This window comes from Vagococcus intermedius (assembly GCF_029144185.1).
Lineage (GTDB): Bacteria > Bacillota > Bacilli > Lactobacillales > Vagococcaceae > Vagococcus_D > Vagococcus_D intermedius.
Map to the genome: position 1 here is coordinate 115,344 of NZ_CP110232.1, position 230,686 is coordinate 346,029.

Sequence of the window (230,686 nt, forward strand, 5' to 3'; positions counted from 1 at the left end):
CACACAATAAAGCATTGCTTTGAACGCCAAACTCTTTTTTGCCACGAGCGAGACCTTTTAAAACGGCAGTTATTATTTGAGTTAAATTCAATCCTTTTTGATTAAATAAAAGTGGTGCAAAGCGAACCTCAATATAGGTCACGTTTTCTTCTGCCACTTGAGCTATTAAGTCATAAGCAATTAATTCTAAGGCAAATTCAGTCTGTAAAAATGGTAAAACTAAGTCAAACTTTTCTAAATAAATAGACAAGCTAGGGCAATCTTCAGGAGCTATTAACTTTTCAGCTAAAAGCTGTCCTTTATAAGGCAAAGGTATTAATTCTTCTTGTGCAATCTTTTCTAATATATGAGGCCTAACTGATCCATCAAGATGGCAATGTAATTCGATTTTAGGTAAGGCTTTGACAAGTGCTTTTTGCATAATATCCCTCCAAGTGATTGAATGTCATAATAGTTTAGCTATTAATATACAGGTTATTTTTATATAATGCTAGTGTTTTTAATTTATCTTGTAAAATCATAAACTTGAAATTTGGATCTGAAAATTAATTAACTCACGCATGTGGAAAATAATCAATGGTTACTAAGAGATAATGGAGAGAGGGATTATGTTACTTTGATAAAAGATATTTAAGAACATACTTAGAAACTATCATAAATTTTTTGAGTCGTAGCTAAGCTTTATGGTATACTGATATATAATTATGTGCAGTAAAAAATCGACGGTAAGTAGTTGATTCAAGGAGGAGTTCTGACTATGACAAAGACAGAAAAAAAGACATTTTATATTACGACACCGATTTATTATCCAAGTGGGAGATTACACATTGGCAGTTCATATACAACGATTGCTTGTGATGCTATTGCAAGATATAAACGTTTAACGGACCATGATGTTTTTTATTTGACAGGTTTAGATGAACATGGACAAAAGATTGAAAATAAAGCAGAAGAAATGGGGATTTCACCACAACAATATGTTGATGAGATGGCAGTTGATGTGCAAAAATTATGGAAAGATTTAGATATTACAAATGATAAATTTATTCGGACAACTGATAAAGATCATGTTGAACGTGTCCAACAAATTTTTGAACGTTTATTAGCACAAGGCGATATTTATTTAGGTGAATATGAAGGTTGGTATTCAGTATCAGATGAAGAATACTTTACTGAAAGTCAATTAGAAGAAGTTTATCGTAATTCTGATGGTAAGGTGATTGGTGGAAAAGCACCAAGCGGTCATGAGGTAGAGCTAGTAAAAGAAGAATCTTATTTCTTTAGAATGAGTAAGTATGCAGATCGATTACTAGAATACTATGAGCAGCACCCCGATTTTATCCAACCGGCTTCTCGTAAAAATGAAATGATTAATAATTTTATTAAGCCAGGTTTGGAAGATTTGGCAGTGACACGTACAACTTTTTCATGGGGAGTACCTGTGCCAAGTAATCCAAAACATGTAGTATATGTTTGGATTGATGCCCTATCTAATTATATTACGGCGTTAGGTTATGGCAGTGAAGATGATAGTAATTTCAAAAAATTCTGGCCAGCCAATGTTCACATGGTAGGGAAAGAAATTGTGCGTTTCCATACTATTTATTGGCCAATAATGTTAATGGCATTAGATTTACCATTGCCAGAAAAAGTATATGCTCATGGTTGGATTGTTATGAAAGATGGTAAAATGTCTAAATCTAAAGGGAATGTTGTCTATCCAGAAATGTTAGTAGAACGTTATGGTTTAGATGCCTTACGTTATTACTTATTGCGAGCGATTCCTTTTGGAAATGATAGTGTGTTTACACCAGAAGATTTCGTGGCACGTGTCAACTATGATTTAGCTAATGATCTAGGTAACTTACTGAATCGGACGATTGCCATGATCAATAAATATTGTGAAGGACAAGTACCTAAATATGCTTCTCTAGTCACTGATTTTGATAGTGAATTATCAACGACAGCGGCGAATATCATTGGGAAGTACCATAAAGCTATGGATAATATGGAATTTAGTGTTGCGTTACAGGAAGTATGGGCCTTGATCTCACGCGCTAATAAATATATTGACGAAACTGAACCTTGGGTTTTAGCAAAAGATCCTGAGCGTAAAGCAGAATTAGACAGTGTAATGGTACATTTGGCTGAATCATTGCGTATAGTTGCGATTTTATTACAACCAGTTTTAACAGAAGCGCCAAAAGAAATTTTTAAACAATTAGGATTACACGATGCCGAAATGTCTATTACGGACATTCGTTTTGGTGAGTTTCCTGAAGATGTAAAAGTTATCAGTAAAGGTCAGCCAATCTTCCCACGTCTTGATACCGAGCAAGAAGTGGCTTATATCAAAGAAAAAATGAATGAAACAGTCGCAGCAGAGACAGCAGAAGATTTTACTTGGGATCCTAAAGAAACTGAATTGGTTAGTGTGAAAGATAAAGCAATCAAATATGACGATTTTGATAAAGTTGAGTTAAAAGTAGCAGAGGTAATTGATTGTAAAAAGGTTGAAGGTGCAGATAAGTTACTTCAATTTAGGTTAGATGCGGGCGATAAAAATCATCGTCAAATTTTATCAGGTATTGCCGAATTTTATCCAGCACCAGCAGATTTAATTGGTAAAAAAGTTTTAGTTGTAGCTAACTTAGCACCAAGAAAATTACGTGGTGAAATTAGCCAAGGAATGATTTTATCAGCTGAGTTTGATGGTAAATTACAGTTGATTGAAGCACCAAAAGGTGTTCCTAATGGTTCTGTTATAGCATAAAACAACACTAACGATTGAAAGCTACTTCAGTTTTCAATCGTTTTGTGTTAGGGAAAAATAGTTTAAAGGAGAGAGTAATATGATTTTTGACACACATACTCATTTAAATGTCGCACAATTTTCAGAAGATGTACCGGAAACAATGGCTAGAGCGGCTGAATTAGGCGTAACAGAAATGGCAGTAGTTGGTTTTGATACACCAACAATCATTAAGTCGTTAGAGTTAAGTACTGCCCATTCTTCTATCTATAGTATTATTGGGTGGCATCCGACAGAAGCGGGGGCTTATACCAAAGAAATCGAAACAGATTTACAGGAAAAATTAGTATTACCTAAGGTAGTCGCGTTAGGAGAAATAGGTCTAGATTATCATTGGATGGAAGATCCTAAGGAAGTACAAGAGCGGATATTTCGCCGTCAAATTGCAATTGCTCGTGAGATGAATTTACCCATCAGTATTCATACGAGAGAAGCGATGGCAGACACTTACCGAATCTTAAAAGATGAAAATGTCCAAGAGATAGGTGGCATCATGCATAGTTTTAGTGGAGACACAGAATGGATGAAACGTTTTTTAGATTTAGGGATGCATATCTCATTAAGTGGTGTGGTAACCTTTAAAAAAGCTGCTGAAGTTCAAGAAGTAGCTAAAGAGGTCCCTTTGGAGCGTTTGTTAGTTGAAACAGATGCCCCTTATTTAGCCCCAGTTCCTTATAGAGGCAAAAGAAATGAGCCTGGTTATACACGATATGTTGTAGAAAAAATTTCAGAATTAAGAGGAGATAGTTTAGAGGTAATTGCTGATACAACACGTAAAAATGCCCATAAACTATTTAGACTAAAATGAATGAAAAATTAAAAATAAAAGAAATTGTTGTAGTTGAGGGAAAAGATGATACAAAACGTTTGCAACAAGTTGTTGAGGTCGATACGATTGAAACAATTGGATCAGCAATCAATCAAGACATTTTACTGAGGATAGAACATGCCCAAGAAATAAGAGGAGTTATTGTCTTTACAGATCCTGATTTTTCTGGTGAAAAAATCAGGAAAATTATTACAGCTGCAGTCCCCAAAGTTAAACATGCTTTTATTTCTCGAAAAGATGGTGCACCACAGAAAAAAGGAAGCAGTTTAGGGGTTGAACATGCTAGTGATGAAGCTATTTTGGATGCGCTAAAGAATGTTTTGTCACCATATGAGGCGTTTGATGATACTAGTCAAACTTTTGAAATCCCACGACAATTACTATTAGACTATGGTTTAATAGCTGGCGCGAAGGCTAAAAAGCGTCGAGAAGCATTAGGTGATTACTTGAGAATCGGTTATACTAATGGAAAACAACTCTGTAAACGTCTAAAGATGTTTCAAATTACAGAAGTCGAATTAAACAAGGCTATGGAAGTGGTCTTAAAGGAGGAAAAAGATGGAGTATAAAGAAATAGCAACTCCAAGTCGTACAAAAGAGATCCTGAAAAAATATGGATTTTCTTTCAAAAAAAGTTTAGGTCAAAATTTTTTAACAGAACCTAATATTTTGCGGAATATTGTTTTTGCAGCGGACTTGTCTGAAAAAACTAACGTTATTGAGGTAGGGCCGGGAATTGGTGCTTTAACTGAGCATTTAGCTCGCTATGCTAAGCAAGTACTTGCTTTTGAAATAGATGGTCGTTTAATTGAAGTATTAGATGAAACTATGGAACCGTACCCGAATGTGACAGTTATCAACGAAGATGTCTTAAAAGCCGATTTAGTAACGGTAACCAAAGAAATTTTTGAAGAAGATTTACCAATTAAGGTTGTTGCCAATTTACCATATTATATTACAACACCAATTATGATGCATTTTCTAGAGTCAAATTTAGATGTTGCTGAAATGGTTGTCATGATGCAAAAAGAAGTGGGCGATCGTATTACTGCACAGCCGAGTACTAAAGCTTATGGGTCATTATCGATTGCTGTTCAATACTATATGGAAGCTTCTGTTGCTTTTATTGTGCCAAAAACAGCCTTTGTACCACAACCTAATGTTGATTCAGCTATTATAAAATTAGTTAGACGTCAAACCCCAGCTGTTACAGTTACAAATGAACGTGCTTTCTTTAAATTGACGAAAGCCGCTTTTAACCAACGTCGAAAAACATTGTGGAATAATTTACTTGCAACTTACGGTAAAGAAGAAGAAACAAAAGAACGTCTGACAGTTGCTTTATCAGTTGCAGGAATTGATCCGAAGCGTCGTGGAGAAACATTATCGTTACAAGAGTTTGCAGATCTATCAAATGCTCTGGCAGAAGTAAAAATCAACTAATTTGATCAAAAAAAGACGATTGTCTGACAATCGTCTTTTTTATTTTCTAAGTGTCTTGACACATGAAGGTGCGTAAGGTACTATCTCAGTAAAGGTGTCAAGACACAAAAGGTGGTGGAAAATGTATTCAAATGTAAAGAAGATGACTTTCTCAGCAGTATTAGTAGCTTTAGGTATTTTAATTCCGATTGTGATGCCAGTAAAAGTGGTCATAGGACCGGCTAGTTTCACTTTAGCAAGTCATGTACCAGTCTTTTTAGCCATGTTTATATCCCCAGGAGTTGCTATTTCAGTCGCGCTCGGAACAGCTTTTGGTTTCTTCTTATCTTTCCCAGTTATTATAGCAGCCCGTGCGTTATCACATGTTTGTTTTGCAGTCATTGGTGCAGCAATTTTACAAAGAAAACCAAGTATGACATCTTCTACAGTCAAAATTATTGGTTTTAATATATTTATTGCTATCATTCATAGTTTAGTTGAATTATTAGTTGTTTCCATTTTTTTCTTTACAGGAAATATGTCTGGAGCAGTATATGATCAGGGATTTTTATATGTAGTATGTGGGCTAATCGGTATAGGTGGTATCATTCATAGTTTAGTTGATTTTAGTTTGGCTTATTACTTAGCTTTAAAATTAAATGGACAGCTAGCTTTGCCAATACTAATAGAAGGTAAAAGATCTGGTAACTAGTAATTAAAAAAGTCGCTCAACTTTTTAGTTGGCGATTTTTTAGATAGAACTTATTATGTGCTATATATAGAAGATAATAAAAGCAAGAGTCAGTATGTTAGTGAGAAAACTATAGCAGGTTAACTAGTTTAGAATTAAATGTAAAAAAAGTATTGACAGTTAATCAGCTAGGTGTTATTCTAATTAGGTTGCTAAAACAACAACGAAATGTTTTTGTAACAGAATTTTAAAAAGAATGTCACAAAGTTGTTGACAACAACAACTAAGCGTGATATTATGATTAAGTTGCTAAAACAAGTCGCAAGGCTTCGTTGAAACAACTCAAAAAAATATTTTAAAAAGTTGTTGACAATGACAACTAAACATGATATTATAAATGAGTTGCTAAAGCGACAAGATTTAGACCTTTGAAAACTGAACAAAGTAAGACGAACCAAACGTGTAGGATGTTATCTTTTAGTAAGATAACAACACAAAAATTTTTATCAGTTTTATATTAAAACTGTATAGTGAAGTAATTCGCTAGCAATCATTAATGAGCTAAAGACTTCGGTCTTAATCATAACTTTTATTGAGAGTTTGATCCTGGCTCAGGACGAACGCTGGCGGCGTGCCTAATACATGCAAGTCGAACGCTTCTTCGAAAGGTGCTTGCACCTTTCATATAAGAAGAGTGGCGGACGGGTGAGTAACACGTGGGTAACCTACCCTTCAGCGGGGGATAACACTTGGAAACAGGTGCTAATACCGCATAATTGGTTTTGCCGCATGGCAGAACTATGAAAGACGCTTTCGGGTGTCACTGAAGGATGGACCCGCGCCGCATTAGTTAGTTGGTGAGGTAATGGCTCACCAAGACGATGATGCGTAGCCGACCTGAGAGGGTGATCGGCCACACTGGGACTGAGACACGGCCCAGACTCCTACGGGAGGCAGCAGTAGGGAATCTTCGGCAATGGACGAAAGTCTGACCGAGCAACGCCGCGTGAGTGAAGAAGGTTTTCGGATCGTAAAACTCTGTTGTTAGAGAAGAACAAGTGGGAGAGTAACTGTTCCCACCTTGACGGTATCTAACCAGAAAGCCACGGCTAACTACGTGCCAGCAGCCGCGGTAATACGTAGGTGGCAAGCGTTGTCCGGATTTATTGGGCGTAAAGCGAGCGCAGGTGGTTCTTTAAGTCTGATGTGAAAGCCCCCGGCTCAACCGGGGAGGGTCATTGGAAACTGGAGAACTTGAGTGCAGAAGAGGAGAGTGGAATTCCATGTGTAGCGGTGAAATGCGTAGATATATGGAGGAACACCAGTGGCGAAGGCGACTCTCTGGTCTGTAACTGACACTGAGGCTCGAAAGCGTGGGGAGCAAACAGGATTAGATACCCTGGTAGTCCACGCCGTAAACGATGAGTGCTAAGTGTTGGAGGGTTTCCGCCCTTCAGTGCTGCAGTTAACGCATTAAGCACTCCGCCTGGGGAGTACGGTCGCAAGACTGAAACTCAAAGGAATTGACGGGGGCCCGCACAAGCGGTGGAGCATGTGGTTTAATTCGAAGCAACGCGAAGAACCTTACCAGGTCTTGACATCCTTTGACCACTCTAGAGATAGAGCTTTCCCTTCGGGGACAAAGTGACAGGTGGTGCATGGTTGTCGTCAGCTCGTGTCGTGAGATGTTGGGTTAAGTCCCGCAACGAGCGCAACCCCTATTGTTAGTTGCCATCATTAAGTTGGGCACTCTAGCGAGACTGCCGGTGATAAACCGGAGGAAGGTGGGGATGACGTCAAATCATCATGCCCCTTATGACCTGGGCTACACACGTGCTACAATGGATGGTACAACGAGTCGCAAGGTCGCGAGGCCAAGCTAATCTCTTAAAGCCATTCTCAGTTCGGATTGTAGGCTGCAACTCGCCTACATGAAGCCGGAATCGCTAGTAATCGCGGATCAGAACGCCGCGGTGAATACGTTCCCGGGCCTTGTACACACCGCCCGTCACACCACGAGAGTTTGTAACACCCGAAGTCGGTGAGGTAACCTTTTGGAGCCAGCCGCCTAAGGTGGGATAGATGATTGGGGTGAAGTCGTAACAAGGTAGCCGTATCGGAAGGTGCGGCTGGATCACCTCCTTTCTAAGGAATATAACGGAATCCTACAGGTAAGTCACTTTGTTCAGTTTTGAGAGGTCTACTCTCAAACTTATTGTTCATTGAAAACTGGATAGTTAAAGATATAATTAATCAAAACAAACCGAGAACACCGCGTTGATGATAAGTACATTAGTACTATTCATAAGAGTTTTTAAACAAAGTTCAAAACGCTGTTTAAAGGATTGATGGAGCATGTATCGCTACATGTGGAAGTCAAAAATCTAACATTAATGTTAGTAAATTAGGTTAAGTTAATAAGGGCGCACGGTGGATGCCTTGGCACTAGAAGACGATGAAGGACGGGACTAACTCCGATATGCTTTGGGGAGCTGTAAGTAAGCTATGATCCAGAGATTTCCGAATGGGGAAACCCGGCAGCTGTCATAGGCTGTCATCATATACTGAATACATAGGTATATGAGGTGAGACGCAGAGAACTGAAACATCTAAGTACCTGCAGGAAGAGAAAGAAAATTCGATTACCTTAGTAGCGGCGAGCGAAACGGTAAGAGCCCAAACCAAGAAGCTTGCTTCTTGGGGTTGTAGGACTCAAATATGGTAGTTGTGATGGATAGTCGAATCGACCTGGAAAGGTCAGCCGTAGTGGGTAAAAGCCCCGTAGGCGAAATTGATCACACACCTATGAGTATCCTGAGTACGGCGGAACACGAGAAATTCCGTCGGAATCCGCGGGGACCATCCCGCAAGGCTAAATACTCTCTAGTGACCGATAGTGAACCAGTACCGTGAGGGAAAGGTGAAAAGCACCCCGGGAGGGGAGTGAAATAGATCCTGAAACCGTGTGCCTACAACAAGTCAAAGCCCGTTAATGGGTGATGGCGTGCCTTTTGTAGAATGAACCGGCGAGTTACGATAGCATGCGAGGTTAAGATGAAGAGTCGGAGCCGTAGCGAAAGCGAGTCTGAATAGGGCGCTTGAGTATGTTGTCGTAGACCCGAAACCATGTGATCTACCCATGGCCAGGTTGAAGGTGCGGTAAAACGCACTGGAGGACCGAACCCACGTACGTTGAAAAGTGCGGGGATGAGCTGTGGGTAGCGGAGAAATTCCAATCGAACTTGGAGATAGCTGGTTCTCTCCGAAATAGCTTTAGGGCTAGCCTCGGATTAAGAATGATGGAGGTAGAGCCACTGTTTGGACTAGGGGCCCATCTCGGGTTACCGAATTCAGATAAACTCCGAATGCCATCCATTCATATCCGGGAGTCAGACTGCGAGTGATAAGATCCGTAGTCGAAAGGGAAACAGCCCAGACCACCAGCTAAGGTCCCAAAATATATGTTAAGTGGAAAAGGATGTGGGGTTGCACAGACAACTAGGATGTTGGCTTAGAAGCAGCCACCATTTAAAGAGTGCGTAATAGCTCACTAGTCGAGTGACCCTGCGCCGAAAATGTACCGGGGCTAAACATATTACCGAAGCTGTGGAATGTACTTTTGTACATTGGTAGGAGAGCGTTCTAAGGGCGTTGAAGGTAGATCGTGAGGACTACTGGAGCGCTTAGAAGTGAGAATGCCGGTATGAGTAGCGAAAGACAGGTGAGAATCCTGTCCACCGTATGACTAAGGTTTCCTGGGGAAGGCTCGTCCTCCCAGGGTTAGTCGGGACCTAAGCCGAGGCCGATAGGCGTAGGCGATGGACAACAGGTTGATATTCCTGTACCAGTAGTATTTGTTTGACCAATGGAGGGACGCAGTAGGCTAAGAAATCCACACGACTGGAAGTGTGTGGCCAAGCAACAAGTCTTGATGTGAGTAAAATGCTTACGTCTTCAAGGACAAGTTGTGATGGGGAGGGAAATAAAGTACCGAAGTTTCTGATGTCACACTGCCAAGAAAAGCTTCTAGTTAGAATACAACTGCCCGTACCGCAAACCGACACAGGTAGTCGAGGCGAGTAGCCTAAGGTGAGCGAGCGAACTCTCGTTAAGGAACTCGGCAAAATGACCCCGTAACTTCGGGAGAAGGGGTGCTGGTCTCCGGACCAGCCGCAGTGAATAGGCCCAAGCGACTGTTTATCAAAAACACAGGTCTCTGCAAAATCGAAAGATGACGTATAGGGGCTGACGCCTGCCCGGTGCTGGAAGGTTAAGAGGATGGGTTAGCTTTATGCGAAGCTCAGAATTGAAGCCCCAGTAAACGGCGGCCGTAACTATAACGGTCCTAAGGTAGCGAAATTCCTTGTCGGGTAAGTTCCGACCCGCACGAAAGGCGTAACGATTTGGGCACTGTCTCAACGAGAGACTCGGTGAAATTTTAGTACCTGTGAAGATGCAGGTTACCCGCGACAGGACGGAAAGACCCCATGGAGCTTTACTGTAGTTTGATATTGAATGTTTGTGACACATGTACAGGATAGGTAGGAGCCGTAGAGCTCGGTACGCTAGTATCGAAGGAGGCGTTGGTGGGATACTACCCTTGTGTTATGACCATTCTAACCCGCGCCACTTATCGTGGCGGGAGACAGTGTCAGATGGGCAGTTTGACTGGGGCGGTCGCCTCCTAAAGAGTAACGGAGGCGCTCAAAGGTTCCCTCAGAATGGTTGGAAATCATTCGCAGAGTGCAAAGGCATAAGGGAGCTTGACTGCGAGACCTACAAGTCGAGCAGGGTCGAAAGACGGACTTAGTGATCCGGTGGTTCCGCATGGAAGGGCCATCGCTCAACGGATAAAAGCTACCCTGGGGATAACAGGCTTATCTCCCCCAAGAGTCCACATCGACGGGGAGGTTTGGCACCTCGATGTCGGCTCGTCGCATCCTGGGGCTGTAGTCGGTCCCAAGGGTTGGGCTGTTCGCCCATTAAAGCGGCACGCGAGCTGGGTTCAGAACGTCGTGAGACAGTTCGGTCCCTATCCGTCGCGGGCGTAGGAAATTTGAGAGGAGCTGTCCTTAGTACGAGAGGACCGGGATGGACACACCGCTGGTGTACCAGTTGTTCTGCCAAGGGCATTGCTGGGTAGCTACGTGTGGACGGGATAAACGCTGAAAGCATCTAAGCGTGAAGCCCCCCTCAAGATGAGATTTCCCATTTCTTCGGAAAGTAAGACCCCTGAGAGACGATCAGGTAGATAGGCTAGGAGTGGAAGTACAGTGATGTATGGAGCGGACTAGTACTAATCGGTCGAGGACTTAACCAAGAATTTAAACGTAGGATCAAGGAATGTTTTGATTAAACTTTAACATCCAGTTTTGAGTGAGCAATTACTCAATTTAATAGATATCTAAGAGTGTGGTGATGATGGCAAGAAGGATACACCTGTTCCCATGCCGAACACAGAAGTTAAGCTTCTTAGCGCCGATGGTAGTTGGGGGTTTCCCCCTGTGAGAGTAGGACGTCGCCACGCTTAGATATTATTAAGACTAAACTCAAGTGAGTTTATTTTTTTTCTTATATGTAAAGTGTGGTAGTGATGGCAAAAAGGATACACCTGTTCCCATGCCGAACACAGAAGTTAAGCTTTTTAGCGCCGATGGTAGTTGGGGGATTCCCCCTGTGAGAGTAGGACGTTGCCACGCATACATGTAGGAATGATCTTCAGGAGGTTTAGCTCAGCTGGGAGAGCATCTGCCTTACAAGCAGAGGGTCAGCGGTTCGATCCCGTTAACCTCCATAATTAATTGAATGAAAAAGAAACACAGTTAACATGAACTGTGTTTCTTTTTTTGCGTGTTCTCATGTTCCATTGAATTTAGGAGACCACTTTTTTAGTATCAACTAGTAAAATATTAGCGAATGATCTCTTCTGTTTGTTTATCAAAAAAATGACCTTTATTAAGGTTAAAAGCTAGTTCAATCACTTCACCAGGTAAATAACTTTCATGAGCATCAACTTTTGAAATAAATTCTGTATCGCCTACAAGAGTGTAAAGCATGGTTTCAGCTCCTAATAATTCTGCTACAACTACTTCTGATTTTACAACAGACTCAGGGGAAGTCTCTAAGGCAATCGGAGCACTATGAATGTCTTCAGGCCTAATTCCGAATATGAGCTCTTTTCCCTCATAGCCGTGTTCTTTTAATAATTTATACTTTCCTTCAGGTAGGGTCAAATTCAAACCATGTTTATTTGAGATAATACCTTCATTTAAAGAAACATTAAAAAAGTTCATGGCAGGTGAGCCAATAAAACCAGCAACGAAGACGTTATCTGGTGTATCATAGACTTCCTTTGGGGAACCAATTTGTTGAATGAATCCATCCTTCATAATGACGATGCGATCAGCCATTGTCATAGCTTCTGTTTGATCATGTGTGACATAAATGGTTGTGGTTTCTAACCGACGATGTAGTTTTGCAATTTCAGCACGCATGGCTACTCGTAATTTTGCATCCAGGTTTGATAAAGGTTCATCCATCAAAAAGACTTTAGCATCTCTCACAATAGCACGGCCTAAAGCAACTCTTTGACGTTGTCCTCCAGAGAGAGCCGCTGGTTTACGTTGTAAATAATCAGTCAAACCTAATATTTCAGCTGCATTCTCAACCCGTTGTTTGATGTCTTCCTTAGGGTATTTACGAAGCTTCAAACCGAAAGCCATATTATCAAAAACGGTCATGTGAGGGTATAAAGCATAGTTTTGAAAGACCATCGCAATATCGCGATCTTTAGGGGCGATATTGTTCATTAGTTTATCTCCAATAAATAACTCACCTTCACTAATATCTTCCAACCCTGCAACCATACGTAAAGTAGTTGATTTTCCACAACCAGAGGGTCCGACAAAAACAATAAATTCTTGATCTTTTATATTTAAGTTAAAATCTGTTACGGAATAACATTCATTATTATCATATTTTTTATGAATTCCTTTTAATGCAATCTCTACCATGCTGATTCCTCCATATTCTTATTTAACTTGCCCTAACTAGAGTATAAATGAAAGCGTTATCTTTTTGTATGGCAACTTTGCACAATTAAAATACTTAAATCTGTGTATAGTGCCAAATAGTCATAATAATTCAAGTTAATATGCTACAATAAGAATATGTGAAAGGAGTGACTGTTATGAATATTGCTTTAATAGCACATGATCGAAAAAAAGAAACGATGATTAAGTTGACGACAGCGTATACGTTTATTTTAAAAGAACATACATTATATGCAACAGGGACAACAGGGACAAAAATCATGGAGGCAACAGGTTTAGAGATTCATTGCTTTAATTCGGGTCCCTTAGGAGGCGATCAACAAATTGGGGCACTTATATCAGAGAATAAGATAGATTTGGTCATATTTTTACGTGATCCACTGTCATCTCAACCTCATGAACCTGATGTTAATGCATTGATTCGCTTGTGTGATGTTTATGAGGTGCCTTTAGCAACTAATATCGGTTCAGCAGAAGTATTAATTAGAGGCCTATCAAAAGGATTATTAGATTTTAGAACAATCCAAAAAGAAGCGACATTAAAGCCTTTAAGTTTTGATAACTAAATTGTTTGTAGTTATAATGAAAAGTGCAAGTTTTGTATTTTTGTAAACGTTTTAATAAGCCGCTAGTACATTCGTAGCTAGTAGCTTATTTTTTTTAGGTTAATCTAGCTGGTGAAATAGCCTCATACAAGTGTTTGTGGTATAGTTGAAGACGGTAGAGATACCAAAAATATCAGAGTAGAAAATAAAGCGTTAAGTGTTGAATGGATGGGATGTTGCCATTTGAACGAAGAACTGTTACAAAAAATAAACTGATTTATTAGCCCAGTCATTGATGGTTGGGAATCTTAAGCTACTGCGGCTTGATAAAGGGTGATGTAAGCATCTGGTTAATTTGTAAGGGTTCGCGGTTTTATTTTTGCATTCGCTGCATAAGTGTAGCAACTCTATTAAGGAGATGCGCAAATGTTTTCAAAAAAAATTACTACTAGAGAAATAGCGTTAATGGGGGTGTTAATGGCACTTCAATTGATCTTAACGCGATTTCTTTCAATCCAAACGCCGTTTGTTAGAATTGGTTTTTCATTTATTCCAACAGCTTTAATGGCGATGACTTTTGGACCAATGTTGACAGGTGTAGGGTCGCTTTTATCAGATTTTGTGGGAATATCTTTATTTCCAGTGACAGGACCTTATTTCCCAGGTTTTTCATTTTCAACATTTTTAACAGGAGTAATTTATGGCTGGTTTTTTTATAAAAAAGAACTGACATGGTCACGAATCATTGTTGCTAATTTATTAGTGACTATAATTGTAGATATTTTTCTAAATACACTATGGTTGTATATGATGATGGGACCCATTGCTATAGCTCAACTTCCTCTACGTGTTGGAAAAAATATTATTCAATTCCCAATAAAAGTTTTCATAATGTATTTTCTTGGTCACAACGTGGTCTTACAAAAGCAACTTACCCGTTTTGCAAAATAATTACTAATCAAATAACATCTATTTCCTCAATCATTTATTGATTGGGGATTTTTTCTTATAGTTAAAAGAATAAAATTATCGGCTATGTAAATACTTTGTCGTTATTTAAACATATGATAAGATAACACTATAATGATAATATATTTTTAATTGTAGGAGATGGAGGTGTCTTAATGATAGATTGGTTATTAACATTAAGTGCATGGCAACAAGCTTTAGTGGGAACTTTATTTACATATGGTATGACAGCATTAGGAGCTGCGTTGGTTTTTTTCTTTAAGGATATAAAGAAAGACATATTAAATTTAATGTTAGGGTTTGCATCAGGTGTTATGATTGCTGCAAGTTTTTGGTCTTTATTAGATCCAGCAATCGAGCAAGCCGAAGCTAATGGGGATATTCCCTGGTTAGTAGCGGGATTGGGTTTTGCTTTAGGAGGACTTTTCTTATATGGTGCAGATCGAGTAATCCCCCATATGCATTTTGGTCCTGAAAAAGCAAAAGAAGGGTTACCAAGTCATTTAAAACGCACAATTTTATTAGTTTTTTCAATCACATTACATAATATTCCAGAAGGACTAGCAGTAGGAGTGGCTTTTGGAGCAGCTAATCAAATGATGGACCCAACGGCAGGGGTTTTAGCTGCGATTTCAGTTGCTATTGGAATAGGGATTCAAAATTTTCCAGAAGGAGCAGCTGTTTCTATTCCTTTAAGACAAGAAGGAATGAGTCGTTGGAAGGCATTTGTTTATGGGCAAGCATCAGGTATTGTTGAGCCAATTGCGGGTGTTTTTGGTGCTATTTTAGTAACTAAATTAACAGCTATTTTACCATATGCGTTAGCTTTTGCAGCAGGAGCTATGATTTATGTCGTAGTAGAGGAGCTGATTCCTGAAGCTCAACAAAATTCTTCTAGTAAAAATCATCATGCTGTTTTTGGTGTCATGGTAGGATTTATTATTATGATGGTGTTAGATGTGGCATTAGGTTAAAAAAAAAGTTCAAGCACTTGCTTGAACTTTTTTTTGCGTTAGTTATGGTAATGAGTAGATACTTTATTTTTATTAAAAAGTAAACGAAATAATAAGAAGGCTAGTCCCATAGGTAGTAAGATATGGAAAGCGAATCCAAGAATACCACCAAGAACGGTTAATAATAAGTAAATAATAATACTAAAGCCAATAAGTCTGAAAATAGTTGTTGTAACGGGTTGATTAGTCATCATGTCTGCCTCCTATTCCTGTGTTTTTAACTTGTTTTAACTATATCAGTTTACTAGGAAAAAGGAGTCCATCTTAGGTCTGATTTTTGATGAGTCGTAAGTCTTGTTTATTTTCTATTAAAGACATTAAGCAATTACTTCACAAAAGATAACGGATACAAAATGATAGTACACACTATTTATGTCACAAAATATTATGGAAGGTCAGTTGTGTTTAAATTTAGAATGTTCCCTTGCTTAAATAGCATCATATAAAGGTAAAATATTTTTTAGAGAGTAAAACTGAAACCTGTGTTAGGAAGAGTTTGTGATGCAATTAATTTTATATAGTGAGTAAAAAAAATTAAATCATTAATCTATTAGGAGGTTACTATTTGTTCTCCATTAAGGTTGTCAAAAGCATGTCTTTATAGTTAATAATAATTAAAAATTAAGATATAAAAGGGATTGAGCATATAATTTATTTCATAGTAAAAGGTTTAAAATAAGAAAATGACTAAATTAATTATAATTAGTTAAGGATGTCTTGAAAGCGGTTGATGTAAAGGTTCATTTAATGTTATTAATAGTATAAGGGTATGTGAAAGATAATAATTAGTAATCGTGTTATGATTATATAAGAATATTAAAGAGGAGGAAATTATTATGAGCAAAGAACTACATGATTTTTTACAAGCAAATTTATCTGAGTTAAGAGAAAAAGGTCTTTACAATGAAATTGAACCATTACAAAGTGCTAACGGTCCAATGATTACAGTTGGTGGACAAGAATTGATTAACTTATCTTCAAATAACTATCTAGGCCTAGCAACAGACGAACGCTTAGTAAAAGCTGCTAAAGACGCATTAGATAAATGGGGAGCAGGAGCAGGAGCTGTTCGTACGATTAATGGGACATTAGAAGTTCATTTAGATTTAGAAAAAGAGTTAGCTAATTTCAAAGGAACAGAGGCCGCTATTGCATATCAATCAGGTTTTAACTGTAATATGGCAGCTATCTCAGCAGTTATGGGTAAAAAAGACGTTATTTTATCGGATGAATTGAATCATGCTTCAATTATTGATGGCTGTCGTTTATCAGGAGCTAAAATTGTTCGTGTTAATCATTCAGATATGGCAGATTTTGCAGCAAAAGCAAAAGAAGTACGTGAGTCAGGTTTATATGAAAAAGCAATGTTCATTACTGATGGTGTCTTTTCAATGGATGGTGATATTTGTAAATTACCAGAAATTGTTGAAATTGCAAAAGAATTTGATTTAATGGTATACGTTGATGATGCTCATGGATCAGGTGTTTTAGGACATGGTCATGGTACAGTAAAACATTTTGGTCTAGAAAAAGAAGTTGATTTCCAAATTGGAACATTATCAAAAGCTATTGGTGTTGTAGGGGGATATGTTGCGGGGAAACAAGAATTAATTGACTGGTTAAAAGTTCGTTCTCGCCCATTCTTATTCTCAACAGCTTTAACGCCAGCCGATGCAGCAGCTGCCAAACGTTCATTACAAATTTTAGATGAAGATACTAGCTTAAATGAAAAACTTTGGGAAAATGCTACTTACTTTAAAGAAAAATTACAAGCTATGGGATTTGAAACGGGTATCACAGAAACACCAATCACACCAGTGATTATTGGTGATGAACAAAAAGCGCAAGATTTCAGTAAACGTTTATATGAAGAAGGTGTCTATGTTAAATCGATTGTCTTCCCAACTGTTCCACTTGGTACAGGTCGTGTTCGTAACATGCCAACAGCTGCACATACAACTGAAATGTTAGACAAGGCATTAGCTATTTATGAAAAAGTTGGAAAAGAGTTTGACTTAATCTAAACAATAAAATAATGTTAACACTTAGTTAACTGTTAAGGAGATAATATAATATGAAAAAAGTATTAGTTACCGGTTCATTAGGCCAAATTGGTTCAGAATTAGTTTATCGTTTGCGTCAAGAAAATGGAATGGATAGTGTCATTGCAACAGATATTCGTTCAATAGAAGGAAGCCCTGTTTGTGAAGAAGGTATTTTCGAAGTTCTTGATGTTACAGACTATGATAAATTTTTAGATTTGGCTAAAAAAAATGACGTTGATACTATTATTCACTTAGCAGCCTTATTATCAGCAACTGCTGAAGCACGTCCAGCCTTTGCTTGGAATCTTAATATGACTGGTCTAATGAATGGGTTAGAAATTGCTCGCGAGTTAGATACTAAATTCTTTGCTCCGTCATCAATTGCGGCTTATGGTCCAGATTCACAAGCAGATAATACACCGCAAGACGATATTATGCACCCAACAACGATGTATGGTGTGACTAAAGTTGCTGGTGAATTATTGGCAGATTATTACCATACTAAATACGGTGTGGATACACGTTCTGTACGTTTCCCAGGGTTGATTTCTTATAAAGTTGAGCCAGGTGGTGGTACGACTGATTACGCTGTAGATATTTATTATGAAGCACTTAAAACCGGTTCTTATAAATCGTTTATCGCAGAAGGTACGTCAATGGATATGATGTATATGGATGATGCGATTGAAGCTATCATCAAATTGATGACGGCAGATGCTGACCGTTTAGTCCACCGTAACGCCTTTAATATTACGGCAATGGCCTTTACACCAGAAGAAATTGCAGCGTCAATTAAAAAAGTTATGCCAGAATTCGAAATGGGTTATGATGTTGATCCAGTCCGTCAAGGAATTGCCGAATCATGGCCAAATTCAATTGATGCAACCTGTGCCAAAGATGAGTGGGATTTTGCACCTAAATTTGATCTAGACGGTATGACAAAAGAAATGTTAGAAAAACTGACAGTTAAATTAAAAGCTGAAGGTAAAATTTAATCGATAAAAAACAGTCAAGTTAGGTGTTACTTACTTGGCTGTTTTTTAATACAATAAATTGTTATTAAATAGAAAAAAAGGGTAGAATAAGGGGAAAGATATCTTTAGTTGATAGAAGGAGTGGTTAGATGGGGCAAAGAAAAGAAAAGGAAAAAATAATTTTAGTTGGAGCAGGCGATGTTGGTTCAAGTTATGCTTTTGCTTTAGTTGCTCAAAATATTGGGCGAGAATTAGGAATCATTGATCTTAATACAGGGAAAAGTGAAGGTGATGCCTTAGATTTATCAGATGGCTTAGCTTTTACGTCTCCTAAAAAAATATATGCTGCGACCTATGCGGATTGTCATGATGCTGATTTGATAGTTATCACAGCAGGGGCGGCTCAAAAAGAGAATGAGACACGTTTAGATTTAATTAATAAAAATCTAACAATTACCAAAGAGATTGTTGATAATATCATGGCTAGTGGTTTTGATGGTATTTTCTTAGTAGCAAGTAATCCAGTTGATATTTTAACTTATGCTGTTTGGAAATTTTCAGGCTTGCCAAGCAATCGTGTGATAGGTTCTGGTACCTCACTTGATAGTGCCCGTTTTCGTCGGTCGTTAGCTAAAATTACTGATGTTGATGCCAGAGATGTTCATGCTTATATTATAGGAGAACATGGTGATACTCAATTTCCAGTATGGTCTCATGCTAACATTGGTGGGTTGCAAATTTATGAATGGGTTAAAAAACACCCTGAGGTAACAGAAGAACGGTTGATAGAATTAGTGACAGATGTTCGTGATGCTGCCTATAAGATTATCGAAAGAAAAGGCTCTACTCATTATGGGATTGCAATTGCTTTAGCACGGATTACCAAGGCAATTTTTGATGATGAAAATGCGATCTTACCTTTATCTGTATATATGGAAGGAACGTATGGTTTGGATAAGTTGTATATCGGGTCACCAGCTGTGATTAATCGTGAGGGGATTAGAAATGTGATTGAAATTCCTCTTAATGATTTAGAAAAACAAAAAATGTTAGAATCGGCTAAAACAATTAGAGATATGCAAGAAAAAGCGTTTAACAAACTATAATTCATAAAATAAAGCAAGTGGTGTAGTTAATACCACTTGTTTTATTTTATCTATCAGCTTAAGCTAGTGATGTTAAGGAAGGTTTAAGAAAATCAGAGCGTAAAAAAGAGTCTGCTTAGGTATAATGTAGAAGTTGGTTAATAAGATGTGGAGGTAAATGATATGAGCAAAATGATTTTAGTTGTAGACGATGATGTAGAAATTAGAAATGCTATTCGTATCTACCTAGAGAGAGAAGATTATCAAGTATTGGAAGCAAGTGATGGATTAGATGCTGTTAAACTAATCGAAAGTAACCCTATTCATTTAGCAATTATTGATGTCATGATGCCCATTCTAGATGGTGTCGAAGCAACTAAAAAAATTCGTGAAATTAGTAATATACCTATTTTAATGTTAAGTGCAAAATCTGAAGATATTGATAAAATTCAAGGGTTACAAGTTGGTGCAGATGATTATTTGACTAAGCCATTTAGTCCGATGGAGTTGATGGCTAGGGTCAAATCACTACTGCGTCGCTATTTAACTTTAGGTGAGTATGAAGGTGAGACGTTAGAAGGAAGTAATAGACTAAAGGTGAGGGGGCTAGAGCTTGACGATCAAACGAAGCAAGTGAGTGTGGATAATTGTCCGGTTAGACTGACAAAAACCGAGTTTAAAATAACAGAATTACTCATGAAAAATCCAGGTAAAGTCTATTCGATTGATGAGATATATGAAGCAGTTTGGGAAGAACCTAGTTTTAATTCAGACAACACTGTATCGGTTCATATTAGAAAGATTAGAGAAAAAATCGAAAAAAATCCTAAAGAACCAGAATATTTAAAGGTGGTGTGGGGTGTTGGCTATAAGATCGAAAAATAAATTATTACTATGTCTAGCTACAGCGCTGCTATTGATGAGTACTGTTATTTTGATTAGGACAGCAGGAGCTTTAACTAAGAAAAACAGTGATATTATAACAGACTACATCAGCCAAGAAGAATTTGGTTCACTTTATATCGAAGATTTTTTGAGTAAATTTAGTAGTAAAACCATTACCGCTGCTGATATTAGCGATAGTCAAGTTGAAAGTTATCGCTATTCATTTGGTGATTTTGAAGGTCAGGTAAATGATGTTATTGGACAGTATCGTTTAGAAATAGAAAGAGCCCAAAGTGCTAAAAATAGTGATTTAGAAAAAGAATTAACAGAAGAGAGACAACGTAAAATCAATGATGTTATTGAAAATTTCACTGATGAAAAAGCTGTCAGAGAAAAAATCGCTACTGCTAAAGTAGACCAGATACTATCATTACGAGATGAGGTCATTAGCCATAGTACCAGCACTATTAATAGTTTAAATAATAATTATTTGTATTATTTAACAAGTAGTGAGGGGAAAGTGTTTCAAAATATTTCTAGACGAGGACAATTGCCTGATTTAGAAATTAAAAGAATTTTAGAAAAACGTGGTATCGGTACCGTCTCACCTCTAAAGATAGGTGTAGCTGCTCCACCAGAATTAGAAGAAATTTGGTGGAATAGTAATGAACCACGTGTGTTAAAAGGTTATGTAACCTTTGTAAAAGGATCAGAGGGTGCTGATTTTTTTTATGATGAGTTAAGATTAATTAATTATGGCAAAGTATTATTTATATTAGGTTTAATCGTGATGACTGTGGGGGGGATCCTTTTAATTTTTTATATGAAATTACCTTTATATGATCGAACATGTCATTGGTTATATAAAATCCCAATTGATATAAGATTTCTATTAAGTATTTGGTTAACTGTAATTATTAGTTTTACAGTGGCAAGCCTAGGAAAGTATCTAACAACAACCGATTGGCGACTTGCGATAGCGATTTTTCTTATAGGCTATGGTTCGATAATATTGGTCAGTATTATTGTCAAAGGAGTTATCTTTAGTTTAGTAAAAAAAGAAGGCTATCAAACGATTAAAGATCAGTTCAATAATAGTGCCTCTTATTTTTTGGCCAAAGCAGCAAGTTTGTTTTTCAAAAAATTACCGACCTATATTCAAGTAACTGTTTTAGTATTTGGAACGTTGATTGTGATACCAATATTATATCAATTTATTTATGAGAATTCAGTAGGGTCATTATTTAGGAAAATTACGTTTTTGAGTCTGGCGATTGGTCTATTAATTATTGTTATTTTATTATTAACTTATAGAGAAAATAAAATACGTCAAGTCATTGAGCAAGTTAACAAAATTATGACGATTTATCAAAAAAAACATCATACTAAGTATGCTTTAACAGAGGTTATCACGGATTTATCAGAATTAGAACGGATGGTGTCAGAAACAGTAATCATGAATGAAAGGACTGAGGAACTTAAAACAGAGTTATTAACTAATGTCAGTCATGATTTAAGAACACCGCTGACCTCTATCATTTCTTATGGTGATCTATTGACTGATCAGACTCTTTCAAATAAGGAAAGAGATGAGTATTTAGCTATCATTAATAAACAGTCACAACGAATGAAACAGTTAATCGATGATTTATTTGAAGTAACTAAAATGAATAATGGTAATGTTACTTTACACATTAAAGAGATAAATTTACAGCAATTATTGCGGCAAACACTAGGAGAGTATGAAGAAGAGATGGCGGAAAAACAGTTACATCTCATCACTAATTTTCCTAATGTAGCAACGACTATTAAAGTAGATGGAGATAAGATGTGGCGGGTATTTGACAACCTTTTTGGAAATGTTATAAAATATGGGTTACCTGGAACACGAGTCTACCTTAAAGTGACAGAACAGGTAGGGACAGTGATGATACAAATTAAAAACATTTCTCGTTATGAATTAAATGAAGAAGCTAGTTCTTTAGTTGAAAGATTTACTCGTGGTGATGAGGCGAGGCAATCTGAAGGATCAGGTTTAGGTTTAGCCATTATCAATGGCATCGTGACTCTTCACAAAGGGCAACTTACAATCGATGTGGATGGAGATATGTTTAAAGTAACAATTATTTTACCCAAATAAAAAGTAGGAAAAGGGCAATCTTTTCCTACTTTTTTTTATTGTATTAACGGGCTAATATACCGAAACCAAGTCCGTCAGGTCCTGCATGAATTCCTAAGGCGGGGCTAACTGGATGGAAGTAGAAATGGTTATAGTTAGGTAAACGTTGTTTTAATGTTTCTGCTAATTTTGTCGCATCTTCTATACAGGCAGTATAAGCTACACCAATGTCATAAGAAGAATGATCTTTAACAAAGGCTTCTGCATCTTGAATCATTTTCTCAAGACTACGTTTACGTCCGCGTGCTTTGGCAATGGTATGATAGACACCATCTTCATTACATGAAATAACCGGATGCAAGTTTAAGGCAGAACCAATGACAGAAGAAACAAGCCCAATTCTGCCTCCTTTTTTTAGATATTCAAGTGTTGAAATACTAAAATAAACGCGGGCATTTTTTACCATATCGTTTAAGCGTGTACGAATGCTTGTTAAATCCAATCCACTATCAATTAGTTCTTTGGCATAGACACCTTGTAAACCGCCACCGATGGCAATGCACTTAGTATCAATCATCACAGTAGTCAGTTCAGGGAAATCTTCTAACATTAATTTTAAAGCATTGTGCGTGCCACTCAAGCCACTAGAAATAGTTGCTACGACTAGTTTTGTATAACCATCAGCAATTATTTTTTCTAGGATATCTGAAATTGATTGGCCAGATGGAAGTGAAGTCGAAGGAATCTCTTCATCAAGTCGTGCGTAAATCTCAGTGTCAGTAATATCTTTTTTATCCGTATAAACGGCATCCTTATAGATAATATTTAGTGGGATTTCATAAACGCCCTCTTTTTGTAGTACTTCCTTAGGTACATCCATTCCAGAATCTACTAATAAAGCAATTGAGTTAGTCATTTTTGTACTCCTTATTGTCAGGTTTAGTTTGATATTTTTTAGTTAATTGATTTAGCATATTCTCTGTCACTAGTTTAGATGTTAAGGCAATGGTTGCGAGTTGTATAGGTTGATAAGTTGTATCTAAGACATCTAACTCGAATTTCACCGTATTTTCATCTACAAAAAATAGCTGGATAGTTTCCTCCATTTGATTACAAAATTGTTCATAAGCTAAAGCATAATCTTGATTTCGTTTGATTTGTAATTCAATCCCTTTTTGAACAATTGCGATATCAAAAGCTTGCTTTAAAATTGTTAAAATGATGAGACGTGCAATATGTCTCCGATCATATCGTTTTTTTATTGGAGCAGGTATCAATTTTTGTTTGACATAATTATTAACCATTGAAGCGGTCAATAGTGGGTGCGTTGATTGGTTGACTTTAAAGGGTTCTGTATAACGTTCTACAAGCGTTACAAGTTGATCCATATAGATATCGATATCGGGCAACTCATCCCATCTTGGAAGATGAATATTTTGTAGGTTTAACTGCCAATTATTTTCATAATCACACATATTTTTCTCCATTACTATTTAATCTAGTTACTAAAACTATATCATATGGTTTTTATTATATCAATATCATAAAAGGTACAAAAAAAGAAACGATTTCAACTGAAATAGTTTCTTTTTTTGTAGATTATTTACCTCCGAATAAACCTTTAACTTTGCCTAAAATATCATCAGCATTGTCACCTAATAAAGCTGTTAAGGCATGTGCTTTTTCACCTAAATCATCTTTATGTTCTTCGATAAATGATTTTGCTTCTTCAATTTTATTATCACCGATTAATTCTTTAGCTTTAGCTACTAATTCTTCTACGTTCATTATAATAGTCAACTCCTTTTTTCAAGTTAACTAATGATAGCACGTTAGCTTAGAATTTGACAATAATAATTGTGTATTAAATGAAAGGAATATGAATGTGTGTCAGATTTTATGAAATAGGTTAATGATGATGAAATAATTTTTTTGAGATGGAAAAAATTCATTAAAAAGGTATTTAAATAGATATTACTAAAAATATGCATACGTTTTTTTTAGCATGATAGGCAGTACATATGTTGATATATCGAACTTTTAACATCTTTTTTATCATAAAATATAAAGAAATTTAAAATTTAGAAAAAAGCTCCTTAGTGAGTATTTGTATACTATCTTTATGTCATCAGACTGTTCTTGTTACTAACGTAATTGAGCAGATAACTGATGAAATCAGCAAATTATTATCGTATGTTTCGTATAATAGTTTGCAATTTTTATGTCTGTTTTATTTCTATTTAATAGAAGAAATAAAAAATCTAACAAACAATTGGGAGGAATATAACAAATTATGCGTAAAATTGATTACCGTAAAAGTATGAATGCAAAGTCCAATAAAAAACTTAATGCAAAGAATTTAGTATTAACAACTGCCATCTTAGGTAGTATGGGGGTTTCAGCAACTCAAGGGATGGCAACATCATTTGCAGCTGAGGTACCAACAACTACAGCTACTGATGGTACTGGTGTTTCACCTTACCTTGGGGTAGGTGACTGGAGAAATAAAATTAAAGTATTTGAAGATACTGCTGGTGTTATTTACATGGAAGGGCAAGGGTTACAAGCCGTAGGTGGTGGACTTGCCGTAACTCACCGTTCTCAATTTGGAATTCCTGCTGAATTAGCAGCTGAGTTCATTGATACTAATGATAACTGGAAACAGTATATTAAATACGAGGTTAAATGGTCAGGTTTAGGCTCTAAATGGAAAACTGTTACTCCAAAGTATGACAAAGGAGCTAAAGCTTTCTATAGTGATAAATGGTATCCAGTATCTCTTGACTTAGGTACAGTTCAAAAAACACGTGTCACTCTTGATTTGGCTAAATGGCATGCGGATACTGATAAAAAAGTAGAACGTATTGCAAGTTATGATTTCACATTTGGTTATAAATCACTTGGTGGTAACGTTGGTTTAGATTTCGGTCAAGCTAAGTACTCATTAGCCGGTGGAGAAAAAATCTATGAAGATAACTGGGTAGAAAATAAAGTTGAACCAACAACTATTCGTACGGAAGATAACAAGAAATTTACTGGTCAAACGATTCAAGATTTAAGAAACGAACATGAATCAACTTATACGATTGACTTATATGTAAATGGCAATCTTTATAGAGAAGGTGTTGAAATTGATTCTGAAGGTAACTGGGAATTTGATTTCGGATCATATGTAAAAGATGGCGATTTAATTACAGCTAAAGTTCATGGTGTCGAAACATTAATAGAAGGTAATGGGGTAAAAGATGACCGTTACTCAGCAGATGCTAACTATACAATTGGTGAAACAGTGCCATTTGAAGAGTGGATTGTAAATGCGCCAATTATTTCAGATGCCTATGATTCAGAAACACAAATTACAGGTATGGCACCATTACAAAACTTACAAAATGATCGTACTTATCAATTAAAAGTATGGGTTAATGGAACATTAGTAGACGCACAAGATCTAACAGGGAATCGTGAAAACTGGTTTGTCAATTTAACTGGAGAAGCTTCTGGTGGAATAGATGAATTAAATGAAAAAGATGTTATCACAGCTCAAATCATTGGTACAGAAGATGTTAAAGAAGGCGAAGGCGAAACACCAGAAGCTTTTGAATTAAGACAAAAAGAAAGTTCTGTAGCCGAAACAATCGTTGGTAAATTTACTGAAGACGATGGAGATTATAAAAAATGGGTAGTTAATCCTGCTGATATTGAGCAAGGTGAAGCTGGTGATACAAAAATCCATGTAACTACGCCAAAACAAAATAAATTTAATAACCGTACCTATACAACAATTGTTTATGTTAATGGTATTGAAGTTGGTCGTTATGATACAGATGCCAATGGTGGAGAACGTGATGTTGATATTACTGGATTCCGTCCATTAGAAGAAGGCGACGTTGTTACAACTGTTGTAGTTGGTCATGAAAATGAACAAGAAGATAAAAACAGTGAAGAATCAGAAATGATTGTTGTTGCGGAAGATTGGAAAATTGTAGATCCAACATTTGATGATGTTAATGCAGGAGATTCATCAATCACAGTTCAAATTCCAGAAGAGCCAACAGATAAAGATCAAAAATATGAATTAGATATTTATGTAGATGGTAAAAAAGTAGGAACAGTTGAAGTAACACCAGGTCAAGAGCAAGAAATTGATTTAAGTCAATTTGGAGTTGATACTTTAGTTGAAGGACAAAAAGTAACTATCTCGCTACATGGTGAAGATAAAGATGGTATTAAACATGAAGGTAACAAAATCACTCATACTGTAGTTGTAGATGATTCAGATTCAGATTCAGATAGTGATTCAGATTCAGATTCAGATTCAGATTCAGATTCAGATTCAGATTCAGATTCAGATTCAGATTCAGATTCAGATTCAGATTCAGATTCAGATTCAGATTCAGATTCAGATTCAGATTCAGATTCAGATTCAGATTCAGATTCAGATTCAGATTCAGATTCAGATTCAGATTCAGATTCAGATTCAGATTCAGATTCAGATTCAGATTCAGATTCAGATTCAGATTCAGATTCAGATTCAGATAGTGATTCAGATTCAGATTCAGATTCAGATTTAGATTCAGATTCAGATTCAGATTCAGATTCAGATTCAGATTCAGATTCAGATTCAGATTCAGATTCAGATTCAGATTCAGATTCAGATTCAGATTCAGATTCAGATTCAGATTCAGATTCAGATTCAGATTCAGATAGTGATTCAGATTCAGATTCAGATTCAGATTCAGATTCAGATTCAGATTCAGATTCAGATTCAGATTCAGATTCAGATTCAGATTCAGATTCAGATTCAGATTCAGATTCAGATTCAGATTCAGATTCAGATTCAGATTCAGATTCAGATTCAGATTCAGATTCAGATTCAGATTCAGATTCAGATTCAGATTCAGATTCAGATTCAGATTCAGATTCAGATTCAGATTCAGATTCAGATTCAGATTCAGATTCAGATTCAGATTCAGATTCAGATTCAGATTCAGATTCAGATTCAGATTCAGATTCAGATTCAGATTCAGATAGTGATTCAGATTCAGATTCAGATTCAGATTCAGATTCAGATTCAGATTCAGATTCAGATTCAGATTCAGATTCAGATTCAGATTCAGATTCAGATTCAGATTCAGATTCAGATTCAGATTCAGATTCAGATTCAGATTCAGATAGTGATTCAGATTCAGATTCAGATTCAGATTCAGATTCAGATTCAGATTCAGATTCAGATTCAGATTCAGATTCAGATTCAGATTCAGATTCAGATTCAGATTCAGATTCAGATTCAGATTCAGATTCAGATTCAGATTCAGATTCAGATTCAGATTCAGATTCAGATTCAGATTCAGATAGTGATTCAGATTCAGATTCAGATTCAGATTCAGATTCAGATAGTGATTCAGATTCAGATTCAGATTCAGATTCAGATTCAGATTCAGATTCAGATTCAGATTCAGATTCAGATTCAGATTCAGATTCAGATTCAGATTCAGATTCAGATTCAGATTCAGATTCAGATTCAGATTCAGATTCAGATTCAGATTCAGATTCAGATTCAGATTCAGATTCAGATTCAGATAGTGATTCAGATTCAGATTCAGATTCAGATTCAGATTCAGATTCAGATTCAGATTCAGATTCAGATTCAGATTCAGATTCAGATTCAGATTCAGATTCAGATTCAGATTCAGATTCAGATTCAGATTCAGATTCAGATTCAGATTCAGATTCAGATTCAGATTCAGATTCAGATTCAGATTCAGATTCAGATTCAGATTCAGATTCAGATTCAGATTCAGATTCAGATTCAGATAGTGATTCAGATTCAGATTCAGATTCAGATTCAGATTCAGATTCAGATTCAGATTCAGATTCAGATTCAGATTCAGATTCAGATTCAGATTCAGATTCAGATTCAGATAGTGATTCAGATTCAGATTCAGATTCAGATTCAGATTCAGATTCAGATTCAGATTCAGATTCAGATTCAGATTCAGATTCAGATTCAGATAGTGATTCAGATTCAGATTCAGATTCAGATTCAGATTCAGATTCAGATTCAGATTCAGATTCAGATTCAGATTCAGATTCAGATTCAGATTCAGATTCAGATTCAGATTCAGATTCAGATTCAGATTCAGATTCAGATTCAGATTCAGATTCAGATTCAGATTCAGATTCAGATTCAGATTCAGATTCAGATTCAGATTCAGATTCAGATTCAGATTCAGATTCAGATTCAGATTCAGATTCAGATTCAGATTCAGATTCAGATTCAGATTCAGATTCAGATTCAGATTCAGATTCAGATTCAGATTCAGATTCAGATTCAGATTCAGATTCAGATTCAGATTCAGATAGTGATTCAGATTCAGATTCAGATTCAGATTCAGATTCAGATTCAGATTCAGATAGTGATTCAGATTCAGATTCAGATTCAGATTCAGATTCAGATTCAGATTCAGATTCAGATTCAGATTCAGATTCAGATTCAGATTCAGATTCAGATTCAGATTCAGATTCAGATTCAGATTCAGATTCAGATTCAGATTCAGATTCAGATTCAGATTCAGATTCAGATTCAGATTCAGATTCAGATTCAGATTCAGATTCAGATTCAGATAGTGATTCAGATTCAGATTCAGATTCAGATTCAGATTCAGATTCAGATTCAGATTCAGATTCAGATTCAGATTCAGATTCAGATTCAGATTCAGATTCAGATTCAGATTCAGATTCAGATTCAGATTCAGATTCAGATTCAGATTCAGATTCAGATTCAGATTCAGATTCAGATTCAGATTCAGATAGTGATTCAGATTCAGATTCAGATTCAGATTCAGATTCAGATTCAGATTCAGATTCAGATTCAGATTCAGATTCAGATTCAGATTCAGATTCAGATTCAGATTCAGATTCAGATTCAGATTCAGATTCAGATTCAGATTCAGATTCAGATTCAGATTCAGATTCAGATTCAGATTCAGATTCAGATTCAGATTCAGATTCAGATTCAGATTCAGATTCAGATTCAGATTCAGATTCAGATTCAGATTCAGATTCAGATTCAGATTCAGATTCAGATTCAGATTCAGATTCAGATTCAGATTCAGATTCAGATTCAGATTCAGATTCAGATTCAGATTCAGATTCAGATTCAGATTCAGATTCAGATTCAGATTCAGATTCAGATTCAGATTCAGATTCAGATTCAGATTCAGATTCAGATTCAGATTCAGATTCAGATAGTGATTCAGATTCAGATTCAGATTCAGATTCAGATTCAGATTCAGATTCAGATTCAGATTCAGATTCAGATTCAGATTCAGATTCAGATTCAGATTCAGATTCAGATTCAGATTCAGATTCAGATTCAGATTCAGATTCAGATTCAGATTCAGATTCAGATTCAGATTCAGATTCAGATTCAGATTCAGATTCAGATTCAGATTCAGATTCAGATTCAGATTCAGATTCAGATTCAGATAGTGATTCAGATTCAGATTCAGATAGTGATTCAGATTCAGATTCAGATTCAGATTCAGATTCAGATTCAGATTCAGATTCAGATTCAGATTCAGATTCAGATTCAGATTCAGATTCAGATTCAGATTCAGATTCAGATTCAGATTCAGATTCAGATTCAGATTCAGATTCAGATTCAGATTCAGATTCAGATTCAGATTCAGATTCAGATTCAGATTCAGATTCAGATTCAGATTCAGATTCAGATTCAGATTCAGATTCAGATTCAGATTCAGATTCAGATTCAGATTCAGATTCAGATTCAGATTCAGATTCAGATTCAGATTCAGATTCAGATTCAGATTCAGATTCAGATTCAGATTCAGATTCAGATTCAGATTCAGATTCAGATTCAGATTCAGATTCAGATTCAGATTCAGATTCAGATTCAGATTCAGATTCAGATTCAGATTCAGATTCAGATTCAGATTCAGATTCAGATTCAGATTCAGATTCAGATTCAGATTCAGATTCAGATTCAGATTCAGATTCAGATTCAGATTCAGATTCAGATTCAGATTCAGATTCAGATTCAGATTCAGATTCAGATTCAGATTCAGATTCAGATTCAGATTCAGATTCAGATTCAGATTCAGATTCAGATTCAGATTCAGATTCAGATTCAGATTCAGATTCAGATTCAGATTCAGATTCAGATTCAGATTCAGATTCAGATTCAGATTCAGATTCAGATTCAGATTCAGATTCAGATTCAGATTCAGATTCAGATTCAGATTCAGATTCAGATTCAGATTCAGATTCAGATTCAGATTCAGATTCAGATTCAGATTCAGATTCAGATTCAGATTCAGATTCAGATTCAGATTCAGATTCAGATTCAGATTCAGATTCAGATTCAGATTCAGATTCAGATTCAGATTCAGATTCAGATTCAGATTCAGATTCAGATTCAGATTCAGATTCAGATTCAGATTCAGATTCAGATTCAGATTCAGATTCAGATTCAGATTCAGATTCAGATTCAGATTCAGATTCAGATTCAGATTCAGATTCAGATTCAGATTCAGATTCAGATTCAGATTCAGATTCAGATTCAGATTCAGATTCAGATTCAGATTCAGATTCAGATTCAGATTCAGATTCAGATTCAGATTCAGATTCAGATTCAGATTCAGATTCAGATTCAGATTCAGATTCAGATTCAGATTCAGATTCAGATTCAGATTCAGATTCAGATTCAGATTCAGATTCAGATTCAGATTCAGATTCAGATTCAGATTCAGATTCAGATTCAGATTCAGATTCAGATTCAGATTCAGATTCAGATTCAGATTCAGATTCAGATTCAGATTCAGATTCAGATTCAGATTCAGATTCAGATTCAGATTCAGATTCAGATTCAGATTCAGATTCAGATTCAGATTCAGATTCAGATTCAGATTCAGATTCAGATTCAGATTCAGATTCAGATTCAGATTCAGATTCAGATTCAGATTCAGATTCAGATTCAGATTCAGATTCAGATTCAGATTCAGATTCAGATTCAGATTCAGATTCAGATTCAGATTCAGATTCAGATTCAGATTCAGATTCAGATTCAGATTCAGATTCAGATTCAGATTCAGATTCAGATTCAGATTCAGATTCAGATTCAGATTCAGATTCAGATTCAGATTCAGATTCAGATTCAGATTCAGATTCAGATTCAGATTCAGATTCAGATTCAGATTCAGATTCAGATTCAGATTCAGATTCAGATTCAGATTCAGATTCAGATTCAGATTCAGATTCAGATTCAGATTCAGATTCAGATTCAGATTCAGATTCAGATTCAGATTCAGATTCAGATTCAGATTCAGATTCAGATTCAGATTCAGATTCAGATTCAGATTCAGATTCAGATTCAGATTCAGATTCAGATTCAGATTCAGATAGTGATTCAGATTCAGATTCAGATTCAGATTCAGATTCAGATTCAGATTCAGATTCAGATTCAGATTCAGATTCAGATTCAGATTCAGATTCAGATTCAGATTCAGATTCAGATTCAGATTCAGATTCAGATTCAGATTCAGATTCAGATTCAGATTCAGATTCAGATTCAGATTCAGATTCAGATTCAGATTCAGATTCAGATTCAGATTCAGATTCAGATTCAGATTCAGATTCAGATTCAGATTCAGATTCAGATTCAGATTCAGATTCAGATTCAGATAGTGATTCAGATTCAGATTCAGATTCAGATTCAGATAGTGATTCAGATTCAGATTCAGATTCAGATTCAGATAGTGATTCAGATTCAGATTCAGATGGTGAACATGGAAACGGTGGAAACGGATCTAACGGAAACGGTGGAAAAGGTTCTAACGGATCTAAAGCTAATGGTGGAAAAGGTTCTAACGGATCTAAAGCTAATGGTGGAAAAGGTTCTAACCAAGGTAAATTACCACAAACTGGTGAAGAGTCTAACGGTGTTGCTTTAGGATTAGGTGCAGCTTTAGTTGCAGCTTCTGGTGCATTCGTATTCTTCAGAAGAAAAAAATAATATCTAATTAAAATTAGATAGATAAAAAATCCTCTCTAGTTAGATCAGAGAGGTCATAAAAAAAGCCAACTCATAGATTCAGTGAGTTGGCTTTTTTTTATGTAAATTCACTAGGTTCAGGCATTTGGTATAAAGTGAGTAGACTGATAAAAATAATAGATAACCAAGCAGCAATAGGCTGACCATTCCAAGAGGGGGATAACCACATCTTGAACCATTCTCCTCCTAAATCGATAAAGCCAAAAAACCAAATTGCTAAAGTTAGAATTAAGGTAATATAGCCCCAAAATTTAGCTTTTTCAAATGTTTTTTTATCTTCATTAAAAGCTTTTATCATTTTATATAAAGCTAAAATACCAATAAAAAAAGTGAGAGATTCACAGGTGATTAAAAAATTATAAGCGATTTTCCAAATAGTAGGATTTTGAATACCACGCCAATGAACGACTGATTCAACAGTATCCATGGACATAACATGTTGGACAAATTGATAATTATCACTCCAAGCAAAAATAGCATTATCAAGGATGACAAAAAAAGTAAAGGATGTTGGGATTAATACCGATAGTAGTTTCAATAAACGGTTCCATTTGATTTCATTCATATTAACTCCTCCTTTAAAGTCATCATATACTTCAAAGATGTTTTTTAGAATGTATTATCAAAAAATTAACTAAGTGTAAAAATATAGGGGATGAAGAAGAGATTATTGTAACTTGGTGAGAATGTAATGATGTGTAAGAATTTACTATTATCAACTGTTATTTTACAAAAAATGGATGAAGAAAGGAGCTATATTGACCTTTGTTTGATTTTAATTAAGTTATACTAAGGCTAAAGTTAAAGGTATTAATTGGTAAAATTAGTAATAATAATGTGTGACTAGACAAGGAGGCGTGAGAGATGGAAGAAGTAGTGTATGAAAGCTTTGAACAACTAGAAGCGTTTATGACATTGGGATTTAAAGCAGCAGGTGTCCCTTTAGATGAGGCTGAGACATGTGCTAGAGTATTAATAGAATCTGATAAGCGTGGAATTGATTCGCATGGTGTAGGGAGGTTTAAACCAATTTATATCGATCGTATTAATAATGGTACACTCTTAACGGAAACAGACATTGAGGTTATAAAAGAAACCAAGACGACGGCTGTGTTAGATGGACATGATGGCTTAGGTCATGTGATAGGTGTTAAAGCGATGTCACTGGCAATTGATAAAGCAACCAAGTATGGATTAGGAATGGTAGCAGTTCGTAATTCTACTCACTACGGAATTGCCGGTTATTACGCCCTAATGGCTGCTAAAAAAAATATGATTTGTTTTACTGGTACGAATGCTCGCCCTTCTATAGCTCCGACGTTTGGAGTTGAAAGTATGTTAGGGACGAATCCTTTAACTATTGGTTTTCCAACAGATGAAGCATTCCCTTTTGTAATTGATTGTGCTACATCTATTTCACAAAGAGGAAAGATTGAGCATTATGCTAGAATTGGCAAAAAAATGCCTAATGGTTGGGTCGTTAATCAAGAGGGACAGGCTGTCCGAGATCCTGAAAAAGCACTAAGTGGATTAAGTAACGGAACTTGCGCTTTAACACCTTTAGGCGGTATAGGTGAAGAATTGGGTGGTTATAAAGGGTATGGTTATGCTACGGTCGTTGAAGTCTTATCAGCAGCACTTCAAAGTGGAATGTTTTTACAGAAATTATCGGGAGTTTCAGAGTCGGGTGCCCCACAACGTTATCATTTAGGACATTTCTTTTTAGCCATTGATATCAAGGCATTTACAGAAACAGATGATTTCAAAAAAATAACAGGAGATATTTTAAGAAGCTTACGTGCGTCAAAAAAAGCAGAAGGCGAAGACCGTATTTATACAGCAGGTGAAAAAGAGTATTTAGCTTATTTAGAACGATTGGAAACAGGGGTACCACTCAATAAAGTAGTGAGAGAGTCATTAGTAAGTGTCCGAGAAGCCTATCAAATTGACTTTGAATTTAGTTGGGAAAAGAAAACCTGTCAAAATAGTTGAGTAATATCAACAGCTGTGCTATTTTAAGCTAAGTCAAAAATATATAAAATAAACTGAATAGCGAGGAATAGTGAGTGGATCAAGAACAACTATTAGAGAAAGTCAAAGTTTATGTAGAAAGTATTCTAGCTAAAGATTCTTCAGGTCATGGGATGGATCATATTAATCGAGTAGTAAAATTGGCTAAGGAATTAGCAGCAACAGAAGATTGTGATTATTTTAAGGTGGTAGTAGCAGCTTATCTACATGATTTGATGGATGATAAACTTGTGGAAGATGTGAGTGAGGCCAGAAGTAACTTAGTCTTATTTTTAAGTGAATTGGGTTTTATAAAAAATGAAATTAATGATTTATTTCATATTATTGATAATGTTTCATTTAGTAATCATTTAGGTAAGCAGAAAGTTGAGCTTTCAATTGAAGCACAAGTTGTGCAAGATGCTGATCGCTTGGATGCGATTGGAGCAATTGGAATTGCTCGAACTTTTTATTACGGTGGCTTTGCTGGGCATAAAATGCATGATTCAACTATTTTACCGAGAAAGTTACAAGATAAAAAAGAATATCGAGTTAATCAAACAGTGATTAACCATTTTTATGAAAAATTATTGTTATTACCAGAGTTATTAAATACGAAAAAAGCGCAAGAAATTGGTCAACAACGCAAGCAAGTGATGATGACCTTCTTGGCAGACTTTGAATCAGAATATTTAGGAAAAGATTATAAATAAAAAAGCTGTAAGTCCATAAGACTTACAGCTTTTTTATTAAATTTCGGCAAGTGTAGGATATGATTTTTGTGTCCCACGATTAGTAACAGAGATACCTGCATAGTGATTAGCATGTTTTAAAGCTTCCGGAATGTCTTCACCTTGTGTTAAGTAGTGTGAAAAGGCACCGATAAAGGCATCGCCTGCGCCAGTAGTATCAATGGCGTGTACTTTTTCACTAGGAATCACCATGTCGTTATCTTTGTTAATCCATAAGACGCCACGAGAGCCCAAGGTAACGATGACATGTTTAACGCCTTGTTCTACTAATGATTTAGCCGCTAAAGTTATTTCATCTAATGACTCAGTTGGTAAGCCAGTTAGGGTTGCCAATTCAGTTTCATTTGGCATAAAGAAATCGACTTTTCTAACATGTTCTAAATCCAAATGTTCACTAGCAGGAGCCGGATTTAATAAAACAGGAATACCCAGTTTTTCACCTAGTTCAATCGCATGATAGTTTGTTTCTAGTGGGATTTCTTGCTGCAAAACAATCAATTTAGACTGTTTGATTGTATCTAAATGAGTATCTAGAATTGTCGGTGTTAATTCGTTGTTTGCACCTTTGATTATCAAAATACGATTACTAGAGTCTTGTGAGACAAAGATTGGAGCTGTTCCGCTACTTTTAGTCCCAATTCCAACCCCTGTTACATCAATATTATTATCTTGATAATTAGCTAGATGTTCTTTTCCAAAACTATCATTTCCAACCATTGTGATCATAGAAACCTTTGATCCTAGGCGAGCCGCAGCTACGGCTTGGTTAGACCCTTTGCCACCAAATCCCATTTCAAATTCTGGTGCTTCAATAGTTTCACCCTCTAAAGGCATTTTTTCTGTGTAGGTGATTAAGTCGATCATATTTGATCCAATTACAGTAATATCAGTCATGTTTTGTTCTCCTTAAAATATGTTTTAGTCTTTTAGACCTGTTTTGACAGTAAAGGTTTGTGTTTCATTTGGTTCTAAGTAAATTAGCGTACCAGCTTTTTGCGCAGCTGTAAAGCCTTCAGGACGACTAGTTGCTGGTAAAGCAAAAGCAGCGACTTGTTGATCAGGGTTGAATAACAACCAGCGTGTAACAATTGGAAACTCAGCTGATTTAAATTGTGTTATAAACTCACGTTGACCAACACTCATTTTAAATTCAACATCTTCAATATGTTTTGTTAAATCTTCTGTAAAGAAAACAATTTCTGGATCATAGCGTTTGCTATCATCTAGATAATTAATTAGTTTGCCGGTTGCTTTTAATTCATTATTATAGGCTAACCACTCATCCGTTGGATGGACATGACCAGGTACTGATTCACGTAGTTTGAATAACTCATCTGGGAAATTTTGAGTTATTGTTCCTTGTTCGACATAGGCATAATTCATGTGGCACATATATTGTAAAGGCATTGGTTGATATTTAGATAGGTTTGTTACTGCCATGTTAATATCAAACAGACCAGAACTTTGATGAAGAGTGACACTTGGTTTTGCTAAATAGTGGTGGCCAAAGCCTTTAACATACTCACATTCACTAACAATTGTAACTGTTTCGTCCGTAATTTGTAAGTAAGCACGATCCATTTTTGCGGTTGGAAATTCTCCATGTAAATTGTAGTCATCTTCAGGACCAGGTGTTCCATTGGCTAAAAGTCCCGAGTTAAATTGGAAACAACCATAGGTATCCGCGATGTTGTCACCCGGTAGAGGTTGCGAAAACATATCGGTCATTTTAAGTGAGATATCATCAAAAATAGCATCCCAAATAATTAGCCCCATATAAGGTAAAACCGTCAAATGGCCTTTACTATTTTTTAGTGTTAAGGCTTCGACACCTGAAGGGTAGGTGAAGGTTGTAATTTCAAACTGGCTATTTTTAAAAATCATAGAGTTTGTTTTAGAAAATTGTGAGTGTGATAGATACATAGTATGGGTCATCATTTGAATTCCTCCTCAAATTTATGCTTCTTTTTTCATTCTATTTTTTGAATAAATAATAACAACGATAAAGCAAACAAGTGATACAACAAATGAAAGTGACATAGAACCAGTCCAGTCAGCTACTAAACCTTGAATCAATGGAATAACAGCTCCACCAATTATAGACATAACGATAATCGCACCTGCTGTGGCAGTATGACGTTTATCTGTGACAGTATCAAGGGTTTGTGAGTAAATAGTAGCCCAACATGGTCCGAATAAGCCACTGACAAGAATTGTGAAATAGACAGCTGACATATTATGAACGAACATAATGTAAAGTAATGATAATGAACCAAGGATACTAAAGATAAACAATACTTTTGATGGTGAGATTTTTTTCATTAAAAAGTTTGCTAACATTTTACCTAAGAAAAAGGCGATAAAACTAAATACCATATAAGTTGAAGCACTACGTTCGTTAATGCTAGGGTCTAAGGACATTGCCAAACGGATAGTGAATGACCAAACCGCTGTTTGCATCCCAATATACATGAATTGTGTGCCAATTCCTTTTAAGAATTCTTTATTCTTAGCTAAGTAAGCTAAGGTTTCTGATATTTTAGCATCTTTTTCGTTAGTTGTTGTTTTAGGTTTAGATTTTGGAAACTCAGTTAAGGCGAATAATATCATCATGACAATTAAAATAATGATAATAAATTTATAAGGTAACAAGGTTTTTTGCAGCATTTCTTCACCAAATTGAATACGAGCAGTTCCTGTTAACCCTTTCATTTGTTCTTCTAAACTAGCACCTTCACTAAAGATTAAATATTTACCTAATAAAATACCAGATACAGCTCCGATTGGATAGAAGGTTTGTGAAATATTTAAACGTAAAGTAGAAGTTTCTTTCGGTCCTAATAATGAGCTATAAGTATTAGCTGCTGTCTCTAAAAAGCTAAGACCAATTGCGATAGCAAAAATAGCAACTAAAAAGATACTATAGGTAGCCACGTGTGAAGCAGGGAAAAATAAAGAGCAGCCAATTGTGTAAAGTAATAGTCCCACTAAGATTGTAAATTTATATGAGGTTTTCTTAATAACATTCGAAGCTGGCATAGCAATTAAAAAGTACCCGCCATAAAAGGCACTCTGAACAAAAGCGCTTGCAAAATTACTAAGAGTGAAAACGGTTTTAAATTGTGTGATTAAAATATCATTCAAACTAGCTGCTGCTGCCCAAAGTGGAAATAGAAGTGATAATAAAATAAATTGGAACCAAGGGATACGGTCTAAATAACCCTCCTCAGTTTCGGTAGCTTTTAGTTTAAATAAATGAAATGATTTCTTTTGTTTTGGTTCTTGTTGACTCATAGTTTTAACGCCTCCAATAATTTATTTGATTAAAAAACTAAAAAATGACGAGCTTACGAATCACTTCCCTATAAATTAGTATTATTTCTACTTATAGCATACACATCTATTTTAGAAATGTAAACAACAAAAATGAAAGTAATTTCAAAAATGTACAAAAATGTAAAAAAATAACATTTTACAAATGTAAATAACAGTGGTAAGATGAAGTTACTTTCAAGAGGAGGTTTTTTTGATGGAGTTAGCTAAATATTTAGATCATACAATTTTAGGTGCAGCTGCAACCGAAGCAGATGTTGACCGTGTAGTAGCAGAAGCAAAAGAACATGGCTTTGCCACAGTAATGGTAAATCCTTATTGGGTAGCGCGTGTCTCAAAAGCATTAGAAGGCACAACTGTAAAACCAGCTTGTGTTATTGGCTTTCCTTTAGGAGCCAATACAACTGCTATTAAAGTAGCAGAAGCAAAACAAGCGATTGAAGATGGTGTTGAAGAGTTAGATATGGTAATCAATATCGGTGAATTAAAAGGTAAAAATTATGAAGCTGTACAAAATGATATCAATGCCGTTGTTGAAGTAGCACATGCTTCAAGTAAATTGGTTAAAGTGATTATCGAAACAGCACTATTAACAGATGAAGAAATTGCTAAAGTGAGTGAATTAGTTATGAACTCTGGTGCTGAATTTGTTAAAACATCAACTGGTTTTTCAACAAGTGGGGCAAAATTAGAAGATGTTAAGTTAATGAAAGCGACAGTTGGCGATAAAACAGAAGTAAAAGCATCAGGTGGGATTCATAATGCTGAAGAAGCCAATGCCTTTATTGATGCTGGTGCTACACGTTTAGGTACAAGCGCAAGTATTAAAATTATCGGTAAATAGTTCGTTAAAAGAGTAGGGGCTTCCTACTCTTTTTTTGTTGGGGCAAGGCTGATCTGTGCTATAATCAAGGTGGAAATATGTCAAATAACGGAGAAATTAAGGAGGATTATCGTGAATAATGCCTATCGGAAGAAGATTAGACAAGCTGTACAAGTAGCGAAATATTATTATGATAGTGAACTAGATCAAAGTGAAATCGCTAAAGAAATGGGGCTTTCGAGACCAACTGTTTCCCGCTTGCTGCAGTTTGCTAAGGATGAAGGATATGTTCAGATCTCGATAGTAGATCCTTTTGATGATTCAGAAAAATTGGAAGAATTATTATTGACACACTATGGCTTGAAAAAAGTAATTATAACCTATACCCATTCCAATGATGAGGTCAATATTTCTCAAAATTTAGGCAAGCAAGCGGCAAATTATCTACAAGAGATTGTCCATGATGGAGATATGATTGGAGTCGGTTTTGGTGAAACCATGTATGCTGTTGCTAAGGAATTAAGGGAAATGCCCCTAAGTAATACTAATATTGTTCAATTAAAAGGCGGCGAATCCCATGCCTCTATTACCAATTACTCACATGAAGTGATGAGTTTATTCACAAAAGCTTTCCATGCTAAATCTGAAATTTTACCTCTACCAGTTATTTTTGAATATCAAAAAACAAAAGACTTAGTGATGCGCGAAAGCCACATGCAATATTTGATGGAGCAAGGTCGTAAAACCTCAATTGCTGTGTTTACAGTCGGTAGTGTGGAGCGTCATTCCATGTTATTTCAATTAAATTATTTCAATCAGGATGAAATATTAGCCTTACAAAAAGAAGCTGTGGGAGATATTTTATCCCGGTTTATTACAAAAGAAGGTAAAATTGCGAATCAAGAGATTAACAGTCGAACAATTGGGGTTGAGTTGGAAGAATTAAAAGATAAAGCAGATACCATTTTAGTAGCGGGTGGTAAGAGGAAAGTTCCTGCCATTCACGCTGCTTTAACTGGTGGTTATGCCAATACACTAGTTATTGATATTCATTCTGCTAAGGAGTTAGCTAACTTAATAGATTAACAAAGAACGTCTCCAATGACTACTATTGGAGACGTTCTTTTATTAAAAAGTAGTATTTAATTGTGTTAGTAAGTTTAAAAGTTTGGGATAATCAATAGTTGGGTTTTTCTGATGAATTTCTTTGTAAATTTTCTCAGAAATAGCCGGTAGTTGAGCTTTAATAGCTAATCCCGCTTCAGTTAAGTGCAAGACCATGAGACGTTCATCTTTAGTTGAACGTATTCTTGTGAGATAAGTCTGTGTTTCTAACTTTTTTAATAACGGACTGAGTGTCCCAGAATCTAAAAATAATTTTTCACCTAATGAACGAACAGACATCCCATCTTCGATGGCCATCATGGCAATAAAACCTGTGTAGGTTAGGTTGAAGTTATCTAGATAAGGTTTATAAAGACGGATAATTTCTTTAGAAGAAACATAAAGCTGAAAGCAAATGCTCTGTTCTAAAGAGTGATGTTCTGTTGTCATATGCGCACCCCTAGTATGTAATATAAACTCAGTGTAATGAAAAAAGAAATTCTTGTCAAACAAGAGTTTCTATGGTGAAAAAAATAACTTAGTTGTAGATAGCCCTTGATAGCTAATAGTATAGGTTAGTAAAATGATTTTTGAAGAGAATCTACAATAAGCGTGTCCCATAGTTTCCTTAGATAGGGTAGACTAGTCGCATTTTTTAAAGTTATGGCTGAATAACATTGAGAAAAGTTAACAATCTATTAGGTTTCAAATCTAGGAGTTATTAACTTTTAAGTTTTAGCGGTTAATAGATTGAGAAGTTGCACCCATCAAATTCCCTAGATAAGAATGCTTGGCTAAATTGTAATCAGGTAGTAAATCATCTTCTTGATTTAAAATAACAATAGAGTCACTAGGAAAAAGTGTATGATTTTTTATCTGTTTTTCTGTGGGTATTGTTTGTACAGTAGTATCGACCTCAGATTGAGTAACTGTCGCTATTTTTTTTTGTGCATCGGTTGTTATTCTTTCGTGAGATGTTTCTTTTTGACTATTAAAAACAGTTAGAAATGGGTAGTTATTAAATTGATTAGTTGTTAAAAGTGTGGTTACAGCATTGTTTTCTAAAACAATGGGGATAGTTCCTTGTTTAGTTATTCTGCTTGAGCTATCACTAAATCTTTGCTCTTGATCTCCTTCGATAATAATTGTCACTTCTTTACTATCTAGTGTCACGGCATACATTGATTGAGTAAAACTAAAAAAGGCTAAGCCTGATATTAAGAGTATCACTGGTTTCATCAATTATTTATCCTTTCTAATAGCAATTAAAGTATCACCGAATAGTCGCCAATCATTGATTGAAGGTGGATCTTTCCAAATTATTTGGGGTGCTTCTATTTGGTAATTAGCAAAATCTGAGACATATAAATCCGTGTATTAGAAATTGTTGAAAAAAATTGTTGGATTAAATAGTGATTGGCACCATGGATTTCAATTCCATCGAACCCAGCTCGGATGGCGCGAGAAGTTGCAAGAGCAAAAGCTTGAATCATTTCTTCAATTTGTTCATTAGATAGCTCGGTAGTTGGATAGTCTAAGAAAGAAAATTGTTTAGTACTAGGACCATAAGCAACGCCCTCTGTTTGATAACTATAACGAGCCTCACGGCCAGGATGGAATAATTGTAAGACGGCTTTAGCATTATCTTGTTTCATAGTCTTGGCTAAATCAGTTAAACCAGGCAAGTAAGAATCATCAAGGCTAGCTAAACCATAACCAAAGGCGTTTCCATAAGGTGCAACAGCAGTGGCACCTGTAATTAAAAGAGAAGCTGTTTTTGAGCGACGATTGAAATAAGCTAGGTCATCTAAACCGACGTAACCTTCAAAGGAAGAACCTTCTGCCACCATTGGGGCCATAACAAATTTTGAATCAAGGGTAGCACCGCTATTTAAAGTACTTTGTGTAAATAATGAGGTGAATGATGTTGTCATAAAGTTAATGCCTCCTTTTTTTAATACCGAGGTTATTGTACAATGAACAGGACTTAGAAGTAAGTAGGTACTTTTTTGTGCGGTAGGTACTAAAAAGTGCCTATTGGAAAATAAATGAATTGGAGGAATCATTAGTGAAAAAAACATACAATATTGCAGTTGAAGCAACGCTTGATCTGATTGGTGGTAAGTGGAAGCCCATTATTATTTGCCATCTACGTCAAGGAACATTGAGAACAAGCGAGTTACGACGCAAGATTCCACAAATTACGCAAAAAATGTTAACGCAGCAATTACGTGAATTAGAACAAGATAAGATTGTTAATCGAAAAATTTACACACAAATCCCACCCAAAGTGGAGTATCAACTAACTGAGGAAGGTCAATCTTTAGGAAAGTTAATGAGTTGCATGTCAGATTGGGGAAAAAGAGCTATTAAGGAACGGGTGGCAGCTGGCGAAGAAATTGAATTATTAGATGAGCAGTTTTAGCTATGGCAAAAGACTAACATTTTAATGTTAGTCTTTTTATGTAGTTACAATCGTAACAGGTTCAAGTGGTGAGACCTAAGTCCAAAAGGGGTGAACTTTGTTGAAACCGTTATCACGAATAGGTATGCTAATAGAGAAGAAAAAAGAATGAGGGAGAGATGATTTAATGAAAGAGGCAATGCAAAAATTTTCCAGATCGGCTATAATTCCTGTTAAATTTATGGCAGTGATGGGGCTGTTTTTAGCGTTTTCAGTTATTATGCAGTTAGAAGTTATGCCAAGTTTTATTCAGCAATTAGGGTTATTAATTAAAAGTATGATGGACGGCATGTTGAATAATTTAGCGTTAATATTCTGTATTGCTATCACATCATCTATGGCTAAAAAAAATAAAATGGAGGCTGGCGTTTTATCAGTTATCGTTTTCTTAATTTTTTTAGCAGCCAATAATGCCTGGTTAACAACACATGGTATGTTAGCAAAAGAAGGTGCTATGGGTCTTTATGGGACAGGACAGGGTTACGTTTTAGGGTTTCAAGTGGTTGATATGAATGTCTTTTTAGGAATGATTTTAGGTTGTGTGACAGCCTATATTCATAATAAATTTTCTGAAAAACAATTTATTGATATGCTAAGTATTTATGCAGGACCACGTTTAGCCTTTATTATTATGATACCGATTACATTAGTGTTAGCTATTATTTTATCTTATGTGTGGCCGGTTATTAATAATGGTATTGAATCATTGTCAGGTGTGATTTTAGGTGCTGGATTATTTGGTGTTTTCTTATATGGGTTTGGAAATCGCTTCTTAATTCCAACAGGTTTACATCACCTATTATGGATGCCATTTTGTTTTACTGCGATTGGTGGAACAGCTGAGATTAATGGGCAAATGTATACAGGTGCAGTCAATATTTTTTATGCTGAAATGGCAAATGTAGGAACTATTACTACATTAGACCCGTCACTTCGTTTTGCTTTATTCGGTTTTTCTAAAGTATTTGCTTGTATTCCAATTGCTTTAGCTTTAATTCATTGTGCTAAAAAATCAAGAAAAGATGAAGTGAAAGGAATGGTGTTACCCGCTGCCTTTGTAGGAACTGTAGCAGGTATTACTGAAGCGCTTGATTTCACCTTTTTATTTGCCTCACCCTTACTATGGTTTGTTCACAGTTTATTAGCTGGATTTTCAGAGGCATTAATTTGGGGGTTAGGTATTCGCACCTTTGTTAAAGATGGCATCATTGATACCGTAGTTTCTAATTCAGTCTTTAGTCCAAGTTTAACAAAAGTATATTTATTTGTACTTGTTGGGTTAGTAATGTCGGTTGTCTGGTATGTTGTGTTTGTCTTTTTAATTAAGAAGTTCAATTTAAAAACACCAGGTAGAGAGGAAGAGCTAGCTGTTGTTGGTGTAAATGGGCAAGAAACAAACGTTGCATCAATTAATGAGGCGCAGGTCAATCAGCAAGGCGACATTGATTTAGTAATCAGTGGTTTAGGTGGGGCAGAAAATATTGAAGAAATTACAAATTGCTTTACGCGTTTGAGAGTTGAAGTTAAGGAACCAGAGAAGGTTGATAAAGTGTTATTAGAAAAAATCAGTTTATGTAAAGGCGTTGTCATGAATGAAAAAAATGTCCAAGTTATTATTGGAATGGGAGTGCAACCCTTTAAAGAAGAGGTGTGTGAAGCCTTAGGTTTAGAATAAGTGTCACACAGTGAACCTAGTTCCAGATGTAATGAAAACGGTTGAATATTTTAAGATAACTAATAGACTAGAGATGTATTAAACAATAAGAAAAGTGAGGGAATAAATATGTTAGAAAAAAAATCAGTTGTCATCGCCGGTGGAGGTAGTACTTATACTGCAGGGATTGTAATGATGTTAATCGAAAATCAAGATAAATTCCCATTGAAAACATTGAAATTTTATGATAATGATTATGATCGTCAAAAAATCGTAGCGGATGCTTGTGAAATCATCGTCAGAGAACGAGCACCTGAAATTGAATTTATTTCAACAACAGATCCAGAAGAAGCTTTTAGTGATGTTGATTTTGTTATGGCACATATCAGAGTGGGTGGCTTACCAATGCGTGCTATGGATGAAAAAATACCACTGAAGCATGGTGTTGTTGGTCAAGAAACATGTGGGCCAGGAGGAATTGCTTACGGAATGCGTTCAATTCCAGGTGTTATCGAGCTGGTTGATTATATGGAAAAATATTCACCAGATGCTTGGATGTTGAATTATTCTAACCCAGCTTCGATTGTGGCTGAAGCAACTAGAATTTTAAAACCGAATTCTAAAATAATTAATATTTGTGATATGCCAGTAGCTATTAAAAAAGGGATCGCTGATATTATAGGGTTAGAAGATGGCAACGACATTATCGATCGTTACTATGGGTTAAATCATTTTGGTTGGTGGACAGAAATGTTAGACAAAGAGGGCAATGATTTAATGCCACAAATAAAAGAACATGTTGCCAAATGGGGATATGGCCCAGCGGGTGAAGCTAATGATAATCCGTTACTTGAAGAAGCAAGTTGGATGGATACTTTTTTAAAGGCTAAAGATATTTATGCCGTTGATCCCGAAACACTACCAAATACTTATCTAAAATATTATTTATTCCCAGATGAAATTGCAGCACATTCAAACCCAGATTTTACTAGGGCTGACGAGGTAATGGCTAATCGTGAAAAAAATGTTTTTGCTGAATGTAGACGGATTGCAACGGAAGGCACAGCTGAAAATACGACGATTGAGGCAGGGGAACATGCTGAATTTATCGTCCAACTAGCCGGTGCTTTAGCTTATAATACTTATGAAAGAATGTTGTTAATTGTCGAAAATAATGGAGCAATTGCAAATGTACCAAATGATGCGATGGTAGAAGTCCCTTGTTTAGTAAGTAAACGAGGCTATGAACCCCTGGCTATGGGGAATATCCCTTATTTCCAAAAAGGGATGATTGAGCAACAAGTTGCGGTTGAAAAATTAGTGGTAGCTGCTTATTTAGATAAATCGTATCAAAAATTATTGCAAGCAATCACTTTATCAAAAACAGTCCCTAATGCCACTATCGCGCGAGCAATTTTAGATGATTTAGTTGAGGCTAATAAAGATTACTGGCCAACATTAAATTAATGTCTATTCCACAAATTTATGATATAAAGGAGATAAGCATTGTATATGCTTATCTTTTTTTATTAGGGAGGAAAAATTGTGGGATTAAATGATCTAATCAATACTCACTTTGATGAACTGAGTGATACTGACAAGTATATTTGTGAATTTATCTTAGATCAACGCAAGAAGGTAGGGGATATGAGTATTAAAGAGTTTTCTCAATTAAGTTTAACATCCAAGTCTTCAGTGATCCGCTTTGCTCAAAAATTAGGGTTTACAGGATATAGTGAGTTACGTAATTTTATTAAATGGGAATCACAAGATGGTGGTGAAGCAAGAGGAAGTCATCATTTTTTAAACCAAGTCTTGAGTGACACAGAAAAGTTAATCGAGTCAATCAGAAAAGAAGATTGGTTAAGTATTTATAAAAAAATTGAACTATCTCAACGAATATTTGTGATCACAACTGGGGTCACGCAACAGAATCAAGCTTTAGAACTTCAAAGGCAGCTATTATTAACAGGAAAAAATGTTTCTTTGATACCTGGTAATCCTAAAAGTTCTGAATTTAAAAGAATGCTTGAACAATTAGGTGAATCAGACATGATTTTTGTCTTATCATTATCTGGTGAAAACACGGACCTAGAAGGTGTTATTAATATTTTAAATTTGAAAAAAAGTTTTTTAGTATCGATTACTAACTATAAAAGTAATTGGTTATCAAAAAATTCAACTTATAGCTTGTACGCTAGAAGTAGTAAGAGTCCTGATTTAACTGATTGGTGGTTACAAACTACCTCAACTTTTTTTGTTTTAATTGAGAGTTTTATTTTTGGATATAATGATTATTTACGTGGCAATTATCATGTTGGCGAGTCGTAAGGATAATGAGATAGTTAAAGCTGTTATCTTAGGATAACAGCTTTTTTTTTAAAACAAAACACTTGTCAAACACAATTAGATTGTGTACAATCTAATTTATCGAGTGGAAAGAAGGTAGTGACATGAAAAAAGTATACGCAACAAAAGTCATTAATACAGGAGGACGAGCGGGTGAAGTTCATTCAACTGATGGCTTATTTCAGTTAGATATTTTACCACCGGGCAAAAAAGCTGAGGGTGCAACGAACCCAGAACAATTATTTGCTGCAGGCTATAGTGCTTGTTTTAATAGTGCGTTAGATTTTGTCAAAAAACATCACGAGGTGGTGGGAGAGTCAACTATCAGTGCCACTGTTAGTTTATATAATGTGAGCAAATCTGATTTGCCAGACGTTCAATTGGGTGTTGAATTAGAAGGGCATATTGAAGGGGTTTCTTTAGAAAAAGCCCAAGAGTTACTAGAATTGGCTCACCAAACGTGTCCTTATTCAAAGGCGACCCAAGGGAATATTGAAGTTCTAATTAAAGCTATTTAAGTTAATATGGAGAGAAAGAAAGAGGGAAAAATAAATGAGTAATGTAAAAAATAATGATTTTAATGACGTTGTCTTCGGAAGAAGATCAATTCGTGCCTATGATGAAACGGTTAAAATTTCTCAAGCAGAAATGTTAGAAATGATTTCAGAAGCAACAAAAGCCCCTTCATCAGTCAATATGCAACCTTGGCGCTTTGTTGTGGTTGAATCTGAAGAGGCCAAAGCAAAATTACTGCCTCTAGTTCGTTTTAATGGCAGTCAAAATAACACGTCATCAGCAATGGTTTTAATCTTTGGTGATATGCAATGCCATGAGTATGGGGAAGAAATTTATGGTCAAGCTGTAGCCGAAGGGAAAATGCCAAGTGAGGTTCGTGATCAACAATTAGCGGCAATTTTACCTTTTTATGAAAATTTTTCTAAAAAAGAGATGAATGATGTGGTTAAGATTGATGCAAGTTTAGCGGCGATGCAGTTTATGTTAGTTGCTCGTCATCATGGATATGATACCAATGCGATTGGTGGTTTTGAAGCAGATCAATTAGCAGAAGCTTTTGATATGGACAAAGAGCGTTACGTCCCAGTTATGATTTTATCAGTAGGTAAAGCAGTCGATAAAGGGTACGAATCAGTTCGTTTAGCCTCAGAAAAAATTACAACGTTTAAATAAAAGGAGCGTGTCAGAAGTGAAAGTTATCAATGCGATATTTTTTATTAAAAGCGAGCAACGCGAAAATTTTTTAGCAGATGCCAAAGTACTTTTAACCTCAGCTAGAGACGAAGAAGGTTGTTTAGCCTATGAGCTATATGAATCTTTTGAAGAAGCCAACAAGTTTGTGATGGTTGAAAACTGGCGAGATGCTGCAGCAATCGAAGCGCATAATCAAACACCAGCTTTATTACAATTGTTTAAAGCGATGCCTACCTATGCTGCAAAAGAGACGATTGTGACGGTCTCAGATAAAAAGGCTTAACTTTTTTGGTAAAAAGAAGTCCGATTTCCATACTTAATAATAAGTTATCACGTTACTAGTTTACAAGGTCAGGAAATAGTAACACTAAAATCTGTCTCAGCACCTAAGATAAACCTTTTGTAACAGTCTATGAAAACTTGATTCATTTTAGGGAAACCTTGTGAATCAGGTTTTTAGTCATTTAGAATGGTAAAAACTAGTTATTAAAGCTGAGTATGTGTATACTGAACGTAATTAGAACAGGTATTATTTTCATTAGACTCCGTCAACTGTGTGATAGTTAGCAAGATTAAGAGAGGGTAGGTTAAGAGATGACAGATACTAAGCTAGACGTGATAAGTGAAACTGAGGAAAAAGCAAACGTGGTTTTGATTTTTGATTTGGTATTTAGTTTTATTTCGGATAAAGGCTTATTGCACACGCAATTATTAGCAAAAAAATTGGGAAATATCTTAGAAAAACAAGGACGTGTCATGGAAGTCGAAAGTTACAGTTCGGATCAACTTGAACAACAAGCAAGCCGAGGATGTGTCATCTTATTAACGCCGACCTATGCTTATGCTCAGGCTGATATTGCTGAGAAATTTCCAACTATTCCAGTGATAGCTCTATCTAGTCAGGAGTATGGCCTATTAGATGTAGAGACACTTGCCCAACGGATTAATGAGGTTTTAAGTTGAAAATGTAACGAAACTAAAGTTAGGAGAGCTTTACTAACTTTAGTTTTTTTATGTAATTAAAAACAACCGTTAGCTGATTGTGCATATTTCTATATATTTGTAAGTAAGTATTATAAAATAGAAGGTGAAAAAATAACTAGTTACTTAAAACTAGTATAGGGGGTCGTTTATGCAGATTGTTGAAATGATTTTATTAATGCTAACGATGGTATTAGCCTCTAATATCATTAGTCGCTTTTTACCAAACATTGCTATACCCTTGATTCAAGTGGCTTTAGGAGTGATTATTTCTATTCCAACGGGGCTACATTCATTTGAATTAGGATCAGAATTATTTATGCTATTATTTTTAGCACCATTGTTATTTAATGATGGGGCTAACGTGGATAAAAAGTCGTTATGGCAAGGACGTAAAGCAGTCTTAGTTCTATCGATTGGTCTGGTTTTTGTCACAGTAGGATTGTTAGGTTGGTTTATCCATTGGTTAATACCAAATGCACCATGGGCAGCTAGTTTTGCTTTGGCAGCAGCTTTGGCACCGACTGATCCAGTGGCAGTCTCAGCTTTGGCAGAAAAAGTTAAAATTCCTAACAAGATTTTACATACTCTCGAAGGAGAATCGTTAATTAATGATGCTTCGGGCTTGGTATCATTCCAGTTTGCAGTAGCGGCACTTTTAACCGGCGTCTTTTCTTTTACCACTGCCAGTGTGAGCTTTGTACTAATTTCTCTAGGAGGGATTTTGGTAGGGATTCTAATTAGTTTCCTAGCTATGCAACTTGTGAGATGGCTTCGTAGCTTGGGGATTGAAAGTAATGTGTCCTTTTTGTTATTAGAATTATTATTACCTTTCGGTATTTTTTTAGTCGCAGAACATTTTGGGGTCAACGGCATTTTAGCAGCAGTTAGTGGGGGGATTGTTTACTCCTTTAGTTATCAAAAAGTGACACCAGAAGTTGCCCAATTAAATGTCTTATCAAAGAATACGTGGTCAATGTTAAGTTTTAGTTTGAATGGCTTAGTTTTTGTACTATTGGGAACGCAATTACCACGAGTGATTCGTGTTGTTTGGGAAAATAATAATATTAATAACGTCACACTAATTGCTTATATTTTAAGTACGACGGCTATTTTATTAGCCATTCGTTTTATATGTTTTTGTTTATTTAGAAACTTTGAAAAGACAGAAGGTAAAACCAGTCAGGATATTTTGGAGACATCTGTGTTATATACCATTTCAGGTGTGAGGGGGACAATTACCTTAGTCAGTGCCTTGAGCCTACCGATTATCTTAGGGGATGGATCGGCTTTCATGCAACGAGAGTTGATGATTAGTATTGCAGGTGGTGTGATTATTACGACCTTGATACTAGCTAACTTTGCTATGCCACTCTTTGCAGAGGAAAAAGAAGTCACTTCAGATAGAATGGCTCATGATCAAGAAATTGCTATTTTACGCGAAGTTATTTTACAATTGAAAGCTCAAGAAACCCCAGAGAATCATTTAGCCATTGAACGAGTGATTACGATGTACAATGATCGGATTATGACATTACTTAACTCAGATGAATTAGGCGATAGTCAAGACCGTCTAATGGAGCATGTCTTACGCTGGAAGTTTGCCGATACGTTGCTACAAGTGACAGAAGGAGCGATTAGTTTTCAAACCGCTTTTATGCATTTAAGGCGTTTAAATCGTAGGTTATATCGTTTGACTCGTGATCAAAAATATCGCAACAATATGTTTTATGGCCGAATTATTCGTAAAAAGTTGCGTTTTATAAAGTTTCGTCCATTGAGTTTTGAGGAACGGCGTGCTGAGCGTGAGTATTTACAAGATAGTAATCGAACCTATGTCTTGAATCATTTACAAGAGTTAGAACCAGATGAGTACCCACAAGAGTTAGTTGATTTTTATTTTGCGCGGTTAAAACAACGTGGGCCGAATCGGGAAAAATCATCAGTCGATAGTGTAGATGAGTGGTTAACTTATGCGATTCAATTAGAAAGAGATGGAATTCAAGATGCTTTTGAGCAAGGAGATATCAATCGAAATGAATTACGTGTCTATCGTGAAAATTTATTAGCGATTGAAAATACTGTGCAATATATTGGTTAAGTTCCCCCAGTGATTTACAAAATAGCGTCGCTGCATCCTTGTGAGTACCCTCATGAGGATGTTTTTTATATATATTTTACAAGATACTAGAATCACGGTACTATAAAGTGTAGCAAAAGTGAACACATCAAGGAGGTTAGTCGTTATGTTTAATTATGAAGACTATTTGGTAAAAAAAAATGCCTTGTCATTTGAGGAGGCGTTGGTTTTGTATAATAAAATACACGGATCAGCAGATAGCACGGATGAAGATTTTAACTTTTTATGGTCCTCGGTGATTGAATCCGCCTCAGAGTATGTCAAAAAACGCAATGATTGGTTAAGTTATACGAAGGAGCAAAAACAACAAATGGATGCTTCACGGACGGCTCTGCACAATGGCTTTATGGCAACTTTAAAACCGCTAGCTCGTTACATGGGACAAATGTCATGGGATGCTTCGTGGTATGAGGAGCTAGTCAATGTGGAACAGGCTCGCCAAAAACAAGGGGACTTTGCGGGTTATCTACTATGTATAGGCTGCTTAAAAGCGAGATAAAAAGAGACCTATGTAGGTCTCTTTTTTTGTGTTATTCGAACGCCTCAACCTTACTTAAGTTTATCTTTACTCAGTCTTAAGTGGCTGATGGTTATCTATTGTTGTGTCAAAAAATCTATAGAAAGTCGTGACTAAGATACTAACTAATCACTTTGTCAGAATAGTAGGACTAATCAAGGTTAACAGAGGCAAATATAGTAGTAAGTAGGTGCTCTAGTAGGGTCTATTTTTGTTTTATTTCTGGGAGGGAAGCTACTTGAAAAACAATACCTACTTGATTTAATATCACAATCGTGTAGCAAACCAAGTACGTATGTTAACTTGTTTCTTATTATTGATAGAATCATATGACATCATGATATCCTTAAGTGATGAATACCACCCAGCAGCCAACTCTGTCACACTAAAAATAAACGTAAAAAGCTTAGCTCTCAAGAATTGAGAACTAAGCTTTTACTTTGTTATGACTTGTCAGTATTCTTTTTATTCTTTAACATTTTTTCACGAAGCGCTTTTACTTGTTGTTTTTTATCTAGTTTTCCAGGTTTGTTTTTTTCGTGATAGTTTGTAATAGCTGCTTGTCCTTTATTATCAAATAAATATTTTCCCATGTTAATCACCTCATCTAATAATATACCTTATTTTTGAGGTGAGTGCATTAAAAGGTGTTAGCTGAAACTAGTTTTAGAACGTGTTTACCTAATTAATCTGAGGACGCATTTAAATTTTAAAAAATTGTAGGGTTCTCCATGGTTTTGTGTAAGGCTGATTTTAGAAAAATTACGTCTTTTATAAGCAAGATAGGGGATTCTTAAAAGCTAATAAACTTAAAAATGGATTGTCTTATTTCCTTTTTTTCCCACTTCTTCGTCATGGGTTACAATTACGACTCCTTTCCCATTTTTTGTTTGTTGTAATAAAATATCAGTCACTATCTCTCTATTTAAAGAATCTAAAGAACCTGTGGGTTCATCTGCTAAAATAAGTATGGAAGGTTTTAAAATAATTCGAGCCAGTGCTACTCTTTGTTTTTCACCTCCAGATAAACTACTAATAGTGGTCGATAGTTTTTTATTTAAATTTACACGACATAGTGCTTCTTTTTTTTTCTTTTTTTTCTCTTTTTTATTCAAATCGCTGTATTTTAAGCCTATTTCTAAATTGAAATTGATTGTTTCTTCTTCGACTAACCCGAAATCTTGAAATAAAAAAGATATTTTATTTCTCTTTATTTTCAATTTTTCTTTTTCTTTTAGTTTTCTTGCCTCAACACCTTCAAATAAATACTCTCCGGAACTAACTGTATCGGTCATTCCTAGTATGTTCAATAGAGTAGTCTTTCCAGAACCACTGGGGCCTTTAACCGTGACGAAGTCGCCTGTATTTACAGTCAAATTATCTATCGAAAAAATTATTTTGTCGTGTCTTATTTTTTCGATATTGTGTATAGCTATTATTTCATTTTTAGTCATCGTGCGCTCCTTTGAAAAATTAATTAACTTTTCTTTTTTCAACAAATAATAAGGTCATACTTACGATACTTATATTAAGTAGCATAGCTAAAGATATATTAATAATGAATTCTTTGTTTATTTCAGACAAGAATATAGCTAGTGATAAACCTATAATTAATTCAAATGCCACTAATAAAAATACTAATTCATATGTTTTAAAAAAAGAATAACCATGTAATCTTAGTAAGTAAAACTTTTTATTATGATATTGAAAAAAAGAGACAGTAGTTAACAAGCAAACAATAGAAAATGTAAAGATAGTTAATAAAGAGCTGGTTAATAAAGAGGCCAATGAACCAGATAGTCTTTTTATTAGAGTGATGTCAGATTTGTGATATGGTATAAAGGAAGGTAAATTATCTGTCATGTTATACTTATCTAATATGACATTAAGGTCGCTAATTAATTTTTTATCCGTTTTTATTTTGAGTGGTGGGTATTTATCGCCATTAAAGATATTTCTTTCCCAACTATCACTATTTTTTATGGTTAAAATATTCAAAATAGGGTAGTCATCAATCCATGGATGATTAGGTACAAAACTGTAGATAGGTTGTTTGTCTTTTATATAGATAATAGTGGTTAATTTTTTATCATATTGTGGTAATTCTTTAAAATAGTATTCTTTTATTTTGTTTAATGCCGCATCATTTTTCTTGAATTTTTCTTGAATTAGCAATATTCTATTTTTTTGGTCCTCTTCTATTAAGACTCGCTGATTATGTTCATCTAAAATAGTGAATTTTTTTAAATAATTCGGATTAAGTTGGATCTCTCTTGCAAATATTTCATTTTCTTTAAAACTGTATCCTTCTATATTTACTAGCAAGCTTCCTTTTTGGTTTAAATAGCGATAGATATGCCCTTCTTCTTCTTCTCCATAATACTGATCATATAAAAAATCAATTTGATTTTTTCCAACAACGATTGGGAAAAAAACATGATAATTATCTTCAGTTACTTGTCTAGATACTTCCTTATTAAGAGTTAAATCAGATGCTTGATCTATAATGCTTGCTAAATCTATATTAGTTATGACTAACATCATCAAAAAAATAAGTTTTATAGTGGTCGGTAATAAATTAATACCAAACTTTTCAATTTTATTTTGACTATCTTTTTTTCTTCGATTTAATTTCTCTACGACATATACCATTATTATTAACCAAGAATAATGAAATGATAGGAGTAAGCCAATAATTATAGTAACGTCGATACAGTATCTAATTGAAATGGTTCCTAATAAAGACGTGACTAAACCAATTGATGTAAAAATAAAAATGGCAGACTTTCCACCGATAAGGTTGTTTATAATTGCTACAATAGAATAACCATTTTGTCGTAAAATATGAATCTTGCTATTAACTGAAAAAATCCAAAAGCTTAACATGACGGTAAAGAAAACTATTCCGATCTTTAAATAGGTGGAAATATTATAAAGGTCTGTATCTATTCCTAAGTCATAACTTTGACTTTTGTCGAAATCTGCAAAATCTTGATAAGTATAGCTCACATTGAACTCTCTATTATAAAGATTTTTCAGAGACTCTACCGCATCTTTGTACCTAGTTTTATCTGTTGTCTTTATAAAAAGTTGCCACTCAAATTCATTTTTACTTTTTAAATTATCGCTTGTTTCAATAGATAGTAAGGCATTACTAAGGGGAGGGGTGTCCGTCATTTTTTTATTTGTATTAGGAATATATAGTGTTATTTCTTGTTTTGGTAAGAAAGTAAAATTGAATCCTTCTTTAATAGAATAGCCTTGATTGACTACTTTATATAGATTAACTAATTTTTTCTCTTTTGAAACGTTGTCTATAATAGTAATTACTTTTTCATTCTCATTGGTATTGGTTACTTTGACAGGTATTTTTATAGGAGAATAGTTATCCGTATACCTAAAAAAATGGTTTATCTTATTTAGTGAATAGTGTTCTAATTGAAAAATAACTATTCCAAATAAAAGGCTAAGTAACAGAAGCAAAAGGCTAGATTTAAACATTTTGATTTTCAAAAAAAATCCTCATTTCATCTTGATTTTTTGATATCTAATAGTCTAAATTATCAAATATTAGTATCTACCTGAAGTCATTCATGTACTATTATTGTAGCATCAAAAGAGACTCGAGAAAGCGTTTTAAATACCGTTTTTTGGGTAAAAAATTACTAGAATATGAGTGTAATCAAGTTGGATTTAGATAGTAATAAATAAATTAATAGACTTAGTATCAATTGCCGAAGAAGTGAATGTGAAGAAAAGAAAATTTAAAGGTGATAAAAGGTGAAAATGAAAGACTTTGATTTAGTAGAGAAGTTAAGCAAGAATTTAATGCTAACTGAGACAACAGCCAAGTGTGGACGAACTGAATGTAGTGACTAGAATAGTGAACGAAAATGAACAGATAGGATAAATGGAAGGTGTAAGTCTCGTATGTAATGAAGAAGAATGAATTGATCATTCAAAGCTGAAAGGACGTATCCATTAGTCTAGTTTATTCAGAAATTGGTATCATATTGGTAGTAATAGAATATGAAAAGAGAGCCTAACCCTCTTATAAGTAAAAGTTACGAGGCTATTGGTTATCTTACCACTCGAAAATCTATGATTTGAAAGTCATTTTTTTATTTGAAGTTGATGTATTATCACCGTGAGTCGATAGACTTTTTTAGTTTTAATGAGTGGCTATTTGTTTGTTTAAGATAGTCTGTAATAGAAGCTTTTTTTAATGATGTACATATGAAAAAACGCACTAACATTCTCTAGTACTACTCTAGCAGATTGCCTACATTTTTCATGTGATTTTTAAACGAGAGAGTCTTATTAAAATAAAAGTCCCGCCTGAATAAATAAAAAGAGCGTAATAAGCGTAGTTAAGGTTGAGTAATGCAATAAAAGGAAATGTTAACCCAGCTATAGGAGAAATTAAAGCAAGCAGTGAGTTGACAGTGGTAACAATACCTCCTAGTGTTTCGGCAGGATAAGTCCAAATTAATTGGGAAGAAAAATGTGGCGAAAGAGAACCTGTTAGGATACTCAACGTGAAAATGGTGATAAAAATAAGTGGAAGTGAATTTAAATAAAAGCCAAGTACAGTGAGAATCATAAAACTAGTAGAAAAAATATTGTACGTTGAAAGTGAGATATGACGCGTAAGTTGTATGCTAAAAGCTGCTCCAATAATGAGCCCAAAGGTAGTAAGAGTTGAGAAAAGTGCTAGTATTAGTGGAAGAGAATGGTGCGTGTGATAATCATTGGCAGTCAGATACATCACGAAAAGTGGCATGATGCCTCCGAAAAAACCATTGATAATGGCAAGTTGTCCCAACTCGCTCGTTAACTTTTTTTGTTTAGTGAGTGTATCGAAAATAGTGAGACTTTCTTTAAAGATAGAGTGTCTCTTTTTGAGTAGGGGGAGTGTTTTTTCCACTCCCCTTAGTTTAGGTGAAACCAAACTGTAGCCAATCCAGACAATTAAAAAAAGTCCAGCATTCAGGTAGGCAATGGTAGAGAGTAATAAAAAGCCAAATAAGAAAGCCCCTAATGTGTTTCCTATCGTGTTCACAAGTTGGGTGAATAGACTGATAATTCCTTGAGTTCTTTGTAGATCCTTTTTGAGTACCAATAATTTTGTGAAAGGCGTTGTTAAGGATGAGGTAAATATCATGAGAAGTGAGGCAGCTGATTTGAGAAAAACAATAAAAGCTAAACGGTTGAAGGTTAGGCTTAGGCTAAGAAGATAGCCTATGAGTAAATAAAAAATAAATTGACTTAATGAATTGTAACTGCTTATTTTTAGCTTAGTAGTGATATGATTAGCGTGAGTTCCTAAAAAGAAACTAAAAAGTAGGGGCAGTGTTTCAAATAAATTAACCATCATAATAGCTTGATTTCCTTGTTTTAATTGTGACGCGAGAGTTAAAAGAACAGTGTAAAGAAGCTTGTTACCTAGCTTGGACATTAAATTTAAACTGATTAATTTTGTAAAAAGCGGATAGTTCTGGATTAATTTCAACATAAAGTCACTCCTATCTGGACACTGTCAATTGTATCTTAGCCACATGTCTTGAAGATTTTAGGTCACGAATTAGTGACCGGAAAGGAGCCAGTTATGCTGTATGGACCAATCATAAGACGTATTCGTTTGTCAAAAGGGCAACAGTTACAAGTTGTCTATCATAATATTTGCTCGAAGACCAATGCGATTCGTTTTGAAAAAGGAGAGCAATCCATTGCAATCGAGAAGTTTGAAGCTATCTTAGAGCGATTAACGATAACGATGGAAGAATTCAAGTGGATCACAAATAACAATCTCCCTAAAGAAGATAAAAAATGGCAGGAGTTATGTGTTGAGACGTGGAATGCTAATCAGTTGCCTTTTTTTAACAACCTTTTAAAACTTAGTCCAGATACTTATTTATCTGAGACACTTGTAGCTAATTATGAATTACTAGCAATTGTAACTCAGGAGAAGCCTTTATCAAGTGAAATTCAGAAAATTGTCGCGAATTATTTTTCAAGGTTAGAGAATTGGAATTATGAAGATTTGAAATTTTTTGCGAATAGTTGTTATATTTTACCGGTAGCACAATTTATGGGACTTTTGAATGAAGTCGTTCCAAGTCTTGGAAGGTATCGATTTTATCCAGGTGGTCAATTAGTAGAGGCTGTACTTTACAGCAATGTCACTGCTCGGTTGATTTTAGAAGAAGAGATTGTGTTGGCAAAAAAATATTTAACACAGCTGGTTATTATTAGTAAAGGAAGTCACCTCCAAGGTTTTCGTTTATTTGCTAAATTTTATGAAGGGAAACTAGCGTATTTATACGAGGATAAAGAAATAGGAAGACGGTTGCTAGAAAAAGTGCTGTGGACAGCAGATTATTTAGATAGTACACAATTGGTAGAAGATGTTAAAAAGTTATTAGATAGTAACTAACTAAACTTAAGATAAATGGTCAGTGAGATTTGAGGGTTAACGTGTCATCCGTATGTACAAGGGAGAGGGATTAATTTGTCAGTCAAAGCTGAAAGTATGCATCCATTAGTATAATTTATTCCCAAATTGGTATCAGATTGGTATCGCAAGTAACAAAAAAGCCTTAGAAACCCTTTAAATAAAGGATTTCTAAGGATATGTTAATTATTCCCACTCTAATCAATCAGCTAATGTTAAAAAGTAACCGAGTATTCTGTTTGAATGATTTGAAAAAGTGAGGGTTACAGTCAGGGTTACAAATTAACAAAAATAATTATATTAATAAAAAATATAAATGAGCAGAGTATATCTAGATATTGGTTGTATTGGAGAATGATGAAATTAATCAAGACACAATGAGGGTTACAAACATCTGTGTCTCTACTGTATTAATTTATTAAATTCTTGAAGTATTTGCTCTTTAAGGTATCTCTCAATGAACCATCAAGTTGAATTCGTTTAATAGCTCTCTCAGCATAATTACTATCAAGTAAAGTGTTTCCAAGACCATTAAGTATTTCACCTTTTAGGTTGCAAACTTGTAAGAGTTGTTCATAGTCTTTTTGATTAAGAAGATGGGTAATCTTTTCTGAAATTTCATTATAAATTTGATCAACATTAATTTTAGTAGGTATCATAGAAATATGATTAGAAATACCATCTTTCGAAGTGAAATTTTCAACCAAACTACCTTCAATTAATGTGTCTATATGATTTTTTGCCATACTTAGTATAATTACATTCTTTCTAGTTTCTATTTTTTTGAAAAATTCGTTTTTAAAATTTTCAAATTTTTGAGTGCATTCTTCTGGTGAATTTGTACTTTTTAATACAGAATTTATAATATTTTCATCTAATAAAAACATCTCAATTTCGTTATAAGGGAGTAGGAGAATGTTATTAGATTCATGTTTTTCGATTGCTCTATTATTGAAGAAATCTCTGTCAATTATTCCAAAAGCAGTGTTTCCGTGTAAGCTAGCGATCTCATTATATCCTTTAGTATATTGAATAACATCTTTATGTCCTTTAACAGGTTTTACATAATAATTATCTAAGAATAATTTAGAATAAATTTGATTATCCCAACTATCATAATCACCTTCACAAAATAAAATTTTCTTTCTACTACCAACTAATTCTGTTAATAAAGTCATTGGAAAATCAATGTTTTTGTCAAGTACTTCCATTTCAAAAATATCAGGATAACCGAATTCCTTACACCATACATAAGTACTATTAGTTCTATTATTTATAAAGTCCATTGTATGTGAGGTGAAAATAAATTGGCAGTCAGGTCTTTCTAAAATAAGTAAATCCCAAAGTTTATTATAAATTGAAGGATTTAAAAATGTTTCAGGTTCGTCTACGACTATATAACTATTTTCCGGTGCGATTAAAATATTTCCAATATAAAAAAGAATACACTTTTCTCCATCGCTTAAGCCGTTTATATCGTATTTTTGACCATTTTTATTTATTGTAATAGTTCTGTCATTTGAGTCTATATTGAAAGAAATATTAGGGATTAACTCATTCCATATAGTTTCTAAAGTATCCCAAAGAGGTATCTTATTTTCGAATTTATCCTCATTTCTATGTCTTCGTGTAGTAATATCTGCATACTCTTTAACTAGTGCAGTTATTAAGTAAGAGAATGGATAGGTAAAAGTGCGACTTAGTTCGAATGAGCCAGAGTCTTTTTTACCAATATCTATTTGGTTAGTATTAATTAATATATCTTGATATGAGTCTATGGTAACATCATGCCTATTATGAGTATCTTTACTAAAAAATAAGTATTTTTGAGCAGGTAACACAAATAAATTTGGTAGACTGGTATCTTTTAGATTACTCACAAATGATGACTTACCACTACCATTTGCTCCTACAATTACAATAGTATCTTTTACTTCAGATATAATAAATAAAGCTTTTATTTTTTCTATTTGATTTTTTATATTGTATAAATTGGTATACAAGGCATGTAAAGATCTAAATTCGGTTCTTACAGTAGTTGAAATATTATAATATATAGAAGTAATTAACTCCCAAAAGTTAACTGTGGTATTATTAGAAACATAGTTACTAAAATCATTTTTTAGAATATATTCGATTTCATCTAATAAATCCAAACTATTTTTTTCTAATATTGTAAAATTTTTTTTAGAAAAATTGTCCTCTGTTTTGTTGTTGTGCCATTCAGTTATTAAGTTTTTTAAATCTGAAATTTCATTTAGAGCCGTATCTAATTCTGTATTCATAATATATCTCCTTTTAGTAACAGATGTATGCAAAGTATAACATATATTATTAAACTTTAGATTATGAAAAAAACAGAATAGAATGTCTATTCTGTTTAAAAATTATTTGAGTTTTAGATTCTGATTGCCATTGAAATTGGATTGATTTTTTTCTGATGTTTTAATACTAATATTACCTGTAATATTTTCAGCAATTACTTCATCTCTATTAGGATACATATGAGCGTAGTGTTTAAATGTAATTTCAGGCCCAGAGTGACCTAATCTTTTGCTTAACATAAGAATATCTACATTGAAATCATTGATTAAGTACGAAACATGAGAGTGTCTTAAACCTTTTGGTTGAATTCTATGAACGTTGGCTAATTTAGAATAACGTTCAATGAATCGTCCAATAGTAGATTTCTGCATAGGTTTTCCATCGTAACTAAAAATAAAGTTAGTCTCGCAAACTTCTGCTTGTCGCTTTCTCCAATCTAATAAAATGTTAATAGTGTCATAATCAAGTGAAATAATTCTAGTTCCATTACTAGTCTTAGTTCCTTTTTTTCGTTCCCAGTCATTTTTATTTTTCATAATCAACATATGATTAATACTAAGAGTATTCTTTTCAAAATCTATATCTTCCCAAAATAAAGCACAGCCTTCGTTAACTCTAACTCCAGTTGTAAAGTAGGTTCGTAACATAACAAAATGTAAATGTTGATAAAAATCTTCAATATAAATTTGAGAAGTTACTTTTTCAAATTCCTCTATGGTCCAATAAGCTACTTGCGCCCTACCTTTAGGAATAGATTTAATATTATGTGTAGGATTAAACCCTAAGTACTCAAGTTCTACAGCCTTGTCTAAAGTTTGTTTGAAAATACCAAAGACTAAACTAGCAGTAGATTGTGAATATCCTGAACCACCATCATCTTTAGAAGTAAGTAAATAAGTTCTAAAGTCTTGTGCGTGTTGACGTGAGATATCTTTTAAAGCAAGGTGTCCAAATCGATTCCGAATGTCATTTAAATTATTCTTCCTTGTAATAAATGTGTTCTCTTGAACTTCAGTTTTGTATGCTGGAATATAAACTTTATTCATAAAGTCGGAATAGAGCATATGATTATCATAGTTTAATCTAATGTCATTATCAGCTTCCTCTTTTAGTTCTTTTAGATAATCTTGAGCACGTTTTAGTGAAGTGATGTGTGAACCATCAGAATCAACCATTCTTTTAATGGTTACAGGTTTTCCTGTTCTTGGATTCTTTCCATATCTAAACTGAATATAGTAACGTTTAGAAGTAGCTGAGGGATCATAAAGATAGATACCTTTATATCCAGTTGTTCGGTCAATTTTTGGTTTAGTCATTTGATATACCTCCTAAGGTTTCTTTAATTGGCATTTTACCAAGTGAGTTGAGAGGGTCAAGGAGCATTTGAAATTCTAGCTTGTATCTATTATAAAAACTTTGGTGAGATTCATATCCAGTCGGAGGTCTTCCTTTTTTACGAGGAAAGTTCTTTTGCCTCCATTTTTTAACTTTTTGAAATTCAAGAAGTGAATTAGGACTTAGCAAGAACAATTCACGGAATTCAGAAAATTCAGACAAATTATGTTGGCTTGTTCTGCGAGATAATTCTTTAGATGCGGACTTCCACAATTGTGATATCTTAATCACCTCCGAATAGCTTGTTTGATGAATCAAGTAGCTCTTTTTTAGTTGTAAAAGTCTGTTCTGTAGACCATTTGTTTTTAACCTGTTGGTTTAGTAAAGGTTCAAATGATTTTACTTCGTCATTGAAATAGATTGAGATAATAGCTTCTTTTTCAAATTTAAAAATATTAATGCGTCTATAAAACTGTTCAGGTTTATCAGGGTTGTCAGAACTGACAGTTTCAACAACACCTTTTTCAGTTTTGATGATGTGAATAATATCGGAACCTTGTACTTTGTTGTAAAACTCGTATGGAGCATAGGGTGTTGTAATAATAATATTTTCTGCCACTAACTTTTTATCAAAGTAACGACTACCAACAACATTTTCAAAGTTAAAAGGATCTAAAATTTTTAGCAACTCGTCATAAGTAATAGTTTCAGGTCTTAGTTCGTCTATAATAATTGTTTTTTGTCCGTCGTAATTAGAAAATAAATCACGATTTGAACCTGTAACAAAACAATCGTCTGCGAATTTTTCTTTAGAATCTCTTGTCTTGCCAGTGCCAGTATCACCAAAAAAATAAAATGCTTGAATTGTCTTGTTTTCTGTTATCATTTCTTCTTTAAAGAGTTCAAATCTCTTTTCTGAAATAGAATTCCGAAGTGATTTAATTAAGCGTTCATTTTTGGCAAATTCCAGATTTGTTAATCTGTTGCGTAAGTCTTTCAAAGTAATCACTTCTTGTCCAAAGTCTTCTAATAGATTATTGATTTCAACGGTTCTAGAAATACTTACTGAACTCTTTGTCTGTTCTAGCCACTCGGGATAATCGAAAGAAGCTCTAACATCATGGGGTGGGTATTGAAATTTACTTTGTGATTTCTTTGTCCGATGACAAAGATCAGAAAATAAATTCTCAAAGTTATAGCGACCTTGTCGATTAAATGCCGTAAAATTTTGATGAACGTCATTAATTTTGTTGGCTTGTGCTACAAGTGACATTGGGTTTTCAAAACTCATTGAAACGTGAAAGTGTGGTTTTGCATATTCTCCATTTTCATTCAAATCCTTATCATGTAAAATAACAGCAATATTTTTTGGTTTATATACCTGTTTGAAATACTCAAATAGTTCATCACGAGTTGTAGGAAGACCTAATTTTTCTAAGTGTTCGATTTGATTTTCATACATGATTGTTCTACTTTTTAAATCATCAATTGGATTTTTTGTCATGGTTTTCAATACTTTTCTTTTTTGGAACAGAAGTTAAATTTACCTGTTCCAATTTACTTTTTTTGTAAAGTATACTGAGCATTAGGCTCTTACATGCTCGTATAGTTTTTTGGAACAGTAGTTTTTGGCAACATAACAAGCTCAGTTGCCAATCCTATCAAGCTTTTTGTCACTATTGGAACACACAATATAAAATATCAATGGATTAGTTATTTAGCTAAGTTATTCCATTGGATTTAGCTATTTACTCCATGCTAATTGTCATAAATAAGCCGAGTTTTCCAACGCACTTCATTGTGCAAACCTCTGAGCTTAACCTCATCTAATTTTTTCAAAATGAATTTGGTAACAGTCTCTATAGTTGTGTGACATTTACTTCGGAGCCTAAACGGCTCACTGCGTAATGTCTTTACACATCCTAGAGACTGATAAACCAAACCAATGAGTATCGGTTAAGCTTTTCGGATTGCAATATTCAGTCGTTGTTCAAAGAGGCTTCTTCGGGGCAAACCACGAAGAATAGCAATATTCATATGATTTTAGCAAACTGATTAGAATGATTTATTATGAACGGCGCATAGCACCTTCAAATTCGTTTAAGGCAACGGTTAATGCTTCTGCAAATACTTCGAACCGATTGATTAAAATCATATTCTTAATTGTCATGGTGTCTAGTTGAGATGCTTCTTCTAAATTTTGAGGTAAGGCTTGAATTGCTCTACTAGTGATTTGGTAAAATTCTTCATAGATTGAAATAGGTGTTAAGTTATTCATTTTAATTTTCCTCCTTTACGCCAACAATGTGATATTGAACCAATTGATAGGCATTTAATAAATGATTCATAAACTCTAAGTAGGGCGCAAATTCTTCAGGTTTGCAGTCAACCTCTAGTGATGAGATTGTTGAAAAATAGTCAGGGAATACATGCTCAATTTGGTCAAAGACATACTTAGCGTATTCTCCTTTAGTGTTAATGTTTTGTTCATTTTGATTTTGGTTCACAATATTTCCCACTTTCCGAATGATTTATTTGATAACCACTTAGAGCGTTAGATAAATATGTCTAAGGCCCTAAATAGTTAAATGATACTAGGTTTACTTAGTAGCTTTTTGAGAGTTATCTAGTGATTTTGTTGTTGTAATTGGAACTTGAGTGGCAGTTGTAGCTCGTAAATCAAACCCGATATTTTGATAACGACCAGTATCGATAATTTTGCTTGTTGCATAATAATTATGTACAGAAATAATAGACTCATTTTGAGTTCCATCAATTTCAGCTACTAATTTATTACCAAGTTCGATATTTTCCTGTGTGGCATCAAGCAAAATAACAATTGATTGAAGGCTAGATGGAGCATGTCCTTGTTGTTCTAATAGTTTTGCTAATTGACTATCTACACCAATGATTTCAATATGTTTAACTTCATCAGTAGCAACATACTTATCACCTGACTTAACGAATTTAGGAGCTACCTTGCATTTAGATACAAGAATATCATTTGGAATTTTGATAGTCTCACCATTAATAGTTTTAGTCACGTCAAATTTTAGCTGATTAGCGTAAACATTAGTAATTGATAAAGTGTTATTCATGAGAATCTCTCCTTGTATTGTAATTTTTTTATTATTTAGGTATGAGGACTGGCCAAATTCTTAAACCTTAAATTAATTATAAATGGATGTCTATATCAAGAATACTGCTACTTTTTGAATCTAAAGTCTTAAGTATTCTATTTTGTTTGCCGGTTAAGCTAATATAACATGCCTGTTTTAGAACGAAAACGTTTACATTTCAATATGAATGCTTATATATAGGTATTAATAGAAGTTTGTTACAAAAAAAGTAGTTAATAGAGGTTTTGTGTTACAAAAAGCTTATTTTGGTTTCTTTTTGATTACGAATTAATTACGTTTTTGCCATGCTTTTTATAAATCTGGTGACTAAGGTCACAACGAATTTATGTTTAACTGGTTATTTCCGGTTTTTTTAAGTAGGTATTATACGATTGTCAGAAGTTATTTGAATAAAAGAAAATAAAAAAGCTAGCCACAAATGGCTAACTTAAAATTATTGTTTTGTTAAGAATCGTTGTTTTGCTGATTTAAATAATTTTGTATTGTATGACATCTCAAGTTTGAAGTTTTCATATATAAACTCAGCTTGAGAGGAAAATTTCTCATTGTCTATTTCAGAACCTTTAAATCCATTGATAGTGGTATCGATTTCTACAGGAATATATGATAGTTCTTTTTTTTCTAAAAAATTAGTGTAATCCTTATATGTTGATATGGTAAGACTTTTATTTATTATTTCTTGCTCTTCCTCAAAAGATGAATCTTCTATTTTTTTCATTAAAGTAGAAGCAATTGGATATATTTCAATACTGCAAGTTCCCTTATATGTTAAATCTGTTTTTTGAAAAGAATTGTCTGTTTCTGTCATAACAATAGAATTATCTTCATTGAATTGAATTGTGATAGTACTTCCCCAGCTAGTACTCGTGTCGCTATCTTTAAAAGTACCTAATATTTGTTTTTTAAAATCATCTGCAACCTTACTTGCAATTTCGAGTGCCTGTTCCTCAGTTAATTCTTTCTTAATATCTATACTTTCATTTGAAGTTGTTGACATTGTAGTACTTTCTTTTTGAAAAGAATCATCTTTTTTCGATGAATAAGTAGTGTGTACTGTTGATGATTTAGAACTTTTAGTAGTTTCTTGTTTTTTATCTCCACATCCAACCAGAAGAAAACCAGTAAGGCATAGTGATAATAGTGTTTGAATTTTCATTTTAGACCTCCATAAGCACATAAATTAATACTATTTTAATTTTGGAAATGATAAGATGATTAATCGTAGAAACCATCAGATTCATCATCTTCATTATTTTCTAGCTCATCATCACTCAATACTTTTCGATTATCCCATTCTTTCTCTAAGTCTTTCCCTTTAGAACTTCCTTTTTTATAAAAGACATCGCCATTGCTGACTACAAGTCGATCTTCAAAGAATTCGCATTCCTGTGTTTGTTCTGATTCCCAAGCTATTTTGGAATTGTCATCATTTAACTTTCCTTTAAGTGAGTCCATTTCAGTATCTAACTGATTATATGTTTTAAATGTCACGTTACTTCCTTTCACATCAAAAACATATCGCCATTTGGCACCATTATCTCCGGTAGAGTAGCCAGTGTATTCACCACTAACTTTGTTACCACAACCACCTAACACTGACAGTAAAACAAATGCTGTTAAACTAATTACTACAAGTTTAATATTTTTCAATTTTGATTCCTCCTAATTTTTTCTTTTACAAATCTATATCACCGAAAGTAGTCAAAAATAGCTATATAACACTTCGTTTTCTGCCAGTGGTTTTATTTAGTGATAAAAACTAGCATTATAGTGAGGAGGCGAGATAAATGAGTGATTTAAACCAACCATTAATCGAAAGAATTAAGCAGTTAAGAAAACGATATGGAATTAGTCAAGAAAAGTTATCTTTGCTAGCGTCTTTAGATGCTAGGTATGTAAATAAACTAGAAAATGGTAAGTTTAATCTTTCGGTACCAACTTTGGATAGGATTATTAAAGCGTTTGATATGTCATATAATGAATTTTTTGAATTTGATGTTAAAGAAAATAGAGAATTAGATAGGGTGAAAAAACTAAATCCTAAAGAAAGAGAGAATCTACTAATTCAGTGTTTGAAAATAAGTGATTTACTAAATGATCAATAATCTAAAAATAGCTCATTCCCATTAGTGATGTATCCATTTGTATATTTTACTGATATAATTGTGACAACTTAGTTTAAATTATTAAAGGAGGCGAATAAGATGTTGTTTTATAAAGTTTTGTTACAAGAAGAAAGAAAAACTTTACCTTTATATAAGAAATTGGGAAGAAATGATTTTTTGATTGGGAACTACCAAAACTCATATGCAATTCCGTATTCCCCAGAAAAATTTTCTAAGTGGATTAATGAGAATAGAATATATACTATGTTTGTACACGATTCTATTAAGCAAGCTTTAATAAATAATAATAAATTTTCTTATTTAATATCTATTAGTGAGAACTTAAATATTAATATGATTGATTGCCAATTTGAAAATATAGATTTATCAATTGTTTTGGAAGGTGAAGCACTTGAAACAGACGTTATAGAATATATTTTAAAACATAAGAGTTTTAGATTACTTAAAGTAACTTTTCGTTCTGAGAATAATTTTATTATTAGTGTAAAAAGAAATGGTGTTATCGAAATAGATGAAGATGCACTAGTGAAAGATAAGAAAGTAATTAGCAACTTGCTAGATGTGCTGAACTTAGGTTACGGTGCGATACTATGAAAGAATCGATAAATTTTAAAAAAGAGTTTTCATCTTTGGGGAAAACATTTGTTATCACAACAGTTGTTGCATTTATTATTACAAATAGTGATAATTTTATTTTTTCATTTCTAGATAGTATTGGATTAACGAATGATGTATTCCAAAAAACAGTATTGAGTGCTGTAGTAACACTAGGAGTCGGTCTTGTCAAAATGTTATTACTGTTAGTTTCTACAATTATTGTAAAAAATCTTGAGGAACCCAAAATAAAAATTATTTTAACAAAACAAGATAAAGAAATAATTTCACCTATTGAATTTGCACCAATTGGAAAAGAATACGAGGAACAAGAGTTTAAACTTAAGGTAGAATTTGAACCTAAGGGAAAAATAAATGTGTTTATACTGAAATATATAGGAATTGAAGTAAACATTTATTTTAATCCTAAAATTCTTGATATTTATTATGAATATGGTTGGGAAAGTAAAAATCCATCATTTGAAATATCAGACAGGTCTATAAAAATAAAATTATTGAGTCAAATAAATACTACTGGAAAAAGATTCTATGGAAGAAAACATATTCTATCTGAAAATTTTCTTATAAAACCTATCAGAACTCACGACTCAGAAACCTATTTAGATTATGATTTTTCTGCCTGTAAACATGGAACTATTTCTAAGCTAGTAACTAAAAAAATTGAGATTGATTATAAAACAATAGATATTATTTGTAAGGGGGTAGCATAAGTGGCAAGTTCAAAATTGATTATGAGATTATTTTTACTAGACAAAAATACTAATCTTAATGAAGTAAAAAAAACTATCTTAGATAGAAGTTTTTCAGAACCATTATTTATTTCGAAGAGAGATATGGAACAAGCAATCACTATGTCGGTTGCTGAAAAAAACTTTTATTATACTTGGGATAAAGATAGAATAAAGTTAGAAAACATAGTCTTGAGTGAGAAAGAAAACAATGCAATTGAGGTACAAGTGCTAGAAGCTTATGCTGACCTTGAATATCCTAAAAGAAAGAAAAAAAACGCTCAAGGAATGATTTTACCTAAAAAAGATAGGGTAAATGATGCGACTATTAGAGTTATTTTCTTTGAAGTAGGAGGTTCAATATACTTACTGATTTTTTCTTCAAATGAATCACATATTGACCGAGTACAAAAATTAATTGGTCAAAATATAATTAAAGAAGTTGATAAAAAATATCAGATTGAACCTGATTTATTTAACTGGTTGTTTTATAAATATAGTCTTTTTAAAGGAGAATTATCTGCTGAATGTAAGTTAAATAATATTAGTGGTTTTATTGGGAATTCTGTAGATGAACACAATATTTTTAAAAGTTCTTCTGATCAAACATCAGAGTTGATAATAACGAAAGCTTTTATTAGTAATGGTGAAATACTTAAAAATGTAACAGTACGAATCACGAGTGCTGAAGGTGAATTTGTATTTTCAATAGACCATAAATCTAATATAACTCTATTTTTAAATCAATCAATGATGTATTTTAATAGTAGTAATTTGGAACTAGTGATACCGGTTTATTTATATAGTGTTTTAATTCCATATATGCAAAAAACATATAAAGAAAGTTCAACAAATTTTTTAAATAAAGAAAAAAATAAGTTTTCAATAAAAATTGGTTTAGAAGTAATTAATTCTATTATCGATAACAATGGAATTTTGTTAGAAGATATAAAAAGTTTATATAACGATTCAGATGAACTTTCAACGACAGAAATCGGATTTAGGGACTAGGATATCTAGTTCTTTTTTTTACTAAAAAAGCCAGCCGATTTCTCGACTGACTTTACAGGTTACAAAACGGGTTACATTTTGTGGTTATGTATCTAATTTGATGAAAAAATGTAATAAACAATTGGTTTTAAAGCCTACTGTATCAACATCTTAAAACAACGTTAGCCGGCTACTATTCCCACTCAACAGTTGCAGGTGGTTTAGAAGTAATATCATACACGATACGGTTAACGTGAGCGACTTCATTGACGATACGAACTGAGATTTTTTGTAAGACATCCCAATCGATACGCGCGAAGTCAGCTGTCATCCCATCAATTGATGTGATGGCACGTAAGCCAACAGTATAATCATAAGTACGACCGTCACCCATCACACCGACTGAACGGATGCCTGGTAAGACAGTGAAATATTGCCAGATGTCACGGTCAAGACCGGCAGCGGCGATTTCTTCACGTAAGATAGCATCAGATTCGCGAACGATTTCTAATTTCTCTTCAGTGATTTCACCAAGGACACGGATACCAAGACCTGGTCCTGGGAAGGGTTGACGCCAAACTAATTCTTCAGGCATTCCTAATTGGATTCCTAAAGCGCGGACTTCATCTTTAAATAAAGTATTTAGTGGTTCAATTAGTTTGAATTGCATATCGTCAGGTAGACCACCAACGTTGTGATGTGATTTGATCACTTCAGCCGTTTCAGTTCCACTTTCGATAACGTCTGTGTAAAGCGTTCCTTGTGCTAAGAATTCCATACCATCTAATTTAGTAGCTTCATCATCAAATAAGTAAACAAATTCGTTACCGATGATTTTACGTTTTTGTTCTGGATCAGAAACACCCGCAAGTTTTTCCATAAAACGATCTTTGGCATTGACACGGATAATGTTTAAGCCAAATTTACCAGATAGGCTGTCCATTACTTGGTCGCCTTCACCTTTACGTAGTAAACCGTGGTCAACAAAGATACAAGTTAATTGATCGCCAATAGCGCGTTGTAAAAGAACCCCAACAACTGATGAATCCACACCACCTGAAAGTCCTAATAATACTTTTTTATCGCCAACTTTTTCACGGATTTTTGCAATTTCAGTTTCGATGAAACTATCCATTGTCCAATCGCCAGCACAGCCACAGATATCAAAGGCAAAGTGACGTAATAAGTCATTACCATATTCTGAGTGACGGACTTCTGGATGGAATTGTACAGCGTGGAAGTTTTTCTCTTTGTTTGCCATTGCCGCAATCGGACAATCAGCACTTGTAGCTGTAATTTCAAATCCTGTTGGGACTTTTGTTACTAAGTCACCATGACTCATCCAAACTTGTTGGCGAGTTGGTAAGTTGTTAAATAGGCCAGTATCGTCACCTTGGATGTCGATAAATGCTTGGCCGTATTCTTTTTTGCTAGCAGCTTCAACTGTTCCACCAAAGTGGTCAGTCATCAATTGCATACCGTAACAGATACCTAGAATTGGAATACCAAGTTCAAAGATTTCTGGATCAATCTTGAAGGCATCTTCGCCGTAGACACTGTTAGGACCACCTGAGAAGATGATTCCTTTTGGTGCGATTTCTTTAACCTCAGCAGCAGTGATGCGGTGGCTCATTAATTCTGAGAAAACACCGAATTCACGAATGCGTCGAGTGATTAATTGGTTGTACTGGCTACCGAAATCCAATACGATTACTTTTTCTGATGTTGTCATGTTGGCAACGTTGGTCACTGAACTTCACCCTTATCTATAGTAGTTTTTATATTAAGCGACTGTAAAAGTCAGCTTTTTAACGTGTGTAAGTGAGATTGAACTCTCTAATATTTTGTCATAAAGACTTGGTCAATTTGATGATGTTCCGTCTTATGCAAAATGACATTGGCGTTATTACGAGTTGGCAAGATGTATTCTTCAAGATTTTTCAAGTTAACATCTTTCCAGACTTGTTTCGCCATCTTGAACGCTTCCTCACGATCGCCAATGGCGTAAGAATAATAAAAGTTATCAGGCTCTAAAAAGGCAGAGTCTAATAACGCGCCAAAGCGTGTCAAATACCATTTTTCAATCAATTCTGGTTCAGCGTCAACGTAGATGGAAAAATCAAAGAAGTCGCTAATATAGATTTGTTCGTTAGTAGGTAATTGTAACACATTAATGCCTTCAACAATTAAAATATCCGGCTCATTGATTGTGACAGTCTCATCTTCAACGATATCATAAACATCGTGAGAATAAACTGGGATGTCGATGGTTTCTTTGCGACTTTTGACTTGTTCTAAAAAGCCGATTAAGTGCTCCATGTCATAACTTTCAGGAAATCCTTTTCGAGACATGATACCTTTTTCTTCAAGGACTGCATTAGGATATAAAAAGCCATCAGTTGTCACAAGTTGAACATTCCGGCGTTTGAATATTCGTGAAAGCATCATTTGTAACAGACGAGCGGTTGTACTCTTGCCAACAGCAACGCTGCCAGCAACACCAATAATAAATGGTGTGACACCAGGATAGGCCTGCATAAATAACCCTTTACTAAGTTGTAATGATTCATACTCTTTCATATATATATGGATGAGGTGAGTCAACGGCATATAGATATCTTGCACATCTTGTAGTGAGATGCGATCGTTAAAACTTTTGATTTCTTGCAGTTCTTCTTCAGTCAGAGGGGGAATACCGTTACGGTAAAATCTCTGCCACTCTTCACGAGAAAACTGATGAAATTTTTTTGAGCTATTCATAGCAATGGGTGCCTCCAGGAATTTTTAAATACAACTATCTGTCTATTAGGACTATTCTATCATAATCTTGTTTAAATATCTTTTTTTTTGAACAAAAAAAATGATAATCGGTTATTTTTTAAAAGGTCGCCAGTGGCTTAGTACCAAGGGACATCTAATGAAACGGCTTTCGAGAATTCTTCGTGAAAAGCTAGTTCTTGTAATCCGCGACGACGGCGTTCTTCATAACCGCTTGCGACCATTATTTCTTCTTCAGTTTCAGGTTGAACAAGTGGTACAGTAAAATCCGTTTCAGGTTTTTCGACTGATGGCACAGCAACAAAAGTCATGAAACAAGTTCCTGCCAAATAACGCTCACCTGTGACTAAGTTTTCACCAATGATTTTTGCAAAAATCTCCATTGATTTACGACCAGCACCACTGACAAATGTTTCAACGCAGACAGAGTGATTTTCGCCAATGGGGTGTAGAAAATCTAAACGATCAGTTGAAGCGGTGACAGCATTACGGCGAGCGTGGCGTGTGATTGAGATGGATGCAGTATCATCAATTAGAGACATTAACTTTCCACCAAAAAGTGTTCCGTGTGAATTTAAATCAGTTGGAAAAACTCGATGGGTTTGAATGACGCGTGATTCGCGACAAAATTTTACAGAACGTTCTGTGTTGCTCATATTCAAAAAACTCCTCTATCATGCTATTATAGGTTCTATATATTAAAACTAGCTGAATTATAACACAAAGTAATCTTGTTATAAAATAATGAAAAGACAGGTGAGTAGGATGACAACATTGTATTTGTTTGGTGATAGTATTACGGCAGGCTACCGTGAGGGAGCAATCACAGATGCCTTGACAAAGCGAGTAGCTGTAGCCTTTCCAGAGTTAAAAATTGTTAATGCAGGGATACCTGGCGATACAACTATTGATGCCTTAAAGAGAATAGATCAACATGTTCTGCGTTATGAACCGAGTTATGTTACTGTCTTTTTTGGAGCTAACGATGTGGCGACATATAACCATGTCTCCTTAGAAACGTATTTGGTCAACTTAAGAGAAATTATTCAATGGATTGGCAAAGACAAGGTGATTTTACTAGGGACACCTTATGCTTCTCAAAAAATTCATGGGCAAGATCATCGGCTTGAAGATATCAAACGTTATTCTGATGGCGCGAGAGCCTTTGCTGAGATGAACGATATTCCGTTCATTGATATGCAAACTATTATGCTTGAACAATCAGAGCCAGAAACGTTGTTACAAAAAGATGGCTTACATTTTTCAAGTGCTGGTTATGAGTTGTTAGCTGCACAGATCAATGTCGAAGTCGCAAAGAAAGTAGGGAAATAAGAGATGACAGCAACCAACAATCATTATTATACTAACCAACCTAGCACCCCTCATGATTTAGCTGAGTGGGAGTTTGTTTTGAAAGGAAAGAAGTTTAAGTTTACAACCGATAGTGGTGTTTTTTCTAAAAAGACCGTCGATTTTGGGTCTCGTGTCTTGATCGATGCGTTTAGCGAGGCTGACCTTCCTGAAGGCAAGATTTTAGACCTAGGTTGTGGCTATGGTCCAATTGGTTTATCGCTTGCGTTCCAATCAGAACGAACAGTTGAGATGGTCGATATTAACGAGCGTGCCGTATCACTAGCACAACAAAATGCGATTAAAAATGGAATTGATAATGTGGAGATTCATGTTTCGAATATTTATGAGAGCGTGGAAGGAACAGATTATGCGGCTATCTTGAGTAATCCACCCATTCGGGCAGGTAAAGAAGTGGTTCATAGTATTTTAACAGAAGCCTATCCACGTTTAGCAATCGGTGGGACGCTGACAGTTGTGATTCAAAAGAAACAAGGCGCACCAAGTGCTGCTAAAAAAATGACCGAAGTCTTTGGTAACGTCGCAACCTTGACCAAAGATAAAGGGTATTACATCTTACAAAGCACTAAATAAACACGTTAAACTTCTAGTGAAATTGATTACTTTCACTAGAAGTTTTCATTTTCTGAAAATGAAATATTACAGTGAAAATGAGGGGCATCTATTTACGGTCAAAAATTTCTTCGTTATATAGAAGAAAGCTTGACAAAACTTTAATAAGAAAGTATAATTATTATTTGCAAAAGCTATCTGAAAACAAGGAAATACGGAATGAAATATTGTCCATTTTGTGTTTTTTAATAGGAAAACAAAAGTAGAAGCTCAAAAAAAAGAGAATGTTCTATTTTTGGTTTTTTTTTGCCTTAAAAGGCTTGTGTAATATTTTTGTTAGTGTTTTGAAACAAATGTTACAAAAATGACATAAAGATGGTGTTTTGAATAAATAATTCAGAGGGGTGAAGAGCTTGGCTGGACACGTAGTAAAATACGGGAAACATCGCGAGCGTAGAAGTTACGCAAGAATCAGTGAAGTGTTAGAATTACCAGATTTGATTGAAATTCAGACGAATTCTTATCAATGGTTTTTAGACGAAGGTCTAAGAGAAATGTTTGAAGATATCTTACCGATCAAGGACTTTAGTGATAAATTATCATTAGAATTTGTTGGGTACGAATTGAAAGAACCTAAATATACAGTAGCAGAAGCGCGTGCACATGATGCAAACTATTCAGCACCAATTCACGTTACATTACGTTTAGACAACAAAACAACCGGTGAAATCAAAGCCCAAGAAGTATTCTTTGGTGATTTCCCATTGATGACTGAAATGGGAACTTTTATTATCAACGGGGCAGAACGTGTTATCGTATCACAGTTAGTCCGTTCACCAGGTGTTTATTTCAACAGTAAAGTTGATAAAAATGGTCGTGAAAGTTTTGGAACGACTGTTATTCCTAACCGTGGAGCATGGTTGGAGATGGAGACAGATGCTAAAGATATTTCATACGTACGTATTGACCGTACGCGTAAAATTCCATTATCTGTTCTTGTTCGTGCGTTAGGATTTGGATCAGATGATACTATTTTAGAAATCTTTGGAGATAATGAAAGCTTACGCTTAACGTTAGAAAAAGATATTCACAAAAATCCAACAGACACACGTGCTGAAGAAGGATTAAAAGATATTTATGAGCGTTTACGCCCAGGCGAGCCTAAAACAGCAGATAGTTCACGTAACTTACTGAATGCTCGTTTCTTTGATCCAAAACGTTACGATTTAGCAGCGGTAGGTCGCTACAAAGTCAACAAAAAATTAAGTCTTAAGACACGTCTCTTAAACCAAACCTTGGGTGAAACGCTAGTGGATCCTGAGACAGGTGAAATCTTATTCGAAAAAGGTACTGTGATCACTCATACTATCATGGACGAATTAGGAAAACACTTAGATGCTGGTTTAAACAACGTGACTTACTACCCATCAGAAGATGGTGTGGTAACTGATCCAATGACAATTCAAGTGATCAAAGTGGTATCACCAAAAGATCCTGAACGTATTGTCAATGTAATTGGTAATGGTCAAATTCCAGCAGAGTGTAAAACAATTATTCCAGCTGATGTGATTGCTTCAATGAGTTATTTCTTTAACTTACAAGAAGATATCGGTAAAGTGGATGACATCGATCACTTAGGTAATCGTCGTATCCGTTCAGTAGGTGAGTTATTACAAAATCAATTCCGTATTGGTTTAGCTCGTATGGAACGTGTGGTACGTGAAAGAATGTCTATTCAAGACACTGAAACATTGACACCTCAACAATTAATTAACATCCGTCCGGTTGTTGCTTCAATTAAAGAGTTCTTTGGTTCATCACAGTTATCACAATTCATGGACCAAACTAACCCATTAGGAGAGTTGACTCACAAACGTCGTCTATCAGCCTTAGGGCCTGGTGGTTTGACTCGTGACCGTGCGGGTTATGAAGTTCGTGACGTACATTATTCTCACTATGGTCGTATGTGTCCGATTGAAACGCCAGAAGGTCCGAATATCGGGTTGATCAATAGTTTATCAAGTTACGCTAAGATCAATGCTTATGGCTTCATCGAAACACCTTATCGTCGTGTTGATCGTGCGACAGGTCGTGTAACAGAACATATTGATTACTTAACAGCTGATGAGGAAGATCATTATATGGTTGCTCAAGCTAACTCACCATTGACAGAAGATGGTAGCTTTGCTGAAGAGCTAGTAATGGCCCGTATCCAAAGTGAAAACTTGGAAGTCACAGTTGATAAAGTGGATTACATGGACGTGTCTCCTAAACAGGTAGTTGCTGTTGCGACATCTTGTATTCCTTTCTTGGAAAACGATGACTCCAACCGTGCCCTAATGGGAGCGAACATGCAGCGTCAGGCTGTGCCACTAATCCAACCACGTTCACCGTTTGTCGGAACTGGTATGGAATATAAAGCAGCTCATGACTCAGGTTCAGCCTTAGTCGCAAAATATGATGGTGTTGTTGAATTTGTTGATGCTAGCGAAATTCGCGTTCGTCGTTCAAATGGCACACTTGATAAATATTCAATTATTAAATTTAGCCGTTCTAATGCAGGTATGTGTTATAACCAACGTCCAATCGTGACTTTAGGTGAAAAAGTTGATAAAGGTGACGTCTTAGCGGATGGCCCATCAATGGAAGAAGGCGAAATGGCTTTAGGTCAAAACGTCTTAGTTGCCTTCATGACATGGGAAGGGTATAACTACGAGGATGCGATCATTATGAGTCGTCGTTTGGTTAAAGATGATGTGTATACATCTATCCATATTGAAGAATATGAATCAGAAGCTCGTGATACAAAATTAGGACCTGAAGAAATCACTCGTGAAATCCCTAATGTTGGGGAAGACGCGCTTAAAAACTTAGACGAAATGGGAATTATTCGCATTGGGGCTGAAGTTAAAGATGGTGATTTATTAGTTGGGAAAGTAACACCTAAAGGTGTGACTGAATTATCAGCTGAAGAGCGTTTATTACATGCTATCTTCGGTGAAAAAGCGCGTGAAGTTCGCGATACTTCTCTACGTGTTCCTCACGGTGGTGACGGAATCGTTCATGATGTTAAGATCTTTACACGTGATGCTGGGGATGAATTATCACCTGGTGTTAATATGTTAGTTCGTGTTTACATCGTTCAAAAACGTAAAATTCACGAAGGTGACAAAATGGCCGGACGTCATGGTAACAAAGGGGTTGTCTCTCGTATTATGCCTGAGGAAGACATGCCATTTATGCCAGATGGTACGCCAGTTGACATCATGCTTAACCCATTAGGGGTACCATCACGTATGAATATCGGGCAAGTACTTGAGTTACACTTAGGTATGGCTGCTCGTCAATTAGGTATCCACGTTGCAACGCCAGTCTTTGATGGAGCAGACGAGGAAGATGTATGGTCAACAGTTCGTGAAGCGGGTATGGCAAAAGATGCTAAGACTATTCTTTATGATGGTCGTACGGGTGAACCATTTGATAACCGTCTATCTGTAGGTGTGATGTACATGTTGAAATTAGCCCACATGGTTGATGACAAATTACATGCTCGTTCTACAGGACCTTACTCATTAGTGACACAACAACCACTTGGTGGTAAAGCACAATTTGGTGGACAACGTTTTGGTGAGATGGAAGTATGGGCACTAGAAGCTTATGGTGCTGCGTATACCCTTCAAGAAATCTTAACGTATAAATCTGATGATGTTGTTGGTCGTGTGAAAACATACGAAGCTATCGTCAAAGGTGAGCCAATTCCAAAACCAGGTGTACCGGAATCATTCCGCGTATTAGTCAAAGAATTACAATCATTAGGTTTAGATATGCAAGTACTTGATATTGACGATCAAGAAATTGAATTGCGTGACATGGATGACGAAGAAGACGATTTAATTACCGTTGACGCGTTAACAAAATACGCACAAGAACAAGCAGCAAAGAATGCAGAGAAGAAAGATTAATTGATCGTTAGTCTTTTAAGGACTAGCATTAGTGAACGGGTTGAAAGTGACAGTTACTTCTATTGTATAGAGGTGTACTGTCACCGGACTACCGGTAACATAGAGATTCTCTAAATTGTAGTTATAACATGAAATGGAGGGAACACCTTTTGATCGATGTAAATAAATTCGAAAGCATGCAGATCGGTTTAGCTTCTCCAGAAAAAATCAGAAGCTGGTCATATGGTGAAGTAAAAAAACCAGAAACAATCAACTACCGTACTCTTAAACCAGAGCGTGAAGGTCTTTTTTGTGAACGTATCTTCGGACCCACAAAAGATTGGGAATGTGCGTGTGGTAAATATAAACGAATCCGTTATAAAGGAATCGTCTGTGACCGTTGTGGCGTTGAGGTAACACGTTCTAAAGTTCGTCGTGAACGTATGGCTCATATTGAATTAGCTGCTCCAGTCTCACATATTTGGTACTTTAAAGGTATCCCAAGTCGTATGGGTCTTATTTTAGACATGAGCCCTCGTGCCCTTGAGGAAGTTATCTACTTTGCATCATATGTAGTAACAGATCCGGGTGATACATCTTTAGAGAAAAAACAATTATTAACTGAGCGTGAGTATCGTGAAAAACGTGAACAATATGGTCAATCATTCCAAGCTGGAATGGGTGCCGAAGCTGTTAAACGTTTATTAGATGCAGTTGATTTAGAGCGCGAAGTAGTTGAATTAAAAGAAGAATTAAAAACAGCTTCAGGTCAAAAACGTACGCGTGCAATCCGTCGTTTAGATATTTTAGAAGCATTCCGTAGTTCAGGCAATGAACCTGGTTGGATGGTTATGGACGTTGTACCTGTTATTCCACCAGATTTACGCCCAATGGTTCAATTAGAAGGTGGTCGTTTTGCGACATCTGATTTGAATGATTTATACCGTCGTGTGATTAACCGTAATAACCGTTTGAAACGTTTATTAGATTTAATGGCACCAAATATTATCGTTCAAAATGAAAAACGCATGTTACAAGAAGCAGTCGATGCGCTAATTGATAACGGTCGTCGTGGTCGTCCAGTAACTGGACCAGGTAATCGTCCACTTAAATCTCTTTCACATATGCTGAAAGGGAAACAAGGTCGTTTCCGTCAAAACTTACTGGGTAAACGTGTTGACTATTCAGGACGTTCCGTTATCGTTGTTGGACCGTTCTTAAAAATGTACCAATGTGGTTTACCAAAAGAAATGGCGATTGAATTATTCAAGCCATTTGTGATGCGTGAATTAGTTGGACGTGAAATCGCAAGCAACATTAAAAATGCGAAACGTAAAATCGAACGTCAAGAAGATGAAGTTTGGGATGTATTAGAAGATGTTATTAAAGAACATCCAGTCTTACTTAACCGAGCACCTACGCTTCATAGACTTGGTATCCAAGCCTTTGAACCAGTTCTTGTTGAAGGACGCGCTATCCGTCTTCACCCATTAGTATGTGAAGCTTATAATGCCGATTTCGATGGAGACCAAATGGCGGTTCATGTGCCACTTAATGATGAAGCTCAAGCAGAAGCTCGTATGTTAATGCTTGCCGCTCAAAACATCTTGAATCCAAAAGATAGTAAACCAGTTGTTACACCATCTCAAGATATGGTCCTTGGTAACTATTATTTAACAATGGAAGAAGATGGTCGTGAAGGTGAAGGAATGATCTTCCGTGACGTTCAAGAAGCTGAATTAGCATGGAAAAATGGTTACGTGCATTTGCATACTCGTATTGGGTTACAAACGTCATCAATGCCAGAAAAACCATTTACTGATTGGCAAAAAGAACGTACCTTGATTACAACAGTTGGTAAAGCAATCTTCAACGAGATTATGCCACCTGAATTCCCTTACTTAAATGAACCAACTGATTATAACTTAACCATTCAAACGCCAGATAAATACTTTGTAGAAAACGGGACAGATATTCCAGCTCATATTAAAGAGCAAGAATTAGTCGGACCATTCAAGAAGAAAAATCTTGGTAATGTTATCGCTGAAGTCTTCAAACGCTTCAAGATTACTGAAACATCTAGAATGTTAGATAGAATGAAAGATTTAGGTTATAAACACTCAACTATCGCTGGTATGACTGTAGGGATTGCTGATATCGTAGTCTTACATGAAAAACAAGCTTTGATTGAAGAAGCTCATACTAAAGTTGAAAATGTTACAAAACAATTCCGTCGTGGTCTGATTACAGACGATGAACGTTATGAACGCGTTATTGGTATTTGGAATGGTGTCAAAGACGCAATTCAGTTAAAACTGATGGAAAGTCTAGATGATAAAAACCCGATCTTCATGATGAGTGATTCTGGAGCCCGTGGTAATATCTCTAACTTTACGCAGCTTGCTGGTATGCGTGGACTTATGGCCGCTCCGAATGGACGTATCATGGAATTACCAATCATCTCAAATTTCCGTGAAGGTTTAACGGTCTTAGAGATGTTCATCTCAACACATGGTGCTCGTAAAGGTATGACCGATACAGCCCTTAAAACAGCCGATTCAGGTTACTTAACGCGTCGTTTAGTAGACGTAGCCCAAGATGTTATCATTCGTGAAGACGATTGTGGCACTGACCGTGGGTTAGACGTGACAGCGATTAAAGAAGGTAACGAAGTAATCGAAACACTTGAAGAACGTTTATTAGGACGTTATGCTCGTAAATCAGTGATGCACCCAGAAACGGGGGCTGTGATTGTTGGACCGAATGAAATGATTACTGAGGACCTAACAAAACAAATTATTGATGCTGGTGTTGAAAAAGTAACTATCCGCTCAGTCTTTACATGTAACACTAAACATGGTGTATGTAAACACTGTTATGGTCGTAACATGGCGACTGGTCTGGAAGTCGAAGTTGGTGAAGCAGTTGGTACAATTGCTGCCCAATCAATCGGTGAACCAGGTACTCAGTTAACAATGCGTACGTTCCATACAGGTGGGGTTGCTGGAGACGATATTACACAAGGTTTACCTCGTATCCAAGAGATCTTTGAAGCACGTAATCCGAAAGGGCAAGCAGTTGTGACAGAGGTAACAGGTGATGTTATTGATATTCATGAAGATGCTGCTACTCGTACACGTGAAATTACAATTAAAGGTAATACTGACACAAGAACATACGCTGTTCCTTATACTTCTCGTTTGAAAGTAGCGGAAGGCGATATGATTCATCGTGGTGAGCCTTTGACTGAAGGATCAATTGAACCAAAACAATTATTACAAATTCGTGATGTCTTATCTGTCGGTGTTTACTTACTCCGTGAAGTACAAAAAGTATACCGTATGCAAGGGGTAGAAATTGGCGATAAACATATTGAAGTAATGGTACGTCAAATGTTACGTAAGATCCGTGTTATGGATCCAGGTGATACTGATATCTTACCAGGTACTTTAATTGATATTTCAGAATTTAAAGAACAAAACTATAGCACACTTGTTGCCGGTGGCACACCAGCAACTGGTCGTCCAGTCTTGTTAGGTATCACTAAAGCCTCATTAGAAACTAACAGTTTCTTATCAGCCGCATCATTCCAAGAAACAACTCGTGTTCTGACAGATGCTGCAATCCGTGGTAAGAAAGATCCATTACTTGGACTTAAGGAAAATGTTATCATTGGTAAGATTATTCCAGCCGGAACAGGTATGCCTACTTACCGTAACATGGAGCCAAAAGAAGTTGGTGTCGCAAGCGAAAATGTTTATAGCATTAGCGATATCGAAGCGAAAATGGCAGCTGAGGATGCTTTATTAACTGATAAAGACTAGTTAGCTAAAAAAGCCTGAGACCTAAGTCTCAGGCTTTTTTCTTGTGAAGTTTTCTTAAATATTTTAAGAAACGATTGCTAAATCTTAATCAGTTCGGTAGGATAAATAGATAAGTAAGGAGTGATGTTGTTTTGGCAAAAGGAAATAATACAAGTAATCGTAATCTCTATATCTGGCTAGGATTACTAGTCATGGTGATCTTATTTTTTAGTTCATCGCAAACCTATGAACAACAGTCTCAAATTTCATTTTTAAGTCGTGTTCTTTCTGGTCAGCCTTTTGCAGAGACCTTATCAGGAATTCAGTTTAATTATGCTGGTAGTCCAGTTAGTATGGAAGCTAAAGGTTATTTTGGTTTTGTTGAGTTTTTTGTTAGAAAGGGTGCTCATTTTCTGACCTATTTTATTTTAGGTGGAGCAGGATTTTTAGGTCTACAGTATCGTATCAATCAAATGGCCTTGACGGGCTTAGTTAGTTGGTTGGCAGCTACAGGTTATGCAGCGTTAGATGAATATCATCAAATGCTAACTGGCGGTCGGAGTCCGTTATTTCAAGATGTCATACTGGATAGTATTGGAGCGGCAACGGCTATTATATTATGTATCATTGTGATGTTATGGCGCAGACGCTAGGTTTTTGCTCTAAGCTCACATCTTTGATAGAATGAAAGAGTAGGCAGATAAGTTAACATCTGTACTGAGTGAAAGAAGGTGTTGAGAATGGCAGGACATTCTAAGTGGAAGAATATTCAAGGTAGAAAAAACGCGCAAGATGCTAAACGTGGTAAAGTTTTCCAAAAGTTATCAAGAGAAATTTATGTAGCAGCAAAAAGTGGAGGACCTGATCCAGACTCAAACCCGTCACTACGGATGATGTTAGACAAGGCTCGCTCTGCGAATATGCCAAATGATAACATTCAACGTGCTCTAAAAAAAGCCAGTAATGCTGGTGAGGGTGAGAATTATGATGAGGTTACTTATGAGGGATATGGACCAGAGGGAGTAGCTATTTTAGTAACAACTTTAACTGATAATCGCAATCGGACAGCGACTAATGTTCGGGTTGCTTTTAATAAAAATGGTGGCTCTTTAGGTGAGACCGGCTCTGTTAGTTATATGTTTGATCGTAAAGGTTATTTGGCAATTGCTCGTGAGGGGCTTGATGTAGATGAAGATGCGATGATGCTGGCAGTGATTGAAGCAGGTGGTGAGGACTTACAAATATCAGAAGATGTTTTTGAAATCTATACCGAACCTGTTGATTTTCCAGTAGTTCGTGATGCCTTGGCTGAAGCTGGATACGCATTAGCTCAAGCTGAGTTGACAATGGTTCCGCAAACTCTTGTAGAGATGAGTGAGGAAGCCAAAGTGAAGTTAGAGACATTAATTGACGCGTTAGAAGATGACGATGATGTTTCTGAAGTTTTTACCTCAGCTGATAATTAAAAATAATGTTGAAGAGACCTTTATAGGTCTCTTTTTTTGTTTTATTTGTCATCTGTTAGAGTAGGCTTGTGTTCATACAAATATTTAAAAAGTTAATTTAAAATTAAATAAGAAGAGATTGCTAATATTAAAGATGAGGAGGGGATTTTTATAAAAGAGTATGGTGAATATCTTTTACAAGTCGGATTTGATCGGCAAGCGAGTGATGTTTATATTTTTCCAGTGGCAAAAGGCTATGAGATTTCTTATCGTTTTCATCAAATGAAACAAGTTTTTAGTCATCTGAGACAAGAGCAAGGAGAGCAACTGATTTTATATTTTAAATACTTAGCTGATATGGATGTTTCTGAAAAAAGACGGATTCAAGTTGGGGCTAGTCAGGTTCGTCAATATCAGCAAGGGCAAGCCAAAGTAAGGGTCTCTTCCGTTGGCGATTATCGTAATAGAGAAAGCCTAGTGATTCGTTTTTTACATGATGATCAAAATCATGCTTATTATTATTTTTTCCCGAAGCAGCTGGTACAAATAAAACAAGAACTAGGTCGAACTGGACTTTTCTTATTTTCGGGTCCGACAGGTTCAGGAAAAACGACAACGATGTATCGTTTAGCCAAGAAGTTTATTGCAGAGGGGCAACAAGTAATCACAATAGAAGATCCAGTAGAATTGAGTGAAGGGCAATTTTTACAGTTACAGGTCAACATGAAAATTCAACAAAGTTATGAAGAGCTAGTAAAGCTTTGCTTACGTCACCGACCTGATATTTTAATTGTAGGAGAAATTAGGGATAAAGAGACGGCGCGTGCTGTTGTCAGAGGCGCTTTGACGGGCCATACCATCTTTACAACGATTCATGGCATGGATAAGACAGGAATTATTGCTAGGTTGGAGGAATTAGGGGTTGCTAAAGTTGATATTGAACAGTGTTTGGCAGGTGTCATTTATCAAAAGTTGCTACCCTTGTGTAAAAATGAGAGTGAAGAGCAGGCAACGGAAAGTTCCCAGCATGCTATTTTATTTGATTCTATTTTTTATCCTCAAAAGAGTGAAGAGGTGGCCATACCGGGCTATCTAACTTGGCGAAAGCAACTAGTCAAGGCCTGGTTATGTGGCTATATTTCCTCAGAAACTTGTCGAAAAGAGTGGGGTTAGATATGGAGGTAAGATGGAATCGTCAAGCTCGTTTTGAATTTGTTGAACTGTTAGGAGAATTGTTAGTATCTGGTTTTACGATGCAAGAGAGTTTAGCTTTTATGAAAGATTTATTGCCTAAACATCGCCAAGGAATTGATAATTTACTCAAAAACTTTTCCTTAGGTGAGCCTATTCATAAATCTTTTGCAAGCTTAGGCTATACAGATAAGCAAGTCACACAACTTTATTTAGCTAGCGTTCATGGTGATTTGATTGGAACGTTGACATATATAGCCGTTCAAACTAAAGATGAGCGTTATCAAAGAGAACAACTATTGAAAGTCTTGGCGTATCCACTTCTATTAATTACTTTTTTAGTCGGTATGATGTTACTAATGAGGTATCTCTTGGTTCCACAATTGACGGTGATGACTCAAGGAAGTTCAAAGAAGAGTCATTTGTTAGAGGCGGTAACCAATTTACCCTTTTTTTTAGGAGGAGTAGGGGGATTCCTCGCACTCTTAAGTGGACTTTTTTACTGGCAGTTTAAGAGAAATAACGCGATTAAAAGGAGTACTTTTTATAGTAGAATACCAGGAATTTCAAAATTTTATTGTTATTATTATACTTCTTTTTTTGCCAATGAATGGGGAATGTTACTCAAACATGGTTTAGAGTTACAAGCTATTTTACGAATAATGCAAGTAGATGGGAATGCCCAATTGATGATTGACGTATCAAAAAAATTAGATAAAGGACTAGCTGAGGGACATCCACTGTATCAAGAGATAGCCAACTGGTCATTTTTCACTAAAGAATTTGCAACTATTATTCACCGTGGAGAGGTTAAAGGGAAATTGGGAGATGAGTTGGTCATTTACAGTAAACGTTTATGGCAAGAATTAAATAAACGTTTGGAGCGTGTTATGTTATGGATTCAACCAGTCACCTTTATTATTGTAGCTGGTTTGATTTTAGTTATTTATGGTGCTTTATTGTTACCAATTTATCAAGAAATGGATGAGATGTTATGAAAAAAAGAAAACAAACAAATAACGATGGGTTCACCTTAATTGAAATGTTAGTAGTCTTACTCGTCATTGCAGTGTTAATTCTGCTATTTGTTCCAAATCTAGCCAAACAACAAAGTAAAATAACAGCACGTGGTGATGAAGCTTTTACACAAGTAATCAAAACACAGGCAGAACTTTATCGGATGAATGAAGGTGATCCAGTAACTTATGAAAAGTTATTAGCAGATCATTATTTGACAAAGCAACAAGTTGCTAAGGCTAAAGAGCTGGGAATTAATTTGGCACAATTAGATGACTAGAGTATTCGAGACCAATCGTGGCTATACTCTATTGGAATCCTTATTGGTTTTATTGGTAGTCAGTTTTCTTATTTTATTGCCTGTATTAAAAGGGCAAGCGTTGCAAGAAAAAAATGAAGAAAGCCTGTTTTTTAAAAGTTTTGAACGAAGCTTGGTGAGAAGTCAGACGGCAGCGATTCTGCATTATCAAATTTGTCGTGTACAAGCACAAGTCGGCCAAGAGGTCATCGATTTATCTCTAGTTGATGGTCGAGGTATTAAAATAAGAGAAATATTACAAGTGCCAAAGAGTGTGACGATTTTAACTAATACGACAGTCACGTTTAAAGCAGGTAGTGGCAATATACAAAAAATTGTATCATTCAAATTTCAAAGAAAATGGCATAATCAACTAATACAATATCAATTTTACCTAGGAAGTGGACGTTTTGCCAAAAAAATATTATAAAAAAAATGACGGGTATTTATTATTAGAAAGTTTAATAGCGATGGTAGTGGTGAGTTTATTGGTAGTGGGTATCTTACCATTGTTTCTTTTTATGGGACAACAAAGAGCGGTTCACCGAGAAAAGCTAGAAGCTGCCCGTTTTTTGATGGAATTATCTGAGATAGCGGTCGATCAAGCTGCTTCCGATCAAGAGTTAATCAAAGTAAGCAATGGGCTCGAGTTAGTGGGCAATTTTTTTTATCAAGATCAAGAGTTGATGGGGCTAGGGATTGAAACGAAAGGTAAAAAATATGCTATTTATCAGCAAGCTTCAAAAAGATAAGAGTGACGGGACTAAAGGACTGACTTTATTAGAGTGTGTCATTGCGTTGGCTGTTATGATGATGGTTTTATTATTGCTAATGGATGGACTTAAATTAATGAATAAAACTAGTGACGGGGATTTTTTAAGTTCGGAGTTGACCTGGCATTTGTTTCTGATCCAGTTAGCCAACACGTCTAAAAAGTGGGAATTAGTAAAAGTTGAACCAAAGAGGATCGTTTTTAAAGATTTAAATGAGACTGGGATAGATAATGAGCTAATCATTGAAAATTATCATAGTCAAATAAAAAAACAAAAACGTGGTGGATATGATGCGTTATTACTAGGTGTTTCTCAAGCTAAGTTTGTCGAGGAAAGTCAAGGGGTAGTATTGGCTGTTGAGATGCAAGATGGTAAAAGTTATCAAGCTGTCTTTCCTTTATGGCACCGATAGACAGTAAATGAAAAAGGATAGAAAGTAGGTGAAACAATGCTACTTATCAATACATCGCGTTATAGTGGGGGGATTTTACCTTCGTGTATCGTTGTTTTTTTATTGTTAAGCGCATTGTCTCTATTAGTTTTAGCAAATTATCGTCAAGAGATGCTAGCTTATGAGCAAACTGTGCAATTTTATCAAGTCGAGGTTTTAAAAAATATCACGATTCAGAAACTTAGGGAGGGACATTTGCTGAAAAATCAGAAAACATCAATTGGGAACATAATTTATTCTGTGGGGGAGGTAAGGTATGAGTTTGAAAAAAATAAAGTGAATTTGACTATTACTCTAACTTCCGGTTTACATAGGCAACTGGTGATGGTGTTATAAAAATAAAAAAACTGTAGGCCAATAAAGGCGTACAGTTTTTTTGTTTGTAAGAAAGTTCTTACAGTTTTTTGTTGTAGAATTCAACGATGAATGCTTCGTCAATTTCTTGTGATAACTCTTCACGTTCTGGTAAACGAGATAAGCTACCTTCTAATTTTTCAGTATCGAAGCTTACGTAAGCTGGGCGTCCTAAAGCTGACTCTACAGCGCTCTTAACGATTACTAAATCTTGAGATTTTTCACGAACTGAAATCACTTGACCAACTTCAACGTGGTATGAAGGGATATCAACACGTTTACCATCAACTGTGATATGACCGTGGTTTACTAATTGACGAGCTTGACGACGAGTAGTCGCTAAACCTAATTGGTAAACAACATTGTCTAAACGTTGTTCTAATAAGATCATGAAGTTAACACCGTGTTTACCTTCTTTGATTTTACCAGCTTTAACGAATGTTTTAACGAATTGACGTTCGTTCATGCCAAACATATGACGTAATTTTTGTTTTTCAGCCATTTGTAAACCATATTCTGATTTTTTACCGCGGCTGTTTGGTCCGTGTTGACCTGGAGCGTAAGGGCGACGAGCTAACTCTTTCCCAGTTCCTGATAATGAAATACCTAAACGACGTGAAATTTTCCAACTTGGTCCTGTATAACGTGACATTTAAAATTCCTCCAATATATATAGTTGTTTTGGAGTAAAATAATTTCTTGAAAATTTTAGTATCTGTTCAGTTTATCCTTCAATCTTCACCTTTGCAGCCGTGGTTACACAATTGAACCTCCATGGGCGATAAACTGTTGACAAGCTACCTATTTTCTAGCTGCTTATTTTACACAAATTTAATTATACCTTATTAGACTATGAAAGGTCAAGGTGAAGGTAGTTATCTAGAGAAGTTTAGGTATCTAATTTTGTTATAGCATTTTTTGATTGATTTAAGCGCGCCATGACTGTTTCGTAATGGCGAGAAGCATAGGCTGAATATAGAATATCAATGGTAAAAAGTTGGACAAGTAGTGAGCTGGTAGCTGAACTTCTTAAAGGCGCCTCACCGCTACTAGCTGTTAGTAAAAGTATATCAGCTAGGAGTGCTAGAGGTGACTGTTCAGCGTTAGTCAGAATAATTACTGGAATATTTTGTTCCTTGGCAATTTTTGCTAAGGCAATGACTTCTTTTTTTTGGCCTGAATTTGAAATCGCAAATAATAGTGACTTGGTAGGATTGCTAACAAGAGCGGTTGCTAATAAATGATCATCTTTGGTAAAAAAGACATTTTTCCCGATTCTTGTTAACTTTTGATAAATATCTTCAGCAACTAAACCTGAGGCACCAATACCATAGGTATAAACCATATCAACAGCTTCTAAAGCAGCGATTGCTTCTTCAATCATGTCATCATTTAGTTTATCAATTGTTTCGTCAAAGGCATGGCCTACTTTAAAGTTCAGTTTCTTTTTGATTTGCGAAATATTTTCATTTTTTATAATATCGCTGTATAGATCTTCTTTGATTTGAGGAAGATGAGTTGAGATATTTAGCTTTAAGTCTGTAAATCCATTTAGATTAAGTGAATAACAAAATCTAACAATTGTCGCAGGACTGACATTTGTAGCTTCTGACAAAGATTTTGTTGTCATATGAATAACTTCAGATGAATTAGCTAAGATCCAACTCGCTAATTTTTTTTCTGATTTTGAAAAAGTTTCCATTTTTTCTTGAATAGTAAATAAAATATTATTAGGCATAATTAGTTCCTCCTTCCATATCATACACATAAAAAAAAAGACATACAATAAGAAATGTCTGTCTTTTTTTGTTACATTAAAGCCAATTCAAAATCTCTAACAAGGAATCGATAGTTGCAGTGGCTTGTGATTGATCAGTCTGATAACGTGTCTCTCTCAAAGCTAAGACCTCAATACCAGCGGACTTAGCAGCTTGGATTCCATGGGTTGAATCTTCAATAGCAAGACACTCTGATGCTGAGAGGTTCAGCTGAGATAATGTTTCCAGATAAATAGCAGGATGAGGTTTTGAACGCTCAAATTGTGTGCCACTAACAATAACATTGAAGGTATTTAATAAATGGTTAGCTTTTAAAACTGATTGAATCGATTCTAAGGAGCCAGATGAGGCAATCGCTATTTTTAAGTGATGTTGTTTTAGCCGCTCAAGTGTGTTAACTAAATCAGGGTTAATAATATCTGTGTAAGATATAACGTGATCATGTTTATAGTTAAGGTAGTCATGTTTTAACGCCAGTTGTCTTTTTAAATCATTTGGAAATAAGAAGCGAAACATGTCATCTGGATTGGAGCCAATAAATTCCTGTTGTTGAGCGGGACTTAGGACAATATCATAGTGTTTAAAAAAATCTTCGCGACGTTTTTGATAGAATGGTTCAGAATCAATCAGGACGCCATCCATATCAAAAATAATAGCTTTCTTCATATTATTTACCTAACTGCATGTCTTTTGTAGTGCCAAAGAAATAAGTGGCAAGGAAACCACCAGCATAACCAGCAAGTAAGCCAATTACGTAGCCTAACCAATGTCCGTTAGCTATTAGAGGAATTAAGGCAACGCCACTTGGGCCAATTGAGGTAGCACCAATATTACCTAATAAGCCAAGTACCGCACCGCCAATACCGCCACCAATACAAGCAGTAACAAAAGGACGTCCTAGTGGCAAGGTAACACCATAAATTAAAGGCTCACCAATACCTAATATACCTACAGGTAAAGCACCTTTGATTAATTCAACTAATTCTGAATTTTTACGACATTTTAGCCAAAGTGCAACAGCTGCACCAACTTGACCAGCTCCAGCCATTGCTAAGATAGGTAATAAGAGAGTGCTTCCTGTTTGTTCAATCATTTCTAAGTGGATAGGGGTTAAAATTTGATGTAAGCCAAACATAACCATTGGTAAGAAGCTAGCACCTAGAACAAAACCAGAGAAGGCACCGCCGACTCCTAAAATCCAATTGATAACCCCAACTAAGGAGTTAGAAATAGCCCCGGCAATCGGCATGATTAAGAAAATGGTTGCTAGTCCCATCACTAACAAAGTAATGGTAGGCGTTACAATAATATCAATAGAATCAGGGATAACTTTACGTAATCGTTTTTCAATAAATGACATAATCCAAACCGCAAAGATTACTCCGATAATACCACCTTGTCCAGCTGCCAAGTCTCCTCCGGTGAAAATGTTAGGAAGAGGGGCCTCAGGCGACATCCCGGTAAGCATCGTTACACCTCCGATAACGCCCCCTAAACTAGGTGAGGCACCAAATTCTTTGGCACTATTCATTCCGACATAAATCACAAGATAAGCAAAGACACCATTTTTTATGATGTTCATTACTGCTGCGATATTCAGCCACATGTCACCAGAAATACTTCCTGCTGTTAGGAGATTTCCAATAATAGAGGCAAATCCACCAATAATACCAGCACCGACAAAGGCAGGAATGAGTGGCACAAAGATGTTAGAAATAGATTTTAAAGCTTTAGACCAAGGTTTTTGATTTTTCTTTTTGACATTAGCCTTCATTTCGGCCGCTTTTTGTTCAACAGCATCTTTGTTGCTAAGGTTTTGTGTAGTTGTATCTGGGAAAGTATCTCCCAAATTGACCCCAACCATTTGGACCATTTCTAAAGCGACTTTATTAACAGTTCCTGGGCCAATGACGACTTGCAAGGTATCATCTTCAACAATTCCCATGACACCTTTGACTTGTTTCAGCCCTTCTAAATCGACTAAGTTATAGTCTTTAATCCCCATTCTTACTCGGGTCATACAGTGAACCACTTTTGTTACGTTACTTGGTCCCCCTACATGATCGTAGATACCCGTGGCAATTGCTTTAATTTTATCAGTCATGTTAATCACTCCTTCAAGTTATTAGTTTAAAGTATTTCGGACAAAACCGTGGCTTTTAACCAGCTGTGCAGCTGCTGTTTCTTGATTAGAATTTGTTAAAATCATGACAATCGCTAATTTAACATCTTCGTTTGCTAAGATAAATGTTTCGCTAGCTGTTTCATAAGAACAGTCAGTTGCTTCCATAATAATGCGTTTGGCACGTTCAACTAATTTTTCATTCGTGGGTTTAACATCAACCATCAGATTTTTATAAACTTTGCCGATCCCAATCATTGAAACCGTTGATAACATGTTTAAAACTAATTTTTGAGCCGTCCCAGATTTCAAACGTGTGGAACCTGTTAAGATTTCTGGACCTACTTCCACTTCAATAGGGTAGTTAGCAAATTTGCTGATCGCTGCATTCGTATTGCAGGAAATAGTTGCTGTTTCAGCACCAATTTCTGTGGCATAAGTTAAACCGCCAATGACATAAGGTGTACGACCGCTTGCAGCAATCCCAACAACGATATCTTTATTAGTCAATTGAATAGCTGCTAAATCTTCTTTTGCTAAGGTTTGAGAATCCTCAGCGCCTTCAACTGCAACGGTCATAGCACTCATCCCACCAGCGATTAGACCTTGAACCATTTCAGGTTCTGTCCCAAAGGTTGGAACACATTCAGCTGCATCTAATATCCCTAGGCGGCCACTAGTTCCGGCTCCAATATAAATGAGACGACCATTTTGATTGAATGCTTCGATAATTTTAGTGACTACCGCTTCAATTTGTGGCAAAGATTGCTTGATAGCTTGAGGCACTGTTTGATCTTCTTCATTCATAATGCTTAAAATATCTTGGATGCTCATCTGATCTAAATTAAGTGTTCGTTGGTTTCTAGTTTCTGTTGTTAAATTAGTTAAATTCATTAGTTAGTTTCCCCTTTTTTATATAAAGTAAAGTGTTGTCCTGGTTTAATATAGTTGATAAGATTGCGATGTTCTGAAATGATAGTCGCAACTACGTTGACCTTAGGGTCTGCCGGAAGAGTGGTTTTACAAATTTGTAGTTCGCCCATGTAACGAGCATAGTTGGTATTATCTAACGTCACAGAGCCAATTGAACGTGTCGCGGTATTTTCCGGTTCAATCAAAGGGATTTCTTTAAAACGAGCGTCTTGACTACGAACCACATCTCTGGCATCATCTACGCGATTAGTGTGTGTCCCAATAAATAAATGAGCATGTGTCTCGATTGTCTCAGCAATTCTTAGGGACATGGTTGCTTGGGAAAAGTAGCTTGAAAATTGTTGGCGAGTTTCATAGGTTAGGCTTGAATCTCCTACATAAGCGGCATCAACTTGACAGTAGTCTAGTAAATCAATTGCTGCTGCTAAAGGATGCGTGGTTCTGTGTTCCTCTAAAGTGGGAAGGTGTTCAAAGAGCGGTCCACGTAATTGGCCATCGCCAGGAACAAACGCAATAACTGATAACCCTAAGTTATGTAGCCAGTTGTTTTTTTCTATAAAATGCTCACGTGCCAAACCTGTTTCTGGTCGAGGATAGTAGTTATGCCAAAGCTCCATCTGTTCAAAGTCTGCTTGATGATATTTGAGTAGTGCGACATCATTTTCCGTTAAGGTACTGGCATTCAAACCGACGGTCATTTCATTTGAAATTGTCGCAATCGTTTCCATTGAGATGCCATAATCCATTCTAAGACCAGTGATGCCCATTTTTTTTATTTGCAAGAGGTCGGTCTGAACGTCTAGTCCAATACTATTTAGTGCTTTAGTTGAAATATCAACCATTAAATCTAACTTTAATTCTTGGGCAAGTGCCCCAAGGTCAGTTAAACGAGCAGCATATTTAGTGGCATCATCTTCTGGGATATGAAGAGAAGTAAAGATACCTGTAAACCCTTGTTTGCTCATATTTTTGATATATGCTTGAGTATCGGCTGTCAAATCCTCACCTAAAAAAACTGAAAAACCTAACATATTAGAGCCTCCATTTCATTTTAATACGCTTTCATTATACAATAAAGAAATAATATTTCAATATATTTATAAAAAAATATTAAAAAAGAAATATAATTTCATGTTTTGAGTGGAGGTTTCCAAAATGAACTTTCATTTTATAAGGGTTATTTCAAGTTTTTTGAAAACTAATGAAAAATTTTGAAAATCATAGCAAAACTTAACAAATCTGCTATATAATAATTAAGTAAAGTCTGGAGGAGAAGTGGACATGAAGTTATTTAAACAGTTTTTATTGATCATTAGTTTTTCCTATCTAGGTGAAATTGTCTCGAAACTCTTTAACTTGCCGATTCCAGGAAGTGTGATAGGGATGTTATTATTATTTACAGCTCTGTACTTTAAAGTTGTAAAAGTTGAAGAAGTCGACACAGTAGGGACTTTTTTATTAGATAATTTGAGTATTTTATTTTTACCAGCGGGAGTTGGTATCATGGTTTATTTTCCGGTTATTAGGGAAACATGGTGGTCATTATTGATCATTACTATCATCACGACAGTTTTAACGATGGCAGTCGTTGGTAGGATAGTTCAAGGTGTCAAGCGTAAATTTGAAGGCGATAGTGTAGAATTGGACAGAGAGGAGCAACAAGGACATGTTACACGAATTGACGAGTAATCCCTTATTTGGTTTAGTGTTATCAATCGCGATTTTTTTAGGTTCACGGACTTTGGCAGGTTGGTTGAAATGGCCAATTTTTAATCCACTGATTGTGTCAATAGTCGCAGTTATTGCCTTTTTAAAAATAACAGGTATCACCTATGATGATTATTATGTTGGGGGAAGTATTCTTAATATGTTAATTGCTCCGGCTACGGTTGCGTTAGCTATTCCGTTATACAAATCTTTCCATTTATTAAAACATCATGCGCGGTCAATTGTATCTGGCATTATTTTAGGCTCACTATTTAGCACGTTGCTAACGACGTGTCTCGCTGTATTATTTAAATACGATAAGTCTCTAGTAGCCTCTATCTTACCTAGATCAGTGACAACCGCTATTGCTATTGAGATTTCATCCAAAATGGATGGGATTACAACTGTTACGATTATTGTTGTGATTATCACAGGGATTATCGGAGCGATCACTGGACCAAGTATTTTACGCATGGCAAGAGTAGATGAACCGGTTGCTAAAGGAGTTGCTTTAGGGACGTCAGCACATGCTATTGGAACTGCTAGAGCCATGGAATTAGGAACAGTTGAAGGGGCGATGTCTGGTTTAGCAATTGGAGTGACCGGTGTGGTCACAGTTTTTATTGCACCAATGATGTTAAAACTTTTTTTTCTATTAACTTAAGTTAAACTAAAGTAGTCCAATTTTTTGGGCTACTTTTTTATTACTAAATCAGATAGGCAGAATGATTAACATCATATTTAGTAATAAATAATGTGGTATTATTATAAGTATCAATTCGGTAAAGGTAAGAATAGCGGTCCCAACTCTAGTCGTGATTATTTTTTAGCGCTAGTTGGCGTTACTAGTACTTAACCGTTGTAAATTAAGGAGCTTTCAAACGTGAAAAAAAAGTTATTAGCATTTGATATCGATGGCACACTTTATGATTCAAATAAAAAATTGTTGCCAAGTAGCATTCAAGCTATTAAAGAGTTACAAGCGGCAGGTCATTTTGTCACCCTAGCGACAGGACGTAGCTTGATGTCCTCACAAGAAGTCATCTCAGAACTAGGCGTGGAGAATTATATTCTTTGTAATGGGGCTTACGCTTTTTGTCAGAATGAGTTGACTCATAGTTTTCCCATTGATAAGAATGAGTTGAAAAAAGTGGTTGCCTTAGCTAATGAAGAGCAAATTGATATCCTTTATCAAACATTAGATAATGTTAAGCAACAAGGTCCTTTTATTCATCAACGAAATCAAGAAAAGCAAGAAGGCTATAGTGAATTTAAAGCGTCGTATGAGTTTGATATTGAAGAAGAAGACGCTATCTATCAAGCTATTATGTTTTGTGATCGTCAAACAGAACAGCTCTTTGAACCGGTATTAGATAAATTGCGATTTACACGCTGGAACGAAGATGGACTGGATGTGATTGCAGCAACGGGGTCTAAGGCAGAAACCTTAGGTTTAATAGCACGCCAACAAGGCATCGCTCAAGCAGATATTATTGCGTTTGGTGATGGAGATAATGATATCGAAATGTTAGATTATGCCGGTCTAGGTATTGCCATGGGCAATGCCTCAGAAACGGTTAAACGTGTTGCCGATGATGTCACCGCCAGCCATGATGAAGACGGAATCGCGTTAGCTCTTAAAAAATATCATTTAATCTAAATAAAAAAGAACTTGATGCCTCAGCACCAAGTTCTTTTTTGTTTAGTCAATAATAAGGACATCCTTATTAATAGCGAAAGGATTAGGTTTATTAATGTGATCATAGAACATAACTCCATTTAAATGATCAATTTCATGTTGGACAACAATCGCTTCGTAATTTTTAAATTTTTTCTTTTGAGTCTCCCCATTTTCATCAATATAGGTTACTGTAATACGAGCATGACGAACGACATATCCAGGCACGTCACGATCCACAGATAAGCAGCCTTCACCATCTCTTAGACAAGCATCTTGAACAGTGTGGCTGATGATTTTAGGGTTATACATAATAGCGTTCAGTAAGGGGGTTGGGTTTTCTGGGTCGTTACTAGGTAGATGGACAGCAATCACACGTTTAGCAATATCTAATTGTGGTGCAGCTAATCCAACGCCACCACGTAAGTTGTATTTTTCAGCCATCTTAGGATCTTGACTATTTTTCAAAAAGGTCATCATGTCTTGGCCTAGTTGCTTGTCTTCCTCAGATAAGGGTAAGACAACCTCAGAGGCAACTTCACGTAAAGTAGGGTTACCTTCACGAATAATATCAGTCATTTTAATCATTATTTATCTCTCCTTATTAAATGAAAATTAATCTGTGCGGTTATCAAAAATAGAGCTAACTATTAGCAACAATCTTCCAGATATAATCGTCTTTTACATCACTTTATTGTATCATATTCTACCAAAAAAAAGATAGGGAATTGGTTGACAAATAGGCATAGAATGAAAGAAAAATTTAGAAGGTAAACTTGCTTAAATAGGTGCAATAAAAGACGGTGTGACAAGTGAAAAAAGACTTTTTCACCAGATAGGGGTATGAATAAATCTACTTGCAATTAACTAGGTATTAAGGTAAAGTAATATTGTATGAAAATTCATACCGCCCATTACTTGGTTTGTCGAATCACCAACGGTCTACTCAGTTATCGGGTGAAATTTTAGAAAGAGGTGGATACAATGGCAATGTCAAAAGAACAAAAAAACGAAATCATCAAAAAGTACGCTCGTCATGAAGGAGATACTGGTTCACCAGAAGTACAAATCGCTGTATTAACTGCTGAAATCAACCACTTGAACGATCATTCACACGTTCATAAAAAAGATCACCATTCATACCGTGGCCTAATGAAAAAAGTTGGTCACCGTCGTAACTTATTAGCTTACTTACGTAACAATGATGTAGCTCGTTACCGTGAATTAATCCAAAGTTTAGGATTACGTCGTTAATCATAACTGACATCAGTAGAGGAAGTGAGGTTCGTTTCGAATCTCGCTTTCTTTTATGATTTAAAATAAAAATAAGGTAGCAGTACTGTTAATGAAGACTACTATACAAATGAGAGCAGTGCCAACGCCAGCTAAGTTGGGTGTTGACATTTGTTTAGTAGAACTGAGACAGGCTGCTTGAAAATGAAGGAGCAAATCAATGAGTTCAGAAAAAAAAGTATTTTCAATGGATTGGGGCGGCCGCCCTTTATCAGTTGAAGTCGGTCAATTAGCAAAACAAGCCAATGGGTCAGTATTAGTACGTTACGGGGATTCAGTTGTGTTAACAGCAGCAGTTGGATCAAAGGCACCTAAAGATGTGGACTTTTTCCCATTAACAGTTAATTATGAAGAAAAAATGTATGCGGCTGGTAAAATCCCAGGTGGCTTTATCAAACGTGAAGGACGTCCCAGTGAACATGCTACTTTAACAGCTCGTTTAATTGACCGTCCAATTCGTCCGATGTTTGCTGACGGCTTCCGTAATGACGTTCAAATTACTAATATTGTCATGAGTGTTGAGCAAGATTGTACGCCAGAGATGTCAGCGATGTTAGGATCATCTCTTGCTTTATGTATCTCAGATATTCCATTTAATGGTCCAATTGCAGGTGTTAACGTTGGTCGCGTTGATGGAGAGTATATTTTGAACCCAACTGTGGAACAAACCGAGTTATCAGATATTGAATTAAGTGTTGCTGGAACAAAAGACGCGATTAACATGGTTGAAAGTGGTGCTAAAGAAGTATCTGAAGAAGATATGTTAGGTGCTTTAATGTTCGGTCATGCTGCGATTAAAGAACTTGTTGCTTTCCAAGAAAAGATTGTTGCTGAGCTTGGTAAGGAAAAAATGGAAATTACCTTGTTACAAGTTTCAGAAGAATTGGCAACTGAAATCAATGCTGCTTATAAAGAGCGCATGGTAGAAGCGATCCAAACTGAAGAAAAATTAGCACGTGAAGAAAATATTGAAGCGGTTAAAGCTGAGATTATTGAAACGTATGAAGAAAAATTAGCAGACGATGAAGAAATGGCTAAAAAGCTCAAAGAAGTCCGTCAAATTGCTGAAGATATGGAAAAAAATGAAGTCCGTCGCTTAATCACAATCGAAAAAATCCGTCCTGATGGTCGTAAGATTGATGAGATTCGTCCGCTAGCTAGTGAAGTTGGCTTATTACCGCGTACCCATGGTTCTGGATTATTTACACGTGGTCAAACCCAAGCGTTATCAACTGTTACCTTAGCACCTTTAGGAGAGCATCAAATTATTGATGGTCTAGGTTCAGAAGAAACTAAACGTTTCATCCACCATTATAATTTCCCACAATTCTGTGTAGGCTCAACTGGTCCAACACGTGCCCCAGGTCGTCGTGAAATTGGACATGGTGCTTTAGGCGAAAGAGCAATGGCCCAAGTGATTCCATCTGAAGAAGATTTCCCATACACAATTCGTGTGGTATCTGAAGTATTAGAGTCAAATGGTTCTTCGTCTCAAGCAAGTATCTGTGGTGGTATCTTAGCATTAATGGATGCAGGTGTTCCAATTAAAGCACCAGTTGCAGGGATTGCAATGGGATTAGTTATGGATGGGAATGACTATACAGTCTTAACAGATATCCAAGGTCTAGAAGATCACTTAGGTGATATGGACTTTAAAGTGGCTGGAACAGAAGCAGGTATCACTGCCTTACAAATGGATATTAAAATTGAAGGAATTACTGAACAAATCTTAACTGAGGCTTTAGCTCAAGCTAAAAAAGCACGTATGGAAATCTTAAATGTGATTACAGATGCGATTGCTGAACCACGTGAAGAATTGAGTGAGTATGCACCTAAGATTGAAATGATCAAGATTGATCCAGCTAAGATTAAAGATGTTATCGGTAAGGGTGGCGACACTATTAATGGTATTATCGATGAGACGGGTGTTAAAATTGATATTGATCAAGATGGGAATGTTAGCATTGCCTCAGCGGATGCTCCAATGATTAAACGTGCCATCGAAATTATTGAAGAATTAACGAAAGAAGCTAAAGTAGGCGAAACGTACCATGCTAAAGTTGTTCGCGTTGAAAAATTTGGTGCCTTTGTTAACTTATTCAAAGGAAAAGATGCTTTGGTTCATATTTCTCAATTGGCACATGAGCGTGTAGCTAATACCGAAGATGTTGTTAAAATGGGTGACATGATTGATGTTAAAATCACTGAAATCGATAAACAAGGTCGCGTGAATGCGTCACGTAAAGTATTATTAGAGAAACCTGAAGAAACTAAATAGTAAATTTTCAGTCGCTACTAGAAGACTATTTCTAGTAGTGACTTTTTTTATCCGATTTATTGAATAATTGTTAAAAAAGATTTGGGTAAGAGTTGTTGTGTTGTTGCTTGGTTTTTAGACAAGTGATATTATTGGAAGGAATGAGTCAGTTTTATTTAGTAAACTGACGGGTAAAAGGAGCTTTAATAAAAATGAAAAAAAGTGAAAAGGTCGCTAACTATTTAAGTAAATTTTTTACTTGGATTCTACCTGTCAATCCTAAGATTATTGTATTTGAAAGTTTTATAGGGCGACAATATAGTGATAATCCACGTGCAATTTATGATTATATAAAAAAGTATTATCCTCAGTATCGCTGTTATTGGAGTGTAGATAAAAAAAGTGCTGATAAATTTCCGGAAGAGTTAGAAATAATAAAAAAAGGGACCGTTAAGTGGTTTTATATCATGGCAAAAGCTAATTATTGGATAGCCAATAGTCGAATCCCTCTTTGGGTAACAAAACCTAAAAAAACGACGTATATACAGACTTGGCATGGTACACCTTTGAAAAAATTGGCTTTAGATATGGATATGAGCACATCGACTTTGAGAAATCCTGAAGTTTATCAAGAGGAATTTCGTCAAGAAACCCAAAGATGGGATTATTTAATCTCACCTAATAGTTATTCAAGTGCTATTTTTAAACAATGTTTTGATTTTAAAAATGACATGATTGAATCAGGGTATCCACGAAATGATTATCTAATCAACTATCATACCATTGAGAATCAAACTAAGATTAAAGAAAAATTGGGTATTCCTAAGGACAAAAAAATTGTTCTATATGCCCCAACTTGGCGTGATGGGATTAAATTTGAGTCAACCTTGGATTTGAAAAAAATGCAACAAGCGTTAGGAGAAGAGTATTTTTTATTAATTCGTCTCCATTATTTGGTAACTGAAGTGACAGGCATTGATGGTCAAATAGATTTTGTTAAAAATGTGACAGATTATCCAGATATTAATGATCTCTATCTTATTAGTGACCTACTGGTGACAGATTACTCAAGTACGTTCTTTGATTATGCCGTGTTAAAACGTCCGATGATTTTTTATTGTTTTGATCTGGAAGAATATAAAAATGTCTTAAGAGGGTTTTATTTTGATTTTGAAAAAGAAGCTCCCGGTCCAATTGTGACAACGACAGATGAGGTGATTCAGGCAATTCAAGCAAGTAATCGTTTATCAGTCCCAGAGGAATTTGTTGAACGTTTCACACAACTTGAAGATGGACAAGCAACTAAAAGAGTAGTAGAGAAGATTTTTAAATAAGTAAGAGATAGCAAAGCCAATAAAGATTAACGAGAGAATGTTATAAATTAAATAACTGGAGGTTACTTCTTGAATAAAAAAAAATTAAAAAAACATCTAACTGATACGGTTTATATTCGTAACCGTAGAAAAAATATTCTGAAAAATACCATTTTATTGGAAGCAGCTAAAGGTCAAGGAATTGACGGGCATATTTTGGCACTATTAAAAGCTGACACAATAAATCAACTGGATAAAATATATGTGGCTGTTGTCCCAGAGAAAAGAGAACAAGTTACAACGATTTTAGCATTAAATAAATTGACGAATGCCACTATAATTGATTATGGTTCTGTTGATTACTTTAAAAAAATGGCGCGTTGTGAATTTTTAATTAATGACACAACATTTGCTCCAATTTTTAGTAAAAGACCAGAGCAAAAATACAATATTATTTGGCATGGGACACCTCAAAAATATTTAGGGAAAGATATTAAACCAACTGGTTTTGGAAATGTTCAAAATAACTTTTTTGCAGCTGATGCGGTTATTGTGAGCAACGAGCATACAAAAGATGTCATGATTAATGCTTTTAACTTAAAAGACATTAGCGATACTTCTGTTTTGGTTGCACCATCGCCTCGAAATTCTTTATTATTTACAGAGGCCACCGAGGTATATGGTCAATATATCACTACAAAGAAACATTATTTATATCTGCCTACTTGGCGCGATGGTGGGCAAGAGACTTACTTAAGTTATTTGACATCTATTGATCAGTCTCTGACAGCAGACGAAACATTTTTTGTCAAATTACACCCACTAGCCCAAGCAATGGCAGGAATTGATTTTACGAAGTTCGAACATATCAAAGCATTCCCAGAAGCTGATTTATATCAATTTATAACGCTGATGGATGTTATTGTGACAGATTATTCTTCAATCTTTTTCGATTTATTCAATACGGATAAAAAAATCATTTTATTTAATTACGACAAAGAAAAATATTTTGCTAGTCGTGGCGTATACGAAAATGTTAAAGAATTGGGTCTGAAAGAATGTCAAACAGTGCCAGAACTGATAGATAGTATGAGAACAGATGGAACAGCAGATTATGCAGAATTAGCTGAAATGTTTACAAGACAAGATAATAAAGAGGGAAGCAATCAAGTTTTAGACTATATTTTGAATGGCCAAACAGCGTCAACTATTGAGTGCTACCTACCTAGGAATAATAAAAAGAATATTGTTATTTTTGCAGGTGCCTTGTGGGACAATGGCATATCCAAATCGTTTTTTAACTTTATTGATGAATATAAGGTAGACGATACAAATATTATTTTAATGATTGAAAATAGAAAAGTTGGCGCTAAACATGCACATAAATTAGAAAATCTGCCGGAGCATGTGACGTATATCGAACGACACGGTGGTCCTGTCGCTACTCTTTACGAGAAACTATTTAATAAACACTATACGACAAACAAAGAACCTAAACCCCTTGATGGTCTGATTGTTAGATATATCAAGCGCGTCTTTAAACGTGAGTTTGAGCGTGTTTTTAGTCATTTAGACTTAGCGCAGTTTATTCATTTTACAGGATTTGATGCCAATTCAGCTTTATTAGTGATTGGTGGTAAGGAATATGATCAAGGCATCAAACAAACTATTTTTTGCCATACAGATATGGTCGAAGAATATGAGAAGAAAAAAAATTATAAACGAAAAATTTTATTACAAACTTATAAAACAGTAGATGATATAGCGGTTGTGAACCATTTGATTGGGGAGTCACTTGTTACTAAATACCCATTTTTAAAAGGAAAAGTTAAAACCGCTACTAACTTTTTAGGAGACAAATTAGTTAGGGAGTTGGCAACAGTATCACTATGGTCTGATATCAGAAATAAAACTGTGACAGTTAAGACCCCTTTGCTTGATTCTATTGAAAAAGTTGTGTTAGAGTACGGGGTAGCTGACGCCCATCTTGGTGATATTCTTTCAAAACAACAAGTCAACTTTCCTTATTTAGAGCAAAGTTTACCATTGATTAATGAGGAAACGAGTCAGGTTTTACCAACAGGTTATGAAGTTGAGTATCAGTTTAATATGTTACCGTATATTTATGGCTATACTAAAATGAAATTGTTAGAAGATTTAGCTAACCCAGAGATAAAAACATATGTTTATCTTGGTAGATATAGTCCTGAAAAAGGTGTTGAGCGGATCCTATATGCTTTTGAAAAATTGCATGAAGACAATCCGAATAGTCGTTTGGTGATGATTTCACCTCATGGGATGACTAAAAAAATTGTGTTGTCATACTTACAAAAAGCTGCTATGCGTGAGAGTGTTTACATTTTTGATGGGATGGAAAATCCATATAATTTAGTTAGACAGTGTGATGCGCTTGTTTTAAGTTCCTATTATGAAGGTTTAGGTTTAGTCGCGTTAGAGGCAATCGCTGCTGGCACCAAAGTCATTACGACCGACTTACCTGAGTTGACTAGAGTCTTATTGGCCCATGGTAAGTTGTCCGATTCTATTTTAGAAAGAACGGATATCTTCTTTGATGAAAGTGAGTATCAAAATTTTGTGGTTAATCATGACTTGATTCAAGGTGATTTTGTAGATGAGAGAAGCGACTCGTACCCTGTATTTTATGAAGGAGATGCAATGATTGTTGAAAACTCTGCTCGAGGGATCTATTATGGCATGTCTCACTTCTTGTTAGAAGAAGATCAGGTTTATCAGCCCGACTTTAAGTTTGATGAGTTGGCCTTGATTTCGCAAAAACAATATGAAGACATCTTACGTACAAATTAAAGTTAATTAGTTAAAAGACCACGAAAGGTAAGATATCGTGGTCTTTTTTTGATAGTCTAAGGGAAATGTTGACATTTTAAGTAGAACTTGCTATACTGATTAAGTTGAGAATTAAGCAGAAGCACCCGCTTCTCGCCTGAGTTGATTTGAATCACTGGGCTAGATAACTTTTTCAGAGTCAAGTGTCAACTTGTGCTGGAACGATTGCGGGGTCTTCATAAAGAAGACTCTTTTTTTCTGTCTGAAACTCGAATAAATAAACAACAGAGAGGTGAATGACCATAGCAAAGGATATGATGGTAAACGACGGTATTCGTGCACGTGAACTGCGATTAATCTCAGATACAGGCGAACAATTGGGCGTTAAAACTAAAGCTGAAGCCTTAAAAATGGCGGAAGATGCGAACTTAGATTTAGTAGTAGTTGCACCCACAGCGAAACCACCAGTAGCCCGCATCATGGATTACGGTAAGTATCGTTTTGAGCAACAAAAAAAATCGCGTGAGGCTCGTAAAAACCAAAAAGTAATTAACGTTAAGGAAGTAAGATTAAGTCCGACAATCGATAGTAATGATTTTAATACAAAATTACGCCAAGCACGCAAGTTTCTTGAAAAAGGAGATAAAGTGAAAGCTTCAATCCGTTTCAGAGGCCGTGCCATTACTCACAAACAAATTGGTCAGGATGTCTTAATGCGTTTTGCTGACGAAAACAAAGATTTAGCCGACATTGAACAAAAACCAAAAATGGACGGCAGAAGCATGTTTCTTATGTTAGCACCAAAAACAGAAAAGTAAGATGATTTTGAGGAGGAAATAAAGATGCCAAAACAAAAAACACACCGCGGTTTAGCTAAACGTGTAAAACGTACAGGTGGTGGCGGACTGAAAAGATTCCGTGCCTTCACTAGTCACCGTTTCCACGGAAAAACTAAAAAACAACGTCGTCAATTACGTAAAGCGTCAATGGTTTCAAAAGGCGATTACAAACGTATCCGTCAACAATTAGCTCGTATGAAATAATTGTTAACCAAGCTGCTTTAAAAAATGATCATGACCATGACTGAGATTTTACTCAAAAGGTCAAACTTAAAAACTATAACGAATTATCGTAACATAACTCGAGGAGGAAATAACCATGGCACGTGTTAAAGGTGGTACTACAACCCGTCAACGTCGTAAAAAGACGCTTAAGTTAGCGAAAGGCTACTACGGTTCAAAACATACATTATATAGAACAGCGAAAGAACAAGTGATGAAATCTTATAGCTACGCTTATAGAGATCGTCGTCAGAAAAAACGTGATTTCCGTAAATTATGGATCGCACGTATCAACGCTGCTGCTCGTATGAATGGCTTAAGCTACAGCAAAATGATGCACGGCTTAAAATTAGCTGAAATCGACATCAACCGTAAAATGTTAGCTGATTTAGCAGTTAACGATGCAGTTGCTTTCACTGCTTTAGCTGACCAAGCTAAAGATGCATTAGCTAAATAATAAGTTTAAAAACATCTTTCCTAGTGAGAGGTGTTTTTTTTGTTTCAATTAAATTTAAAATGGCTGTGATTTCACAAACTTTTTATCTGTTTTTAACAAATGATTTTAAACAAAGAGCTTAATTTGTCACTACTAATACTTGTTATTAACATAATTCACAATTTCCACAAAGTTCATTATCAAACAAAACAAGACACTATATATAGTGTCTCGTTTTGTTCTTTTATTAAAATTAGCACCATATATAGTTGAAAAGAATGGTCTGTTCAGTTAGAATAGGGGATGTAATAAAAGAAGGAGTGGTTAGTTATGGGGTTAAATGTTCAAAATAATACAAATGTTTTTATTATAGATAATAAATTGAAGCAGATGAAAGTCGTGAAACGTGATGGCCGGTTGGTTGAATTTGATCCACAAAAAATATATGATGCTTTACTAAAAGCAGAAGAAAAAATTTCAGGCGAAGTAAGTTTAGAATCTGCCGAAAAAATACAGCACATTGTTACCTTAGTTATCAAAGAAATTGCTGAACGTTTTAATGATAATGTCAAAATATATGAGGTACAAAATGTTGTCGAGCATTTCTTATTAGCAGAACAGTCTCATGACTTAGCCCAAGAATATATTAATTACCGAACCAATCGTGATTTTGAGCGAACGCAAGCGACTGATATTAATGTCACTATTGGCAAGCTTTTAGATAAAGATCAAACGGTGGTCAACGAAAATGCTAATAAAGATAGTGATGTTTTTAATACACAACGTGATTTAACAGCTGGTATTGTAGGGAAATCAATCGGGTTGAAAATGTTACCCGCTCATATTTCAAATGCCCATCAAAAAGGGGATATTCATTACCATGATTTAGATTACCATCCATATACACCAATGACTAACTGTTGTCTAATCGACTTTTCAGGTATGTTAAATGAAGGCTTCAAAATTGGGAATGCTGATGTGGAAAAACCGCGCTCTATCCAGACGGCGACAGCCCAAATCTCCCAAATTATTGCCAATGTTGCTTCTAGTCAGTATGGTGGCTGTTCGGCAGATCGTATCGATGAGTTATTAGCGCCTTTTGCCAAATGTAATTATCAAAAGCATTTGCAAGACGCTAAAGAGTGGATTAGTGATGAGACACAACATGATGCCTATGCTAAAGCTAAAACGAGTAAAGATATTTATGATGCCATGCAAAGTTTAGAATATGAGATTAATACGTTGTTTACCTCTAACGGGCAAACCCCTTTTACATCACTAGGGTTTGGTTTAGGAACAAACTGGTTTGAGCGTGAAATTCAAAAATCAATTTTAAAAATTAGAATAGAAGGTTTAGGTCAAGAACATCGGACAGCCATTTTTCCAAAACTAATTTTTTCGATGAAAAAAGGCGTCAATTTAATGAAAGAAGACCCTAATTATGATGTAAAAGAATTAGCTTTGGAATGTGCAACCAAAAGAATGTATCCGGATGTGCTAAATTATGATAAATTAGTTGAGTTGACAGGTAGTTTTAAAGCACCAATGGGCTGTCGCTCATTTTTACAAGGCTGGCAAGATGAAAACGGTCAAGAAGTTAATTCAGGTCGAATGAATCTAGGGGTTGTGACGCTTAACTTACCGAGAATTGCCTTAGAGTCAAATGGCAATCAAGCAACTTTCTGGCGTATTTTAGAAGAACGTTTAGACATTATGAAAGATGCCCTTGTCTACCGAATTGAACGTTGCAAAGAGGCTACACCAGCTAATGCGCCAATCTTATATATGTATGGGGCTTTTGGCAAACGTCTAAAACGTCATGAAGAAGTCAATGAGTTATTTAAAAATAAACGTGCCACTGTTTCAATGGGATATATTGGTTTATACGAAGTGGCTTCAGAATTTTTTGGTGGCCAATGGGAAACTAAGCCAGAAGCGAAAGAATTCACCTTAGATATTATGCGTAAATTAAAAGGGTGTGCTGATCGTTGGGGAAATGAATATGGCTATCATTTTAGTGTTTATTCAACACCAAGTGAAAGTCTAACAGATCGTTTCTGTCGCTTGGATCGTGAAAAATTTGGGGTTGTTGAAAATATTACTGATAAAGAGTATTACACCAATAGTTTCCATTACGATGTCCGTAAAAACCCTACCCCGTTTGAAAAGTTAGAGTTCGAAAAGGACTATCCTAAATATTGTTCAGGTGGGTTTATTCATTATTGTGAGTACCCAGTATTGCAACAAAATCCAAAAGCCTTAGAAGCTGTTTGGGATTATGCTTATGATCGTGTTGGATATTTGGGAACGAATACCCCAATCGATCGTTGTTATGATTGTGGCTACGAAGGTGAATTTAAGCCAACAGCTCGTGGGTTCGAATGTCCTCAATGTGGCAATCGCGATCCAAAATCATGCGATGTAGTTAAGAGAACCTGTGGCTATTTAGGTAACCCACAAGCCAGACCGATGGTAAATGGTCGTCACAAGGAAATTTCATCAAGAGTAAAACATTTAAAATAAAAGAAAGGAGGCTATCAGGGGGATCTGATAGTCTCCTCTTAACATAGAAAGTTGGGAGCATATGCGTCATCCAAAACCAAAAGAGTGGTTATCAAAAGAATACAGTCACCATTATTATGCTGATTACAAACCTTTTAATTTTGTTGATGGTCAAGGAGTTCGCTGTAGCTTGTATGTCAGCGGGTGTTTATTTGCCTGTCCCGGTTGTTACAACCAAGCAATTCAAAATTTTAACTATGGTAATCCCTATACTAAAGAACTTGAGGATCAAATTATAACTGATTTAAGCCAAGACTATGTTCAAGGGATGACGTTACTAGGAGGAGAACCTTTCCTAAATACTGAGGTTTGTCTCTCCTTGGTAACCAGAATTCGTCAGGAATTTGGGAGCGATAAAGATATTTGGTCATGGAGTGGCTACACCTTTGAAGAGCTACTTCAAGAAAGTGAAGATAAATTAGAATTATTAAAGATGATTGATATTTTAGTTGATGGTCGTTTTGAACAAGACTTATTAGACTTGAATTTGCAGTTTCGTGGGAGTCGTAATCAACGAATTATTGATGTGGAAAAATCGTTAATAATGGGTGAAGCCGTCATTTGGGATCAATGTGTAGATGGCACAACTAAGTTTGAAAAAATTGCTAAAGGTGACATGATATAAAAAAGAAGTGCCCCCTAAAGGGCACTTCTTTTTTATAGTAATTTTTCTTCAACACCATCTGTATAATAGGCTATTTTTGGAAATAAAAGGCTAACGGTTGTTCCTTTATCAACTGTTGATTCTAGGTAAATTGGATGTCCTAATTTTTTTGCTAAACTTTTAGCTAGATAAAGTCCTAATCCGGTTGAACGGTGGGTCTGATTCCGACCGTTTTGACCTGTAAAACCTTTATCGAAGACACGTCGTTGATCTTCAAGGGCAATCCCGATACCGGTATCACTAATTTCCAACCAAGTACCACGCTCATTATGCGAGAGTTTAAGTGTAATTTGACCGTTATCAGGCGTATATTTAATCGCATTACTGATAATTTGATTCAAAATAAAGGCGAGCCATTTTTTATCAGTTAACACCTCAAAATCTGGTCCTTCAACCGCATAATGAAGATTGTGCTCAATGAAGTAATTGGCATGTTGTCTAATAACAGGTTGAATAATTTGTTTTAAGGAGCTTTCTTGGATTAAATAATCACGAGAAAAGCTATCTAAACGGGAGTAATATAGTACTTGATCGACATAACTTTCAATTTTTAGGGTATTATTTTCCAGTTGATAAAATTGACGTTCAGGAATCTCTTCCTCAATTGTTTCCGTGATAAGTTTGATAGAGGCTAAAGGAACTTTTATTTCATGAACCCAGCTATCAATAAAATCACGTTGTTCTTGTTGAGCGGTAATCTGTTGCTCTAGCACAGTTTGTTGTTGAGTCATCAAGTCCTCTAGATAATTGGCAATTAATTTATGTTCTTCAGATAGGGTTTGAAACTCAAAATATTCGGGTTCCGATAAATTAAAAGCTGGTTCTGATAACTGTTGAAACCAGTTTTTTTTCTTGCGAAAGCTTAAAGTAAGATACACAATTAGCACGAGAGATTGAAGAATAAAAAGGTAAAGGATCGCATCCCAGTTAATATGAACGCTAGGTGTGAGCCATAGTATTAAGCAAGTGAGACAAAGAAATAATAGCCATATAAATAAAATACTACGTTTATCTTTTAAAAATTTGAATAGTGTCATGGTAGTCCTCTCTTTTTAATTGTAACTAAGGGACAATATAGCCTTGGCCAACCTTGGTTTCAATGTAGTTTTTAATCCCCGCTTGTTCAATTTTTTTGCGCAAGCGATTAATATTAACAGTGAGTGTATTATCATCAACAAAACGTTCGTCATCCCACAATTTTCGTAGTAGTTTTTCACGACTTAAAATTTTCCCGTGATTTTTCATTAAATGATAGAGTAATTTGTATTCATTTTTACTCAAATCAACGGTGGTATCTTGAATTTGACAGGTACTATTTTCCATATTGAGCAATATCCCATTATGTTCAAGAATTTCTGAGGCTTGTTCGCTGTAATTATAAGTGCGTCGTAGTAGCGCATTGATCTTAGCGATTAAAATATCCATAGAAAACGGTTTGTTGACAAAATCATCGCCACCCATGTTCATTGCCATAATCATATCCATATTGGTATTACGACTAGAAATAAAAATAATAGGGACTTTTGAAATATCTCTTATTTTTTGACACCAGTAAAAGCCATCGTAAACAGGTAAGTTAATATCTAATAAAATCAGATGAGGCTGTTGTTCTAAGTAGTCAGTTAAAACTAAGTTAAAATCCGTGGTGGCATAAGTCTGAAAGTTCCATTTTTCTAAGGCATCACTTAATAAGTCTCGAATATTTTCTTCGTCTTCGACAATCATAATTTTAAACATTCGTTGTCCTCCAAGTAGTAAATTTGATAATTATTAGATGTATTATATCATTTTTTTAGTAAGACAGCAGTACGTTAGCCATCTGAGGTGACGAATTTGTAAGAGTATAAGAGTCAGTTGTAAGTAACATAGATGGTAAGAATTCTGATGACTTGCTATACTTAATTGAAAAGAATTGAGAAGAGGTGAGGGTGAGATGGAACAAGCTATTTTAGAAATCGATCGGATTACTAAAGTTTATGGGACAAAATTAAATCCGGTGAGAGTCTTGGAAGATATTTCTTTTTCGATTGATCAAGGTGAATTTGTAGGGATTATGGGGCCAAGTGGAGCAGGTAAAACGACCTTATTAAATTTAATTTCAACTATTGATCGACCAACAACTGGAAAAATTTTAATTAATCAAACGGACGTCACACGAATGCGTGAGAAAAAATTGACTACGTTTAGACGAGAGCAGTTAGGTTTCATTTTTCAAGATTTTAATTTGTTAGAGTCACTTAATGTAAAAGATAATATCTTGTTACCCTTAGCTTTGGAAAGAATAAGGTATCAAGAGATGATGGAAAGAGTGACATATGTCACTAAAATTTTAGGGATTGAGCATTTATTGGATAAGGCAATCGTGGATATTTCGATTGGTCAGAAACAACGTGTTGCGGCTGCCAGGGCTCTTATTACACAGCCTAAATTAATTTTAGCAGATGAGCCGACCGGCTCACTAGATTCAAAATCAGCAACGGAATTGTTACAATATTTAACAGCCGTTAATCAACAAGAGCAGGCCACTATTTTGATGGTAACTCATGATGCTTTTACCGCTAGTTATTGTCAAAGGATTTTATTTATTAAGGATGGGGCTATTTTTTCTGAAATCGTTCGTCAAGGAACTAGGAAAGAATTTTTTCAAAAAATAATGGACATGCAAACGGCGATTGGTGGAGGCATAAGCTATGATCTTTATTAGGCTCGTTCAAAAAAATGTTAAGACGCAATTCAAAAATTACTTGATTTATAGTTTAAGTATGGCATGTTCTGTAATGGTCTATTATAGCTTTATTTCGATGAGTTTAGATCAGAGTTTATTACAACGACTACACGCTAATCGGAATTTGGCCGCAACTTTGCAAGCCAGTGGTGCGATGATTGCTTTATTTATTTTTGTATTTATGTATATTGCCAATAGTTTGTTTATCAATAAACGTAAGAATGAGTTAGGTTTATATAGTTTATTGGGAATGCGTCGTTATCAGATTGGGTTGATGATTTTTTTAGAAAATTTAGTCTTAGGTTTATTTTCTTTGATTATCGGCTTGATTTTAGGTATTATTTTCTCTAAATTATTTTCAATGATGCTGGTTAAAGCCTTGTCTCTTGAAATGGATAGTCGATTTGTCTTTAACTTAGGGGCAGTAGAAAAAACGACTAGAATGTACCTAATCATTTTATTTCTAGTATCTCTGCGAGGTATTTATTTAGTTTATCGCTATAACTTAATTGATTTGTTTCGATCAGCTACCAAAGGAGAACGCTATATTAAGGTAACACTCTTTACGTGGTTAATCGGTTTTTTAGGTATTTTTTTGGTGTGTTTAGGATATTATCGTGCAGCACATTTATCAGACTATACGATGATATTGAATCAACACTATGAAAATGGGATGGGGCTATTCTTTGGTGTGATTCGCATTTTAGCTTACTGCGTTAGCGGGACGTATTTTATTTTTTATGGTTTTTTGCCTATTGTATTGGTGATGTTACAAAAGATAAAATCTTTTTACTATCGTGATATTCATATGATAACAACCGGTAATTTACGCTTTAACTTTCGTAAAAATGCTATGTTACTAGGGACAATTGCTGTTTTATCAGGAACAGCTATTGCTGCAATTGGCGGAGCGACTAACGTGTATTCTTTTGGGATAGAAGCAGCAGAAAAAGACAATCCTGTTAATTTTATAGTGGATGAGACACTTAGTGACGAGTTAGTGACAAAATTAAGCAGTCTAGAAAGGGAGAAGAGTAACTTAGAACAGGTTAATTTGCCAATCACTTTATTGAAAGGCGAGTTTGTGCAAACCTTTAGTGAGGAACAGACGACTGCGAAGGGCCCATTCAATATCATCAGTGAAAAAAATTATGCTGACTTACAAGCAATTAATCCACACCTAAAGACGCTAGCTAAATTGAAAGAGACAGAAGTGATTTATTTAGAAGGTGTGGTTTATGGTGGTCAAGGTGCGTGGAACAGGACATTTTCCACTATTAAGTTTGAAGGGTTTACTTCCTCTTTTAAAGTTAAAAATGTAATGATTGATGAATTAGGTGGGAGAATGCGTGCTCGCTATAATCTGCCAACCTTTATTATGGCCGAGTCACAAGTGGACAAGTTAAAAGGGCAAAAAAAATATACGTTAAGTTTCATAAGAAGCCACAATAAGTTGTCAGATGAGGCAGTCTATAAAAAGGTTGTAAGGAAATTCCCTCCTACTAAATTAAGATTAATAGAAGATAATGACACTATTTATGAAGAAAAGGTACCTCAAGCCATGGTTCAGAGGGACGACTATCTCGGATTAACGCGGGAGGTCGTCGTTGCAAGATACCCAGATTTGCAGAATAATCGAACCCAATTTGGTTTATTAGTGTATACGGCTATTTTTTTAGGGAGTATTTTTTTGATAGCAACTGGCAGTATTATCATGCTAAAACAATTATCAGAGGCGGAGGAAGAGCGTTCTCGTTACCAAATGTTACGAAAGCTTGGCGTCACTCAGTCACAGATCAAGGGAAGTATCTACCGACAAAATGCACTTGTTTTTTTCGTCCCAATTATTATAGCTGCTTTACACGGAAAGTATGCCTTGGTGGCCTTAAGTTATTTATTGCCGAGCAGTAATCAAACGCTAACTTGGCTGGCTAGAGGTATCATGTTAGTCATCTATTTGATTTTTTATTTAAGTACCGTTTCAAATTATAATAAAATTGTCAATAAGAGCTAGTCGTTTAATTTTTAATAAGTCTTTTTTTTTTAAGAAATTATTAAATAAGAAATTAGAGGATATATGGTATAATTTCTAGGAGTTAAAATGACTAGGGTAAAGTGTTGTGGTAGTAGGACTTTAGTAGTATTTTTTTATCCATCAAAAGCACGATGTGCAGCTATTTTTATTGACATATAATAAAGAAAAATAGAAAAATTAGTGATGAAGAAGAATCAAAATAGACAGATAGACATGGGAGGCTAATATGTTTGAAAAATTGAGAACAAAGTGTGCGGATGAGACAGTTAATTATTGGTTCATTTTTTTTGGTAAAACATTATTTTATTTAGCCATAATGTTGGTGTTAATCTACTTATATCATTTTAGCCATATTGATGGTGGGAATTTTATTTACAATGAGTTTTAATAAAATGAAAAATGAGATAAGAAAGGAATAGCAATATATGGAATTACAAAATAATATCGTAAAACGAATTGATGGGTGGGCAATTAGTAACCCAGAACACTCCTGCTTTCGCTCAGGAGACGTGAGTCATACGTATCTAGAATTGAAAGAAAAATCCGATAGTTTAGCGGCGTATCTAGAAAAAAACCATGTAAATAAGTTGCCAGTGATTGTTTATGGCGGATTGGAATTTGAGATGATTGTGACATTTTTGGCATGTGCCAAATCTGGGCATGCTTATATTCCAATTGACAGTCATACTCCAGCTGATCGGGTAGGTTTAATCACTGAAGTAGCTAATTTCACCGCTATTATTGCTTGGGAAGATTGGCCACTATCAAAGAGAGATGACGAAGTTGAGTTAGTAACGAGTCCCTCTTTAGTAAAGATATTAGATAGAAAAGAAGCCCCTTCAGAGCTTAATTATGTCACAGCTGATGAAACTTTTTATATTATTTTCACTTCAGGGACGACAGGGATTCCTAAAGGTGTGCAAATAAGTCATGATAACTTAGTCAGTTATACCAATTGGATGTTAAGTGATTTTGGTTTGGAAACAGGGCAAACCTTCTTATCCCAAGCCCCTTATTCTTTTGACCTATCAGTGATGGATGTTTATCCAGCTTTGTTATCAGGAGGCCAGTTAGCGCCATTGACGAAAGAGATGATTAATAATTTTAAAACCTTATTTAGTGTCTTACCGGAGATGACCTTAAATATATGGGTATCAACACCATCATTTGTCGATATTTGCTTGATGGATCCTCGTTTTAATGGCGAGGAGATGACGAGTCTAAGTCATTTTCTATTCTGTGGGGAAGAATTGACACATGGGACGGCAATGAAACTTAGAGAGCGATTCCCACAAGCGAAAATTTTTAATACCTATGGTCCAACTGAAGCGACAGTCGCTGTAACCGAGATTGAGATTACAGAAGATGTTTTAAAAAACTTTCAACGGCTACCGATTGGGCGCGTTAAGTCGGATACAGCTATTTATATTATGGATGAAGACGGTCAGATATTACCTGAGGGAACAGTTGGTGAAATTGTCATTGTTGGCCCAAGTGTTTCTAAGGGGTACTTTAATAATCAAGAAAAAACAGATGAAGTATTTTACAATTTCGAAGGCCAACAAGCTTATCATACGGGAGATGCTGGTCTGTTGAAAGAAGGCGTCTTATTCTACCAAGGTCGGATGGATTTCCAAGTTAAACTCCATGGTTATCGAATTGAGTTAGAAGATATTGACCATCATTTGGCAGAAGTTTCTTATGTCAAAGCAGCAACAGTAGTGCCTAAATATCATGATCATAAAGTACAACAATTAGTCGCTTTTATCGTGCCAAATAACCATCATTTTGATAAAGAGTATCAACTTTCTAAGGCAATCAAAGAAGAACTAAAGATGAGTATCATGGACTATATGATCCCGCAAAAATATATTTATGTTGAAAGCTTACCGTTAACTCAAAATGGCAAAGTTGATCGTAAAGGATTGATCAACGAGGTGAATCCTCCATGTTAGATATGTTAGAAAAAGGCTCTTCTATGATGTTTTATTTATCGCCATATGAGAACCCCTTTTATTTTATTATTTTAGGTATTACGCTCATTCCTTTGGTTATTCAGCTATTAAGAGGAAAACGAATGATGTGGTACCAAAATGTTTTGACAGTCTTCTTTTTATGGATGAGTTTTGGTGGACCTAGTTTACGTCAAGGGATTGCCTTACTAATCTATATTGCTTGGCAAACGTTCTTGGTATGGTGGTATTTTGGTCATCGCCAGAGAAAAAATAGCAATATCGGTTTTTATAGTGCAGTGATACTAGCCATCTTACCCTTATTTTTGGTTAAGGTTATTCCATTTATATTAGAACGTAATTTTATGATAGATGCTGTTTCAGCCAATCCAGATTTAAAAACAATTCCAACTTTTATCGGCTTTTTAGGAATATCTTACTTGACCTTTAAAGCGGTTCAGATGATTATGGAAATCCGTGACGGTTTAATTAAAGAGTACCATGTCGGACGATACTTACAATTTTTAATTTTTTTCCCGACAATTTCTTCAGGACCAATTGATCGTTATCGACGTTTTGAGAAAGACTTATTGAACCCACCAGATCGTGACAAGTATGTCTCGTTATTAGCTAATGGCATTCAAATGTTTTTTATGGGATTTCTATATAAATTTATTATCGGGTATATTTTAGGTGTTCAATTATTGCCACATGTTAAGAATTTTGCTCTTGAGCAAGGTGGTCTGTCTCTAGGTTTACTAGGAACAATGTATGTTTATAGCTTATACTTGTTTTTTGATTTTGCTGGCTACAGTCTTTTTGCAGTAGGAGCCAGTAATATTATGGGGTATGAAACACCAATTAACTTTAACAAGCCCTTTTTAAGTCACAATATTAAAGAGTTTTGGAACAGATGGCACATGTCATTATCATTTTGGTTTAGAGACTATGTTTATATGCGTTTAATGTTTACCTTGATTAAGAAGAAGGTCTTTAAAAGTCGCATTGTTGCCTCTAATGTTGGTTACTTCGCTTTATTCTTATTGATGGGTGCATGGCACGGTTTAACTTGGTATTATCTAGTTTACGGGTTATACCATGCGACCTTAATTTGCCTGACAGACGTTTGGTTACGTTATAAAAAGAAAAATAAAGATAAGATTCCAAGCAATCGTTTTACTCATGGACTAGCAGTAGTCGGAACGTTCCATGCGGTAGCGCTAAGTTTCTTAATCTTTTCAGGATTTTTAGATACACTTATTAAAGCCAGATTTGGTTAAAAAAATTAATTATTAAAGGGGAAATAACAGATGTCAATGAAAGAAACAATCTTAGATATTTTAGAAGAATTAACCGGAACAGATGAAGTGAAAGATAATTTAGAAGTCGATTTATTTGAAGAGGGGTTGCTAGATTCGTTAGGAACTGTTCAACTTTTAGTCGAATTAGAGGGGCAGTGTGGCGTAACAGTACCAGTATCAGAATTTGATCGTGATGAGTGGACAACTCCACAAAAAATTATTGATAAAGTAGCAGCTATGTAACGATGAGTTTTAAAAAGAAATTATTTGCTACAATTGGGCCACTTTGTTTGGCACTGTTGATTTTAGGCGGCATATTTTTATCGCCACTAAAGTTTCGTAAAGTTGACTCGACGCTCACTGCAACAGCGGCTAATTCTATGGCGGTCAATGTTATTAAAGGGGATATCATCAAAAATGAAGCGATGAAAGATCCCCGATATGTGCCATTTTTTGGGTCATCAGAGTTTAGTCGTTTCAATGCTTTTCATCCGTCAGTTTTAGCAGAACAATATAATCGAAATTATCGTCCTTTTTTATTAGGCGCGGCAGGGACACAATCCCTTTCACAGTTCTTTATGTTAGAGTCGATGGCTAAAGAAATGCACGGTAAGAAGGCAGTATTTGTTATTTCACCTCAGTGGTTTGTTAAAGGTGGGGTTAGCAAAGAGATGTTTTCACTTTATTTTTCACCACTTCAGACTTATCGTTGGGCGGTGAAAACAGTAAAAACGGATGAGATGGAACGTTACACAGCAAAACGTCTATTGCGTTTTAAAAACGTTGCCTCAGATGCAACCCTTAAGGCAGTGCTGCAACAAATTGCTGAAGGTAAAGAGTTATCTATTACGCAAAAGAAAATGTGTCAGTTGAAAATTAATATGCTAAGTCGTGAAGATGAATTATTTGGTCATGTCGGGATAATCGACCATGACAGTAAGATTATGAAAGGGATGCGGACGTTACCCGCTACTTATGATTTTCATAAACTAGATCAGTTAGCCTATAATACTGGCCAAGAAAAAACAAAAACAAATCCGTACCAAATCACAGATAAATTTTATAAAAAACGGATTGCCCCTGTCGAAGGTACCTTGAAAGGGGCTCAAGAAGATTTTGATTATCGTCAATCAGTCGAATTTTCTGATTTCCAATTATTTTTAAATGAAGTTGCCAAATTAAAGATGGATGTTCTATTCGTCATTCCACCTGTTAATGAACGTTGGTCAGACTATACAGGCTTATCAACTAAAATGTTAGATGAGTTTAGTCTCAAGATTAATCACCAATTAAAGAATCAAGGGTTTAAAAATATTCTTGATTTAACTGAACGACGTGGTGAAGATTATTTTATGGAAGATACTATTCATATTGGTTGGCGTGGTTGGTTAGAGATGGATAAAGCTGTTGCACCATTTTTAAAAGATGTGCAAGCAAAACCTATTAACTATCAATTAAATGATGATTACTATTCAAAAGAATGGCAGAATATGAAGCCAACTAATTTAAATTAGAAAAACCAGTTCTTTTAAGAACTGGTTTTTTGCTTAGATATGGAAGGCATAAAGTGGTCCAAGATAACTAGTTTCTTTAAAATTAGTAAAATGATATAATAAAAGAGCTTTATAATTCGAAAATAAGAGGTGACGATATTGGATAAAAAAGAAGAGCTATTTTTAAAAGAATTGACAGATGCACGTGCTGTACCAGGAAATGAAGAGGAAGTTCGTGAGATTTTTAAAAAATATGCAACACCTTATGCTGATAAAATGATGTATGACGGTTTGGGTGGTGTTGTAGCAAAACATGCGGGTGAGAAAGACGGGCCGCGTGTCTTGATTATGGGACACATGGATGAGGTCGGTTTTATGGTGACCCAAATTACTGAAAAAGGCTTTTTAAAATTCCAAACATTAGGTGGTTGGTGGGGGCAAGTGATGTTAGCCCAACAAGTTACAATTAAAACAACTGCTGGGAAGTTAATTCATGGTGTAATTGGTTGTAAACCACCTCACGTATTGTCAGCTGATGTGCGTAATAAACCATATGATGTAGCTGAAATGTTTATTGATATTGGGGCTACAAGTGAAGAAGAAGCGATGGAATGGGGAATCCGTCCAGGAGATATGGTAACCCCTCATACAGAGTACCGTCGTTTAAATGACTCTAAGTTCTTATTGGCTAAAGCTTGGGATAATCGTATTGGGACAGCTGTTTCATTAAAAGTTTTGGAAAACTTAGCAAAAGAGGGACATCCTAATATCTTATTTGCTGGTAGTAATGTGCAGGAAGAAGTTGGCTTACGCGGAGCTAAGACAAGTACTAATTTAACTAAACCGGATATTGCTTTTGCTTTAGATACTGGAACAGCTGGAGATACTCCAGGTATGACACCAAAAGAATCAATGTCTGAATTAGGTAAGGGGCCACAAATTATTATTTTTGATGCGTCAATGATTCCTCATCGTAAGTTACGCGACTTTGTTATTGATGTTGCTGATGAGTTAGAGATCCCTTATCAATTAGAAGTAATCCCTGGTGGTGGGACAGATGCAGGGAGTCAGCATGTAGCTAACAATGGGGTCCCATCATTAGCTATTACAGTAGCGACACGTTATCTACACTCACATACGTCAGTTATCCATGAAGACGATTATTTAAATACTGTGAAATTGGTTACTGAAGTAGTCCGTCGTTTAGATAAAGACACAGTTGCGAAACTTTGTCAGTACTAATAAAAACAAAAATGTTTTTATAGAGGAGATAAAGTGATAGAAAGCTTGTAAATCTTTGATTTATGAGCTTTTTTATTTTAAAATGCTATAATTAAGTATAAAGTAAAGAGGTCAGAAAGGGTGTTAGCGAAGTAAATGAAAGTGACAGTTTTAGGGTATTGGGGAGGTTATCCTTGGAACAATGAAGGGACAAGTTCTTATTTATTAGAGTCAGAGGGTTTTAGTTTATTGATAGATGCTGGAAGTAGTACGCTCAATGTTTTACAAGAACATTTGGACCCATTAACTTTGGATGCGGTTATTATTTCCCACTATCACCACGATCATATTGCTGATTTAGGTGTCCTGCAATATTATCGTCAATTGCATAACAGCACGGTAACACCAAAATTATTACCTATTTATGGTCATATGGAGGATGCTTATTTCTCAAGTCTTAGTTTGCCAGATGTCTCAAAAGGTATCGGTTATCAAGAGCATGATCGTCTTGTTATTGGTCCGTTCCGTTTAACTTTTTTACGGACTGTTCATCCAGTAGTTTGTTTCGCCATGAGGATTGAAGAAATAAAAACAGGAAAAGTTTTAGTTTATACGGCTGATTCTGGTTACTTAGCTAGTTTTAACCAGTTTGTAGCAAATGCTGATATTTTAATTGCAGATACTTATTTATTTAAAGGGAATGAACATCATCATGCTCATTTTACGTCTCATGAAGTCGGTTTGATGGCTGCTATAGGAGACGTTAAACAACTTATTTTAAGCCACTTAGCTCAAGATAAGGATTTAACTAAGCTATTGGAAGAAGCTAAGGAAGCCTCGGGAAGTAAAGTGTCAGTGTGTTTAGCAGAAAAAAATCTAACAGTTACAATTTAGGAGGAATTTATCAATGCTGTATGTACCTAATGAAGAAAGAGACCCACGTATTAATTTAGCAATCGAAACATTTTTAATGAGAGAAATGCCTTTAGAAGAACCGATCTTATTATTTTATATCAATGATCCGTCAATTATTATTGGACGGAATCAAAATACGATTGAAGAAATTAATAAAGAATATGTAGAAGAAAAGGGAATTCACGTGGTCCGTCGATTAAGCGGTGGCGGAGCTGTTTATCATGATAAAGGTAACTTAAATTTTAGTTTTATCATGCCTGATGATGGTGAATCTTTCCGTGATTTTGCTAAAGTGACGCAACCTATTATAGATGCTCTGCACGCTATGGGAGTCGAGGGTGCACAACTAAAAGGCCGGAATGATTTAGTGATTGATGATCGTAAGTTTTCAGGAAATGCGATGTATGCGACTAATGGGCGAATGTTTGCTCATGGTACTATCATGTTTGACAGTGATATCAATGAAGTTGTTAATGCCTTAAAAGTCCGCAAAGATAAGATTGAATCAAAAGGAATTAAATCAATTCGCTCACGTGTAACCAATATTAAACCATTTTTAGCTGATGAGTATCAAGGAATGACAACTATTGATTTTCGTCAAGATATTTTGTTGCGTATCTTTGGTGTAGAAAATTTAGATGAGGTTAAAACGTATACCTTAACTGAGGATGATTGGGCAAAAATCAATCAAATTTCTGATAACTATTATCGCAATTGGAATTGGAATTATGGCCGTTCGCCAGAGTTCGATTTAGTCAGACGAGAACGCTTTACGATTGGCTCGGTAGAAGCAAAAATGAATGTTTCTGGTGGGACCTTAAATGATATTAGAATTTTTGGTGATTTCTTTGGGTTAGGTGAAATTAAAGATGTAGAAGAACAATTAAAAGGAATCAAATACGATAAACCAAGTATCACAGAAGCAGTTGAAACCATTGATTTGAAAAAATATTTTGGTAATATTGAAGTAGCTGACTTAGTCAATTTGTTATATTAATTAAATTAAAACGTACTAAATGAGCTTTAAGGGCTTGCTTAGTACGTTTTTTTATTAGGAAAGGCAGTCATTATGAACAATGAATTTATGATTGCTGTGTTATAATAAATTTACGTGATAAAATTAATTAACAATAGCTTATACAAGGAGGAAACAGAAATGAATCAAGAACGTCTCGACAAAGTCATCGCCAAAATGAAAGAACGTGAAGTCCCACAGTTATTAGTATCGGACCCAGCGACTATTTTTTATTTAACAGGTAAGTGGATTCATCCTGGTGAGCGTATGTTAGTCTTAATTTTAAAAACTTCTGGGGAACACATCCTAGTCATTAATAAATTGTTCCCAATTGAAAATGATATGGGGATTAAATTAGTATCGATAGATGATACGGATGACGGTGTAGCCTGTCTCTTAAATGAATTAGACCCTAGTCAAGTCATGGGAGTAGATAAAAATTGGCCGTCACACTTCTTATTGAGATTGATGGAGCTAAGTAACGCAACAAAATTTGTGATTGGATCAGAAATCACTGATGACGTACGTGCTATTAAAACAGAAGCTGAAAAAGATTTGATGCGTGCAGCATCCAAAGATAATGATGAGGCAGTGGATCGCCTACAAGCTCTAATTAAAGAAGAATTAACAGAATTAGAGATGAGTAAAAAATTAGCAGATATTTATGATGAGTTAGGTAATTCAGGCTTCTCATTTGAGCCAATTGTGGCTTATGGTGCTAATGGAGCAGATCCGCATCATGAAACAGATGCGTCTCGGGTTAAAGAAGGCGATAGCATTATTTTAGATATTGGTGGCGTTAAAGAGGGTTATTGTTCAGATATGACGCGTACATTCTTCTATAAATCAGTGTCAGATAAGAGTCGTGAAGTTTATGAGACTGTTTTAGAAGCAAATAAGCGTGCCATTGCATTAGTTAAACCAGGCGTTAAATTTAGTGAGATCGATGCAGCAGCTCGTGATTATATTACTGAAAAAGGTTATGGCGAGTATTTTACTCACCGTACGGGTCATTTTATTGGCATTGAGTGTCATGAGGCGGGGGATGTTTCAGGTACGAATGATAACGTCGTTGAGCCGGGGATGATTTTCTCAGTAGAACCAGGTATTTATATTCCAGGAGAAGTGGGAGTTCGCATTGAAGATTTAGTTTTAGCAACAGAAGATGGTTATGAATTATTAAATCATTATCCAAAAGAGTTAACGATTGTTGGTTAATTAAAAAAGACTGTCACTAAATTGTGACAGTCTTTTTTAGATGATTTATGTAATCGGGTCCATAGACAGCCGACTCTTAAAAAAGCATCAGTGTAGGATTCGATAAGATAAAATTAATACTATTATAGTGATAAGCGTCCTTTACGACCTAAACCAACGGCATTACGCATACGTTGTAAAGTTTTTTTAGCAACTTTATTGGCTTTTTCAGCCCCTTCATTTAAAATAAGATCCAATTCATCAGAAGCAAGCAATTCTTTTTGACGTTGTTGAATAGGTTCAAGAACAGCAACGATTGCCTCGCCTAGATCAGTCTTAAACTGTCCATAACCAGAGTTCGCATAGTGCTCAGCTAACTCAGTCACGCTTTGACCAGTCATAGCTGAGAAGATAGTAAGTAAGTTAGAGATACCAGGTTTATTTTCGATATCGTACTCAATTTTACCACTAGAGTCTGTAACAGCTGATTTGATTTTTTTCCGAATGACAGTCGGGTCGTCAAGCATTGAAATATAGCCTTTAGCATTGGTATCTGATTTGCTCATTTTTTTAGTTGGATCTTGTAGACTCATGATGCGAGCGCCATGTTTTGGAATCTTAACCTCAGGTTTGACCAAAATTGGTTGTTTCTCAGAACCGTAACGAGTGTTAAAGCGATCAACAAAATCACGTGTTAATTCTAAATGCTGTTTTTGATCTTCGCCAACAGGTACTAAATTACTACCATATAAGATAATATCGGCAACCATCAGTGGTGGATAGGTTAAAAGAGCGGCACTAACACTGGTTTGTCCATTTTTTTGTGATTTATCTTTAAACTGTGTCATGCGTTCTAATTCCCCAATTGTTGTGTTACATTGAACAATCCAAGCTGCTTCAGCGTGAGCAGCTACTTCAGATTGGATGAAGATTGTGGCTTTTTTAGGATCTAAGCCAACTGCTAAATATAAAGCAGCTAAGCTAAGAGTTTGTTCTCGTAATTTTAAGCGGTCCTGTGGGACGGTGATGGCGTGTTCATCTACGACACAATAGTAACAGTTGTAGTCATCTTGTAGCGAAATAAATTGTTGCATAGCACCAATATAGTTACCGATAGTGGGAATGCCACTCGGTTGTATTCCAGAAAAAATAGTATCCATTTTAGTATCTTCCTAACATTGTTTTTTTATTAATTATACTGGAAAAAAAATTAAAAAGACAGTTGAAACGCTTAGTTATTAAAATAACACTTGATAAAAAAAACAAAATGAGAAATTAATGAGTGAAACCTTGTAATAAAGGGGTTTCAAGGGGGAAAGTGTGAACAAACATGGATTTAATTGCGTTTTAAATTAGAGAAAGTTAATTTAAGGGTAGTATTTTTAGTGTGAATAGGTTATAATGAATACAAGAGCTACAGGAATTGTAGTCATAAAACTCATTTTAAAGGAGTGACATTTATGCTAACATTATATACTTCACCAAGCTGCACATCTTGCCGTAAAGCGCGCGCGTGGTTAGTAGAGCAAGAAATCCCATTTAAGGAACGTAATATCTTTTCAGAACCTTTGGATTTAACTGAATTAAAAGATATTTTACGAATGACAGAGGATGGTACTGAAGAAATTATTTCAACACGTTCGAAAGTTTTCCAAAAATTAGATATGGATTTCGATGATTTGTCACTACCAGAATTATTGAAATTAGTTCAAGAAAATCCTGGTTTGTTACGTCGTCCTATTATGATTGATGAAAAACGTCTTCAAGTTGGATTCAATGAGGATGAGATTCGTCGATTCTTACCAAGAGAAGTTCGGGCATTAGAATTACGCCAAGCGCAGTTAATGGCAGGCTTATAGTCAATAATAGATGACCTCGTCACCGGACGAGGTCTTTTTGTAGATTTTTTTCTTTACTTTTTAGGGTTTTAGGCTACAATGTGTCTATAGAGATAAAGAAAATATAACTATCAGATAGTTCAAAGAAGAGAGGTGTAGCCATATGGAAATGGAACGCATTAATGAAAATACAATCCGAGTGTTGATTGAAAATGAAGATTTAGAAGCACGAGGGATTACTTTTTTAGATTTATTAGGTAATCACAAGCAAATTGAAAGTTTCTTTTATAGTATTCTAGAAGAGGTCGATATTGATGAGCAGTTCCAAGAGACAGATGCTGTCACTTTTCAGGTGCTACCAAATCGGAATGGGTTAGAGTTATTTATTAGTAAAAATGTGTTGGTAGATGGTGAAAATGATTTTCCAGAAATTGGAGAAATTTTAAATCAGGACAATTTTAGTGATTTTATCAAGAGTCAAATAGGGGAAGGTTTGCCGATTTCTGAGCCTAATTTAGACGAAGGCTCATTAGTTGCTAGAAGTGGCGAGAAGTCTACTGAAAAGGAAGAAACAGAGGATGGCGTACTAGCACCAACCACGATTGAAACCGTCGTTCGTTTAGCGAGCTTTGAAGATTTGATTGTCTTAGCACATCGTGCTAAGTTTGAAAATATGACGAGTGATTTATATCGTATGTCTGGTGAGGGTGATGTTTATTATTTGCATCTAACATTTGACTTAGAAGAAATGACAGAAGAACAAGTCTATGATGAGTTAGGACTAGTTTTAGAGTTTGCCGCCTTAGTAACTTTGACTCCAGAAGTTTTAGAAGAGTATGGTCAATTAGTAATGGAACGTAGTGCGTTAGAACAAACTAAACACTATTTTAAAAAATAAGCGTGAACTTTACTACTAGTTGGCTAGTAGTAAAGTTTTTTTACGTCTATAAGGAGTTAGAGAATGTCAGAATATACAACGATTTTATTTGATGTTGATCAAACATTATTAGATTTTAAACAAGGGCAACAAAATGCTTTGCGAAAAATGTTTCATGCTCAAGGGATAACGATGACCCCAGAATTGTTTGAAATATATGAACTTAAAAACCATGATCTATGGGCTGCTTTTGAACAGGGATTGGTAAAAAGAGAACAAGTTTTAAGTGAACGATTTACATATATTTTTAAAAAATGTGGCTTAGAACGAGATGGCTACGAGATGGATCGGTTATTTAGAGGTTATTTAAAGGAAGAAGCTATTTTATTACCTGGAGCATTTGAAGTAATCGAAAAACTGAGTAAAAAATATCGTCTGGGGATTGTCACAAACGGTGTTTCTGAAACACAATATCGTCGTTTAGAAAAAGCAGAACTATTAACTTATTTTAAAGAAGCGATTTTTGTTTCTGAAGATACTGGTTTTCAAAAACCGATGCCTCAATTTTTTGATTATGTGTTTGAACGTTTGCCTGGTGTAGAGCGTTCAGAAACATTGATTGTAGGAGATTCTTTAAGTGCAGATATTAAAGGTGGTAACTTGGCTGGTTCTAAAACATGTTGGTACAATCCCTTGGGAGTAGTTAATGAGACTAAGATTATCCCGACCTATGAAATCAAAGAGTTACGTGAGTTATTACAATTATTATAAAAAAAAAGCCCCTAAGGGCTTTTTTTATTTAGTCAGACCAATTAGGTAATCATCGTCCTTCATAGCTTCTACACTACCTAGTAAATAACCATTACCGACTTGTGAGAAGAAATCATGATTGCTTGTCCCCGTTGAGAGACCATTCATTACAATCGGATTGACGTCATTGGCAGTATCAGGGAATAAAGCATTGACTCCTAAGTTCATTAGGGCTTTATTAGCATTGTAGCGTAAGAATGTTTTGACTTCTTCAGCCCAACCTAATTCGCCATATAACATATCAGTGTAGCCTTCTTCGTTTTCGTATAGCTCATATAATAAGTTATACATCCAATCTTCCATTTCAGTCCGTTCATTTTCTGGTAGCTGATTAAATCCTAATTGGAATTTGTAACCAATATAGGTACCGTGAACAGATTCATCACGAATGATTAATTTGATAATTTCTGCTACATTGGCCAACTTATTATTACCTAGATAGTAAAGTGGCGCAAAAAAACCTGAGTAAAATAAGAAGGTTTCTGTAAACACACTAGCTACCTTTTTTTGTAAAGGTGTCCCTGTTAGGTAAATATCATTAATCATTTTAGCTTTCTTTTGTAAAAATTCATTAGTATTAGTCCATTCGAAAATTTCTTCAATTTCAGCTTTGGTATTTAAAGTACTGAAGATTGAAGAGTAACTTTTAGCATGAACAGATTCCATGAACTGAATATTGTTCAGAACAGCTTCTTCATGTTGTGTTCGCACATCAGGGCGAATAGCTTCGATGGCACTCTCAGATTGGATAGTATCAAGTAACGTAAGACCACCAAATACATAACCAATTGTTTGTTTTTCCAACTCTGATAAAGCACGCCAATCATCTAAGTCGTTTGATAAAGGAATACGGGTATCAAGCCAAAATTGCTCCGTTAACTTTTCCCAAGTTGATTTATCAATCATATCTTCCATGCTGTTCCAGTTAATTGCTTCATAATACGTTTGACTCATAGCTTGTTTTTCCTCCCTTAAATTACACAGCTTTCACATGAATTACTGCCAATTTCTTCTTCATCATCTGTGAAGGTACGAATATAATAAATTGATTTAACCCCTTTGTGGAAGGCATAGTGACGTAAGATATTCAAATCACGTGTGGTTTGTTTGGTTGTGTCTGTCTTCCATTCGTAAAGGCCTTCTGGAATATCTGAACGCATAAATAAAGTCAAGCTCATACCTTGATCAATGTGCTGTTGAGCGGTTGCATAGACATCAATAACTTTGCGCATATCCATATCATAAGCTGAAGTATAGTAAGGTAATGTCTCGTTACTTAAGTAAGGAGCAGGGTAATAGATTTTTCCGATTTTTTTCTCTTGACGTTCTTCAATAAGACGTGTAATCGGATGAATACTAGCACTCGTGTCATTAATATAAGAAATTGAGCCATTTGGTGCAACTGCTAAACGATTTTGGTGGTATAACCCATCACGTTGAACGTCTTGGCTTAATTGTTTCCAATCTTCGGCTGTTGGAATAAAGATATCAGCGAAGAGGGCTTTTATTTTATCAAACTGTGGTTGGTGGTTGGCTTCAATATATTTGTCAAAGTATGAACCATCAGCATAGGTTGATTTTTCAAAATTATAGAAACGTTGTTGACGCTCTTTAGCAATTTGATTGCTTTCAACTAATGTCCAGTAGTTTAGTAACATAAAATAAATATTAGTAAAATCGATTGATTCAGGAGAGCCATATTCCATTTGATTTTTAGCAAAATAAGAATGGAGCCCCATAGCGCCTAAACCGATTGTGTGATTTAAGTCATTGCCATTTTTGATTGATGGAACAACGTCAATACTTGAGGCGTCGGTAATATAAGTTAGGGCACGTGTCATAGTACGGACGGATTGACCAAAGTTAGTACTCGCCATTAAGTTAGGAATATTAGTAGAGCCTAGATTACAGCTGATATCTGTCCCTAAAACATCGTATTCTTGTTTATTATTAATAATAGAAGGTGTCTGAACTTGTAAAATTTCAGAACATAAGTTACTCATAATAATCTTACCGTCGACTGGATTTTGACGATTAGCTTCATCAATATTGATAATATAAGGGTAACCTGATTCTTGTTGTAATTTACTAATTTCATTTTCTAAGTCACGGGCTTTGATTTTAGCTTTACGAATATTAGGGTTAGCCACTAAATTGTCATACTCTTTTGTAATATCTAGATAAGAGAAGGGGATACCATATTCTTTTTCAACACTATAAGGACTAAATAAATACATGTCTTCATTGTTACGTGCTAATTCATAAAACTTATCTGGGACATTTAATCCTAAAGATAAGGTTTTAACCCGAATTTTTTCATCGGCATTTTCTTTTTTAGTAGATAAGAACATTTCAATATCAGGATGAAAGACGTTTAAGTAAACAACCCCTGCACCTTGACGTTGACCTAATTGATTACTGTAGCTAAAGCTATCTTCAAATAATTTCATAACGGGAACAACGCCACTAGCAGCCCCTTCATAGCCTTTAATAGGTGCGCCAGCTTCACGTAAGTTATTTAATGAAATTCCAACTCCGCCACCAATCCGTGATAATTGCAAAGCGCTGTTGATGGAACGCCCAATACTATTCATATCATCTGTTACTTGTAGTAAGAAACAAGAAACTAATTCGCCGCGACGTTTACGTCCAGCATTTAAGAAAGAAGGAGTCGCCGGTTGATAACGTTGATGAATCATTTCATCGGCAATATTCATGGCTAATTGCTCGTCACCATTGGCAAAATAAAGTGCGTTGAAAGCGACACGATCTTCATAACGCTCAAGATACATTGTGCCTTCATTATTTTTTAAGGCATACTGTGAATAAAACTTATAGGCTGCCATAAACGATTTAAATTGAAAATGTTGCTCTTTTAAGAAGGCATATAAGTCATCAATAAATGACATTGAATACTTTTTAATGAACGCTGTCTCAATAAAATCATGATCGATTAAGTAGTTGATTTTTTCCTCAGTTGTTGAAAATGTCATCGTATTAGGTTCGACATTTTCTTTAAAGAAGGCAACGAGTGCTTCTTTATCTTTGTGCAAAGGAATTTGGCCATCAACTGGGCGGTTAATTTCATTGTTTAGCTCGAAATAGCTAACATCAGTTAATTTTTTTAAACTCACTTTTAGTCACTACTTTCTTAAATTTTTTCTTCAAACATCTATTATACTAGATTTTATTTTAGAACCAACTTTATTGTTTGGCTCCTAGGTAATAATAGTTGTAAGAGATAAGGGATTACGAGATAAAACGCAACAAAATCGCCCGCTAGTTATGTGCAGCGAACGATTTTGAGTGTCGATAAGGTGAATTGGAACAGTTGCTATTAAACAGCTAAAGAACGTAATTGATCTGGTCTGAAGCCAACGATTGAGATGTCTTCATTTGCTGTGACAACGGGTACGCTACGGTAGCCATTTTCTTTTAACCACTCTACATATTGTGGTTCAGTATCAATGTTTACTTCATTATATGAAACGTTCTTATCGCTTAAGAAACGTTTAGTCATCTTGCATTGAGGGCAGTTATCTTTTGTGTATAATGTAATGTTTGTCATAGTTCTTACCTCCGATTTAATTCTATATTTAGTATACCCTGTATCTTGGGAAAGTCAAGAATGAAAAAGACTAAAAACACAATATATGGTATGTGGGGGTTCTGTGGAATACAAGTCATGGTGTTTGTGGAGAATTAGACGAAAAGCCTCTAGATTAGTATTTCTTCTTTATTTTTCAGTGGATAAACATGTGGATAAGTCTTTTTTTACTCTTGTGACGTTCTTATACCATACGAGATCTAAAGTGGGTGATAACAAGCTTTAGGCTAATTCTTAAAAAAAACGAAAGAGTGGTGCTACTACATCTAGTAGTCGTGTAAAGCTAGGACAAATAATAAGTATAAAAAATATTGAGAAAGAATGAGCAAAGACTGGGTTTTTATTGACACCTTTCCAGGGGAAGAGTAGTATAAAAGATGTAAATGATAATGATTCTCAATAAAAGGTGATTAAATAAAATATGTGATATCATCACAAGATAGATGGGTGATAGAGTGATTAGATTAATAGAGGGCAATCAAGGAAAACAATATTTTGTACTTGAAATTATAAATCAGACTGTTTCTAATCGTCATTTGGCCAATTTAGGATTAATTAGTGGGACACCAATTAGAATTGTCTCAAAAAATAAACATGGCGATTATATTATTTTATTAAGAGACACACGTCTTGCGATGAGTGAGCAGGTGGTTAGTCAAATTATGGTGAGTGACGAACGTGTAGGTGAAAAGACAACATGGTCATTGTCTGAGGCTCAAGTTGAGACGCAAGTAAAAGTAACACAAATTGTTGGAGATAAAAAAATCCGTCGCCGCTTGATGGATATGGGGTTAACGAAAGGAACCCCGCTGTATTTAAGAAAAGTAGCCCCATTGGGCGATCCACTTGAAATTAGTGTGAGAGGTTACGAATTAACTTTAAGAAAAACAGAAGCAGAATTTATCATAGTAGAGGAGTTCTAAGATGAATAAACTATCGCTTGCTTTGGTGGGGAATCCGAATAGTGGTAAAACTAGCTTATTCAATGCCTTAACAGGCTCGAGTCAATCAGTGGGAAATTGGCCAGGTGTAACGGTTGAACGTAAAGAAGGTTACTATAAACAAGCTGATCACATCATGATTCAAGATTTACCTGGTATTTACTCCCTATCTCCTTACACACCAGAAGAAGTTGTTGCTCGTAATTATTTGGTGGAAGGACAGCCAGAAGCAATTATTAATATTGTAGATGGGAGTAATTTGGAGCGTAATCTCTATTTAACGCTACAGCTATTGGACCTTGGCTTACCTCTCGTAGTGGGAGTCAATATGTTAGATGTGGTAAAAAAACAAGAAAAAGAAATAAATCTAAGTAAGTTATCTTATGGCTTAGGGACAGATGTTGTCGGGATGAGTGTTGTTAAAGGTCAAGGGGTATCTGAAATAGTTGCTAAAAGTTTAACGGCAATTGAGTCAAATAATACTTCTCAAAGGATCGGTATCCAGTATGATGAGCGCTTAGAGGTTGCACTCTTAGAAATAATCGGAATTTTGCATAAGGCAACTTTTCAAACAGAACCTACGAAAAAAATAAGCGAGAATAAGTACCGATGGTACAGCCTTAAATTGTTTGAACGAGATGAGGCTGTCTGCCAGACCTTAGTACTTTCGCAAGCTGATTGGAAAGAGATTGAAGAGATTATCACGATTACGGAAAAAATATTTGGTGATGATAGCGAAAGTATTGTGATTAATGAACGCTATCAATTTATTACCAAATTAGTTGAGTTATGTGTTGTGAATAATAAAGAATTTAAGTTGACAGTGAGTGATAAGATTGATCAAGTCGTGACCAATCGATTTCTAGCTTTACCCATTTTTGCAGGTCTCATGTGGTTTGTTTACTATTTGTCGATTCAAACCATTGGCACAGCTGGCACTGATTGGCTAAACGATCAGCTGTTTGGTGTATTAGTTCCAAATTATTTAGCAGCAGGCTTAAATTATTTGGAAGTAGCTGAATGGTTGCAACGGTTAATTTTAGAAGGGATTGTAGCTGGAGTAGGTGCAGTAATTGGTTTTTTACCTCAAATTATGGTGCTATTTCTCTGTCTTTCTTTTTTAGAAGATTGTGGTTACATGTCGCGGCTAGCCTTTGTTATGGATCGTTTATTTAGAAAATTTGGGTTATCGGGTAAGTCGTTTATTCCAATGTTGATTGCTACAGGATGTGGCGTACCTGGTATTATGGCAAGTCGTACCATTGAAAATGAAAAAGATCGTAAAATCACTATTATGGTTACCACATTTATGCCATGTTCTGCTAAGCTACCAATTATAGCCTTGATTGCAGGGGCACTATTTCCAGCTAGCTCATGGGTCGCGCCTTCGGCTTATTTTATCGGTGTGTTAGCGATTGTTTTTTCAGGTATTATGTTAAAGAAAACGCGAGGGTTTAGGGGTGACGTTGCCCCTTTTATTATGGAATTACCAGCCTATCATTGGCCACAATTTCAAGGAGTTTGGCAACAAACTTGGCATCGAAGTAAAGCGTTTGTCAAAAAAGCCGGCACGCTTATCTTTGTTTCGAGTATCCTTATTTGGTTTAGTTCTAATGTAAACTGGCAGTTACATTTTGTCTCAGAAGATCAAAGTATTTTGGCTAGTTTAGGAAGTGTCTTAGCTTACTTATTTGTTCCTCTAGGGTGGGGGGATTGGCGGAGTGCTGTAGCGACCATTACTGGACTTGTAGCAAAAGAAAATGTAGTTGGAACTTTTGGCGTCTTGTTTGGTGCCGGTCGTGATGTATCTGAGGCAGGTCAAGAAATTTGGCCGGCTTTGCAAGTTATTTATACTCCAGTCTCAGGTTATTCCTTCTTGGTTTTTAACCTGTTATGTGCGCCATGTTTTGCAGCTATCGGAGCCATTCATCGCGAAATGTCGGATTATAAATGGACGCTTATTGCTGTTTTATTTCAGTGTGGCTTAGCGTACGCTATTAGTTTTATTATTTACCAAGGCGGTCGCATACTGATAGAAGGACAAGGAATAACTTGGTTAAGTATAGTAGCAGTCGGTGTTTTAGGTAGTTTAATCTATAGTGTGATGAGACCGACTAAGGCTGAGGTGGTTACGTTAGAGGATATTTAACAGAAGGGACAGGGTTAAATGATAGCAACAATTGTGCTAAGTGTCATCATTTTTGGTACGGCAGGATATATAATATATCGCTCACTTTTTTTGAAAAAAGGGTCGTGTGAGTGTGATGCTTGTGATTGTCCAGCGAAATCTGGACGTTCAAAAAAATAAGTCACGTTTGGGGCTTATTTTTTTGCGCTTATGGCTTGCACCATGACGACGAGAGTGCTAAAATTGTAAATGTAGTCGGGTTGTTAGCTCAGTTGGTAGAGCAACGGACTCTTAATCCGTGGGTCGAGGGTTCGAACCCCCCACAACCCATGGGTGCCAAACCCATGAGACAGGTCAAACGTTGGTGCGCAAGCATTTAGAAAACGATTGACGCTGTCTCTTTTTTGTTTAAAAATATTAAAATGTTATGGATAGGAGTTATCATGATATTTATTGGGATAGGATTGCTATTTTTAGGTGTTATTTTACAAGGGATTGGCAGACATAAAGCGATTAAAGGACAGTATATTAAGTATGCTCATAAACCTTGGGTAGGAGCGGTATCTAAATTATCCTTAATAGGCGTGTTAGCGATTATCTTAGCGCTCTTCTTTTTGTATCAAGGGTATCAACAAATTTAAGATGCCTTATGGAGAGGTTATTGTTTAAAAAAAGCTTGAAACCTTAAATTTAAGGTTTCAAGCTTTTTTAGTTGGGGAGATCTTGCTCTTTTTCCTGCAGGGTTTGGTTTTCTTCTTCTCGTAAATGCTGCGCATTTTCAATAATGCGTTCGATTTTCCGCTGAATAAATGCCACGATACTTAGTGTTTGTTGTTGGTGATAGCCTAAATCTAGATATTCGTTTTCCCAAGCATAAAAGTTTCCTTTTAAAAGACTTTTATGTGCTCGCCACTCGTTGAGCAATGCTTGGCGTGTTTCATCTTCATAGTTTTTTTCGATATAATTTTTCAATCCCATATACAATTACCTCACTTGTCATTTTTTTATTCTGATTGTAAGAATTAATAACAAAACATGACGCAACTAACTTTTTTATGACTAGAGAATGTCATAAGTTACCAAGAATCTTTACCCGTATTTTACTCCTTATAAGTGAAAAAAACCACCTTGTAGGACTTGTTTGTTGTACTAAGTTTTATAAGTAGATGGAATGCTTTTGAGTGTCTTTTTAGTAAGCGTTGTTACGGTTTTATTGCTTCAAAGGTAAAGGTTTGATTGCTATTGCTAGGGGGGGGCTAGATAGTCATAATCTGCTGAGAGTGTAATACTTTCAAATCCAACTTTTTCTAACATTAGTTTAAATTCGCTTAACCCATACCACCTCATTGTCATATCTTGTAGCTCAGTTGCGATTAAAGAACCTTCTGTCCATTTTTCATATTTTAAGTAGGTTACAATGTGTTGGTGGAACCAATCAATTGCAAGTGTTTTTTGTTCTAACGTAATGCCGGTTTTTTTATCTATAGAGTAAGTAGTCGTAGAGACTTCACCTATCTCTGGATAAAAAGGTAGATCTAAATCGATAATTAATCGTCCTTTTGGTACGAGATGGTCAAAAAAGTTTGTTAAAACTTGATACGCCGTTTCTTCAGAAGGAAGTAAAGAAAAAGAGGCAGTGGGCATAATGATTGTGTCATAACAGTTGCCTAAAGCCATAGTGGCAAGGTCTGCTTGAATTAAATTTGCGGTCAAGTGACGTTGATGACAGGCTTGAGAACATTTTTCTAACATATCAGCTGATAGATCGACGCCATCTACTTGAAAGCCTTCTTCCAATAAAGGAATTAGCATCCGACCAGTCCCTACACCCGCCTCTAATATGGGACCATGACGGCCTTCTAAGCGTTCTAAGTAATAAGTAATATCTCCATTTAGCTCACTGCCAATAGGCTTTGTCAGCTCATAAACGGCGGCACAGAGGGGACCATAATTTTTAAACATCAAACCATTCCTTTCAGTCGTAGCTTTTTAAAAGCTATTCTTCTTTTAAAATAACAAATCCTGCCGTAAAAGTCACGGTAAGACTTAGGTGATAAAAACACTGATAAAAGAAGGCGTTTACTTTGCTTTGACACTAAGTCTTATAATTAATTTTTTATATCATTGACTTATCTTAAACATGAGCGTAAAATTATTTGTTCGTAAGACAAAGTGGTCGGAGGTAAGAGAATGACTAAAAAGACAGAGTGGGAATTAGAACAAGCCCATTTAGCAATGGTATATGAAAAGCTAGTGGAGATGGAACGAAAGGTTATAAATGAAGCCGAAGAAGCTGATGAAGATTCTCGTAGTTTTTTAAAGAATTTATCAGAAGATGTCCGCATGAATAATTCTTCAGCAGCTGATAGTTTTGAGTCATTAATTCAAGTGGAACAAAAAAACCAAGAACTTGCGCAATTAAATTATAAACGTGAGTGGTTAGAGAAACAAAAAAATAATATTAAGCAACTAATGGCTGGTCCTTATTTTGCTAAGTTAAGTGTTTTGTATCCTGAAGAAACAGAAACAGATGAGTTTTATATAGGAGTAGCAGGGTTTAGTGACGAAAATCATGAACAGTACGTGTATGATTGGCGTTCACCGATTGCTAATTTATACTATGAAAATAATTTGGGGCAGACTTCTTATGAGGCGCCAATGGGCGAAGTTCCAGTTGATTTGAAAAATCGTCGTCAGTTAAAAGTGACCAAAAATAAATTAATGGATTTCTTTGATACTAGTACGGCAATTGAAGATCCCATGTTACTAGAAGTCTTAAATGAAGAGTCATCAGTAAAATTACAAGATATCACGAGCACCATTCAAAAAGAACAAAATGCGATTATTCGTGATACTAAAAGTGATGTTTTAATTGTTGAAGGGATTGCAGGGAGTGGAAAGACTTCAACGGTTCTACAACGTATCGCCTTTTTACTTTATCGTTATAAAGATAATTTGAGACCAGAACAAGTTTTATTACTATCGCCAAATCCGATGTTTAGTAAATACATCGAAGAAGTGTTACCAAGTTTAGGTGAAAAGAACCCTCGCCAAATGACGTATCGTGATCTGATGAGAACCCGTGGTAAAAATCACCATATTGAGGAATTAGAATCTCAATTAACGAATTATCGGGTCATGGATTCTTTAGAAAATATGTTAGAGATTGAACGTTATGTAGGGGAATTAGATGCTACCGATTTAGACTTTCAGTCGTTAACGCTTGGTTCAGAAGTTGTTATTTCAGCTAAATGGATGCGTCAAACGTTGATGGCTTTGCCGAAGGAAGTTGAATTATACCGTCGTTTAGGTTATTTACAAGAAAAAATGCAGGAAGCACTAATGAGTTATATTAAAACAGAAAGTCGAAAACCCAAATGGCGAAATGAATTAGAAAACCTAAGTAATGAAGAATACAATCAGTTATTTTCTCAAGGTCCAGGTCGTGGTGATAAGAGTAAGGGCCGAGAAAAAAATGAAGATGAGCAGATTGATCAAATTATTTATAAATTAGTTCATCGTCGTTATAGCGTGATCCGTAAAGCTATCAAGAGCTATCGTTGGTTAGATTTAGATAGTCATTATTTATTAGCTGTCGGGATGCCTTTAGAACAACCGATGTCTTTAGATCAAGCGACTGAATTTGCTTATTTAAATTATTTAATGGTGGATCGTGGGAACCATACACAAACCAAATTTGTTGTTTTGGATGAGGTACAAGATTACAGTGAGGCGCAACTTTATTTCTTAGCTAAAGTTTACGGTAAAGCTAATTTTACGTTAGTTGGAGACGGTTATCAGTCTATCTTTGCTCAAGGAACAACGTTTTCACGTGTTGAGGCGTTATTTGCAGGTGATAAACGTCGAGTGACCTCAGTCAAGCTACTGAAATCTTACCGTTCAAGTGGCCCAATAAGTCATTTTATGAAACACTTATTAGGTGGAGATGAAAGTGGCGTTGAAGTGATTGATCGTCCAGGGAAAGAACCAGAAATTAAAGAAATATTAGATTTAGACAGTTATCTAAACTATTTAAAAGTTCGTCTTGCTTCTTGCCAAGTGGATCAACGTCAAGTTATTTTAACTAAAGATAGTAATGAAGCACGTAAGTTATATCAACAATTAAATCAACCAACTGGGGTGACGTTAATTGCTGATTCAACAAAATTAGACTTAAGTGGTCAACAGTTTATCATGCCGATTCACTTAGCTAAAGGTTTAGAATTTGATGTTGTTGTAGTTCATGACGCTTCTGCTAAACGTTTTGCTAGTCAACATGAATTAAATTTATTATACACGGCTAGTTCACGTGCGATGCATGAGTTGTATTTACCTTATATTAAAAAGCCATCTCATTTTATAGTTTAGTAAGTAATAAAAAAAAGCCAATGCTAGTGTTTATGCTAGGGTTGGCTTTTTGAGGCTAATTGCGAGATATAAAAGTGATAGGAGTGGAGTGAATTGAGTTTATATTATGATTGTCTACTCATAGAGGAGTGCGAATTGGTTGTCTTAATCAGTGAGCAGGGGCTACGTTATTTAGGAGTCGGAATGCCAGAGATGACCAAGGTCAATCCAAAGAGAGAGCAAGTGAAATTAAATCAGCAAAAAGTCGCCCCTTATATACTTCAAATAAGAAGATATTTAATCGGAGAGTTGAGACAATTTGAGTTGCCCTTAGATATCAGTTTAGTCGGAACTGAGTTTCAACAACGTGTTTGGCAAGCCTTACGACGTATCCCTTACGGCTGTCATTTGACCTATGAAGAAATTGCTATTATGATTAATCGCCCTAAGTCTATTAGAGCAGTTGGAACTGCGATTGGTAAAAATCCAGTTTTATTACAAATTCCATGTCACCGTGTTATTCGTAAGGATGGAACGCTAGGTGGGTATTCTGGTGGGCTAAATTTGAAAAAGAGAGTATTAGATTTAGAAGAAATTAGCTATAAAGACATATAGCGTTATAGTGGTCATTAAGTTAAGAAGCGTATACTTGTCATGGCAAGTATAAGGTTACCTAAGGTTTTATCTGACTCCAAAATAAGGTATAATGAATAAGATATCCTTAGTAGTAGTAAGATGACAGTAACATGAGGAGGAAAAGTCATGAAAAAGATATTAGTAGTAGATGATGAAAAACCGATTTCGGATATTGTTAAGTTCAATTTAACTAAAGAAGGATATGAGGTCTTTACCGCTTATGACGGTGAGGAGGCGCTTGAATCTGTTAAGGAAGTTGAACCAGATTTGATTTTGTTAGATCTGATGTTACCAAAGATTGATGGGTTAGAAGTTTGCCGCGAAGTTCGTAAAAACTATGATATGCCAATCATCATGGTAACGGCAAAAGATTCTGAAATAGACAAAGTATTAGGATTAGAGTTAGGGGCAGATGATTATGTCACTAAGCCATTTTCTAATCGTGAACTAGTCGCACGTGTTAAAGCCAACTTACGTCGCCATGGTCAAACCAGTTCAAAGGCAGTTGAAGAAGAAGAAGAAGTAAATGAGTTGGAGGTGGGCGCTTTAACCATCCATCCAGACGCTTATATTGTATCAAAACGTGGGGAAAAAATAGAATTGACCCATCGTGAATTTGAGTTATTACACTACTTAGCCAAACATCTTGGTCAAGTGATGACACGTGAGCATTTATTGCAAACAGTGTGGGGTTATGATTATTTTGGCGACGTTAGAACAGTTGATGTGACAGTTCGTCGCCTACGTGAAAAAATTGAGGATAATCCGAGTCATCCAATATGGCTTGTGACGCGTCGTGGTGTTGGTTACTACTTACGAAATCCCGAACAAGATTAGGAGCAATGAACATGAGGAAAAAAATTAGTTTTTTCCAATCTGTTCACTTTAAAATAGCCATGGTGTTTGTCCTACTGTTACTAATTTCAGTAGAGATCATCGGGGCTATTTTTATTCGTGAACTGGAAAAAAATACTTTGACTACTTTTAAAGAAACAATGAACGTCCAAGTTGAGTCCCTTGCTTCTAACCTTAGCACTGAATTAATTGCAGGAGATGAAGAGGGAGATGCTGTTTTAAAACGAACAGTCAATGAATTCTCCAAACGAGATGTCTATGAAGTTAGAGTTGTTGACGATAAGGGGATCGTGCGAGCGTCAAGTGATGCCAATAATCAAAATATTATTGGGAAAAAAAATGATATAGCGGCACTCAATGATTTTACTGAAAAACGGCAAGAACAAAAGGATAGTGAAACAAAACAGCGAGTTTATATTAATGTTCAACAAATTCGCTCGCCAGCAGGAGATGCTGTTATTGGTGGCGTGTATGTTAAGAGCGATATTGAAAGTAAATATGGTGAAATTAATAATACTACCTTGCTTTTCTTTTCCGCCTCAGTGATTGCAATGACGATTTCTTTAGCTGTTGCCTTATTAGTGGCAAGAACAATTACTAAGCCAATTGGTGAGATGCAACATCAAGCTAGAAGAATTGCTCAAGGTGATTATAGTGGTGAGTTGGAAGTTCATGGTCAAGACGAATTGGGTCAATTGGCTCAGACCTTTAATGAATTATCAGAACGAGTCGAGGAAGCACAAGAGACCTTAGAAGCGGAACGACATCGCTTAGATAGTGTGCTATCGCACATGACAGATGGTGTTGTGGCAACCGATCGTCGCGGTAAAGTAATTATTATCAATGAAAAAGCCTTGCTTTTATTGGAAAAAAAACACGAAACAAGTGTGGGACGTTCAATTTTAGATCTTTTGGATATAGAAGAAGATTACACTTTGCGTGAGTTGTTAGAGGGTAAAAATGAGCAACTGCTGACGATAAATCACGAGGGTGAGGAAGATGAGACAATCATCAAGGCTGATTTTGCGATGATTCGACGAGAATCTGGTTTTATTAGTGGATTAGTTTGTGTCCTACATGATGTAACCGAACAAGAAAAAAATGAACGCGAACGTCGTGAGTTTGTCTCCAATGTTTCTCACGAATTAAGAACACCTTTAACGAGTATGCGTAGTTATTTAGAAGCTTTGTCGGATGGTGCCTGGGAAGATCCTGAGATAGCGCCACGATTTATCAATGTCTCCTTAGTTGAGACCGATCGTATGATTCGAATGATTAACGACTTATTAAATCTATCAAGAATGGACTCACAGCGTAGTCCCTTACAAAAGGAACTATTAAATTTAAATGAATTAGTTAATTTTGTGTTAGATCGTTTTGAAATGATGATTAATAAAGAAAATCAAAATTATACGATTAAGCGTGAATTTACACGTCGTGTCATTTGGGTAGAAGCTGATCAAGATCGATTGATGCAAGTATTGGACAATATTATGAACAATGCTTTAAAATATTCGCCTGATGGTGGTGAAATCACGTGTACCTTATTGGAGACTCATAACAATGTCATTTTAAGTGTGAGTGATCAAGGGATGGGGATTCCTAAAAAAGATGTGAAGCGTATTTTTGATCGTTTCTTCCGTGTGGATAAAGCACGCTCTCGGGCAATGGGAGGCTCTGGTTTGGGACTAGCCATTTCTAAGGAAGTCATCAATGATCACGGTGGCACTATTTGGGCTGAGAGTGAAGAAGGAAAAGGCTCAACCTTCTATCTATCACTCCCTTATGAACCGATAGAGGAGGATGATTGGGAATGAAGGTATCAGGTAAAATAATTCGGATAATGCTAATTTTAATGATTTTTATTAGTTTGATTTTATCGTGGAAGATTTGGACAAATGCTGGAAGTACCGAACATGATCAGCAACGTAACCCAGAAAAATCTCTTGTTACTAAACAACCGAAAGATGTTTTCTTACCAGTTAAATTAGTCTACCATTCAAGCGATGGTGGCCATTACTATACGAATAAGGAAAGTTTAATTCAAAGTATGACAAAAGAATTGGTCAGCCGTATGAAAGGGAAGATCACGATTTCTTTAGGAAAAAAATACTTAGAACCAGCTAGTAAACGTGGGTCTTTCGATATGATTATGTCTAGCCCAATCTCAGTGACGTACTTCTTGAAAATTAATGGCGTTGAGCCCGATAAGGAACTAAAGAGTTCGGTTGATTTTCATCGCCTAGTTGTGTCATTAGATGAGAGTAAACTGCACTTTTTAGATAGCGATGATCGTCAAGTTTATCAATTAAAGCTGTCTGGTGAGATGAGCGAATTAAAAGATATGATTAAAGCTGAAAGTAGCCGTTTGTTACCAGTCATGAATCCGTCAAGTGAGCTACCAGTTTTTTATGAATTTAAAAATGAAATCAAACTGAAAAAATACAGCTATATTTTGGCAACACAGTCTTATACGACGTTTTCACAAGCTTTTTTTGATGATCGACAAGAAGTGATTTCAAATGAAGAAAACGATGAAAGTAAAGACGTCAATTTGATGACAGCGGATGGTGGGACGTTAACAGTTTTATATGATACTGGAGAAGTTAAATATACCGGGCATTTTGATGAAGTGATGAGTCGTTCTTATGATACCGATACGATTTTTGAAGATAGTTTTTTCTATTTGAAAAACATAGGGACTTCGATGGGAACACTTCGCTACTTTGAGGGCAGTGATAATAATGTGACCTATCGCAATTATGTTGAAGGCTATCCTATTTTTAGTGAATATAGCAAAGGACGGATCTCTGTTTCAAAAGATAATAACAATGTTAAAGTATTGACGAATCAAGAAACAATTCAGGTTCCGATTCCCTCACATGAGGAAGTTGTTCTAAAAGGGACAGATGATACCATTAAAGAATTAACCACATTAGGTATCACGAAACGTGATATCCAAGATCTCCAAATAGGTTATCGTTGGGAAACAAACAATGAGACGAGACAAGTAGTTGACTTAGTGCCGGATTGGTACATTAAATTAGATGGTACTTGGGAGAGTTTGACTGAGATTGGTCATAGTGTGGATGAGAAAGAAGGTGGCAAATAATGGATTTCAAACGAATTGAATTGATTTTTTTATGTGCCTTCTTGTCTTTAAATTTATTTCTTTGTTATTCGTACTATCAAGGGAAAATCAATCAAGCGCAAAATACGGAAGTTAATAGCGTGGCCACAATTGAAACCCGCCTAACATCCGATAAGATTAGCTTCCCTAAAAAGCTGTCAGAAGACGTATCTGAAGGCTATTATCTCAGTGCAGCTGCAACTGATTTCACCGAAATTGAGCATGACTACACACCAAAAGAAAGTCAAAATAAATATACTTTTGGGATGGCATTCAGTACACCAGAAAAAATATCTAATAAGTTGTCAGATAAAGAATGGTTAAGCTTTATTAAAGAAAACCCTCAGATTGCTTTAGGGAAAGATTATAAATCTGTACATAAATTAACCGATAATAAAGAGGTTCGTACTTTTAGTCAGATCTATGAAGAATTACCATTTAATGACGAAACGTCAGAATTAGTATTAGAAGAAGTGGAAGAATCAAAAGGGAGTCTATTAGTGACAGGTTTTATGCAATCTCATTTAAGTGAAATTGAACCATTACGTGAAAAACAAGAATTAATTACTGAAAAAGAAGCGATTGATACACTTTATATGGGAAATAAGATTCCTTATGAGGGGAGCATTCTTCAAACGCAATTAGCTTATACTAGAATTTTTACGATTCGTGGTAAAAATGTGTATGTGCCAGCATGGTTTGTGTTAATTAAAGATAACAAGAAAAATGTTCATATGGAGCGTGTTAATGCTTTTGCAAATTCAATTATTTCACCCAATGTCTCAGAAGTGAAAAAATAATTCAAGTATGGTAAGGTGAGAATAATAGTTTGAAGGAGTCTGATTGAGTGTTGAAGAAAGAAGAAGCATTTAAAGTAAGTATCTTGGCAAGCGGTAGTACAGGTAATGCCTTATATATCGAGTCTGATAAGAAAAAATTTTTAGTAGATGCAGGGTTGAGTGGTAAAAAAATAACCAGTCTTTTAGGAGATATCAAACGGTCACCAGCAGATTTAGATGGTATTTTGGTAACTCATGAACATAAAGATCACATCCATAGTGTTGGTATTTTATCTCGTAAATACGATTTGGATATCTACGCTAATGAACTGACATGGCAAGCAATGGCTAAAAATATTGGGACAATCAAACCAGAGCATCAACATATCTTTGAGATGGGTAAGACTAAAACTTTTGGCGATATGGATGTTGAAAGTTTTGGTGTGTCTCATGATGCAGCGGCCCCGCAATTTTATCAATTTCAACGTAATAATAAATCTTTTGTTATTTTGACCGATACGGGTTACTGTAGCGAACAAGTCCGAGGGGTTGTTAGAAATGCTGATGCTTATTTGATGGAAAGTAACCATGATTTAAGTATGTTGCGAATGGGTAAATACCCGTGGAGTTTAAAACAACGGATATTAGGTGACAAGGGCCATCTATCCAATGAAGATGGGGCATTAGTTATGGGTGACGTTTTGGGAGATAAGACAAAACGTATCTACTTAGGGCACCTTAGTCGTGAGAATAATATGAAAGAACTTGCTCATATGACGATGGAAAATAGTTTGAAAGAACAAGGACTGGGTGTCAATCATGATTTTAAAATATATGATACTGATCCAGACCAAGCTTCAGAATTATTTTCGATTTAAAAAAACCAGATGACTAAGTCATCTGGTTTTTTTTATTCTTTTTGTTGTTGTTTAAGGGCCGAAGCTTGATCTAAAGTTAATTCAACGGTTGTAGTTTTCTTTTCTTTTTCGCGGTAGTAAGTAAGCTCAACTGTTTCTCCAACTTTTTTCTTGTACAAGATAGATTGTAAGTCAGTCCCACTTTCGATTTCTTTACCATCGATTGCCACAATGACATCATATTGTTTTAAACCAGCTTTTTCAGCAGGAGAGGCAAATTGTAAGCTACGTACAATAACTCCGTTTTTAACGTCGTTAGGAAGTTTTAAGATATTTTCTTGTTGTTCTTTACTGATCATTGCCAAATCACTCATTGTAATCCCTAACATTGGTCGGTTCACTTCACCATCTTTTTCTAATTGGCTAATAATTGAAACAACATCATTACTTGGAATTGAAAAGCCCATTCCCTCAGCTGAAACGCCGCTAGTTGCTTGAGCAATCTTAATAGAGTTGATACCAATGACTTGCCCGGCGATATTAATCAGTGGGCCACCAGAATTACCAGGATTAATGGCAGCATCTGTTTGTAAAGCATTGATGTTGACGGGTTGGCCGCTTTCATTTTCATTTGTAATCTTACGATCTTTAGCAGAGATAATTCCTAAAGTGGCACTGTTAGCATAAACTGATCCTAAGGGGGAACCAATAGCAATCGCTGGCTCTCCTACTTTTAATTTATCAGAGTCACCAAACTCAGCTGCTTTTTTGACTTTCTCACTTGGAACTTCTAAGACGGCTAAGTCAGTATAGCTATCTTTCCCAACTAGTTTAGCATCAATCTTAGTCCCATCATTTAATAAAACTTGCAAGGCATCAGAACCATCTACTACGTGGTTATTTGTCACAATATAAGAGTGGTCCTTATCTTTACGGTAAATAACACCACTCCCTTCACTACTCGCTTCTAATTCGTCATTCGTTGTATGTGACTCTTCATTTTCTTTCGCTCCAAAGAAACGGCTAAAATCATTTAATTGTTCTTTTTTCTGAAGATTCACGACAGAGACAACCGCTTCCTGGACATTTTCAACCGCTTTTGAGACGTTAGAGTCTACGTCATATTTAATAGAACTGACATTTGTTTCTTGTTTATCTTCTTTTGAAGAGCTAACTGGCTTGTCGTTTGAAGGCATGGGATTAAAAAAAGTAAAGGCAACGCCTACGGTCACTAATCCGCCGATAATCCCTCCAAGCAATCCTGTTAAAAATCGTTTTCGTTCGCCAGTTTGTTTTGTATGTGGTGTGACATCTTTTTTCATATTACTCGGTGTAAAACACCATTCCCTCCTTTTATTTTCTATTATAGATCTAGTATACCTGTTTCTTATAGCATTAGTCTAATATCTTAATTTGAATATTTTATGAAAACTTATTGGAGAAAACAGGTGAAAATAGTTAAAATATAAAAATGGGGATAACTCGTAACCGCTTTAATAAAAGTAGTTTATCCACTAGTTTTATCCACAATAGTGTTAATAAGTTAATAACTTCTAAAAAAGCCTAAAATAAAGGACTCTAAAAAGTGAGTTATTCTAGTTGCTTGTGTATAAAGTTGTGAGTAATGTGTATAACTTTAGGTTGCTTTTTATTCAAAGTTAGATAGTATTGAGTAGAAAGAGACTAATGTAAAGGAATGACTGAATTGAAAATAAAAATTGTTGCTGTAGGGAAACTTAAAGAAAAGTACTTAAAACAAGGCATTGAGGAATATGGAAAAAGACTAGGAAAGTACTGTAAATTTGAAATTATCGAAGTTCCTGATGAGAAAGCCCCAGAAACATTAAGTGAAACAGAAATGATCCAGTTAAAAGAACGAGAAGGGATAAAAATCCTTAGTAAAATCAGTGAAAGTGACTATGTCTACGCCTTAGCAATTGATGGGGAAAACTTTAGTTCAGAAGAATTTGCAGCTTCTGTGGATAAAGTCACTGTATCAGGGAAAAGTACCTTAACTTTTGTGATTGGTGGCTCACTAGGATTATCCTCGGAAGTGATGAAGCGCAGCAATCAAAAAATTTCATTTGGTCGTGTCACCTATCCTCATCAATTGATGCGTTTGATACTATCCGAGCAAATTTATCGCTGTTTCCGAATTATTCACGGACATGCCTATCATAAATAATGAGGTTTTTATAGTTAGATATGTATCTAGAAAAGTATCACTGGACTAAATAAATGACAAGTAAACCCAGCGAAAGCACTGAGAAATCAGTGCTTTTTTGAATGCTAATCTGTATTAGGTGGTTTTACATAAGTGAAATGAGAGGTATTTGGAAGAGTAATGACTGAAATATTGTTTTAGTAGTCAAAGAAATATGTGACCAATAGACAGTTAAATTAATAAGAAATAAAAATTATATAAGATTATTTAAGTGATAGATCTTATCACTATTTTGATAAAAATGTATATTGTCTAAAAAATATGTATATTGAAAATTTGTTTTGTTTATTTTTTAATAGGACGATATTAAGTCTGTTTTGAATGGTTTAAAAATATATGAAAATTTCATTTACAAAATAGGTCGTATATTATACAATTTATTTGCACATCGTATCAAATTTGTATAATAATCAAACTATTTTATTTTAATAGTTATTTTTTAATTTGTACATATATTAACAAAATTGTAGCGAATATGACTGGGAATATGTAATAAAGAAGGTTTATTTTAATTTTGAATCGAGGAGATAAGATTGAAATTTAATAAAATTAAAATGTTAATAACGCTAGGAATATTAGGTTCACAATCGATTGTTTTTTCAGGGACAGAATGTCTGGCACAAGAATCTGTAAATAAAGCAACAGATTTTTATGAAGTCAAAGAAGAGTTAAATTCATTCGATGCTTTAAAAAAAGACAATGAGTCCGTAGAGCTAAGTTCAGAAACGGAAAAAAAAGTTGAGAATAAAAAGGTAGTAAGTGAAGAGCAAATAACTTCAAAGAAAACAGACGACACAAAAGAAGCGCAAGTTTCAAAGAAAACAGACGACACACAAGAAGCGCAAGTTTCAAAGAAAACAGACGATACACAAGAAGTTCAAGTTTCAAAGAAAACAGATGATCCAAAAGAAACACAAGTTTCAAAGAAAACAGATGACACACAAGAAGCGCAAGTTTCAAAGAAAACAGACGATACACAAGAAGTTCAAGTTTCAAAGAAAACAGACGATACACAAGAAATTCAAGTTTCAAAGAAAACAGACGACACACAAGAAGTGCAAGTTTCAAATGAAACAGATGATCCAAAAGAAACACAAGTTTCAAAGAAAACAGATGACCCAAAAGAAGAACAAGTTTCAAATGAAACAGACGACACACAAGAAGCGCAAGTTTCAAAGAAAACAGCTAAAACAAAAGAAACACAAGTTTCAAAGAAAACAGATGATCCAAAAGAAGAACAAGTTTCAAGTGAAACAGAAGACTCACAAGAAGAACAGGCGACTAAGCATACAGATGAAGTTAAAAAGCAAACAAACACGCCTAAAAAGATTGAAAATAACATAAACAAAGGTATAAAACCAAAAGAAGGCTATACAATTGGAGATGATATCCCGGCCTTAATTGATATATTTGGAAATAAAATAGAAGATGTACAACCCATTAAGGATTTGTTCAATCCACCGAACATCATTCAGCATACGGTGAAGAACGGTAAGAAGGACTTGAATCATCAACCGAACCATGGGACTCAAGGAGAAATTGGTTACAATGGAAAGGTGTTACAACTAACAGACGCTAAACTTACACCTGATGGTGGTACATCTACTTCAATATGGTCAACACAATTTGTTAGTCTAGATAAACCATTTAGCTATGAATCATATATATATTTAGGAAAGCGGAGCAACCCTAATCACGATATTGCTGATGGGATAACATTCACTTTGCAAGCTGATGAGAACGGTAAAAATGCTGAAGACCAAGGTATGGAAGGTGCTTGGTATGCGGCAAACGGTAATTTAGAAGGTGGTTATCTAGGAGTAAATGGTTATATTGGTGATATAAGTAGTACATCAACTCCTGCATTAAAAAGAAGGATAAATAATTCCATCTCTTTTGAGTTTGACACTCATTTGAATCCAAGAAATACAAATGATAAGGGCTCAGTAGATAATGATGTGATTAGTTATTTAGGGCCGAAACCATATAAGTATAATATTATGGGATCACATATGGCTTTTGTAAAAGGGTATGGGTATGAAATGAATGGAAAAGACCCAGTCCATGAAGATTTATCATTTCCTAAAGCTGATTTAGGTGATGGAAAATGGCACAAAATTAAGTTTTCTTGGGAACCTGAAACTAAAAATAGCGGAAAAATAATTATGGAGACAGATATTCAAGTAACCTATGTTAAACGAGACAATAAGCCAGAATCAGAGAATCCTTCTATTGATAATGGGGGATTGTCTTCTAAACAAGAGATGTATATTTCTGATTTAGATAGTGTATTTAATTTTTCTGCTGAGAATGGTGAACATGAAGTTGCCTGGGGATATACAGGTGCGACCGGTGGCATGTCTGCTTCATCTGCGATTGCGGTTACTAAATTACCAGATGACCCTGAAGTAAACGAAAAATTAGCTATTAAAAAACGTAAAGCAGATGATGAAGAGTATACAGCTGATATCCAAGTTGCTAATAAAGAGAAGCTAACTTTAAAAGTTAATAATATAGTTGAGGATAAAGAAGAAAATATTAAAGTTAAAAAATGGGAAAATGTGACAACTTCATTGAGATTACCTACGGGTGTCACACTTGATAAGGAAAGTTCTCAGGCTAGAATTTATAAATATAAAGAAGGTTCTAATAAAAAAGAAGAGGCAGGAACAGCAAATGTTTCGCTAGTTGAAGAAGAGGGAGAAGAAATAGCTAAAGTATCAGTAGAGGGTAGTGTTAATGGTAATGATGGTTATGAACCTAATCAAGAAATTGAATTAGACTTAGTTGTTGAAGACATGGCGAAGCTTGAAGATGGGAATAAAAATATGATTACTGGTTTAGCTGAAGGTAAAAACGGGGTAACGAAATCAGAAAAACCTGTTTATTTAGAGTTACTTGATCGTCAACCTGTTACTGTCAATTATGTTTACAATAATGGATCAGATGACGAGTATCTTCCTGAAGAAATAGTTAAAAGTAAAACCTATACGCCAGAAGGAGAACAGGAGTCGGCTTTAGTACCTACTAATTTACTTGAAAATCATTTTAATTATATTGAAAATGATTTAGGGCTAAAAGAGATCAATGATAAAGGTGAACTTACAATCCCCTTTAATCAAAAAGAACAAGTAGTGAATTTGAGATATGATGGTATGACGTGGCTTTCTTCATTAGAGGGAGGATTATCTTTTAAAGGGAAAATGCAAGTAGAACCGCAAACTTTGGATCAACTAACAGATCACATTAATATGCAAGTAGAGAGCACCGAACTTGAGCCAAATTGGCAATTAAAAGTGAGTGGTACACCTTTTGAGTCAGAAGATGAGCGGTTACCAGAAGGGGATAACGGTCTAATATTAAATATTAATAATAAGGTAGTTTCAGACAAGAGTTTAGAACTTTTTGACGAACCAGAGACCTCGTCAGCTAAAGAGATTAGCATTGGGACTCCCGAAGGGTTACCTGCTAGGCTTTCAGTAGGTCCAAATAGTTTTAAGTGGGTTAAGCCAGCTAAAAATTATGTAACGACCTTAACTTGGACGTTAGAGGATAAAAATGCTGAATCTGTCACAACAGAAAAACAATCATTACCGCTGAAAGAAGGTGCTGAGGATGAACAATAAACTCCCTCGTGTTGTTCTTTCATTAAGTATCATGATTTGTTTATTATTGACATCTAGTCTGCAGACACAAGCCACAGAGGATTCACGAAATAGTAACGCAGGGATTAGTTTCTTACCCAACCCTGAATTACCTCTTTATCCAGATGAGAATGATACCCAAAGTGAGCCTTTCCCTGAAAAATCAGATCGAGAAACAGTAGAAAAAGAACCAGGTAAACTCCCACAAACAGGGGAGAAAAAATTATCCCCTGTTTACGGTTTAAGTATTATTAGTTTAGCAGTAGTGATGTGGTATTTCAGAAGAAAACTTCTTGAAAATAAAAAAAACAAACAAATGGAGGAATAATAATATGAAAAAAGTAGTTAATGCTTTATTAGTAGCATCAATCGTTTTAGGTGGATCAGCTTTAGGATTTGTGGCAAATGCTGAAGAAACGCCTGAGAAAAAAGACTCAAAAGGTAGCGTAATGTTTGACGCTGGGAAATTAGAATTTGTTACACCAAAAGACAAAGACGGTGTTACAAAAGAAGTGCCAGATTTCCGTTTTGAAAAACAAAAAGTTGGGGTTGCTAATGAAACGATTAAACAAATCAAAGGTAGCAGTGATATCGCATTTGCAGGATTAACTGATTATACCGGTACCGGTAAAGGCTGGACGGTTAAACTAAAAGCCTCTGATTTTGGTACTGGTAAAGATAAAAATGCTGAACCAGGGTACCCTGAAACAAAATCTGTATCACCATCGTTAACAGGAATGGTAATCACTATTAACAATACTGTTACTGATATTTTTGAATCAGGAGCAGATGCTAAAGGTGTAGAGAATACTGCTGTTGCAGCAAATGGTAAAGAAGCAGTGACAATCGCATCTGCAGAAAATGGTGAAAGTGAATTCTTATTTGACTTATCTGACACAACACTAACAATTCCTGCTGAAGATGCTCGTAAAGCACAAGCAACTGCTGATTATACATCAGATTTAACTTGGACTGTAGAAGCCGGCGTTGATGCAGGTGGGCAAAAAGGAGCATTACCAGTAAAATAATGAAGAAATAAGGACTTAGGTCCTTATTTTTTTTAAATAGTATTAATAAGGAGACAAAAAGATGAAAAAGAGAGTAATAGCAGTGATGATTACCTTTGTATGTTTGTTTATCCCAATGGTAGCAAATGCTGAAGGGTTTACCATCAGTGTAAAACCAGTTATTCCAGATAATCAGGTTGGTGATGTTACCGGATATTTTAACGTGAATATGTCCGAATCAGAAGAAAAAACATATACGATTCAAGTCAGTAATGGGGGGACGACTGAAAAGACAGTTGATGTTTTAGCAGTAAATGCCGGGACAGCATCAGATGGTTCAATTGATTATAGTAACGATAAAGCGAGATTGGTGCCTGATATAAAAGTAAAATTCACTGATTTAGCTACTGTTCCGAAAACATTGACTATTGGAGCGGGTGAAACGAAAGATCTGGAGTTTAAAGTTAGTACACCAAAAGATAAATTTCCAGGTATTGTGTTAGGGAGTATCTTTATTCTTGATAAAGGTGATGCCAAATCTGAGGAAGACAAGACAGGTGGTATGACGATTAAAAATCAAATGGGGTTTCCAGTTCAAATGATGGTAACCACGTCTGAAAAACAAGTGAAGGCTGAGTTAGCTTTGGAAAAAGTAAAAGTTGGACAGCACGCAGGACATCCATCATTAGAAATTCCAATCCAAAATGTTAATCCTAATATTATTCCTGATTTAAAGGTAACAACGAAAATTTATAAAAAAGGTTCAGATAAACCCATCATAGAAAAGACCAAAGAAGACAATCGGTTGGCACCGCAAGCAATTTTTCCTTATCAGGTTCAACTGTCCAAGGATAAGTTAATACCTGGAGACTATCAAGCTCATATTAAAGCAACATCTGAGTATGGGAAATGGGAATGGAAGCGTGATTTCACAGTAAGCAATGATAAGGCAAAAGAAATTAATGAGAAAACTGTTCAAAAACCAGTCTCAAAGCTTAAATATTATTTGATTGGTGGAGGACTACTAATTCTGTTGATAGTAGCCTATCTGCTTAATAAAGTTAGAAAATTATCAAAAAAAGTGAATGAAACTTCTGAGTTAAATCAGCATGATAAAGCTGACTAAATACTTAATATAAACTTCCTATTGAAAAAATATAATATATAGATGATTTAGCTAGTCAGCTAGAGTTGCTAAATGATGAATGACGCTAATAAATAGTATCAACTATACTATATATTTTAATTGTGAGACAACTAACCACAAGTGTTAGTTGTTTTTTTATTATACAAAAATCAAGAGAGAAGCTAATATTTCATAATCAATTGAAAAGATAGATTACTAGAGGTGGTAGATTTTAACTAGTCCTTTGGCTATTTCATGAGAAACTACATGAGGCTCAACACCATTATTTAGATTGAATAGTAAAAATCACAAGTATAAGGAAAAATGATTTTAAGTTATTTTTAAACTATTTGTTTTTTTTTATAATTATTACTAGTAATAATTATAAAAAATAGTTAAAAACCTTAACAAATAAGATATAATTACTTTAAGAAGACATCATTTTTCAAAAAGTTTAATAATCAGATTGTCTGCCATCAAATAATAGAAAATAAGGAGGAAAGCTCTAGTTCAAATAAAGAACTGTGAATGGAGTTTGTAGAAGAGAATGACTATAATTTTTACATTAATTGCAATTGTTGTTATTTTAATGATCATTGGACCACCTATTTTTTATGGATCATTAATGTTAATAGGAGTGTTACATATTGTCTATGCTATATTGGTAGGTGCGGTAAGACTCATTTTTTCAATTATATTTGGTATCTATGACTTTTTCACGAGGCCATTTAGAAAAAAAGAAGAACCACTAGTAAAACCAAAATCGCAAGCTAGCCCTCGAACATCCGAGATTGAATTGTTATATAAAAGGTATAAGCTTAAGGAGCGTTATCTACTAGTTAATAGTGTCCAAAGTCTTGAAAAAAGATTATCAGACCCTAGTCCCTTAGAAGTAAATACACCCTATATTTCGAAATATGGAATGGGTGCTATGATTGATTTAACTAAGTATGACTTATTAAATAATAAAAAATTAATCAAATCTGGCTACTTTGTAAGATCAAATGAAGAAAGGCAATTAGCTAATGTCCCAGGTTGGGACTTAATCAAAAAATATAATAAAGGGTCAGGTCAAGCCAGATATCATCGGACTCATTTATTACCTTTTCGTTTTGCGTTAAGTGAGGGTGTTGATGTTCCTAGGTTATTATTTCCAGGTACGGCAATGTTAAATTCTGGTAGCAATCCAGCTTTAGGTTATCGGGTTGAGGACAATGGTTTTATGAGCAATGAAGATCGACAAAAGAAAATTGAACGAGAAAATCTAGAGTATCGATTAATAGAGGGGCTTAGCATGGAGACCCTATCCAATGTGTATCTAAACTATGATCGCACACTAACCCTATCTTTAGATGATTTTGAGCGTTATGCTGACCAATATATTTTTAATTATTCAGAAGACAAGCATCATTTATTTAGGTATGGGGTTACGACACATGGTAAGGAAGGCAGTATACCAGAGGCGGTAGAGGTCTTTCTATTAGATTTAAAAAATAATAAAGTTGTTTTGTGTGTGAAGATTCCAAATATTATCGAGGAAGCAGTCAATGAGCAAGTCTCTAGTGACCAGATAGTCGAGGAAGCAGTCAATGAGCAAGTCTCTAGTGACCAGACAGTCGAGGAAGCAGTCAATGAGCAAGTCTCTAGTGACCAGATAGTCGAGGAAGCAGTCAATGAGCAAGACTCCAGTGACCAGACAGTCGAGGAAGCAGTCAATGAGCAAGACTCCAGTGACCAGACAGTCGAGGAAGCAGTCAATGAGCAAGTCTCTAGTGACCAGACAGTCGATGAAGTAGTCAATGAGCAAGTCTCTAGTGACCAGACAGTCGATGAAGTAGTCAATGAGCAAGTCTCTAGTGACCAGACAGTCGAGGAAGCAGTCAATGAGCAAGTTTCATTTTCTGATGAACTAAAAGCTACTCGCATAAGTTCTCAATTAACTGCCCATGAGACGATTATTAAATATCAAAAATTATTAGCAGATGATATTATCACAGCAGAAGAATTTTCTGAAATCAAGAAAAAAATTATCAAAAATTTTTAAAAAGAGATGTATGTTACATGGGAACAGCTAGAAAATAGGTTGAATGCTGCAGATTTTTGCTATACTTAAAATTATTCTGATAGTTAAATCTGATAGTTGTATAAAATCGTAAGAGAGGAACACTACAATATAGTGTTCCTCTCTTATACTATATATTATTTTAAGAAAAAGGCATAGGATACATTTTTGTCTTTAATAATAAGCCCAACTACAATTTGTAGAACAACAACATATAGAATATAGAGTATTAAAATTTATAGTGGTCACGATTACTCCCTTATAAAAATAATTATCAACCTGCTATTTGGTGAGAGAAGTAAATAGGTGTCAAAAATTAGTTTAAAGAAGAGTACTTTTATAGTACTGTTAATAGTATAGAAATGGATAGAGAGGAAGAGAAGTAATGTGTAAAGATTTAAAAGAGGGGCCGTTGATAGAAAAGCTAATAAAAAAATATATAGCTAGGGCCCTGTTATTAGTTGTGGTATCGTTAATTTTTTTTCTGAGTCTATATGGACTAACTGAATGGGGTTATCAAAGTATTAATAATATTAGTTGGCTATTGGCTATTATAGGTGTTAATCTGGTTTATTATAATTCTAATAAAGAAGGATATATGAGGAACAAGTATAGAATATTATACATCGTGTTTATACTAGCAACCTATGCATTAGAATCTTTTTTTCTTTTTGGTGGAATACATATAATAAACTTTCCCATACTAGCTTCTAAAATTCTTAGTAGCATATTAATATTGAGTTTGATATATACAATTAAGAAAATTAGTGACAATATTTACTCTCCAACATTAGCGAAAAGTAATTTTATTATCCTATATACACTTCTTTTTATTGGAATCACATCAATTGTATTTTTTCCAGTAATATTTGGTGGTTATGCTTTAGTTTATGAGGGGGATGGTTTTAGCCAACACTATACTTTATTTAAAAATTTTAGAGAAGAATTGTTATCAATAATAAAAAATGGTGAATTTCCAGCTATGTGGGACTGGACATATGGTGTCGGTAGTAGTTGGTTTTCAAAGTATGTATATTACAATTTAGGTGATATATTTAGTTATTTATCAATTTTATCACCTACAAAATATTTGGTTCAGTGGTTTAGTTTTTTAGTTTTATTGAGAGCGTACTTAGCAGGTATAGCTTATTACATTTTTGCTAGAACCAAATTAAAAGGTCAAACGGCATTGATTGTAACATCAATTGCGTATGCTTATTCTCCTTTGGTAATTATGAATATTACGAGGCATCCTTTTTTTATTAATGTTATGATTATTTTTCCTTTGTTATTACTAGGAATAGATTTGGTGGTTAAAAATAAAAAAATTAACTTATTTATTCTTATTACCGCATGGGCAATCATTAATAACTTTTATTTTGCATGGTTGATGGCAATTGGTGGGTTATTGTATCTTGTATTACTTTATTTTAACGTGTATCAGAAAAAAGAATCATTTTGGTTGTTTATAAAACCATTTATCGTGGCATTGTTTATTGTGATAGGGTTAGTTTCTGTTTACATTATCCCAGTATTATATAATGTAAGTCTTATGAGCCGTGGAGAAGATATTTTTGCGAATGACTTGATGATTTATAATATGCAATATTATTTCCGTTTACCTTTGGATTTAATCAATATGAACGGCGGAAGAGCATTGAATTTCTTTGGAGGTTATAGTGTAGTATTCGTACTAGCTAGCGTGTTTATATTTAGACGAATAAAAGAGTATCGTGTGCTGGCTGGTAGTTTAATTATTGGTATTATAATTGTTCTAAGCCCTTATTTGGCAAGTATTATGAGTGGAATGGGTTCGCCGGTTCAGCGTTGGATGTTAATTTGGAATGTACCAATAGCACTATCAATTGGTTTTGTATTGGATAATTTAAAAAATATTCAGAAAAAAGATCTTACTATTTCTATATGGCTATATATTTTGATAATTATTTTGTCATTTATAGGCGAAAAATTTAAGATGGCTCAGTTGAATCTAACGCTTCCTTTGATTTGTATGATGTTATGTTTAGTCATTATTTTTTGTAACAAATTGAATTTATTGACTCTGAAAATGAGTAAGTTATGTTTAGCCGCTATCATCATATTTAATATTTTTGGTAATGTTTGGTCCTATCATTCTTATAATAGCATTGCTAGAATCGATAAGCATACGAGAACAGCCGATTATCTAGAGAAAAGTATAGCTGATTCTTTTGTAGGTGTTGAAAATATAATACAGACAAAACCAGATCAAAGATTACATATGTCTAATGTTGATCGTTTAATACCAACGAAATTTTTTAGAGGAAACACTTCTAGTTTGTTAGGTGTCTATCAATTAAACTCGTATAATAGTATAGAAAACAAATATTTAAATACGATGCTTTATGAAGGGTTTGGCAATGAAAATTTTCCATCAGCACCTTTTGTGGTTACAAAAGATATGCCGATCTTGTTAAGATTTATGGGTGTTAAATATTATGTGAGTAAAACTAACTCATATCACCCTAGTGGTTATGAAAAGATAGAAGAAAAAGAGAGTTCTAAAGATATTGAAATTACGAAAGCTAATAGTGTTGTTCCATTTGCTTACGCATCTCAGGATAGTATATTAGAAAGTGAAGCGGAAAAATTAAGTCAACCAGCTCGTTTGAATATGTTATTAGATACTGTTGTAACCAAAAATAAAACTGATATATCATCTCATTACAAACCAAAGTATGATGAAGTGAAACAAAAAATAATAAAAATTAAAGATAAAAGTACAGGTGAAGAATTAAAAGCTATAGATAACCGATACACCTTTTTAGCAGGCCATGATTACAATGTAGAATTAGATGTAGAGTATCTAGATAAGAAAGATGTTTTTTTATCTTTTGATGAAGCTTCACCAGTATTTGTACCTAAAGAGATGCGTTTAAAACGAATAAATACTGGCAATAGGACACCTTATGATAACTTGAAATTTTATATAAATAACATGTTTTTATTTGATGATGCTAGTATAAACTTTAGAGTAAAGGGCACTGAACTAGTTCAAGGAATCTATTCAGAAGGAAAGCTGTCGGGGAATGGTTATCGAAAAATAAAAAGACAAAGTTATTATATGGGTAAGTTAGATAATAACATGTCTAGCTCAGTTAGCTTTAGTAATAAAAGTGAAAATGATTTACGCATCTCTAATTTACATTTTTTAACACTACAGCAAGACGAGAATATAATAAATAAAAAAATAGAAAAATTAAATCTTAACAGATTGAAAAATATTAAATTTACAAAAAATAAAGTAGAAGGTATTATTTCTACGAAGGGTACGGCTATGTTAGCAACTAAAATTCCATATCAACCGGGGTGGCAAGCTAAAGTTAATGGTAAAGTTACAGACATTCAGTGTGTTAATTATGGATTTGCAGGAATAGAATTAGATAGTGGTGATAATGAAGTTGTATTTACTTATCAAGAGCCAGGGCTATTAATTGGTTTAGCCATTACTTGTAGCACCTTACTTATCCTATTAATAAGTTTGGGATACATGGCACTGAGTAAATCTGAAAAAAAATGACAGTTTAATTATTACATTTAGTATCAGATACTAAATGTAATATCAAGAATAGTTAGAGATAAACGCTGAGTAATCAGCGTTTTTTTTTGATAGGAGCTTAATGTGCTTAAATAGTATCGAATAATGCAGCAGCATCTTATAAGTTAGTAAAGTATGACTGAAAATCACTCTGTTTTTATGTTTTGTGGATACTATCGAAACTATTTTTTTTTGATAAGAGATTGAAATGATTTCAATGCAAAAACAGCGAGGACGATAATAGGAAAAAGTTTAAGTGGGAAAAAGAGGGCAATAAAAAAAGTAGCAATAAGTGATGAACTTAGTATAGTAAAGGTCATTGTACTGGCGACAGTTGAGACAATAAAAAGGGTATCAACTGTTGGGAATAATTGAGAAATACCAAAACCTAAAATAAAGGCTGAAAAAACGATGGGAAAAATATCGCCACCTATCCAACCAGTGTTTAAGCAAATTTGTAAAAAAAGTAAGTTCACACTAACAATTAGGACTAAGGTCAGAACTGAAAATAAGGTATAGTCGGTTGGAATATTGCCCATAGCAATTTGGCCAGAGAATAGGAGGTTAGGTGTCAACATTGCAACAATAAAGATGGCAAGAGAGCCAATAAGCGTTTTTTTCACAGGTTTTTCAGCCCAAAAAGTGAACAAAATAGTTATTTTTTTAGAAAAAGCAGTGTACGTTTTCCCAACTAAAAAGCCAAAAATAATAAGTGGAACAAATAATAAAAAATCATGAAACTGCCAATGAGATTCTCCCATATAACTAATGAACGATGGTTGATTGGTGACTCTCATTAATATAATGAAGGTTGTGATGCCAATCATAATAAATAATAAATTGAAATACTTTTTTAGTGGTGTTAATGTAGAATCAATTTTGTCAGCTGTATAGGTTGTTAAATAATTGGTTGGATGAATGATGCGACCAATTTTTTGAAGTGTAGGAAGTGTAGCAAGTGTTTGCTGATTAAACAGGATGTATCTAATTTTATCGGCGTGCCAGACAGATAACATAACTAGTGCTCCTAATAATGTCGCTTCTGGTCCAACACCGGCACCAAAGATTAAAATAAAAAAGGCTACCGTTAAACTTTTGAAAATAGGTTGATAATCAACCGTTTTTTGTTCTTTCAGTTGTTGGATAGTCGTATGGGCTATTTTGGGATAATCGCCCCATCTCAAACGTAAAAGTCCAACCACTAAGCCTCCTAGTAAACAGAATACTAATATAGCGAAGTATTTTAATGACGTCTCATTAAGTAAAAAGTGCCAAAGATAGTGAGAAATGTTACTTTCTAAATAGATAAAAATAAAAGAGATAATGCCAATCACTATGCTCAAAAATGTGCCATAAAAAAATATTTGGAAGCCTAATAAAGTTTTGTTCATGTTCGTTCTCGCTTTCTTTTTTGATTATATAAATTATCTTCTATAAAAAAGTGTACCATAGTTAATTGTCATTATGTAAGGTGTTCTGAGTTTGGAACATTTAATACGGTGTCATCAAAATCAAGAGACCAATCTAAGATACTTGTTAGGGACACGTGTCGTTTGATTTTTGCTAGAACAGGTTAGGTGAGTAATGATTACAGGGGTATTTATATAAATAAAGAAGAGATAAGAGAAGGGAGTTTGAAGCAATATAGGAAACAAATGAATGGGGATAGCGAACGTATTGCTACGTATAGTCACTGATTAAAAAAATTGAACACAATGACAATAAAAATTTAAATATAAGGTTAAGGGAGAGATATAGGCAATCGCTAAAATTGCTTATATTTTTTTTGTATCGAGAAAATAGGATAGAACAACTTTTCTCGATAGGGTCAAATTACTCTTTAAAACCCAATTGAAAAGTTATCTGTGTTAGAATCAACAAATGTTTGAAATCTTTCAGAAAATAAACATTTGAAATTGGGAATGACGCTTGCTGTAGAATCAGAAGTTTCTGTTACATGTAAATTTTAAGGACTGATAAGATAGAAATGAAGGCACGTAAAGGGGTGTAAAAAAGAGTTGTCGAGTAGAAAAAAAATGATAGTGATGCAAACGTTACTTTTAATCATAGGTGTAATATATTATTTAATTATTTATCGTTAGGGAGGCCATATGTTAAATTTGAAACTCCGTTTAGGGGGAATTAAGTTACAAAAAAACAAAGAGGAAACAAATCAGTTAAAGAGTGTTGAGGGGGACATGCCTCCATCAGTGCTAATCCCATTGAGTATGCATATTGGAAAAGAAGCAAAACCAGTTGTGAAGGTAGGCGATCAAGTAAAAAAAGGAACCTTGTTAGCAGAACGTGATGGCTTGATCTCGGCTAATATTCATAGTTCAATTTCTGGTAAAGTCACCCAATTAACAGAAATAATGATCGGTCAGCGTCAAGTGAAGGCTATTAAAATAGAAAATGATTATCTTAATCAACTTGAATTGTTAGCTCAAGAAGAAACGTTAGAAAAAGTGATAGCTGCTGCGGGGATTGTTGGGTTAGGTGGTGCTGGGTTTCCGACAGATGTTAAATTTTTAGGGTCAACATGTGACACATTAATTATAAATGCAGCAGAATGTGAACCATTTTTAACAACTGATCGTCGTGTTATTTGTGAGTATCTAGAAGAAGTAATCGCTGTTTTAAATTTGTTGAGAGACACTTACAAGTATCAACATATAACTTTAGTTATTGAAAAACATCAATTAGCAAGTTTAGCTTTTATTAAAGAGCCTTTAGAACAAGCTAATATTACTTTGAAGATAGTAGGTAATCACTATCCTCAAGGAGCTGAAAAAATTTTAATAAAAAATGTTAGTCAACAAGAATTAACACTGGGGCGTATACCGAAAGACTTGTCTATCTGTTTAACTAATATTTCAACGATTTATGCAATCTACCAAGCTGTCTATAAGCAATTACCTTTAACGGAAAGAACCATTACCGTTTCTGGAGATGCGATTGCAGTCAAAAAAAATCTAAGGGTACCAATTGGGACATCAGTCGAATGGATAATTGAGCAGTGTGGAGGTTTTAGTAAGCAACCAGAAAAAGTGATTATGGGTGGCCCAATGATGGGACGTCTATTGCCATCATTGTCAGAACCTATTTTAAAAACAACAGGAGGAATTACTTGTTTATCATCCGAAGAGAGTCTGATTCCTACAGAAACGAGTTGTATCAAATGTTCTGAATGTATTAATGGTTGTCCAGTCGGATTAATGCCAATTTTAATTAGCAAAGCCTACCGTGAAGGAAATCTAGCAAGAGCACAAGAATTGGGAGCACTTAATTGTATTGATTGTGGTGCGTGTAGCTATATTTGTCCATCTAAAATTGACATTTTGTCAGATATTAAGCAGGCTAAAAGTGAGATTTTGAAGAAAATTGAGAGGGAGAAAAAATGAGTGAGTTTAGTTATGTATTAAGAGATAAAGTGATGTCGGGACCTCATATTAGATCTTCTGTTACGTCCTTGGCTATTATGAAGCAAGTAATGATTGCCTTGTTATTTCCAACAGTAGCAGCAGTTTATTTTTTTGGTTTTAAAGTATTAATTTTGATAGTAATTAGTATTTTAATTGCTAATCTTTTGGAAATGAGTTGGCACTATTTTCGTAAAAAATCGGATCAAAGTAATGATTTAACTGCTACGATTACAGGTTGGCTACTTGCTTTAACGTTACCAGTTACCGTCCCAGTCTGGATTTTAATTGTGGGGAATTTTTTGGCCATTTTATTTATAAAAGAGCTGAGTGGCGGTATTGGGTATAATTTATTTAATCCTGCTGTCTATGCACGTGTCTTGTTAAAATTATTTTTTTCTGATTGGATTACAAACTGGGTGAGTCCTGGAACAGATGTTGTGACTACTGCTACACCGCTTGAAACAATCGGATATTTTAGGACAACTCTTCCGTTAGATTTTTATTCGTGGACAGATTTATTTTTTGGTTTTAATTTGGGAGGTCCTGTGGGAGAGACTAGTAAAGCTGCTTTAATTTTAGCTTTTCTTTACTTAGTTTTTAAAAAGATTATCAATCCTTGGGTGCCACTTTTAGTTATTTTTAGTTGTTTTGGAACGATGTTTCTTTATAGTGGGGACTTTAGATTTGCTAGTGCGCATGTTTTGAGCGGCGCTTTAGTTTTCGCGGCAATTTTTATGGTCACTGACTATACAACTACACCTTATACAGATCGAGGAAAATACTTGTTTGCAATCGGGTGTGGTGTTTTGACAGCAATTTTACGTATTATAATAGACTTGCCAGGGGGAATAGGTGTGGCAATTCTTTTAATGAACCTCTTAACACCAATTATTAACAGGTATACGATGACTCGGATCTATGGGAGTTAAGTAAATAGACAAAAAAACTTATCACGTTTTTTTGTCTCGTTTAATGAACGATTTAGGTTTAAAACGTGATATTGATAGGTTGTATTTAAACTGATAGACTGAATTATATCAAAAAGTTAGGGGAGATATTATGAAAAAAACATTAATTGCATCATTAACAATTAGTGCTACATTATTAGGTTTAGTAGCAACATTTCAATCAGAGGAAGCACTAGCACATGGTTACGTGGTTAATCCAGTCAGTCGTGTTAAAAATGCTACAGAAAATGGTTTTACTTGGGGAAATATTCCGGGAGATCAACAGGATATTTTGAATAACCCACAAGGAATTGAGACGCCTACTTCCAAATTAGATTCTGGGGAACTAAATGGTCACTTAGCCTCTGCAGGCTTAGCAAGATACGGGTCTTTAGATGAACAAACGTCAGACCGTTGGGTTAAAAACAATATAAAAACAGGTTCAAATGATTTCACATGGCACCATACACAAGTTCATAAAACTAACCGCTATCGTTATTACATGACTAAGCAAGGTTGGAATCCAAATGCACCATTAACATTAGATGATATGGAAGTTATTAAAGTTGAAGGGCAACCAATTGGTCAAGATTTACCAAAAGGTAAGGGCGTTGAGCCACCAGAAGATTTGACACATAAAATTGATATCCCAGAAAATAGAAGTGGGTATCATGTTGTCTATGCTGTTTGGGATATTAATGATACAGATATGTCATTCTATCAAGCCATTGATGTGAATGTTCAAGGAGCAGGATCAGTTAAACCAGATATTACAGCTCCAACAGCGCCTTCAGTATTAGAAGCGACTAATATTTTCCACAATTCAGTTAGCTTAAAATGGAATGAATCAAAAGATTTTGAATCAGGTGTTAAAGAGTATATGATCTATCGTGATGGTAAACAAATTGGGACTAGTGTAACACCACAGTTTACTGATAAAACAGTTAAAGAGTCTACGACATATAACTATACAATTAAAGCAATTGATAAAAGTGGAAACATCTCAAAAGCAAGTAATCAATTAGAAGTGACAACCTTAAAAGAACAAACAGAAGAAGATGATACTATCGCTCCAACTGTCCCTGGTGGGTTGCACTCAATGGGTGAAACAGAATCAAGTATTAATTTAATGTGGGCTAAGTCAGAAGATAACGTTAAAGTTGAAGGCTATAATATTTATCGTGATGGTAAAAAAATTAAGTCTGTTACTGGGACAAGTCATAAAGATGCTGGTTTGAAAGCTGATACAACTTACAGCTATACCGTGACGGCATTTGATAAAGCTGGGAACGAATCAGCTAAATCTAACAAATTAACACTTAAAACAAAAACAGCTGAAACAACACCACCTGAAGAGGGCAATAAAACGACTTGGGATGAATCAAAAGTTTATGATTTAGGTGATACAGTAGTCTACAAGGGTGTTGAATACAAAGCTAAATGGTGGACACAAGGCGATGTACCTTCTGATAGTCAAGCATGGGAATTAGTTGATACTAGTGAGGTTGTTGAATGGAATTCTAGTAAAGCTTACTCTGGTGGAGCTAAAGTAATGTATGAAGGCGTTCATTACCAAGCTAAATGGTGGACACAAGGCGATACACCAAGCGCAAACAGTACAGTTTGGGAAGTCTTATAAGATTTAGTATAATAAGATGAGATACACTGAGAAGAAATATAGAAATGATTTCTTTTGATTGAGATGATAGGAATAGTCATTAATAATAGTGTTGAGATAACTATTAGAAACAGTACATATAAGTAGTTATCTGTAATTATTAGAAGGAAGATGCTGAGAAATCAGCATCTTCTTTTTTATGCCCCTTAGTATTAGGTGAAGGGAAGCAAGAAAGCCGTATTAAAGTATACTAACTTTTATTTGTTTTCACTGACTACTAAGACTCTATTTTTATAATCAATATCGTGAGATTTTAAATATCGGTAAACAGTAGGACGAGAGACATTATTAAGCTCAGCTATTCTGGCAACTGATAGATTGGTTTCTAAAAATTGTTGAATGACGTGGTCCTTATTTTTATTTTTAGGTGGTCTTCCTAGTGTAACGCCTCTTTCTTTGGCAGCATCTAACCCTGAAATGACACGTTCTCTTATCAGATCAGCTTCCATTTCTGCAAAAGCACTCATTATAGTGAAAAAAAATTTTCCCATAGGGGTTCCAGTATCAATATTATTTTGGATACTGACAAAATTGATATTATTGTCGGCAAAAAAATCGATTAATTCTAGTAAATGTTTGGTTCCGCGTGATAGTCGGTCTAATTTAAAAATAACAAAAGTATCGCCAGGTTCAAGAGAGGAAAGAGCTAAATTTAACTGGATACGTTTGGTTTTACGACCGCTTTCTTGTTCTGTATAGATTTGATCATAGCCATATTTTTGTAAAGCGCTAATTTGTGCATCAAGTTGTTGATGATGGGTACTAATTCTTGCATAAGCAATGGTTTTCATAGGATAACGCCTCTCTTATTATCTTTGTCTGGGCTGATCATGAGATAAAGTATACCATTGATCAGCCATTTTATCTTAGTATCTACTGGAACAACTAGTGGGATTTTCGATAGTGTCCAAAAAAATATTGCATGAAAAGCGATATTATGCTAATTTTAAATTATAACTGTAAAAAAAACAAATGATTAAATGACACCTAAGATGTTTAAAAATTAAGAATTAAAATCCCTAAACAACAGACTTTCTATTAAAAGAAGCCTGTTGTTTTTTTTTGTACGAAATCATTTGTTTCGATTACAAACTAATAATATTGAACAAATGTTCATAAATAGTCTATTTAATAGATGTGCCTGTCCCTCTATGAATAGGATGACTGATTAGTTTAGTTAGAACAGAAAGTATGAGAGAGAAAATTAAAATCAGATTGATGTAATTATTAAAATAGTTTATTGATAAGGGCGTTTCTGTGGTCATGAGTTAAATCAACCGATATAACTCAATTAAAGGAGGAGACAATGTGTTACGAATTTTACTTAATAATACTCAACGAGAAAAATATGCTACGTTAGATTATGTTTTAAATCCTGCAAATAAGGAGACAATTGAAAATTTACCTCATAGAATCAAAGCACTAAACGAAGACCTAGAAATATGTGAGATACCGTTAAAAATCAATAATAATTTAACTTATTCATTTACTGAAGAAATACATGATAGGTTTTTAAAGTCATACTATAAAAAAACTATTTTATATGTCTATAAAAATTATTTACTAACACAATCTAATATCTTTCATTTGGTCAAATATCTCATAGCAAATGATGAGCCAGCTGTTGAAGATATTGTCTACTCATTAAGTATTTCAACCAGTTATATATATAAATTAATTGGTAATTTCAATAAAGAGTCAGGAGAAAAATTTGGTGTCACGATAAGAATCAATAAAAAGTCGGTTAATTTCTATGGCGATGCTAATAAAATAATGGCGTTAACCTTTCAATTTTGTAAATTTTTTCCGTCGGGTCATCTGGTTACATTGAATAAATTTTTGAATAATAAAATAGATGATGAGATTATTGACCCGTTAAGACCCTATCTTTTAAAAATTTATAAAAAGGATGACGTTTGCTCAAATATTGAATTAATCTACAGTATGTTCACTAGTATTTATGTTGAAAAACCTACTAATGATGAGTTAAAACTCATAGGTTATGAACTAGTTCAGCAAGGGGGAGACTTGGTGAAATTTTGTCATAAATTAATTAGTTATTATAGTAGGAATTATCCTCAAATTAAAATCGAATATATGACATTTTATTTAGTCGAACTAATTAAATTGATTATCTTAATAGAAGTGAGCCCTGAGGAATTATTATTAACTATGTCTGATCAGGCGACTTTAAAAAAATATAAAAATATGATTGCTAAAGAAAAGAGCGAATTATTACTCCTACTTTCAAAGAGTAACTTGTCTTTAAAAATGAGTACAATCGAAACCCTTCTACTCGTGATTAAACCATGTCTTGAAAAAAGTAAAATGATTAAAACTATATCGGTTTATGTTGAAATAATGGACTCTATTTTCATTACGGAACTATTTGGACAGGCTATAAGCCAAGTGTTTAATAGTAATAAAGTGATGTTAAGTACTGATATGAGTGAAGCTAATATTATTGTGACAGATAACCCCGATACAATATCCTTTAAAAATGAGGATACCTTTATTTATTTGATTAGTGATGTGATGACTGAATTTGATAATAAAAACTATTTGAAATTTATTTTAAGTGTATTGAGTATCTTTGCTAGCAGCAGTGAAGAAGATATTATTAAAAATGCTAATTTACTTCGTCCATCTCTTTAATAATTAAGGAAGTTTTTAGCTATCAGATATCAGAAATTTAGCTCAAACAGATATTTTAAATCATAATGAGTTGATTAAGGATTCTAGGAAAGTCTAACTTGTCTTTTCAAAAGACTTTCGGTAATAAAATCAATGAGTAATTTAATAGAATCGCTTGAATTAATATCAATGAGTAAAAAGAAAGAACTTTCTTTGCCAATTTCTAAGATATAGTCACAGATAAAAATATCCGCTTCATCAGTATTTAGTACAATCTGAATACTCTGACTTGAGAAAAATTGATGAATACGTGTAATAAGACGTTCACGACCATAGTATTGTGTATTAATTCCTATGAATATTTTTAGTGGTTGATAATCAATTGGCAAAATATTTTCTAAACTAGTACTAATTTCGAACTGATAAGTTAATAATGCCTTTTGAGAAATTTCGGATAATTTCGGATCAGCTACTAAATTTTTTAGTAAAAAATCAGTTTCTTTCTGTTTTTTTTGATTTCTTTTGATAACAAAATCAGGTATAAAATAGAATAGTTGGTCTACATTACACTGAAAAGTCGAATAAGCTAGTAAGTATAAGGTAATAGAATAAAGAGCCTTCATTTTTAGTTGAGATATTTTTTCACTAGGGAGATCAAATAGTTCACAAAATTTTTCAGTTATATATAAGCTGTCCGCTAATAGAGAATTTTCTGGGACTAGCTGATGTAGTTGTATTAGTTTTTGTCCAATCAGACCACGTTCTTTATCAGTATCAATCTGATCAGAAGAGAGACGTGATACAAGATTAATAGCCAATTTTGTTTGTTGTGACTGGATGGTAGGAATGGGAGTTTGTTGGTGGATATCGTTGATTTTTATAAAAACTTCTAATAATTGGATAACAATTGGATTATTAAAGAACGGATCATTTTTTGAATAATGAGCATTCAACGAATGACTTAAAATAACTGCTTTTTTTTGTTCGAAGTCGCTATTAAATGACGTTAGGGTATTTGAAATAGGCTGTTTTTTGTTTTGATTTTTAGAAGGGATAATTGTAAAGACACGTTGAATGCGACAGTCTAAGTAATATTTAGTGATGCTAGGACCTACATAGGTTAATTTACCCTTTCGAGAGACCAGTTTAATTCCAGTTGGAGCGAAAAAAAGATTGATTTTAGTCATGATTTTAGTTAGATAACTGGTAGATACATAAGCATTTTGTATGACGCTATCTTTATCTAACGTTTTATTATTCAATAATAGTTCAATGATACGATAGACGGGCGAATTTAAAAAATACTCACAAGAAATATCACGTAACAAATTATTGTAAATAATATCTTTTTTACCGTCAACAATAATTTTATTATCGATGGTTCTGATTTTGATAGTATTATAACCCAAATTATTAAAGGTATCATTCAATTGTTTCAGATTGTGATGGACCGTGCTTTTATCAGTGAGTATGTGCTTTCCAACAAAATCAAGCGATGTGTCTAGGCTATTGTATAAAGCAGAAGTTAAAATATTTAAATTTTCAAGTTCATTGCGTTTAAATAGTATAGGTACCATATAGTCCTCCTTAATTTTTATTTAGTTATCTAACTAAATATACTATAAAAAAACAAAGATGACTAAAAAAATACTAAACTGTAGTAATAGTACCTAAAAATTGAAAATTAACAGACATATTTTCTGATATTATAATAATTGTGATGTTTTAAGAGAAGCAGTTTATAAAAATGAGCTGTAATGCAAGTTAATTAGTGTAATTAGAATCCTAGTGGTGCAGTAGATGAAGGTATATTTGTGAAAAGAGGTCAATAGTATGAAGGTTGATAAATATTGTGAAGATGGCATTTTATTTGATGTGTATTATAGGAAAGATAACAAAATAGCAAAAATTAAAAATATTGGCTTTTCTATTGATTATTCTGAAGAAACCGTTAAGGCATATTTAAGTGCCGCTCCTCATTGTTTAGATGTAAAAGAAGTTGTAGAGATTGGTTATTATGTTAAAGTTAAAGACGAATTATTGTGAGAAGCTAGTGATTTGAGCAGAAGATGATAACTGGTTAGAGTTAATAAAAGCAATGCTAATTGATTAGCATTGCTTTTTATTTTTTTTAATCCTAAGGAAGAGGTACAATTAAGTAGAAAACAGCGTGTAAAGATACTTAGGAGCGGAGGGAGTTAAGATGGGAGGCTGTTTATCACTTATATTACTTATCATAGGTGTGTTATTTCTAATTGGCGTCTGGCGGATGTAATCATTGTAGGTAAAAAAGTCAGCGTGATAGAGTGACGTGTTAACAGAATACTCCTTGAGGAGTATTTGGGTTAAGGAACTCAGGGAAACTGATAGAGTCAGTCCTATTATGAGGTTGTGGCCTATGTTATTCTGTTAGGGATTTATTCTTTAATTGAGTTGTAGGTGGTGTGAGTTACCAACCTAACAGACTGAATCAAGAACAAGAAATTAAGTTGAGTTGGACAATAAGGATTAAAAGCAATGAAAGGGGAGCGTAATGAAAAAAGTCAGACTATTTTTAGCTGTCAGTACCAGCTTTATTATAAGTGGGTGCAGCCAATTAGAACAGACTAACCCACCAACAACTCCGACTCAAGAGCAAATGAGTCCCCAAGCTGATGAGCAGGAGTTGGCAGACTTAAAAAAAGAATTAAGTGAGTTAGAAGAGGCTTTAGTTAAGTCAGAAAAAAATTTATCTGACTTGCAAGAAATTGAAAGCGTATTAGATTCTAGTGAAATGAAGGAGGATTACGTTATGTTTTCTGAATAGTATCGTGTCACTCATTAATAGCATTTTAATTAGCTTGAAGAAATTTATATCAAAAAATCGGCTAATGCGTCTCATATTAAAAACAATTACTCTAATCAAGTAGTTGTTTTTTTATTATGAAAATTAAATTTATAATAAAAAATGATGGAACTAAAAATTTTTATCTGTTTATTTATCGTGATGTTTGTAATTATTATTAAATTAAAGCTATTATTATCTGAGTTTTATTCAATGTAAAGGCTGTTTATTTTATAATCCTTATTTTTTTTGAATTAAAAAGTCTGGAAAATTGGTTTTTTAGGAACAAAATTACGTAATGAAAGCCTCACGATCATCCTGTAAGATAGATATCACGACGTTTATTTTCATGATTGTTTCATGAAAATTATCTTTTAGTGTTCGATCATCCTAGGTAAGTGATCACTAAAAAGGATAGAGAGTCAAATAATTCTATGTCGTCTATATAGAAATATACAGGAGGAGTAATATGCAGTTTTTTACAAGGATAGTAATGTTGGTAAGTATTATATTAGCAAACTTCAGCCCAACCTTAGTGGCATTTGGGGAGGAAATCAGTCCTTTTCAAGAATTAAATAACAAGATCGTGATTGATTACAGTTATTACGATATCCATACTATGCCAGCTGTGCCAACGGATACGGTGGATGTGACAGATCACTTAGGATTAGCTGTTAAGTTTAAAGAATTAGAGGGAGTTGAGATAAAAGGTGGAGATACTTTAACCTTGACACTCCCATCGACTATTAGTGACGAAGGTATGGCAAAATTAACAGCCATGGAAAATAATTTGCCAGTCAAAGATGAAAACGGCTTGGTAATCGGTCATATAACAGCTTCAGATACAAGTATTGTATTGACCTTTGATGATAATGTTAATGAATTACAGCATATTCAAGGTTCATTTAAATTAAAATTATCAGCTATTAATACAATGGGGCTATCAGAAAGCAATGCTGCAAATGCAACAAGTGTTTCAGGGGATTTAGGTACAGGGTTACCGCCAAAGACTGTGACGATAACTCGTCCAGAAACGGGTGAAGGTACTGATATTTTTTATTATAAAACGGGAACAGCTGACAGAGACCACCATAAACCAACGTGGTATTTGGTTGTAAATCCAGCTAAAAAGAGCTATTCTGAATCAATTAAAATTGTCGATAAGGTAGGAGAAGGACATCATCTTCTTAAAGACTCCTTTGAAATTACTGCAAATGGTGCAGATAACGGTTATAGCCACTATACACTAGATGAGTTGAGAGCCAAAGGGATTGGTGATATTACCTTTGATGGTAATAGCTTTGAAGTAATCATTAACTCACCTTATATTGATGAGACAGGTTTTGATGTGACCTACAAAACACAAGTAACCGATGCTAGTTTGGCTAAATTTGGTAATGAATCAGTGGCTTATTACAAAGGTGCTGATGGTGTTGAAGAACCTGCTCCAGAAGGAGACATCAAAAACTTTGAATTAGATAATCTAATTGGGGAAGCTGAAGGTCAAGGGGATAAAGACTACGTTATTGAATTATTAAAACTAGATGCTGCTGATGAAACAAAAGTTCTATCAGGTGCGATGTTTACTATTTATGATAGCAAAAATAATTTAGTAGATACCGTTGTAACAGATGAATTTGGTAAAACTAATACGACTAAATTATTACCAGGTGAGTATACAATTATTGAAAGACAAGCTCCACCCGGTTATATATTAGATGAAACACCTCATAAATTATCAGTTTTTGAAGGTGAAGAAGGAATGATAGGCCATTTAGCCTCATTAACAATAAAAAATGAAGCTGAGAAAGAGGCCCCACTTGGGCAATTAGTGATCACAAAAGTATCAAGTGATGACGCAACTAAGACCTTATCAGGAGCTGTCTTTAATTTATTAGATAGCGACAAACAGGTTGTCAAAGAGAAACTGGTAACTAACGATGAGGGTCAAGTAAAAGTAAGTGACTTAGCTTTAGGTGAGTATTATCTAGAAGAAGTAGAAGCTCCAGAAGGTTATGAACTATTAAAAGAGCCAATCAAAGTAGACGTCAAAGAGAACAAAGAAACGGAATACACAACAGAAGTAACCGTTGAAAATCAACCAGTGGCAGTACCTGCCCCACTTGGACAATTAGTGATCACAAAGGTATCAAGTGATGACACAACTAAGACCTTATCAGGAGCTGTCTTTAATCTATTAGATAGCGACAAACAGGTTGTCAAAGAGAAACTGGTAACTAACGATGAGGGTCAAGTAAAAGTAAGTGACTTAGCTTTAGGTGAGTATTATCTAGAAGAAGTAGAAGCCCCAGAAGGTTATGAACTATTAAAAGAACCAATCAAAGTAGACGTAAAAGAGAACAAAGAAACGGCACACACAACAGAAGTAACCGTTGAAAATCAACCAGTGGCAGTACCTGCCCCACTTGGACAATTAGTGATCACAAAAGTATCAAGTGATGACACAACTAAGACCTTATCAGGAGCTGTCTTTAATTTATTAGATAGCGACAAACAGGTTGTCAAAGAGAAACTGGTAACTAACGATGAGGGTCAAGTAAAAGTAAGTGACTTAGCTTTGGGTGAGTATTATCTAGAAGAAGTAGAGGCACCAGAAGGCTATGAACAATTAAAAGAGCCAATCAAAGTAGACGTAAAAGAAAACAAAGAAACGGAACACACAACAGAAGTAACCGTTGAAAATCAACCAGTGGCAGTACCTGCCCCACTTGGACAATTAGTGATCATAAAAGTATCAAGTGATGACACAACTAAGACCTTATCAGGAGCTGTCTTTAATCTATTAGATAGCGACAAACGGGTTGTCAAAGAGAAACTGGTAACTAACGATGAGGGTCAAGTAAAAGTAAGTGACTTAGCTTTGGGTGAGTATTATCTAGAAGAAGTAGAGGCACCAGAAGGCTATGAACAATTAAAAGAGCCAATCAAAGTAGACGTCAAAGAGAACAAAGAAACGGAATACACAACAGAAGTAACCGTTGAAAATCAACCAGTGGCAGTACCTGCCCCACTTGGACAATTAGTGATCACAAAAGTATCAAGTGATGACACAACTAAGACCTTATCAGGAGCTGTCTTTAATTTATTAGATAGCGACAAACAGGTTGTCAAAGAGAAACTGGTAACTAACGATGAGGGTCAAGTAAAAGTAAGTGACTTAGCTTTGGGTGAGTATTATCTAGAAGAAGTAGAAGCCCCAGAAGGCTATGAACAATTAAAAGAGCCAATCAAAGTAGACGTAAAAGAAAACAAAGAAACGGAACACACAACAGAAGTAACCGTTGAAAATCAACCAGTGGCAGTACCTGCCCCACTTGGACAATTAGTGATCATAAAAGTATCAAGTGATGACACAACTAAGACCTTATCAGGAGCTGTCTTTAATCTATTAGATAGCGACAAACAGGTTGTCAAAGAGAAACTGGTAACTAACGATGAGGGTCAAGTAAAAGTAAGTGACTTAGCTTTGGGTGAGTATTATCTAGAAGAAGTAGAGGCACCAGAAGGCTATGAACAATTAAAAGAACCAATCAAAGTAGACGTCAAAGAGAACAAAGAAACGGAATACACAACAGAAGTAACCGTTGAAAATCAACCAGTGGAACCAGAAACACCGGAGAAACCAGAAACACCGGAGAAACCAGAAGAACCAGAAACACCGGAGAAACCAGAAGAACCAGAAACACCGGAGAAACCAGAAGAACCAGAAACACCGGAGAAACCAGAAGAACCAGAAACACCGGAGAAACCAGAAGAACCAGAAACACCGGAGAAACCAGAAGAACCGGAAACACCGGAGAAACCAGAAGAACCAGAAACATCGGAGAAACCAGAAGAACCAGAAACACCGGAGAAACCAGAAGAACCAGAAACACCGGAGAAACCAGAAGAACCGGGAACACCGGAGAAACCAGAAGAACCGGGAACACCGGAGAAACCAGAAGAATCAGAAACACCGGAGAAACCAGAAGAACCAGGAACACCGGAGAAACCAGAAGAACCGGGAACACCGGAGAAACCAGAAGAACCAGAAACACCGGAGAAACCAGAAGAACCAGGAACACCGGAGAAACCAGGAGAACCAGAAACACCGGAGAAACCAGAAGAACCGGGAACACCGGAGAAACCAGGAGAACCGGGAACACCGGAGAAACCAGGAAAACCGGGAACACCGGAGAAACCAGAAGAACCGGAAACACCGGAGAAACCAGAAATATCAAAAGAATCAAAAACACCGGGAAAATCAAAGAATATAAGCATATCTAAAAAACCAGAAAAAGCGACAAACGAGCAATTAACGTCAAGACCTATTCTTAAGGAAAGTTCTGATGAAAGATTAAAAGAGACTAAACCATCAAATAAAGAAACTAGTTTATCTAGTAAATATTTACCTCAAACAGGAGAAGTGAGTTCGGAAATCCTAAAGTTAACAGGAGTAGCTTTATTAATGGGTACAAGTTATTTATTAACTAAACGAAGAAAATAAAAAGAAGCACACTATTAAATAAATAGTGTGCTTTTTTTTGTTTTAGCTGCTAAATTATCTTTTCTTTTGTCAAAATAAATTTTAGTTAGAAAAGCTAATAATTCTTCTAACAATGTTTCAGATTGTATACTTGCATAGTAAAAAAAATACTTAGCCTGGTCTGTCTTATACAATTGATCTGAAACAATGATGTCTGGTGAGTCATCTGTCTGGTCAAAAATCAGGGCATCTTTGTTAAATAATTGATTGAGCTGATTTTTTAAATGTTCTTCAAAGATAATACTATTTTCAAAATCTAAGTAAATATGTAATTTTGTTTGAGTATTTTGCCAATAAAATATTTCTAAAACATATTCAAAAATAGACAGGTGCTCAAAAAAGAGTGGTAATAAGTTATTGAGATTTAGTTTTTTAAACTCTTGTTGGATTAATTTATCTTTTAAATTAACAGGGACGTGACGTTCTTGTTCATCTAGGATGTCACGAAGTAGTTGAACATTATTAAAGGGTCTTTTTAATTCACTATTAAAGGTAAGTAGATAAATAAAATTTGTAATAATTGTTCCCTTAAAAATAGTTTGTTGAGAAGGAGGAAGAGGAGGGATTAGGGTTAGCATGACATTGGCTATCTCCGCAGCATCTATTATTAAGGGATGTTTGTGATGATTTAACTTTTCTAGTGTTTTGATATGTTGCTCTTCATTTCGCAATTGTGTGAAGGAAATATTTACTAAAAAAGATAAATAAGCACGATATTGATCAGGTAATTCGGCATCAAAAATAGGATAAAATTCTTCGAAAATTTTAGTAAGGTCAAATGAATCTGGATTAGTCATGACCATTGCTTCTAATTCGTCTTTGTACAATTCAAACTGATAGTATAAGTTTAGCGCTTTTCGGGTATTGACAGGGTTGAAATTTGCATTGATATCTTGAGCTAATTTGGTTTCAACATCCTGAAGTGTTTTGACATAATGACAATCATGCATGTGAAATAATTTAGTATGAGCATCCATCATTAAAAAAGAGAAGAAAAAAATATTTTCAATCGGCCCCTCAAACTGAACAGTATTATCTTTTATTTTAATTTGTAAGTGATACTCTTTTAGATAATCATTTAAATTAGCTAAAACTTGCATAAAATAACTTTTTGAAATAGCAATTTTTTCACAAAAATCTTGCAAGAGAATTTTTTTAGAGGTGACAAGCGTTTGAATAATTTGATATGAATACGAATTTTGTAAATATAAGTGAATGACTACGAGTAATAAAGAATTTATATTGTAATTTTTTTTACCTGGAAGTAGCTTTAAATGATTTCGATGATTTAATATCTGTGGCATGTCAGGGTATTTTTTTAAAATAGTATCGAGTTCATTTATATCACGATTTAATGTAGTTTTAGTAGTCTCTAAGGTAGCTATTAAATCGGATTTTGCCACAAAAGATTGGGATGCTATTTTGGTCAAAAGGCTCATTGTTCGAAGTTCATTTTTCTTAAAAAATATGGCAAACAAAATACAACCTCCTATTATTTAATATAAACAATTTAAGAGTAGCATAGAATAAATTTTTTCATAACTAATTTGTTCTGAATTATCGTTTTATAAAGAAAAACGTTTATTAAAAATAGCGTAATATTGAGCTGTCCAACTCATGACAACTATCATGGAGTTGGCGATGACTAGTGCATTATTAAAGTTTTAGTAGGTAAGATATACTAAAATCAATGATGAAATTGGTGAGATAGATGTTCATGATGCAATTGAAGGGAAGCTGTCAAGTATTAAAAATAAAGAAGCCAAAAAAGCTTACGAAGAAGTAATGATTGCTATAGAGGAGTTACCAATGTATGAAGCTACTGTAGAGGAACTTAAAAGGTATGAAAATAGCTATGGATTTTAACTATAGTTACCATTAGTTAGTTTGCTAAAAGAAAATGAGTCATTCAGATATTGGTTTAAAATTGTCATATTTAAGTTTAATTGAATTGGTTTGACGTTGTATGTTGTCAGTTTTTTATTGTGGATGATTATCATATCAAAAAATGATGTGAGTAAAATTGTTCCTATCGGTTTAGGAGCGACTAATATTTTAATCATGTTCCTATCATACTTCCTATTAGGGGAGTCTATTTCAATGATTCAATTAATTGGCGTTGTGACAGTTATAGCTGGTGTTATTTTAATGAACATTTAAAGGGAAATAAGCAATATAAAAAAGAGACTCACCTAGGTGAGTCTCTTTTTTTATGTTACTTATTTATCTTGTAATACCCAAACGTCAGAAGAATCAGGTTTGTCCCCTTGAGTCCACCATTTTGCTTGGTAAGTATGGCCATCGTATTCGACAATTGCGCCACCTTGATAAGCTTTATCTTTGCTCCACTCATCAGAACCATCAACTAATTCCCAAACGTCAGAAGAATTAGGTTTATCCCCTTGAGTCCACCATTTTGCTTTATAGGTATTTCCTTGGTAGGTAACAGTATCGCCTTCATTGTAAATTGCTGAAGCATCCCATGAATCAGTTGAAACTTCTTCATTTGTTGTCGTTACTGATAATTTATCAGACTTAGCTGATTCATTTCCGGCAGCATCAACGGCTGTAATTTGATAATTGTAAGTCGTATCTTTTGTTAAGTTAGCTTCTTTAAGAGAAGTTCCTGTTACAGTTTTTAATTCTTTACCATCACGATAAACCACATAGTGATCGACCCCAACATTGTCACTAGCTGCTTTCCAGTTCAATGTCAAGCTAGTATTTGTAATGTCGCTGGCTTTAACATTTGTAACAGTTGTTGGTTTTTCAGTATCTTTAATATCTTCTAATGTTTTAAATGTTGTTGTTTTAGATTTAGCTGATTCATTTCCAGCAGCATCTACAGCTGATACTTGATAGCTATAGCTTGTATTATCTTTTAAATCAGTGTCAGAGAAGTCAGTACTACGACTTGTTCCAACTAATTTATCATTACGATAAATGTTGTAATGATCAACTTTTACATTATCAGTTGAGGCAGTCCATGTGAAAGCGATGCTTGATTTTGTAATGTTAGTTTTTTTGATAGTAGTAGGAACAGTTGGTGCTTCTGTATCTTTTTCTGGCACTTCAGGTTTTTCGCCAGTTGTTCCATGAATTAAATCACGGTAGTCTTTAGCGAATTGCCCATTGTAGCTTTTGCCATCTTTGTCAGCCCCTTCATCCCAGTTAACTGACCATGTCATAATCCCTTTTAATTCATGTCCAGTATTTGCCATTGTTTCAAATGTACGGTAAACATCTTTAGGATTTTTAACAAAGCCATTTGCAGCACCATCAATATTAGCTGGTAGACCTAAAGCTAATTTTTCAGCAGGAATTTTAACAAAACCATTTGTTCCATTTGCTAAAGCATCAGTCATGCTTGATAAAAATTCATATTTCTTCGCATCATCATTTTGAGCTACCCAACCGTTAGAACCTGAGATCCCATCGCCATTTTGGTTATATAGTTGTGGTGCAATAAAATCGTAATAATCTTCTAATTGAGTGATATATGACTCATAAGCGCCACCATTTCTTAAATAAGGAAATTCTGGTGCCATTGTGATAATGAAGTTTTTACCTTCTTTTTTATAGTGATCTTTGACAATTTTTAAAGCATCAGGAATAACTGTTTGGTTGTCATCAGCGATAATAGCGTTTTGCTCTAAATCGATATCTAGACCATCAAAACCATATGTTTTAACCAATTCAATAATTCTATCAGCTAATTCTTGTTCTTGCCCTTTGTGTAGGCTGATTTGAGCATTAGCACCACCTAAAGAGATTAAAACAGCGCGACCTTGTTCATTTAACTCTGCTACTTGTTGCTTAAATTCAGCATCAGACATGTTATAAGGTTTGAAGGTCGGTAAGGCGTCACCAGTCATAAAGGCAACATCGATAACGTTGTAGTCTTTATTGATGTCTGTTAAGTTCATTGACTTAGCAGTTCCACCTTTGTAGCCATCCCCATAAGATGCCCAGTTTTGATAATAGCCGACCATCACTTTTTCTTGTGAAATATCAGGCATTTTGTCAGCACTCTCAATTGAAGCAGCATCGACGCTTGTGTTTCCTGTTAGGAACATTCCGAACAGAACGGTTGAAAATAAAAATACTTTTTTCATGAATAAAAAACTCCTTTTTTTGAACAGAGAGACTTATAGTACCTAGCTAAAAGCCTCTTGTCTTATTTTAATGGATAGCTAGGTTTTAACCAGATTCTAATAATATCATGAAAAAGAACCAGAAGTTGCTTTAATTTTGCTACCTTTGAATCAAAAGAAGAGAATAATAGACAAAATGATTAAGGAGAGTTAAAAACATCGAAGTTAAAAGGGATTTCTCGCTATTTTTCATTCGTTAAAATTAAAAATCGGGCAGATTTATAAGGTATTTAAGCTTTTAGAGAAAAATTAGGAGTGTTTATAGAAATTAAGATAGTTAATAAATACGTTGACTTATTTGTCTAATATCAGCCATTAATAGCCGATATCTAAGATTTGCAAAAAAATACTTTTAAAGAGTGTTTTGCGAACAAAGGTAACTTAGATAAGTCGTCTCAAATTAATGAAAAAAAGAGATGGATGGTAAAGAGGGAGGATTTAGTGCTTAAAACTAGCGATTTTTTCTATTTTATAATAAATTATTATTAAAATAGCATGTAATAATTTATTATCTTATAAAATAATAAATTATTGTCGATGTTTAAAACAATAAACAAACGTTAAATGAAAACGATATCTAACCCCATTGACGCCAGGCTTAAAGGGTGTTAATTTGTGTTTGAGTAAACAATCAAATGATATAGCTAAATGATAACGCTATCTTTTTTTGATGAAAACCAATAATAAATTATTATCTCGAAAGGAGAGATGACACAAACAATAATAATAAATTATTAAAGAATGGTTAAAATTTTAACAATTAAATAGAAGGAATTTTAAAAACACATTTTATTCTAGGAGGAGAGAAACATGAAAATTTTATTTGGTATTATTATGTTATTTTTAGTTTTAGGAGCGATGTCTTTATTCGCATTCAAAGCACCACGCGGGAAAAAAGCTTTAGGGGCTTTGTCAGGAGCAGCGTGTGCAACCTTTTTAGCAGAAGCATTTCTACGTTATGCAGTTGGTGGTGTCTTTCATCTAGATTACGTCGCGCATATTGGTGAAGTAATGGGTGGCTTAGGTGGTCTTGCAGCCGGAGTTTTAGTCCCGCTAACATTTGGAATTAGTCCAGTTTTTGCAGTTATTATGGGTGTGTCTTTAATTGAATTTAAATTATTACCAGCTTTTATCGCAGCTTACTTACTTTCATTTGTTGTCTTACAAATCGAAAAACGTGTGACAGAAGGTATTGATTTAATTGTTATGATTTTAGTTATTCCAACAGCAGCTTACTTTTTAGCTGATATGTTACAACCAATGGTTATGGGTGTCTTAAATATTATTGGTGCCGTGATTACAACAGCCGTTGATGGTAACCCATATGTTATGGGAGCTGCACTAGGAATGATTATTCCAATTGTGGGAATGACACCATTAAGTTCTATGGTTTTAACAGCTTTAATTGGGTTGACTGGTGTGCCAATGGCAGTTGGTGCAATGTGTTGTTTCGGGAATTCAATTTTAAATGGTATGTTATTTAAAAAAATGCGCTTTGGGGATGACACAACAGCCTTTGCTGTTGCAATAGAACCACTAACACAGATCGATATTATTAGTTCAAATCCAGTACCAATCTATGCAACTAACGCGATTGCCGGAGCGATTAATGGTATGATTATTACATACTTTGGTTTACAAATTCCTGTTACAGGGATGGCAACGCCATGGGCTGGTTTATTAGTAACATTAGGAAACAATCCATTAGTTCCAACCTTAACAGCAGTAGCTTTAGTATTTATTAATAGTTTGATTTTTGGTTACTTAGGTTACCTAGTCTTCAAAAATTATAAGATCGTGACAATGGATGAGATTAGAAACACAGCAGCAGTTTAATTTGATAAAAAAATAGGAGGAATATACCATGAATAACCAAGAAAAAAAAGAAAAAAAAGTTATTAATTTTAAGAGCTGTTTTGATGTTATCGGACCAGTCATGATTGGTCCTTCTAGTTCACATACAGCCGGAGCAATCTCCATTGGGATTGTGGCAAACAAATTATTCCAAACACAACCTAAAAAAGTCATCGTAAAATATTACGAGTCTTTTGCTGAAACACATAAAGGCCATGGGACAGACTATGCGATTGTTAGTGGTATCTTAGGGTTTGCTACTGATGATTCACGTGTGCCAAACGCTTTAGAAATTGCTAAAGAAGCAGGTATTGATGTTGAGTTTATCGAAATGGAAGGTGATAGTCCAGTTAATCATGCCAATACGGCGTGTGTCAATTTAAAAGATGGTGATCGCGAAATTCATGTGACAGGTATCTCTGTTGGTGGTGGAACTATTGAAGTGAAATATATTGAATTAGACGGTTTTGTCATTGAACCTCAAGGAACATTGCCAATCTTAATTACTATTACTGAAGATGAAACAGTTAAATCACGTTTAGAAGCTAAATTAAAAGAAAATAATATTCAGGTCAATACGATTACGCGCTATCAAAATGGTAACAAATTCTTATTCCAACTTGATTTGAACTCACAACCATCCAAAGTTTTACGAGAAGAATTACTTAATTTAGATAGTGACTCAAAAATTATCTTACTATAATAAATAGAATAGGAGCTGACGAGTGATGTATTTTTCAATTGAAGAGTTTATATCAGAAGCAGAAAAAACAGGTAAATCCTTATCGGATTTAATGATTGAGCAAGAGATGAAACAAACACAAATGAGTTTTGAAGAAGTTTGGGAAATCATGGATTACAATTTAAAAACGATGGAAGAAGCTGTTAAGCGTTCTAGTGAAGGAGATGGTGTCTTTTCACCAACTGGTTTAACCGGTGGAGATGCGGTTAAATTGAAAAACTATCGTGCTAAGAAGAGAACGCTATCTGGGGACGATATGTTAAAAGGCGTTCAAAGTGCTCTAGGAACTAATGAAGTGAATGCGGCAATGGGTGTGATCTGTGCAACCCCTACAGCAGGTGCTAGTGGGACGCTTCCAGGTGTTTTATTTACAATTAAAGATACTCTTGAGCTAACAAGAGAACAAATGATTCGTTTCTTATTTACTTCTGGTTTATTCGGTATGGTCGTTGCTAATAATGCCATGATTGCAGGCGCCATGGGCGGTTGTCAAGCTGAAGTGGGGAGTGCCTCAGCGATGGCCGCTGCCTCAGCTGTTGAGGCGGCTGGCGGTACACCTAGACAGTCTTCTGAAGCGTTTGGTATGGCTTTAGGAAACTTGCTAGGATTAGTTTGTGATCCAGTAGCTGGGTTAGTAGAAATTCCTTGTGTGAAACGTAATGCCATTGGTGCCGGAAATGCGTTAATTGCTGCTGATATGGCATTAGCTGGTATTGATAACAAGATTCCTGCTGATGAAGTTGTAGAAGCGATGCGTAAAGTGGGGATTAACTTACCTCGTGAACTTCGTGAAACAGGTTTAGGTGGGATTGCCGGAACTCCGGAAGGGAAAGCAATGAAGCAACGTATCTTCGGAGATTAGACATTAATAACAACGAAGTTTTTAATGTTAAATAAAAAACACTTGAGTGTGGTTGTAAAACCCACCCAAGTGTTTTTTTATAAATTTAACCCCGTCGTCTTTCTAATTAATCAAGGAAAGGCGACGGGGTATTATATTTATTTAATGACGTCCTGCTTAAGCTTTGATCACTGTTTCGCCACCCATGTATGGACGAAGTGCTTCTGGAATGGTTACTGTGCCATCTTCATTTTGATAATTTTCAAGGATAGCGGCAACCGTACGTCCTACAGCTAATCCTGAACCATTTAGAGTATGTGCTAATTTAACTTTACCGTCTTGGTCACGGTAACGGATTTTTGCACGTCTTGCTTGGAAGTCAGTACAGTTTGAACATGAGCTGATTTCACGGTAAGTATTTTGAGCTGGCATCCAAACTTCAATATCATATGTTTTAGCTGCTGAGAAGCCCATATCACCTGTACATAGAGTGATAGTTCGGTAAGGTAGGTTCAAACGTTTTAAAATATCTTCTCCATCAAGGGTTAATTTTTCTAACTCATCATAAGAAGTATCTTCTGTCGCAAATTTAACCATTTCAACTTTGTGGAATTGGTGCAAACGAATTAATCCACGTGTGTCGCGACCAGCGCTTCCAGCTTCTGAACGGAAGCAAGGGCTTAGAGCTGTAAAGTAGATTGGTAACTCCGCTTCTTTTAAGATTTCGTTAGCATAGTAGTTAGTTAACGGTACTTCTGATGTTGGGATTAGCGTGTAATCTGAATCAGCTAATTGGAAAACATCTTCTTTGAATTTAGGGAATTGTCCCGTTCCGAACATTGATTGACTATTTACCATATAAGGTGTCAGCATTTCTTGGTAACCATGTTCATGGATGTGAGTATCTAACATAAAGTTATAAATAGCACGTTCCAATCTAGCACCAAGTTTTTTATAGTAAAGGAAGCGGCTACCAGTTACTTTAGCCCCTCGTTCAAAGTCTAAAATATCCAAAGCTTCTCCAATTTCCCAATGTGCTTTTGGTTCAAAATCAAAAGCAGTTGGTTCCATCCAGCGTCGTACTTCAACGTTGTCCTCTTCATCATCACCAAATGGTACTGTTTCATGAGGCAAGTTAGGTAGTGATACCATTAAGTCATCTAATTGTGTTTCGACCTCGTTTAATGCTTTTTCTAAGTCTTTAAGGGTTTCATTAATTTCTTTTGTTTTAGTAATGTTTTCAGTAATATCTTTATTTTCACGTTTTAATACAGCAGTTTCTTCTGAGAGAAGGTTACGTTGTTTCTTTTTCTCTTCAACTTGAGGAATTAAGTCGCGTCTTGTTTGATCTAGTTCTAAGAAATTTTCTAGACTTGATTTATCCACGCCTCGATTTTCTAGTAAGTTTGCTACGTCGTCAAAATTATTTCTCATTTTTTTAATATCTAACATAAGATGCCCATTCCTTTCATTCTTGTTTTTTATAATAAAAAAAACTCATCCACCCCAATAGAACACTGTTCTATTGGGGCGAATGAGTATCTCTATCTACATAATTCGCGGTACCACCCAGATTCAATGTGTCATAGTAAACAAACACACTGCACTTAATAAACTGTTTAACGCTAGTCAAGCGGAATAAATCATCTCTATTCTCTTTATCAGGGGTGGAATTCATCTCATTATTTTACTGATTTTCACTAGCCATCAGCTCTCTGAAAAAATAATAAAACTACTAGTCCCTAAGGAGTTTTTGTTATTTAATTTTTGTTCTTGACTGTATAGTACAACAGATAATTAAACATGTCAACTAATCTTAGTAAACGTTTTTATTAGTCATTTGTTTTTTTAAAGCCTAATATAGTAGAAATGATGTGACGCATTCAATTTTTTGATTTTAACGAACGTTTTAAAAACCGAGGAGCTTTTTTGAAAGGAATTTGGTATAATTAATTATTATAACCTTGATTAGGAGTGTAAAAATGAAAGATTCGATAATTTTTTCTTATTATAAACAATTAGTTCCTTTTATCCATGACATCCTCGGTGAGGACAGTGAAATTTTATTACATGATATTAGTTCGCCAGACAGTTCAATTGTGGCACTGTCAGGAAATTTAAGTAATCGTAAAATTGGTGGTCCTTTAACAGACATGGCATTAAAACAAATTAAGGATAAGCAATACCTAACAAGTAATTACAGTACTAACTATAAGTCGTACACGACGGATGGAAAACTTTGTCGATCTTCTAGTTATTTTATTAAAGATGAAAATGATACTTTTGTTGGGATGTTATGTATTAATGTTTTAGTCTCTAATCTAGTTGAAATGCGTGATACGTTGGACAAAATGATTAAGTTAGACAGTGTGATGGCAGTTAAACCGGAAGAAACGGAAGAACATGAAAAACTAGGCCAAAGTATCGAAGAATTAATGACATCCTTAATTGATAGTGTCTTAGATAGGTATGATGAAGAACATATTACGGAGTTGAAAATATCAGAAAAAGAAGCGATTATTACTGAATTAAGTGATAAGGGCGTCTTTTTATTAAAAGGTGGCGTAGCAGGGGTAGCTAAACGATTAGAGATGTCTGAACCAAGTGTTTACCGTTATATGTCTAAAGTAAAATAAGAAATTATTATTATTTTATTTATTGGTAAGTAAGTCAAGTAAAAATAAATATGTATAAAAAAACAGGGTTATTGGATTAGAATAAGTTATTTTAGAAAAATAGTAGGTATTAAGGCTTTTTTTAAAATAAAAGATAAAATGGAAGATTAATACTTGGTTATAGGCTCGATAGTCATGTGTGCAGATCACACCTTTGTTATTTTTTATCTAGAAGAATTAGATAGAAAGATGAGTAAAAATTTTTAAGAGCTGAGAGGAAGTACAATGAAAAATATAAAATTAACCATTGAATATGATGGTAAGCGCTATTTAGGTTGGCAACGTTTGGGAGATTCAGAGAAGACTATTCAAGGTAAAATCGAGGGCGTCTTGAGTCAAATGACCGGTGAAACGATTGAAATTATAGGCTCAGGTCGAACAGATGCCGGGACCCATGCTAAGGGACAAGTTGCTAATTTTAAAACAGCTACCACTCTGTCACCGGATCAAATTCTAACTTGTTTAAACCATCAATTGCCACAAGATATTATTATTAAGCAAGTCGAATTAGTACCAGAACGTTTCCATGCGAGATACAATGCAACGGGTAAACAATATAGTTATTACGTTTGGAATACGGCTATTCCCTCAGCATTTAAACGTCAGTATAGTTTTCATTATACAGAGCAATTAGATGATGAAAAAATGACACAAGCGTGTCAAAAATTGATGGGAGAGCATGATTTTATTGGTTTTTCATCTCTTAAAAAAAGTAAGAAATCGACGGTAAGAAAATTAGAATCAATCTCGATACATCGTGAAGGAGAGTTGGTACAGTTTCAGTTTGTCGGAAATGGTTTTCTCTATAATATGGTTCGAATTTTAATGGGGACTATTTTGGATATTGGGTCAGGAAAGATGTCTTTAGATCAGATAGATGACATTTTTGAAAAAAAAATCCGGCAAGATGCAGGGATGACCTTACCTGCTCAAGCCTTGTTTTTAGATGAAGTTTATTACAATTAAAGAAATAACCAAAAAAGAATGAGGATTCCCCTCATTCTTTTTTTATACTTTTTTGTATAAAAAATAGAAAATCAGTGTAAAAAGTGGCAATCGTAACAGCAATCACACTTTGCAAAGATAAAGAACCAAAGTAATACCTATAAAGAGAAAATTAGGGCATCATAACTGAATAAATTGCTATTTAATAACGATAAATATCGACAATAATTATGTTTATTTGTAATTAGAGTATTATACAAATAGTATGATTCGTGATATTTTTTAAATTAATGTTATTTAATTTAATTTTAAAGGGATGAACCGATTACTCGTGAATACCCTTATGAGAAGGAAATTCGGATTATTTAAATGAAATAAGCAAGATTATCATCATCCATCTAGTAATGAGGGGAAGAGATAAAACTGAAAAAGTTTATCGTACTTATGTCGTCATTGTTATGTTTGAATACAGCTACGCTAAGTTTTGTGGAAGCAGACGCTAAGACTGAAATGAGTAGATATGAGAAAAATAACAAAACTAAAGAAGAATTAGAAGCCGAGGAAGAGACTGGAAGTGAAGTAGCAGAATTAGGAACTGAGGAAGAGGCTGAAAGTGAAGCAGAAGAATCAGGAACTGAGGAAGAGGCTGAAAGTGAAGCAGAAGAATCAGGAACTGAGGAAGCGACTGAAAGTGAAGTAGAGGAATCCGAAACTGAGGAAGAGGCTGAAAGTGAAGCAGAAGAATCAGGAACTGAGGAAGAGGCTGAAAGTGAAGTAGAAGAATCCGAAACTGAGGAAGAGGCTGAAAGTGAAGCAGAAGAATCCGAAACTGAGGAAGAGGCTGAAAGTGAAGCAGAAGAATCCGAAACTGAGGAAGAGGCTGAAAGTGAAGCAGAAGAATCCGAAACTGAGGAAGAGGCTGAAAGTGAAGCAGCAGAATCAGGAACTGAGGAAGAGGCTGAAAGTGAAGCAGAAGAATCCGAAACTGAGGAAGAGGCTGAAAGTGAAGTAGAGGAATCAGGAACTGAGGAAGAGGCTGAAAGTGAAGCAGCAGAATCCGAAACAACTGAAATAAAAAAAGAAGAAAAAAGGGTACAGGAAGCACCTACTCAAAAAAAAGTAGATAAGAAAGAACTGCAAAAACGACAAGAAAGTTTCAATACACGCTCGGAAACGGAAGTACCACCACTACCCAAAGGACTGTATACCTTACCTTTATCCGAGGTTTTTGCTGATCCTGTTGGGGATGGCTTTCCAGGTGTTTCAGAAGACGGAAAAATTCTGAATATTTCGGATGCTCCGAATCAGTCAGGTGCTATATGGTCTAAAAATGAAATTTCTTTGAAAAAAAGTTTTGAAACAGAAGCCTATCTTTATTTTGGAAATCAAGGAACTAGTGCTGCAGATGGTATTACTTTTACCTTGTTATCTTCTAAGATAGATGGCTCAAAAGGCCAAAAAACTTTAGGACTTAAAGGACAAGGTTTGGGAATCTACGGTAATAAAGTAGAGGGCGCGGCAACTATTGAAATGGATACGTTCTATAATAGTGGAGAAAGTGACGGTGGCGTATCAGGTTCCCCTTCAGGAGATGAAGCCAAAGACCATATAGCTTTTACTCAGCCAACGTCTGTTTACATGCAAGGAGACTGGTCTGATCCTAAACAATATCCGGTTAAACATATGGAAACAAAATTTGTTGGAAGTTCATTGTCAGATGGCGAATGGAAAAAATTTAGTGTTAAGTGGGAAAGAATTGCTGGTAAACAAGTTAAAGGTAATCTGAGTTATACCTTGACTTGGTTGGATCCTGAGACAGGCAAAGGTTATAAAGAAATAACTGATAGTAGTTTGTTAAAAATTGGGCTAATGGAAGGGTCGTTGGCAGCGACGCCAAAAACAGATGTTTATTGGGGATTCACAGGATCAACTGGAGGAAATGGTGCCAAAAATGCAGTGGCAATGTCACGTTTACCAGAGTCACCTGAAGTAGCTCAAACAATTGAAATAAAAGATAAAGATGGCAACCTAATTGAGGGCGATCAACCTGTACCAGCTGGAACGGATCTAGAAGTTAGTGTGACGAATAAAGCTGAAAGTGGTGACATGTCTTGGAAAAATATCGTAACAACTATTGATTATTCAGACTTTGGCGAGGCTTTAACTTTCATTGAAGGCCCGGAAGGAAAAGAAGCAACTGTTTCTGATGATAAGAAAAGTGTCAGTTTTTCAGCGACTGATTCGGTTGACATTGGGGATAGTGAAACGTTGACATTCAAAATGAAGGCAGTAGCTGGGACCGAAAGTAAGCGACAGCTAAGAGCTAATGCTATTGGGGAAAATGGCTTGGCTGAATGTAGTGACGAATTTCAAATTGAAAAAGTTGCTGCAGAACCGATTACGATTCAATATGTTTATGATAAAACTAATGATCAAGAATTATTACCAAATATGTCATCGCAAACCTTTACTCCTGAAGAAGGACAAACGGAATTGAAAGTAACCACTAACTTGACGGGTAAACATTTTAGTTATCGTGGCAATAGTTTAAAGGATCAAGCAGTTAATGAGGAAGACGAGTTAGTTATTCCTTTTACAGAGAAAGAGCAGACTGTTTACATCAGATATGATGGTCAGACTTGGTTGGAAAGTGTTAAGGGAGACTTGGCATTTAAAGGTAAACTGCAACCAGCTAAACAAGTCTTAGCGCCACAGGATAGTCAAATTGATCTAGTGGTGAAAAGTACGGCCTATCAACCTAATTGGCAGTTAATTGCCAAAGTGAGCGAGTTTAAAGGGCCGACGCTCCTCCCTAGTAAAGGACTAGTATTATTAGTAAATGGTAAAGAAATAAGGCAAGAAGCAACTCCTATATTATCGGAGTATCTGATGAGTCAAGAGGAACATTTTGTCATTGGGGAGACTCAAACAAAAGAAAATAATCAGTTACTGAAAAGTGAATTATTAGTAGCTCCCCATAGTTATCGTTGGGCTAAAAAGCTCTTAAATTATGACACGACTATCACGTGGACGGTGTCTGATACCTCTCTTGAAACACCATCAGATAATAGCCAAGCACTTCCTCTTAAAGGAGGCGAGACGGCATGAAAAATTGGCTGACTATTTTGTTAAGAATGGTGGTTGTCTTGGTTATTGGAAGTTATATGACGTGGCCTGTTGTGGCTGAGGAGTATGATAGTCAAGTGGAAAGTCAGGCAGGTGTCAGTTTTCTGCCTGCTCCGGAACGTCCCCTTTACCCAGAACTATCAGAAAATCTGGCAGAAGATAAGGACGATCTAACTGAAAAAGAAACGTGGAAGCAAGAAATGCCTCAAAATTTACCACAAACAGGAGAGAAAACTAGCATACCAAGTGGCGTTTTCTTGCTAACAAGTGTGTGGTTAGTTAGCTATATTAGAAGGAAACTTCTTGATTATAAATTATAAAAACATTTAAAGGAGAAATTAATATGTCTAAATTTGTAACAGGGTTATTAGTATCAGTTATCACAGTAGGAGGTATGTCAGCAGGAGTAGTTGTTAATGCAGCTGAAGTGAGCGACAAGAATGATTCAAAAGGAAGTGTGGCTTTTGAAGCAGGTAAATTAGAATTTGTAACACCACAAGACCTTGATGGGGAAGGTAATTTAGTTAATAAGGCTGATAAATCAGTACCAGATTTTCGTTTTGAAAAACAAAAGGTTGGACAAGGTAAAAATGATATTCCATTGATTAAAGAAAGTGCTGCGATTGCTTTTGCAGGCTTAACAGATTTTTCAGGTAATGGAGCAGGTTGGACTGTTAAATTACAAGCAACCGATTTTTCAACTAAAAATGGCTCAGCAACACCTGGTTATCCAGAAACGAAAGCAGTTTCTCCTTCACTAACAGGTCTAGTGATTAATATTGAAAATACAGTTAAAGATATCTTTGCCTCAGATGGTTCTAAGACAGATGCTAAAGGTGTTCCAGCTGCTGTTAATGCTAATGGCGATGCTGCTGTAACAATTGCTGAAGCGCCAACAGAGGGTGAAAGCCAATTTTTATTCGATTTAAGTAAAACAACACTGGATATTCCAGCTAAAGATGCTCGTAAAGCACAAGCAACAGTTGATTATACGTCTAATTTAACTTGGACAGTAGAAGCAAATGTTGAAAGTAATGGTCAAACAGCTGCTTTACCAAGTAAATAAAACATAAAAATAAGAGCTTAGGCTCTTATTTTTATTAACGAAAAGAAAAGAGGGGTCTTTATGACTAGAAGAATGGTAGGGATGATTTTGGGAGTAGTAATTTTAGTTATGATCCCTTTAACTGCCCACGCCAATGACTTTACAATTAGTGTCAAACCAGTCATTCCTAGTAATCAGCAAGGGGATGTTAAAGGTTATTTTAATGTCCAAATGAAGGAATCAGAAAAAAAAGAATATGAGATTCAGGTAACTAATAAAGGAGATAAAGATAAGGTCGTAGACGTAACGGCTCTTAATGCAGGCACAGCTACTGATGGTAAGATAGATTATACTAATGCTAAGCCAAAATTATCGGAAGAAATACCTAATCGATTTACTGATTTGGTCACTGTACCAAAAAAATTGAAAGTGCCAGCTAAGGGTGTTGAATCTTTAAAATTTTGGGTAGAGATGCCTAAAAAAGCTCAACCAGGTATTATTTTGGGTAGTATTTTTATTTTAGATACAGGAGATGGTGAGCCAAATCAAGCAGATAAAAGTGGGATGTCAATTCACAATCAGATGGGCTATCCTGTTCAAATGATGGTGTCAATGACCAATGAACAAGTGAAAGCAGAACTTGTTTTAGATAAGGTCGAACTAGGCACACATAGTGGACACCCATCTTTAGAAATTCCGTTAGAAAACACAAAGCCGAATATCATCCCGGATATCACTGTGACAACCGAAATTAGTAAAAAGGGCTCGAAACAAGTCTTAGTGACAGATAAGAAATCGAATAATACGCTAGCTCCTTATTCGATATTTCCTCATCGTGTTCAATTGACAGATAAGAAAGTTAAATCAGGAACATATCTAGCACATATCATAGCAGAATCGGAATTTGGAAAATGGGAGTGGAATCAGGAGTTTAAGATCACTACCCAAGTAGCCCAAGAGCTTAATGAGGGGGCTGTTCAGAAGAAGCTACCAAGTTGGCTTTATTGGCTAATAGCAGTCGGTATTTTAGTCTTATTAATTATTGGTTACCTAATTTATAAAGTTAAGAAGTTGTCTCAGGCAACTAAAATTGCTGACGAAAAATAAAAGCAAGGGAGCCACATTAGAGTGGTTCCCTTGCTTTTTGTAATTTTTGAGTATAGATTTTTGTAAGTTTGACCATCAAGTCTTCCATAGCAGTAATCGAATTGGTATCAACGAAGATAAATCCTGACTTGTCTTTAGGCGTTTCGATAAAAAAATCAGTAATAATAATATCCGCATGGTTAATATTATCTAAATAGCAGATAATATCTTTAGAAAAGAGTTGTTCCAATCGTTTTTTTAAGTATAATTCAAAAGAAATTTGGTATTTAAAATCAATAAACAAGTTGAGGGTAGTTGCTTTTGTTTCACGTAAGGCTGTATAGATGCCACTAGTAAAAAGTGAGTGGTTTTGAACGAAAATCAGTTTATTTTTATCACTAACAAAAGGGATTCGAAGCGAAAGATTTTGTTTAATTTTGTTTAATTCAGGTTGGTCAGAAATATAGAAGCCATGTACACGATCAGTCTGAAGGGTAAAGAGATCAGTAAAATTATAGTCGAGCAATCTTAAATATAGAAAAGACATAATACTTTGATAAACATAATGATAATAATCATCACTATCAAGTTGAATTTTAGGGAAAAGTTCAGTTCTAATAAAATCTAATAGATTTAAAGCGTCTTTAGTAATACTATTTGAAACCTTTAAAAATAATTTGGCTAGGGCGATCCGATCATCTAAGCTATCTATCTTAGGACAGAGTATTCGCGTTAATAAATTGAGAAAAAGAAGCTCTGTATCGGAATAAGGATGTCCTTCAGCTTTAATAACATTTTTATAAGAGGTTAAAATAAGTAACAACTCATTGACTTCACTGTCAGTAATATCAATCTTAGAATCGGAAAGTGGCTGATCAAGTATTGTTTGGGCAACGTAAGCCAATCGATTAGTTTGCAGCGTATTTAAATGAGATAAATGCGTTGACTCGTAATAATAATCACCTTTAGTCACTTCAAGTAGGACATCATGAGTGGGATCAAATCGCCATAGTGCCAATTTCAATCCGATTATAAACACCACGACATTTAGCTCAGGTCCCTCTAGAGACAGCATTTTTTGGCGTTGAGTTAGGGAAACTGAAGTACGCCACATATATTGATTGATTTCTTTTATTAATTTATTGAGGTAACTGTAAGAAATATGCAATTCATTTAATATCATCTCGACTTCTAAGGGATTTTGATAAGAGAGCATCAAAAGAATTTTAAAGGTTGTGGATTGATTGATGTAAAATTTTAAGGTCGCCATGAAGACATTATGATTAGACTGATTAGTTGGATTAACTAAGGTTAAATGATAACCATCAGATACTAACTCGAGCTTTTCGTCAAAAAATAAGGTTAAATCGTGATTCAAATTGTTGAGATAGCGATTGAATGAGCTTTTAGAAATAGTTAATTGTTCTTGAATGTCTGGAACTGTTTTTTTTTTATTTGAAAGAGCCGATCCCAAGACGACAATTTGATTGTATTCATTTTTTTTTACTAATAAATCTAACATACGCTAGCTCCTTTATTAAGTTTTATAGGCTTATTTATTATAGGCTAAGAAAACTATTAATGCAAAGAAGGTGGGACTGTTATTAAAAAAAGTAAGACAACAGTTAGCAATGTTTGGTTATCTGGCTTTTAGCAATTGCTATTAGTTAAAAGGATTGCTGTTATTTTTTTGTAAAAAGTTACTGGCTCTAAAAAAAAAGAGCAGGCAAGAAAATAAAGTAGTTGTAAATATCTTGATAGTTAATTTCAAAAAAATTCAAGTATAATAATCTCATATTTGTAAAGCCAGTGGCGTTTTGTAAAAAAAACAAAACACAGGACAATAAACAATAATGGGGGAGAGATTATTATGAAAAGAAGTACTCTATTTTTATCAGCTGTGTTATTTTCAACAGTTTTATTATCTGAAGGAGGGCAAGCGGCTGAAGTAGGCGGAGACGTTTCAGAAGCGACTAGCGCTATGACGGTTAAAAAACCAGATAAGTCTATTGTCATTCCGAATACGAAGACAGATCGTATCACCAATTTAACAACGCAAGGCAAGGAGTTACATGCAGGTGATGTCATCGAATTTGAGAGCAGTTTTAAAGTAGATTATAATTTACCAGGCATCAATACACAAAATTTTTCACATGCTGCACATGAATTTATGTGGGGGACACAAGGTATTGGTAAAATGAAATACGTACCAGGTAGCCTTGAAATGCGTACAGAAGGTGGGATGCAAATTGGGAGTGATTGGAAAAAATATAAATCAGTCTCAGATGACCATGTGACGACAGAAGATCAAGGCATTAAACTTTTTGATTTAGGGAGTGTAGGTGGTTCACAAACGAGACATTATCGTTTTAGAGTAGAATTACTTGAAGGTGTAAAAAATCTAGCGGTGACTGCCACAGATATTATTAAACGTGATGAAATTAAGTATCCTGATTTTAACGAAGATTCAACGACTGTGACTGAAAACTTAACGATTAGTGACTACAAGTCAGTTATCAGTCCAGATAAATCAGGTGAACAATTGAAAAATTTAACTTCACCAGGCCAACCTATTGAAAAAGGTGATATTTTTGAATATGAAAGCAGTTTTGCATTCCGTAAGTTAGAAGGTTCTAAGGAAACAACAAATGGCTTTATTCATAGTCAACATGAATTGAATTGGGGTGAAAAAGGCAGTGGGGTTGTTGAATACGTCCCAAATACATTTGAAACTCGTATTACAGGTGGTATGATGGTAGGCGATGAGTGGAAACAATATCGTGCTGTAGACGATTCACATATTACCTTAAATGATGATAGCTTATTAGTTAAGGATGTGAACAATAAGTATCATCCTAGTCTTATTCAATCTAGTCAAAACCGTCATTATCGTTTCCAAATGAAAGCTTTAAAACCAATTGATAAATTAACGTTAACGGCAACTGACACTGTGGAACGAGATGCTTCAAAATATATTGGTCACTTAAAAGATAGTGTCTCAATAGAAACTGATTTAAAAATTAATAAAAGCAAAAGAGATATTCAGCCTGAGTGGCAGTCAGATAAAGTCTATAATGAGGGCGATTTAGTCTCATATAAGGGACATACTTACAAAGCTAAATGGTGGACAAAAGGCGATAAACCTAATGCAAGTGATGCTTGGGAACAAATTGAAGTAGAAGGTGAACAGCCAGCAGAATGGTCTGGGTTAAAAGCTTACCAATTAGGTGATAAAGTAACATATAAAGGACATATCTATGAAGCTAATTATTGGAGTAAAGGATCAACGCCTGACGGAAATCCTGCTTGGAAATTAATTAAGTAACATTTAAAAAATAAGGTGACCCTCTTAAGAGGGTCACCTTATTTTTATTACGGGTGATTGTTAATCCTATAAGTAAAAAAGCAAGTGAGAAAATATCACTTGCTTTTTTTAGGCTTCAGTAGCCATAATTTTGTGGTTAAATGTTTTGGTGATCATAGCCAACAGGTTATCTAGAGATTGGCTAGAATTAGTATCCACGAAAGTAAATAATTTTGTATCCTGTGGGACCTTGATAATATGGTCCGTCACAATAATATCTGTTTTATCTGAATTATGAGTGAAAATGAGGGCTGATTCAGAAAAGATATCACGTAAACGATTTTGTAAAAAATATTCGAAGGATAGACGGTACATAAAATCAAAGCTAATGGTGACAGAGGTATAACGGTAGCTACGGATTGCAGTATAAGTCGAATCGATGAATAAGGCACGATTTGAAATAATTGCTACTTTGTTAACGGTATTAATGTCAGAAAAATTATTAGGATTATTAAAATACGTGACTAATTCATTATAAACAGGTTGGTCTTTAGCAGCTAAGTCAAAGATATGGGCATGTTTAAGTTTAAAGAGGATTTTAAAGTCAGATCCAAATAATCTAGCATAAATAAGGTGAAGATGAGCAATATAGATAAATTCAAAATATTCATTTGAATTCAAGTCCATATTATCAATAAAACGCTCAATAATAGTATTAACAAAAGTCACAACATCTTTAGAAAAATTTGTTCGTGATTTAGCGAGTTTCATTCCAATTTGACGTTTAGTAGCAGGTGTTTCCAGTTGAGAAGACATCACTCGTGGTAGTAAGTTAGAAAAAAGGCGCATATCTTGTGAATAATTAGGAATATCTGGTGTATCGACAATCAAATCAGAAAGTGAGGTAATTGTTTCGAGTGCTTCTTTTATTTCAGGATCCATAATTTTAATATTAGTGAGATGTTCACTTCTTTTTTTGAAAATATGATGAAGTTCATTCATACGTGAGAGTTGAATGCTATTGAGATCAGAAAGGGTATGGTCTCTGACTAAATCAATCAAGTCAGGAAATTGATGCTTGCAAATACAAGGTAGCGTTTCAATTTTATTAAAATATTGGCGAATTAAAAATTCTAAAAATAAAATATGCGTCTCTGGCCCTGAAAAAAAGATTTGTTTGTTACGTTGAATAATTTGGACCTCGCATATTGTAAAATATTCATTAATCGATTTGATTATTTTGTTGAAATAACTTTGAGAAATATTTAAGGAGTCGATGAGAGTATCGGTTGCTTGTTTATTTCTAAATAATAAGGCTTTGAGCGTTTGATAAACCGTGGACTCATTTAAAAATTTTGATAGTATTTGGTTAAATAAGGTGTAAATAGGCAAGTCATTGGGATTATTTAAACAAATAGTATCCCCTTTAATCGTAACAAACACAGATTTTGAGGTATCAAACTCTTGAATATCTGTATTAATATTTCGAATATAGCGAGTTAGGGTAAAAGAGGTTAAATCCAGTTTTTTTTCAAGAATATCTTTAGGTAAGGTGCATTCGCTAATTGCTGAACCTAGGATTACTATCTGGTTATACTCATTTTTTTTTATTAGTAAATCTAACATTGTCAATCTCCTTTAGTAATAAATTCGTTGGTGAATTTATTTTAGTGTTCATTAAATGATTATATTGTTAAATAAAGATTATTTTTTATCTTAAAAAGAGTCGGTAAAATCAAAATAGTGTAATAAAAGTTTGTGAAGTATTGTTTTTATATAAAAACAATAAAGACTTATCCTGACTATTTTTTTTAAAAAAAGAATAAACACAATAAAAATGAGATAAAAGTCTTTATTTCTGGGATTTCTATTTTAAATAGTTGGTTAAATAAAAAAAGGGTTGACTAGAACAGGATCAAAGTAAGTTATTTGAGAAAAACGAAAATGAAATATATCTCCAAAATTGTTTTTACAAAAGCAAATTAAAATAAGAAATGTTACTTAAATAAAAATATAATAAAGTAGTGCTCTAAAAAGTAAATAAAATGCACAGAATTTGGTAAAAAAGACAGGAGTAAAGTAAATATGAATGAGCAATATTTTTCTGATTACATGTCATTTGATATTGTATTTAAATCTAAAATAGGCAATATAACGCGTAAAATGATTTTTCCTATCTCTTATACGGAAGAAGATGTGCGGGTTGAACTGGAAAAAAAGCAACCAGAATTAATGATAGAAGATATATTTGAAGCTGAATATGTTTTGCAATTGAAAGCGTAACTATTAGAAGTTTGAGGTGTATTTATTAGAAATAAAATAAAAAAGTTATCAAGATGTTTAGTTAGGAGGAAATGTATGATGAAAAAAACTATTATTTTGGCAGTATCTATCTTAGGCTTAAATGCACTATTACCGACGGCGATAGAAGTACAAGCCATCACTACTACAGAAAAAACTAAAGAAGTCAGAGATAGTTATAGTGATATGTTGAAAAGACTTGACTTGTTGGAAAAGAAGCCATTTTCCAAATCAGATGATTTGCCTGATTTGAGGAACAAAATAGAAGCGATTATTGAAGGCAAGGAATTAGTGGGAGATACAGAGGGGATCTCTTTAGTTGATTTAGATGAGATTGAAACTAATAAAGAGCAGCACAAGCAATTACTCGCCCAACTTGAAACTATGGAAGAAGCCAAAGCTGAAGAAGAAGCCAAAGCTGAAGAAGAAGCCAAAGCCGAAGAAGAAGCCAAAGCCGAAGAAGAAGCCAAAGCCGAAGAAGAAGCCAAAGCCAAAGAAGAAGCCAAAGCCGAAGAAGAAGCCAAAGCCGAAGAAGAAGCGAAAGCCAAAGAAGAAGCGAAAGCCGAAGAAGAAGCGAAAGCCGAAGAAGAAGCGAAAGCCGAAGAAGAAGCGAAAGCCGAAGAAGAAGCGAAAGCCAAAGAAGAAGCGAAAGCCAAAGAAGAAGCCAAAGCTGAAGAAGAAGCGAAAGCCAAAGAAGAAGCGAAAGCCGAAGAAGAAGCGAAAGCCAAAGAAGAAGCTAAAGCCGAAGAAGAAGCTAAAGCCGAAGAAGAAGCGAAAGCCGAAGAAGAAGCGAAAGCCAAAGAAGAAGCCAAAGCCAAAGAAGAAGCGAAAGCCAAAGAAGAAGCCAAAGCCAAAGAAGAAGCGAAAGCCAAAGAAGAAGGTAAAACCGAAGGGAAAGATAGGGAAAATTATTCTCAACCAGTTACTGATCCTAAAGAATTAGAGTTAAAAGAAGGTGAAGAGCGCACTTATGAAACAGGTGATTGGCGTGTCTATATTAAAAAAGATATTAAAGCTCTAGTTGGGACTAAACTTGCTGAAGAGGAACAATCAATTGATGGCGATTACGTAGATAGCAAGTTAATCTTGACAAGAATCTATAATACAAAGACAAAGAGAATGCATCGAACTGCTGAAGCGCACCTTCATAATCCTTTTGACAGAGAAGACACTTACAATGATGCTTCAAGTTATGTAAGTACTAAGTTAAATTCAACGGTTCCAGAAGTCCAAACAGTCTCATTTAGGATAGTCATGTGGGAGGATTTAACTAGACTAGATACTATAATAGTCCCTGATGTAGATATTACTTTTGTATTACCAGATAATTATTATGGGATAGGTGAACTGACTCCTAATGGGGAACAAAAGACGCCTGTTTATATTTTTTATGGCGATAGGTCCACACAGGTTAGCAACCCTTCTCGATTAATATATGCACCAGTTGTTCGAACTGAAAATAAAATTTTGCCTCACAAATTATCAGAGGTGGGAGGTTATGATTTTATGTTTGATTTTAAAAGTATACTACCTGAGAATCCTCCTGCTGCTGAAAATCACCTAATTGATCGCAATTTCCAAGAAAAATCAAACTATCGGGTTACGAATAATCCTTACTTTTTTAAAAGTCAAATAAATACAAATGAAAAGGGTAAGGAGCTTTTATCAAGAGAAGATTACTTTAATGTTGAGTCTCTCAATGACCAAATGAATAAGCTTGTCGTACATAATAAGTTAAACGCATCTCATATGAGGACGTTAATAAGATTAAAAGCTGGTGGTAAAAATATTAGTCATAATGGTAAGTATATGAAAAAATTAAATTCAGATGATTCAGAATCTTCTGCTGACGAGGTGAGTTATCGTCAAAATACTCAGTATTTCTTACTATCTAATGTTGGGAGATCTAGTAATAACTTAGTGCACTTGCCTTTATCACGATTTATTGCTGATCCAATAGAGCCTGGAGTAAAAGGTCTGGATACTGACGATGGTGAAAATATTCAAACAATTGATTTATCTAAAGAAGATGAGATGTATTTGGCGGGAGGTAAAGAAAAAATTATAAAGAGTATTAAAGATCATGTACAACTTAAGGCGACTGAGTTAGTCGAGGAGCTTCATGATGAGTGGAATGCCTCTAATAAAGCGACAACACCTGATCCTAAATATATAATTGACTTAAAGGGTGATATCAAAATTGATATTTCCAATCAAGAGTATGAAAAAATTATGGGAAAAAAAGAAGCAACATTTAATGCTAAAGTGTCATATACTTTTAATACGAAGCAAATCCAAAAACTAAGAACCTATAAAATAGACACCCCAATTAACATTAAACTACCTGATAAAACTAGACCAGTTGAATATAAATTGGCTAAGGATACTTTTTATGTTGGGTTTCAAATTAATGATATTAAACCGACTGATCTATTTGAAAAGGGAAAATTTAAGGTAGACAATCAAGAATGGACTGATTTGAAATTAAAATCGAATAGTGATGAAAAGAGTTGGGATGAAAAATCACTGTATAAAACATCCGCGAGAAATGGGGAGGATACTTTTATTACTGTGACGGGTAAACATCCTTCAGTACCAGGTGATGATACCTCGAAGTTAGTCGAGGAGTCGATAACATTTGATGTGAAAGTTAAGTTTGTTATTAAAGAAGGCAGTATTGTAATTACTGATCAAATATTAGGTCAGGCTGGACCAAGAGCTAAAGCGAAATTAGTGATCACTCCAGTTAAAGCAGATGCTGAACATTACAAAATACGGGTTGGTTATGGCGATAAGCACAAAAGTCAGTCCTTAGTTCCGGATGAACCTGGCAATCCTTATGAATCAGCTAATGGTTCAGACTTTCTCTTACATCTAGATACTTATTTACCTGCAACCCTTAATTTGGCTAACACTAAGGGTAATACAAGTTTTAAAAATACAGTAGTTGATAGCCTACCAGTTGAAGGTGCGTACAATATACCATACAAAAAAATACGTTCTATTAGAGAGGTATTAATTAAAACTTACGGGGGGACGGGTGAGGGAATTAGGACTATACACCGAGATAAAATTTTTCAATTATCTACACCTAATATGCAGCAGGTGCAAGTAAATAATCCAAATGGTAGTGAAAAGAAGTCATGGTACTCATTAAATTCGATTGATAAGTATCCTCCACTTAGCAACGATGAAGAAGAAAATGAACAATTATTAAGAAAAAAATTTGAGCCTCAAAGACTATCAACGTATGAGTATAATTTTAAAACTGAAAGTTTCATTCCATTTTTTATCAACGCAGTGGGAGATACAGAACTTTTTAGTAGGAGCAAGGATGTTCCAGATAAAAACTATAGATATGTAGGAACTCTACCGGGTTTAAAAATACCTAGGGTTGAACTGGATACGATAGTAGCTGAAAAAGCAGACATTCCTTTGCAGGAGTTACAGGATAAAATAAACCTCCTAGCAGTTCCAGCTTGGGAAAAGTCATTTGATATTATGTACAATGGACTTGATCGAGAAGAGTACGGGATAAGAATTAACACCCCAGGTGTAGTAGACGCTAACCTCGCGCTTCTGGCTTACAGAGCTGATCATCCAAGTTTTTATGATATGTGGGAAAATCAGAGCCTTTCGCAGAAAAACACTCGTATGATAAAGAGTGAATGGCCTATTGGTACGCTTAGTTTGAGCGTTAAATTTAAATCTAAAACAGCTCTTCATATGGATAAGGAAGGATTTGAGTTTGGGAACATAACGTTTAGGACCGAAGCTAGAGATATTCCTTTAGCTCAGGATAGAAACTTAACATTTACAGATGTCCGACCTTATAACAGTAAAGTAGACGAAAGTAAATTATATCCTGAAATCGATGAAAAATTAGGTATGAGTGTTACCATGTCAGGTTTTTATGAGTCAACTGAAGAAGGCCCACGAAAAATTGATAATCACTTAGGTATTAACTTTAAAGACAAAACAGGTAATGTGATTCGTTTGACCCCTGAGGAAAAAACCGGAAATTTAATCTATCCAGTCAAAGGTTACAAATACGGTCGTAAAAAAGCAAACCTGACTTTTACAGGCAAGGAAGTCAAAAATGATAAAAGTTATCAAATGTTTCTAAGTGTCCCAGCTAATAGTAATCAAGAATTAAAAGCTGTAAGTTATACAACCGATTTAACATTTAATACTCCAACAGGAGATGTTATTACTAATACCGATATGGGTACTCCTCAAAAGGTAGGTGCTTAGATGAAACAATTTATTTTAAAAAGCGGCTTAGTGTTGCTAAGTTTAGGCGTATTTCAAGGAACTCTTGCATCAGCTGAGGCAATTTCTCCGACAGAAGTGATTTCTGAAGCGAGTGTCTCATTTGACTGGACCGATTATAAACCATTACCGGGAACGCCGGAAGAAACTGAAAAGCCTCAAGAGTGTCCACCACCTAAAGATCAAGAGGGGGATAGTTGTCCTAATGAAGGCAATGATAGCTCTAGTTGCCCCCCTTTATGTAGTGGCGGAGTAGCGTGTCAAGGGAATGAGTTAGGTAGTGGTCAACTATCAGCTAACAATGAGGAGAAACCTCAATTAGGTGGTGGGTGGCAACCAGTTTCAACCGAATACCCAACTAATAATCAGAAACAGTTCATTGGTAACTTACCCCAAACCGGTGAGACCAATGAGTGTACTAATATAGGCGTATTATTAACGATGATCGCCAGTAGTATGGTTTATATTAGATATAAATTTAAAAACTAATTGGAGGAATATAATATGAAAAAAACAATTTTAGCAACCGTTTTATTATCAAGTTTAGTCTTAGGGGCATCTGTGTCGTCAGCAGCTCAAAGTGAAGAGCCAGGGGCACTTGATACAAAGGGAACAATAACATTTAAAGAAGCTGACAATGGGGGAAAACCACCGGTTATTGTTGATCCAGAAAATCCAGGTGAAGGAGAAGAAAAACCTGGAGAAGGTGGAGAAGAAGTTAAACCACCGGTTATTATTGATCCAGAAAATCCAGGAGAACCAGGAGAAGGGGGTCAAACTAATCCTAATAAAGGTCCTTTAAAACTAGAATTTGCCCCTAACTTTAACTTTGGAAAAGTTCAAATTGCTGCCTCAGAAAAAGAATATTCAGCGAGAAAACTTAATAACCCAAATAATAATAATAAAGAGATGAATTTATACGCTCAGTTAGTTGATTCACGTGATGCCTCATCTAAGGGTTGGATATTAAATTTAAAAGCCAGTGAGTTTGTAGAAACAGGTGATTTTGAAGAAGGCGCAGAGCGTAAACAGTTAGCTGATGGTGCATCATTAGTTTTTGCACAACCAACTATTAACAGTGGTTTTGAGAATAAAACAGAAACATTTGCTGAGGGCGATCAAAAGGTAGGAATAGGAGCTGATGGAGTGGACATTGCTAATTCAGAGGTTAAGGGTCGCTCAACCGTTGTCTTTAGTAAAGGTGTTAAATTAGTAGTGCCAACAGCTGTGGCACAATCAGCTTATAAAGATACAACGTACCAATCAGATTTAACGTGGACATTGTCATCAGGTTCAGCTAGCAAAGTAGCAATGGGGACACCTGCAACTAAGTAATAACAACTATAAAAAAAAGAGGAGTTAATTTTATGAAAAAGACACTTATTTCAACAATTTTATTATCAACATTAGTTCTGGGAGGCGCACAAGCTTTTGCTGCAGATTCAGCGACTAACGTAGGATCAAAAGGAACGATTGGTTTTACAGATGGTGGAGTTGATCCAGAAAATCCAGAAGAGCCAAAAGAACCAGAGATTACTGACCCAAATAACCCAGGCGAACCAGGTGAAAAACCAGGAGATAAACCAGGGGGAACAGAAAATCCAAATCAAGGAAGTTTGAAAGTAGAGTATGTCCCTAACTTCCAATTTAATACCCAAAAAGTATCGAAAAAAACAGAAAGATACTCAGCAACACCAGCAAATTATGACAAAGAGGAAGAAAAATTATCTAAACCATTATTTGCCCAAGTATCTGATTTACGTGTGAAAGAAGCTGATGCTTTAACACCATGGACCTTAACGTTAGCAGCAAGTCCATTTGATAATGAGTTAGCTGAAGGTAGCACAATTGAATTAAATGATGTGTCATTAATTTCAGCTAATGATGAATCAACTAAATTAACTGAGCAAATTAAAGTGCCAACAACTGGCGAAGCGACAACTCTTGTTGAAGAGGGAGCGAGTGGTTTATCAGTTGTGAGATTTGGGGAAGCTAAAGAGATGAAGACAGATGATGAGGTTAAGGCTTATAAAGGCGTTCAATTAGTTGTGCCAAGTAAAGTATCACTATCAGCTACTAAAGGGGTAGAATATACAACTTCACTGACATGGAACTTGACTGCAGGAGATATTGATGAAGCCTCTCAAGGGACACCTGAACTTGAAGCATAATTAAGATAAAAAAAGGCGGAAGCCTTTTTTTATTACGAAAAGGAGAAAGAAATAAATGAAAAAATTTATGATAAAATGTGCGATTGTCTTAGCTAGTTTGACCGCTGGTAGTGTAAGTGTTTTAGCCGATGAAATGACTTTCCAAGTCGACACAGTGGCACCAGAAAAGCAGATGGGTGAAAATAGCGGTATTTATAACTTGCGTTTAGAGCCAGGAGAAAAGACAACAGTTGAAGTGAAGGTTAGTAACAGTGCTGACGAAAATCGTACGATTCAGGTGACACCAACTGATAGTAAAACATTGTCAAGTGGTAGTATTGACTATACGCCTTCGGATAAAACAAAAGATAAAAAAGAATATAAATTTGAGTCGCTTGCTAAGACTGATAAATTAGTTGAATTTAAAGCGCATGAAACTAAAAATATTCCTGTAGAAATAACGATGCCAGCTAAAGAGTTTAAAGGAGTTATTTTAGGCGGTTTATATTTGCAAGAAGCAGCTGATTCAGCTAAGTCTAAAAGTGATAAGGCTGAAGGAATGACGATTAATAATAAATATGCTTTTACAGTCCCAGTCATGTTGTCTAATAATGATGAAGCAGGTAAAGCGGAATTAAAATTAAATTCAGTTAAAGCGGATAATGTCTCAGGTTATAACAAAGTCGTGGCTGAAATTGAAAGTACACAAAAAAATATTTTAAAAGAAGCAACGATTGAGGGGAAAGTAACCCGTAAAGGTGAAAAAGAAGTGTTACATGAACATAAACTAGAGAATGTCTCATTTGCACCAGAAAGTAAAATGAATTTTGGGATTGATTGGACAAAAGATAGCTTTAAACCAGGGACGTACGTCACAGCAATTAAAGTAACATCACCTTATGGTAATTGGGATTGGACGAAAGAGTTTACCATTGCAGATAAAGAATCAAAAAAAATGAATGAAAAAGCAGTGGATATTGAACCTGAAAAACCTAATTATTTAATGTATGGCATTTTTGGGCTGTTACTTATTGTTGTTTTATTATTAATTTATTTGATTGTTTCTAAGCGTAAAAAAGAAGCTAAAGAGAAAAATGATTAGATTTAAAAATAACAAGATTAGTAGGCAGTCAATCTCCATTTTTTTAAATTCGTTGAGCAAATTAGTATGAGAAATATTTTTTAAACCCAGATATAATAGTAAATGTCATTAGTTAATTATGATAATAGGTTGATGCTATCAGTTTTTAAATAACATGATAAAACAACTAACATCACTTAATAGTCTAAATAAATATAACCAATTAGGAGGAGCAAATATTATGAAAAAAACACTTATTTCAAGTATTTTATTATCAACTTTAGTTCTAGGAGGCGCTCAAGCTTTTGCTGCAGATACAGATACAGCAACTAACCTAACAACCGAAGGTAGCATTCAATTTGAAGCTGGTGGTACAACGGATCCTGAAAATCCAGGAGAAGAGCCGAAAGAGCCAGAAATTACTGACCCAAATAAACCAAATCCAGATCCAGACCCAGAGGAAAAACCAGAAAAACCAGGTGATAAACCAGGTGGTACGATCAATCCAAACCAAGGGGAACTAAAATTAGAGTTTGCTCCTAATTTCCAATTTGATAAACAAAAAGTATCAAATGAAACAGTTACTTATAGTGCTGTTCCAACGACTTACGGAGAAGAAGGTCAAGAAACTTACAAACCTTTATTTGCTCAAGTAAGTGATCTGCGTATCCCATCTCTTGACGAAATGACATTAAGTAAATGGTCATTAACACTTTCTGCAACAGCTTTTAAAGGATATGATGGCGAAGGGAAAGAAGTGGCTGATTTAGCTGCAGGTTCTAAAATTCAATTGAATGACATCATGCTTGTCAATTCAAAGAATACCGAAACGACTGATAAAGAATCAAAAACTTTAGAATTAACAGGGGCTGATGCCGCTCAAACAATTGCTAAAGATGGTAAACAAGGTTTGTCAGTGATTCGTTTTGGCGAATCGCAAGAAATGACGGATAAAGCTGAATATAAAGGGGTTCAATTAGTAGTACCAGGTAAAGTATCACAATCATCAATCCAAGGTGTCACATATAAAACAGCGTTAACTTGGAATTTAAATGCTGGTGATGTGTCAACTGAAGAAGTTGGAACACCGTCAGTATAATAATTAACAAAGCAATCAAGGCTCAGAAAGTCCAGGGATAACCTGTCTTCTTTCTGAGTTTTTTTGTTTCTGTTCCAATAAGTGGTTATTTGATAGGCGGTATTTAGTGAATAGTCTTTTTCATTTAAAGAGTTAGTGATATGATAAGTAAGAAAGCTCTTTAAAGAGTTAAGTAGTGGCAATGGGGAAATAGTAAGGAGAAATAGTGAATGAAAATGAAGAAGGTAACAATTAAAGAGGTGGCCAAACACTGTGGCATGTCAATTGCGACCGTTTCACAAATTTTAAATGGCCATAGCCAACATTTTAATCCTAATACGGTGAAGAAAGTTCAAGCGGCTAAAGAGGAATTAAACTACCAACCCAATTATTTTGCTCAAAGTATGGTTGTGAAAAAAAGTAAAACAATTGGCGTATTAGTACCTGATATTACCAATCCTTTTTTTTCAACCTTAATTGGGGGCATTGAAAGTGTCCTTTATCGGGAAAATTATATTACCATGCTTTGTAACGCTGATTTAGATGAGAAAAAAGAGAATGATTATTTGGAGGAATTAAGTCGCCGAGGAGTAGATGGCTTTATTATTGCCAGTTCTGCTATTTCGAATGAGGCAATTAATGCGAATCTAAAAGCAAAAAATCATCCTTTTATTGTATTGGATCAGAAGTATGCTGAAGGTCTGAGTGACGCAGTTTTTACAGATGATTTTTTAGGGGGACGATTAGCCGCAGAGCATTTATCAGAATTAGGGCATAAAAAAGTGGCGATTGTTGCGCCACAAGCAGCTACTGAAAATATTCAAAAAAGAGTGGCAGGATTTAGATCAATTTATGGCGAGGATGTTACTTTAATAGCGGCAGAGCTGACAAAAGCTGGTGGACGTCAGGCAGTTCCTAACTTGTTAAAACAAGAAGTGACAGGGGTTTTTGCGATTAATGATGAAATAGCTTTTGGTTTATATTTTGGTTTAGCGGAAGCAGGCAAAAAAATTCCTGAAAATTATAGTATTATTGGGTATGATAACGTGGATATGTGTGAGTATATCACACCAAAATTAACCACTATCGCCCAACCTATTTTTGAATTAGGGGAAAAAACGGCTGAATTATTATTAAAACGGTTGGCTAAACCAGATGACAGGTGGCAAGAAATCACCTTACCTGTTAAAATAATTAAAAGATTTTCAACAGCACCCTTGAATTAAATTTCAAGGTGTGTTATATTTTTGTTGTCTTATTAAAACGTTTTAATAACAAAATAAAAGCGTTTTAATTTGGTCTTTACATGTTTTTTAAAACGTTTTAATAACCGTAACTAAGGGAATGTAAATAGAATACTAACACTACAACTAAAATGCGAGGAGCGATTAAAATGAATACGATTACAGTGATTGGGAGTATTAACCTAGATACAACATTGAGAGTGAAAGAAATGCCGAAACCAGGTGAAACCATCCATGCAATTGAACACTTTACAGCAGGCGGTGGAAAAGGTGCCAATCAGGCCGTTGCAGCGAAACGTTCAGAAGCTAAGACATTCTTTATTGGTGCAGTTGGTAATGATGGTGCGGGGATCATGATGTCAGATTTATTGTCTCAAGAAGAAATTGATTTGACAGCGGTCACAACATTGGACAATGAATCAACAGGGCAAGCGTTTATTATGGTAGATAGTCATGGTGAAAATAGCATTATGATTTATTCAGGTGCCAATAACACGTTTACCCCTCAACAAGTTCGCGATAATGAAGAAATTATTAAACAAAGTGATTTTGTGATTGCCCAATTCGAAAGCGCAATTGATAGCACGATTGAAGCGTTTAGCTTAGCACGTCAACATGGTATTAAAACAATTTTAAATCCAGCACCCGCTTTAGAGAATGTGCCAGAAGAGTTGTTGAAAGTGACAGATATGATTATTCCAAATGAAACTGAAACTGAAATTTTAACAGGTATTAAGATAACAGATGAAGCCTCAATGCAAGAAGCAGCACAACACTTACACAATCTAGGAATTGAAGCAGTCATTATTACTGTTGGTAGTAAAGGTGCTTTCTATGATGTACAAGGTAAAAATGGGATTGTACCAGCTTTTAAAGTCGAAGCAGTTGATACAACTGCAGCAGGTGATACTTTTATTGGAGCAATGAGTAGTATCTTACAATCAGATTTTAGTAATTTAGAAGAAGCGATTCGTTATGGGAATAAAGCATCCTCTTTAACGGTTCAACGTTTTGGGGCTCAGCCATCAATTCCTTATAAAAAAGAATTAATTAAATAAGCACGTCACGACTAACTAAAAAAGGATGAACCAATTATGAAAAAAACAAAAGTAATCAATTCAGATATTTCACGCGTTATCGCTCAAATGGGACATTTTGATAAATTGAGTATTGGAGATGCAGGAATGCCTGTCCCTATGTCAGTCGAAAAAATTGATTTAGCAGTCACACATGGTTTACCTAGTTTTATGGATGTTTTAAATAATGTTTTAGAAGAATTAGAAGTCCAGCGTGTCTATTTAGCTGAAGAGATAAAAACAGCAAATCCAACTGTTTTAGAACAAATTCAAGCACGCTTACCAGAAACTGAAATTGTCTTTTATCCTCATGAAGAGATGAAGCAAGATTTAACCAATTGTCATGCTTTTATCCGAACAGGTGAGGTAACACCTTACGCAAATATTGTGTTAGAAAGTAATGTCGTATTTTAAGAAATCTATTTAATTTATAAGGAGTGACAATATGAATGTTACAGCACTATTAATCGGTCTAGGACCTTTACTTGGTTGGGGTTTATACCCAACAATTGCCTCAAAAATTGGGGGACGCCCTGTCAATCAAATTTTAGGCTCAACGTTAGGGACTTTTATTTTTGCTTGTGTTTTTGCACTAATTAAAGGGATTGGGTTGCCAACAGGTATCGATTTATTTTTCTCAATCCTATCAGGTGTGGGTTGGGCATCAGCTCAAATTATTACGTTTAAATCTTTTGGTATGATTGGCTCATCACGTGCTATGCCCATTACTACAGCCTTCCAGTTATTAGGGGCATCATTATGGGGAGTATTTTTCTTAGGTAATTGGCCAAGTATGACGGCTAAAATCTTAGGAGGACTTGCCTTAATTTTAATTGTGATTGGTGCGAGTATGACTGTTTGGTCTGAAGAAAAAAGCCAAGAAAATACAAGTGTCTTAAAAAAAGCTGTTATCTGGTTAGCAATTGGAGAAATTGGTTACTGGGCATACTCTGCTGCTCCGCAAGCAACTAGTTTAGACGGAATGCAATCATTTTTACCACAATCAATCGGGATGTTATTAGTAGCTGTCATTTATGCTGCGGTCTTAGGAAGAAAAGAAACGTCAGCTTTTACAGAAAGTGTCTCTTATAAACATATCTTCTCAGGCTTCTTCTTTGCCTTTGCCGCCTTAACTTACTTGATTTCAGCTCAACCAAATATGAATGGGTTGGCAACTGGTTTTATCCTCTCACAAACTTCTGTTGTTTTAGCAACATTAACAGGTATTTGGTTCTTAGGTCAAAAAAAATCAGCAAAAGAAATGCGTGTGACTATTGTCGGTTTAGTATTAATTATTCTTGCCGCTACGGTGACGGTCTTACTATAATTGAATCAACAAGCTATCAAAGTATTGAGTCCTGACTCAATACTTTGATGGCTTTTTTAATGTATACTCGTATTAAAAGAGGAGGGATTGTTTGATGGGATACTGTTTATTTTGTGCAAAAACTAGCGCTATCTTGTTGGAAAATAAAACTTGTTTAGCTTTTTACGACAAATTTCCAGTAAGCGAGGGACACTTACTAATCATACCTAAAATACACCGACAAGATTATTTTGACTTAACCCCAAGAGAACAACAAGATATGGCTGACTTGTTAGGACAAGCTAAGATTTTATTAGACAAAAAGTTCCAACCAGCAGGCTATAATATTGGATTAAACTGTGGTGAGGTGGCTGGTCAGACTATCTACCATTGTCATTGTCATGTGATTCCCAGGTATAAGGGGGATTGTGAGCAACCTAAAGGGGGCGTCAGAGGGGTTATTCCCAACAAAATGGCTTATTAAAAACAAGTAGCTCTAGGCTTAGAGCTACTTGTTTAATAGAGGCTATTAATTTGAACGATGGCTTCGTACCTGGGTGTAATTAATTTCTTAGTGTATAACTCCATTAAGCGAACTAATAACTGTCCCATAGAAAAAGAAGAATTAATGTCTAGAAAGATAAAAGCAGGTTGATCAGGGGCTGTTTCTACTAATGAATTAGTTACAACTAAATCTGCCTCTGCTAAGGTTTGACAGTAGTAAATACAACCAGGGTGAAATGTCGTATTGATTCTACTTTTCAAATAAGTTTCAAAAGATAACTCTGATTGGAAATCTAGATAGACATTTAATTGGGTGTGTTTTCTTCTTCGAATAGCTGTAAATATCAAACTGGTAAAGAGTTCACTATTTTCACGAAAAACATGTTCATTTTGTTTATTTATAAAAGGAATGGGGAGATTGACTATTTCTTTTATTTTGATGTAATCTGATTGATTATAAATATAAAAGCCATCAATTTTATTGGTTTGCAATGTAAATAAGGTATTGAAGTTATAATTTAAAACCCGTAAATATAAAAAGGACATCATCCCCTGATAAAAATAATCATAATAAAGGGGTGAACCAGGAACTAAATTGATGTCATAGGCCTTATCAAGGGCAGTTAATAAAATTTGTGTATCCTGAGTTAAGGTAGTCGGTTCTTTTAAAAAAGCTTTAGCAATTGCGATGCGGTCTAATTTTTCATCAATTTTTGGAAAAGCAAAGCGTGTGATTAAATTAAGAAATAATACCAAGTCAGGTGAATAGTCATGACGAGTTGTTGTGACTAAATTATGCTGTTTTTTTAAAATAGTCAGTGAAGTTTTGATTTCTTCTTCATCGATTGTAATAGAGTGGCCAGCTTGTTTACGTTCAGAAATAATTTCTTCTATATTATAGAGTGATTTCTGTTGCGTTGAGGAAAGCCTCTTCAATACTTTAGTATTAAAGGGGCTTGAATGATTCTTAGAATCATTGTTTAAATTAGTTGTTTCTTCTAAACTGAACAAAATATTTTTTAGAAGTAATTTGAAAACTACTAAATTGACTTCAGGTCCATCGAGATAAGTTCGATTATTTCGTTGACTAATAAAAACTTGCGTTGGTTTAATATAGTTGTTAATCTCTTTTAGTAATTTGTTGAAATAGCTATGTGAGATGTGTAGCTTAACAAGTAAATTATTGGTCGTAAGATTATGAGAGTTGCTTAAGGCTAGGAGTAGTTTGAATTGTGTTGAATTCTGTAAGTAAGTTTTAAGACTTCTAACAAATAAATTATTTTTAGGGATTCTTCCTGGATTGTTTAAGTGTAAAAATACGCCATCTGATGAAATAGAAGGTGTGACTGGATGTATTTTTTTAAATTCTTCATTAATAACCGCTAAATATCTAAAGAGGGAACTTTTAGATATTTCTAATTGTTTAACTAGTTCTGCAATAGATTGATAGTTATTTAGGAGGGTAGACCCTAAAATAACAACTTGGTTGTATTCGTTTTTTTTTATTAGTAATTCTAACATTGACTATTATCTCCTTACATTGAAATGAATGAGCCATTGCCATTAGTATAGCTAATTTATTGTTTTATTTAAATATATAGTCTAAATAAATGGACTTTGATTATTTTAATAGTCAATATTTTTGGAAAGTGTTTTTTTACTGTAGACAGTTGTAATTAAAGCGAGTAGTTTTTCTAATGATTTTTCTGAGTTAGTGTCAATAAAAGGAAATAGTTTACTATTTTTTTTGACAGGAACTAAGTGATCTGTGACGACAATATCGGCTAATTCTGAATTATAGGTAAAGATAACTGATGATTCAGTAAAGATTTCTCGAAGTTGTTGCTGAATAAAAAATTCAAAGGATAACCGATAGATAAAATCAAAGCTGATGGTGACACTCGTCTTTAAATAGGTACGAATAGCCGTATAGCTAGCATCAACAAAGAGCGAATTGTTTTTTAAAATCATTTCTTGATTAAGTGGGTGTAAGGTATTGAACAATGCTTGATCTTCTAAAGATGTCATGAGTTGATAGTAAATGTCTTGATTTTTGCAAGTAGTTTGAAAAATATCAGCATGTTTTAAAGTAAATTGTTTTTTAAAGTCAGTGCCAAACAAACGGATGTAGATAAAGTGCAAGTGAGCCATATAGACAAATTCAAAATATCTATCAGCCGTCTTATCCAAAGAAGTTGAAAATTGAGCTGAAATAATGTCAATAAATGCTAAACAATCCTTTGTTAAAATTGTAGGTGATTGACTCAATTTTTTTCCAATATGAGATTTCATGTGAGTATCTTCTAATTGAGAGGAACTAAACCGAGCCAAAAGGTTGGCAAATAGACGAGTATCATTTGAAAAATCAGAAAAATCGATATCATCAGTCAAGAGATCATTTTCTTGCACGATAAGAAGTAAGATTTCTTTTAATTCAGGGTCGTCTAAAGTTATCTGACTCAATTTTTCGCTACGTTTTTTGAAAATATGATGAAGTTCCTTGACACGATTTAATTGAATATCGTTTAAATCAGAGATATTGTGATCACGAATAACCTCAATTAATTCAGGGAAATAATGAGTACACTCACAAGGTAGTTTGGTAAACTTATTGATATATTGACGTGTTAAATATTCTAAATATAAAATATGAGTTTCTTTCCCAACAAAAAAAATATGTTTGTTTCGTTGAATGATTTGGACTTGGCAGGTTTCAAAGTAACGGTTAATTTCTTTGACTATTTTATTAAAATAACTCTGTGATATATTTAATTCTTCAATTAAAAGATCAGTTTTTTGAATATTTTTTAGTAACAATGATTTGAGGGTTTGAAATATAGTAGACCCTTTTAAAAATTGTTGTAATAATTGGTGAAAAACATCGTAGTCAGGTTGGTCATCAGTCTGGGTAAAAATAAAACGGTCACCAGAAACTTTTAAAACAGACTTTTGCTGGGGATAAATTTCACGTAAATCGGCATTAATATTTCTTAGATAACGAGAGAGTGTAACATGAGTTAAATTTAATGATGATTCAAGCGTTTTTTTTGAAACAGTATAATTACTTAGGGCAGAACCTAGGATAAGTAACTGATTATATTCGTTTTTTTTAATAAGTAAATCCAACAAAGGGTTATCCTCCTTATTATTATTATTAACAAAGATTAATTATATAGGAAAAGGGTTATTTTTTTTTGCCTAAAACTAAAAATCAGTTATTAAAAATCGGCAAAAAATAAACAGACTAGTTTTTAATTAGAATAAAGAATGTTGTAATAGTAAGCTTTTCAGCTAATATTATTAAGTATAAAATTATTATTTCGAATTGGTTTTGTATTGGACCTAAAAATGAACGGGTGGTGTCAAAAAAAGGTCAGATTTTTTGATGAGTATTATTTATACTAAATAGTACTGGATTTTATTTTTTAGGATATTGGAGGGGGTTGCATGTTGTTAAAAATAGGACAATTCGAAGAATTTATGACGTTTGATGTGATGATAGATTCTAAACTGGGCTATGTTTCAAGAAAAATGTTATTTCCAATTAATTACAGTGAAAAAGATGTCTTACTAGAGTTAAATAAAAAGTATCCCGAATTAAGAGTTATAGAAGTAATTGAAGATCATTATACTTTGCTTTTGAAGTGATTTTTTTTTTTTTGAACCAAATTGTTCAAAAAACGATACGTATAATTTTATAAAAAAATGTATACTTTTGGCGTAATCTATTTTTAGAGATCTACAAGTAAGGGAGATACATAATTGTAAGATAGGAGGTTAGTAGATGAAGAAGGCAATTCTTTTAATGACATCAGTATTATGTTTGAATACATTACTTCCTAGTGCGATTGAAGTCAAAGCGATAACGCAAGAACAAAATCAAGAAGTTAAATCTGAATTAGTTCAGCAATATGACGACCTGTTGAAAAAAGTATCTGATTTAAGTCAGGATAAAAAGTTAACTAGGGAATTAAAAAAAGAATTGGTTACTTTAAAGGAGCAACTAATCGAGCAACAAAATAAGCTAAAACTGACTGAAATAGCAACAGAGGATGAGGATAGTTCAGTTCAATCAAAACTTGGAAGAGCTACTGATGCATTACGTGAGTTAACAAAACAAGCCGAAACAGAAGCAAAAGAACAAGCCGAAACAGAAGCAAAAGAACAAGCCGAAACAGAAGCAAAAGAAAAAGCCGAAACAGAAGCAAAAGAAAAAGCCGAAACAGAAGCAAAAGAAAAAGCCGAAACAGAAGCGAAAGAACAAGCCGAAATAGAAGCAAAAGAAAAAGCTGAAACAGAAGCGAAAGAACAAGCCAAAATAGAAGCAAAAGAACAAGCCGAAACAGAAGCGAAAGAAAAAGCTGAAACAGAAGCGAAAGAAAAAGCCGAAACAGAAGCGAAAGAAAAAGCTGAAACAGAAACGAAAGAACAAGCCGAAACAGAAGCAAAAGAACAAGCCGAAACAGAAGCGAAAGAAAAAGCTGAAACAGAAGCGAAAGAAAAAGCCGAAACAGAAGCGAAAGAAAAAGCTGAAACAGAAACGAAAGAACAAGCCGAAACAGAAGCGAAAGAAAAAGCTGAAACAGAAGCGAAAGAAAAAGCGAAAGAAAAAAATCAAAATACTAAAATTAAAAGCGAAGAAAACGGTACAAATGCTATTCCGAGTGATTTAGATTTTGATAGTGACAAGTGGGTAGATTTAGATAGTAAAAAGGACGATATGCCATGGGCTGCTGTTAAATTAAATGATAAAGAATTCTTAAAATATAATTTTGGTCCGACAATGTATGTGGGAAAAAATATTTTTAATATAACCAATTATAATGTATCTGGTGAGAATACATTAAGAGGGGGCCAACGTCCAAGTTTAATGATGCCAAATATTAGCCTGACTGACGCGATTGATGGCAAGCCTAGTTTTGATATTCCGATTGTACGTGAACCAGTTACAACTATGGGGAAAGTCGAGCCCTTCTTATTTACAAGTGGGGGTGTTTTTACTGGACGAGAGGGCAATCCATCAAGTATTCAGCCAGATACCGCTAGGCCTAATCATAAGTATGTTATATCTACTCAAAAAATTGGAGATACGATGGCTATAAAAGCCAGTATGCTTTTTGTTGAGGCGACTGGACTTACAACTGCAGCCGAAAAACAATTTTTTGATAAATTGAAATTATCAACAATTGTTTATCCTGAAACCTATCATGTTGAGGGAAACGAAGGTCAAATTGAAAAAATTCGGTTGAGGGTGATACATCGAATTGAGAATATCAGTAATGAATCATTTGATCAGTTTTCGATGGCAAATTATATTCCATTAAAGCTAGCTGATATTATTAAACCTAAGCCAGAAGATAAAGAAGTCGCGATTAGAATGATTGGTAATAGGGAAGGGATTTATCTCGAAAACAACGGCCATCGAGTAGATTATATGTTTAATTTAGAAGAGCAGATAGCTCCAAATAATTGGCTCGCAGGGGATATTAGAGAAATCGAAGAAGTCTATGGTAAAAAAGGATTTGCTGATTTTGAGTCACCTGGAGCTGAAGCTTGGGATATATATGGAAAAGGCTCACAAGGGAGCCTGATTGGGAAATCAGTTAATGGTAATGGGCTTATTATGAAAAAACAGCCACAACTATTAAAGCCCAAAAGTCATATTGATGTAGGATATGGCGTAGCGATTGGAGATTTAAATCCAGCACCTATTGTAACTGTGGATAAAGAAAAACAAGGATTTACTGAGGATAGAGATGTCAAAGTGAGTGGTGAATGGTATTCAGGGACACGTGAAAAGGTCAAATTATACTATGGTATTGACACTGACAATAGAGAAGACTTTAAAGAGTTAAAAGAAGAACTTTCCGGTAAGAAGGGTGTCTATAATCCTTATAGTTTTGTTATTCCTAAAGAGGAATTAAGTTCAGGAAAAGAACACACTGTTCGCCTTTATATTCATGATGGCAATGATAAATCAGACGTGAAAAAACAATTACTTATACCTAGTGTTTTGCAAGAAATCGTAACGACTTTCTACAGTTCGGATGAGACAACTCCGGCTAATAAGATAACTTCAGCTAAACCAGATGATGTTATCTTTGCTCTTGTCGAAGCAAAACCAATGCCAGGTCTGACGGGTAAGTACCAAGCTCTTGAGGTCTCAACAAATGTCGGTGACTTACTTGAAGTAGTGAGGCCAACCGTCATAAAAGTAACTCAAGAGACTCAAGAGGGGGTTGCTAAAAATGTAGGGCATGGCGACCATAAAGTGGGTAGTAAAATCATAACAGCGAAGGTTTATGATCCTAAGTTTCCTGAGTGGAATCCTAATGTAGATAAATCAGTGTTCTTTAAATATAAATTAAAGGTTCCAAAAGAAACCAAAGGAACAGCTATTGTCAATACCTCAGTAACAAAGGCCGAAACTGAAAGTGGAGAATTAGAGTTATCTGAAGGTATGGGGACATTAAAAATTGAAGCAGAAAAACCTGAAATACCAGCAGCAATTAGGTTTAAAGGAGTCTTAACTGATTTAAATCGTGAGCTGAGAGCTGGTGAAAAAGTACCTGAAATACTTGATCCAGAAACGAAGAAACCAGTTAATCCCAAAACAACAAGTCTCAAAGTAGGGTTTGATGTAGATGATTCTGTGGAACAAATCCAGGTCAAAGTTGCTGGCGATGGCTTAGTTGATGAGTCTAACAAGGCTATGACCCTTCTCCATAAAGTAACGGAACAAGAGCGTCAAGCCAAAGTGATTGAGATACCATTGGCTAAAGCGATATTGGTAGCAGAGAAAAATGTGACAATCGAGCTTTTAGACAATCACAATCAGTCACTAGCCAAAAGCGAGCCTAGGAAAATTATAGATGCGACACCACCAAGTGGAAAGTTGAAAGATCCGACTTATGCTTTGGTAGGAAAACTACCAGATCCTGATTTATTAGTTGAAGAATTAAGTGATACCAATAAAGCTAAAACTAATGAGTTAACTGCCACTTTTACTAGGGAAGAAGCTGTTAAAGAAGCTGTTAAAGAAGCGTCAAAACAAAATGAAACTGGCGAGTTTATAAAAAAACCGCTATCAGTAGTGATTAAAGATAGTCGCGGTAACAGTCTAGAGTTAAACAAAGACAGTTTGATAGTGGTTGCTGATAAGATAATGCTAACTAAAAAAGAGTTCGATTTTAGCTCACAAGAACTTATTCAAGAAGCTGAAAGTTTATCAAAACCAGAAATAATGCCAAAGCGTGAAATGATTAATAAACTGGCGTTTAAAAAGAAATTAATCGATAAAGGGTTAAAAGTCAATTATGTTGATGTGACTGAACAAGTAGTAAAAGACATTACAAAAAATTTAGAAATAGATGAAGGTGAGATAACTAAATTTGGCTACTTCCCTTCTAAAGAAGAAGGAAGAGCGCTGCTAACGACCATTTCATTTGATGATAGTACTGTATTAACTGAGAGTTTAAATATTAAGGTGAGTGACGGCAGTTTGGGGTTGTCTGTTAGCGCAAGCCCTTTAAGATATAAGCCAAGTATTACGTCTCTACAAAATCAACACTATCATGCTACTACTAAAGTTGAAGTAACTATTTCTGATCAACGTTATTCAGCCGATGGTTGGAATCTTTCGGTTAGAGCTGACGATTTTAGTAAGGAAAGCTTAAAGCTTAATGCCGATCAACTTGCTTTGTATGGGCGTACAAAAACGGCAGAAGGTCAAGAGAGTTTGAGTAGTTTACATAATGGTACGGGTTTTAGTGTGAGTAATCATGAGTTGAAAGAACAGGTTAATGATATTTCCTCAGAAGATGCTACCTATTCTATTCAGCTTCATGCTCAAAGAAATACAGTTTGGGCACGAGCTGAAGATGAATATGAAACATGTCTAGACTGGCAGTTAAGTCCATCAACGGATAGTTTTAAGAATACAATATTTATGCAACCTAAGGAGAGGGAGTAGTGGGGATGAAACTAATAAAACTAGTTATAGTCACTTTCCTATCTTTAGTACTTGGTAGTGAAATTAGTTTGGCAGATGTGTCAAATCAGGTAGGGACAACTGCGAGTATCGAATTTTTAAATGATGGAACGATAAGCCCACCTATTCCACCAATCGTTTTACCACCAGGTGAGGGAGAAGGAACGTTGGGAGAACAAGAGAAGCCAAATGGAGAAGAAAATACCTTGGTTCCAAATTGTCCAGAAACGTTATCAAAAGAGACTTCTTCAGAAAAAAATAAACAGACAAAATGGAGGCAAGATGAGCCACGATTAAAGCAAGATTCTTGGCAACATTTAGATGATTCTAATGTTAAAGAACACGGGTATTTGCCTCAAACAGGCGAAAAAAGTAATGAATTGCTTATAATATTAGGTACGGTATTAATTGCGGTATCTGGATATTTATATAAAAATAAAAAAAAGACACAAAGGGAGAGTTATTAATGATGAAAACGACAAAATTTTTAGGTTTATTAATGGCAACAACTATTTTAGGAACAACAGGTACAGTTTTAGTAAGTGCGGATGAAAAATCACCAACAGAGGTTTCAACAAAAGCAGAAGTAAGCTTTACACCAAATGAAGGGGGAGAAACACCACCAACTGATCCTGGTAATCCTGGAGAAGAAGTTGAACCACCTGAAGGTGGCGGTGAAACAGGTGGCAAGGGCGCGTTGCGTATTGACTGGGCATCAAACTTTGATTTTGGTGCAAATGAAATTAAAAATGGTGGCGGTGATTTAGTCTTACCAGTATTAAGAAAAAATGATCAAAAGTTGGCACACTTCGTTCAAGTTTCTGACTTACGTGGAGAAGATGAACCTGATTGGACATTATCAGTTAAAACAACAGCATTAGAAAAACAAGTATCAGAATCTGAAGATAACACTAGAACAGATAAAGATAAAATTACAGGTGCTAAGATTACATTTAAACCAGCCCCAATTTTGGCAACTGGATCTAACAGCTCAGAAGAGCCAACTGAAAAACCTGTCTGGGAAAAAGAAATGATTGACTTAGATGGTAATGATGCACAAACACTAGTTAGTGCAAATGGAGATGGTGCTCGTGGAACATGGTCAATGGGGATGTCAGATAAAGTGAAGGGTGAAGAACTTACTGGTGGAAAAGATGATGCGATTAACTTGGTTATCCCTCAATCTGAAGTAGGTAAAATCCGTAAAGGTAGCTATAAAGCCGCTTTAAATTGGAATTTAAGTAGTACTATTGTGAGTGAAAAAGCTGGGTTTATGGCACCAACAACAAAATAATTTTAAATAAAAACGAGACCCTAAAGTCTCGTTTTTTTAGCTATTATTAATTAAGAAGGAGTTTTAGAAAATGTTAAAAATAAGTAAGAAAGTAGTTCTTCTGGCAATTGCTTTAACCAGTTTTGGTTTAGGGAAATCTGTGCTAGCGAGTGAAAATAAGTTGAATTTCACCCCAACAATTAAACAAACCGAACAGAAAATGGATGAGTCGCAGACAGATTTTAAATTAAAAGGTGAAGCAGGGCAATCGGTTGAAATAGCCGTTGATGTAAAAAATGAAAGTGATCACCCTATTTCATTAAAAACAAAACTGAAAGATGCCGCTACAAATAATCAAGGGGTTGTGAATTATACAGCTGATCAAAAAGTGTTAACTAAAGAGTGGTCTTTAGCTAAAATGGCAAATTACTCGGAACAATTTGAATTGAAAGGAAAAGAAAAGAAAGAAATTAAATTTAGCATTCCCTTACCAGAAAAAGAATTTCCGGGTATCTTATTAGGTGGTTTATTAATAGAACAAGAGCCTGACAAAGAGGCTAAAGGAATGATCAAAAATGCTTTTTCTTATTCGATTCCAGTAGTTGTGGTTGAATCAGAAACTAATATTGACGCAGACTTAACCTTTAACAAGGTTATGCCTGAGTTAATAGGGGGACGTAATGCCTTAAAAGTTAGTTTAGATAATCCTATTAATAATTTATTACCTGAAGCCAACTACAGTGTGAGGGTGACTAAAAAAGGTGACAAAAAAGTATTATACCAAGACAACATAAAAAATATGTCATTTGCGCCTAATAATACTTTCCATCATTATATTGAAATGGGAAAAGATAGGTATGAAGCAGGAACTTATACAGCCCATATCAAAGTGAATTCTCCTTATGGTGATTGGAAATGGGATGAATTATTTGAAATTAAGAGTGATGTTGCCAAGACATTAAATAAAGAATCAATCAGTGTGGAACATATGAGTTTAACAATGAAATTAATGATTGGTTTTATTTTATTATTATTACTACTTTTATTAATTATTTTAATTATTATGCGTAAAAAGTTAAAAGAGGCCTCTAAAAAAACAGATTCTGTTACTAAATAAAAAATAGCAGCCAGATAGGCTGCTATTTTTTATTTAATGAAATCAAGTCAACTACTTGCTTTGTTTTTAGTCCCTTTTTCAACATATAGTTCCATCATTAAGACTAAGCGTTAGAGCATAAAAAAGCCAAGTAAATATCTAAAAAGAGGGCATATTACCTATCTGTACTACTTTCTATTAATAAGTCAGTGATGAATACAACATTTTTTTGTGAATTTATGACACTAATAAAACTTGTTAAGTTTAACTCTATTATTAAGTCTAGTTTAAATACAACTTTAACTATATATTACAGATAAATTACATTGAAGAATAACCATAGTAAACATGGCTAGCATTTGTTAAAATATAGGGACGTAAATTAGAGGTGTTCGTGAATGATTTTACTTGTTGTTGCGTCACTATCAATCGCCAATAAGTCAGTTACTCTAACTTTATTTTTGATTAGAGCACATAAATAAAAGTTAAATAAAAAGGAAAAAGGAGATTTTATGTTAAAAAAAACAGGTTGTATTTTGTTAATGTCCACAATGTTATTAGGGCATGTTACGCCACTATCATCAGTAGTTGCGAGTGAGGTTGAGTCGTCAGTTTATTCAGAAAATAATGAAAGTGATAAAAATGATGATATTCAATTTTTAATGTTACATAAGGAAGTCATTATTCCGTTTTTAACTAATTTAACAGAGGAAGATTTATCAACGGAGGCTAATTATGACATTAAAGAGGAATTGGTAAATTTCTTTGCAGAATTAGATGAAGAAAATCTAGAAGATAGCGCAGAAATGAGTGATAAGACAGATGATATGTTAGCTATCTTGACCGATGTAAGTCAAAATTCTCCAGATAAGACAGAGATGCTAGCTGAAACAATTGGTGAGTTAGAAAAAGCCGAAACAGAAAAAGCGGAAGCTGAAAAAGCCGAAACGGAAAAAGTAGAAGCTGAAAAAGCCGAAACGGAAAAAGTAGAAGCTGAAAAAGCCGAAACGGAAAAAGTAGAAGCTGAAAAAGCCGAAACAGAAAAAGCGGAAGCTGAAAAAGCCGAAGCCGAAAAAGCCGAAGCTAAAAAAGCCGAAACGGAAAAAGTAGAAGCTGAAAAAGCCGAAGCCGAAAAAGTGGAAGCTGAAAAAGCCGAAACGGAAAAAGTAGAAGCTGAAAAAGCCAAAGCCGAAAAAGTCGAAGCTGAAAAAGCGGAAACTAGAAAAGTCGAAGCTAAAAAATCACTTATTAAATCAGCAAAAGAATTTAAAAGTCCAAGTGCTGAAATTCAGAAAAAAATTGATAACTTAACACCAGAACAAATGGAAATGTATGTTGGGGAAAATGGGACGGGAACACATGACCATCACGAAGAAGAGGCTATCAATCAAAGACAAGCCACTACTTATCAAGATGTTAACTCATATATTGCCCAAAAAGGATTTGTTAATCCTAAGATGATTATTGATTCAAGATTTGGTTCTACTCCAATTTTAAATTATGCTGAAGGCTCACCTCAAGGTGTTGTTATCCATGAAACAGCTAATCCTAATTCGACGATTGAAAATGAAGTGACCTATATGTTCAACAACTATCAAAATGCTTTTGTACATGCCTATGCTTCTGGTGATAAAATAATCGAGACAGCTCCAACTGATTCAGCTAGTTACGGAGCAGGCCCAGTGGCCAATGCTTATATGATGCATATTGAATTAGTAAGAGCGCATAGTTTTGATGAATTTGCTAGATCAGTTAATAATGATGCTTTTTGGGTAGCGACCCAGTTAGATTTATACGGTCTAACTCCTTCATTAGGAGATGCTAATGGTGGTGAAGGAACGATCATTACACATGACGGTGTGAGTAAATACTATGGTGGAACCGACCACTCAGATCCAACTCAATATTTTGCTAGTTGGGGATATGATATTAATCAATTCTTTGAACTAATTCAAAAAAAATATAAAGATATTAAGGAAGACAAAAAAGAATATGCGACGATCGTTTCTACTACAAAAATTGGTAAAAAATATAAGGTTGTAGATGATGGGTATTATTTCTATACAAAACCTTATCATACTAAGGGCGCAGAAAAATTATCACAGATTAAAAAGTACTACCCTCAAGGGAGTGATGTCTTTGTTGAGAATGAACTGGTAACATCAGAAGGTGTGAAGGTTTATGAATTAGGGAATGGTAAATTTATTGATGCTAGAGCCTTACAAGATTCTAAGGATGTTACTATTTCGGAAAAAGAGTTAAATACGACTCTTTATATTAATAGTAAAGAAGCCTGGATTTATCCAAGACCTTACACAAAAGATATGAACCGAGTAGGAACAACTAAGTTTATGTATCAGCAAAATGTAGTTGTTACCAAAGAAGTAACCAATGGTTATGGGACATGGCTTGAGTTTACTTATGAAGATCAAGGGGTATTAAAAAAAGGCTGGTTGAAAAAATCAGAATTTTCAGAATTTATTAATCACAAAACAATGAATAATAAAATGTTTGTTAAAAGAGAAACCTCGGTATTATATAGTAAACCATATGTCAAAGGAGCAAAAAATCTAGGTAAGACAACTGGTATGAAAGATACTGTAGTGACGGTAACAGAGCAAGCAGAAACGCCTAGTGGTGTCTGGTATCATGTTTTAGGAACAGTGAACGGAGTTAAAAAGGATGGTTGGTTAAGAAAAACAGAACTAGCTGATTTTATTAAGCATAATAAAGTTAATAAAAAAATGTTTATTACTAAAAATACGGCGGTGTTATATAGCCGAGCATATATTCCAGGAGCTAAAAATTTAGGTAGAACAACGGCTATGAAAAATAAAGTGGTAACTGTAACAGAAGAAGCTTTGACAGGTTATGGAGATTGGTATCGTGTTGCCTATACTCAGGCTGGTAATAAAAAAGTTGGCTGGTTAAGAAAATCTGAATTGGTTGAGAGTATTAATAATAAAAAAATAACTAAACAGATGACTATTAATAAGAATACAGCCGTGTTATATAACCGGGCGTACACTCCAGGAGCTAAAAATTTAGGCCGTACAACAGGTCTAAAAGGAACAAAAGTAACCGTAACAGAGGTGTCTGAAACAGGTTATGGTACTTGGTATAAAACAAGTTATAAACAAAATAATAAATTAAAAGCAGGTTGGTTAAAAGCAACTGACCTAGATTAGAAGAAAGCTACCCATGGGTAGCTTTTTTCTAATCTATTTTGTTTTAGGAATTACCGATATTTTAATTTATTGTGGTATGATATAATTAAAAAGTTATAGCATAAAATGTTAAAACCTATTAAGAAATATAGGATAAGTAGTAGGGGGACCATTAACTTATGAATAAGAAGATTTTAAAAAGAAAAATTAATTTCGTATTAGATCCTTTAAAAAAAGCTAAAAACGTTGAGAGCTTTAGACGGAAGATGTTTTTTAGTGGTTTTATTAAAGAACCAATAGTATCGAAAACAGTATTTTTAGAAGGCTATAGTGGAGATAGTGTCACAGGGAATGCCCTAGCGCTATTTGAACAAATGTATCAAGATAGTTATTTTAATGAATGGAAGTTTATCTGGGGTGTCAAAGATATGACATGTGTTCCCAAGCAGTATGCAAAAGATAAGCGTGTTATGTTTGTTATAAAAAATTCAAAAGAATATGTCAAAGGATTAGCGACATCTGAATATTTAGTAACAGACACAACCTTCCCTTGGTTTTTCTCAAAGCGTGCGGAACAAAAAATGATTATGAGTTGGCATGGGACACCATATAAAACAATTGGTGTAGACATTGTTTCTAATCGTCGAGACACGCATAAAAATGTTTTAAGAAACATTCTACATACGGATTACTTTATAAGTCCATCACAGTTCTTTACAGACACAATTTTAAAAGCGCAAGATGCAACTAACCTTTATAGAGGCACGATTTTAGAAACCGGAATTCCACGTACTGACTTTCATTTTATTAAGGAGTCAGAGCTAAAAGAAGTTCAGAAATTAGCAGGGATTGATCCACAACGTAAAACAGTTCTTTATGCGCCAACCTACAATGATTTTGCGACTAAAGGGAAAGCTAAAAGTGATCACATTAATAAACTAATTGAAGATACTCAGTTATTACAAGAGAGTTTAGGAGAAGACTATCAAGTCTTATTGAAAGTTCATTACTTTGAATTTAATGCAATAAATAACCTAGAATCAGATATTCAGTTAGTAGATAATAGTATTGATACTAACCAATTATTACCAGCCATCGATATGTTGATTACGGATTATTCAAGTATCTTTTTTGATTATCTATCATTAAATCGTCCGATTTATTTTTACTTTAAGAACTATGATGTTTATAAAGAAAAAAGAGGACTTTATTTAGACTTAATCGACTTACCAGGAGGTAAGTTTGGAGATATCGAAAGCTTATCTGAGGGGATTCTTTCAGCAGAAACGAAAGAGAGTACCAATGATGTTTATATTGACCGTTATGCCAAATTTGATGATGGTAAAGTTAGTGAAAGAGTGATTGATTATATTATTAAAAATCAAGAATTAGCTAAGGGACGTGCTTATCAGCTAACATCGACTAAACAAAATATTTTATTTTATGCAGGTGCTTTTTTCACTAATGGCATTACAGAATCATTTATTCGTTTATCAGAGCAATTAGATTTTGATAAGTATAATGTTACGGTTATCTTAACCGGTGTTGGCAATACTAAGAAAGAAAAATGGGAAACGGTTGCTCGTTTGCCAGAACAGATGAATATTATTTTTGGTTTGGATGATATGAATTGCACCTTACAAGAATATTATAAATACCAAATGTATTTGAATCGCGGAATCAGAGGGAATAAGATAGATAAGGAAACGGTCAAATTATTATTTAATCAAGAGCGTCGCCGTTTATTTGGTAATATGACGTTTGATACTGAGATTGATTTTAGTGGTTATAGTTCATTTTGGACGTCGTTTATATCCTTTGGTGATGCAACTAAAAAAGTTATTTTTCAACATAGTGATATGTTAGCTGAAACTGAAAAAAGAGTTAAAGGAAGACGGCCACACAAGATTCCCTTACAGGCTGTTTTTCCGTTATATGAAACTTTCGATAAGGTGATTTCAGTATCAGAAACAAGTTACATTATAAATAAAAAGAACTTTGAAAAACGTTACCGTTTAGAAGGTAAGATGGATTATATTGTTAATTATTTGGATGCCGCTGGTATTTTAGAAAAGGCAGAAGATTTCAAAACGATTAAATTTGAGATGGAAGAAATAGTGATGGTCGAAGTTGAGAGAGATGAAAACTATTTTGATGAAACACAGTTGATTCAAACTAAACCAGAAATATTAGAATCAGATGATTTATTAGAAGAAGTGACAGTCGAGCCTATTAAGGATGTTGAATTAGTCGAGGAAACTAGAATCGTGACTAAAGAATTAATGGTTAAGAAATTTAGTCCGACTATGGAAAATGTTGTGTTACATGGATTACCTTGGCCATCTAAAGATAACGTCAACTATATTACAGTAGGTCGTCTGTCTCCAGAGAAAAATCATTATTTATTATTAGATAGTTTTAAAGAGGTTCTAGAAACTCAACCTAATAGTTTCTTATACCTGGTGGGTGCTGGGACATTAGAGGTACGACTGAAAAATTATGTGAAAAGGCATAAAATGACTCAAAATGTTTATTTCTGTGGTCATATGAGTAATCCTTTTGCTTTGATGAAACACTGCGATGTTTTTGTATTAACGTCTAAATATGAAGGGCAAGCTTTAGTTGTTTTAGAGGCGTTAACCTTAGGACTTAAGGTCGTTTCAACAGATATACCTGGTCCAAATGCTATTTTAGCAAAAGGATATGGTGAACTGGTTGAACCAACAATCTATGGTTTAGCACAAAAATTATTACAGGTAGTAACGTCTGAAAAAGAGTATGAAGTATTTGATTATAATCAGTATGAAACTGACGCGATTAATATGTTTAACGAAAAAATATTAACTAAATAAAAAAATCACCTCTAATGAGGTGATTTTTTTATTTAGTTAGAATTTCTTCTACGACTAATTTAGCAGAAATTCCTTTTTCTAAATTAGCAAATTGTTCATAAAAATCGTGATACTGAACTTGTACTGACTCATCTTCGCTAGCACGAATTGCTTGTGTTAGTTCCTCAGAAGTTCTGACAATTGGACCGGGAGCTTCATTTTCAAAATCGAAGTAAAAGCCGCGTAATTCATTTTTATATAAATCTAAATCATAACAATGGAAGAACATTGGTCGTTTTAAAATAGCATAATCAAAGAAAACACTCGAATAGTCAGTCACTAATAAATCACTAATTAAATATAAGTCACTAATATCATTGTAGTCAGTTACATCTTTGATAAAATCTTCATAGCCGACTAAATTAGGTCGTTGTGTCACTAAGTAGTGAAGGCGTACTATGATGAAATAATCATCTCCTAAATCTTTAGACATATTAGTCAGGCTTAAAGGTAAGTCAAACGAAAATTTGTCGCGCCAAGTCGGAGCATACAAAATAATTTTTTTGTCTTTTGGAATATTTAAACGTTTTTTTATATTCTCAATATTTTCTGAGGTATTTTCATTGATTAGATAATCATTTCTCGGATAACCTGATTCTATTAAGGTATTTTCGAAAGTAAAACATCGTTTGAAAATTTCAGTAGAGTAGGCATTAGGAGAAATTAAATAATCCCATTTACGTGCATCTTTAACAAAATTTTCTTTATAAACTGCAGGTGAAGTTCCAGCAATTTTGATATTTTCCATATCAAGTGCTAGTTTTTTTAATGGTGTCCCATGCCAAGTTTGAGTATAAACCGTTTTTTTAGGTTTAAAGATCCATAAGGGTAAACGGCTATTTGAAATCCAATATTTTGAACGTAACATTACCCAGTACCATTTGAATGATAATCTAGGGACTGTTTGAATATCTAAACCGTTAAATTTATCTTTATATTTTGGGTCAATACTCCAGTAACAAATATAATCTGGATAGTGTTCTTTAATATACTCATAAAGAGCTTTGGGGTTATCACTGTATTGTCTACCTAAAAAGCTTTCAAAAACAATCATTTTTTTATTATGAGGGATAAATTTAGAAAATAGACGCATGAATTTTGTGCGTTGTTGATTTGTAATTTTCATGAAAAGACTCCTTAATGTTTATTATACCTATTAAACATTACCATGTATATTTAATTAGTGCAATATCAATCTATGAGATCAAAATTTTGAGAAACAACTAGTGTTAATTTTTTTTAAATAAACCTTTTTTAATTTAATTGGTATATTATTCTTAAACGAGGTAAAATAAAGTTACATACTTTGGTGAAAGGGGATAGCAAGATGAAAAAAGTAGGTTGTATTTTTGGTATATCAGTTATGTTGTTAAGTAGTTTACCGCTTAATAGTATAGTATATGGAATTGAGGATAGGGAAGAAATAACAGTAACAAATGAAAAATTAAAAAAACAAACGATTAACATAACACAAGAGAATCTGAGTGATGTGATTGTTTTGTTAAATAAATTGTTGGAGGAAGACCCTAATAATCAAGAAGTACTAGAAGTAAAAAATACTTTGGAAGAGATTGATGCCAAGGGGTCAGGGTCCACAGTCATGTTAGATGAAAAAATAGTGGCCAATCTTATGTCAGTTATTGACAGTGCTCAACATGATGACGCAGTTAATTTAGTAGATGTGGAAAAGGAAATGACAACGTTAAAAAAAATAGAGGATAAAGCTGTGGTACTAGGCACTAGTGCTAGTGAAGAAGAGGAGAAAGCCGAAGCTGAAAAAGCCGAAGCTGAGAAAGCCGAAGCTGAAAAAGTCGAAGCTGAAAAAGCCGAAGCTGAAAAAGTCGAAGCTGAGAAAGCCGAAGCTGAAAAAGTAGAAGCTGAAAAAGCCGAAGTTGAAAAAGCTGAAGTTGAGAAAGCCGAAGCTGAAAAAGCTGAAGTTGAGAAAGCCGAAGCTGAAAAAGCTGAAGCTGAAAAAGCTGAAGTTGAGAAAGCCGAAGCTGAAAAAGCTGAAGTTGAGAAAGCTGAAGCTGAAAAAGCCGAAGCTGAGAAAGTCGAAGCTGAGAAAGTAGAAGCTGAAAAAGCCGAAGCTGAGAAAGTCGAAGCTGAAAAAGCCGAAGCTGAGAAAGTAGAAGCTGAAAAAGCCGAAGCTGAGAAAGTAGAAGCTGAAAAAGCCGAAGTTGAGAAAGTCGAAGCTGAGAAAACTAAAGCTGAAAAAGGGAAAGCGACTGATGTAGTGACTAAAAAAGCTTCCACAACCTTAGAAGACTTCCTAAAAAATGAACTAGAAGACATTAAAGATACAACTGACTATGACCAAGCAGGTAAAGGAATGATTGCACCCAGATCATTTAATTATGCCAGTAATGAGCAAGGTGTAGCGGCTTATATGGGTACAACTAGAGCTAAGATCGTTGGAGAATTGGAACGTCATCAATACGATAACTATTATTTAGGAACACCGTTTAAAGGGTTAACTTTGCCGAGTGCTATTTGTACCAGTCCTAATGGGGATCCTAATGGCTATGGACCGGGTTTTAATTGTACTGGTTTTGTTGCCTCAGCAATGAAACGCTCAGGAGCTAACTTAAATAAAATAACTAATGTTGCTAATGCTTGGGGAGATATCGCAAATGCTTACAACTGGCGAGATGCGCTTCGACAAAATAGTAAATATTATACGTTTAATTCAGTGGATCAATTACTGAAAAGTGGTAAGGCTCAAAAAGGTGATATTATTTATTTTGAACCTGATTTCTCTCAACCTTTCTATGATTGTCATATTGGTTTCTTCTGGGGCAATCGTTCTAATGAAAATAAATTTTGGCATTCCTATGACCGAAATATCATGAGTAACATTAAATCAGCTACTCCTTATACTCAGTTATATCTATTTAAATTAGAAAATAGTGATGGGGTTATTTCTGATAAAAAAATGAATACTAAAAAGTTTATCAATACTAAAACAGGGGCTATTTATCCCCAAGCCTATGTTAATGGTTTAAAAGCAAGTGATAATACAAAAGGACTTTATCATCAAGAAGTGACACTAACTCGTGAAGTTAAAAATGGGCATGGTACGTGGCAACAATTTAATTACACTAAAAATGGTGAAAAACAGGTAGGTTGGCTAAGAAGTAAGGAGCTTACTAACTTTATTAATAATAAAAAAGTCAATCAAATTAAATTTATCAATAAAAATACAGCTGTTCTCTATAACCGTGCCTATATTCCAGGAGCAAAAAATTTAGGTAGAACACTTGAGATGAAAAATCGCCAAGTTAAAGTGACAGAATCAGCAACGACAGGTTATGGTCGTTGGTACAAGGTTTCTTATACAAGTAATGGTGTTAAAAAAACAGGTTGGTTAAATGCTAAAGATTTAGAAAATTATATTGAAAATCACAAGCTTAATAAAAAAATGATGCTTACAAAAAATACGGCAGTTTTATATAATCGCGCTTATATTCCAGGAGCTAAGAATTTGGGAACAACAGTCGGCATGAAAAATAAGGCTGTGACGATACATGAATCAGCTGTAACAGGTTATGGTCGTTGGTACAAGGTTTCTTATACAAGTAATGGTGCTAAAAAAACAGGTTGGTTAAAATCAACAGATTTAGCAAATTTTGTGGAACACCATAAAATGAATCAAAAAGTTTATCTAACTAAAAATACGTCAGTCTTGTATAGTCGAGCATATATTCCAGGAGCTAAAACCTTAGGAAGAACAGTTGGGATGAAAGGTGAACTTGCCACCGTTACAGAGGAGGCAACAACTGCTTATGGTCATTGGTATAAAGTTAGCTATGATCAAGATGGTGAAAAGAAATCAGGCTGGTTACAAGCAAAAGAGGTAGCCGATACAACTAATCAAAAAGTGATTAACCGTAAGATGTTTATCACGAAAGATACAGCGGTTTTATATGATCGTGCTTACGTTCCAGGAGCTAAAAATTTAGGTAAAACTAGTGGGATGAAAAATGAAATTGTGACAGTGAGAGAAGAAGCAACAACAGGATATGGCCGTTGGTCTAAAGTATCTTATACTCATGATAATCAAGTCTATGAGGGATGGCTAAGAAGTAGTGAGCTAGTTAACTTTATTGCACACAATAAGTTAGATGACACGATGATTATCAATAAAGAAACAGCTGTTTTATATAGTCGAGCGTATATTCCAGGGGCTAAAAATTTAGGGAGAACAGCTGGAGCTAAAGGTAAAGTAGCAGACGTTACTGAAGAAGCGACGACTGCTTATGGTCATTGGTATAAAGTATCCTATGAACAAGGTGAACAAATTAGGTCTGGTTGGTTGAAATCAACGGATTTAGATGTAAATGAAAAATAGTTCAAAAAAGCAAACGGCTTTGAGTTATGCTGTTTGTTTTTTTGTCAATTAATTTGCTCTAGTTACGAAGGCTAGAAACTGTTACAATGGAAGATGTCGTGATTATGAACAAGTTAGGAGTCGATAGTGTTGAAAATAGGTATGCGAACGATTAAAACAGGGATTAGTGTCTTTTTTTGTATTTTGTTAAGCTTTCTCTTACAACGTGAAACTTACGTTGTTGCAGCTATTACGGCTGTTTTTACAATTAGAGAAGACATGCAAAATACAATCAAATTTGGCAAACATCGGATTGTTGGGAATATTTTAGGTGCGTTAACTTCAGTTGTAGTCATCACTATTTTCAATATTTTTGGCGATTCACAACTCGTACAGTTACTTGCTATTCCAAGTGTTATTATTTTGATGATTGGTGTTTTATCAAATTTAGGCTATCATGAAGGGACAGTAGGTGGCTGTGCGACACTATTAACCATTCTATTTATGATTCCTAGCACTAAATCATATAGTTATGCGTTTGCAAGAGTTGTTGATAGTATTATGGGGATGACAATTGCTTTGCTGGTCAACCGAGTTCTACCAAATCGTCATGCTAAACATAGTAAGTGTCAGCAAGCTTTTTTTGAATGGGAAAAAATAGTGAAGTGGCAGCCTAAAAAAAAACATAATATTGAATAAAAAAAGCTAAGCCTTTTAGGCTTAGCTTTTTTATTTAGTATAGTTATCGAAGTACCCTTTGATATAGACAAAAGGAGTTCCTTTGTCTCCACTACCAGAAGTTAAATCTGATAGAGAACCAATTAAATCAGTTAGACGACGAGGAGTTGTTCCTTGAGCTTCCATTGCACCAACTAAATCTTCATCTTTATTTTTAATATAATCAGAGATTGCTTCTTTTAATTCTGCCCCACGTAGATCAGCAAAGTTATTATCTGCTAGATATTTCAGTTTTACTTCATTTGGAGTTCCCTCTAAGCCGCTTGTGTAGGCTGGAGAAACAACTGGATCAGCAAGTTCCCAGATTTGTCCGACTGGATCTTTAAAAGCGCCATCACCATAAACCATCACTTCAACATTTTTGCCAGTTAATTCTTTCATTTTGTTTTGAATGCCATCAACCAAGGGTTGGCAATTATTTGGAAATAGTTTAATACTGTTTTCTGTTGATTTATTTGAACCTAATAAACCATAGTCAGCATTATAGCCACTGCCATTGTTTGAGCTAGTTAGGATATCGCTCATAGCATAAACTTTCTCAGCCCCATTATTTTCTAAGATACGTTTTGTTCGGAAGCGTGTGTGGATATCACACGTTAAGATATTTTTAGTATAGTCTAAAATTGTTTTAGCATTGTTTGAAAAAATAACTTCACATGTTGCGCCTTCTGCTTCGATAAGTGATTTATAGTACTCAATGTAATCAACACCTGTAAAGGTATGCTTTTTGTAACCAAAATGTTCACGGAATTGTGCTTCTGTTAAAACATCTGTCCAAGGATTAATTCCTTTTTCATCTAATTCGTCAATATCAACTAAATGGTTTCCGACCTCATCTGAAGGGTAGCTAAGCATTAAAACAACTTTTTTAAGACCACGAGCCATCCCACGTAAACAAATAGAGAAGCGGTTACGACTTAAGATTGGGAAGATAATACCAACAGTGTCATCGCCAAATTTTCCTTTAACATCTGCGGCAATATCATCGATTGATGCATAGTTACCTTGCGCACGGGCAACAATTGATTCTGTGACTGTAATGACATCTTGATCATCAATCGCAAAACCTTCTGATTTTGAGGCATTTAAAACAGTCTCAACAATCATTTCTTCCAAGTTATCTCCTTGATTAATAATTGGACCACGTAGGCCACGGACAGTTGTTCCAACAGTTCTTTCCAATTGACTCTCTCCTTATGGCAACTAATAAGTATTAGCTGCCTTATAATATTTTATATCTTTACTATACCTCAATACTATGATATAAGTAAAATTAATGTTTGTTATATCAGATATAAGGAGAGTTAATATGGTAGGTAAGTTAGATTTGTATAGAATTTTTCAAGTGGTTAGCCAAAATAAAAGTTTTTCAAAAGCGGCTAAAGAACTTTACATGACCCAATCAGCTATTAGTCAGTCAATTGCTAAATTGGAATTTGAATTGGAAGTCTCTCTTTTTTATCGAACACCTAAAGGGGTTTTTTTAACTAAAGAAGGAGAAGTGTTAGAAGAACATGTCCGAGCGGCATTAAATTTGATTGAAATAGCAGAAGACAAATTGCTTAATTTTAAAGAAATGAAAACTGGCGAACTTAAGATTGGTGTAGGGGACACAATCTCTCGTTACTTTTTAATGCCTTATTTAGAGAGTTTTTATAGCGAGTATCCTGGAATTAAATTAAAAATTGTCAATGGTACAACCCCTGAAATTATGGTTTTTTTAAAAGAAGGCGAGGTCGACGTGGGTGTCTGTCATCTTCCAATTGCCGATGAACGTTTCGATGTTAGACCTTGTAAAGAGATTCAGGATATTTTTGTCTGCAGTCCAGACTATCCGATTGCTAAAGAAGAGCCATTAAGTTACGCTGAGTTACTCAGTTATCCTTTAATTTTTTTAGAAAAAAAATCAAATTCGAGAATGTATG

Annotated in this window: 187 protein-coding genes, 2 tRNA genes, 4 rRNA genes, 1 riboswitch and 1 other annotated feature (2 of these 195 only partly in view); of the genes, 136 read left to right on the forward strand and 57 right to left on the reverse strand. The window is 34.9% G+C overall.

The window, feature by feature from the left end; all coding sequences use genetic code 11:
• Positions 1 to 421 carry the start of an adenosine deaminase gene (add, locus tag OL234_RS00605; RefSeq protein ID WP_275469245.1) on the reverse strand. 614 nt of this gene lie to the left of the window's left edge, so 421 of the gene's 1,035 nt are visible here — the first part of the coding sequence; the start codon lies at positions 419 to 421; its stop codon lies off the left edge, out of view.
• A 336-nt stretch (positions 422 to 757) separates the two neighbouring features.
• Between add and metG the strand changes: the two genes are divergently transcribed.
• From metG to OL234_RS00655, 10 genes are all read left to right on the forward strand, one after another.
• Complete coding sequence (gene metG, locus OL234_RS00610) at positions 758 to 2,773, forward strand: methionine--tRNA ligase (RefSeq protein ID WP_275469246.1); 2,016 nt, start codon at positions 758 to 760, stop codon at positions 2,771 to 2,773.
• A 79-nt stretch (positions 2,774 to 2,852) separates the two neighbouring features.
• Positions 2,853 to 3,620: a TatD family hydrolase gene (locus tag OL234_RS00615; protein ID WP_275469247.1), complete on the forward strand. Its 768-nt coding sequence runs from the start codon at positions 2,853 to 2,855 to the stop codon at positions 3,618 to 3,620.
• Complete coding sequence (gene rnmV / locus OL234_RS00620; RefSeq protein WP_275469248.1) at positions 3,617 to 4,210, forward strand: ribonuclease M5; 594 nt, start codon at positions 3,617 to 3,619, stop codon at positions 4,208 to 4,210. The genes OL234_RS00615 and rnmV overlap by 4 nt, the downstream gene beginning before the upstream one ends.
• Positions 4,200 to 5,084, forward strand: coding sequence for a 16S rRNA (adenine(1518)-N(6)/adenine(1519)-N(6))-dimethyltransferase RsmA (rsmA, locus tag OL234_RS00625; protein WP_275469249.1), 885 nt, complete (start codon positions 4,200 to 4,202; stop codon positions 5,082 to 5,084). The genes rnmV and rsmA overlap by 11 nt, the downstream gene beginning before the upstream one ends.
• Before the next feature lie 121 nt (positions 5,085 to 5,205).
• On the forward strand, positions 5,206 to 5,775 hold the full coding sequence (locus tag OL234_RS00630; protein ID WP_275469250.1) for a hypothetical protein: 570 nt from the start codon (positions 5,206 to 5,208) through the stop codon (positions 5,773 to 5,775).
• Positions 5,776 to 6,342: 567 nt separating this feature from the next.
• Positions 6,343 to 7,899: ribosomal RNA gene (locus tag OL234_RS00635) — 16S ribosomal RNA — on the forward strand.
• 262 nt (positions 7,900 to 8,161) lie between these two features.
• Positions 8,162 to 11,074 (forward strand): 23S ribosomal RNA (locus OL234_RS00640).
• A 91-nt stretch (positions 11,075 to 11,165) separates the two neighbouring features.
• Positions 11,166 to 11,281 (forward strand): 5S ribosomal RNA (gene rrf, locus OL234_RS00645).
• 56 nt (positions 11,282 to 11,337) lie between these two features.
• Positions 11,338 to 11,453 (forward strand): 5S ribosomal RNA (gene rrf, locus OL234_RS00650).
• The 16S, 23S and 5S rRNA genes sit together here with 1 tRNA gene alongside, the layout of an rRNA operon.
• Before the next feature lie 22 nt (positions 11,454 to 11,475).
• Positions 11,476 to 11,548, forward strand: a tRNA-Val gene (locus OL234_RS00655).
• Positions 11,549 to 11,663: 115 nt separating this feature from the next.
• Here OL234_RS00655 and OL234_RS00660 read toward each other — a convergent pair.
• A complete protein-coding gene (locus tag OL234_RS00660; RefSeq protein ID WP_275469251.1) occupies positions 11,664 to 12,767 on the reverse strand; it encodes an ABC transporter ATP-binding protein in 1,104 nt (367 codons plus the stop codon).
• 176 nt (positions 12,768 to 12,943) lie between these two features.
• Between OL234_RS00660 and mgsA the strand changes: the two genes are divergently transcribed.
• The 3 genes from mgsA (at position 12,944) to OL234_RS00675 (ending at position 15,294) form a co-directional block, all read left to right on the forward strand.
• The gene (mgsA, locus tag OL234_RS00665; protein ID WP_275469252.1) at positions 12,944 to 13,372 is read left to right on the forward strand and encodes a methylglyoxal synthase; all 429 of its coding nucleotides are present in this window, start codon (positions 12,944 to 12,946) and stop codon (positions 13,370 to 13,372) included.
• A gap of 171 nt (positions 13,373 to 13,543) precedes the next feature.
• Positions 13,544 to 13,648, forward strand: a riboswitch (THF riboswitch).
• Positions 13,649 to 13,777: 129 nt separating this feature from the next.
• Positions 13,778 to 14,302, forward strand: coding sequence for a folate family ECF transporter S component (locus OL234_RS00670; protein WP_275469253.1), 525 nt, complete (start codon positions 13,778 to 13,780; stop codon positions 14,300 to 14,302).
• 173 nt (positions 14,303 to 14,475) lie between these two features.
• On the forward strand, positions 14,476 to 15,294 hold the full coding sequence (locus tag OL234_RS00675) for a ZIP family metal transporter (protein WP_275469254.1): 819 nt from the start codon (positions 14,476 to 14,478) through the stop codon (positions 15,292 to 15,294).
• Between the two features lie 38 nt (positions 15,295 to 15,332).
• Here the strand turns inward: OL234_RS00675 and OL234_RS00680 are convergent, their stop codons facing one another.
• Entirely contained in the window at positions 15,333 to 15,524 is a 192-nt protein-coding gene (locus OL234_RS00680; RefSeq protein ID WP_275469255.1) for a hypothetical protein, read from the reverse strand.
• A 642-nt stretch (positions 15,525 to 16,166) separates the two neighbouring features.
• Between OL234_RS00680 and OL234_RS00685 the strand changes: the two genes are divergently transcribed.
• From OL234_RS00685 to OL234_RS00705, 5 genes are all read left to right on the forward strand, one after another.
• A complete protein-coding gene (locus tag OL234_RS00685) occupies positions 16,167 to 17,357 on the forward strand; it encodes a glycine C-acetyltransferase (RefSeq protein WP_275470083.1) in 1,191 nt (396 codons plus the stop codon).
• 50 nt (positions 17,358 to 17,407) lie between these two features.
• Positions 17,408 to 18,373 carry an NAD-dependent epimerase/dehydratase family protein gene (locus tag OL234_RS00690; RefSeq protein ID WP_275469256.1) on the forward strand — a complete coding sequence of 322 codons (966 nt, stop codon included), beginning with the start codon at positions 17,408 to 17,410 and terminating at the stop codon, positions 18,371 to 18,373.
• A 128-nt stretch (positions 18,374 to 18,501) separates the two neighbouring features.
• Positions 18,502 to 19,458, forward strand: coding sequence for an L-lactate dehydrogenase (locus tag OL234_RS00695; protein ID WP_275469257.1), 957 nt, complete (start codon positions 18,502 to 18,504; stop codon positions 19,456 to 19,458).
• Between the two features lie 162 nt (positions 19,459 to 19,620).
• The gene (locus OL234_RS00700) at positions 19,621 to 20,322 is read left to right on the forward strand and encodes a response regulator transcription factor (RefSeq protein ID WP_275469258.1); all 702 of its coding nucleotides are present in this window, start codon (positions 19,621 to 19,623) and stop codon (positions 20,320 to 20,322) included.
• Entirely contained in the window at positions 20,300 to 22,462 is a 2,163-nt protein-coding gene (locus OL234_RS00705) for a sensor histidine kinase (RefSeq protein ID WP_275469259.1), read from the forward strand. Before OL234_RS00700 ends, OL234_RS00705 begins: the two co-directional genes overlap by 23 nt.
• A 43-nt stretch (positions 22,463 to 22,505) precedes the next feature.
• Here OL234_RS00705 and OL234_RS00710 read toward each other — a convergent pair whose 3' ends face one another.
• The 3 genes from OL234_RS00710 to OL234_RS00720 all read right to left on the reverse strand — a co-directional run bounded on the left by OL234_RS00710 (position 22,506) and on the right by OL234_RS00720 (position 24,229).
• On the reverse strand, positions 22,506 to 23,357 hold the full coding sequence (locus tag OL234_RS00710) for a DegV family protein (protein WP_275469260.1): 852 nt from the start codon (positions 23,355 to 23,357) through the stop codon (positions 22,506 to 22,508).
• Complete coding sequence (locus tag OL234_RS00715; protein ID WP_275469261.1) at positions 23,350 to 23,928, reverse strand: DUF1836 domain-containing protein; 579 nt, start codon at positions 23,926 to 23,928, stop codon at positions 23,350 to 23,352. The genes OL234_RS00710 and OL234_RS00715 overlap by 8 nt, the downstream gene beginning before the upstream one ends.
• A 112-nt stretch (positions 23,929 to 24,040) precedes the next feature.
• Positions 24,041 to 24,229, reverse strand: a complete 189-nt coding sequence (locus OL234_RS00720) for a hypothetical protein (protein WP_275469262.1) — start codon at positions 24,227 to 24,229, stop codon at positions 24,041 to 24,043.
• 505 nt (positions 24,230 to 24,734) lie between these two features.
• Here OL234_RS00720 and OL234_RS00725 point away from each other — a divergent pair.
• Positions 24,735 to 32,474, forward strand: coding sequence for an LPXTG cell wall anchor domain-containing protein (locus OL234_RS00725; protein ID WP_275469263.1), 7,740 nt, complete (start codon positions 24,735 to 24,737; stop codon positions 32,472 to 32,474).
• A 97-nt stretch (positions 32,475 to 32,571) separates the two neighbouring features.
• On the opposite strand, the gene OL234_RS00730 is transcribed toward OL234_RS00725, so the two are convergent.
• The gene (locus tag OL234_RS00730) at positions 32,572 to 33,078 is read right to left on the reverse strand and encodes a DUF2165 domain-containing protein (protein ID WP_275469264.1); all 507 of its coding nucleotides are present in this window, start codon (positions 33,076 to 33,078) and stop codon (positions 32,572 to 32,574) included.
• Between the two features lie 299 nt (positions 33,079 to 33,377).
• On the opposite strand from OL234_RS00730, the gene OL234_RS00735 reads away from it, so the two are divergent.
• Together OL234_RS00735 and OL234_RS00740 are read left to right on the forward strand one after the other, a co-directional pair.
• Positions 33,378 to 34,505 (forward strand): Ldh family oxidoreductase, encoded by a 1,128-nt coding sequence (locus OL234_RS00735; RefSeq protein WP_275469265.1) that lies wholly within the window; start codon positions 33,378 to 33,380, stop codon positions 34,503 to 34,505.
• 74 nt (positions 34,506 to 34,579) lie between these two features.
• Positions 34,580 to 35,236: an HD domain-containing protein gene (locus OL234_RS00740; RefSeq protein WP_275469266.1), complete on the forward strand. Its 657-nt coding sequence runs from the start codon at positions 34,580 to 34,582 to the stop codon at positions 35,234 to 35,236.
• A 36-nt stretch (positions 35,237 to 35,272) separates the two neighbouring features.
• Here OL234_RS00740 and rbsK (OL234_RS00745) read toward each other — a convergent pair whose 3' ends face one another.
• The 3 genes from rbsK (OL234_RS00745) to fucP are packed head-to-tail and all read right to left on the reverse strand — an operon-like array spanning position 35,273 to position 38,569.
• On the reverse strand, positions 35,273 to 36,169 hold the full coding sequence (gene rbsK, locus OL234_RS00745) for a ribokinase (RefSeq protein WP_275469267.1): 897 nt from the start codon (positions 36,167 to 36,169) through the stop codon (positions 35,273 to 35,275).
• Positions 36,170 to 36,193: 24 nt separating this feature from the next.
• Positions 36,194 to 37,213, reverse strand: a complete 1,020-nt coding sequence (locus OL234_RS00750; protein WP_275469268.1) for an aldose 1-epimerase family protein — start codon at positions 37,211 to 37,213, stop codon at positions 36,194 to 36,196.
• Between the two features lie 18 nt (positions 37,214 to 37,231).
• On the reverse strand, positions 37,232 to 38,569 hold the full coding sequence (fucP, locus tag OL234_RS00755; protein ID WP_275469269.1) for an L-fucose:H+ symporter permease: 1,338 nt from the start codon (positions 38,567 to 38,569) through the stop codon (positions 37,232 to 37,234).
• A gap of 235 nt (positions 38,570 to 38,804) precedes the next feature.
• On the opposite strand from fucP, the gene deoC reads away from it, so the two are divergent.
• Complete coding sequence (deoC, locus tag OL234_RS00760; protein ID WP_275469270.1) at positions 38,805 to 39,452, forward strand: deoxyribose-phosphate aldolase; 648 nt, start codon at positions 38,805 to 38,807, stop codon at positions 39,450 to 39,452.
• 111 nt (positions 39,453 to 39,563) lie between these two features.
• Positions 39,564 to 40,517, forward strand: a complete 954-nt coding sequence (locus OL234_RS00765) for a sugar-binding transcriptional regulator (protein WP_275469271.1) — start codon at positions 39,564 to 39,566, stop codon at positions 40,515 to 40,517.
• A 42-nt stretch (positions 40,518 to 40,559) separates the two neighbouring features.
• Here OL234_RS00765 and OL234_RS00770 read toward each other — a convergent pair whose 3' ends face one another.
• From OL234_RS00770 to OL234_RS00780, 3 genes are all read right to left on the reverse strand, one after another.
• Entirely contained in the window at positions 40,560 to 40,985 is a 426-nt protein-coding gene (locus tag OL234_RS00770) for a MarR family winged helix-turn-helix transcriptional regulator (RefSeq protein WP_275469272.1), read from the reverse strand.
• Between the two features lie 285 nt (positions 40,986 to 41,270).
• Positions 41,271 to 41,774, reverse strand: coding sequence for a hypothetical protein (locus OL234_RS00775; RefSeq protein WP_275469273.1), 504 nt, complete (start codon positions 41,772 to 41,774; stop codon positions 41,271 to 41,273).
• Positions 41,775 to 41,869: 95 nt separating this feature from the next.
• Positions 41,870 to 42,469 (reverse strand): oxidoreductase, encoded by a 600-nt coding sequence (locus OL234_RS00780; protein ID WP_275469274.1) that lies wholly within the window; start codon positions 42,467 to 42,469, stop codon positions 41,870 to 41,872.
• Positions 42,470 to 42,603: 134 nt separating this feature from the next.
• Between OL234_RS00780 and OL234_RS00785 the strand changes: the two genes are divergently transcribed.
• The 10 genes from OL234_RS00785 (at position 42,604) to OL234_RS00830 (ending at position 51,831) form a co-directional block, all read left to right on the forward strand.
• Positions 42,604 to 42,960, forward strand: coding sequence for a winged helix-turn-helix transcriptional regulator (locus tag OL234_RS00785; protein WP_275469275.1), 357 nt, complete (start codon positions 42,604 to 42,606; stop codon positions 42,958 to 42,960).
• A gap of 166 nt (positions 42,961 to 43,126) precedes the next feature.
• Complete coding sequence (locus OL234_RS00790; protein WP_275469276.1) at positions 43,127 to 44,674, forward strand: PTS transporter subunit EIIC; 1,548 nt, start codon at positions 43,127 to 43,129, stop codon at positions 44,672 to 44,674.
• 108 nt (positions 44,675 to 44,782) lie between these two features.
• Positions 44,783 to 46,120: a 6-phospho-alpha-glucosidase gene (locus OL234_RS00795; protein ID WP_275469277.1), complete on the forward strand. Its 1,338-nt coding sequence runs from the start codon at positions 44,783 to 44,785 to the stop codon at positions 46,118 to 46,120.
• A 78-nt stretch (positions 46,121 to 46,198) separates the two neighbouring features.
• Entirely contained in the window at positions 46,199 to 46,984 is a 786-nt protein-coding gene (locus tag OL234_RS00800) for a MurR/RpiR family transcriptional regulator (RefSeq protein ID WP_275469278.1), read from the forward strand.
• Between the two features lie 122 nt (positions 46,985 to 47,106).
• Positions 47,107 to 47,520 carry an organic hydroperoxide resistance protein gene (locus tag OL234_RS00805; protein WP_275469279.1) on the forward strand — a complete coding sequence of 138 codons (414 nt, stop codon included), beginning with the start codon at positions 47,107 to 47,109 and terminating at the stop codon, positions 47,518 to 47,520.
• Positions 47,521 to 47,554: 34 nt separating this feature from the next.
• Complete coding sequence (locus OL234_RS00810) at positions 47,555 to 48,190, forward strand: nitroreductase family protein (protein ID WP_275469280.1); 636 nt, start codon at positions 47,555 to 47,557, stop codon at positions 48,188 to 48,190.
• Between the two features lie 7 nt (positions 48,191 to 48,197).
• A complete protein-coding gene (locus tag OL234_RS00815) occupies positions 48,198 to 48,494 on the forward strand; it encodes a putative quinol monooxygenase (RefSeq protein ID WP_437184447.1) in 297 nt (98 codons plus the stop codon).
• Positions 48,495 to 48,805: 311 nt separating this feature from the next.
• Positions 48,806 to 49,174 (forward strand): hypothetical protein, encoded by a 369-nt coding sequence (locus tag OL234_RS00820; protein WP_275469281.1) that lies wholly within the window; start codon positions 48,806 to 48,808, stop codon positions 49,172 to 49,174.
• Positions 49,175 to 49,343: 169 nt separating this feature from the next.
• A complete protein-coding gene (locus OL234_RS00825) occupies positions 49,344 to 51,293 on the forward strand; it encodes a Na+/H+ antiporter (RefSeq protein ID WP_275469282.1) in 1,950 nt (649 codons plus the stop codon).
• 145 nt (positions 51,294 to 51,438) lie between these two features.
• Positions 51,439 to 51,831, forward strand: a complete 393-nt coding sequence (locus OL234_RS00830) for a hypothetical protein (protein WP_275469283.1) — start codon at positions 51,439 to 51,441, stop codon at positions 51,829 to 51,831.
• Between the two features lie 461 nt (positions 51,832 to 52,292).
• Here the strand turns inward: OL234_RS00830 and OL234_RS00835 are convergent, their stop codons facing one another.
• From OL234_RS00835 to OL234_RS00850, 4 genes are all read right to left on the reverse strand, one after another.
• Positions 52,293 to 52,442, reverse strand: coding sequence for a hypothetical protein (locus OL234_RS00835; RefSeq protein ID WP_275469284.1), 150 nt, complete (start codon positions 52,440 to 52,442; stop codon positions 52,293 to 52,295).
• 216 nt (positions 52,443 to 52,658) lie between these two features.
• Positions 52,659 to 53,303 (reverse strand): ATP-binding cassette domain-containing protein, encoded by a 645-nt coding sequence (locus tag OL234_RS00840; RefSeq protein ID WP_275469285.1) that lies wholly within the window; start codon positions 53,301 to 53,303, stop codon positions 52,659 to 52,661.
• A 19-nt stretch (positions 53,304 to 53,322) separates the two neighbouring features.
• Positions 53,323 to 55,362 carry a DUF1430 domain-containing protein gene (locus tag OL234_RS00845; RefSeq protein ID WP_275469286.1) on the reverse strand — a complete coding sequence of 680 codons (2,040 nt, stop codon included), beginning with the start codon at positions 55,360 to 55,362 and terminating at the stop codon, positions 53,323 to 53,325.
• A gap of 778 nt (positions 55,363 to 56,140) precedes the next feature.
• A complete protein-coding gene (locus OL234_RS00850; RefSeq protein WP_275469287.1) occupies positions 56,141 to 57,364 on the reverse strand; it encodes an MFS transporter in 1,224 nt (407 codons plus the stop codon).
• A 93-nt stretch (positions 57,365 to 57,457) separates the two neighbouring features.
• Here OL234_RS00850 and OL234_RS00855 point away from each other — a divergent pair, with 93 nt between their 5' ends.
• Positions 57,458 to 58,285 (forward strand): Rgg family transcriptional regulator, encoded by an 828-nt coding sequence (locus tag OL234_RS00855; RefSeq protein ID WP_275469288.1) that lies wholly within the window; start codon positions 57,458 to 57,460, stop codon positions 58,283 to 58,285.
• 428 nt (positions 58,286 to 58,713) lie between these two features.
• On the opposite strand, the gene OL234_RS00860 is transcribed toward OL234_RS00855, so the two are convergent.
• From OL234_RS00860 to OL234_RS00900, 9 genes are all read right to left on the reverse strand, one after another.
• Positions 58,714 to 60,588, reverse strand: coding sequence for an AAA family ATPase (locus OL234_RS00860; protein WP_275469289.1), 1,875 nt, complete (start codon positions 60,586 to 60,588; stop codon positions 58,714 to 58,716).
• A gap of 102 nt (positions 60,589 to 60,690) precedes the next feature.
• The gene (locus OL234_RS00865) at positions 60,691 to 61,944 is read right to left on the reverse strand and encodes a tyrosine-type recombinase/integrase (RefSeq protein ID WP_275469290.1); all 1,254 of its coding nucleotides are present in this window, start codon (positions 61,942 to 61,944) and stop codon (positions 60,691 to 60,693) included.
• On the reverse strand, positions 61,937 to 62,254 hold the full coding sequence (locus tag OL234_RS00870; protein ID WP_275469291.1) for a hypothetical protein: 318 nt from the start codon (positions 62,252 to 62,254) through the stop codon (positions 61,937 to 61,939). The genes OL234_RS00865 and OL234_RS00870 overlap by 8 nt, the downstream gene beginning before the upstream one ends.
• Positions 62,247 to 63,467 carry a Rep family protein gene (locus OL234_RS00875; protein WP_275469292.1) on the reverse strand — a complete coding sequence of 407 codons (1,221 nt, stop codon included), beginning with the start codon at positions 63,465 to 63,467 and terminating at the stop codon, positions 62,247 to 62,249. Before OL234_RS00875 ends, OL234_RS00870 begins: the two co-directional genes overlap by 8 nt.
• Before the next feature lie 564 nt (positions 63,468 to 64,031).
• Positions 64,032 to 64,241 carry a hypothetical protein gene (locus tag OL234_RS00880; protein ID WP_275469293.1) on the reverse strand — a complete coding sequence of 70 codons (210 nt, stop codon included), beginning with the start codon at positions 64,239 to 64,241 and terminating at the stop codon, positions 64,032 to 64,034.
• A gap of 1 nt (position 64,242) precedes the next feature.
• Complete coding sequence (locus OL234_RS00885) at positions 64,243 to 64,470, reverse strand: hypothetical protein (RefSeq protein ID WP_275469294.1); 228 nt, start codon at positions 64,468 to 64,470, stop codon at positions 64,243 to 64,245.
• A gap of 93 nt (positions 64,471 to 64,563) precedes the next feature.
• The gene (locus tag OL234_RS00890) at positions 64,564 to 65,061 is read right to left on the reverse strand and encodes a hypothetical protein (protein ID WP_275469295.1); all 498 of its coding nucleotides are present in this window, start codon (positions 65,059 to 65,061) and stop codon (positions 64,564 to 64,566) included.
• A 475-nt stretch (positions 65,062 to 65,536) separates the two neighbouring features.
• Positions 65,537 to 66,259: a hypothetical protein gene (locus OL234_RS00895; RefSeq protein ID WP_275469296.1), complete on the reverse strand. Its 723-nt coding sequence runs from the start codon at positions 66,257 to 66,259 to the stop codon at positions 65,537 to 65,539.
• Between the two features lie 59 nt (positions 66,260 to 66,318).
• Positions 66,319 to 66,753 (reverse strand): hypothetical protein, encoded by a 435-nt coding sequence (locus tag OL234_RS00900; RefSeq protein ID WP_275469297.1) that lies wholly within the window; start codon positions 66,751 to 66,753, stop codon positions 66,319 to 66,321.
• Between the two features lie 137 nt (positions 66,754 to 66,890).
• On the opposite strand from OL234_RS00900, the gene OL234_RS00905 reads away from it, so the two are divergent.
• From OL234_RS00905 to OL234_RS00920, 4 genes are all read left to right on the forward strand, one after another.
• Positions 66,891 to 67,208 carry a helix-turn-helix domain-containing protein gene (locus OL234_RS00905; RefSeq protein ID WP_275469298.1) on the forward strand — a complete coding sequence of 106 codons (318 nt, stop codon included), beginning with the start codon at positions 66,891 to 66,893 and terminating at the stop codon, positions 67,206 to 67,208.
• A gap of 99 nt (positions 67,209 to 67,307) precedes the next feature.
• Entirely contained in the window at positions 67,308 to 67,823 is a 516-nt protein-coding gene (locus OL234_RS00910) for a hypothetical protein (protein ID WP_275469299.1), read from the forward strand.
• Positions 67,820 to 68,554 (forward strand): hypothetical protein, encoded by a 735-nt coding sequence (locus tag OL234_RS00915; RefSeq protein WP_275469300.1) that lies wholly within the window; start codon positions 67,820 to 67,822, stop codon positions 68,552 to 68,554. Before OL234_RS00910 ends, OL234_RS00915 begins: the two co-directional genes overlap by 4 nt.
• Entirely contained in the window at positions 68,555 to 69,583 is a 1,029-nt protein-coding gene (locus tag OL234_RS00920) for a hypothetical protein (protein ID WP_275469301.1), read from the forward strand.
• Positions 69,584 to 69,755: 172 nt separating this feature from the next.
• Here OL234_RS00920 and guaA read toward each other — a convergent pair whose 3' ends face one another.
• The 3 genes from guaA to OL234_RS00935 form a co-directional block, all read right to left on the reverse strand.
• Positions 69,756 to 71,312: a glutamine-hydrolyzing GMP synthase gene (guaA, locus tag OL234_RS00925; RefSeq protein ID WP_275469302.1), complete on the reverse strand. Its 1,557-nt coding sequence runs from the start codon at positions 71,310 to 71,312 to the stop codon at positions 69,756 to 69,758.
• An 86-nt stretch (positions 71,313 to 71,398) separates the two neighbouring features.
• Positions 71,399 to 72,322, reverse strand: coding sequence for a type I pantothenate kinase (coaA, locus tag OL234_RS00930; RefSeq protein ID WP_275469303.1), 924 nt, complete (start codon positions 72,320 to 72,322; stop codon positions 71,399 to 71,401).
• A gap of 137 nt (positions 72,323 to 72,459) precedes the next feature.
• A complete protein-coding gene (locus tag OL234_RS00935; protein ID WP_275469304.1) occupies positions 72,460 to 72,996 on the reverse strand; it encodes an acyl-CoA thioesterase in 537 nt (178 codons plus the stop codon).
• 109 nt (positions 72,997 to 73,105) lie between these two features.
• Between OL234_RS00935 and OL234_RS00940 the strand changes: the two genes are divergently transcribed.
• The 13 genes from OL234_RS00940 to comGG all read left to right on the forward strand — a co-directional run bounded on the left by OL234_RS00940 (position 73,106) and on the right by comGG (position 87,518).
• Positions 73,106 to 73,672, forward strand: coding sequence for a DUF459 domain-containing protein (locus OL234_RS00940; RefSeq protein WP_275469305.1), 567 nt, complete (start codon positions 73,106 to 73,108; stop codon positions 73,670 to 73,672).
• Positions 73,673 to 73,675: 3 nt separating this feature from the next.
• A complete protein-coding gene (locus tag OL234_RS00945; protein ID WP_275469306.1) occupies positions 73,676 to 74,284 on the forward strand; it encodes a class I SAM-dependent methyltransferase in 609 nt (202 codons plus the stop codon).
• A 392-nt stretch (positions 74,285 to 74,676) separates the two neighbouring features.
• Complete coding sequence (gene rpoB / locus OL234_RS00950; protein ID WP_275469307.1) at positions 74,677 to 78,225, forward strand: DNA-directed RNA polymerase subunit beta; 3,549 nt, start codon at positions 74,677 to 74,679, stop codon at positions 78,223 to 78,225.
• A gap of 149 nt (positions 78,226 to 78,374) precedes the next feature.
• Positions 78,375 to 82,028 carry a DNA-directed RNA polymerase subunit beta' gene (gene rpoC, locus OL234_RS00955; RefSeq protein WP_302471691.1) on the forward strand — a complete coding sequence of 1,218 codons (3,654 nt, stop codon included), beginning with the start codon at positions 78,375 to 78,377 and terminating at the stop codon, positions 82,026 to 82,028.
• 131 nt (positions 82,029 to 82,159) lie between these two features.
• Positions 82,160 to 82,660 (forward strand): VanZ family protein, encoded by a 501-nt coding sequence (locus tag OL234_RS00960; protein WP_275469309.1) that lies wholly within the window; start codon positions 82,160 to 82,162, stop codon positions 82,658 to 82,660.
• Positions 82,661 to 82,747: 87 nt separating this feature from the next.
• Complete coding sequence (locus tag OL234_RS00965) at positions 82,748 to 83,473, forward strand: YebC/PmpR family DNA-binding transcriptional regulator (RefSeq protein ID WP_275469310.1); 726 nt, start codon at positions 82,748 to 82,750, stop codon at positions 83,471 to 83,473.
• A 150-nt stretch (positions 83,474 to 83,623) separates the two neighbouring features.
• The gene (gene comGA, locus OL234_RS00970; protein WP_275470085.1) at positions 83,624 to 84,625 is read left to right on the forward strand and encodes a competence type IV pilus ATPase ComGA; all 1,002 of its coding nucleotides are present in this window, start codon (positions 83,624 to 83,626) and stop codon (positions 84,623 to 84,625) included.
• Positions 84,626 to 84,627: 2 nt separating this feature from the next.
• Positions 84,628 to 85,641 carry a competence type IV pilus assembly protein ComGB gene (gene comGB / locus OL234_RS00975; RefSeq protein ID WP_275469311.1) on the forward strand — a complete coding sequence of 338 codons (1,014 nt, stop codon included), beginning with the start codon at positions 84,628 to 84,630 and terminating at the stop codon, positions 85,639 to 85,641.
• Complete coding sequence (comGC, locus tag OL234_RS00980; RefSeq protein ID WP_275469312.1) at positions 85,638 to 85,940, forward strand: competence type IV pilus major pilin ComGC; 303 nt, start codon at positions 85,638 to 85,640, stop codon at positions 85,938 to 85,940. The genes comGB and comGC overlap by 4 nt, the downstream gene beginning before the upstream one ends.
• Positions 85,933 to 86,388: a competence type IV pilus minor pilin ComGD gene (gene comGD / locus OL234_RS00985; RefSeq protein ID WP_275469313.1), complete on the forward strand. Its 456-nt coding sequence runs from the start codon at positions 85,933 to 85,935 to the stop codon at positions 86,386 to 86,388. The genes comGC and comGD overlap by 8 nt, the downstream gene beginning before the upstream one ends.
• Positions 86,369 to 86,710, forward strand: a complete 342-nt coding sequence (locus tag OL234_RS00990) for a hypothetical protein (RefSeq protein ID WP_275469314.1) — start codon at positions 86,369 to 86,371, stop codon at positions 86,708 to 86,710. The genes comGD and OL234_RS00990 overlap by 20 nt, the downstream gene beginning before the upstream one ends.
• Entirely contained in the window at positions 86,658 to 87,143 is a 486-nt protein-coding gene (comGF, locus tag OL234_RS00995; RefSeq protein ID WP_275469315.1) for a competence type IV pilus minor pilin ComGF, read from the forward strand. Before OL234_RS00990 ends, comGF begins: the two co-directional genes overlap by 53 nt.
• A gap of 36 nt (positions 87,144 to 87,179) precedes the next feature.
• Positions 87,180 to 87,518 carry a competence type IV pilus minor pilin ComGG gene (comGG, locus tag OL234_RS01000; RefSeq protein ID WP_275469316.1) on the forward strand — a complete coding sequence of 113 codons (339 nt, stop codon included), beginning with the start codon at positions 87,180 to 87,182 and terminating at the stop codon, positions 87,516 to 87,518.
• Between the two features lie 58 nt (positions 87,519 to 87,576).
• Here the strand turns inward: comGG and rpsD are convergent, their stop codons facing one another.
• The 6 genes from rpsD to OL234_RS01030 all read right to left on the reverse strand — a co-directional run bounded on the left by rpsD (position 87,577) and on the right by OL234_RS01030 (position 93,400).
• Positions 87,577 to 88,188 carry a 30S ribosomal protein S4 gene (rpsD, locus tag OL234_RS01005; RefSeq protein ID WP_275469317.1) on the reverse strand — a complete coding sequence of 204 codons (612 nt, stop codon included), beginning with the start codon at positions 88,186 to 88,188 and terminating at the stop codon, positions 87,577 to 87,579.
• A gap of 237 nt (positions 88,189 to 88,425) precedes the next feature.
• Positions 88,426 to 89,274 carry a MurR/RpiR family transcriptional regulator gene (locus tag OL234_RS01010; protein WP_275469318.1) on the reverse strand — a complete coding sequence of 283 codons (849 nt, stop codon included), beginning with the start codon at positions 89,272 to 89,274 and terminating at the stop codon, positions 88,426 to 88,428.
• A gap of 76 nt (positions 89,275 to 89,350) precedes the next feature.
• On the reverse strand, positions 89,351 to 89,980 hold the full coding sequence (locus OL234_RS01015) for an HAD family hydrolase (RefSeq protein WP_275469319.1): 630 nt from the start codon (positions 89,978 to 89,980) through the stop codon (positions 89,351 to 89,353).
• A gap of 1 nt (position 89,981) precedes the next feature.
• A complete protein-coding gene (locus OL234_RS01020) occupies positions 89,982 to 91,418 on the reverse strand; it encodes a PTS transporter subunit EIIC (RefSeq protein ID WP_275469320.1) in 1,437 nt (478 codons plus the stop codon).
• A gap of 21 nt (positions 91,419 to 91,439) precedes the next feature.
• Entirely contained in the window at positions 91,440 to 92,330 is an 891-nt protein-coding gene (murQ, locus tag OL234_RS01025; protein WP_275469321.1) for an N-acetylmuramic acid 6-phosphate etherase, read from the reverse strand.
• Complete coding sequence (locus OL234_RS01030; protein ID WP_275469322.1) at positions 92,330 to 93,400, reverse strand: DUF871 domain-containing protein; 1,071 nt, start codon at positions 93,398 to 93,400, stop codon at positions 92,330 to 92,332. The genes murQ and OL234_RS01030 overlap by 1 nt, the downstream gene beginning before the upstream one ends.
• 250 nt (positions 93,401 to 93,650) lie before the next feature.
• Here OL234_RS01030 and OL234_RS01035 point away from each other — a divergent pair, with 250 nt between their 5' ends.
• The 3 genes from OL234_RS01035 to OL234_RS01045 all read left to right on the forward strand — a co-directional run bounded on the left by OL234_RS01035 (position 93,651) and on the right by OL234_RS01045 (position 95,736).
• Positions 93,651 to 94,058, forward strand: coding sequence for a CidA/LrgA family protein (locus OL234_RS01035; RefSeq protein WP_275469323.1), 408 nt, complete (start codon positions 93,651 to 93,653; stop codon positions 94,056 to 94,058).
• A complete protein-coding gene (locus OL234_RS01040; RefSeq protein WP_275469324.1) occupies positions 94,036 to 94,740 on the forward strand; it encodes an LrgB family protein in 705 nt (234 codons plus the stop codon). Before OL234_RS01035 ends, OL234_RS01040 begins: the two co-directional genes overlap by 23 nt.
• A gap of 219 nt (positions 94,741 to 94,959) precedes the next feature.
• A complete protein-coding gene (locus tag OL234_RS01045) occupies positions 94,960 to 95,736 on the forward strand; it encodes a Cof-type HAD-IIB family hydrolase (RefSeq protein WP_275469325.1) in 777 nt (258 codons plus the stop codon).
• Between the two features lie 42 nt (positions 95,737 to 95,778).
• Here the strand turns inward: OL234_RS01045 and def are convergent, their stop codons facing one another.
• Complete coding sequence (gene def / locus OL234_RS01050; RefSeq protein ID WP_275469326.1) at positions 95,779 to 96,342, reverse strand: peptide deformylase; 564 nt, start codon at positions 96,340 to 96,342, stop codon at positions 95,779 to 95,781.
• Between the two features lie 396 nt (positions 96,343 to 96,738).
• On the opposite strand from def, the gene rpsO reads away from it, so the two are divergent.
• The 9 genes from rpsO (at position 96,739) to nrdG (ending at position 108,106) form a co-directional block, all read left to right on the forward strand.
• Positions 96,739 to 97,008: a 30S ribosomal protein S15 gene (gene rpsO, locus OL234_RS01055; RefSeq protein WP_275469327.1), complete on the forward strand. Its 270-nt coding sequence runs from the start codon at positions 96,739 to 96,741 to the stop codon at positions 97,006 to 97,008.
• 199 nt (positions 97,009 to 97,207) lie between these two features.
• Entirely contained in the window at positions 97,208 to 99,325 is a 2,118-nt protein-coding gene (gene pnp / locus OL234_RS01060) for a polyribonucleotide nucleotidyltransferase (protein ID WP_275469328.1), read from the forward strand.
• Positions 99,326 to 99,516: 191 nt separating this feature from the next.
• Positions 99,517 to 100,638: a CDP-glycerol glycerophosphotransferase family protein gene (locus OL234_RS01065; protein ID WP_275469329.1), complete on the forward strand. Its 1,122-nt coding sequence runs from the start codon at positions 99,517 to 99,519 to the stop codon at positions 100,636 to 100,638.
• A gap of 69 nt (positions 100,639 to 100,707) precedes the next feature.
• On the forward strand, positions 100,708 to 103,443 hold the full coding sequence (locus OL234_RS01070) for a CDP-glycerol glycerophosphotransferase family protein (protein ID WP_275469330.1): 2,736 nt from the start codon (positions 100,708 to 100,710) through the stop codon (positions 103,441 to 103,443).
• 275 nt (positions 103,444 to 103,718) lie between these two features.
• Positions 103,719 to 104,240 carry a translation initiation factor IF-3 gene (gene infC / locus OL234_RS01075; protein ID WP_275469331.1) on the forward strand — a complete coding sequence of 174 codons (522 nt, stop codon included), beginning with the start codon at positions 103,719 to 103,721 and terminating at the stop codon, positions 104,238 to 104,240.
• A 24-nt stretch (positions 104,241 to 104,264) separates the two neighbouring features.
• Positions 104,265 to 104,465 (forward strand): 50S ribosomal protein L35, encoded by a 201-nt coding sequence (rpmI, locus tag OL234_RS01080; RefSeq protein WP_275469332.1) that lies wholly within the window; start codon positions 104,265 to 104,267, stop codon positions 104,463 to 104,465.
• A gap of 115 nt (positions 104,466 to 104,580) precedes the next feature.
• Positions 104,581 to 104,940 carry a 50S ribosomal protein L20 gene (gene rplT / locus OL234_RS01085; protein ID WP_275469333.1) on the forward strand — a complete coding sequence of 120 codons (360 nt, stop codon included), beginning with the start codon at positions 104,581 to 104,583 and terminating at the stop codon, positions 104,938 to 104,940.
• A gap of 309 nt (positions 104,941 to 105,249) precedes the next feature.
• Positions 105,250 to 107,442, forward strand: a complete 2,193-nt coding sequence (nrdD, locus tag OL234_RS01090; RefSeq protein ID WP_275469334.1) for an anaerobic ribonucleoside-triphosphate reductase — start codon at positions 105,250 to 105,252, stop codon at positions 107,440 to 107,442.
• Positions 107,443 to 107,503: 61 nt separating this feature from the next.
• Positions 107,504 to 108,106, forward strand: coding sequence for an anaerobic ribonucleoside-triphosphate reductase activating protein (nrdG, locus tag OL234_RS01095; protein ID WP_275469335.1), 603 nt, complete (start codon positions 107,504 to 107,506; stop codon positions 108,104 to 108,106).
• A 32-nt stretch (positions 108,107 to 108,138) separates the two neighbouring features.
• Here nrdG and OL234_RS01100 read toward each other — a convergent pair whose 3' ends face one another.
• Together OL234_RS01100 and OL234_RS01105 are read right to left on the reverse strand one after the other, a co-directional pair.
• Complete coding sequence (locus tag OL234_RS01100; protein WP_275469336.1) at positions 108,139 to 109,182, reverse strand: sensor histidine kinase; 1,044 nt, start codon at positions 109,180 to 109,182, stop codon at positions 108,139 to 108,141.
• A 25-nt stretch (positions 109,183 to 109,207) separates the two neighbouring features.
• On the reverse strand, positions 109,208 to 109,882 hold the full coding sequence (locus OL234_RS01105; protein ID WP_275469337.1) for a response regulator transcription factor: 675 nt from the start codon (positions 109,880 to 109,882) through the stop codon (positions 109,208 to 109,210).
• A gap of 196 nt (positions 109,883 to 110,078) precedes the next feature.
• Here OL234_RS01105 and OL234_RS01110 point away from each other — a divergent pair, with 196 nt between their 5' ends.
• From OL234_RS01110 to OL234_RS01160, 11 genes are all read left to right on the forward strand, one after another.
• Positions 110,079 to 110,849 (forward strand): ABC transporter ATP-binding protein, encoded by a 771-nt coding sequence (locus tag OL234_RS01110; RefSeq protein WP_275469338.1) that lies wholly within the window; start codon positions 110,079 to 110,081, stop codon positions 110,847 to 110,849.
• A complete protein-coding gene (locus OL234_RS01115; RefSeq protein WP_275469339.1) occupies positions 110,836 to 112,884 on the forward strand; it encodes an ABC transporter permease in 2,049 nt (682 codons plus the stop codon). Before OL234_RS01110 ends, OL234_RS01115 begins: the two co-directional genes overlap by 14 nt.
• A 247-nt stretch (positions 112,885 to 113,131) precedes the next feature.
• Positions 113,132 to 113,293, forward strand: coding sequence for a teichoic acid D-Ala incorporation-associated protein DltX (locus OL234_RS01120; RefSeq protein ID WP_275469340.1), 162 nt, complete (start codon positions 113,132 to 113,134; stop codon positions 113,291 to 113,293).
• Between the two features lie 37 nt (positions 113,294 to 113,330).
• Entirely contained in the window at positions 113,331 to 114,860 is a 1,530-nt protein-coding gene (dltA, locus tag OL234_RS01125; protein ID WP_275469341.1) for a D-alanine--poly(phosphoribitol) ligase subunit DltA, read from the forward strand.
• Between the two features lie 23 nt (positions 114,861 to 114,883).
• Positions 114,884 to 116,137 (forward strand): D-alanyl-lipoteichoic acid biosynthesis protein DltB, encoded by a 1,254-nt coding sequence (gene dltB / locus OL234_RS01130; RefSeq protein WP_275470086.1) that lies wholly within the window; start codon positions 114,884 to 114,886, stop codon positions 116,135 to 116,137.
• 36 nt (positions 116,138 to 116,173) lie between these two features.
• Positions 116,174 to 116,401 (forward strand): D-alanine--poly(phosphoribitol) ligase subunit DltC, encoded by a 228-nt coding sequence (gene dltC, locus OL234_RS01135; protein ID WP_275470087.1) that lies wholly within the window; start codon positions 116,174 to 116,176, stop codon positions 116,399 to 116,401.
• 2 nt (positions 116,402 to 116,403) lie between these two features.
• The gene (dltD, locus tag OL234_RS01140) at positions 116,404 to 117,672 is read left to right on the forward strand and encodes a D-alanyl-lipoteichoic acid biosynthesis protein DltD (protein ID WP_275469342.1); all 1,269 of its coding nucleotides are present in this window, start codon (positions 116,404 to 116,406) and stop codon (positions 117,670 to 117,672) included.
• A 138-nt stretch (positions 117,673 to 117,810) separates the two neighbouring features.
• Complete coding sequence (locus tag OL234_RS01145) at positions 117,811 to 118,893, forward strand: M42 family metallopeptidase (protein ID WP_275469343.1); 1,083 nt, start codon at positions 117,811 to 117,813, stop codon at positions 118,891 to 118,893.
• Between the two features lie 135 nt (positions 118,894 to 119,028).
• Complete coding sequence (locus OL234_RS01150; RefSeq protein WP_275469344.1) at positions 119,029 to 119,766, forward strand: MBL fold metallo-hydrolase; 738 nt, start codon at positions 119,029 to 119,031, stop codon at positions 119,764 to 119,766.
• A gap of 13 nt (positions 119,767 to 119,779) precedes the next feature.
• Positions 119,780 to 120,784 (forward strand): lipoate--protein ligase, encoded by a 1,005-nt coding sequence (gene lplA / locus OL234_RS01155; RefSeq protein ID WP_275469345.1) that lies wholly within the window; start codon positions 119,780 to 119,782, stop codon positions 120,782 to 120,784.
• A gap of 159 nt (positions 120,785 to 120,943) precedes the next feature.
• A complete protein-coding gene (locus OL234_RS01160) occupies positions 120,944 to 122,020 on the forward strand; it encodes a M24 family metallopeptidase (RefSeq protein ID WP_275469346.1) in 1,077 nt (358 codons plus the stop codon).
• A gap of 122 nt (positions 122,021 to 122,142) precedes the next feature.
• On the opposite strand, the gene trpS is transcribed toward OL234_RS01160, so the two are convergent.
• Complete coding sequence (trpS, locus tag OL234_RS01165) at positions 122,143 to 123,159, reverse strand: tryptophan--tRNA ligase (protein WP_275469347.1); 1,017 nt, start codon at positions 123,157 to 123,159, stop codon at positions 122,143 to 122,145.
• 300 nt (positions 123,160 to 123,459) lie between these two features.
• Between trpS and spxA the strand changes: the two genes are divergently transcribed.
• The 3 genes from spxA to OL234_RS01180 all read left to right on the forward strand — a co-directional run bounded on the left by spxA (position 123,460) and on the right by OL234_RS01180 (position 125,485).
• Positions 123,460 to 123,858 (forward strand): transcriptional regulator SpxA, encoded by a 399-nt coding sequence (gene spxA, locus OL234_RS01170; protein ID WP_275469348.1) that lies wholly within the window; start codon positions 123,460 to 123,462, stop codon positions 123,856 to 123,858.
• Between the two features lie 142 nt (positions 123,859 to 124,000).
• On the forward strand, positions 124,001 to 124,735 hold the full coding sequence (locus OL234_RS01175) for an adaptor protein MecA (protein WP_275469349.1): 735 nt from the start codon (positions 124,001 to 124,003) through the stop codon (positions 124,733 to 124,735).
• Between the two features lie 63 nt (positions 124,736 to 124,798).
• Entirely contained in the window at positions 124,799 to 125,485 is a 687-nt protein-coding gene (locus OL234_RS01180; protein WP_275469350.1) for a YjjG family noncanonical pyrimidine nucleotidase, read from the forward strand.
• Between the two features lie 24 nt (positions 125,486 to 125,509).
• On the opposite strand, the gene nrdF is transcribed toward OL234_RS01180, so the two are convergent.
• The 3 genes from nrdF to nrdH form a co-directional block, all read right to left on the reverse strand.
• Complete coding sequence (gene nrdF, locus OL234_RS01185; RefSeq protein ID WP_275469351.1) at positions 125,510 to 126,478, reverse strand: class 1b ribonucleoside-diphosphate reductase subunit beta; 969 nt, start codon at positions 126,476 to 126,478, stop codon at positions 125,510 to 125,512.
• Positions 126,479 to 126,495: 17 nt separating this feature from the next.
• Positions 126,496 to 128,658: a class 1b ribonucleoside-diphosphate reductase subunit alpha gene (gene nrdE / locus OL234_RS01190; RefSeq protein WP_275469352.1), complete on the reverse strand. Its 2,163-nt coding sequence runs from the start codon at positions 128,656 to 128,658 to the stop codon at positions 126,496 to 126,498.
• A 203-nt stretch (positions 128,659 to 128,861) separates the two neighbouring features.
• On the reverse strand, positions 128,862 to 129,092 hold the full coding sequence (gene nrdH / locus OL234_RS01195; protein WP_275469353.1) for a glutaredoxin-like protein NrdH: 231 nt from the start codon (positions 129,090 to 129,092) through the stop codon (positions 128,862 to 128,864).
• A 494-nt stretch (positions 129,093 to 129,586) separates the two neighbouring features.
• Between nrdH and OL234_RS01200 the strand changes: the two genes are divergently transcribed.
• The 5 genes from OL234_RS01200 to OL234_RS01220 all read left to right on the forward strand — a co-directional run bounded on the left by OL234_RS01200 (position 129,587) and on the right by OL234_RS01220 (position 132,841).
• Positions 129,587 to 130,054, forward strand: coding sequence for a ferrous iron transport protein A (locus OL234_RS01200; RefSeq protein WP_275469354.1), 468 nt, complete (start codon positions 129,587 to 129,589; stop codon positions 130,052 to 130,054).
• 1 nt (position 130,055) lies between these two features.
• Complete coding sequence (feoB, locus tag OL234_RS01205; protein WP_275469355.1) at positions 130,056 to 132,221, forward strand: ferrous iron transport protein B; 2,166 nt, start codon at positions 130,056 to 130,058, stop codon at positions 132,219 to 132,221.
• 21 nt (positions 132,222 to 132,242) lie between these two features.
• Complete coding sequence (locus tag OL234_RS01210; protein ID WP_275470088.1) at positions 132,243 to 132,380, forward strand: FeoB-associated Cys-rich membrane protein; 138 nt, start codon at positions 132,243 to 132,245, stop codon at positions 132,378 to 132,380.
• Positions 132,381 to 132,457: 77 nt separating this feature from the next.
• Positions 132,458 to 132,530: transfer RNA gene (locus OL234_RS01215), tRNA-Lys, on the forward strand.
• Between the two features lie 92 nt (positions 132,531 to 132,622).
• On the forward strand, positions 132,623 to 132,841 hold the full coding sequence (locus OL234_RS01220) for a hypothetical protein (protein ID WP_275469356.1): 219 nt from the start codon (positions 132,623 to 132,625) through the stop codon (positions 132,839 to 132,841).
• A gap of 67 nt (positions 132,842 to 132,908) precedes the next feature.
• Here the strand turns inward: OL234_RS01220 and OL234_RS01225 are convergent, their stop codons facing one another.
• The gene (locus OL234_RS01225; protein WP_275469357.1) at positions 132,909 to 133,178 is read right to left on the reverse strand and encodes a hypothetical protein; all 270 of its coding nucleotides are present in this window, start codon (positions 133,176 to 133,178) and stop codon (positions 132,909 to 132,911) included.
• Positions 133,179 to 133,445: 267 nt separating this feature from the next.
• Positions 133,446 to 134,162 carry a class I SAM-dependent methyltransferase gene (locus OL234_RS01230; RefSeq protein WP_275469358.1) on the reverse strand — a complete coding sequence of 239 codons (717 nt, stop codon included), beginning with the start codon at positions 134,160 to 134,162 and terminating at the stop codon, positions 133,446 to 133,448.
• Positions 134,163 to 134,390: 228 nt separating this feature from the next.
• Between OL234_RS01230 and OL234_RS01235 the strand changes: the two genes are divergently transcribed.
• The 7 genes from OL234_RS01235 to OL234_RS01265 all read left to right on the forward strand — a co-directional run bounded on the left by OL234_RS01235 (position 134,391) and on the right by OL234_RS01265 (position 142,825).
• Positions 134,391 to 136,568: a HelD family protein gene (locus tag OL234_RS01235; RefSeq protein WP_275469359.1), complete on the forward strand. Its 2,178-nt coding sequence runs from the start codon at positions 134,391 to 134,393 to the stop codon at positions 136,566 to 136,568.
• 93 nt (positions 136,569 to 136,661) lie between these two features.
• Complete coding sequence (locus OL234_RS01240; RefSeq protein ID WP_275469360.1) at positions 136,662 to 137,162, forward strand: methylated-DNA--[protein]-cysteine S-methyltransferase; 501 nt, start codon at positions 136,662 to 136,664, stop codon at positions 137,160 to 137,162.
• 147 nt (positions 137,163 to 137,309) lie between these two features.
• Entirely contained in the window at positions 137,310 to 138,020 is a 711-nt protein-coding gene (yycF, locus tag OL234_RS01245; RefSeq protein WP_275469361.1) for a response regulator YycF, read from the forward strand.
• Positions 138,021 to 138,031: 11 nt separating this feature from the next.
• Positions 138,032 to 139,855 (forward strand): cell wall metabolism sensor histidine kinase WalK, encoded by a 1,824-nt coding sequence (gene walK, locus OL234_RS01250; RefSeq protein ID WP_275469362.1) that lies wholly within the window; start codon positions 138,032 to 138,034, stop codon positions 139,853 to 139,855.
• A complete protein-coding gene (locus OL234_RS01255) occupies positions 139,852 to 141,150 on the forward strand; it encodes a YycH family regulatory protein (RefSeq protein ID WP_275469363.1) in 1,299 nt (432 codons plus the stop codon). Before walK ends, OL234_RS01255 begins: the two co-directional genes overlap by 4 nt.
• Positions 141,150 to 141,968, forward strand: coding sequence for a two-component system regulatory protein YycI (locus tag OL234_RS01260; RefSeq protein ID WP_275469364.1), 819 nt, complete (start codon positions 141,150 to 141,152; stop codon positions 141,966 to 141,968). Before OL234_RS01255 ends, OL234_RS01260 begins: the two co-directional genes overlap by 1 nt.
• Positions 141,969 to 142,018: 50 nt before the next feature.
• The gene (locus OL234_RS01265; protein ID WP_275470089.1) at positions 142,019 to 142,825 is read left to right on the forward strand and encodes an MBL fold metallo-hydrolase; all 807 of its coding nucleotides are present in this window, start codon (positions 142,019 to 142,021) and stop codon (positions 142,823 to 142,825) included.
• A gap of 32 nt (positions 142,826 to 142,857) precedes the next feature.
• Here OL234_RS01265 and OL234_RS01270 read toward each other — a convergent pair whose 3' ends face one another.
• Positions 142,858 to 144,126 (reverse strand): S1C family serine protease, encoded by a 1,269-nt coding sequence (locus OL234_RS01270; RefSeq protein ID WP_275469365.1) that lies wholly within the window; start codon positions 144,124 to 144,126, stop codon positions 142,858 to 142,860.
• 383 nt (positions 144,127 to 144,509) lie between these two features.
• Between OL234_RS01270 and rlmH the strand changes: the two genes are divergently transcribed.
• From rlmH to OL234_RS01305, 7 genes are all read left to right on the forward strand, one after another.
• Positions 144,510 to 144,989, forward strand: a complete 480-nt coding sequence (gene rlmH / locus OL234_RS01275) for a 23S rRNA (pseudouridine(1915)-N(3))-methyltransferase RlmH (RefSeq protein ID WP_275470090.1) — start codon at positions 144,510 to 144,512, stop codon at positions 144,987 to 144,989.
• A 572-nt stretch (positions 144,990 to 145,561) separates the two neighbouring features.
• On the forward strand, positions 145,562 to 148,654 hold the full coding sequence (locus OL234_RS01280) for a lectin-like domain-containing protein (protein ID WP_275469366.1): 3,093 nt from the start codon (positions 145,562 to 145,564) through the stop codon (positions 148,652 to 148,654).
• Positions 148,644 to 149,000: an LPXTG cell wall anchor domain-containing protein gene (locus tag OL234_RS01285; RefSeq protein WP_275469367.1), complete on the forward strand. Its 357-nt coding sequence runs from the start codon at positions 148,644 to 148,646 to the stop codon at positions 148,998 to 149,000. The genes OL234_RS01280 and OL234_RS01285 overlap by 11 nt, the downstream gene beginning before the upstream one ends.
• A gap of 4 nt (positions 149,001 to 149,004) precedes the next feature.
• A complete protein-coding gene (locus OL234_RS01290) occupies positions 149,005 to 149,700 on the forward strand; it encodes a WxL domain-containing protein (protein ID WP_275469368.1) in 696 nt (231 codons plus the stop codon).
• A gap of 61 nt (positions 149,701 to 149,761) precedes the next feature.
• Positions 149,762 to 150,805 carry a WxLIP family cell surface protein gene (locus OL234_RS01295; protein WP_275469369.1) on the forward strand — a complete coding sequence of 348 codons (1,044 nt, stop codon included), beginning with the start codon at positions 149,762 to 149,764 and terminating at the stop codon, positions 150,803 to 150,805.
• A 547-nt stretch (positions 150,806 to 151,352) separates the two neighbouring features.
• Positions 151,353 to 152,849, forward strand: a complete 1,497-nt coding sequence (locus OL234_RS01300) for a hypothetical protein (RefSeq protein ID WP_275469370.1) — start codon at positions 151,353 to 151,355, stop codon at positions 152,847 to 152,849.
• Between the two features lie 403 nt (positions 152,850 to 153,252).
• Positions 153,253 to 156,426 carry a YfhO family protein gene (locus tag OL234_RS01305; RefSeq protein ID WP_275469371.1) on the forward strand — a complete coding sequence of 1,058 codons (3,174 nt, stop codon included), beginning with the start codon at positions 153,253 to 153,255 and terminating at the stop codon, positions 156,424 to 156,426.
• Between the two features lie 200 nt (positions 156,427 to 156,626).
• Here OL234_RS01305 and OL234_RS01310 read toward each other — a convergent pair whose 3' ends face one another.
• A complete protein-coding gene (locus OL234_RS01310) occupies positions 156,627 to 157,835 on the reverse strand; it encodes a voltage-gated chloride channel family protein (protein WP_275469372.1) in 1,209 nt (402 codons plus the stop codon).
• Positions 157,836 to 158,555: 720 nt separating this feature from the next.
• Between OL234_RS01310 and rsxC the strand changes: the two genes are divergently transcribed.
• The 3 genes from rsxC to OL234_RS01325 all read left to right on the forward strand — a co-directional run bounded on the left by rsxC (position 158,556) and on the right by OL234_RS01325 (position 162,452).
• Positions 158,556 to 159,845: an electron transport complex subunit RsxC gene (gene rsxC / locus OL234_RS01315; RefSeq protein ID WP_275469373.1), complete on the forward strand. Its 1,290-nt coding sequence runs from the start codon at positions 158,556 to 158,558 to the stop codon at positions 159,843 to 159,845.
• Positions 159,842 to 160,795 carry an RnfABCDGE type electron transport complex subunit D gene (locus OL234_RS01320; RefSeq protein ID WP_275469374.1) on the forward strand — a complete coding sequence of 318 codons (954 nt, stop codon included), beginning with the start codon at positions 159,842 to 159,844 and terminating at the stop codon, positions 160,793 to 160,795. Before rsxC ends, OL234_RS01320 begins: the two co-directional genes overlap by 4 nt.
• Positions 160,796 to 160,925: 130 nt before the next feature.
• Positions 160,926 to 162,452, forward strand: coding sequence for a lytic polysaccharide monooxygenase (locus OL234_RS01325; RefSeq protein ID WP_275469375.1), 1,527 nt, complete (start codon positions 160,926 to 160,928; stop codon positions 162,450 to 162,452).
• Positions 162,453 to 162,688: 236 nt separating this feature from the next.
• On the opposite strand, the gene OL234_RS01330 is transcribed toward OL234_RS01325, so the two are convergent.
• Positions 162,689 to 163,282, reverse strand: coding sequence for a recombinase family protein (locus tag OL234_RS01330; protein WP_275469376.1), 594 nt, complete (start codon positions 163,280 to 163,282; stop codon positions 162,689 to 162,691).
• A gap of 517 nt (positions 163,283 to 163,799) precedes the next feature.
• On the opposite strand from OL234_RS01330, the gene OL234_RS01335 reads away from it, so the two are divergent.
• Positions 163,800 to 165,146: a helix-turn-helix domain-containing protein gene (locus OL234_RS01335; protein ID WP_275469377.1), complete on the forward strand. Its 1,347-nt coding sequence runs from the start codon at positions 163,800 to 163,802 to the stop codon at positions 165,144 to 165,146.
• An 83-nt stretch (positions 165,147 to 165,229) separates the two neighbouring features.
• On the opposite strand, the gene OL234_RS01340 is transcribed toward OL234_RS01335, so the two are convergent.
• Positions 165,230 to 166,702, reverse strand: coding sequence for a helix-turn-helix domain-containing protein (locus OL234_RS01340; protein ID WP_275469378.1), 1,473 nt, complete (start codon positions 166,700 to 166,702; stop codon positions 165,230 to 165,232).
• A gap of 256 nt (positions 166,703 to 166,958) precedes the next feature.
• On the opposite strand from OL234_RS01340, the gene OL234_RS01345 reads away from it, so the two are divergent.
• The 3 genes from OL234_RS01345 (at position 166,959) to OL234_RS01355 (ending at position 172,456) form a co-directional block, all read left to right on the forward strand.
• Entirely contained in the window at positions 166,959 to 167,171 is a 213-nt protein-coding gene (locus OL234_RS01345) for a hypothetical protein (protein WP_275469379.1), read from the forward strand.
• Between the two features lie 487 nt (positions 167,172 to 167,658).
• Positions 167,659 to 167,931 (forward strand): hypothetical protein, encoded by a 273-nt coding sequence (locus OL234_RS01350; RefSeq protein WP_275469380.1) that lies wholly within the window; start codon positions 167,659 to 167,661, stop codon positions 167,929 to 167,931.
• A 487-nt stretch (positions 167,932 to 168,418) separates the two neighbouring features.
• Positions 168,419 to 172,456 carry a SpaA isopeptide-forming pilin-related protein gene (locus OL234_RS01355; RefSeq protein WP_275469381.1) on the forward strand — a complete coding sequence of 1,346 codons (4,038 nt, stop codon included), beginning with the start codon at positions 168,419 to 168,421 and terminating at the stop codon, positions 172,454 to 172,456.
• 14 nt (positions 172,457 to 172,470) lie between these two features.
• On the opposite strand, the gene OL234_RS01360 is transcribed toward OL234_RS01355, so the two are convergent.
• The gene (locus OL234_RS01360; protein WP_275469382.1) at positions 172,471 to 173,973 is read right to left on the reverse strand and encodes a helix-turn-helix domain-containing protein; all 1,503 of its coding nucleotides are present in this window, start codon (positions 173,971 to 173,973) and stop codon (positions 172,471 to 172,473) included.
• 484 nt (positions 173,974 to 174,457) lie between these two features.
• Here OL234_RS01360 and OL234_RS01365 point away from each other — a divergent pair, with 484 nt between their 5' ends.
• Positions 174,458 to 174,655 carry an EamA family transporter gene (locus tag OL234_RS01365; protein WP_275470091.1) on the forward strand — a complete coding sequence of 66 codons (198 nt, stop codon included), beginning with the start codon at positions 174,458 to 174,460 and terminating at the stop codon, positions 174,653 to 174,655.
• 59 nt (positions 174,656 to 174,714) lie between these two features.
• Here the strand turns inward: OL234_RS01365 and OL234_RS01370 are convergent, their stop codons facing one another.
• Positions 174,715 to 176,610, reverse strand: coding sequence for a carbohydrate-binding protein (locus OL234_RS01370; protein WP_275469383.1), 1,896 nt, complete (start codon positions 176,608 to 176,610; stop codon positions 174,715 to 174,717).
• An 849-nt stretch (positions 176,611 to 177,459) separates the two neighbouring features.
• On the opposite strand from OL234_RS01370, the gene OL234_RS01375 reads away from it, so the two are divergent.
• Genes OL234_RS01375 through sdaAA form a run of 3 tightly spaced genes read left to right on the forward strand, consistent with a single transcriptional unit; the run spans position 177,460 to position 180,107 of the window.
• Positions 177,460 to 178,485, forward strand: a complete 1,026-nt coding sequence (locus OL234_RS01375; protein WP_275469384.1) for a PTS sugar transporter subunit IIC — start codon at positions 177,460 to 177,462, stop codon at positions 178,483 to 178,485.
• Positions 178,486 to 178,513: 28 nt separating this feature from the next.
• Complete coding sequence (gene sdaAB / locus OL234_RS01380) at positions 178,514 to 179,206, forward strand: L-serine ammonia-lyase, iron-sulfur-dependent subunit beta (protein WP_275469385.1); 693 nt, start codon at positions 178,514 to 178,516, stop codon at positions 179,204 to 179,206.
• Between the two features lie 25 nt (positions 179,207 to 179,231).
• Positions 179,232 to 180,107: an L-serine ammonia-lyase, iron-sulfur-dependent, subunit alpha gene (sdaAA, locus tag OL234_RS01385; RefSeq protein WP_275470092.1), complete on the forward strand. Its 876-nt coding sequence runs from the start codon at positions 179,232 to 179,234 to the stop codon at positions 180,105 to 180,107.
• 156 nt (positions 180,108 to 180,263) lie between these two features.
• On the opposite strand, the gene serS is transcribed toward sdaAA, so the two are convergent.
• Complete coding sequence (gene serS, locus OL234_RS01390; protein ID WP_275469386.1) at positions 180,264 to 181,538, reverse strand: serine--tRNA ligase; 1,275 nt, start codon at positions 181,536 to 181,538, stop codon at positions 180,264 to 180,266.
• 71 nt (positions 181,539 to 181,609) lie between these two features.
• Positions 181,610 to 181,841 (reverse strand) — a binding site (T-box leader).
• A 227-nt stretch (positions 181,842 to 182,068) separates the two neighbouring features.
• On the opposite strand from serS, the gene OL234_RS01395 reads away from it, so the two are divergent.
• The 6 genes from OL234_RS01395 to OL234_RS01420 all read left to right on the forward strand — a co-directional run bounded on the left by OL234_RS01395 (position 182,069) and on the right by OL234_RS01420 (position 188,984).
• Positions 182,069 to 182,722: a helix-turn-helix transcriptional regulator gene (locus OL234_RS01395; protein ID WP_275469387.1), complete on the forward strand. Its 654-nt coding sequence runs from the start codon at positions 182,069 to 182,071 to the stop codon at positions 182,720 to 182,722.
• Positions 182,723 to 182,986: 264 nt separating this feature from the next.
• Positions 182,987 to 183,727: a tRNA pseudouridine(38-40) synthase TruA gene (truA, locus tag OL234_RS01400; protein WP_275469388.1), complete on the forward strand. Its 741-nt coding sequence runs from the start codon at positions 182,987 to 182,989 to the stop codon at positions 183,725 to 183,727.
• A 423-nt stretch (positions 183,728 to 184,150) separates the two neighbouring features.
• The gene (locus OL234_RS01405; protein ID WP_275469389.1) at positions 184,151 to 186,814 is read left to right on the forward strand and encodes a lectin-like domain-containing protein; all 2,664 of its coding nucleotides are present in this window, start codon (positions 184,151 to 184,153) and stop codon (positions 186,812 to 186,814) included.
• The gene (locus OL234_RS01410) at positions 186,811 to 187,152 is read left to right on the forward strand and encodes a hypothetical protein (RefSeq protein ID WP_275469390.1); all 342 of its coding nucleotides are present in this window, start codon (positions 186,811 to 186,813) and stop codon (positions 187,150 to 187,152) included. Before OL234_RS01405 ends, OL234_RS01410 begins: the two co-directional genes overlap by 4 nt.
• A 23-nt stretch (positions 187,153 to 187,175) precedes the next feature.
• Positions 187,176 to 187,898: a WxL domain-containing protein gene (locus OL234_RS01415; RefSeq protein WP_275469391.1), complete on the forward strand. Its 723-nt coding sequence runs from the start codon at positions 187,176 to 187,178 to the stop codon at positions 187,896 to 187,898.
• Positions 187,899 to 187,958: 60 nt separating this feature from the next.
• Positions 187,959 to 188,984 carry a WxLIP family cell surface protein gene (locus tag OL234_RS01420; protein ID WP_275469392.1) on the forward strand — a complete coding sequence of 342 codons (1,026 nt, stop codon included), beginning with the start codon at positions 187,959 to 187,961 and terminating at the stop codon, positions 188,982 to 188,984.
• 16 nt (positions 188,985 to 189,000) lie between these two features.
• Here the strand turns inward: OL234_RS01420 and OL234_RS01425 are convergent, their stop codons facing one another.
• Positions 189,001 to 190,485, reverse strand: coding sequence for a helix-turn-helix domain-containing protein (locus OL234_RS01425; protein ID WP_275469393.1), 1,485 nt, complete (start codon positions 190,483 to 190,485; stop codon positions 189,001 to 189,003).
• 348 nt (positions 190,486 to 190,833) lie between these two features.
• Between OL234_RS01425 and OL234_RS01430 the strand changes: the two genes are divergently transcribed.
• Positions 190,834 to 192,288 carry a carbohydrate-binding protein gene (locus OL234_RS01430; RefSeq protein ID WP_275469394.1) on the forward strand — a complete coding sequence of 485 codons (1,455 nt, stop codon included), beginning with the start codon at positions 190,834 to 190,836 and terminating at the stop codon, positions 192,286 to 192,288.
• 108 nt (positions 192,289 to 192,396) lie between these two features.
• On the opposite strand, the gene OL234_RS01435 is transcribed toward OL234_RS01430, so the two are convergent.
• On the reverse strand, positions 192,397 to 193,893 hold the full coding sequence (locus tag OL234_RS01435; protein WP_275469395.1) for a helix-turn-helix domain-containing protein: 1,497 nt from the start codon (positions 193,891 to 193,893) through the stop codon (positions 192,397 to 192,399).
• Between the two features lie 459 nt (positions 193,894 to 194,352).
• Here OL234_RS01435 and OL234_RS01440 point away from each other — a divergent pair, with 459 nt between their 5' ends.
• The 12 genes from OL234_RS01440 to OL234_RS01495 all read left to right on the forward strand — a co-directional run bounded on the left by OL234_RS01440 (position 194,353) and on the right by OL234_RS01495 (position 207,259).
• The gene (locus OL234_RS01440) at positions 194,353 to 194,550 is read left to right on the forward strand and encodes a hypothetical protein (RefSeq protein WP_275469396.1); all 198 of its coding nucleotides are present in this window, start codon (positions 194,353 to 194,355) and stop codon (positions 194,548 to 194,550) included.
• 75 nt (positions 194,551 to 194,625) lie between these two features.
• A complete protein-coding gene (locus tag OL234_RS01445; protein ID WP_275469397.1) occupies positions 194,626 to 198,822 on the forward strand; it encodes a hypothetical protein in 4,197 nt (1,398 codons plus the stop codon).
• Positions 198,823 to 199,329 (forward strand): hypothetical protein, encoded by a 507-nt coding sequence (locus OL234_RS01450; protein WP_275469398.1) that lies wholly within the window; start codon positions 198,823 to 198,825, stop codon positions 199,327 to 199,329. It abuts the gene before it with no gap.
• Between the two features lie 15 nt (positions 199,330 to 199,344).
• Complete coding sequence (locus OL234_RS01455) at positions 199,345 to 200,175, forward strand: WxL domain-containing protein (RefSeq protein WP_275469399.1); 831 nt, start codon at positions 199,345 to 199,347, stop codon at positions 200,173 to 200,175.
• 32 nt (positions 200,176 to 200,207) lie between these two features.
• Entirely contained in the window at positions 200,208 to 201,011 is an 804-nt protein-coding gene (locus OL234_RS01460) for a WxL domain-containing protein (RefSeq protein WP_275469400.1), read from the forward strand.
• Between the two features lie 55 nt (positions 201,012 to 201,066).
• Entirely contained in the window at positions 201,067 to 202,092 is a 1,026-nt protein-coding gene (locus OL234_RS01465) for a WxLIP family cell surface protein (RefSeq protein WP_275469401.1), read from the forward strand.
• A gap of 220 nt (positions 202,093 to 202,312) precedes the next feature.
• Complete coding sequence (locus tag OL234_RS01470; protein ID WP_275469402.1) at positions 202,313 to 203,170, forward strand: WxL domain-containing protein; 858 nt, start codon at positions 202,313 to 202,315, stop codon at positions 203,168 to 203,170.
• 209 nt (positions 203,171 to 203,379) lie between these two features.
• A complete protein-coding gene (gene rbsR, locus OL234_RS01475) occupies positions 203,380 to 204,375 on the forward strand; it encodes a ribose utilization transcriptional repressor RbsR (RefSeq protein ID WP_275469403.1) in 996 nt (331 codons plus the stop codon).
• A 167-nt stretch (positions 204,376 to 204,542) separates the two neighbouring features.
• Positions 204,543 to 205,451 (forward strand): ribokinase, encoded by a 909-nt coding sequence (gene rbsK, locus OL234_RS01480; protein WP_275469404.1) that lies wholly within the window; start codon positions 204,543 to 204,545, stop codon positions 205,449 to 205,451.
• 36 nt (positions 205,452 to 205,487) lie between these two features.
• Positions 205,488 to 205,883, forward strand: coding sequence for a D-ribose pyranase (gene rbsD / locus OL234_RS01485; RefSeq protein WP_275469405.1), 396 nt, complete (start codon positions 205,488 to 205,490; stop codon positions 205,881 to 205,883).
• Between the two features lie 31 nt (positions 205,884 to 205,914).
• Positions 205,915 to 206,796: a ribose/proton symporter RbsU gene (gene rbsU / locus OL234_RS01490; protein ID WP_275469406.1), complete on the forward strand. Its 882-nt coding sequence runs from the start codon at positions 205,915 to 205,917 to the stop codon at positions 206,794 to 206,796.
• A gap of 94 nt (positions 206,797 to 206,890) precedes the next feature.
• A complete protein-coding gene (locus OL234_RS01495) occupies positions 206,891 to 207,259 on the forward strand; it encodes an HIT family protein (RefSeq protein ID WP_275469407.1) in 369 nt (122 codons plus the stop codon).
• 32 nt (positions 207,260 to 207,291) lie between these two features.
• On the opposite strand, the gene OL234_RS01500 is transcribed toward OL234_RS01495, so the two are convergent.
• On the reverse strand, positions 207,292 to 208,800 hold the full coding sequence (locus OL234_RS01500; RefSeq protein ID WP_275469408.1) for a helix-turn-helix domain-containing protein: 1,509 nt from the start codon (positions 208,798 to 208,800) through the stop codon (positions 207,292 to 207,294).
• A 105-nt stretch (positions 208,801 to 208,905) separates the two neighbouring features.
• Positions 208,906 to 210,408, reverse strand: a complete 1,503-nt coding sequence (locus OL234_RS01505; RefSeq protein WP_275469409.1) for a helix-turn-helix domain-containing protein — start codon at positions 210,406 to 210,408, stop codon at positions 208,906 to 208,908.
• Positions 210,409 to 210,726: 318 nt separating this feature from the next.
• Here OL234_RS01505 and OL234_RS01510 point away from each other — a divergent pair, with 318 nt between their 5' ends.
• The 7 genes from OL234_RS01510 (at position 210,727) to OL234_RS01540 (ending at position 223,657) form a co-directional block, all read left to right on the forward strand.
• On the forward strand, positions 210,727 to 210,927 hold the full coding sequence (locus tag OL234_RS01510) for a hypothetical protein (RefSeq protein WP_275469410.1): 201 nt from the start codon (positions 210,727 to 210,729) through the stop codon (positions 210,925 to 210,927).
• A 136-nt stretch (positions 210,928 to 211,063) separates the two neighbouring features.
• Entirely contained in the window at positions 211,064 to 215,251 is a 4,188-nt protein-coding gene (locus tag OL234_RS01515; protein ID WP_275469411.1) for a hypothetical protein, read from the forward strand.
• Between the two features lie 5 nt (positions 215,252 to 215,256).
• Positions 215,257 to 215,736: an LPXTG cell wall anchor domain-containing protein gene (locus OL234_RS01520; protein ID WP_275469412.1), complete on the forward strand. Its 480-nt coding sequence runs from the start codon at positions 215,257 to 215,259 to the stop codon at positions 215,734 to 215,736.
• Complete coding sequence (locus tag OL234_RS01525; RefSeq protein ID WP_275469413.1) at positions 215,736 to 216,563, forward strand: WxL domain-containing protein; 828 nt, start codon at positions 215,736 to 215,738, stop codon at positions 216,561 to 216,563. The genes OL234_RS01520 and OL234_RS01525 overlap by 1 nt, the downstream gene beginning before the upstream one ends.
• A 70-nt stretch (positions 216,564 to 216,633) precedes the next feature.
• Positions 216,634 to 217,659, forward strand: a complete 1,026-nt coding sequence (locus tag OL234_RS01530) for a DUF3324 domain-containing protein (RefSeq protein WP_275469414.1) — start codon at positions 216,634 to 216,636, stop codon at positions 217,657 to 217,659.
• Positions 217,660 to 218,150: 491 nt separating this feature from the next.
• A complete protein-coding gene (locus tag OL234_RS01535; RefSeq protein WP_275469415.1) occupies positions 218,151 to 220,826 on the forward strand; it encodes a GW dipeptide domain-containing protein in 2,676 nt (891 codons plus the stop codon).
• Between the two features lie 158 nt (positions 220,827 to 220,984).
• Positions 220,985 to 223,657, forward strand: coding sequence for a glycosyltransferase (locus tag OL234_RS01540; protein ID WP_275469416.1), 2,673 nt, complete (start codon positions 220,985 to 220,987; stop codon positions 223,655 to 223,657).
• A gap of 28 nt (positions 223,658 to 223,685) precedes the next feature.
• Here OL234_RS01540 and OL234_RS01545 read toward each other — a convergent pair whose 3' ends face one another.
• Positions 223,686 to 224,822 carry a CDP-glycerol glycerophosphotransferase family protein gene (locus OL234_RS01545; RefSeq protein ID WP_275469417.1) on the reverse strand — a complete coding sequence of 379 codons (1,137 nt, stop codon included), beginning with the start codon at positions 224,820 to 224,822 and terminating at the stop codon, positions 223,686 to 223,688.
• A 201-nt stretch (positions 224,823 to 225,023) separates the two neighbouring features.
• Here OL234_RS01545 and OL234_RS01550 point away from each other — a divergent pair, with 201 nt between their 5' ends.
• Positions 225,024 to 228,044 carry a GW dipeptide domain-containing protein gene (locus OL234_RS01550; RefSeq protein ID WP_275469418.1) on the forward strand — a complete coding sequence of 1,007 codons (3,021 nt, stop codon included), beginning with the start codon at positions 225,024 to 225,026 and terminating at the stop codon, positions 228,042 to 228,044.
• 141 nt (positions 228,045 to 228,185) lie between these two features.
• Positions 228,186 to 228,722 carry an FUSC family protein gene (locus OL234_RS01555; protein ID WP_367618559.1) on the forward strand — a complete coding sequence of 179 codons (537 nt, stop codon included), beginning with the start codon at positions 228,186 to 228,188 and terminating at the stop codon, positions 228,720 to 228,722.
• 30 nt (positions 228,723 to 228,752) lie between these two features.
• Here the strand turns inward: OL234_RS01555 and OL234_RS01560 are convergent, their stop codons facing one another.
• Positions 228,753 to 229,943: a coenzyme F420-0:L-glutamate ligase gene (locus OL234_RS01560; protein WP_275469420.1), complete on the reverse strand. Its 1,191-nt coding sequence runs from the start codon at positions 229,941 to 229,943 to the stop codon at positions 228,753 to 228,755.
• Positions 229,944 to 230,070: 127 nt separating this feature from the next.
• On the opposite strand from OL234_RS01560, the gene OL234_RS01565 reads away from it, so the two are divergent.
• On the forward strand, positions 230,071 to 230,686 hold the 5' portion of the coding sequence (locus OL234_RS01565) for a LysR family transcriptional regulator (RefSeq protein WP_275469421.1). Its footprint extends 266 nt past the window's final position; the window shows 616 of its 882 coding nt (coding positions 1–616); its start codon is at positions 230,071 to 230,073; its stop codon lies beyond the right edge, outside the window.

What these genes read in the sequence shown, in the direction of transcription:
- OL234_RS01530 (WP_275469414.1), top strand. Translation starts at nt 216,634, where the DNA reads ATGTTAAAAATAAGTAAGAAAGTAGTTCTTCTGGCAATTGCTTTAACC.
- OL234_RS00720 (WP_275469262.1), bottom strand. Translation starts at nt 24,229, where the DNA reads ATGAACGTAGAAGAATTAGTAGCTAAAGCTAAAGAATTAATCGGTGAT.
- OL234_RS01510 (WP_275469410.1), top strand. Translation starts at nt 210,727, where the DNA reads ATGTTGTTAAAAATAGGACAATTCGAAGAATTTATGACGTTTGATGTG.
- nrdG (WP_275469335.1), top strand. Translation starts at nt 107,504, where the DNA reads ATGCGTCATCCAAAACCAAAAGAGTGGTTATCAAAAGAATACAGTCAC.
- OL234_RS01430 (WP_275469394.1), top strand. Translation starts at nt 190,834, where the DNA reads ATGAAAAGAAGTACTCTATTTTTATCAGCTGTGTTATTTTCAACAGTT.
- OL234_RS01285 (WP_275469367.1), top strand. Translation starts at nt 148,644, where the DNA reads ATGAACAATAAACTCCCTCGTGTTGTTCTTTCATTAAGTATCATGATT.
- OL234_RS00730 (WP_275469264.1), bottom strand. Translation starts at nt 33,078, where the DNA reads ATGAATGAAATCAAATGGAACCGTTTATTGAAACTACTATCGGTATTA.
- coaA (WP_275469303.1), bottom strand. Translation starts at nt 72,322, where the DNA reads ATGAATAGCTCAAAAAAATTTCATCAGTTTTCTCGTGAAGAGTGGCAG.
- OL234_RS01260 (WP_275469364.1), top strand. Translation starts at nt 141,150, where the DNA reads ATGGATTTCAAACGAATTGAATTGATTTTTTTATGTGCCTTCTTGTCT.
- OL234_RS01225 (WP_275469357.1), bottom strand. Translation starts at nt 133,178, where the DNA reads ATGGGATTGAAAAATTATATCGAAAAAAACTATGAAGATGAAACACGC.
- OL234_RS00820 (WP_275469281.1), top strand. Translation starts at nt 48,806, where the DNA reads ATGACAGATACTAAGCTAGACGTGATAAGTGAAACTGAGGAAAAAGCA.
- OL234_RS01255 (WP_275469363.1), top strand. Translation starts at nt 139,852, where the DNA reads ATGAAGGTATCAGGTAAAATAATTCGGATAATGCTAATTTTAATGATT.
- OL234_RS01020 (WP_275469320.1), bottom strand. Translation starts at nt 91,418, where the DNA reads ATGACTGATAAAATTAAAGCAATTGCCACGGGTATCTACGATCATGTA.
- fucP (WP_275469269.1), bottom strand. Translation starts at nt 38,569, where the DNA reads ATGAGTCAACAAGAACCAAAACAAAAGAAATCATTTCATTTATTTAAA.
- OL234_RS01010 (WP_275469318.1), bottom strand. Translation starts at nt 89,274, where the DNA reads ATGCCTAATAATATTTTATTTACTATTCAAGAAAAAATGGAAACTTTT.
- pnp (WP_275469328.1), top strand. Translation starts at nt 97,208, where the DNA reads ATGAGTTCAGAAAAAAAAGTATTTTCAATGGATTGGGGCGGCCGCCCT.
- OL234_RS01160 (WP_275469346.1), top strand. Translation starts at nt 120,944, where the DNA reads ATGAATCAAGAACGTCTCGACAAAGTCATCGCCAAAATGAAAGAACGT.
- OL234_RS01310 (WP_275469372.1), bottom strand. Translation starts at nt 157,835, where the DNA reads ATGAACAAAACTTTATTAGGCTTCCAAATATTTTTTTATGGCACATTT.
- metG (WP_275469246.1), top strand. Translation starts at nt 758, where the DNA reads ATGACAAAGACAGAAAAAAAGACATTTTATATTACGACACCGATTTAT.
- OL234_RS00830 (WP_275469283.1), top strand. Translation starts at nt 51,439, where the DNA reads ATGTTTAATTATGAAGACTATTTGGTAAAAAAAAATGCCTTGTCATTT.
- OL234_RS01030 (WP_275469322.1), bottom strand. Translation starts at nt 93,400, where the DNA reads ATGTTAGGTTTTTCAGTTTTTTTAGGTGAGGATTTGACAGCCGATACT.
- OL234_RS00940 (WP_275469305.1), top strand. Translation starts at nt 73,106, where the DNA reads ATGACAACATTGTATTTGTTTGGTGATAGTATTACGGCAGGCTACCGT.
- OL234_RS00615 (WP_275469247.1), top strand. Translation starts at nt 2,853, where the DNA reads ATGATTTTTGACACACATACTCATTTAAATGTCGCACAATTTTCAGAA.
- rpsD (WP_275469317.1), bottom strand. Translation starts at nt 88,188, where the DNA reads ATGTCACGTTATACAGGACCAAGTTGGAAAATTTCACGTCGTTTAGGT.
- OL234_RS00630 (WP_275469250.1), top strand. Translation starts at nt 5,206, where the DNA reads ATGTATTCAAATGTAAAGAAGATGACTTTCTCAGCAGTATTAGTAGCT.
- deoC (WP_275469270.1), top strand. Translation starts at nt 38,805, where the DNA reads ATGGAGTTAGCTAAATATTTAGATCATACAATTTTAGGTGCAGCTGCA.
- OL234_RS01035 (WP_275469323.1), top strand. Translation starts at nt 93,651, where the DNA reads ATGAAGTTATTTAAACAGTTTTTATTGATCATTAGTTTTTCCTATCTA.
- OL234_RS01340 (WP_275469378.1), bottom strand. Translation starts at nt 166,702, where the DNA reads ATGGTACCTATACTATTTAAACGCAATGAACTTGAAAATTTAAATATT.
- OL234_RS01550 (WP_275469418.1), top strand. Translation starts at nt 225,024, where the DNA reads ATGAAAAAAGTAGGTTGTATTTTTGGTATATCAGTTATGTTGTTAAGT.
- OL234_RS00795 (WP_275469277.1), top strand. Translation starts at nt 44,783, where the DNA reads ATGTTAGAAAAAAAATCAGTTGTCATCGCCGGTGGAGGTAGTACTTAT.
- OL234_RS01180 (WP_275469350.1), top strand. Translation starts at nt 124,799, where the DNA reads ATGTCAGAATATACAACGATTTTATTTGATGTTGATCAAACATTATTA.
- OL234_RS01115 (WP_275469339.1), top strand. Translation starts at nt 110,836, where the DNA reads ATGATCTTTATTAGGCTCGTTCAAAAAAATGTTAAGACGCAATTCAAA.
- OL234_RS00965 (WP_275469310.1), top strand. Translation starts at nt 82,748, where the DNA reads ATGGCAGGACATTCTAAGTGGAAGAATATTCAAGGTAGAAAAAACGCG.
- OL234_RS01445 (WP_275469397.1), top strand. Translation starts at nt 194,626, where the DNA reads ATGATGAAAAAAACTATTATTTTGGCAGTATCTATCTTAGGCTTAAAT.
- sdaAB (WP_275469385.1), top strand. Translation starts at nt 178,514, where the DNA reads ATGAATAACCAAGAAAAAAAAGAAAAAAAAGTTATTAATTTTAAGAGC.
- OL234_RS00865 (WP_275469290.1), bottom strand. Translation starts at nt 61,944, where the DNA reads ATGACTAAACCAAAAATTGACCGAACAACTGGATATAAAGGTATCTAT.
- dltA (WP_275469341.1), top strand. Translation starts at nt 113,331, where the DNA reads ATGGAATTACAAAATAATATCGTAAAACGAATTGATGGGTGGGCAATT.
- rnmV (WP_275469248.1), top strand. Translation starts at nt 3,617, where the DNA reads ATGAATGAAAAATTAAAAATAAAAGAAATTGTTGTAGTTGAGGGAAAA.
- OL234_RS01220 (WP_275469356.1), top strand. Translation starts at nt 132,623, where the DNA reads ATGTTATGGATAGGAGTTATCATGATATTTATTGGGATAGGATTGCTA.
- dltD (WP_275469342.1), top strand. Translation starts at nt 116,404, where the DNA reads ATGAGTTTTAAAAAGAAATTATTTGCTACAATTGGGCCACTTTGTTTG.
- OL234_RS00695 (WP_275469257.1), top strand. Translation starts at nt 18,502, where the DNA reads ATGGGGCAAAGAAAAGAAAAGGAAAAAATAATTTTAGTTGGAGCAGGC.
- OL234_RS01355 (WP_275469381.1), top strand. Translation starts at nt 168,419, where the DNA reads ATGCAGTTTTTTACAAGGATAGTAATGTTGGTAAGTATTATATTAGCA.
- OL234_RS00935 (WP_275469304.1), bottom strand. Translation starts at nt 72,996, where the DNA reads ATGAGCAACACAGAACGTTCTGTAAAATTTTGTCGCGAATCACGCGTC.
- murQ (WP_275469321.1), bottom strand. Translation starts at nt 92,330, where the DNA reads ATGAATTTAACTAATTTAACAACAGAAACTAGAAACCAACGAACACTT.
- OL234_RS01290 (WP_275469368.1), top strand. Translation starts at nt 149,005, where the DNA reads ATGAAAAAAGTAGTTAATGCTTTATTAGTAGCATCAATCGTTTTAGGT.
- OL234_RS01500 (WP_275469408.1), bottom strand. Translation starts at nt 208,800, where the DNA reads ATGTTAGAATTACTAATAAAAAAAAACGAATACAACCAAGTTGTTATT.
- OL234_RS01545 (WP_275469417.1), bottom strand. Translation starts at nt 224,822, where the DNA reads ATGAAAATTACAAATCAACAACGCACAAAATTCATGCGTCTATTTTCT.
- OL234_RS00875 (WP_275469292.1), bottom strand. Translation starts at nt 63,467, where the DNA reads ATGACAAAAAATCCAATTGATGATTTAAAAAGTAGAACAATCATGTAT.
- OL234_RS01440 (WP_275469396.1), top strand. Translation starts at nt 194,353, where the DNA reads ATGAATGAGCAATATTTTTCTGATTACATGTCATTTGATATTGTATTT.
- OL234_RS00725 (WP_275469263.1), top strand. Translation starts at nt 24,735, where the DNA reads ATGCGTAAAATTGATTACCGTAAAAGTATGAATGCAAAGTCCAATAAA.
- OL234_RS00750 (WP_275469268.1), bottom strand. Translation starts at nt 37,213, where the DNA reads ATGATGACCCATACTATGTATCTATCACACTCACAATTTTCTAAAACA.
- rsmA (WP_275469249.1), top strand. Translation starts at nt 4,200, where the DNA reads ATGGAGTATAAAGAAATAGCAACTCCAAGTCGTACAAAAGAGATCCTG.
- OL234_RS00945 (WP_275469306.1), top strand. Translation starts at nt 73,676, where the DNA reads ATGACAGCAACCAACAATCATTATTATACTAACCAACCTAGCACCCCT.
- nrdH (WP_275469353.1), bottom strand. Translation starts at nt 129,092, where the DNA reads ATGACAAACATTACATTATACACAAAAGATAACTGCCCTCAATGCAAG.
- OL234_RS01350 (WP_275469380.1), top strand. Translation starts at nt 167,659, where the DNA reads ATGAAAAAAGTCAGACTATTTTTAGCTGTCAGTACCAGCTTTATTATA.
- OL234_RS01120 (WP_275469340.1), top strand. Translation starts at nt 113,132, where the DNA reads ATGTTTGAAAAATTGAGAACAAAGTGTGCGGATGAGACAGTTAATTAT.
- yycF (WP_275469361.1), top strand. Translation starts at nt 137,310, where the DNA reads ATGAAAAAGATATTAGTAGTAGATGATGAAAAACCGATTTCGGATATT.
- OL234_RS01305 (WP_275469371.1), top strand. Translation starts at nt 153,253, where the DNA reads ATGTGTAAAGATTTAAAAGAGGGGCCGTTGATAGAAAAGCTAATAAAA.
- rbsU (WP_275469406.1), top strand. Translation starts at nt 205,915, where the DNA reads ATGAATGTTACAGCACTATTAATCGGTCTAGGACCTTTACTTGGTTGG.
- OL234_RS00690 (WP_275469256.1), top strand. Translation starts at nt 17,408, where the DNA reads ATGAAAAAAGTATTAGTTACCGGTTCATTAGGCCAAATTGGTTCAGAA.
- OL234_RS01105 (WP_275469337.1), bottom strand. Translation starts at nt 109,882, where the DNA reads ATGTTTAAAATTATGATTGTCGAAGACGAAGAAAATATTCGAGACTTA.
- OL234_RS01455 (WP_275469399.1), top strand. Translation starts at nt 199,345, where the DNA reads ATGAAAAAAACAATTTTAGCAACCGTTTTATTATCAAGTTTAGTCTTA.
- OL234_RS00905 (WP_275469298.1), top strand. Translation starts at nt 66,891, where the DNA reads ATGAGTGATTTAAACCAACCATTAATCGAAAGAATTAAGCAGTTAAGA.
- OL234_RS01230 (WP_275469358.1), bottom strand. Translation starts at nt 134,162, where the DNA reads ATGTTTAAAAATTATGGTCCCCTCTGTGCCGCCGTTTATGAGCTGACA.
- comGD (WP_275469313.1), top strand. Translation starts at nt 85,933, where the DNA reads ATGACTAGAGTATTCGAGACCAATCGTGGCTATACTCTATTGGAATCC.
- rbsK (WP_275469267.1), bottom strand. Translation starts at nt 36,169, where the DNA reads ATGACTGATATTACTGTAATTGGATCAAATATGATCGACTTAATCACC.
- nrdD (WP_275469334.1), top strand. Translation starts at nt 105,250, where the DNA reads ATGGGGTTAAATGTTCAAAATAATACAAATGTTTTTATTATAGATAAT.
- OL234_RS00840 (WP_275469285.1), bottom strand. Translation starts at nt 53,303, where the DNA reads ATGACTAAAAATGAAATAATAGCTATACACAATATCGAAAAAATAAGA.
- OL234_RS01410 (WP_275469390.1), top strand. Translation starts at nt 186,811, where the DNA reads ATGAAAAATTGGCTGACTATTTTGTTAAGAATGGTGGTTGTCTTGGTT.
- OL234_RS01175 (WP_275469349.1), top strand. Translation starts at nt 124,001, where the DNA reads ATGGAAATGGAACGCATTAATGAAAATACAATCCGAGTGTTGATTGAA.
- OL234_RS01470 (WP_275469402.1), top strand. Translation starts at nt 202,313, where the DNA reads ATGAAAAAAACACTTATTTCAAGTATTTTATTATCAACTTTAGTTCTA.
- rplT (WP_275469333.1), top strand. Translation starts at nt 104,581, where the DNA reads ATGGCACGTGTTAAAGGTGGTACTACAACCCGTCAACGTCGTAAAAAG.
- rbsK (WP_275469404.1), top strand. Translation starts at nt 204,543, where the DNA reads ATGAATACGATTACAGTGATTGGGAGTATTAACCTAGATACAACATTG.
- infC (WP_275469331.1), top strand. Translation starts at nt 103,719, where the DNA reads ATGACCATAGCAAAGGATATGATGGTAAACGACGGTATTCGTGCACGT.
- OL234_RS00910 (WP_275469299.1), top strand. Translation starts at nt 67,308, where the DNA reads ATGTTGTTTTATAAAGTTTTGTTACAAGAAGAAAGAAAAACTTTACCT.
- OL234_RS01375 (WP_275469384.1), top strand. Translation starts at nt 177,460, where the DNA reads ATGAAAATTTTATTTGGTATTATTATGTTATTTTTAGTTTTAGGAGCG.
- comGG (WP_275469316.1), top strand. Translation starts at nt 87,180, where the DNA reads ATGCTACTTATCAATACATCGCGTTATAGTGGGGGGATTTTACCTTCG.
- OL234_RS01515 (WP_275469411.1), top strand. Translation starts at nt 211,064, where the DNA reads ATGAAGAAGGCAATTCTTTTAATGACATCAGTATTATGTTTGAATACA.
- OL234_RS01395 (WP_275469387.1), top strand. Translation starts at nt 182,069, where the DNA reads ATGAAAGATTCGATAATTTTTTCTTATTATAAACAATTAGTTCCTTTT.
- OL234_RS01100 (WP_275469336.1), bottom strand. Translation starts at nt 109,182, where the DNA reads ATGACACTATTCAAATTTTTAAAAGATAAACGTAGTATTTTATTTATA.
- feoB (WP_275469355.1), top strand. Translation starts at nt 130,056, where the DNA reads ATGAATAAACTATCGCTTGCTTTGGTGGGGAATCCGAATAGTGGTAAA.
- OL234_RS00860 (WP_275469289.1), bottom strand. Translation starts at nt 60,588, where the DNA reads ATGAATACAGAATTAGATACGGCTCTAAATGAAATTTCAGATTTAAAA.
- trpS (WP_275469347.1), bottom strand. Translation starts at nt 123,159, where the DNA reads ATGGATACTATTTTTTCTGGAATACAACCGAGTGGCATTCCCACTATC.
- OL234_RS01325 (WP_275469375.1), top strand. Translation starts at nt 160,926, where the DNA reads ATGAAAAAAACATTAATTGCATCATTAACAATTAGTGCTACATTATTA.
- sdaAA (WP_275470092.1), top strand. Translation starts at nt 179,232, where the DNA reads ATGTATTTTTCAATTGAAGAGTTTATATCAGAAGCAGAAAAAACAGGT.
- lplA (WP_275469345.1), top strand. Translation starts at nt 119,780, where the DNA reads ATGCTGTATGTACCTAATGAAGAAAGAGACCCACGTATTAATTTAGCA.
- OL234_RS01495 (WP_275469407.1), top strand. Translation starts at nt 206,891, where the DNA reads ATGGGATACTGTTTATTTTGTGCAAAAACTAGCGCTATCTTGTTGGAA.
- OL234_RS00710 (WP_275469260.1), bottom strand. Translation starts at nt 23,357, where the DNA reads ATGACTAACTCAATTGCTTTATTAGTAGATTCTGGAATGGATGTACCT.
- OL234_RS01450 (WP_275469398.1), top strand. Translation starts at nt 198,823, where the DNA reads ATGAAACAATTTATTTTAAAAAGCGGCTTAGTGTTGCTAAGTTTAGGC.
- rsxC (WP_275469373.1), top strand. Translation starts at nt 158,556, where the DNA reads ATGTTAAATTTGAAACTCCGTTTAGGGGGAATTAAGTTACAAAAAAAC.
- OL234_RS01320 (WP_275469374.1), top strand. Translation starts at nt 159,842, where the DNA reads ATGAGTGAGTTTAGTTATGTATTAAGAGATAAAGTGATGTCGGGACCT.
- OL234_RS01110 (WP_275469338.1), top strand. Translation starts at nt 110,079, where the DNA reads ATGGAACAAGCTATTTTAGAAATCGATCGGATTACTAAAGTTTATGGG.
- OL234_RS01065 (WP_275469329.1), top strand. Translation starts at nt 99,517, where the DNA reads ATGAAAAAAAGTGAAAAGGTCGCTAACTATTTAAGTAAATTTTTTACT.
- OL234_RS00895 (WP_275469296.1), bottom strand. Translation starts at nt 66,259, where the DNA reads ATGAAAATTCAAACACTATTATCACTATGCCTTACTGGTTTTCTTCTG.
- OL234_RS00805 (WP_275469279.1), top strand. Translation starts at nt 47,107, where the DNA reads ATGAAAAAAGTATACGCAACAAAAGTCATTAATACAGGAGGACGAGCG.
- comGB (WP_275469311.1), top strand. Translation starts at nt 84,628, where the DNA reads ATGGAGGTAAGATGGAATCGTCAAGCTCGTTTTGAATTTGTTGAACTG.
- OL234_RS00835 (WP_275469284.1), bottom strand. Translation starts at nt 52,442, where the DNA reads ATGGGAAAATATTTATTTGATAATAAAGGACAAGCAGCTATTACAAAC.
- OL234_RS00890 (WP_275469295.1), bottom strand. Translation starts at nt 65,061, where the DNA reads ATGAATAACACTTTATCAATTACTAATGTTTACGCTAATCAGCTAAAA.
- OL234_RS00675 (WP_275469254.1), top strand. Translation starts at nt 14,476, where the DNA reads ATGATAGATTGGTTATTAACATTAAGTGCATGGCAACAAGCTTTAGTG.
- spxA (WP_275469348.1), top strand. Translation starts at nt 123,460, where the DNA reads ATGCTAACATTATATACTTCACCAAGCTGCACATCTTGCCGTAAAGCG.
- OL234_RS00915 (WP_275469300.1), top strand. Translation starts at nt 67,820, where the DNA reads ATGAAAGAATCGATAAATTTTAAAAAAGAGTTTTCATCTTTGGGGAAA.
- OL234_RS01015 (WP_275469319.1), bottom strand. Translation starts at nt 89,980, where the DNA reads ATGAAGAAAGCTATTATTTTTGATATGGATGGCGTCCTGATTGATTCT.
- OL234_RS01460 (WP_275469400.1), top strand. Translation starts at nt 200,208, where the DNA reads ATGAAAAAGACACTTATTTCAACAATTTTATTATCAACATTAGTTCTG.
- OL234_RS01525 (WP_275469413.1), top strand. Translation starts at nt 215,736, where the DNA reads ATGATGAAAACGACAAAATTTTTAGGTTTATTAATGGCAACAACTATT.
- OL234_RS01535 (WP_275469415.1), top strand. Translation starts at nt 218,151, where the DNA reads ATGTTAAAAAAAACAGGTTGTATTTTGTTAATGTCCACAATGTTATTA.
- OL234_RS00660 (WP_275469251.1), bottom strand. Translation starts at nt 12,767, where the DNA reads ATGGTAGAGATTGCATTAAAAGGAATTCATAAAAAATATGATAATAAT.
- nrdF (WP_275469351.1), bottom strand. Translation starts at nt 126,478, where the DNA reads ATGAGTCAAACGTATTATGAAGCAATTAACTGGAACAGCATGGAAGAT.
- OL234_RS01300 (WP_275469370.1), top strand. Translation starts at nt 151,353, where the DNA reads ATGACTATAATTTTTACATTAATTGCAATTGTTGTTATTTTAATGATC.
- OL234_RS00735 (WP_275469265.1), top strand. Translation starts at nt 33,378, where the DNA reads ATGGAAGAAGTAGTGTATGAAAGCTTTGAACAACTAGAAGCGTTTATG.
- OL234_RS01555 (WP_367618559.1), top strand. Translation starts at nt 228,186, where the DNA reads ATGCGAACGATTAAAACAGGGATTAGTGTCTTTTTTTGTATTTTGTTA.
- OL234_RS00850 (WP_275469287.1), bottom strand. Translation starts at nt 57,364, where the DNA reads ATGTTGAAATTAATCCAGAACTATCCGCTTTTTACAAAATTAATCAGT.
- OL234_RS01235 (WP_275469359.1), top strand. Translation starts at nt 134,391, where the DNA reads ATGACTAAAAAGACAGAGTGGGAATTAGAACAAGCCCATTTAGCAATG.
- OL234_RS00775 (WP_275469273.1), bottom strand. Translation starts at nt 41,774, where the DNA reads ATGAAACCAGTGATACTCTTAATATCAGGCTTAGCCTTTTTTAGTTTT.
- dltC (WP_275470087.1), top strand. Translation starts at nt 116,174, where the DNA reads ATGAAAGAAACAATCTTAGATATTTTAGAAGAATTAACCGGAACAGAT.
- rpmI (WP_275469332.1), top strand. Translation starts at nt 104,265, where the DNA reads ATGCCAAAACAAAAAACACACCGCGGTTTAGCTAAACGTGTAAAACGT.
- OL234_RS01540 (WP_275469416.1), top strand. Translation starts at nt 220,985, where the DNA reads ATGAATAAGAAGATTTTAAAAAGAAAAATTAATTTCGTATTAGATCCT.
- OL234_RS01415 (WP_275469391.1), top strand. Translation starts at nt 187,176, where the DNA reads ATGTCTAAATTTGTAACAGGGTTATTAGTATCAGTTATCACAGTAGGA.
- OL234_RS00790 (WP_275469276.1), top strand. Translation starts at nt 43,127, where the DNA reads ATGAAAGAGGCAATGCAAAAATTTTCCAGATCGGCTATAATTCCTGTT.
- rbsD (WP_275469405.1), top strand. Translation starts at nt 205,488, where the DNA reads ATGAAAAAAACAAAAGTAATCAATTCAGATATTTCACGCGTTATCGCT.
- OL234_RS01465 (WP_275469401.1), top strand. Translation starts at nt 201,067, where the DNA reads ATGAAAAAATTTATGATAAAATGTGCGATTGTCTTAGCTAGTTTGACC.
- OL234_RS00810 (WP_275469280.1), top strand. Translation starts at nt 47,555, where the DNA reads ATGAGTAATGTAAAAAATAATGATTTTAATGACGTTGTCTTCGGAAGA.
- OL234_RS01295 (WP_275469369.1), top strand. Translation starts at nt 149,762, where the DNA reads ATGAAAAAGAGAGTAATAGCAGTGATGATTACCTTTGTATGTTTGTTT.
- OL234_RS01040 (WP_275469324.1), top strand. Translation starts at nt 94,036, where the DNA reads ATGTTACACGAATTGACGAGTAATCCCTTATTTGGTTTAGTGTTATCA.
- dltB (WP_275470086.1), top strand. Translation starts at nt 114,884, where the DNA reads ATGATGTTTTATTTATCGCCATATGAGAACCCCTTTTATTTTATTATT.
- OL234_RS00715 (WP_275469261.1), bottom strand. Translation starts at nt 23,928, where the DNA reads ATGGAGAAAAATATGTGTGATTATGAAAATAATTGGCAGTTAAACCTA.
- truA (WP_275469388.1), top strand. Translation starts at nt 182,987, where the DNA reads ATGAAAAATATAAAATTAACCATTGAATATGATGGTAAGCGCTATTTA.
- rbsR (WP_275469403.1), top strand. Translation starts at nt 203,380, where the DNA reads ATGAAAATGAAGAAGGTAACAATTAAAGAGGTGGCCAAACACTGTGGC.
- rpsO (WP_275469327.1), top strand. Translation starts at nt 96,739, where the DNA reads ATGGCAATGTCAAAAGAACAAAAAAACGAAATCATCAAAAAGTACGCT.
- OL234_RS01425 (WP_275469393.1), bottom strand. Translation starts at nt 190,485, where the DNA reads ATGTTAGATTTATTAGTAAAAAAAAATGAATACAATCAAATTGTCGTC.
- OL234_RS00825 (WP_275469282.1), top strand. Translation starts at nt 49,344, where the DNA reads ATGCAGATTGTTGAAATGATTTTATTAATGCTAACGATGGTATTAGCC.
- OL234_RS01370 (WP_275469383.1), bottom strand. Translation starts at nt 176,610, where the DNA reads ATGAAAAAAGTATTTTTATTTTCAACCGTTCTGTTCGGAATGTTCCTA.
- OL234_RS00680 (WP_275469255.1), bottom strand. Translation starts at nt 15,524, where the DNA reads ATGACTAATCAACCCGTTACAACAACTATTTTCAGACTTATTGGCTTT.
- OL234_RS00700 (WP_275469258.1), top strand. Translation starts at nt 19,621, where the DNA reads ATGAGCAAAATGATTTTAGTTGTAGACGATGATGTAGAAATTAGAAAT.
- OL234_RS00880 (WP_275469293.1), bottom strand. Translation starts at nt 64,241, where the DNA reads ATGAATAACTTAACACCTATTTCAATCTATGAAGAATTTTACCAAATC.
- OL234_RS01270 (WP_275469365.1), bottom strand. Translation starts at nt 144,126, where the DNA reads ATGAAAAAAGATGTCACACCACATACAAAACAAACTGGCGAACGAAAA.
- mgsA (WP_275469252.1), top strand. Translation starts at nt 12,944, where the DNA reads ATGAATATTGCTTTAATAGCACATGATCGAAAAAAAGAAACGATGATT.
- OL234_RS01405 (WP_275469389.1), top strand. Translation starts at nt 184,151, where the DNA reads ATGTCGTCATTGTTATGTTTGAATACAGCTACGCTAAGTTTTGTGGAA.
- comGC (WP_275469312.1), top strand. Translation starts at nt 85,638, where the DNA reads ATGAAAAAAAGAAAACAAACAAATAACGATGGGTTCACCTTAATTGAA.
- serS (WP_275469386.1), bottom strand. Translation starts at nt 181,538, where the DNA reads ATGTTAGATATTAAAAAAATGAGAAATAATTTTGACGACGTAGCAAAC.
- OL234_RS01435 (WP_275469395.1), bottom strand. Translation starts at nt 193,893, where the DNA reads ATGTTAGATTTACTAATAAAAAAAAATGAGTATAACCAGATAGTAATC.
- OL234_RS01150 (WP_275469344.1), top strand. Translation starts at nt 119,029, where the DNA reads ATGAAAGTGACAGTTTTAGGGTATTGGGGAGGTTATCCTTGGAACAAT.
- def (WP_275469326.1), bottom strand. Translation starts at nt 96,342, where the DNA reads ATGATTAAAATGACTGATATTATTCGTGAAGGTAACCCTACTTTACGT.
- walK (WP_275469362.1), top strand. Translation starts at nt 138,032, where the DNA reads ATGAGGAAAAAAATTAGTTTTTTCCAATCTGTTCACTTTAAAATAGCC.
- OL234_RS01520 (WP_275469412.1), top strand. Translation starts at nt 215,257, where the DNA reads ATGAAACTAATAAAACTAGTTATAGTCACTTTCCTATCTTTAGTACTT.
- OL234_RS01420 (WP_275469392.1), top strand. Translation starts at nt 187,959, where the DNA reads ATGACTAGAAGAATGGTAGGGATGATTTTGGGAGTAGTAATTTTAGTT.
- OL234_RS01330 (WP_275469376.1), bottom strand. Translation starts at nt 163,282, where the DNA reads ATGAAAACCATTGCTTATGCAAGAATTAGTACCCATCATCAACAACTT.
- OL234_RS01345 (WP_275469379.1), top strand. Translation starts at nt 166,959, where the DNA reads ATGAAGGTTGATAAATATTGTGAAGATGGCATTTTATTTGATGTGTAT.
- OL234_RS00855 (WP_275469288.1), top strand. Translation starts at nt 57,458, where the DNA reads ATGCTGTATGGACCAATCATAAGACGTATTCGTTTGTCAAAAGGGCAA.
- OL234_RS00770 (WP_275469272.1), bottom strand. Translation starts at nt 40,985, where the DNA reads ATGACAACAGAACATCACTCTTTAGAACAGAGCATTTGCTTTCAGCTT.
- OL234_RS00780 (WP_275469274.1), bottom strand. Translation starts at nt 42,469, where the DNA reads ATGACAACATCATTCACCTCATTATTTACACAAAGTACTTTAAATAGC.
- OL234_RS00670 (WP_275469253.1), top strand. Translation starts at nt 13,778, where the DNA reads ATGTTTTCAAAAAAAATTACTACTAGAGAAATAGCGTTAATGGGGGTG.